The sequence below is a fragment of the Terrabacter terrae genome (assembly GCF_039529575.1).
In the GTDB taxonomy this organism is placed as follows: Bacteria; Actinomycetota; Actinomycetes; order Actinomycetales; family Dermatophilaceae; genus Terrabacter; species Terrabacter terrae.
Window position 1 is genome coordinate 387,747 of the sequence record NZ_BAAANB010000021.1, and the last position, 183,375, is coordinate 571,121.

Annotated in this window: 179 protein-coding genes and 3 tRNA genes (1 of these 182 cut by a window edge); 127 read left to right on the forward strand and 55 right to left on the reverse strand. The window is 70.8% G+C overall.

Annotation, left to right across the window (positions count from 1 at the left end; all coding sequences use genetic code 11):
• From ABD194_RS11885 to ABD194_RS11895, 3 genes are all read right to left on the reverse strand, one after another.
• A protein-coding gene (locus ABD194_RS11885) for a sensor histidine kinase (RefSeq protein ID WP_343991557.1) crosses the window boundary here: on the reverse strand, positions 1–1,514 show its 5' portion. The gene continues 292 nt to the left of window position 1, outside the view; only the first 1,514 of its 1,806 coding nucleotides appear in the window; the start codon lies at positions 1,512–1,514; the stop codon falls past the left edge of the window.
• Between the two features lie 77 nt (positions 1,515–1,591).
• Positions 1,592–2,092: a pyridoxamine 5'-phosphate oxidase family protein gene (locus tag ABD194_RS11890; RefSeq protein ID WP_343991559.1), complete on the reverse strand. Its 501-nt coding sequence runs from the start codon at positions 2,090–2,092 to the stop codon at positions 1,592–1,594.
• A 1-nt stretch (position 2,093) separates the two neighbouring features.
• A complete protein-coding gene (locus ABD194_RS11895; RefSeq protein WP_343991561.1) occupies positions 2,094–2,861 on the reverse strand; it encodes a hypothetical protein in 768 nt (255 codons plus the stop codon).
• 183 nt (positions 2,862–3,044) lie between these two features.
• On the opposite strand from ABD194_RS11895, the gene ABD194_RS11900 reads away from it, so the two are divergent.
• Positions 3,045–3,572: a universal stress protein gene (locus ABD194_RS11900; protein WP_343991563.1), complete on the forward strand. Its 528-nt coding sequence runs from the start codon at positions 3,045–3,047 to the stop codon at positions 3,570–3,572.
• Positions 3,573–3,674: 102 nt separating this feature from the next.
• Here ABD194_RS11900 and ABD194_RS11905 read toward each other — a convergent pair whose 3' ends face one another.
• Together ABD194_RS11905 and ABD194_RS11910 are read right to left on the reverse strand one after the other, a co-directional pair.
• Positions 3,675–5,186: a cation:proton antiporter domain-containing protein gene (locus ABD194_RS11905; RefSeq protein ID WP_343991565.1), complete on the reverse strand. Its 1,512-nt coding sequence runs from the start codon at positions 5,184–5,186 to the stop codon at positions 3,675–3,677.
• 328 nt (positions 5,187–5,514) lie between these two features.
• Positions 5,515–6,333 carry a sigma-70 family RNA polymerase sigma factor gene (locus ABD194_RS11910; RefSeq protein WP_343991568.1) on the reverse strand — a complete coding sequence of 273 codons (819 nt, stop codon included), beginning with the start codon at positions 6,331–6,333 and terminating at the stop codon, positions 5,515–5,517.
• Between the two features lie 147 nt (positions 6,334–6,480).
• On the opposite strand from ABD194_RS11910, the gene ABD194_RS11915 reads away from it, so the two are divergent.
• The 3 genes from ABD194_RS11915 (at position 6,481) to ABD194_RS11925 (ending at position 8,345) form a co-directional block, all read left to right on the forward strand.
• Entirely contained in the window at positions 6,481–6,885 is a 405-nt protein-coding gene (locus ABD194_RS11915) for a hypothetical protein (protein WP_343991570.1), read from the forward strand.
• 81 nt (positions 6,886–6,966) lie between these two features.
• A complete protein-coding gene (locus ABD194_RS11920; RefSeq protein ID WP_343991572.1) occupies positions 6,967–7,668 on the forward strand; it encodes a DUF6766 family protein in 702 nt (233 codons plus the stop codon).
• 5 nt (positions 7,669–7,673) lie between these two features.
• A complete protein-coding gene (locus ABD194_RS11925; protein WP_343991574.1) occupies positions 7,674–8,345 on the forward strand; it encodes a UdgX family uracil-DNA binding protein in 672 nt (223 codons plus the stop codon).
• Positions 8,346–8,403: 58 nt separating this feature from the next.
• On the opposite strand, the gene ABD194_RS11930 is transcribed toward ABD194_RS11925, so the two are convergent.
• Both ABD194_RS11930 and ABD194_RS11935 read right to left on the reverse strand, forming a co-directional pair.
• Positions 8,404–8,901: a hypothetical protein gene (locus ABD194_RS11930; RefSeq protein WP_343991576.1), complete on the reverse strand. Its 498-nt coding sequence runs from the start codon at positions 8,899–8,901 to the stop codon at positions 8,404–8,406.
• Entirely contained in the window at positions 8,874–10,055 is a 1,182-nt protein-coding gene (locus tag ABD194_RS11935; RefSeq protein WP_343991578.1) for a zinc-dependent alcohol dehydrogenase, read from the reverse strand. Before ABD194_RS11935 ends, ABD194_RS11930 begins: the two co-directional genes overlap by 28 nt.
• A gap of 50 nt (positions 10,056–10,105) precedes the next feature.
• Here ABD194_RS11935 and ABD194_RS11940 point away from each other — a divergent pair, with 50 nt between their 5' ends.
• Together ABD194_RS11940 and ABD194_RS11945 are read left to right on the forward strand one after the other, a co-directional pair.
• Complete coding sequence (locus ABD194_RS11940) at positions 10,106–11,164, forward strand: SDR family NAD(P)-dependent oxidoreductase (protein WP_343991580.1); 1,059 nt, start codon at positions 10,106–10,108, stop codon at positions 11,162–11,164.
• A 2-nt stretch (positions 11,165–11,166) separates the two neighbouring features.
• The gene (locus tag ABD194_RS11945; RefSeq protein WP_425579979.1) at positions 11,167–11,565 is read left to right on the forward strand and encodes a VOC family protein; all 399 of its coding nucleotides are present in this window, start codon (positions 11,167–11,169) and stop codon (positions 11,563–11,565) included.
• A 14-nt stretch (positions 11,566–11,579) separates the two neighbouring features.
• Here ABD194_RS11945 and ABD194_RS11950 read toward each other — a convergent pair whose 3' ends face one another.
• Positions 11,580–13,259, reverse strand: coding sequence for an alpha-amylase family protein (locus tag ABD194_RS11950; protein WP_343991584.1), 1,680 nt, complete (start codon positions 13,257–13,259; stop codon positions 11,580–11,582).
• Between the two features lie 197 nt (positions 13,260–13,456).
• Here ABD194_RS11950 and ABD194_RS11955 point away from each other — a divergent pair, with 197 nt between their 5' ends.
• Positions 13,457–14,068, forward strand: a complete 612-nt coding sequence (locus ABD194_RS11955) for a flavodoxin family protein (protein ID WP_425579980.1) — start codon at positions 13,457–13,459, stop codon at positions 14,066–14,068.
• 15 nt (positions 14,069–14,083) lie between these two features.
• On the opposite strand, the gene ABD194_RS11960 is transcribed toward ABD194_RS11955, so the two are convergent.
• The 4 genes from ABD194_RS11960 to ABD194_RS11975 all read right to left on the reverse strand — a co-directional run bounded on the left by ABD194_RS11960 (position 14,084) and on the right by ABD194_RS11975 (position 20,154).
• A complete protein-coding gene (locus tag ABD194_RS11960; protein WP_343991586.1) occupies positions 14,084–15,106 on the reverse strand; it encodes an SGNH/GDSL hydrolase family protein in 1,023 nt (340 codons plus the stop codon).
• Between the two features lie 13 nt (positions 15,107–15,119).
• Complete coding sequence (locus ABD194_RS11965; RefSeq protein WP_343991588.1) at positions 15,120–16,235, reverse strand: alpha/beta hydrolase; 1,116 nt, start codon at positions 16,233–16,235, stop codon at positions 15,120–15,122.
• Positions 16,226–19,642: a bifunctional lysylphosphatidylglycerol synthetase/lysine--tRNA ligase LysX gene (gene lysX / locus ABD194_RS11970; RefSeq protein ID WP_343991590.1), complete on the reverse strand. Its 3,417-nt coding sequence runs from the start codon at positions 19,640–19,642 to the stop codon at positions 16,226–16,228. The genes ABD194_RS11965 and lysX overlap by 10 nt, the downstream gene beginning before the upstream one ends.
• A 71-nt stretch (positions 19,643–19,713) precedes the next feature.
• Entirely contained in the window at positions 19,714–20,154 is a 441-nt protein-coding gene (locus tag ABD194_RS11975) for a MarR family winged helix-turn-helix transcriptional regulator (protein ID WP_343994123.1), read from the reverse strand.
• Positions 20,155–20,386: 232 nt separating this feature from the next.
• On the opposite strand from ABD194_RS11975, the gene ABD194_RS11980 reads away from it, so the two are divergent.
• The 3 genes from ABD194_RS11980 to ABD194_RS11990 all read left to right on the forward strand — a co-directional run bounded on the left by ABD194_RS11980 (position 20,387) and on the right by ABD194_RS11990 (position 21,466).
• A complete protein-coding gene (locus tag ABD194_RS11980; RefSeq protein WP_343991592.1) occupies positions 20,387–20,578 on the forward strand; it encodes a hypothetical protein in 192 nt (63 codons plus the stop codon).
• 111 nt (positions 20,579–20,689) lie between these two features.
• Complete coding sequence (locus ABD194_RS11985) at positions 20,690–21,013, forward strand: hypothetical protein (RefSeq protein ID WP_343991594.1); 324 nt, start codon at positions 20,690–20,692, stop codon at positions 21,011–21,013.
• A gap of 126 nt (positions 21,014–21,139) precedes the next feature.
• Complete coding sequence (locus ABD194_RS11990; RefSeq protein ID WP_343991596.1) at positions 21,140–21,466, forward strand: hypothetical protein; 327 nt, start codon at positions 21,140–21,142, stop codon at positions 21,464–21,466.
• A gap of 30 nt (positions 21,467–21,496) precedes the next feature.
• Here ABD194_RS11990 and ABD194_RS11995 read toward each other — a convergent pair whose 3' ends face one another.
• Positions 21,497–21,841 (reverse strand): aldose epimerase family protein, encoded by a 345-nt coding sequence (locus ABD194_RS11995; protein ID WP_343991598.1) that lies wholly within the window; start codon positions 21,839–21,841, stop codon positions 21,497–21,499.
• The gene (locus ABD194_RS12000; RefSeq protein WP_343991600.1) at positions 21,825–22,010 is read right to left on the reverse strand and encodes a hypothetical protein; all 186 of its coding nucleotides are present in this window, start codon (positions 22,008–22,010) and stop codon (positions 21,825–21,827) included. The genes ABD194_RS11995 and ABD194_RS12000 overlap by 17 nt, the downstream gene beginning before the upstream one ends.
• Before the next feature lie 44 nt (positions 22,011–22,054).
• Between ABD194_RS12000 and ABD194_RS12005 the strand changes: the two genes are divergently transcribed.
• A complete protein-coding gene (locus ABD194_RS12005) occupies positions 22,055–23,296 on the forward strand; it encodes a D-arabinono-1,4-lactone oxidase (protein ID WP_343991602.1) in 1,242 nt (413 codons plus the stop codon).
• 47 nt (positions 23,297–23,343) lie between these two features.
• Here the strand turns inward: ABD194_RS12005 and ABD194_RS12010 are convergent, their stop codons facing one another.
• Complete coding sequence (locus tag ABD194_RS12010) at positions 23,344–23,931, reverse strand: MarR family winged helix-turn-helix transcriptional regulator (RefSeq protein WP_343991605.1); 588 nt, start codon at positions 23,929–23,931, stop codon at positions 23,344–23,346.
• 61 nt (positions 23,932–23,992) lie between these two features.
• Here ABD194_RS12010 and icmF point away from each other — a divergent pair, with 61 nt between their 5' ends.
• Positions 23,993–27,262 carry a fused isobutyryl-CoA mutase/GTPase IcmF gene (gene icmF / locus ABD194_RS12015; RefSeq protein WP_343991607.1) on the forward strand — a complete coding sequence of 1,090 codons (3,270 nt, stop codon included), beginning with the start codon at positions 23,993–23,995 and terminating at the stop codon, positions 27,260–27,262.
• Positions 27,263–27,356: 94 nt separating this feature from the next.
• A complete protein-coding gene (locus ABD194_RS12020; RefSeq protein ID WP_343991609.1) occupies positions 27,357–28,121 on the forward strand; it encodes a helical backbone metal receptor in 765 nt (254 codons plus the stop codon).
• A 41-nt stretch (positions 28,122–28,162) separates the two neighbouring features.
• On the opposite strand, the gene ABD194_RS12025 is transcribed toward ABD194_RS12020, so the two are convergent.
• Together ABD194_RS12025 and ABD194_RS12030 are read right to left on the reverse strand one after the other, a co-directional pair.
• Positions 28,163–29,410, reverse strand: a complete 1,248-nt coding sequence (locus tag ABD194_RS12025) for a cupin domain-containing protein (protein ID WP_343991611.1) — start codon at positions 29,408–29,410, stop codon at positions 28,163–28,165.
• Positions 29,410–29,772, reverse strand: a complete 363-nt coding sequence (locus ABD194_RS12030) for a BatC protein (protein WP_343991613.1) — start codon at positions 29,770–29,772, stop codon at positions 29,410–29,412. Before ABD194_RS12030 ends, ABD194_RS12025 begins: the two co-directional genes overlap by 1 nt.
• Positions 29,773–29,883: 111 nt before the next feature.
• On the opposite strand from ABD194_RS12030, the gene ABD194_RS12035 reads away from it, so the two are divergent.
• The gene (locus ABD194_RS12035) at positions 29,884–30,087 is read left to right on the forward strand and encodes a hypervirulence associated TUDOR domain-containing protein (protein WP_343991615.1); all 204 of its coding nucleotides are present in this window, start codon (positions 29,884–29,886) and stop codon (positions 30,085–30,087) included.
• A 31-nt stretch (positions 30,088–30,118) separates the two neighbouring features.
• Here ABD194_RS12035 and ABD194_RS12040 read toward each other — a convergent pair whose 3' ends face one another.
• Positions 30,119–30,940 (reverse strand): MBL fold metallo-hydrolase, encoded by an 822-nt coding sequence (locus tag ABD194_RS12040; protein WP_343991617.1) that lies wholly within the window; start codon positions 30,938–30,940, stop codon positions 30,119–30,121.
• Between the two features lie 59 nt (positions 30,941–30,999).
• On the opposite strand from ABD194_RS12040, the gene ABD194_RS12045 reads away from it, so the two are divergent.
• The 7 genes from ABD194_RS12045 (at position 31,000) to ABD194_RS12075 (ending at position 34,695) form a co-directional block, all read left to right on the forward strand.
• Positions 31,000–31,902: a hypothetical protein gene (locus tag ABD194_RS12045; RefSeq protein WP_343991619.1), complete on the forward strand. Its 903-nt coding sequence runs from the start codon at positions 31,000–31,002 to the stop codon at positions 31,900–31,902.
• Between the two features lie 129 nt (positions 31,903–32,031).
• A tRNA-Thr gene (locus tag ABD194_RS12050) sits at positions 32,032–32,104 on the forward strand.
• 62 nt (positions 32,105–32,166) lie between these two features.
• Positions 32,167–32,243, forward strand: a tRNA-Met gene (locus tag ABD194_RS12055).
• Between the two features lie 168 nt (positions 32,244–32,411).
• On the forward strand, positions 32,412–32,582 hold the full coding sequence (gene rpmG / locus ABD194_RS12060) for a 50S ribosomal protein L33 (protein ID WP_142181354.1): 171 nt from the start codon (positions 32,412–32,414) through the stop codon (positions 32,580–32,582).
• A gap of 127 nt (positions 32,583–32,709) precedes the next feature.
• Entirely contained in the window at positions 32,710–33,156 is a 447-nt protein-coding gene (locus ABD194_RS12065; protein ID WP_343991624.1) for an FAS1-like dehydratase domain-containing protein, read from the forward strand.
• Positions 33,156–33,605, forward strand: a complete 450-nt coding sequence (locus tag ABD194_RS12070; RefSeq protein WP_343991626.1) for a MaoC/PaaZ C-terminal domain-containing protein — start codon at positions 33,156–33,158, stop codon at positions 33,603–33,605. The genes ABD194_RS12065 and ABD194_RS12070 overlap by 1 nt, the downstream gene beginning before the upstream one ends.
• Positions 33,606–33,621: 16 nt before the next feature.
• On the forward strand, positions 33,622–34,695 hold the full coding sequence (locus ABD194_RS12075; protein ID WP_343991628.1) for a UDP-N-acetylmuramate dehydrogenase: 1,074 nt from the start codon (positions 33,622–33,624) through the stop codon (positions 34,693–34,695).
• A gap of 80 nt (positions 34,696–34,775) precedes the next feature.
• Here the strand turns inward: ABD194_RS12075 and ABD194_RS12080 are convergent, their stop codons facing one another.
• From ABD194_RS12080 to ABD194_RS12095, 4 genes are all read right to left on the reverse strand, one after another.
• Positions 34,776–35,456: a hypothetical protein gene (locus tag ABD194_RS12080; RefSeq protein ID WP_343991630.1), complete on the reverse strand. Its 681-nt coding sequence runs from the start codon at positions 35,454–35,456 to the stop codon at positions 34,776–34,778.
• Between the two features lie 106 nt (positions 35,457–35,562).
• Positions 35,563–36,621 carry an adenosine deaminase gene (locus ABD194_RS12085; protein ID WP_343991632.1) on the reverse strand — a complete coding sequence of 353 codons (1,059 nt, stop codon included), beginning with the start codon at positions 36,619–36,621 and terminating at the stop codon, positions 35,563–35,565.
• A 146-nt stretch (positions 36,622–36,767) separates the two neighbouring features.
• Positions 36,768–37,289 (reverse strand): DUF5709 domain-containing protein, encoded by a 522-nt coding sequence (locus tag ABD194_RS12090; RefSeq protein WP_343991634.1) that lies wholly within the window; start codon positions 37,287–37,289, stop codon positions 36,768–36,770.
• Positions 37,286–38,659, reverse strand: a complete 1,374-nt coding sequence (locus tag ABD194_RS12095; protein ID WP_343991636.1) for an aspartate aminotransferase type Ic — start codon at positions 38,657–38,659, stop codon at positions 37,286–37,288. Before ABD194_RS12095 ends, ABD194_RS12090 begins: the two co-directional genes overlap by 4 nt.
• A 210-nt stretch (positions 38,660–38,869) precedes the next feature.
• Between ABD194_RS12095 and ABD194_RS12100 the strand changes: the two genes are divergently transcribed.
• From ABD194_RS12100 to ggt, 6 genes are all read left to right on the forward strand, one after another.
• A tRNA-Trp gene (locus ABD194_RS12100) sits at positions 38,870–38,942 on the forward strand.
• 124 nt (positions 38,943–39,066) lie between these two features.
• The gene (gene secE / locus ABD194_RS12105; RefSeq protein WP_343991638.1) at positions 39,067–39,336 is read left to right on the forward strand and encodes a preprotein translocase subunit SecE; all 270 of its coding nucleotides are present in this window, start codon (positions 39,067–39,069) and stop codon (positions 39,334–39,336) included.
• A gap of 76 nt (positions 39,337–39,412) precedes the next feature.
• Entirely contained in the window at positions 39,413–40,234 is an 822-nt protein-coding gene (gene nusG / locus ABD194_RS12110) for a transcription termination/antitermination protein NusG (protein ID WP_343991640.1), read from the forward strand.
• 107 nt (positions 40,235–40,341) lie between these two features.
• A complete protein-coding gene (gene rplK, locus ABD194_RS12115; RefSeq protein WP_343991642.1) occupies positions 40,342–40,773 on the forward strand; it encodes a 50S ribosomal protein L11 in 432 nt (143 codons plus the stop codon).
• A 109-nt stretch (positions 40,774–40,882) separates the two neighbouring features.
• Complete coding sequence (rplA, locus tag ABD194_RS12120) at positions 40,883–41,602, forward strand: 50S ribosomal protein L1 (protein WP_343991644.1); 720 nt, start codon at positions 40,883–40,885, stop codon at positions 41,600–41,602.
• A 358-nt stretch (positions 41,603–41,960) separates the two neighbouring features.
• Positions 41,961–43,841, forward strand: coding sequence for a gamma-glutamyltransferase (gene ggt / locus ABD194_RS12125; RefSeq protein ID WP_343991646.1), 1,881 nt, complete (start codon positions 41,961–41,963; stop codon positions 43,839–43,841).
• A 111-nt stretch (positions 43,842–43,952) separates the two neighbouring features.
• Here ggt and ABD194_RS12130 read toward each other — a convergent pair whose 3' ends face one another.
• Positions 43,953–44,870 carry a DUF3152 domain-containing protein gene (locus ABD194_RS12130; protein ID WP_343991648.1) on the reverse strand — a complete coding sequence of 306 codons (918 nt, stop codon included), beginning with the start codon at positions 44,868–44,870 and terminating at the stop codon, positions 43,953–43,955.
• Between the two features lie 351 nt (positions 44,871–45,221).
• On the opposite strand from ABD194_RS12130, the gene rplJ reads away from it, so the two are divergent.
• The 4 genes from rplJ to ABD194_RS12150 all read left to right on the forward strand — a co-directional run bounded on the left by rplJ (position 45,222) and on the right by ABD194_RS12150 (position 48,398).
• Complete coding sequence (gene rplJ / locus ABD194_RS12135) at positions 45,222–45,809, forward strand: 50S ribosomal protein L10 (protein ID WP_343991650.1); 588 nt, start codon at positions 45,222–45,224, stop codon at positions 45,807–45,809.
• A 66-nt stretch (positions 45,810–45,875) separates the two neighbouring features.
• A complete protein-coding gene (rplL, locus tag ABD194_RS12140) occupies positions 45,876–46,262 on the forward strand; it encodes a 50S ribosomal protein L7/L12 (RefSeq protein WP_142204281.1) in 387 nt (128 codons plus the stop codon).
• 373 nt (positions 46,263–46,635) lie between these two features.
• On the forward strand, positions 46,636–47,472 hold the full coding sequence (locus tag ABD194_RS12145; protein ID WP_343991652.1) for a hypothetical protein: 837 nt from the start codon (positions 46,636–46,638) through the stop codon (positions 47,470–47,472).
• Positions 47,473–47,552: 80 nt separating this feature from the next.
• Complete coding sequence (locus tag ABD194_RS12150; RefSeq protein ID WP_343991654.1) at positions 47,553–48,398, forward strand: hypothetical protein; 846 nt, start codon at positions 47,553–47,555, stop codon at positions 48,396–48,398.
• Positions 48,399–48,614: 216 nt separating this feature from the next.
• On the opposite strand, the gene ABD194_RS12155 is transcribed toward ABD194_RS12150, so the two are convergent.
• Positions 48,615–49,739 carry a pyridoxal-phosphate-dependent aminotransferase family protein gene (locus tag ABD194_RS12155; RefSeq protein ID WP_343991656.1) on the reverse strand — a complete coding sequence of 375 codons (1,125 nt, stop codon included), beginning with the start codon at positions 49,737–49,739 and terminating at the stop codon, positions 48,615–48,617.
• Positions 49,739–51,130 carry an FAD-binding oxidoreductase gene (locus tag ABD194_RS12160; protein WP_343991658.1) on the reverse strand — a complete coding sequence of 464 codons (1,392 nt, stop codon included), beginning with the start codon at positions 51,128–51,130 and terminating at the stop codon, positions 49,739–49,741. Before ABD194_RS12160 ends, ABD194_RS12155 begins: the two co-directional genes overlap by 1 nt.
• Positions 51,131–51,479: 349 nt before the next feature.
• On the opposite strand from ABD194_RS12160, the gene ABD194_RS12165 reads away from it, so the two are divergent.
• The 14 genes from ABD194_RS12165 to ABD194_RS12230 all read left to right on the forward strand — a co-directional run bounded on the left by ABD194_RS12165 (position 51,480) and on the right by ABD194_RS12230 (position 65,984).
• Positions 51,480–52,373, forward strand: coding sequence for a hypothetical protein (locus tag ABD194_RS12165; RefSeq protein ID WP_343991660.1), 894 nt, complete (start codon positions 51,480–51,482; stop codon positions 52,371–52,373).
• A gap of 126 nt (positions 52,374–52,499) precedes the next feature.
• The gene (locus tag ABD194_RS12170; protein ID WP_343991662.1) at positions 52,500–53,567 is read left to right on the forward strand and encodes an ABC transporter ATP-binding protein; all 1,068 of its coding nucleotides are present in this window, start codon (positions 52,500–52,502) and stop codon (positions 53,565–53,567) included.
• A gap of 2 nt (positions 53,568–53,569) precedes the next feature.
• Positions 53,570–54,340: an MlaE family ABC transporter permease gene (locus tag ABD194_RS12175; RefSeq protein WP_343991664.1), complete on the forward strand. Its 771-nt coding sequence runs from the start codon at positions 53,570–53,572 to the stop codon at positions 54,338–54,340.
• 10 nt (positions 54,341–54,350) lie between these two features.
• Positions 54,351–55,217, forward strand: a complete 867-nt coding sequence (locus tag ABD194_RS12180) for an MlaE family ABC transporter permease (protein WP_425579981.1) — start codon at positions 54,351–54,353, stop codon at positions 55,215–55,217.
• Complete coding sequence (locus ABD194_RS12185; protein WP_343991666.1) at positions 55,214–56,596, forward strand: MCE family protein; 1,383 nt, start codon at positions 55,214–55,216, stop codon at positions 56,594–56,596. The genes ABD194_RS12180 and ABD194_RS12185 overlap by 4 nt, the downstream gene beginning before the upstream one ends.
• Positions 56,593–57,624 (forward strand): MCE family protein, encoded by a 1,032-nt coding sequence (locus ABD194_RS12190; RefSeq protein WP_343991668.1) that lies wholly within the window; start codon positions 56,593–56,595, stop codon positions 57,622–57,624. The genes ABD194_RS12185 and ABD194_RS12190 overlap by 4 nt, the downstream gene beginning before the upstream one ends.
• The gene (locus tag ABD194_RS12195; RefSeq protein WP_343991670.1) at positions 57,621–58,652 is read left to right on the forward strand and encodes an MCE family protein; all 1,032 of its coding nucleotides are present in this window, start codon (positions 57,621–57,623) and stop codon (positions 58,650–58,652) included. The genes ABD194_RS12190 and ABD194_RS12195 overlap by 4 nt, the downstream gene beginning before the upstream one ends.
• Positions 58,652–59,866, forward strand: coding sequence for an MCE family protein (locus ABD194_RS12200; RefSeq protein WP_343991672.1), 1,215 nt, complete (start codon positions 58,652–58,654; stop codon positions 59,864–59,866). The genes ABD194_RS12195 and ABD194_RS12200 overlap by 1 nt, the downstream gene beginning before the upstream one ends.
• Entirely contained in the window at positions 59,863–61,128 is a 1,266-nt protein-coding gene (locus tag ABD194_RS12205) for an MCE family protein (RefSeq protein ID WP_343991674.1), read from the forward strand. The genes ABD194_RS12200 and ABD194_RS12205 overlap by 4 nt, the downstream gene beginning before the upstream one ends.
• Positions 61,125–62,423, forward strand: coding sequence for an MCE family protein (locus ABD194_RS12210; RefSeq protein WP_343991676.1), 1,299 nt, complete (start codon positions 61,125–61,127; stop codon positions 62,421–62,423). Before ABD194_RS12205 ends, ABD194_RS12210 begins: the two co-directional genes overlap by 4 nt.
• A gap of 23 nt (positions 62,424–62,446) precedes the next feature.
• Positions 62,447–63,097 (forward strand): hypothetical protein, encoded by a 651-nt coding sequence (locus tag ABD194_RS12215; protein WP_343991678.1) that lies wholly within the window; start codon positions 62,447–62,449, stop codon positions 63,095–63,097.
• Positions 63,081–63,890 (forward strand): hypothetical protein, encoded by an 810-nt coding sequence (locus ABD194_RS12220; protein WP_343991680.1) that lies wholly within the window; start codon positions 63,081–63,083, stop codon positions 63,888–63,890. The genes ABD194_RS12215 and ABD194_RS12220 overlap by 17 nt, the downstream gene beginning before the upstream one ends.
• Positions 63,891–63,969: 79 nt before the next feature.
• Positions 63,970–64,932 carry a nitrilase-related carbon-nitrogen hydrolase gene (locus ABD194_RS12225; protein ID WP_343991682.1) on the forward strand — a complete coding sequence of 321 codons (963 nt, stop codon included), beginning with the start codon at positions 63,970–63,972 and terminating at the stop codon, positions 64,930–64,932.
• A 41-nt stretch (positions 64,933–64,973) separates the two neighbouring features.
• Complete coding sequence (locus ABD194_RS12230; RefSeq protein ID WP_343994127.1) at positions 64,974–65,984, forward strand: agmatine deiminase family protein; 1,011 nt, start codon at positions 64,974–64,976, stop codon at positions 65,982–65,984.
• 93 nt (positions 65,985–66,077) lie between these two features.
• Here the strand turns inward: ABD194_RS12230 and ABD194_RS12235 are convergent, their stop codons facing one another.
• Complete coding sequence (locus tag ABD194_RS12235; RefSeq protein WP_343991684.1) at positions 66,078–66,650, reverse strand: DUF4282 domain-containing protein; 573 nt, start codon at positions 66,648–66,650, stop codon at positions 66,078–66,080.
• A 492-nt stretch (positions 66,651–67,142) separates the two neighbouring features.
• On the opposite strand from ABD194_RS12235, the gene rpoB reads away from it, so the two are divergent.
• The 7 genes from rpoB to tuf all read left to right on the forward strand — a co-directional run bounded on the left by rpoB (position 67,143) and on the right by tuf (position 80,165).
• Positions 67,143–70,625 (forward strand): DNA-directed RNA polymerase subunit beta, encoded by a 3,483-nt coding sequence (gene rpoB, locus ABD194_RS12240; protein ID WP_425579982.1) that lies wholly within the window; start codon positions 67,143–67,145, stop codon positions 70,623–70,625.
• A gap of 120 nt (positions 70,626–70,745) precedes the next feature.
• Entirely contained in the window at positions 70,746–74,645 is a 3,900-nt protein-coding gene (locus tag ABD194_RS12245) for a DNA-directed RNA polymerase subunit beta' (RefSeq protein WP_343991688.1), read from the forward strand.
• Between the two features lie 146 nt (positions 74,646–74,791).
• The gene (locus ABD194_RS12250) at positions 74,792–75,355 is read left to right on the forward strand and encodes a hypothetical protein (protein ID WP_343991690.1); all 564 of its coding nucleotides are present in this window, start codon (positions 74,792–74,794) and stop codon (positions 75,353–75,355) included.
• Positions 75,356–75,772: 417 nt separating this feature from the next.
• Positions 75,773–76,147: a 30S ribosomal protein S12 gene (gene rpsL, locus ABD194_RS12255; protein WP_020143255.1), complete on the forward strand. Its 375-nt coding sequence runs from the start codon at positions 75,773–75,775 to the stop codon at positions 76,145–76,147.
• On the forward strand, positions 76,147–76,617 hold the full coding sequence (gene rpsG, locus ABD194_RS12260) for a 30S ribosomal protein S7 (protein ID WP_030194180.1): 471 nt from the start codon (positions 76,147–76,149) through the stop codon (positions 76,615–76,617). Before rpsL ends, rpsG begins: the two co-directional genes overlap by 1 nt.
• 129 nt (positions 76,618–76,746) lie before the next feature.
• Positions 76,747–78,864 carry an elongation factor G gene (fusA, locus tag ABD194_RS12265; RefSeq protein WP_343991697.1) on the forward strand — a complete coding sequence of 706 codons (2,118 nt, stop codon included), beginning with the start codon at positions 76,747–76,749 and terminating at the stop codon, positions 78,862–78,864.
• 104 nt (positions 78,865–78,968) lie between these two features.
• On the forward strand, positions 78,969–80,165 hold the full coding sequence (gene tuf / locus ABD194_RS12270) for an elongation factor Tu (RefSeq protein WP_142204298.1): 1,197 nt from the start codon (positions 78,969–78,971) through the stop codon (positions 80,163–80,165).
• 283 nt (positions 80,166–80,448) lie between these two features.
• Here the strand turns inward: tuf and ABD194_RS12275 are convergent, their stop codons facing one another.
• Complete coding sequence (locus tag ABD194_RS12275; protein ID WP_343991701.1) at positions 80,449–81,369, reverse strand: LLM class flavin-dependent oxidoreductase; 921 nt, start codon at positions 81,367–81,369, stop codon at positions 80,449–80,451.
• Between the two features lie 124 nt (positions 81,370–81,493).
• Between ABD194_RS12275 and ABD194_RS12280 the strand changes: the two genes are divergently transcribed.
• The 26 genes from ABD194_RS12280 (at position 81,494) to ABD194_RS12405 (ending at position 97,560) form a co-directional block, all read left to right on the forward strand.
• Entirely contained in the window at positions 81,494–82,798 is a 1,305-nt protein-coding gene (locus ABD194_RS12280; RefSeq protein WP_343991703.1) for a M18 family aminopeptidase, read from the forward strand.
• 470 nt (positions 82,799–83,268) lie between these two features.
• The gene (rpsJ, locus tag ABD194_RS12285; protein WP_009775966.1) at positions 83,269–83,577 is read left to right on the forward strand and encodes a 30S ribosomal protein S10; all 309 of its coding nucleotides are present in this window, start codon (positions 83,269–83,271) and stop codon (positions 83,575–83,577) included.
• Positions 83,578–83,590: 13 nt separating this feature from the next.
• Entirely contained in the window at positions 83,591–84,244 is a 654-nt protein-coding gene (gene rplC / locus ABD194_RS12290) for a 50S ribosomal protein L3 (protein ID WP_343991706.1), read from the forward strand.
• Positions 84,241–84,876, forward strand: coding sequence for a 50S ribosomal protein L4 (rplD, locus tag ABD194_RS12295; RefSeq protein ID WP_343991708.1), 636 nt, complete (start codon positions 84,241–84,243; stop codon positions 84,874–84,876). Before rplC ends, rplD begins: the two co-directional genes overlap by 4 nt.
• Entirely contained in the window at positions 84,873–85,172 is a 300-nt protein-coding gene (gene rplW / locus ABD194_RS12300) for a 50S ribosomal protein L23 (RefSeq protein ID WP_020143242.1), read from the forward strand. The genes rplD and rplW overlap by 4 nt, the downstream gene beginning before the upstream one ends.
• Before the next feature lie 29 nt (positions 85,173–85,201).
• Positions 85,202–86,038, forward strand: a complete 837-nt coding sequence (rplB, locus tag ABD194_RS12305; protein WP_142204302.1) for a 50S ribosomal protein L2 — start codon at positions 85,202–85,204, stop codon at positions 86,036–86,038.
• A gap of 15 nt (positions 86,039–86,053) precedes the next feature.
• Complete coding sequence (gene rpsS / locus ABD194_RS12310) at positions 86,054–86,335, forward strand: 30S ribosomal protein S19 (protein WP_141823434.1); 282 nt, start codon at positions 86,054–86,056, stop codon at positions 86,333–86,335.
• 26 nt (positions 86,336–86,361) lie between these two features.
• Positions 86,362–86,730, forward strand: a complete 369-nt coding sequence (gene rplV / locus ABD194_RS12315; RefSeq protein ID WP_142204303.1) for a 50S ribosomal protein L22 — start codon at positions 86,362–86,364, stop codon at positions 86,728–86,730.
• Complete coding sequence (rpsC, locus tag ABD194_RS12320) at positions 86,730–87,554, forward strand: 30S ribosomal protein S3 (protein WP_343991715.1); 825 nt, start codon at positions 86,730–86,732, stop codon at positions 87,552–87,554. The genes rplV and rpsC overlap by 1 nt, the downstream gene beginning before the upstream one ends.
• A gap of 2 nt (positions 87,555–87,556) precedes the next feature.
• Entirely contained in the window at positions 87,557–87,976 is a 420-nt protein-coding gene (gene rplP / locus ABD194_RS12325; RefSeq protein ID WP_020143237.1) for a 50S ribosomal protein L16, read from the forward strand.
• Positions 87,976–88,335 (forward strand): 50S ribosomal protein L29, encoded by a 360-nt coding sequence (gene rpmC / locus ABD194_RS12330; RefSeq protein ID WP_343991717.1) that lies wholly within the window; start codon positions 87,976–87,978, stop codon positions 88,333–88,335. Before rplP ends, rpmC begins: the two co-directional genes overlap by 1 nt.
• Positions 88,332–88,622, forward strand: a complete 291-nt coding sequence (rpsQ, locus tag ABD194_RS12335) for a 30S ribosomal protein S17 (RefSeq protein WP_142181403.1) — start codon at positions 88,332–88,334, stop codon at positions 88,620–88,622. The genes rpmC and rpsQ overlap by 4 nt, the downstream gene beginning before the upstream one ends.
• Before the next feature lie 98 nt (positions 88,623–88,720).
• Complete coding sequence (gene rplN / locus ABD194_RS12340; RefSeq protein ID WP_020143234.1) at positions 88,721–89,089, forward strand: 50S ribosomal protein L14; 369 nt, start codon at positions 88,721–88,723, stop codon at positions 89,087–89,089.
• 2 nt (positions 89,090–89,091) lie between these two features.
• Positions 89,092–89,475 (forward strand): 50S ribosomal protein L24, encoded by a 384-nt coding sequence (gene rplX / locus ABD194_RS12345; RefSeq protein WP_142204307.1) that lies wholly within the window; start codon positions 89,092–89,094, stop codon positions 89,473–89,475.
• A 2-nt stretch (positions 89,476–89,477) separates the two neighbouring features.
• Entirely contained in the window at positions 89,478–90,038 is a 561-nt protein-coding gene (gene rplE / locus ABD194_RS12350; RefSeq protein ID WP_142204308.1) for a 50S ribosomal protein L5, read from the forward strand.
• Between the two features lies 1 nt (position 90,039).
• Positions 90,040–90,225 (forward strand): type Z 30S ribosomal protein S14, encoded by a 186-nt coding sequence (locus ABD194_RS12355; protein WP_020143231.1) that lies wholly within the window; start codon positions 90,040–90,042, stop codon positions 90,223–90,225.
• Positions 90,226–90,369: 144 nt separating this feature from the next.
• Positions 90,370–90,768 carry a 30S ribosomal protein S8 gene (gene rpsH, locus ABD194_RS12360; protein WP_141823442.1) on the forward strand — a complete coding sequence of 133 codons (399 nt, stop codon included), beginning with the start codon at positions 90,370–90,372 and terminating at the stop codon, positions 90,766–90,768.
• 12 nt (positions 90,769–90,780) lie between these two features.
• Positions 90,781–91,317, forward strand: coding sequence for a 50S ribosomal protein L6 (gene rplF / locus ABD194_RS12365; RefSeq protein ID WP_343991723.1), 537 nt, complete (start codon positions 90,781–90,783; stop codon positions 91,315–91,317).
• A gap of 3 nt (positions 91,318–91,320) precedes the next feature.
• Positions 91,321–91,695, forward strand: a complete 375-nt coding sequence (rplR, locus tag ABD194_RS12370) for a 50S ribosomal protein L18 (RefSeq protein WP_142181416.1) — start codon at positions 91,321–91,323, stop codon at positions 91,693–91,695.
• A gap of 40 nt (positions 91,696–91,735) precedes the next feature.
• Positions 91,736–92,392, forward strand: coding sequence for a 30S ribosomal protein S5 (rpsE, locus tag ABD194_RS12375; protein ID WP_343991726.1), 657 nt, complete (start codon positions 91,736–91,738; stop codon positions 92,390–92,392).
• Positions 92,392–92,574: a 50S ribosomal protein L30 gene (rpmD, locus tag ABD194_RS12380; RefSeq protein WP_045191891.1), complete on the forward strand. Its 183-nt coding sequence runs from the start codon at positions 92,392–92,394 to the stop codon at positions 92,572–92,574. The genes rpsE and rpmD overlap by 1 nt, the downstream gene beginning before the upstream one ends.
• A gap of 2 nt (positions 92,575–92,576) precedes the next feature.
• Positions 92,577–93,053, forward strand: coding sequence for a 50S ribosomal protein L15 (gene rplO, locus ABD194_RS12385; RefSeq protein ID WP_142181420.1), 477 nt, complete (start codon positions 92,577–92,579; stop codon positions 93,051–93,053).
• A gap of 211 nt (positions 93,054–93,264) precedes the next feature.
• Positions 93,265–94,590, forward strand: coding sequence for a preprotein translocase subunit SecY (secY, locus tag ABD194_RS12390; RefSeq protein ID WP_343994129.1), 1,326 nt, complete (start codon positions 93,265–93,267; stop codon positions 94,588–94,590).
• Positions 94,590–95,159 (forward strand): adenylate kinase, encoded by a 570-nt coding sequence (locus ABD194_RS12395; protein ID WP_343991730.1) that lies wholly within the window; start codon positions 94,590–94,592, stop codon positions 95,157–95,159. The genes secY and ABD194_RS12395 overlap by 1 nt, the downstream gene beginning before the upstream one ends.
• Before the next feature lie 68 nt (positions 95,160–95,227).
• Positions 95,228–96,082 (forward strand): type I methionyl aminopeptidase, encoded by an 855-nt coding sequence (map, locus tag ABD194_RS12400; RefSeq protein WP_343991732.1) that lies wholly within the window; start codon positions 95,228–95,230, stop codon positions 96,080–96,082.
• Between the two features lie 56 nt (positions 96,083–96,138).
• Positions 96,139–97,560 carry a serine hydrolase domain-containing protein gene (locus tag ABD194_RS12405; RefSeq protein ID WP_343991734.1) on the forward strand — a complete coding sequence of 474 codons (1,422 nt, stop codon included), beginning with the start codon at positions 96,139–96,141 and terminating at the stop codon, positions 97,558–97,560.
• Between the two features lie 96 nt (positions 97,561–97,656).
• Here the strand turns inward: ABD194_RS12405 and ABD194_RS12410 are convergent, their stop codons facing one another.
• Positions 97,657–98,388 carry a hypothetical protein gene (locus tag ABD194_RS12410; RefSeq protein WP_343991736.1) on the reverse strand — a complete coding sequence of 244 codons (732 nt, stop codon included), beginning with the start codon at positions 98,386–98,388 and terminating at the stop codon, positions 97,657–97,659.
• 106 nt (positions 98,389–98,494) lie between these two features.
• Here ABD194_RS12410 and ABD194_RS12415 point away from each other — a divergent pair, with 106 nt between their 5' ends.
• The 8 genes from ABD194_RS12415 to rplQ all read left to right on the forward strand — a co-directional run bounded on the left by ABD194_RS12415 (position 98,495) and on the right by rplQ (position 103,056).
• The gene (locus tag ABD194_RS12415) at positions 98,495–98,848 is read left to right on the forward strand and encodes an iron chaperone (RefSeq protein ID WP_343991738.1); all 354 of its coding nucleotides are present in this window, start codon (positions 98,495–98,497) and stop codon (positions 98,846–98,848) included.
• 209 nt (positions 98,849–99,057) lie between these two features.
• Complete coding sequence (gene infA / locus ABD194_RS12420; protein WP_013493543.1) at positions 99,058–99,279, forward strand: translation initiation factor IF-1; 222 nt, start codon at positions 99,058–99,060, stop codon at positions 99,277–99,279.
• A gap of 152 nt (positions 99,280–99,431) precedes the next feature.
• Positions 99,432–99,545 (forward strand): 50S ribosomal protein L36, encoded by a 114-nt coding sequence (gene rpmJ, locus ABD194_RS12425; protein WP_006592630.1) that lies wholly within the window; start codon positions 99,432–99,434, stop codon positions 99,543–99,545.
• Between the two features lie 222 nt (positions 99,546–99,767).
• Positions 99,768–100,142 (forward strand): 30S ribosomal protein S13, encoded by a 375-nt coding sequence (gene rpsM / locus ABD194_RS12430; protein ID WP_142181434.1) that lies wholly within the window; start codon positions 99,768–99,770, stop codon positions 100,140–100,142.
• Positions 100,143–100,198: 56 nt separating this feature from the next.
• Positions 100,199–100,594 (forward strand): 30S ribosomal protein S11, encoded by a 396-nt coding sequence (rpsK, locus tag ABD194_RS12435; protein ID WP_034801606.1) that lies wholly within the window; start codon positions 100,199–100,201, stop codon positions 100,592–100,594.
• A gap of 32 nt (positions 100,595–100,626) precedes the next feature.
• Positions 100,627–101,235 carry a 30S ribosomal protein S4 gene (gene rpsD, locus ABD194_RS12440; RefSeq protein ID WP_142204318.1) on the forward strand — a complete coding sequence of 203 codons (609 nt, stop codon included), beginning with the start codon at positions 100,627–100,629 and terminating at the stop codon, positions 101,233–101,235.
• A 157-nt stretch (positions 101,236–101,392) separates the two neighbouring features.
• A complete protein-coding gene (locus ABD194_RS12445) occupies positions 101,393–102,424 on the forward strand; it encodes a DNA-directed RNA polymerase subunit alpha (RefSeq protein WP_142204319.1) in 1,032 nt (343 codons plus the stop codon).
• Between the two features lie 71 nt (positions 102,425–102,495).
• Complete coding sequence (gene rplQ / locus ABD194_RS12450; protein WP_343991748.1) at positions 102,496–103,056, forward strand: 50S ribosomal protein L17; 561 nt, start codon at positions 102,496–102,498, stop codon at positions 103,054–103,056.
• An 86-nt stretch (positions 103,057–103,142) separates the two neighbouring features.
• Here the strand turns inward: rplQ and ABD194_RS12455 are convergent, their stop codons facing one another.
• A complete protein-coding gene (locus ABD194_RS12455) occupies positions 103,143–103,697 on the reverse strand; it encodes an AMIN-like domain-containing (lipo)protein (RefSeq protein WP_343991750.1) in 555 nt (184 codons plus the stop codon).
• Positions 103,698–103,836: 139 nt separating this feature from the next.
• On the opposite strand from ABD194_RS12455, the gene ABD194_RS12460 reads away from it, so the two are divergent.
• From ABD194_RS12460 to ABD194_RS12475, 4 genes are all read left to right on the forward strand, one after another.
• Positions 103,837–104,781: a tRNA pseudouridine synthase A gene (locus ABD194_RS12460; protein ID WP_425579983.1), complete on the forward strand. Its 945-nt coding sequence runs from the start codon at positions 103,837–103,839 to the stop codon at positions 104,779–104,781.
• Positions 104,782–104,824: 43 nt separating this feature from the next.
• Positions 104,825–106,507 (forward strand): ABC-F family ATP-binding cassette domain-containing protein, encoded by a 1,683-nt coding sequence (locus ABD194_RS12465; RefSeq protein ID WP_343991752.1) that lies wholly within the window; start codon positions 104,825–104,827, stop codon positions 106,505–106,507.
• Positions 106,508–106,525: 18 nt separating this feature from the next.
• Positions 106,526–107,572, forward strand: coding sequence for a nitronate monooxygenase (locus tag ABD194_RS12470; RefSeq protein WP_343991754.1), 1,047 nt, complete (start codon positions 106,526–106,528; stop codon positions 107,570–107,572).
• A gap of 170 nt (positions 107,573–107,742) precedes the next feature.
• Complete coding sequence (locus ABD194_RS12475; RefSeq protein ID WP_343991756.1) at positions 107,743–108,273, forward strand: YbaK/EbsC family protein; 531 nt, start codon at positions 107,743–107,745, stop codon at positions 108,271–108,273.
• Between the two features lie 80 nt (positions 108,274–108,353).
• On the opposite strand, the gene ABD194_RS12480 is transcribed toward ABD194_RS12475, so the two are convergent.
• Positions 108,354–108,635, reverse strand: a complete 282-nt coding sequence (locus ABD194_RS12480; RefSeq protein WP_343991758.1) for a WhiB family transcriptional regulator — start codon at positions 108,633–108,635, stop codon at positions 108,354–108,356.
• Between the two features lie 202 nt (positions 108,636–108,837).
• Between ABD194_RS12480 and ABD194_RS12485 the strand changes: the two genes are divergently transcribed.
• The 3 genes from ABD194_RS12485 to ABD194_RS12495 all read left to right on the forward strand — a co-directional run bounded on the left by ABD194_RS12485 (position 108,838) and on the right by ABD194_RS12495 (position 116,921).
• Positions 108,838–109,848, forward strand: a complete 1,011-nt coding sequence (locus ABD194_RS12485; protein ID WP_343991760.1) for a MerR family transcriptional regulator — start codon at positions 108,838–108,840, stop codon at positions 109,846–109,848.
• A gap of 177 nt (positions 109,849–110,025) precedes the next feature.
• Positions 110,026–115,848 carry a pullulanase-type alpha-1,6-glucosidase gene (pulA, locus tag ABD194_RS12490; protein ID WP_343991762.1) on the forward strand — a complete coding sequence of 1,941 codons (5,823 nt, stop codon included), beginning with the start codon at positions 110,026–110,028 and terminating at the stop codon, positions 115,846–115,848.
• 131 nt (positions 115,849–115,979) lie between these two features.
• Complete coding sequence (locus ABD194_RS12495) at positions 115,980–116,921, forward strand: aldo/keto reductase (RefSeq protein WP_343994133.1); 942 nt, start codon at positions 115,980–115,982, stop codon at positions 116,919–116,921.
• 26 nt (positions 116,922–116,947) lie between these two features.
• Here ABD194_RS12495 and ABD194_RS12500 read toward each other — a convergent pair whose 3' ends face one another.
• Both ABD194_RS12500 and ABD194_RS12505 read right to left on the reverse strand, forming a co-directional pair.
• Positions 116,948–118,282 carry an MFS transporter gene (locus tag ABD194_RS12500; RefSeq protein WP_343991764.1) on the reverse strand — a complete coding sequence of 445 codons (1,335 nt, stop codon included), beginning with the start codon at positions 118,280–118,282 and terminating at the stop codon, positions 116,948–116,950.
• Complete coding sequence (locus ABD194_RS12505; RefSeq protein WP_343991766.1) at positions 118,279–118,902, reverse strand: ArsR/SmtB family transcription factor; 624 nt, start codon at positions 118,900–118,902, stop codon at positions 118,279–118,281. Before ABD194_RS12505 ends, ABD194_RS12500 begins: the two co-directional genes overlap by 4 nt.
• 265 nt (positions 118,903–119,167) lie before the next feature.
• Between ABD194_RS12505 and rplM the strand changes: the two genes are divergently transcribed.
• The 4 genes from rplM (at position 119,168) to glmM (ending at position 124,123) form a co-directional block, all read left to right on the forward strand.
• Positions 119,168–119,611 (forward strand): 50S ribosomal protein L13, encoded by a 444-nt coding sequence (gene rplM, locus ABD194_RS12510; RefSeq protein WP_142181460.1) that lies wholly within the window; start codon positions 119,168–119,170, stop codon positions 119,609–119,611.
• Positions 119,612–119,645: 34 nt separating this feature from the next.
• Positions 119,646–120,155 carry a 30S ribosomal protein S9 gene (rpsI, locus tag ABD194_RS12515; protein WP_142221255.1) on the forward strand — a complete coding sequence of 170 codons (510 nt, stop codon included), beginning with the start codon at positions 119,646–119,648 and terminating at the stop codon, positions 120,153–120,155.
• Between the two features lie 156 nt (positions 120,156–120,311).
• A complete protein-coding gene (locus tag ABD194_RS12520; RefSeq protein WP_343991773.1) occupies positions 120,312–122,678 on the forward strand; it encodes a hypothetical protein in 2,367 nt (788 codons plus the stop codon).
• Between the two features lie 98 nt (positions 122,679–122,776).
• The gene (gene glmM, locus ABD194_RS12525) at positions 122,777–124,123 is read left to right on the forward strand and encodes a phosphoglucosamine mutase (protein ID WP_343991775.1); all 1,347 of its coding nucleotides are present in this window, start codon (positions 122,777–122,779) and stop codon (positions 124,121–124,123) included.
• 115 nt (positions 124,124–124,238) lie between these two features.
• Here the strand turns inward: glmM and ABD194_RS12530 are convergent, their stop codons facing one another.
• Both ABD194_RS12530 and ABD194_RS12535 read right to left on the reverse strand, forming a co-directional pair.
• Positions 124,239–124,754 carry a beta-class carbonic anhydrase gene (locus ABD194_RS12530; protein WP_343991777.1) on the reverse strand — a complete coding sequence of 172 codons (516 nt, stop codon included), beginning with the start codon at positions 124,752–124,754 and terminating at the stop codon, positions 124,239–124,241.
• Positions 124,755–124,773: 19 nt separating this feature from the next.
• Positions 124,774–126,489 carry a fumarate hydratase gene (locus tag ABD194_RS12535; protein ID WP_343991779.1) on the reverse strand — a complete coding sequence of 572 codons (1,716 nt, stop codon included), beginning with the start codon at positions 126,487–126,489 and terminating at the stop codon, positions 124,774–124,776.
• 420 nt (positions 126,490–126,909) lie between these two features.
• Here ABD194_RS12535 and ABD194_RS12540 point away from each other — a divergent pair, with 420 nt between their 5' ends.
• From ABD194_RS12540 to ABD194_RS12550, 3 genes are all read left to right on the forward strand, one after another.
• Positions 126,910–128,238 (forward strand): ABC transporter substrate-binding protein, encoded by a 1,329-nt coding sequence (locus ABD194_RS12540; RefSeq protein ID WP_343991781.1) that lies wholly within the window; start codon positions 126,910–126,912, stop codon positions 128,236–128,238.
• Positions 128,239–128,318: 80 nt separating this feature from the next.
• Positions 128,319–129,302, forward strand: a complete 984-nt coding sequence (locus ABD194_RS12545; RefSeq protein ID WP_343991783.1) for a carbohydrate ABC transporter permease — start codon at positions 128,319–128,321, stop codon at positions 129,300–129,302.
• On the forward strand, positions 129,299–130,231 hold the full coding sequence (locus ABD194_RS12550; RefSeq protein WP_343991785.1) for a carbohydrate ABC transporter permease: 933 nt from the start codon (positions 129,299–129,301) through the stop codon (positions 130,229–130,231). Before ABD194_RS12545 ends, ABD194_RS12550 begins: the two co-directional genes overlap by 4 nt.
• Positions 130,232–130,305: 74 nt before the next feature.
• Here ABD194_RS12550 and ABD194_RS12555 read toward each other — a convergent pair whose 3' ends face one another.
• The 3 genes from ABD194_RS12555 to glpX form a co-directional block, all read right to left on the reverse strand.
• Positions 130,306–132,024, reverse strand: a complete 1,719-nt coding sequence (locus ABD194_RS12555; RefSeq protein WP_343991787.1) for a substrate-binding and VWA domain-containing protein — start codon at positions 132,022–132,024, stop codon at positions 130,306–130,308.
• Between the two features lie 93 nt (positions 132,025–132,117).
• Positions 132,118–133,089 carry a carbohydrate kinase family protein gene (locus ABD194_RS12560; RefSeq protein WP_343991789.1) on the reverse strand — a complete coding sequence of 324 codons (972 nt, stop codon included), beginning with the start codon at positions 133,087–133,089 and terminating at the stop codon, positions 132,118–132,120.
• Positions 133,090–133,100: 11 nt separating this feature from the next.
• Positions 133,101–134,093, reverse strand: a complete 993-nt coding sequence (glpX, locus tag ABD194_RS12565; RefSeq protein WP_343991791.1) for a class II fructose-bisphosphatase — start codon at positions 134,091–134,093, stop codon at positions 133,101–133,103.
• 98 nt (positions 134,094–134,191) lie between these two features.
• On the opposite strand from glpX, the gene ABD194_RS12570 reads away from it, so the two are divergent.
• Complete coding sequence (locus tag ABD194_RS12570; protein ID WP_343991793.1) at positions 134,192–134,872, forward strand: DUF4245 domain-containing protein; 681 nt, start codon at positions 134,192–134,194, stop codon at positions 134,870–134,872.
• A gap of 86 nt (positions 134,873–134,958) precedes the next feature.
• Here the strand turns inward: ABD194_RS12570 and ABD194_RS12575 are convergent, their stop codons facing one another.
• Entirely contained in the window at positions 134,959–135,237 is a 279-nt protein-coding gene (locus tag ABD194_RS12575; protein WP_343991795.1) for an exodeoxyribonuclease VII small subunit, read from the reverse strand.
• A gap of 10 nt (positions 135,238–135,247) precedes the next feature.
• Positions 135,248–136,567, reverse strand: a complete 1,320-nt coding sequence (gene xseA, locus ABD194_RS12580) for an exodeoxyribonuclease VII large subunit (protein ID WP_343994135.1) — start codon at positions 136,565–136,567, stop codon at positions 135,248–135,250.
• Between the two features lie 135 nt (positions 136,568–136,702).
• Here xseA and ABD194_RS12585 point away from each other — a divergent pair, with 135 nt between their 5' ends.
• Positions 136,703–137,737: a 4-hydroxy-3-methylbut-2-enyl diphosphate reductase gene (locus tag ABD194_RS12585; protein ID WP_343991797.1), complete on the forward strand. Its 1,035-nt coding sequence runs from the start codon at positions 136,703–136,705 to the stop codon at positions 137,735–137,737.
• 195 nt (positions 137,738–137,932) lie between these two features.
• Here ABD194_RS12585 and ABD194_RS12590 read toward each other — a convergent pair whose 3' ends face one another.
• Positions 137,933–139,135: a DNA recombination protein RmuC gene (locus tag ABD194_RS12590; RefSeq protein ID WP_343991799.1), complete on the reverse strand. Its 1,203-nt coding sequence runs from the start codon at positions 139,133–139,135 to the stop codon at positions 137,933–137,935.
• 62 nt (positions 139,136–139,197) lie between these two features.
• On the opposite strand from ABD194_RS12590, the gene ABD194_RS12595 reads away from it, so the two are divergent.
• The 4 genes from ABD194_RS12595 to ABD194_RS12610 all read left to right on the forward strand — a co-directional run bounded on the left by ABD194_RS12595 (position 139,198) and on the right by ABD194_RS12610 (position 142,554).
• The gene (locus ABD194_RS12595; protein WP_343991802.1) at positions 139,198–140,037 is read left to right on the forward strand and encodes a thioesterase family protein; all 840 of its coding nucleotides are present in this window, start codon (positions 139,198–139,200) and stop codon (positions 140,035–140,037) included.
• A 13-nt stretch (positions 140,038–140,050) separates the two neighbouring features.
• On the forward strand, positions 140,051–140,359 hold the full coding sequence (locus tag ABD194_RS12600) for a histidine phosphatase family protein (RefSeq protein WP_343991805.1): 309 nt from the start codon (positions 140,051–140,053) through the stop codon (positions 140,357–140,359).
• A gap of 55 nt (positions 140,360–140,414) precedes the next feature.
• Positions 140,415–141,500, forward strand: a complete 1,086-nt coding sequence (gene ychF / locus ABD194_RS12605) for a redox-regulated ATPase YchF (protein WP_343991807.1) — start codon at positions 140,415–140,417, stop codon at positions 141,498–141,500.
• Positions 141,501–141,639: 139 nt separating this feature from the next.
• Complete coding sequence (locus tag ABD194_RS12610) at positions 141,640–142,554, forward strand: hypothetical protein (RefSeq protein ID WP_343991809.1); 915 nt, start codon at positions 141,640–141,642, stop codon at positions 142,552–142,554.
• Positions 142,555–142,596: 42 nt separating this feature from the next.
• On the opposite strand, the gene ABD194_RS12615 is transcribed toward ABD194_RS12610, so the two are convergent.
• Positions 142,597–142,896: a hypothetical protein gene (locus tag ABD194_RS12615; RefSeq protein ID WP_343991812.1), complete on the reverse strand. Its 300-nt coding sequence runs from the start codon at positions 142,894–142,896 to the stop codon at positions 142,597–142,599.
• A gap of 286 nt (positions 142,897–143,182) precedes the next feature.
• Between ABD194_RS12615 and ABD194_RS12620 the strand changes: the two genes are divergently transcribed.
• The 4 genes from ABD194_RS12620 to ABD194_RS12635 all read left to right on the forward strand — a co-directional run bounded on the left by ABD194_RS12620 (position 143,183) and on the right by ABD194_RS12635 (position 150,133).
• On the forward strand, positions 143,183–144,910 hold the full coding sequence (locus tag ABD194_RS12620; protein WP_343991814.1) for a SulP family inorganic anion transporter: 1,728 nt from the start codon (positions 143,183–143,185) through the stop codon (positions 144,908–144,910).
• A gap of 194 nt (positions 144,911–145,104) precedes the next feature.
• Positions 145,105–145,563, forward strand: a complete 459-nt coding sequence (locus ABD194_RS12625; protein WP_343991816.1) for a Fur family transcriptional regulator — start codon at positions 145,105–145,107, stop codon at positions 145,561–145,563.
• Positions 145,560–147,836: a catalase/peroxidase HPI gene (gene katG, locus ABD194_RS12630; RefSeq protein ID WP_343991818.1), complete on the forward strand. Its 2,277-nt coding sequence runs from the start codon at positions 145,560–145,562 to the stop codon at positions 147,834–147,836. Before ABD194_RS12625 ends, katG begins: the two co-directional genes overlap by 4 nt.
• Before the next feature lie 284 nt (positions 147,837–148,120).
• Positions 148,121–150,133 carry a fibronectin type III domain-containing protein gene (locus tag ABD194_RS12635; RefSeq protein ID WP_343991821.1) on the forward strand — a complete coding sequence of 671 codons (2,013 nt, stop codon included), beginning with the start codon at positions 148,121–148,123 and terminating at the stop codon, positions 150,131–150,133.
• A 20-nt stretch (positions 150,134–150,153) separates the two neighbouring features.
• Here ABD194_RS12635 and ABD194_RS12640 read toward each other — a convergent pair whose 3' ends face one another.
• Entirely contained in the window at positions 150,154–150,915 is a 762-nt protein-coding gene (locus tag ABD194_RS12640) for a DUF5995 family protein (RefSeq protein WP_343991824.1), read from the reverse strand.
• Between the two features lie 111 nt (positions 150,916–151,026).
• Here ABD194_RS12640 and ABD194_RS12645 point away from each other — a divergent pair, with 111 nt between their 5' ends.
• Entirely contained in the window at positions 151,027–151,626 is a 600-nt protein-coding gene (locus ABD194_RS12645; protein WP_343991826.1) for a hypothetical protein, read from the forward strand.
• A 6-nt stretch (positions 151,627–151,632) separates the two neighbouring features.
• Entirely contained in the window at positions 151,633–152,514 is an 882-nt protein-coding gene (locus ABD194_RS12650; protein ID WP_343991828.1) for a hypothetical protein, read from the forward strand.
• Here ABD194_RS12650 and ABD194_RS12655 read toward each other — a convergent pair.
• A complete protein-coding gene (locus ABD194_RS12655; RefSeq protein WP_343991830.1) occupies positions 152,492–153,259 on the reverse strand; it encodes a class I SAM-dependent methyltransferase in 768 nt (255 codons plus the stop codon). The two genes, ABD194_RS12650 and ABD194_RS12655, sit on opposite strands and share 23 nt — an antisense overlap.
• Positions 153,260–153,547: 288 nt before the next feature.
• Between ABD194_RS12655 and ABD194_RS12660 the strand changes: the two genes are divergently transcribed.
• Positions 153,548–154,234 (forward strand): winged helix-turn-helix transcriptional regulator, encoded by a 687-nt coding sequence (locus ABD194_RS12660; RefSeq protein WP_343991832.1) that lies wholly within the window; start codon positions 153,548–153,550, stop codon positions 154,232–154,234.
• A gap of 122 nt (positions 154,235–154,356) precedes the next feature.
• Here ABD194_RS12660 and ABD194_RS12665 read toward each other — a convergent pair whose 3' ends face one another.
• The 8 genes from ABD194_RS12665 to ABD194_RS12700 all read right to left on the reverse strand — a co-directional run bounded on the left by ABD194_RS12665 (position 154,357) and on the right by ABD194_RS12700 (position 163,886).
• Complete coding sequence (locus ABD194_RS12665; protein WP_343991834.1) at positions 154,357–155,499, reverse strand: ABC transporter ATP-binding protein; 1,143 nt, start codon at positions 155,497–155,499, stop codon at positions 154,357–154,359.
• Positions 155,500–155,578: 79 nt separating this feature from the next.
• Positions 155,579–156,754, reverse strand: coding sequence for an ABC transporter ATP-binding protein (locus tag ABD194_RS12670; protein ID WP_425579984.1), 1,176 nt, complete (start codon positions 156,752–156,754; stop codon positions 155,579–155,581).
• Positions 156,751–157,764 carry an ABC transporter permease gene (locus ABD194_RS12675; RefSeq protein WP_343991836.1) on the reverse strand — a complete coding sequence of 338 codons (1,014 nt, stop codon included), beginning with the start codon at positions 157,762–157,764 and terminating at the stop codon, positions 156,751–156,753. The genes ABD194_RS12670 and ABD194_RS12675 overlap by 4 nt, the downstream gene beginning before the upstream one ends.
• A gap of 127 nt (positions 157,765–157,891) precedes the next feature.
• Positions 157,892–159,667, reverse strand: a complete 1,776-nt coding sequence (locus ABD194_RS12680; protein ID WP_343991838.1) for an ABC transporter substrate-binding protein — start codon at positions 159,665–159,667, stop codon at positions 157,892–157,894.
• Positions 159,668–159,709: 42 nt separating this feature from the next.
• The gene (locus tag ABD194_RS12685; RefSeq protein WP_343991840.1) at positions 159,710–160,702 is read right to left on the reverse strand and encodes an ABC transporter permease; all 993 of its coding nucleotides are present in this window, start codon (positions 160,700–160,702) and stop codon (positions 159,710–159,712) included.
• Positions 160,703–160,919: 217 nt separating this feature from the next.
• Positions 160,920–161,933 carry a hemolysin family protein gene (locus ABD194_RS12690; RefSeq protein ID WP_343991842.1) on the reverse strand — a complete coding sequence of 338 codons (1,014 nt, stop codon included), beginning with the start codon at positions 161,931–161,933 and terminating at the stop codon, positions 160,920–160,922.
• The gene (locus ABD194_RS12695) at positions 161,930–163,447 is read right to left on the reverse strand and encodes a hemolysin family protein (protein ID WP_343991845.1); all 1,518 of its coding nucleotides are present in this window, start codon (positions 163,445–163,447) and stop codon (positions 161,930–161,932) included. Before ABD194_RS12695 ends, ABD194_RS12690 begins: the two co-directional genes overlap by 4 nt.
• 130 nt (positions 163,448–163,577) lie before the next feature.
• Complete coding sequence (locus ABD194_RS12700) at positions 163,578–163,886, reverse strand: 4a-hydroxytetrahydrobiopterin dehydratase (protein ID WP_343991847.1); 309 nt, start codon at positions 163,884–163,886, stop codon at positions 163,578–163,580.
• 99 nt (positions 163,887–163,985) lie between these two features.
• On the opposite strand from ABD194_RS12700, the gene ABD194_RS12705 reads away from it, so the two are divergent.
• The 5 genes from ABD194_RS12705 (at position 163,986) to ABD194_RS12725 (ending at position 171,113) form a co-directional block, all read left to right on the forward strand.
• The gene (locus ABD194_RS12705; RefSeq protein ID WP_343991849.1) at positions 163,986–164,435 is read left to right on the forward strand and encodes a (deoxy)nucleoside triphosphate pyrophosphohydrolase; all 450 of its coding nucleotides are present in this window, start codon (positions 163,986–163,988) and stop codon (positions 164,433–164,435) included.
• A 146-nt stretch (positions 164,436–164,581) separates the two neighbouring features.
• Complete coding sequence (gene typA, locus ABD194_RS12710; RefSeq protein ID WP_343991852.1) at positions 164,582–166,480, forward strand: translational GTPase TypA; 1,899 nt, start codon at positions 164,582–164,584, stop codon at positions 166,478–166,480.
• A 7-nt stretch (positions 166,481–166,487) separates the two neighbouring features.
• Positions 166,488–168,287: an ABC transporter substrate-binding protein gene (locus tag ABD194_RS12715; protein ID WP_343991854.1), complete on the forward strand. Its 1,800-nt coding sequence runs from the start codon at positions 166,488–166,490 to the stop codon at positions 168,285–168,287.
• 62 nt (positions 168,288–168,349) lie between these two features.
• Positions 168,350–169,270: an N-acetyl-1-D-myo-inositol-2-amino-2-deoxy-alpha-D-glucopyranoside deacetylase gene (gene mshB, locus ABD194_RS12720; protein WP_343991856.1), complete on the forward strand. Its 921-nt coding sequence runs from the start codon at positions 168,350–168,352 to the stop codon at positions 169,268–169,270.
• 115 nt (positions 169,271–169,385) lie between these two features.
• Positions 169,386–171,113 (forward strand): VanW family protein, encoded by a 1,728-nt coding sequence (locus ABD194_RS12725; protein ID WP_343991858.1) that lies wholly within the window; start codon positions 169,386–169,388, stop codon positions 171,111–171,113.
• A gap of 7 nt (positions 171,114–171,120) precedes the next feature.
• On the opposite strand, the gene ABD194_RS12730 is transcribed toward ABD194_RS12725, so the two are convergent.
• Entirely contained in the window at positions 171,121–172,251 is a 1,131-nt protein-coding gene (locus ABD194_RS12730; RefSeq protein WP_343991860.1) for a GNAT family N-acetyltransferase, read from the reverse strand.
• Between the two features lie 64 nt (positions 172,252–172,315).
• On the opposite strand from ABD194_RS12730, the gene fdxA reads away from it, so the two are divergent.
• The 3 genes from fdxA to ABD194_RS12745 all read left to right on the forward strand — a co-directional run bounded on the left by fdxA (position 172,316) and on the right by ABD194_RS12745 (position 175,179).
• Positions 172,316–172,642 carry a ferredoxin gene (fdxA, locus tag ABD194_RS12735; protein WP_020143133.1) on the forward strand — a complete coding sequence of 109 codons (327 nt, stop codon included), beginning with the start codon at positions 172,316–172,318 and terminating at the stop codon, positions 172,640–172,642.
• Positions 172,639–173,754 (forward strand): succinyldiaminopimelate transaminase, encoded by a 1,116-nt coding sequence (dapC, locus tag ABD194_RS12740; protein ID WP_343991866.1) that lies wholly within the window; start codon positions 172,639–172,641, stop codon positions 173,752–173,754. The genes fdxA and dapC overlap by 4 nt, the downstream gene beginning before the upstream one ends.
• Before the next feature lie 144 nt (positions 173,755–173,898).
• The gene (locus ABD194_RS12745; protein ID WP_343991868.1) at positions 173,899–175,179 is read left to right on the forward strand and encodes a citrate synthase; all 1,281 of its coding nucleotides are present in this window, start codon (positions 173,899–173,901) and stop codon (positions 175,177–175,179) included.
• 102 nt (positions 175,180–175,281) lie between these two features.
• On the opposite strand, the gene ABD194_RS12750 is transcribed toward ABD194_RS12745, so the two are convergent.
• Positions 175,282–176,154: a hypothetical protein gene (locus ABD194_RS12750; RefSeq protein ID WP_343991870.1), complete on the reverse strand. Its 873-nt coding sequence runs from the start codon at positions 176,152–176,154 to the stop codon at positions 175,282–175,284.
• A gap of 53 nt (positions 176,155–176,207) precedes the next feature.
• Positions 176,208–177,140: a 2,3,4,5-tetrahydropyridine-2,6-dicarboxylate N-succinyltransferase gene (gene dapD, locus ABD194_RS12755; RefSeq protein WP_343991872.1), complete on the reverse strand. Its 933-nt coding sequence runs from the start codon at positions 177,138–177,140 to the stop codon at positions 176,208–176,210.
• A 104-nt stretch (positions 177,141–177,244) separates the two neighbouring features.
• Here dapD and dapE point away from each other — a divergent pair, with 104 nt between their 5' ends.
• From dapE to ABD194_RS12780, 5 genes are all read left to right on the forward strand, one after another.
• Entirely contained in the window at positions 177,245–178,447 is a 1,203-nt protein-coding gene (dapE, locus tag ABD194_RS12760) for a succinyl-diaminopimelate desuccinylase (protein WP_343991874.1), read from the forward strand.
• A 22-nt stretch (positions 178,448–178,469) separates the two neighbouring features.
• Entirely contained in the window at positions 178,470–179,246 is a 777-nt protein-coding gene (locus ABD194_RS12765) for an LOG family protein (RefSeq protein WP_425579985.1), read from the forward strand.
• On the forward strand, positions 179,243–179,545 hold the full coding sequence (locus tag ABD194_RS12770; RefSeq protein ID WP_343991876.1) for a hypothetical protein: 303 nt from the start codon (positions 179,243–179,245) through the stop codon (positions 179,543–179,545). Before ABD194_RS12765 ends, ABD194_RS12770 begins: the two co-directional genes overlap by 4 nt.
• Positions 179,538–180,752: a hypothetical protein gene (locus ABD194_RS12775; RefSeq protein ID WP_343991879.1), complete on the forward strand. Its 1,215-nt coding sequence runs from the start codon at positions 179,538–179,540 to the stop codon at positions 180,750–180,752. The genes ABD194_RS12770 and ABD194_RS12775 overlap by 8 nt, the downstream gene beginning before the upstream one ends.
• A gap of 269 nt (positions 180,753–181,021) precedes the next feature.
• The gene (locus ABD194_RS12780) at positions 181,022–182,101 is read left to right on the forward strand and encodes a GNAT family N-acetyltransferase (protein ID WP_343991881.1); all 1,080 of its coding nucleotides are present in this window, start codon (positions 181,022–181,024) and stop codon (positions 182,099–182,101) included.
• Between the two features lie 98 nt (positions 182,102–182,199).
• Here ABD194_RS12780 and ABD194_RS12785 read toward each other — a convergent pair whose 3' ends face one another.
• Positions 182,200–183,012 (reverse strand): enoyl-CoA hydratase/isomerase family protein, encoded by an 813-nt coding sequence (locus ABD194_RS12785; RefSeq protein WP_343991883.1) that lies wholly within the window; start codon positions 183,010–183,012, stop codon positions 182,200–182,202.
• A 152-nt stretch (positions 183,013–183,164) separates the two neighbouring features.
• On the opposite strand from ABD194_RS12785, the gene ABD194_RS12790 reads away from it, so the two are divergent.
• Positions 183,165–183,338, forward strand: coding sequence for a DUF3117 domain-containing protein (locus ABD194_RS12790; RefSeq protein ID WP_076262632.1), 174 nt, complete (start codon positions 183,165–183,167; stop codon positions 183,336–183,338).
• The last annotated feature ends 37 nt before the right edge of the window (positions 183,339–183,375 follow it).

Genomic DNA, 183,375 nt, shown 5'->3' on the forward strand with positions numbered 1-183,375 from the left:
GCCGTCACGTCGTGGAGCAGGGCGGGCTCCAGTGCCGTGGCGACGGGACCGTCCAGCCTGAGGGCCGGCTCGAAACCGAGGCCTGCCGACGCCGATGCCATCACCTCGAGCAGCACCGCCCGCGCGTCCCGAGAGGCCGGGTGCACCTGCAGCTCGAAGATCGCCGACCGGATGCGGCGGATGGTGCCGTCCAGGTCCTCGACCGCGCGGCTGAGGGTGTCGCGCACGGTCGGCTCGATGGCCCTGCCTCGCACCGCTTCGAGGGACAGGCCGGTCGCGAAGATCCGCTGGATGACGTGGTCGTGCAGGTCCCGGGCGATGCGCTGGCGGTCCTCCAGCACGGCGATGCGCTCCTCGTCGGCACGCCCGTCGGCCAGCTCGAGCGCCAGGGCTGCGTGGTTTGCCAGCTGCTCGGCCATCTCGGCCTCGGCCCGGGAGAACACCGGCGCCCCCTTCTTCCGGCCCATGACGACGACGCCGCGCACGCCGGCCTCGCCGGCGAGTGGGCACGCCATGGCGGGGCCGCACGGGCCTCCACCGGCCACCGCGGCCAGCGTCACGGCGTCGGAGGAGGCGTCGGCCGAGCCGCCGGGCGAGCGGCCGGACGAGGGACCGGTGACGACGGCGCGTCGCTCGCGCATGGCCACGCCGGCGAGCGAATGATCGGCAGGGTATGCCGTCCCGACCAGGTCCTTCGCTCCCGGGCCGCGCGCGACCTCGACGACGAGCTGGACGGCATACGCTCCCGTGGCGTCGGCGGTGGCGCCCGGCACGGTGCCGACCTCGGGGAAGTCGAGGGTGACGACGTCGGCGTCGGCCAGGCGCAGCATCGCGTCCGCGATGCGCACGAGCACGTCGCTGCCGAGACCGGGACGCAGCAGGTCGCTGCTGATCTCCGCCGAGGCGCGCAGCCACTCCTGTCGCCTCCGGGACTCCTCGTAGAGCCTGGCGTTCTCGATCGCCACGCCGGCGCTGGCCGCGAGCGCCACGACGAGCTCCTCGTCGTCCTCGGTGAAGTCCGTCCCGTCCACGCGGTCGGCGAGGTAGAGGTTGCCGAAGACCTCTCCCCGGCAGCGCACCGGGACCCCGAGGAAGGCCCGCATCATGGGGTGGCCGGGCGGAAAGCCCACCGACCGGGCGTCATCGGTGATGGCGTGCAGCCGGATGGGGTGCGGCTGCTCGATGAGCAGGCCGAGGATGCCGTCTCCTGCGGGCGGGCGACCGATGTGGGCGACGGCCGAGTCCTCCATGCCGGAGTGGACGAACTCCTCGAGCCGGCCATCGGCACCGAGCACCCCGAGGGCGGCGAAGCGGGCACCGGCCACGTCGCGGGCGGCCTCCACGATGCGCCGCAGGACCGCGGAGAGGGTGAGCTCGGAGACGACGGAGCGGTTGGCCGCGAGCAGGCTGCGGAGCCGGTCCTCGGCAGAGCCGGGGGAACCGGCTGCTGAGGCGGCGCCATCGCCCATCAGCAGCCCGCGAGCGCCGTCCGGGGCACCGAGCCCAGTCCGCACGAGGGGATTGCGGTCATACCCCAAGGCTAGATCGCAGCCGGGGCGTTCGAGGCTGTTCCGTGCCGCGGGCTCGGGTGTCAGCCGGGAACCCCCTGGGTCCGTGAGGACCTGAGGTCACCGAAGGAGCGCCCTGTCACCCGCTCGGCCGTGATGCCGATGAAGACGTTGCGCACGCCACCGGCCCACGGCTCGGCACCGTCCACGGTCCACAGGTGGGTGAGCAGGGCCGGTGAGGCGACGGCCTGGGCGCGGCCGTGCACGATGACGCTCCACCCCGTGTGCCGTGCGGGGTCGAGCTCGTCCACCTCGAAGACGACCTGGGAGGGCCGGACCAGCTCGGAGAGCACCCCGAAGGGGGAGGTGCGGAAGACGAGGAGGTCGCCCACGCAGGCGTAGCTGACGGGCAGGATCTGCGGGCCGCCGCCGGCGTTCCAGCCGATGCGGCCGATGTCGCGCGACTCCAGCAGCACCTGGCACTCGGACAGCGTGAGGTCGGTGTAGTTGAGCCGCCGGGTCGACCGGCGCGGCTGGGCGTCGGGGTGGCCGCGAGGGCTGGCGGGCGTCCTGGAGACGGGCATCTCACACCTCCCTGGCGGTCCCCGCCGGTGACAGCCGGCGGTGGCGGTGCCCTCCGTGGCCGCTCTCGCGCGCCGCGGGACGAGGGGCGGCGACGAGCGGCGGGGTCGGAGCGGTCGGCACGATGGGCACTGCCTGTTCGGTCGCGGACTGCGAGGTCGCCGCCTGCAGCAGCGACCGGCAGTGCTCGAGCTCGGAACGCACGCGGGTCAGCTCGACCCGCAGCTCCAGGTAGCGCACGAGGCTGTCCCCGACCGTCCTGGCCCAGGCGTCCACGGCACGCCAGTCGGCTCCCCACGTCATCGGGATGGTCGACTCGCCGCTGCGGTCGGTCTCCGTCGACGGGGTCCGGTCCGGCAGGTGCACGCGGCGGGCGTGGCGTCCTCGACCCGTGGGCCCACCCCGGTGGGTCACCCGCAGCCGGTCGACATCCACGACGAGCTCGTAGCCTCCCGTCACCGGTGTCGCGACGCACGGCCGGCAGGTCACGTGGTGCCCCGCGAGGCTCAGCTCGTCAGCGATGGTCGCCGCGATCGCCTCGTCGATGCCGGCCGTCGTCGACGCCACCGAGGGCTCCGACGCCACCGACGCCACCGACGCCACCGGGGGCTCGACAGGCACCGGCGTCCCCGCCGGAACGGTCGTGTCAGGCGTGGTGTGAGGCATGGTGTCAGGCATGGTGTCGGGCGTGGCGCCGGTGCCGTGCGGCTCCCGCCGTGGCTCGGCGGACGGGCTCGGCGGGGTGGGATACGTGATCAGGACTGTGGTCATGTGCTCTCCGTGGTCGACAGCCGCCCGGTGCGGCGCTGCGTCGATCCTCCGTCGCAGCGCGGCCTGTCGATCACGGCCGAAGGTCGGCGGGCGGGCGGGACCAAGGTCCCGGATCGGACAGGACCAATGGACCTGACCGCGCACCGGCGGGGTGGGCAAGTCTGGAAGGGAGAGGTGAGTTCCATGACCGAGACGACGCGACCGGACGCCGGCCCGACGGCATCCGACCCGTCACGCGTGCCGGAGCGGACAGCGGCAAGAGGGAGTTCCGGGTCCGCCGGGCAGACAGGCCTGATCGTGGTGGGGGTGGACGGCTCGAAGGAGAGCCGGATCGCGCTGCGGTGGGCATGTGCCGAGGCGCGCGTGCGCGGCTGTGTCGTCCGGGCGGTCTCGGTGTGGCACCTCTACCCGTTGGTGCCCCCGGAACGGGTGGGGGCATCACCGTGGTGGTTCACGGCCGACCCCGAGGAAGCCACACGTGCCTTCCTCGGGGAGGTCGTGGACGAGGTCGCCGCCGACCACCCGGGCGTCACGATCGAGCAGCAGGTCGTCTCGGGGCATGCTGCCGAGCAGCTCATCGCTCTCTCGGCGTCGGCCGACGTCCTCGTGCTCGGTGCCACCGGCGCGGGTGGCTTCGTGGGGATGCGACTGGGATCGGTGGCTCGGGCCGTCCTGGAGCACGCGCTCTGCACCGTCGTCGTCGCCCGCTGACGGCAGCCGTCGGCACGCACCCACCTGCAGCAGGACGTGTCGCGGCAGGATGGCCGCCCGGCGCCCGGGCGCGGTGGCAGCGCCCACCGGCCTCCGACGTGGTCAGGCGAAGCCGACGGCCCGGGGTGGCTGCCCGGCAGCTGCTCTGGCTCGTGCGGCCCGCTCCCGGCGTCGCTCGAGATGGCGCATGACCGGGGTCGCGAAGGTGCCGTGCACCATGACCGACAGCAGGATCGTGAACGCGACGGTCGACCACATCCACCGCTCGTCGGAGAACGCGTGCTCGCCCGCGGCGAAGGCGAGGTAGTAGAGCGAGCCCACGCCGCGCACCCCGAAGAACGCCGTCGCCAGCTTCTCGCGGCGTCCCAGACCGCCCGGCAGCTCGGCGGGGCGCGCCCGGACGCGCAGCGACAGCCAGCCCGCGAGCGGGCGCACGACGAAGACGAGCGCCAGGGCGATGGCCACGCCGCGCCAGTCGAGCTCGTCGAGCACGCCCTTGGTCATGCCCATCCCGAGCATCAGCAGGATGATGAGGGTCAGCAGCCGCTCCAGGCGCTGCACCACCTCGTGCATCGACCGGTGGTAGTGGTGGTTGCGCTCCGCCGCGCGCAGCGTCATGCCGCAGACGAAGACGGACACGAAGCCGTAGCCGCCGACGAGCTGGCTCATGCCGTAGGTCATGACGAGCGCCGCGAGCGCCAGCAACGGCTCGCCCTGCTCCGCGAGGCGCAGCGACGGGCTGGGGGAGCGGAACGCGACTCGTGCCAGCACCCACCCGACAGCCGCCCCTGCGGCGACGCCGAGGGCGATCTTGCCCACGAGGTCCCACGCCAGCCACTGCAGGCCCCAGGAGCCGATGCCCCCGGCGGTGGCGAGGAGCAGGGCCGCGGTCACGAACGGGAAGGCGAGGCCGTCGTTGAGCCCGGCCTCGGAGGTGAGCGCGAAGCGCACGTCGTCCTTCTCGTCGACGGGCTCGTCCACGTCGCGGTCGTCGGTGCTCTCCTGCGCGCTGCTCGCCTGCGCGCTCGGACCCGTGAGCTGGTCCGGCCTCCCGTCCCGGTCTCGCGTGGCCGGCCCGCCCGAGGTGTCCAAGCCCTCCAGGGCCTCGGCGTTCTCGGAGTCGCCCGGCTCGCCGGGGCTGACCTCGTCCTCGCCCACCCGGGGGCCACCGACCTGGACGTCGCTGGCCAGGACCGGGTCGGTGGGGGCCAAGGCGGCGCCGAGCAGCAGCGCCGCCGCGGGGGCCACCCCCAGCCCCCAGCCCAGCAGCCCGATCGCACCGATCGACAGGGGCATGGCGAGCGCGAGCAACCGCCACGTCGAGGACCACGAGGACCACGAGGCGCGACTGCGCCAGTCGAAGGACCGGTCGATGGCCAGCCCGACACCCATGAGGGCCACCAGGATCGCGAACTCGGTCACCCGCTCGACCTGCGGACGGATGAGGACGGGGTCCAGCCGCATGCCCTCGGGCAGGGGCAGCAGCCCGATGCCCATGCCGAGGACGAGGAGCACCATCGCGGCCGACACGGCATACCGCTCGAGGAGGTTGGGGAGGACGGCCGCCAGGAACATGGCTGCGCCGGCGATGAGATAGATCAGGTTGACGGACATGGCGACGTGGGCTGCTCCTCCGGTTGGGCCTCTCGTGACCTACCCGCAGGGCCGTCCCGCCGGACCGGCGGGCCGCCTACGACGGTCACGTGAGGGGACCTCCGGAGCACCCCGACGTGACCTGGGAATCGCCGCTCCTTCGCGCAAGGCTACGGTCGGGCTGACGAGGGAGGTGACCTGCGGGGGGCCACGTGCCCGAGCGTGACCAGCTACGAGCGCGTGCGCTTCCGCACCGTCGTCACCACTGACGAGACCGCACGCACGACCGCCGAGATCACGTACGCGTGGGGTGCCGACCGGGGGCATACCCCCCCGGTCGGCAGCCCGCTCAGGACGCGGTGGTCAGGCGCTCGGTGTTGCCCGGCCGACCCACGAGGTGGTCGTGCAGTCGCACCGTGATGCGACGCAGCGTCCGCGAGACCTGCATCTGGCTGACGCCTCGTGCCTCGCCGATCTCCCGCTGCGTCATGCCCTCGACGTAGCGCATGAGCAGCAGCTCGCGCTCGTCGTCGTCGAGCTCGGTGAGCGCTTCGGAGAGGCAGACGCGGTCGTCGGCGCCCGCCATCTCCTCGTCGTCGGCGGCGAGGAAGGCAGCGAGGCCGGGCCGTTCGTCGTCTGCCGGGCTGCAGTCGAGCGACAGCGGGCGGAAGCCCGTCGCCGCCGAGGCCACCTCGCGGACGTCCTCCACCGAGACACCGACGGCCTCGGCGAGGTCCGCGTCGCTCGGGGTGGCGCCGAGCTCCTGCTCGAGCTCCGACCGGACGGACTGGAGGTTGACCCGCAGCTCCTGCAGGCGCCGGGGCGGACGGACCACCCAGCCGCGGTCGCGGAACCAGCGCTTCAGCTCTCCCGAGATCGTCGGGACGGCATACGCCGCGAAGGAGGGCGCGTGACCCGGCTCGTAGCGCCGGACGGCCTTGACGAGGGCCAGCCGTGCAACCTGGACGAGGTCGTCGTGCTCGATCCCGCGGCCCTCGTAGCGTCCGGCCATGGTGGTGCAGAGGTCGAGGTAGAGGTGCACGATCTGCTCGACGATGCGCTCGCACTCCTCGGTGCTGCCGGATGCTCGCAGCTGTTCGAAGAGCTCGGCGGTCTCCAGGTCGCGCTCGGCAAAGGAAATCCGGGGGTACGCAGAATGAGGCGCCATGACTCATCTCCGATCGTTCGGACGAAAGAGTCGGCGCTGTGATTGGACCGCTCAGACACTTCGACAGTGCCACGATCCAGACCGATTGCGCAAGGGCAGGTACTTGGCGGCCGTTTCCCTCGCTGCTGTCTCGGGTACAAGACGGTCGTGCCACGTACTCTGACGGTTCTTCTGCTTGCCCTCCTCGGCGCGGTGGGCCTCGGCGGGTGCTCGTCCGTGGACGAGCCCGAGGCCAGCGCCGTGGCGCAGCGCTTCCTGGCCCTGGCGCAGTCCGACACCCAGGCAGCCTGCGCACTCCTCGCTCCGCAGACCGTGCAGCACCTGCAGGACGACGGCGGCAGCTGCCCCAAGGGACTGCAGGCCGCGCAGCCTCCCAGGGGTGGCACGGTCCGCAGCGTGACCGTCGCCATCAACTCCGCGCAGGTCGTCATGGGCGACCAGGCGGTCTTCCTGGCCCGCTACGACCACGGGTGGCGGGTCACCGCGGCCGGCTGCAAGCGCGAGTCGTCGGACGACGCCATCCCGTACTCCTGCACCTTGGAGGGGAGCTGACATGCGAACGATGTTCGTCCTCTACTGCCTCGTCATCGCCGCCGGTTTCGTCCTGGCCTTCACCGTCGGGGTGATGGGGCGATGACGGGCCGGCGAACCAGTTCCGGACCGCGCTCCTTCTGGCGCAACAACAGCCTCACCATCGTCTTCGGCCTGTTGCTGCTCGTGTTCGTCGTCGGCCAGGCGGTCGCGGGTCTGGCCGAGTACAACGAGTCCGCGAGAACCGATGGGCTGCAACAGCTTTCGTTCCCACGCTACGTGACGTCCTCGTCGTTCGCGGTCGACCTGCTCGAGAACTGGCAGTCCGAGTACCTCCAGTTCACCCTCTACATCCTCCTGACGGTGTGGCTCGTCCAGCGAGGCTCGTCCGAGTCGAAGAAGGTCGGTGAGGAGGGGCGGGAGTCCGACGAGGCCCAGCTCGTCGGTGCCCACGCCCGCTCGGACTCGCCGCCGTGGGCGCGCCGGGGCGGCTGGCGGGGCAGCCTCTACTCGCACTCGCTCGTCGGTGTCATGGCCCTCGTGTTCCTGCTGTCGTGGTTCGCGCAGGCCGTGACCGGCCGCGTCGCCGAGAACGACCTGAGACTGCGCGACCGGCTCGACCCGGTCAGCCTGGGCGACTACCTCGTCAGCCCGGACTTCTGGTCACGCACCGTGCAGAACTGGCAGTCGGAGATGCTGGCGATCGGCTCCATGGCCGTCTTCGCCATCTACCTGCGCGAGCGGGGCTCACCCGAGTCCAAGCCCGTGGGGGTACCGCACGGCGCCACCACCTCGGACGACTGATCCCGATGTCAGTCGGTCGCGCAGGCAGGGCCGGGAAGCCGGAGCACGAGGGCGCCGCCCGGTGGGTGCCCTCGCAGCCCACGGTGGCGTCCCTCAAGGCCGCGGTCCAGCAGTGCCGGGGTTGCGAGCTCTACCACGACACGACCCAGGCGGTGATGGGGGAGGGGCCGGAGGGCGCCCGGCTCATGCTCCTCGGCGAACAGCCCGGGGACCGCGAGGACCGGGAGGGTCTGCCCTTCGTGGGTCCGGCCGGTCGGCTGCTCGACGAGGCGCTGGCCGCGGCCGGGCTGGACGACGTCCCGGCCTACCGCACCAACGTCGTCAAGCACTTCCGCCACGAGCGGGGCGCGGGCAAGCGCATCCACAAGTCCCCGTCACGGTGGCACGTCGCGGCCTGCGAGCCGTGGCTGCTGGGCGAGCTCGAGGCCGTCCGTCCCACCGGCGTCCTGGTGCTCGGCGCGACCGCGGGCCAGGCCGTGCTCGGGCCGTCCTTCCGCGTCGGGGCGTCGCGAGGCACCCGGATGGACTGGCCGCGCGACCGCTTCGGGTTGGCGGAGCCGCCGACGTGGCTCGTGGCAACCACCCACCCGTCGGCCGTGCTGAGGTCGCGTCAGCGCGACGCGGATTTCGCGGCCCTGGTCGCTGACCTGGCCGTCGTGCGCGACCTGCTCCGCTGAGCGCCCCGCGGCCGCGCGCCCGGAGGGCGGCGCCGACGCCGCTGGCGGGGCCTCGGTCTCAGTCCTCGCGCTCCCAGGGCGCGTCCTCGCCCATCTTCGCGTAGTACTTCGCCAGGTGGCTCCGGACCCGGTCCCGGTCCTTGTCGGGCAGGTCGACCCCGCCCCGGGAGCCCTGCATGACGGCCGCGGCCGCCATGACGCCGCGGGGGACCGCGGTGAGCTTCCCGTCGACGACGTCGGCGACGAGCAGCTTGTATGCGGTGAAGTTCGTCTTGTTGTCCGCGTCGTACCAGACGTGGGCGTCCCGGTACTTCTCGTTGGGCTCGTCCGTCGCGCCCGCCCACTCGCGCACCCGCTTCTCGGCGGCGGCGCCGTCCCAGTGACGGTCACGGTCGGCCAGGGGCAGGTCCTGGAAGCTCGTCACGCTCATGCTGGTCTCCTCGTCGTCGTCGTCGTCGCCGTCGTCGTCGTCGTCGTCGTCGCCGCCGCCGCCGTCATCGTCGTCGGTGGCTGGCGGGCGGAAGGGGCTCAGGGTCGCAGCACGACCTTGAGGCACTCGTCCTGCTTCTCCTGGAAGATGCGGTAGAGCTCCGGAGCGTCCTCCAGTCGCGCGTGGTGGGTGGCCAGGCCCTCGAGCCCGAGCACGTCGCCATCGGCGCGTGCGATGTCGAGCAGCTCGTCGCTCCACCGGCGCACGTGGCACTGGCCCATGCGGATCGTCACGCCCTTGTCGAACAGCTCCATCATCGGCATGGGGTCCGCCATGCCGCCGTAGACACCGCTGATCGAGAGGGTGCCACCGCGGCGGACGGCTGCGACGGCCGTGTGCAGGGCTGCCAGCCGGTCGATCCCGAAACGCTCGATCGCCCCGCGGGCAACCGGCTTGGGCAGCCGGCTCGCCGCGCCGATCACCTTCTCCGACACCGGGTTTCCGTGGGCCTCCATGCCCACCGCGTCGATGACCGCGTCGGGCCCCCTGCCGTCCGTCATGTCGATGAGGGCCCGGGCCACGTCGGTGTCCCGGGCGTCGACGACCTCGGCGCCGTGGGCGCGGGCCCGCTCGATGCGGTCGGGCACGAGGTCGACGCCGATGACGCGGCCGACCCCACGGTGCAGGGCCGAGCGGACGGCGAGCTGGCCGACCGGGCCGAGCCCGAGCACGGCGAGGGTGTCGTTGCCGTTGACCTCGGCGTACTCGACCGCCTGCCAGGCGGTCGGGAGGATGTCGGAGAGGTAGAGGAAGCGCTCGTCCGGCAGCTCCTGCGGGATGACGATGGGCCCGAAGTCGGCGTGCGGGACCCGGACGTACTCCGCCTGGCCGCCGGGCACCGACCCGTAGAGGCTCGTGTAGCCGAAGAGGCTCGCTCCCTTGCCCGTCTCCGTGTTCTGCGTCGTCTCGCACTGTGCGAAGAGCCCGCGCTGGCACATCCAGCACCGGCCGCAGGAGATGTTGAAGGGCACGACGACCCGGTCGCCGACGGCGAGCGTCGCGACGCCCGGTCCGACCTCCTCGACGATGCCCATGAACTCGTGGCCGAGCACGTCGCCCGGCTGCAGGTACGGCGCGAGCACGCGGTAGAGGTGCAGGTCGGAGCCGCAGATGGCCGTGGACGTGACGCGGACGATCGCGTCGGTGGTGTGAGCGATGACAGGGTCGGGTACGTCGGTCACACGGACGTCCTCGATGCCGTGCCAGGTCAGAGCCTTCATGGGGAGGCCCGTACCCACGCCCGCTCGCCGAAAAACCTCCAGGAGGCAGCATGGCCCCGACCGGAGCCGCCCAGCCGAATGACCACGAGGCGGCCACCTCGTCCCCAGCCACGGTGGACGCCGGCCCGCCGGCAGTCGACCGGCCCGTCGCGCTCGTGCTCGGAGGCTCCCGTGGGCTCGGGTTCCTCATCGCCCGTGAGCTGTTGGACCGAGGGCACCACGTGGTCCTCGCGGCCCGCGACGAGGACGAGCTCGCCGAGGCGGGGGAGGCCCTCGAGGGACTGGGCCCGTTGGCGGTCGAGCCGTGCGACGTGCGCGACCGCCACCAGGTCGGGGAGCTCGTCGGCAAGGTCGAGCACACCGTCGGACCCATCGAGGTCCTGCTCACGGTGGCCGGGGTCATCCAGGCGGCTCCGTCCGAGTCGCTGGCCCTGCACGAGTTCGAGGACGCGATCGACACGATGGCCTGGGGGCCGATCCACGCTGCGATGACGGTGCTGCCGCACATGCGCCGGCGCGGTCACGGTCGCATCGGCACCATCACCTCGATCGGCGGCATGGTCTCGCCTCCTCACCTGCTGCCCTACGCCACCGCGAAGTTCGCGGCCGTGGGCTTCTCCGACGGGCTGGCCGCGGCCCTGAGCGGCACCGGCGTGACAGCCACGACCGTCGTCCCCGGACTGATGCGCACCGGCGGACACGTGCATGCACGCTTCGGCGGCGACGCCCCGGCCGAGTACGCGTGGTTCGCCCCGGCGGCGTCGCTCCCGCTGGTGTCCGTGGACGCCGAGCGCGCCGCCCGCCGCATCGTCGAGGGCGTCCTCGCAGGCAAGGCCATGGTGGTCCTGACGCCCCTCGCCTGGGTGGGCATCCGGGTCCGCGGCCTGGCACCCGCCACGACCACGCGTCTCATGGGGCTGGCCGCCAGGATGCTGCCCGGCCCTGCGCCCCGCGAGGGAGCACGAACCGTGGAGGGTGCAGAGGCCAGGCAGCGACTGGCCTCGCCCGTCGTCAACGTCCTGTCGACCCTCGGTGACCGGGCTGCACGACGGATCCAAGGTGGTGGACGCCCGGTCGAGCCGGGCGGCGACGACTCGACACCAGGATGAGGGTGCAGTTCGAGAAGCCGGTCATCGACTGTCCGGACCCGCGACGGCTCGCGGCCTTCTACGCCCGTCTCCTGCGCCTGCAGGTCCTCGAGAACGCTCCCGACTGGGTGGTGCTCGGGAGGGAGGAGGGTATGCGTGAGCTGGCCTTCCAGCGCGTGCACCCCTGGGTGCCACCCACGTGGCCCGACCCGGAGCAGCCGCAGCAGATGCACCTCGACATCCGCGTCGACGACGTCGAGGCGGCGGAGGCCCTGGCTCTGTCACTCGGCGCCCGTCGGGCACCCGGCTCTCCCGAGGTGGGATACCGCGTCTTCCTCGACCCGGCGGGCCACCCGTTCTGTCTCGTCCACGGCAGGTCGCCGGTCGACGACCCCCGGATGGGCTTCGACACCACGAGGTAGCGAGCGGTCGTCCTCTACAGGGGTGGCTCCTCGCCGTCGCGCACGACGAGGAGCCAGCGGTAGGCGTACGGCTCGAGGGCGAGCTCGGCCTCACCGGTCGGGCTCGGCGTCACGTCGGGGAGCGTGCCCAGCACGTCCACGAGTCGACCGCCCTCCGGCAGGTCGGGGATCGTGAGCGGCACGACCGCCCCCTCCTCACCGAAGTTGTGCACGGCGAGCATCAGCCAGTCACCGCAGCGACTCACGTGGGCGAGGACAGCGTCGACGGGGTGGTCGAGCACCTCGACGGTGCCCCAGCCGCTCTGGGGGAGCTGGCGGTAGCGGCGGGCCAGGTGCCTGATGAACCACCAGAGGGAGTCCGGGTCGTGTCGCTGCTGCGCGACGTTGACGTGCTCGGGACCCCAGAGCCCGTCGGGCATCGGCCGAGTCAGCCGTCGAGGGGGTGCCGAGGAGAACCCGCCGCTCGGAGCCGACGTCCACTGCATGGGGGTGCGCACGGCGAACCGTCCTGGCACGTCGAGGTTCTCGCCCATCCCGATCTCCTCGCCGTAGAAGAGCACCGGTGTGCCGGGCAGCGAGAAGGCGAGGGAGTAGGCGAGCCGGATGCGCCGCTCGTCGCCGCTCACCATCGTGGGCAGCCGACGACGGAGGCCACGGCCGTAGAGCTGCATGCCGGGATCGGGGCCGAAGGCCTCGAACACCTCCTGGCGCTCCTCGTCCGTCAGCTTGTCGAGCGTCAGCTCGTCGTGGTTGCGCACGAAGCTCGCCCACTGGCTCGTCACGTCCAGCGGTGGTCTCTCGCGCAGCGCCTCGGTGAGCGGGCCGGCGTCACCACGGGCGAGCGACAGGTAGAAGCGCTGCATCGCGTTGAAGTCGAACTGCATGTTCAGGCCGTCGCCGTCGTCGCCTCCGAAGAAGCGCCGCTGGTCGGGAGAGGGCAGGTTCACCTCGCCGAGGAGCACCGCGTCGCCGACGCGTCGGGTGACGAACGAGCGCACGTCGCCGAGGTAGCGATCCGGGTCGAAGGCCTCGTCGTCCACGCCGGGCACGCCGTCGCGGGCGAAGAGGAACGGCACCGCATCGACCCGGAAACCCGACACCCCGAGGGCGAGCCAGAACCCGAGGGTGCGGGAGATCTCCTCCTGCACAGCAGGATGCGCGACGTTGAGGTCCGGCTGGTGCTTGAGGAAGTGGTGCAGGTAGTAGTCGCCGGTCTTCTCGTCGCGCTGCCAGATGCTGTCCTCCTCGTCGGGGAAGACCACGTCCTTGCGGCTGGACCTCGGCTTGGTGCGACTCCAGACGTAGTAGTCCCGGTAGGGGTCGTCGCGGCTGCGGCGGGCGGACCGGAACCACGGGTGCTGGTCGGAGGTGTGGTTCATGACGAAGTCGACGATCACCCGGATGCCGTGCGCCCGTGCCGTGCGGACGAGCTCGACGAAGTCGCCGAGCGTGCCGAGCTCGGGGTCGACGCCGAAGAAGTCGGTGATGTCGTAGCCGTCGTCCTGGCGGGCGGTCGGATAGAAGGGCATGAGCCAGAGGCAGGTGACGCCGAGGTCCGCGAGGTACTCCACGCGGTCCGTCATGCCGCGCAGGTCGCCGATGCCGTCCCCGTTCGAGTCCTGGAAGGTCTGCACGTCGGCGCAGTAGACGACGGCGTTCTTCCACCAGACGTCGCCGGTGTCGCTCATCTTCATCGCGACACCTCGCCGATGTCGGAATGTCCGTGCCGCCGGCCGGAGCCCAGAACGCTCATGCGGTGCACGCAACCGCAAACGGCGCCCGTTCGTCAACGGGGCCCCGGCATCTCGGCCCTTCCCTGGTCACTGTGCGACGGATCGGGTACGGGCCTGCAACCGACGTTGGACCTGCCTACGGACGCCTTGGAGGAACCGTGCCCCTGACCGCTCTCGCCCTCAACTGCACGCTCAGGCCCTCACCCGCGGACTCGAGCACGGGCCTGCTCGCGCAGCAGGTGCTCGACGCCCTGGCCGAACACGGCGTGTCGGGCTCGATGGTCCGTGTAGTCGACCATGACGTGCCCCCCGGTGTGGAGCTCGACATGGGCGAGGGGGACGCCTGGCCCTCCCTGCGCGAGCAGCTGATCGCCAGCGACATCCTGGTGCTCGCGACGCCGACCTGGGTGGGGCAGCACAGCAGCGTGTGCCAGCGGGTCGTGGAGCGACTCGACGCCGAGCTGTCCGAGCAGGACGACGAGGGGCGGCTGCTCACCTACGGCAAGGTCGCCGTCGTCGTGGTCGTCGGCAACGAGGACGGGGCCCACCACATCAGCGCGGTGCTCTTCCAGGCGCTGAACGACGTGGGCTTCACCATCCCGGCAGGCGGCGTCACGTACTGGAACGGCGAGGCGATGCACGGCACCGACTACAAGGACCTCGACTCGACACCCGACACGGTCGCCAGCACCACGCGCACGCTCGCGGCGAACGCCGCGCACCTCGCGGGCCTGCTGGCGGGCAGCTCCTACCCTCCCTCCGAGAACTGAGGGGCACGGCACCCGTCAGGGTGCCGACTGCCAGCCCTTGACCGAGCCGGCCGTGGCGAGCTCGTCGAGCACCGCTCCCGCGAGCAGCGTGTGGCCGCTCGCATTGGGGTGGTCTCCGTCGTCGAGCAGGTCGGCTGTGGGGTCGCGGGTTCCGCTCTCGCCCTTGAGCGGGGTGTAGGCGTCGACGTAGCTCGCACCCGTGGCGAGGGCCACCTGCTGCAGCGTGTCGTTGACCAGCCGGGTGAGCGAGTCGCTGCCGAGGACGAAGGCCTGGCCCAGGGCCCGCCCGACCGCGCCGTCGCGGGTGACGTTCCAGTAGCCGAGGACCCCGATGCGAAGGTCCGGGCGATGGTCGATCCGGCGGATCGCCGCGATGATCCGGGTCAGGCCGTCGCGGACCCCCGCGAGGGTGGCCGACCAGCAGGACGAGCCCGCCGCGGGGAAGCACCCCTGGTCGGCGACCCGGTCCAGGGCGAAGTCGTTGGCGCCCACCTCGATGAGGACGACGTCGGCGTTCGCGAGGTGGTCGCGGGTCGGCGACGAGTTGACGTCGTTCTCGACGTCGGCCGTGGTCCAGCCGCCGACGGCATCGTTGTGCACCGTCCAGGGACGGTGGGTCAGCCGTTGCAGCTGCCCGCCGACCTGCTCGACGTAGCCGGTGCAGTTGCACGTCTCCGCCGAGGGGACGGAGTCGCCGAGACCGACGAGTGTCAGGGGGCCGGTGGGCGCCGGCGTCGTCGCGGATGATGTCGCCGAGGATGTCGCCGAGGATGTCGCCGGAGGAGGGGTCGACGACGTGGCCGCCGGGCCTCCGGGAGCTGACGTCGACGGGCCCGAGCCCACCAGAGGCCCCATCAGAGGGGCCGCGGGCGCAAGTCCCTGCACCACCCCGGTGATGCCGAGCGCCGCGAGGACGGCGAGTGCGACGACTGCCGCGACCACGTGCCTCGGGTGCGGGCCGCCCGCACGGGCGCGCCAGAGGCGGGAGCGGTGCCCACCGCGTTCGGCGCGGTCGGGAGAGGGCTGTGCACGAGGCATACGCCCTCTGTCCTCAGGCACGGAAGCCCGGCAGGGTCTGCGCCAGCCACGAGATGGCGGCGGGCACGTACGGGGTCAGGACGGCGTCGCGGTGGCCACCGTGGGCGAGGACGTTGCCCGTGACGTCGAGCGGGCTCCGCGCCACGCTGAGGAACTTCGACGACGTCGGGTACGACAGCGAGTCCTCGCGGGAGGTGAGCACCCACATGGCGACGGGGGGCGGGTTGTTGCGCGCCATGGCGATGAGGTCGTAGCCCCTGCCGCTCGCCGGGGTGAGCGGGTCGTAGGCCGGCGTGAAGTCGGGTCGGAAGTAGCCGAGCATGACGACCGCCGCGCCGAAGACGTCCGGATGGCGCATGGTGAGCGAGGCCGCGCACCAGGCGCCGTAGGAGTACCCGAGCGTGGCCCACCCCGTGCGGGCGTGCTGGACGCGGAAGTGCTGCACCGTCCAGGCGGGGACGTCGCGGGCGAGCCAGGTGTCGGTCTGTGGCTGTCCGGGCCCACCGTTGACGCACTCGGTGTCGAGGCCTGCCGGAGTGTCGATGCGCGGCACGACGACGATGGACGGCGCGAGGCGGTGCTCGGCGGTCAGGGTGTCGACGGTGCTGAGGAAGTTCAGGTGCAGGAAGCTGCCCGGGCCACCCGGAAAGCCGTGGAGGCCGAGGATGACCGGGTAGGTCCGGCTGCTCCTGGGGTTGTAGCCCACCGGTAGGTAGACGAAGACCTGGCCGGCGGAGTTGGAGTGCTTGTCGGCGACGGCGTAGGTCTGCAGTCGAGAGCCGGGCTGAGGCAGTGCCGGCAGGACGGCGGGCGTCTTCGCGCCGCGGAAGCCGGGTCCCCGCACTGCGGCGGTGACCACCTCAGGCGTGGTCCCGCCGTGGTGGACCTGGACCGACGGCGAGCGGGAACCGAACAGGTCGGCCCAGCTGGAGTAGAAGAGGTACTGGTCGTTGAGGGCCGCACCGGCCAGGGCGACGACGAGGACGTTGAGGAGCACTGCCTGGACCCCGCGCACCACCGCCCGCACGACCGGCCTCCCACGTCGGGGCAGGCCGGCCACGATGAGGGCGAAGACACCCACCGCGAGGAGGCTGAGGACGACGACGAGGCTCGTGTCGGTCAGCTCCATGCCGGGCTCGTCTCTCGCTCGGTCCGCCGGCCGGCCCCGGGCCGCACGAAGGGGAACGTCAGGACGGACCGGATGGAGGTGTTGGTCAGCAGCATGACGAGCCGGTCCACGCCGATGCCGAGGCCGCCGCTCGGCGGCATGCCCAGCTCGAGCGCCTGGAGGAAGTCCTCGTCGACCTCCATGGCCTCCGGGTCGCCGGCTGCGGCCTTGAGGGACTGCTCCGTGAGGCGCGCGCGCTGGTCGAGCGGATCGGTCAGCTCGGTGTAGGCCGTGCCGATCTCCATCCCGGCCACGACGAGGTCCCAGCGTTCGGCCAGACCCGGGGCCGTGCGGTGCCGGCGGGTCAGGGGTGAGGTCTCCGTCGGGAAGTCCGTGTAGAACGTCGGCAGGAGGGTGGCCGGCTCGACCAGCTCGGCGTAGAGCTCCTCGATGATGGCGCCGGAGCGCATCTCGGGACGCACCGTGATGCCGTGCTCCTGGGCGAGGTCGAGGAGCACGTCCAGGTCGGTCTCGAGGGCGACCGGCCTCCCCACCGCTTCGGAGACCGCCTCGAGCACCGGCACGACCGGCCACTCGCCGCTGATGTCGACGAGCTCGACAGCGCCGTCGCCGGCCCGTGCCCTGCCCCGTGAGCCGGCCCGGGCCGCGCGTCCGCGTGCGGCGGTCGGCAGTGGCATGACCTCGGTGCCGTGCACGCAGCGGGCGGCCTCGCGGACGAGCCGCTCGGTGAGGTGCCGCATCGTGGTGTAGTCGGCGTGCGGCTGGTACACCTCCAGCGACGTGAACTCGGGGTTGTGGGTCGAGTCGGCGCCCTCGTTGCGGAAGTTGCGGCCGAGCTCGAAGACGGGGCCCAGGCCGGCAACCAGCAGCCGCTTGAGGTGCAGCTCCGGGGCGATGCGCAGGGTCAGGTCCACGCCGTACGCGTTGATGAAGGTGCGGAACGGTCGCGCGGTCGCGCCGCCGTGCACGGTGTGGAGCACGGGCGTCTCGACCTCGAGGAAGCCGTCGTCGGCCAGGGTCCGGCGGATCGAGGCGACCACGGCGGAGCGCTGCCGGAGCAGGTCCACCTCCCGTGGGTGCACGAGCAGGTCGGTCGAGCGGTGCAGGGCGCGAGCCTCGGGGTCGTCGAAGGCCCGGAACGGGACCGGGTGCAGCGACTTGGCCTCCATGCGCCACTCGTGCACCAGCAGGCTGCGAGTGCCGGAGCGCGAGCGGTCCATCGGCCCCCCGACCCGCACGAGGTCTCCCACGTCGACAAAGGCCCTGAAGCGTGCCAGGCAGGCCTGGCCCAGGCGAGCGGCGTCGAGCAGCACCTGCACCCGTGCGTCGCCGTCGACGAGCGTGGCGAAGACCACGCCGCCGTGGTCTCGGACCTCTCTGACCCGCCCGACCACCGAGAGGTGCGCGGAGGTCCGGGTCGACAGGTCTTCCGGCGCGCCACCGGCGCCGGCCGTGGTGCCGGTCTGCGCCACCACGAGGTCGATCTCGGCGATGGGGATGGTGCGGGTGGAGGCGGCGCCGACGGGGAAGGGTTCGATGCCGACCTCGCGCATCCGGGCGAGCGTCGCCTCCCGGTGGCGGAACTGGTCGGACCGGCGCGGCCCGAGGGTGCGCAGGTCGAGCTCCGGCTCCCCGACCGCCGCGGCCAGGGCCAGGTGCTCCGGATCGAGCTCCGCCCGGGCCGTCCGCAGGGCCGGGTAGGGGATGAACCCCTCCAGCGCGCCGGCAGCGACCGCGACCTGTGGGAGCGAGACGGCGTCGTCGTAGCAGAGGAAGCGCGGCTGCCAGGTCGGCTCGTACTTCTCGTTGGACCGGTAGAGCCGCTCGAGCTGCCAGAAGCGGTCGAAGAGTCCGAGCACCGACGCGCTGACCCGGGTCAGCGAGCCGGACCCCAGGCGCTCGGCGTCCTCGAACACGGCCCGGAACATGCAGAAGTTCAGCGAGACGCGGGACAGGCCCAGCTCGCCGGCCCGTCCCATCAGCTGGCTGACCATGAGCTCGGTGACGCCGTTGGGTGCGTCGGGGGAGCGTCGCATGACGTCGAGGGACACCCCCGACCGCCCCCACGGCACCAGGGAGAGGAGCCCGGCGAGTGACCCGTCGGGACGGTGGGCGGTGACGTGCAGGATGTCCCGGTCGGCGCGGTCGCCGACGCGGTTCAGGGCCATCGAGAAGCCCCGGTCCGTCTCACCGCTGCGCCACGCCTCGGTGCGCGCGGTGATCTCCTCGAGCTCTTCGGCGCGGAGGTCCCCCTGTCGCCCCAGCTGCACCGTGAGACCTGCCCGGGTGGCGCGCGCTGCGGCACGGCGCACCGGCGTCAGCGAGGCGCGGCGCAGGTCGAAGTGCCGCGTCTCGAGGATGGCCTCGTCGCCGAGCAGCAGCACCCGCATGCCGCCCGCGGAGGCGTAGGCGCGGGCGGCCTGCTCGCTCGCGCCGAGCACTGCGGGCACCCAGCCGAACTCACGAGCCTCGGCACGCCATGCGTCGATCGCCGCCCGCCAGCGGTCCGGGTCACCGACGGGGTCCCCGGACGCCAGGGACACGCCGCCGACCACGCGGTAGGTGACGGCGGCGCGCCCGTCGGGCGAGAAGACGGAGGCCTTGTCGCGGCGTGTGGCGAAGTAGCCCAGGGAGTCGGCGGAGCCGTGGTGCGCGAGCAGCTCGCGCAGGGCCACCTCGCGGTCGGCCGACCAGCGGCTGCGGGGACGGGCGGAGGCCAGGAACAGGGTGACCGTCGCGAGGATCGTGAGGCCGGCGCAGACCGCGACGACGTCCACGACCCACGACGGGACGAGGAGGGCGGTGCGCCGGCTGACTCCGCCGAAGACGGCGAGCACGGTGTCGACCAGGGGGTCGACCTGGGACCGGGGCGCGCCGACCGCGCCGATGAGCAGCCAGGCGACCCCCAGGGTGACGGCCGAGCCCACGGCCAGGACGGCGACGGACAGGCCCCACGACCCACGCTGCAGGCGTCCGGTGAACTCGTCCCTGATCCGCCACAGCCAGAACAGGGCGAGTGCCGCCACGACCGTCGAGATGACGTCGAGCCCGCGGCCGAGGCCGCCACGGCTGACCCACATCTCGGTCAGCGGCACGCGAGCCGACGGGACGAGGGCCACGAACCCGACGTAGATGCCGAACAGCTGGAAGGCTGCGACGAACCACAGCGCCACCCTCTTGCGGCCGAGCAGTGCCCGGGTCGCGAGGGCGAGGACGACGACCGAGACGAAGGTGGGCGCCACCGGGATGTTGAGCAGGCCGAACACCTGCTCCGCGAGCGTGGGGTGCTCCCGTCGCCGGTCGAGCAGGGTGATCATGAGGGCGACGAAGGTCGCGAGCGCGTAGAGCCCGGTGAGCAGTCGCGCGGGCCGGTGCGACACCGGCGCTCGCGAGGAGGGGGTGGCCATGAGCACAGGTTCCGCCTCGCTGCTGCGCCTTCGCTGTGCGTCCCCTGAACGTGGGCGCCCGGGCTGGGCCCTCAGCCGGCGTGCGTCGTGGCGGCGATGACGCGCGTCAGGGAGCGGTGGAGCTCCTGGAGCTCGTGGACCGACATGCCCAGGCGCTCCACGATCTGCGGAGGCACCTCGACGGCACGCTCCCGGAGGCGGCGACCGTCCGGTGTGAGCGTGATGGCGAGGGCGCGGTCGTCGTCGGGGTGCCGGTCACGGGTGACGAGCCCCGCCGCCTCCAGGCGCTTGACGAGCGGGGAGAGCGTGGCGGGCTCGAGGCTGAGCAGCCGCCCCACCTCCCGCAGGGTGAGCGGCGAGCGCTCCCAGAGGGCGAGCATGACGAGGTACTGCGGATGGGTCAGGCCGAGCGGTTCGAGGACCGGTCGGTAGAGACCGATGACGTTGCGTGCCGCGACCGCGAGGGCGAAGCAGACCTGCTGGTCGAGCTTCAGCAGGTCGTCGGGCGCCAGAACGTGGACGGGAGTGCCGTCGGCGACCACGGCGGGGATGCCGTCAGCCGGGCTGGTCGCTCTCGCCTCGACCTCGGGGCCGCGCGTCACGTCGTCCTCCTTGCGTGCAGTGCGGTGCGGTCTCGCCGGCTGATGGGTGCCGGTGGTCCGACGTCGGTGGGCCTGTGTGCGGACACCCTGACCGGTAGCGGTACCCTAACAGTTCGTGCACTAACCAACCGGAGGCCTTCTCGTGTCAAGCTCCAAGCCCAAGAGCGGGCTGTCCATCGGCTACCGCATCGGCTACCGCATCCGCATGTTCGCGCTGACGATCTTCGGGCCGGCGCAGCTGGGTGAGGGCAACGACCCGAAGGCGCGCCTCGAGCGCGAGCGTGCCGCGCGGGTCGCCCGGGCGCAGGCGAGCCCGCCCGGGGACGCGAAGTGACGCCGCGCCGTCCCTGACAGGCCCTGGCGCGCTTCGGCGTCCCCTGACCTGCCGCGTGCGTCGCTGCCGTCGTTGTGGGTACGTCCCGGAGGACAGCGACGAAGGAGAGACATGGGTGACCGCGTAGGACTTTTCGTCATGCTGGCGATCGTCGTCGTGCTGGCGGCGATCCTCTGGGTGATGATCCCGAGGCGACGCGCGAAGGGCGACGTGGAGCACGAGACCCTCAATCCCGAGGTCGAGGCGACCGACGGCGCCCCGGTCGCAGCACCGGATCGCGACCGGCTGGTCGGCAACCCGCCCACCGACATCCTGGACGCCTCGGGGGAGGGCAGCGCCGTGGCGGGGGCCGGCGCGGGGGGCTGGACGCCCGACGCCCGCGACCCCCTGCGCGCTCCGCCCAGCGACGTGGGCAACTCGCCCGACACGACCTGATCGCACCCGGTTCGCCCGGATCGGCGCCCTCCGGCCGGGCCCGCGCCAGTCGTCTTCGAGGTCCGGTTCCCACCACTGCGGAGTAGTCTCGGCACTGACGGGGGACCGGACCCTGGAGGTGCCGTCATGGGTGATCGCATCGGGCTGATCTTCATGCTGTTGATTGTTGGGATCTTCGTCGTCGGGCTGGTCGTCGTGGGCCCCCGGCACCTGTGGCGGGGGCGCGAGGAGGTCGAGTCGCTCAACCCCCACATCGACGAGACCGAGCGGAGTCGCCGCGACCACCCCGAGGGGGCCGAGCGCTCCCACCTGGTCGGCAACCCACCCGTCGACACGATCTGCGCCGACGGCTGGGGCGTGGCGAGGCCGGGTGAAGGCGCCGAGGCCCTCGACCTCCCGGAGGACATCCACCCGGAGCTTCACGAGGAGCGTCGGCACCGTCCCCGCCACTGAGCAGCGGACCGCCGGCCGAGACCCTGTCGCTCAGTGCTCGCGGGCGAGCCGCCAGGTGGTCGTGCTCGCGTGCACCTCGCCGGCGCGAAGCAGCGTGCTGGGGAATGCCGGTTGGTTGGGTGAGTCGGGGAACCCTTGGGTCTCGAGGGCGATCCCGGCCCTCGGGGCGTATGCCGTCCCCGACGTGCCGGTGACCGTGCCGTCGAAGTGAGCGCCGGTGTAGACCTGCACGCCCGGCTGGTCGCTCGACACCTCGAGGGTGCGTCCCGACCTGCCGCGCAGGGTCGCGACGTGACGCGGTCCCGCACCGGTGACGACGAAGTTGTGGTCGAGTCCCTGGCCGAAGCGCAGCTGCTCGTCATCGGACGCGAGCACGTCGGCCGAGCCTGACCGGGTCGGCATGTCCGAGAAGGACGTTGGTCTCGCCCTCGTCGTCGGTGACGACGCGGCGGCGGACCGCCGCTCCGGCGGTGACCACCTCGAGGAGCAGGCCCTCGGCGACGAGCTCGACCGAGGTCGTACCGGTGGCGGACGTGGCTGTCATGGGCGCTCCCGCAGGAACGGGGCGGGCACGGGCAGACTCAGAGCATGGCGGAGACGAACTGGGCTGGCAACCACACCTATCGCGCACGGATCGAGCGCGTGCGGTCGGTGGACCACCTGCAGGAGGTCGTCGCCGCTGCACCCCGCGTCCGGGCCCTCGGGTCACGGCACAGCTTCACCGACATCGCCGACGTCACCGACACCGACGGCGGTGTCCTCGTGTCGCTCGCCGACCTTCCGCCCGCGGTGGAGGTCGACACGGCCGCCCGCACCGCACGCGTGACGGGCTGGACGGCATACGGCCTCGTCGGGACGCAGCTGCAGACCGAGGGGTGGGCGCTGGCCAACCTCGCCTCGCTGCCCCACATCTCGGTGGCCGGGGCCGTGGCGACGGGAACGCACGGGTCGGGAGTCGGAAACGGCTCGCTGGCAACGGCCGTCGCGGCGCTCGAGGTCGTCGGCCCGGACGGCGAGCTGCGCACCGTGCGCCGCGGCGATCCTGACTTCCACGGCAGCGTCGTCTCTCTCGGGGCCCTCGGCGTCGTCACCTCGGTGACCCTGGACGTCGAGCCCGCGTACGACGTGCGACAGGCGGTCTACGCGGGGCTGCGCTGGGACGCCGTCGGTGACGACCTCGACGCGCTCCTCGCGAGCGCCTACAGCGTCAGCCTCTTCACCCGGTGGGGTGACGAGGTCGAGCAGGTCTGGCTCAAGAGCCGCGCGGAGGGCGTGCCCGCCCACCTCCTCGGCGCGCCGAGGGCCACCACGACGCTGCACATGCTCGAGGGTGGCGACCCGGAGGCGGTCACGCCGCAGCTCGGCGTCGCCGGCCCCTGGCTCGACCGTCTGCCGCACTTCCGGATGGGGTTCACCCCGAGCCGCGGGGTCGAGCTGCAGAGCGAGTACCTCCTGCCGCGCAGCCACGCCCGGGAGGCCGTCGACCGCGTGCGCGGACTGCGCGAGCTCCTCGCGCCGGTCCTGCAGGTCAGCGAGCTGCGCACGGTCGCCGCCGACGACCTCTGGCTCAGCAACTCCTACGGCCAGGACGTCGTGGGGGTGCACTTCACGTGGGTGCGCGACCCGCAGCGGGTGTATGCCGTCCTGCCCGTCGTCGAGGACGCCCTGCTGCCGCTCGGCGCCCGCCCGCACTGGGGCAAGTGCTTCGTCTCGAGGGCCGGCCGGCTCGAGCCGCTCTACCCGCGGATGGCCGACTTCCGTTCGCTCCGCGACCGGGTCGACCCCGACCGCGTCTTCGACAACGCCTTCCTGCGACGCGTCATCGGCTGACGCAAGTCGGCCTCATCCGGGTGAGGCCGGTCGGCTCGCCCGGTGCGTCAGAAGTCGCCCGCGCTGCGGCGCAGCCGTGTCAGCACGTCGACGAGGGAGTGCACGTCCTCGGTCCCGAGGTCCGGCTGCTCGAACACCTCGGCGTTGAGCACCTTGGTCGCGCGCTCGGCGAGCTCGCGGCCCGCGGGGGTGAGCGCCACGAGCATGGCGCGTCGGTCCTCGGGGTGCGTCGAGCGCGTCACGAGCCCGGCGTCCTCGAGGCGGTCGACGGCGTTCGTGACACTCGTCGGGTGCACCTGCAGGCGCGAGCCGATCACCTTCATCGGCAGGGATCCCCGCTTGCTGAACCACAGCAGCATCAGCACCTCGTAGCGCGCGAAGGTGACCCCGAGCGGCTTGAGCGTGGCCTCGACGCGCGCGAGGACGATCTGGTGGGCGCGCATCAGCGAGGTGATCGCCGCCATGCCGTCGGCGGCCGCGTCCCACCCCTGCTCGGTCCACTGCTGGCGGGCGCGCGCGATGGGGTCGAAACCGAGGCCGGAACCGACGCCGCTGCCGACGGCTGCGGCGAGAGCGGTGCCGGCAGGGCCCACGGTGCCCGCGCTGCTGGCCGGGGCGTTCGATGCCGCAGTCATGCCGTCATCGTACGGGGGCAACGCGTTGACGTCCATTATTAGGAAGTCCTACTATTTTCTCATGTCCGACGCAGCGCAGCGCGAGCACCACCAGCCCTCCCACCACGTCCGCCTCGTCACGGCGAGCAGCCTCTTCGACGGCCATGACGCCTCGATCAACATCATGCGACGAATCATGCAGACGCAGGGCGCGGAGGTGATCCACCTCGGGCACAACCGCTCGGTCCAGGAGGTCGTCGACGCGGCCATCGAGGAGGACGTCCAAGGCGTCGCGGTCAGCTCCTACCAGGGCGGCCACGTCGAGTACTTCGAGTACCTCGTGCAGCTGCTCAAGGAGAACGGCGCCGGCCACATCCGCGTCGTCGGCGGCGGGGGCGGCGTCATCGTCCCCGAGGAGATCGCGCGGCTGCGCGAGTCGGGCGTCACGATCTTCAGTCCCGAGGACGGCCAGCGCCTGGGCCTCGCCGGCATGATCAACACCGTCATCGCCGACTGCGACTTCGACCCGTGGGGGATCGGCGTCCCCTCGCTCGAGGCCGTCCTCGCCGGCGACCGCACGGCCGTCGCGCGCGCGATCACCGGCGCGCAGGAGGGCGAGCTCGACGACGCGACCCTCGGCGGCATCCGCGAGGCATCCTCCCGCCGTCGGGTCCCCGTGCTCGGCATCACCGGCACCGGCGGCTCGGGCAAGTCGAGCCTCACCGACGAGCTGATCCGGCGCCTGCGCCTCGACCAGCAGGACAAGCTACGCGTCGCCGTCCTCGCCGTCGACCCGACCCGCAGCCGCGGGGGCGGTGCCCTGCTCGGTGACCGCATCCGGATGAGCTCGCTCGACGGCGAGCGCGTCTACTTCCGCAGCCTCGCCACGCGTGGCGGCTCGCAGGTCCCGACGCACCTCGAGGACGTGCTCTCCGTCGTCAAGGCCGCCGGCTACGACCTCGTCATCCTCGAGACGCCGGGCATCGGCCAGGGCGATGCCGCGATCGTCGACTACGCCGACGTCTCCCTCTACGTCATGACCCCTGAGTTCGGCGCCAGCAGCCAGCTCGAGAAGATCGACATGCTCGACCGGGCCGATGTCGTGGCCATCAACAAGTTCGAGCGGCGGGGCGCCGAGGACGCCCTGCGCGACGTCGGCCGCCAGATGGTGCGCAACCGCGAGGCCTTCGGCAAGGGCCCCGCCGACATGCCCGTCTTCGGCACCTCGGCCGCCACCTTCAACGACGACGGCGTCACCGCGCTCTACCAGGAGCTGCGAGACCTGCTGTCCGACAAGGGGATGCCCGTCGACGAGGGCGCGCTGCCGCACGTCGCGACCAAGCAGTCGACGCGCATCGCCACCATCGTCCCGGCCTCCCGGGTGCGCTACCTCTCCGAGATCAGCGACACGCTCCGCGGCTACCACGAGGCCACCGAGCGGTATGCCGCCGCGGCGAGTCGCGTGCAGCGCCTCGAGTCCGTGAGGGGCGAGCTGGCAGACGCGGCCGCGGCCGACGAGGTGGGCAGCGCCGGCACCGCGGTCGACGCCGTGGAGGCACTGCTCGAGGAGGCCCGCACCGATCTGCCTGCCGAGGTCGCCGGAGCCCTCGGCTCCTGGCCGGCCGTCGTCGAGTCGTACTCCGGTGACGAGCAGGTCGTACGCATCCGCGACAAGGAGATCCGTAACCTCCTGACGCGGGAGTCGCTGTCGGGCAACAAGATCCCGCGCGTCGCCCTGCCGCGCTACCGCGACCACGGCGAGCTCGTCAGGTTCCTGCGCCGCGAGAACCTCCCCGGCTACTACCCGTTCACGGCCGGCGTCTTCCCGTTCAAGCGCGAGGGCGAGGACCCCGCCCGCATGTTCGCGGGCGAAGGCGACCCGTTCCGGACCAACCGACGCTTCAAGCTGCTCTCCGAAGGGCAGCCGGCCACGCGCCTGTCGACCGCCTTCGACTCGGTGACGCTCTACGGCCGCGACCCCGACCCGCGCCCCGACGTCTACGGCAAGGTCGGCACCTCCGGCGTCTCGATCGCCACCCTCGACGACATGAAGGCGCTCTACGACGGCTTCGACCTCGTCTCGCCCACGACGTCGGTCTCGATGACCATCAACGGTCCTGCACCGACGATCCTCGCCTTCTTCCTCAACACCGCGATCGACCAGCAGGTCGACGCCTTCCGGGCGCGGGAGGGCCGGGAGCCCGGCGACGAGGAGCGCAAGGAGCTCACGGCATACGCCCTCGCCAACGTGCGGGGCACGGTGCAGGCCGACATCCTCAAGGAGGACCAGGGCCAGAACACCTGCATCTTCAGCACCGAGTTCTCGCTCAAGATGATGGCCGACATCCAGGAATGGTTCATCGAGCACTCGGTGCGCAACTTCTACTCGGTGTCGATCTCCGGCTACCACATCGCCGAGGCCGGGGCCAACCCCATCAGCCAGCTCGCGTTCACCCTCGCCAACGGCTTCACGTACGTCGAGAGCTACCTCGCGCGCGGCATGAGCGTCGACGACTTCGCGCCCAACCTCAGCTTCTTCTTCAGCAACGGGATGGACCCCGAGTACTCCGTGCTCGGTCGGGTCGCGCGGCGCATCTGGGCCGTCGCGATGAAGGAGAAGTACGGGGCGGGGGAGCGGAGCCAGAAGCTGAAGTACCACGTGCAGACGTCGGGTCGCAGCCTGCACGCGCAGGAGATGGACTTCAACGACATCCGCACCACGCTGCAGGCGCTCATCGCCATCTACGACAACGCGAACTCGTTGCACACCAACGCTTTCGACGAGGCGGTGACCACCCCGTCCGAGGAGTCGGTGCGCCGGGCACTGGCGATCCAGCTCATCATCAACCGCGAGTGGGGCCTGGCGATGAACGAGAACCCGCTCCAGGGCTCGTTCGTCATCGACGAGCTGACCGACCTCGTCGAAGCTGCCGTGCTCAAGGAGTTCGACCGCATCACCGAGCGCGGTGGGGTGCTCGGTGCGATGGAGACCGGCTACCAGCGCGGCCGCATCCAGGACGAGTCGATGCTCTACGAGCACCGCAAGCACGACGGCAGTCTCCCGATCATCGGCGTCAACACCTTCCGCAACGCGCACGAGGGCGAGACGCCCCGCAAGGTCGTCCTCGCCCGCGGCACCGAGGAGGAGAAGCAGAGCCAGCTCTCGCGGGTGCGCGCCTTCCGGGCGTCGCACGAGGTCGAGGCGAAGGCGGCGCTCGAGGAGCTCAAGGCCGTGGCCATCGAGGGCGGCAACGTCTTCGACGTGCTGATGCGCGCCGCGAGGGTGTGCTCGCTCCAGCAGGTCACCGAGGCCTTCTTCGAGGTCGGCGGGCAGTACCGCCGCAACGTCTGACCCGAGCCTCAACCGTCGAAAGGCCACGTGTGGCGCCTCCTCAACCGTCGAGAAGCCACGTCGCGCCGCTCCCGAGCAGTCGAGAGGCCAGCTTGTGCCCCCTGTGACCCTGTCCGACGACCTGGCGTATGCCGTGTCGTTCCCAACGCCGCCACGCCGGGTCGTGTCCTTGGTGCCCTCGATCACCGAGGCCTTGGCGACGACGTGCCGCGACCGGCTCGTGGGCGCGACGGACTGGTGCACGCACCCGGGCGACCTTGCGGTGCAACGGGTTCGAGGCACCAAGAATCCCGACCGTGCCGCCGTCGCCGCCCTGCGCCCGGACCTCGTCGTGGCCAACAAGGAGGAGAACCGCGAGCTCGACGTACAGCGGCTGCGCGCTGCCGGCATACCCGTGTGGGTCACGGCCATCGAGACGGTGCCCGAGGCGCTCGACTCGCTCGAGCGGCTCTTCGTGGAGGTGCTCGAGGTCGGCACGCCCGGCTGGCTCTCGGCCGCGCGTGACGAGTGGGAGGTCCCTGTCCCTGCTCCGTCGCGCGAGGTGGCGGTGGCGATCTGGCGCGACCCGTGGATGGCGGTCGGGCGCGACACGTTCACCGGCGACGTCGTGGCGAGGCTCGGCTGGCGCAACGTCCTGGCCGACGCGGACGAGCGCTACCCGCACGTCGACCTCACCGAGCTCGACCGTGACGAGGTAACCGTCCTGCTGCCCGACGAGCCCTACGTCTTCACCGCCGACGACGGCCCCGAGGCGTTCACGCGCGCCCGCACGGCGCTCGTGAGCGGTCGGCTCCTCACCTGGTACGGCCCGTCCCTCGTCGGCGCCCGGGCCGCGCTGACAGCGACGGTCCACGGCTGATCCCGCAGACTTCGCCTTCTCGGACGACGGGAAGGCGGTTGTCAGTCGTCGACGACGACGAGGAGGCCGGCGAGCATGAGCTGGCGGGCCAGCTCCAGGCCCACCATGTCGGCGCGCAGCTCACCGTCCGCCACCAGTGCCACGAGCGTGCCCAAGTCCCGCGCCTCGACCGGGAAGGCGGCCACCCTGCTGCGCACCGTCGCGGACCCGTCGTCGCCCGGCACGAGACGGGCGGCCACGTGCGGGCGCAGCCTCAGGACCGTGTCGGGGGAGAGCGCATGCGCGGCTGCCACCTGGGCGAGCGGGCTCACGGGAGCCGGGCGCGAGGCCGCTCGGGCTCGTGCCTCGAGGGCGTCGACGACGGCGGCCGGCTGGATCGACTGAAGGGCGCCCACGAGCGCTTGCCGCACCAGCTCGACGTCGGGCGTGATCCCTTGGTGGTCGAACCCGCCGCTCGACAGCTCGAGTGACGCGCGCAGCCGCTCGTCCCGGCTCGCCTCGGCCAGCGCCATGGCCACCATCTCGTCGGCGACGTGACGGCGGGTCCACACGTGGACGCCCAACGTCAGGTGGATGCTCATGCCGCCGAGGGCCGTCGCGGAGTGCACCCAGCCGCGCGGCAGGTAGAGCACGTCGCCGGGGCGGAGCGTGAACTCGTGGTCGGGCTCGCGCAGCGCGGCCTCCTGGACCTCGGCGCGGTGGTCGGTCCAGGGCTCGTCGCGCAGCGGCGCCACGTGCACGGGCCGCCGCACGCGCCAGCGCTTCTCGCCGCGCATCTGGAGCACGAAGACGTCGTGGACGTCGTAGTGGTCGCTGAAGCCGGTGTTCTGGCTGGGCGTGACGTAGGCGTTCGCCTGGACGGGATGGCCCAGCTCCTCTGCGAGCTGCTGGGTGAAGTCGAGGAGGGGAGCCCAGGTGCGGTGCAAGCCCTGGAGCACGATCGTCGCACCGTCGGCGAAGTGCGCGAGCAGCCTGTCGTCACTGACCTGGTCGGCGACCGAGGCGCCCACCCCGCCACCTTGCGTGAACTCCCGGTCGCCGAGCGTCCGGCCGTTCTTCGCCAGGCGCAGGAAGGGCGCGCGCAGGCCACGACGCGACACCAGCTCGTCGACCGACTCCTCGCCGAAGAGGTCGGTCAGGCCCTCAGGGAGGTCCGCGGCGCGCGTGACGACGGGGGCGCGACCCCAGTGGGTGCGGGCGAACTCGTCGCGGTCTTCGGGGACCAGGCGTTCGAGCGCCGAGTGCCCACGCTCGTGCGTGGGCACCCGGTCAGTGGTGCCAGCGGTCATCAGATCGCTGTCGTCGGGTCCACTCCGGCGCCACCGTCGGCGCCGCCGTCCTCGGTGCCCACGTCGGCTCCGCCGTCGGCCGGCCCCTCGCCGCCCTCGCCGCCACCCGACCCGGTGTCGGCGCCTCCGTCGGCGCCACCGTCCGTGCCACTGGCGTCGGCGCCTCCGTCTGCCGGGCCCTCACCGCCGGCAGCGCCGGTCTCGACGCCTCCCGACGGGATGCCGGCTCCCATACCGCTGTCGGCGCCGCCGTCGGCTCCGCCGTCCTGCGATGCCGTGTCGGCTCCGCCGTCCGCGGGGCCCTCCATCAGCGGGTCGTCGCCGGCACGCTCGCCGACCGGGTCCATCGGGGTGTCACTCATGGTTACTCCTCCGTGGGTCGTCCGACGGTCGCCGGACAGCGTCCGTCGCCCTGCTCCTACCCGGTCGGTGGGCCCCTGGCACGACGACCCGGGTCGTGTTCTGATCGGTCCATGGGGATCTCCAAGGGTGACACCGTCCACTGGAGCACGTCGCAGGGCCGCACCACGGGCAAGGCGGTCGAGAAGCGCGAGAAGGAGTTCAGCTTCGAGGGTCAGAGGTTCAACGCCTCCGCGGACGAGCCCTACTGGATCGTCGAGTCGAGCAAGACGGGCGCCAAGGCTGCCCACAAGGAGTCGTCCCTGAACAGCGACTGACCGCGGCTCTCGCCCACGGCGCTGCACGACGTCACGTCAGGTGGTCGAAGTCCCCACGGGTCCAGGCCGCGTGCCGGTCCGCGGACGAGCGCAGCACCGCCTTGGCCGCCGTCGGCACCACGGCGCCGAAGTTCTTGTAGTGACGGTCGAAGTGCAGGCCCTCCAGCTGCGTGGCCACGCGCTGGACGACGTTGCCGGACAAAGGGATCCGGTTGGGGTAGCTGCGCATGAAGCTGACCGAGCGGCGGTCCGGATTGGGGAACACGGCGTCGCCGGCGAGCAGCACCCCGCGTCCCTGCGCGCCCGCCACCCACTCGACCACGGCCTGTCCGCGGAAGTGCCCACCGACGCGGTGGAGGGTCAGACCGGGAGCCACCTCGCGTCGCTCGTCGTAGAGCTCGACGAGCGGGTCGCGGCGGCGCACCCACTCGGCGTCCGGCGCCGCGACGAGGACGGGCGCGTCGCCCAGCGCCCGTGCCCACTCGGTCTGGACGCCGTACATGTGCGGGTGGCTCGCAGCGACCGCGAGAGTCGGCCCGAGCGACTGCACGTGCTCGACCGCGGCCTCGTCGACGTAGCCGACGCAGTCGAAGAGCAGAACCCCCTCGGGCACGCGCACGACCATGGTCTGCTGGCCGATGCCCACGGCCGGCTCGGCGCGCAGTCCCCACAGGTCCCGCTCGACCTCGGTGACGCTGACCCGGGTGCCGGCGGCGCGTAGCCGCTCGAGGGTCGTCCAGTGCTGGCCGTCCTCCGGCACCCACTGCCTTTCGTCCTCGCAGATCGCACAGGCGCCCGGCGGCTCCGGCAGATCGGCGGTCTCGACCCCGCACGTCTCGCAGATCCAGATCACGCGCCCAGCCTGCCCGTCGACGCCGGGCCGCGCCACCGGTTCTGCGGGAGGATGCTCGGGTGATCCTGCACCTGCGCGCCGCCGTCGAGCAGCTGTATGCCGTCCCGCCCGCTCGCTTCACACCGCTGCGTTCCGAGCTGGTGGCCCAGGCGAGGTCGGCCGGGGACAAGAAGCTCGCCGCGTCGATCGGCGCGCTGCGCAAGCCCACGGTGGCTGCGTGGGCCGTCAACCACTTCGTGCGCGGGCACGCCGACGAGGTCGGTGAGCTCCGGTCCTTCGCCGAGCTGCTCCGCGAGGCCCAGCGCACGCTCGACGCCGACCAGCTGCGCGTCCTCGGTCGCGAGCGGGCCAAGCGGGTCGACGCCGTTGCGGACCGCATCGCCGAGGTGGCGGAGCAGGAGGGGCAGCGGCTCGGCCCGGGGGCGTCCCAGGAGGTGCGCGACACCCTGACGGCACTCATCGCCGACGAGGACGCCGAGGCCTCGGTGCTCACCGGCGCTCTCGTCAAGGCCCTCAGCTACTCCGGCTTCGGATCCGTCGACGTGGCGGACGTCGTCGCGCTCGGCAGCGACTCGGCACCCGACCGTGACGCGGCTGAGCGCCCCTCCCTCTCGGTGCTGCCCGGCGGCGGAGGCGAGACCGTGGACCTCGAGGAGCGGCGGCGCACACGCCGGGCCGCCGAGAGGACCCGTCTGCAGACGGCGCTGGAGGCGGCGCGCTCCGAGCTGCGCTCCGCCGACCGGCAGGTCGCGGTGCTGACGGCACGCCAGGAGGAGGTCGTCGAGGGCGTCGCCGACCTCGAGCGCCGCCTCGCCGCCGCACGGGCGCGGCTCGAGAAGGTCACGGGCGAGCTCGAGGAGGCGGGGCGCATACGCGACCAGCGGGAGCAGGAGGAGGAGGCGGCGCAGTCCGCGCTCGACGCGCACGGCCGGGACGAGCACGATGCCGACGGCGATGGGTGAGGCGCACGACCGGGGGCATCGACGCGGGAGCGTCGTCGATTTCGTATCCGCGCTGCCGACCGTGTAGTGTCACGGTCGCACAACAGGTCGACGGAAGGCGTCTCGCGACGGCTTCGGCTCGTCGGCCGTGCCCCAATAGCTCAGTCGGCAGAGCGTTTCCATGGTAAGGAAAAGGTCTAGGGTTCGATTCCCTATTGGGGCTCTGGTCGGTCGCTTCCCCATCCGCCCGTCGCAGTCGCGACGGGTCGGGGGAACGGCAGCCTTGGCGGGGTAGCTCAGCTGGTTAGAGCGCACGACTCATAATCGTGAGGTCGCGGGATCGAGTCCCGCTCCCGCTACCACTTGCGCGCGCACCCGGTCCGATTTCTCGAATCGTCGGGGTGTCGCGTAACCTTGGACGTCGCGCCTGCGTGTCACCCCGGGCAGCCCTCGGGACGCGTGACGCGCCGCGCGACATTCCGTCGCAAGACGACAGATCACCGAGTACGTTCCCGAAAGAGCAGGTTGCCGTGGCCAGCAAGAGCACCGACGTCCGTCCCAAGATCACGATGGCGTGCGTGGACTGCAAGGACCGCAACTACATCACCAAGAAGAACCGTCGGAACAACCCCGACCGCCTGGCGATGAACAAGTTCTGCCCGAAGTGCGGCCACCACACGGAGCACCGCGAGACCCGCTGAGTCCCAGCGGCGCCCGTCGCACGTCGAACACGCTCCCTCGGCCCACTGGGCCGGGGGAGCGTGTTCGTTCCCGGGCGCGCGCAGGTGCCGTGAGGCCGTCGTCGGTGCCGCTCGGTAGGGTGCGCGTATGCCGGTGAACGCAGACTTCCAGGGGCGGGTCTACCCGCCCACCGAGACCTACCGGGTCGGTGCCGCCAAGATCCGGGAGTTCGCCGAGGCGGTCGGCTCGTCGGACCCCGTGCACGTCGACGCCGACGTCGCCCGGTCCCGGGGCTATGCCGACGTCATCGCGCCCCCCACCTTCGCGGTCCTCATCGCCCAGCAGTGCGACGCTCAGCTGATCCGCGACCCCGAGGCCGGCATCGACTTCTCGCGGGTCGTGCACGGCGAGCAGCGGTTCGTCCACCACCGTCCGCTGACCGCCGGTGACGCGATCGTGGGCACCTTGCACGTCGACACCGTGCGCCAGGCGGGCGGCCACGCCATGGTCACGACCCGCACCGAGCTGGCCACCGCGGCGGGCGAGCCCGTCTGCACCGCCACCTCGACCATCGTCATCCGAGGAGCAGAGTGATGAGTGCCCAGTCGAGCAGCCCGGCAGGCGTCCGTGCCTTCGAGGGACTCTCCGTCGGAGACGTTCTCCCGTCGCTCACCGTCCACGTCGACCGCGCCCGCCTCGTGCAGTACGCCGGGGCCTCGCTCGACCGCAACCGCATCCACTGGGACGAGCGTTTCGCCAAGGAGGTCGGCCTGCCCGACGTCATCGCCCACGGCATGTTCACCATGGGGTCGGCGGTCACTCTGGTCACCGACTGGGTCGGCGACGCGGGTCGCGTCGTCGAGTACGGCGTGCGGTTCACCAAGCCGGTCGTCGTCCCCTACGAGGGCGGCGCCGACATCGAGGTCTCCGGTGTCGTCAAGGCGGTCGACCCCGACACCAGGCGCGTCACCGTCGAGCTGACGGCCACGGCGGGCGGCGAGAAGGTGCTCGGCCGAGCCCTGGCCGTCGCCGTGCTGGCCTGATCGGTCGGTTCCCCGCGTGCTCGAGCAGTCCGACGTCCCCCTGTCCACCCTGACGACGATGCGCGTCGGCGGCCCGGCCGCCCGCGTCGTCACGGCCACGAGCACCGACGAGCTCGTCGACGCCGTCCGCGAGGTCGACGACGCCGACGAGCCGCTCCTCGTGGTCTCCGGCGGCTCCAACCTCATCGTGTCCGACGACGGTTTCGCGGGCACGGTGGTGCGCGTCGCGACCTCCGGCATCACTCCCGAGTCGGCCGACTACTGCGGCGGTGCCGTCGTGCGCGTGGCGGCGGGGGAGGTGTGGGACGACGTCGTCGCCCGCGCCGTCGCCGAGGGCTGGGCGGGCGTCGAGGGGCTCAGCGGCATACCCGGGCTCACGGGCGCCACGCCGATCCAGAACGTCGGCGCCTACGGCCAGGACGTCTCGCAGACCATCGCGCAGGTGCGCACCTGGGACCGCCAGGAGCAGGCCGTGCGCACCTTCATGAACGCCGACTGCGCCTTCACCTACCGCCACTCGCGGTTCAAGGGCCACTCGCGCTACGTCGTGCTCGACGTGCTCTTCCAGTTCGAGGTCGCCGACCTCAGCCGACCCATCGCGTATGCCGCCCTGGCGAAGGGCCTCGACGTGCCGCTCGGCACCCGGGTGCCGCTCCCAGACGCCCGCGAGGCCGTCCTCGAGCAGCGCCGGGCGCGCGGCATGGTGCTCGACGGGGCAGATCCCGACACCTGGTCGTGCGGCTCGTTCTTCACCAACCCGATCCTCAGCCACCACGAGTTCGACGCGCTCGTCGAACGGGTCGGGGAGCGGCTCGGCTGGGAGGGGCCCACGCCTCCGCGCTTCCCCGAGGCCGACGGGCGGGTCAAGACCAGCGCGGCCTGGCTCATCGAGCACGCCGGTTTCGGCAAGGGGTTCGGCCTCCCGGCCCCGGCGGCCCTCTCGACCAAGCACACGCTCGCGGTCACCAACCGCGGGGGGGCGTCCACCTCAGACGTCCTGGCCCTCGCGCGCCAGGTGCGCGACGGCGTCCGTGACGTGTTCGGCGTGACCCTCGTCAACGAGCCCGTCCTCGTGGGCGAGCAGCTCTAGGGCTCCGCGCCCGCCTGCGACGCATGTGTGCGGCGCCCGCGCGTGCCGGAGCACGCATCCTCGGCGCGGGCCGGAGCTCGCTACTTCGTCAGGACGACGGAGAAGCTGTTGGCCGGGATCTTCTTGTCCGTCGTGCTCACCTGGTAGGCGGGCCGGTTGAACGCGAGGCGCAGTGCGTTGCCCGTGCCCCGGTCGACCTTGAAGAAGACCCAGCCGGCCGTCGTCTGCGCGCGCTTCGCCGGCTTGAGGGCGGTGGCTCCCCACCGCTTCCCGAACTCGGTGGTCGGAGTGACGGTCTGGGCCGGCTTGGCGGCCACGAGCGCCAGCATCGAGGGGTCGAGCGAGGCCGAGAACCGAGATCCGGCCTGCATCGTCACCCAGACACCCACGATCTCGAACTGCTTGGCGCCGACCGGCTGCTCGGCGGGCCAGGAGAAGTTGCGGACCACGCGGCGGGCGGTGAGGGTGTGCCCCAGGGTGGGGTCCTTGATGCTGGCGTTCACCACCGAGGAGACCGATCGCTGGGCCGGGGCCTGGGTCGTCGTCGGGGCCGCGGTCGTGGTCGGAGCCGTCGTCGTGCTCGCGGTCGCGGACGAGGTGCTCGCAGGCGCGGAGGCGGTGGCGTCGGCCGTCACCGGAGACCCGCCGCTGCACGCGGCCAGCGCGACGACGGGGGCCACGAGACCGACGGTGGCCAGGCGTCGCAGACGGGTGCCGGTGGCGGTGGACGGGCGTGCGGGGATCAGGGCAGAAGTCTTCATCTTCCGACCAGCATGACCGGCGGCACCGATCCGGGGCAAACTCGCCCCTGCGGGTGGCGACGCGGCTCGCGGTGCCGTGGCGCTCCGGCACCACCCGGTGTGCCCGTTACGTCCTGATCGGCTGTGTGTCCGGTGTCACCGCGGCAGGCTGGAGCCACAGCTCGAGGTCGGCGAGCGCGGCCTTGCGCAGGCGGCTCGGCATGCGGCTGCCCTGGAGCGAGGCCCGGGCCAGCCCGGCCAGCCCTCGGTCGTCGAAACCGAGGTCACGTGCCGCCGCATACTGCGCCGTCAGCCGCGACCCGAAGAGCAGCGGGTCGTCGGCCCCCAGCGCCACCGGGATCCCCGCTTCGACGATGGCCCGCAGCGGCACCTCGTGCGGCTGGGCATAGACGCCGAGCGCCACGTTGCTGCCCGGGCACACCTCGAGGGTCACGCCTGCCTCCGCCACGGCGTCGAGCACCTGCGGGTCCTCCACGCAGCGCACCCCGTGACCGATGCGGTCGGGGTCGATGTGCTCGAGCGTCTCCATGACCGACTGGGCGCCGAGCAGCTCGCCACCGTGGGGCACGAGAGCGAGCCCGGCGCGCCGGGCGATGGCGAAGGCCGGGGCGAAGTCCGAGACGAGGCCCCGGCGCTCGTCGTTGGACAGGCCGAACCCGACGACGTCGCCGGCCTCCTCGCCCGCGTAGCGCGCGGCCAGGCGCGCCAGGGTGCGGGCCTCGAGGGGATGGCGCATCCGGCTGGCGGCGACGACGATCCCCACGCCGATGCAGCCCGCGGCCGAGACCCTGCGAGCCTCGTCCAGCACGATCTCGAGGGCGGGGGTGATGCCCCCGACGAACGGGGCGTACGACGTCGGGTCCACCTGCAGCTCGAGCCAGCGCGAGCCCTCCGCGAGGTCGTCCTCGGCTGCCTCGCGCACGATGCGGCGCATGTCCTCCTCGCCGCGCACGCAGGCCCTCGCGGCGTCGTAGAGGCGCTGGAAGCGGAACCATCCGCGCTCGTCGGTCGCCCGCGCGAGCCGAGGGGGCCAGTCGGTCAGGAGCGCGTCCGGCAGCCGGATGCCGTGTGCCGCGGCGAGCTCGCGCACCGTGGCGATGCGCATGGAGCCGGTGAAGTGCAGGTGCAGGTGCGCCTTGGGAAGGTCTTCGACCGGACGCGTCATGCGGGCCAGTGTGTCACCCGGCTACAGCCTGTCTCGCGCGCTCCTGCGTCGAGCGGGCGATGTCGCCCAGGGGCGCGCGACCTGTCACGCGCCCGACCCCGTTCCGCGCGCTCCAGCCTCGAGCGCGCGGGACAACGGGGCGGCGGTCACACCTCGTCGGGCTCGTCGGCGATCTCGTCGACGACGTGCACGGCGGCCTCCTCGGCTGAGGCGGCCGCGCCGTCGATGCCCACGTCGTTGGCCCACACCTGCTTCTCGGTGTCCTCGTGGGCGCCCTCGTCGTCGGAGACGAGGCGGCCGGCGCGCTGGTCGCCGACCTCGTTGTCGCCGAGCCAGTCGTCCTCGGCCGCGATGGAGTCGGGGTCGTCGCCGCCCACACGCTCCTCGTCGAGGCCGCTCTCGTTCTCGGGGGCGCCGTAGGCCGTGTTGGGGTCTGGCACCTCCTGCTGGATGCGCTGGTCGATCGTCTCGTCGAGCGACTGCTCGTAGGCGGTCGTGCCGAAGGCGTCGGTGCCGCGCTCCTTCTCCGGCGGGGAGTAGCCGCGGTCCAGCTCGTCCTCGACGTCGTCGTCGGGCAGGCCCTCGAGGTTCGACGGCTGGTCCTCGTCGTCGACGCTGTAGCTCGTGAGGTCGGTGTCGATGTTCTCGGTGGGACCGGTGTCGCTCATCGCGAGGCTCCTTCGGTGGCGGGATTCGAGGCGTCCTGTGCCGACGGCGTCGAGCCGTCGCCCTGTGCCCCTACCCCCGAGGCCCGGTCGGCGACCAGCTTCTCCGCGGCTGCCAGGGCCACGCAGGTCGCGACGCCGGCCATGGCGGTGCGCACCTCGTCGAGCACCGGGAAGGTCGGGGCGAGGCGGATGTTGCGGTCCCTGGGGTCGCGCCCGTGCGGGTAGGAGGCGCCGGCGGGGGTGAGTGCGATGCCGGCCTCCTTGGCGAGGGCCACGACGCGCGAGGCCGTGCCGTCGAGCACGTCGAGGTTGACGAAGTAGCCGCCGGTCGGGTGGCTCCACTGCGCGATCTCGAGGCCGTCGAGTCCGGTCGTCAGTGCCTCGTCGACGGCGGCGAACTTGGGGGCGATGACCTCGCGGTGGCGGCGCATGTGCGCGCGGACGCCCTCGGCGTCACGGAAGAACTCGACGTGGCGCAGGTGGTTGACCTTGTCGGGGCCGATCGAGCCCATCGCGAGGTGCCCGAGGTACCACTTCACGTTCGCCTGGCTGGCGGCGAGGACGGCGACGCCCGCGCCGGCGTAGGTGATCTTGGAGGTGGACGCATACATGATCGGGCGGTTCGGGTGCCCGGAGGCAGCGCAGAGGCTGAGGATGTCGGCGCTCTTGGCCTCCTCCTGCGTGAGGTGGTGGAAGGCGTACGCGTTGTCCCAGAAGATCGTGAAGTCGGCCGCCGCGGTCGGCATCGCCGCCAGGCGCGCGGCCACCTCCTGCGACACGACCGCACCCGAGGGGTTGGCATAGGTCGGCACGATCCAGATGCCCTTGATGCTCGGGTCGTCCTTGACGAGCGACTCGACGGCGGGCATGTCGGGACCGTCCTGGTGCATGTCGACGGTCACCATCTCGATCCCGAACGACGCGAGCATCGAGAAGTGGCGGTCGTAGCCGGGGACCGGGCAGATGAAGCGGACCGTCTCCTCCTGGCTCCAGGGCCGTGGGGAGTCCACGCCGCCGAAGAGCAGGAAGTCGACGATCGTGCTGTACATCATCGACAGGCTCGAGTTGCCGCCCGCGACCACCTGCGACGGCTCCACCGAGAGCAGCTCGGCGAAGATCTCCCTCAGCTCGGCCAGGCCCTCGAGGCCGCCGTAGTTGCGCACGTCGACACCGGCGCGGTCCTTGGTCGACGACGGCAGGCGCAGCAGGTCGTCGGCCAGGTCGAGCTGCGCCGACGAGGGCTTGCCCCGGGTGAGGTCCAGCTTCAGGCCTCGGGACTGCAGCGCCGCGTACGCTGAGCGCTGCTCGGCGAGGAAGCCGGCCAGGTCGTCGTCGGACAGGGACGCAAGGGGGGTGCGCGGGTTCGTCACGTCTCGATCCTGCCACTGCGCCGGGTGGCCCGGGGGGGGCCGTCCGTATGCCGGTGGCTCGGTTCCAGCGGCCCCGCGCGACACCTTTCTCGCCGGTATCTCGTCGGTTCGCCTTGGAGCGCATCCGTCCCGTATGATCGACGCTCGGACGGCTTCGCTGGCCATGCTGACGCATGCCGTCCCGCCGCAGGCACCCAACGTCTGCGGCGAAGGGCAATAGCTCAATTGGTAGAGCACTGGTCTCCAAAACCAGCGGTTGGGGGTTCGAGTCCCTCTTGCCCTGCGCATCCCGGTGATGTGGTCGTCGTGCAAGGCGGCACGCGGCTCCTGTCCTGACGTGAACCCGATGCGGGTCTCGCGGTTCGGGCGTCTGTCGCGGGCCGACACCCAGGCAGAAAGAAGGAATCGTGACGGAGACGAGCGCCAAGCGCGGGTCCGGCCGTGCCGACAAGGCTCGCGGCGGCAACCCGGTGTCGCGCCTCTTCAGCGCGATCAGCCTCTTCGTGCGCCAGATCCTCGACGAGCTGCGCAAGGTCGTGCGGCCCACGGGCCCCGAGCTGGTGCGCTACACCACGGTCGTGGTCGTCTTCGTCGTGATCATGATGGCGCTCGTGTCGGCCCTCGACTTCGGTCTGACCAGGCTGATCTCCTGGGTCTTCACCGGCTCGACGAGCTGACGGACCCGCCCGGGTCAACGGGATGTCACCGCCAGCCGCGATCGGCTGGTCCACGAGCAAGGAAGTAGGTCAGAGCGTGTCCGAGCAGTTCGCCCACGAGGGCGCCCCGAACGGCGAGAGCACCGAGAACGACGTCGTCGACCCCGCGGTCGAGACCGACGAGCTCTCGGCGTCCGACGTCGAGTCGGGTGCTGAGGACACCCACTCCGACTCCGACTCCGACGTCGCGTCCGATGAGGCCGGCGTCGACGCCGACGGTGCTGCCGAGCCGGCGGTCGAGGGCAGCGGTGACCCCGTCGCCGACTTCAAGCGGGACCTGCGCATGAAGGAGGGTGACTGGTACGTCATCCACTCCTACGCCGGCTACGAGAACCGCGTGAAGGCCAACCTCGAGACGCGCATCCAGACCCTCAACATGGAGGACTTCATCTTCGAGATCGAGGTCCCCATGGAGGAGGTCACCGAGATCAAGAACGGCCAGAAGAAGCAGGTCCGCCGCGTCCGGATGCCCGGATACGTCCTCGTCCGCATGGACCTCACCGACGAGAGCTGGGGCGCCGTGCGTCACACCCCCGGTGTCACCGGTTTCGTCGGCAACGCGCACCAGCCGGTGCCGCTGTCGATCGACGAGGTCTTCACGATGCTCGCCCCGAACTTCGAGGCCGCCGCCGCTGCCGAGGGCACCGGCGCCGCCGCCCCGTCGGCCGCCCGCAAGGACGTGCGGGTCCTCGACTTCGAGGTCGGCGAGTCGGTCACTGTCATGGAGGGGCCCTTCGAGACCCTTCCCGCCACGATCTCCGAAATCAACGCCGACACGCAGAAGCTCAAGGTGCTGGTCTCGATCTTCGGCCGGGAGACCCCGGTCGAGCTCTCCTTCGCCCAGGTCGCCAAGATCTGACGAAGGTCGTAGGACCTCGTGCGGCTGACCGCGCGAGGACATGCAACCGGGTCATCGCCCATCCAGCACCACTGGCGTCGGCCCAGCAACACAGAAGGTAGGCAACCATGCCCCCCAAGAAGAAGGTCTCCGGCTTCATCAAGCTGCAGATCCAGGCCGGACAGGCCACGCCCGCCCCGCCCGTCGGCCCGGCCCTGGGTCAGCACGGCGTGAACATCATGGAGTTCGTCAAGGCGTACAACGCTGCGACGGAGGCCCAGCGCGGCAACGTCATCCCGGTCGAGATCACGGTCTACGAAGACCGCTCGTTCACCTTCGTCACCAAGACGCCGCCGGCCGCCGAGCTGATCAAGAAGGCTGCCGGCGTCCCCAAGGGCTCCGGTGAGCCGCACAAGACCAAGGTCGCCAAGCTCTCCCGCGAGCAGGTCCTCGACATCGCGCGCCAGAAGATGGAAGACCTCAACGCCAACGACGAGGAGATGGCGGCGCGCATCATCGCCGGCACCGCTCGTTCGATGGGCATCGACACCGAGCTCTGAGCTCGAGCGTCACCCCGGCCGCACGGCATACGGACCGTATGCCGTCGGCCACGTGGGAGGGCCAGCGCTGGTCCGCACCACGACTCCACCACCACACAAGGAGCAGTTCATGAAGCGCAGCAAGAACTACCGCGCAGCCGCCGAGCTCGTGCAGCCCGGCAAGGTCTACGCCCCCCTCGAGGCCGTCCGCGTCGCGAAGCAGACCGCCAAGGCCAAGTACGACGAGACCGTCGAGGTCGCCATGCGCCTCGGCGTCGACCCCCGCAAGGCCGACCAGGCCGTCCGCGGCACGGTCAACCTGCCGCACGGCACGGGCAAGACCGCCCGCGTCCTCGTCTTCGCCAACGGCGACAAGGCCGAGGCCGCCCGTGAGGCCGGCGCCGACTACGTCGGCTCCGACGACATGCTCGAGAAGGTCCAGGGCGGCTGGCTCGACTTCGACGCCGTCGTCGCGACCCCTGACCTCATGGGCAAGGTCGGTCGTCTCGGCAAGGTGCTCGGCCCGCGTGGTCTGATGCCCAACCCGAAGACCGGCACCGTGACCATGGACGTCGCCAAGGCCGTCGCCGACATCAAGGGCGGCAAGATCGAGTTCCGCGTCGACAAGCACGCGAACCTCCACTTCATCATCGGCAAGGCGTCCTTCGACGAGTCCAAGCTCGTCGAGAACTACGCCGCCGCGCTGGAGGAGATCCTGCGTCTCAAGCCGTCCAGCTCGAAGGGCCGCTACATCGAGAAGGCCACCGTCTCCACGACGATGGGCCCGGGCATCCCGCTCGACTTCTCCAAGACCCGCAACCTCCTCGAGGAGGAGCAGGCTTCCGCCTGATCCCGCAGGTTTCGAGAGCCCGTCACCCCTTCCGGGGTGGCGGGCTCTCGTCGTTGTCGCTGGGTGGACGCCGCGGCGCCCGCGACCCGTCGCGGCGTGGAGCGTCGACGGGCGTATGCCGGCACGCTCGCTCCTCGGGGCACGCCGCCCGTCGCCGATGCCGCTCCGGGCCACGTTCGCCACGTCGCCTCGCTCCCGTTCCGATGCCGCTCGCTCCGCGTTCAGGTGTGCCGTGGCCCGGAAACGGTTCAGGCCCTCGAGCCTTCGCCGGGCGGTGTCCCGGTCTGCGATCGTGCGTGGCTCTGATTGGGCGGGGCTTCGACGGGCGTGTCCCGGAGGGCGCGAGTACGGTCGACAGATGAGTCGTCACAGCGCACGCACAACCACACGGTCCCGCTGGGTCCTCGGCGCTCTCGTCGTGGGACTCCCGCTCTCGTTGCTGCCGGCCACGGCCGGCGCCCAACCCTCGGCAGCACCCACGAGCGCGCCTGCGCGCGGGTGGCACCACAAGCCGGGCACGCTGCCCAAGGTCCCCGTGATGACCGGCTCCGGGGGAGCGGTCAGCTCCGTCGACCGCGACGCCTCGCAGGTGGGCATCGACGTGCTGGCTCGCGGCGGCAATGCGGCCGACGCAGCCGTCGCGACCGCTGCTGCCCTCGGGGTGACGGAGCCCTACAGCGCCGGCATCGGCGGTGGCGGGTTCCTCGTCTACTACGACGCACGGACGAAGAAGGTCTCCACCATCGACGGTCGCGAGACGGCTCCGGCCACGTTCACCGCGAACACCTTCCGCAACCCCGACGGGTCGCCGATGGACTTCGACACGGTGGTCAACTCGGGGCTGTCGATCGGCGTGCCCGGCACGCCGGCGCTCTGGGCCAAGGCCCTGCGCGACTACGGCACCCTCTCGTGGAACGAGGCGCTGAAGCCGGCGGAGCGGCTGGCCGCGAAGGGCTTCGTGGTCGACCAGACGTTCCACGACCAGACGGCCGCGAACGCCGACCGCTTCAAGAAGTTCCCCGAGACGGCACGCGTCTTCCTCCGAGGCGGTCAGGCTCCTGCCGTCGGGTCGGTGTTCGCCAACCCCGACATGGCCAAGGCGTACCGGACGCTGCGGACCCAGGGCGTCGACCTGCTCTACCGCGGGCGGCTGGGCGAGGCGATCGCGCGCGAGGCCAACGCGCCCCACACCGCTGCGGGTGTCAGCGTCATGGGCGGGCAGATGACGCTGCGCGACCTGGCGGCCTACCGGGCGCTGACGAAGGCGCCGATCCACTCGCAGTACGAGGGACTCGACGTTTTCGGCATGCCGGTTCCGAGCTCCGGCGGCATCGCCGTCGCCGAGATCCTCAACCTCATGAAGGCCTATGAGCGGCGCACCGGCACGCCGACGTCGCAGGTCTCCGACGTGCAGTACCTCCACCGGTTCTCCGAGGCGTCCGCCACGGCGTTCGCCGACCGCAACCGCTACGTCGGCGACGTGCCGGGTGTGCCCGTCCCCGAGCTGGTCAGCCCGGCCTTCGCAGCGGAGCGCGCCTGTCTCTTCGACCCGGCCAAGGCGCAGCCGCGGCCCATCCCGTTCGGTTCCCCGGACGGCAGCTACACCTCCTGCGCCCAGGGTGCGACCGCCCAGAAGGAGCCCTACGAGGGCATCTCGACGACGCACCTGACGGCGATGGACCGCTGGGGCAACGTCGCCTCCTACACGCTGACCATCGAGCAGACCGGCGGCTCGGGCATCACCGTGCCCGGCTGGGGCTTCCTGCTCAACAACGAGCTCACCGACTTCAACTTCGCGCCGCTGACGCCTGGAGTTCCCGACCCGAACCTGCCGGGTCCGGGCAAGCGCCCGCGGTCGTCGATGAGCCCGACCATCCTGCTCGAGGACGGGAAGCCGTTCCTGGCCGTGGGCTCGCCCGGTGGCGCCACGATCATCACCTCGGTGTCGCAGACGATCCTCGGCTACCTCGACCGCGACCTGTCGCTCGTCGACGCCATCGCCGCACCGCGCCTCTCCTCGCGCAACGGGACGTCCGAGGGTGCCGAGCCGGCGATCCTCGACGGTCCCACCGGTGCAGCGCTGACGGCGATGGGCCACAAGCTCGCGTCGGCCGGCACACCGAACGAGATCGGGGCGGCGACAGCCACCCGCAGCTTCGGGCACAACAGGTTCATGGCGGCAGCCGAACCGGTCCGTCGCGGCGGTGGCTCGGCCATGGTGGTGCACCCCGACCGCTGACGCACCGCCTCTCCCGCAGAGAAGCGAAGTGCCCACTCGACTCAGGTCGAGTGGGCACTTCGCAACCACTTGGCGACATCGGGTGGGCACGGTCGCACGACCGCGTCGACGTCAGGCCGGTTTGGGCGTGGGCCACGGCCAGGCGGTGCAGCCCTTGAGGCCGTAGGTCTGCTGCATCATCACGGGTGCCACCTGGCCCGTGCCGCCGCAGTACTCGTGCGGGTGGCCGATGCCGTGGCCGACCTCGTGGTTGACCAGGTAGGTGCGGTAGGCCGCGACGTCGTTGCCGTAGGCCTCGGCGCCGAGGACCCAGCGTCGCAGGTTCAGCACGACGCGCCCGCCGTTGTGGCAGCTGACCTGCCCGCGGGTCTCCAGCGGCGCACACAGCCGGTCGGTGGTGTCCGGGCTGGCGAGCGTGATGCGCAGATCGACAGGAGCGCCATTCGCGGCCTCGGCCGGCGCCACGTCGACGAAGCGGACGCCGTCCTTGGTCTGCCAGCCACGAGGCTCGGTCAGGACCTTCCCCACGGTCGCGGCGAACTCCTGACCGGGGACGTCCGTGCCGCCCTCGACCTCGACGGTGTAGCGCACCGTCCGCCCGCTCGACGGCTCCGGCCGCAGGGCGGAGGCGGGCATCGCGACGACCGTGAATCGGCCCGAGCCGGACTCGATGACCGCGCCCTTGGCGTCCTTGCCATCGCCCTTGCGGTCGGTCCCGTCGCCCTTGGCGGCCGCGCCGGGGCGCGCGGGCGAGCTGCCACTGGCCTGCGAGTCGGTGGCAGCGTCCGGCACCTGCTCTGCCTGGTCGACCGGCGGCACGGCGGTCGTGGCGGTCGTGGCGGTCGCGGCGGCCTGCGTGACCGCCGGAGCAGGACGGTCGGCCACGGGTTCACGTGCGCCGGCGGCCGAGACGGACCAGACGTCGGCCGCCAAGCAGAGCAGCACGACCGCACCCGCCCATGAGCGCCGACGGCGGATCGCCCGCCGGTGCGCCGCGGTCGGGCGGTCGCCTCCATCGCCACTCGCCATGTCTGTCACGCTAGGACACCGACGCGGCGTGATCCGGGAGCCCGGGCCGGACGCGCGGGCGAAGCGCGGGCCAGAAAGGCGCGGCGGTGCCGGGGGCTCCACCCCGATTTGGCCGCAAGAGCCCTTGCCCGTACTCTGGTCCACGACCAATGACCGCCGGTTGGAGGCGTGGGCAACCACGATCTCCCGAAGGTTCCGCACGACGCGGGCAGCCAGCGCAGGACACTCAGCCTCACGGCATACGCGATCGTATGCCGCTGCGAGCCCCGAGCGCCCTGCGCCGGGGCTCTTTTCGTGCAGGCCCTCCGGGCCCCTTCGACGGGCGGCACCACGCAAGGGAAGGAGGCCCAGATGGCGAACGCCGAGAAGAGCGCAGCCATTGCCGAGATCACGGACAAGTTCCGTGAGTCCGGTGCGGCCGTTCTCACCGAGTACCGCGGTCTGACCGTGGCCCAGCTCTCGCAGCTGCGCAGCTCGATCCGGGAACACGCCACCTACGCCGTGGTCAAGAACACGCTCACGGAGCGCGCCGCGAAGGAGGCCGGTATCACGGCCTTCGACGGCCACCTCCAGGGCCCGTCGGCCATCGCCTTCATCACCGGTGACCCGGTCGAGGCGGCCAAGGGTCTGCGTGACTTCGCCAAGGCACACCCCCTCCTCGTGATCAAGGCTGGCGTCCTCGACGGCAAGCCCTTGGCTCCCGAGGACATCACGAAGCTCGCGGACCTCGAGTCCCGCGAGGTTCTGCTGGCCAAGCTTGCGGGCGCCATGAAGGGCTCCCTCACCAAGGCCGCCTACCTCTTCGTCGCTCCTCTGTCGCAGACGGCCCGCGTGGTCGACGCCCTGCGCCAGAAGCTCGAGGAGCAGGGCACCGCCACGCCGGCCGCTGCGGCCGACGAGGCAACCACCGACGTCGCCGAGGGTGGCGACGAGAGCTGAGCGCTCCTGCGCCCAGCTCGACTTCACAACACGCCACTCACGGCACTATCTAGGAAGGAAGCCACCATGGCGAAGCTCAGCACCGACGAGCTCCTTGACGCTTTCAAGGAGATGACCCTCATCGAGCTCTCCGAGTTCGTGAAGCAGTTCGAGGAGACCTTCGAGGTCACCGCTGCTGCCCCCGTTGCCGCCGCTCCCGCGGCCGGTGGCGGCGCCGCTGCCCCCGCCGAGGAGGAGGAGAAGGACTCGTTCGACGTCGTTCTCGTCGCCGCCGGTGAGAAGAAGATCCAGGTCATCAAGGAGGTCCGCGCGCTCACGAGCCTCGGCCTCAAGGAGGCCAAGGACCTCGTCGACGGCGCCCCCAAGCCCGTTCTCGAGGGTGTCGACAAGGCTGCGGCCGAGAAGGCCAAGGAGCAGCTCGAGGGCGCTGGCGCGACCGTCGAGCTCAAGTGATCTGACCCGGCTGAGCCGGGATCACTGCTCTACCGCGAAGGCGGGTCCGACCATCTGGTCGGGCCCGCCTTCTGCTTGTCCTGGCGGATGAGGCGGTGGCTGGCACGGTCGCGGGGCGCAGCGCCCCTCGCGGCGTGGAGCGTCGGCGGCCGTCCCAGCCCACGGCTCATTGCGTATGCCGTGCGGCCGCCGCCGATGCCGCTCGTGCCGCCACGCCCCGCTTCCACCCGTCATGCCCCGCTCCTGCCCGTCACGCCCTCAGCAGGACGGTTCGTCGGAGTCGGGGCGGAGGTGTCGCCGCAGAATCGGCCCCTGCGCCCGGTTTGCCCGCTACATTCAGGCGACTCGTCGTCGATCAGGGGATCCGGTTCACATGTCTTTTCCGCTTCGTCGTGCCCTCGCGGCCATGGGCGCCGCCCTCGTGCTGGGCAGCGCCTCCACGTTCACCAGCCCGACGGCTGGCGCGGCCGACGTCAATGGTGGCTCACCGGGCCCGATCCTCAAGGCGTGCCACAACCTGCGTGCGCTGACGAGCAACGACAGGCTGATCAACGGCCCCTACACCTTGTCCGTGTTCTCGGAATACGTGCAGCTGAGCCAGAACGTGGTGTTCCCCGGTGAGCAGTCGGTGGGCTACGAGGCCATCAACTGGACACGGACCAACCCGCGCATGCCGGCGACCGCAACCGACCAGACTCTCCTAGCGCTCTACTGCAACGGCGATCTGGCCATCCGACGCTCCAACGGCACGGTGCTGTGGCACTCGAACACGGCGAACCGCGGCGTCACCCGGTTGGCGCTCACGAGCGGTGGCAACCTGTTGCTGCTCACCGCCGGCGGTGCGGTGGTGTGGCAGGCCGGCACCGGCTCGTCGACCATGCCGGCCAACTCCATCCTGCCGAGCAACCGCAAGCTCACCAGCGATCGCAACGTCGAGGGCTGGGGCGTGCGGGACTCGCTCAGCATGCAGACCGACGGCAACCTCGTCTACCGGCAGAACGTCAAGGTGGTCTGGCAGTCCAACACGCACGTCCCCGGTTCGCGAGCAGGCCTGACGACGAGGGGTCAGCTGGCCGTCATCACGCCGGACGGCCGCTACATCTGGATGAGCCGTTCCGTCGGCTCGCGGCACTCGTTGCTCGATGTCGGGCTCGGGGGAGTGTACGAGCTCGTCGACAACAACGTGACCCCTGTGTGGGGCCTCGGCTGATGGTGGGTCGCTGCAGCTTGTCATGCCTGTCAATCGGCTCCTTCTAGCGCACAAGTCATCGAGCAGGGGAGATCCACCAGATGCCAATAGTGCTCCGTCGGGTGCTCGCCGCCGCAGCCGCCGTGCTCGCCCTGGGCAGTGCGTCGGCCCTGACGGGACCGTTGGCCGGCGCGGACGCGGCGACGGTTGCCTCGCCGGGACCGATCCTCAAGGCGTGCTACCACCTCAAGGCGGGGACGAACGCAGACCGGCTCGTCAACGGCCGGTTCGTGCTGCGGCTCAGCTCGGACCTCCTCCAGATCGAGGAGACCGCGTGGCTGAACGGGCCGGCCGGTCGTGACTCCACCTCGACCGGCACCTGGTTCCGTGACGACCCCAACGGCTTCCACCAGGCAGACCACGACCAGACCCTTCTCGCGTTCTACTGCAACGGCGACCTCGCCCTCCGTCACTCGGACGGGGCCCTCCTCTGGCACTCGAACACCGCGAACAGGGGCGCCACGAGGCTGGCCCTGACGAGCGGCGGCAACCTCGTCATGACGAACGCCGCGGGGAAGGTGGTGTGGCAGAGCGGCTCGGGCAGCGTGATCCTGCCCGCCAACTCGGTCCTGCCGAGCAACCGCCGGCTCGTGTCCGCGTGGGCGGACCAGCAGGGCGCCGCGCTGCGCAGCCTCAACATGCAGACCGACGGCAACCTCGTCTACCGGGTGGGCACGGCCGTCCGGTGGCAGACCCGGACCACGGTGCCCGGGTCGCATGCCGGCGTGACGACCCGTGGCCAGCTCGTCGTCGTGGCTCCGGACGGCCGGGTGCTGTGGAGCAGCGGCAAGACGGGCTCCAGCTACTCAGCCCTCTACGTCAGCCCGTTCTGGATCGAGCAGTACTCGCCGACCATCGCCACGATCTGGTGGTCCGGAGTTGCCTGAGCGTCGTCTCATGCCATCCAGCTGAGCCCCACACCGCACCGGCCCTTGACGGGTGTGGCTTTCGGCCTGGATCCGGGCCCGACACCGCGTCGACGTGCGCCACGGCGCGGATCCGCTGTCACCACTTCTTGCGTATGCCGTGTGGCCGCCGGAGATGCCGCTCCGCCGTCACGCCTCGCGACCGTCCCGACGGCGGACCGGCGCCGTGCCACAGTCTCAGCGGGCGTGGTCGAGGGCGTCCTTCAAAGCGGCGAGGACGAGGGCGACCCGGTCGGGACGCGCGTTGTGGCCCATCAGCCCGATGCGCCACACGGTCGAGGCGTAGGCGCCGGCGCCCGCCCCGATCTCGAGGTTGTGGCGCTCGAGGAGGTGACGGCGTACGGCGGCGGAGTCGACCCCGTCGGGCACGCGCACCGTCGTCAGCTCGGGAAGTCGGGCACCCTCCTGCGCGAAGAGCGTGAGCCCCAGCTCCTCCAGGCCGTCCTGAAGCAGGCGCCCGGCCTCGGCGTGGCGGTCCCACACCTTCTCCAGCCCCTCATCGGCAATGCGCAGCAGCGCCGCGTGCAGGCTCGCCACCATCGCCGTGGGCGCGGTGTGGTGGTAGGTGCGCTGGCCCGCACCGGAGGCCTCGCCGACGTAGCCACCGAGGAGGCCGAGGTCGAGGTACCACGACGACGGCTTCTCGACGCGACGCTCGAAGGCGCGGTCGTTGATCGTGAACGGCGCGAGCCCCGGGGCGACGCCGAGGCACTTCTGGGTGCCGGCGTAGCCGATGTCGATGCCCCAGTCGTCGGCGCGCAGCTCGATGCCGCCGATGCTCGTGACGGCGTCGACGAGCAGCAGCGCGTCGCCCTTGAGGGCGCCGAGCTCGGCGATGTCGGAGCGCACACCGGTCGAGGTCTCGGCGTGGACGGCGGCGATGATCTTCGGCGACGGGTGGGCTGCGGCCACCCGCTCCGGGTCGACGGGAGTGCCCCACTCGTGGTCGACCCGGACGACCTCGGCGCCGTGCCTGCCGGCGACGTCGACCATCCGCTCGCCGAACAGCCCGTTGACGGCCACGACGACGACGTCGCCGGGGGAGACGGTGTTGACGAATGCGGCCTCCATGCCCGCGGACCCGGTCGCCGAGAGCGGCAGCGTGCGCCGGTTCTCGGTGCCCCAGACGTGGCGCAGGAGGTCGCACGTCTCGTCCATGATCGCCAGGAAGTCCGGGTCGAGGTGACCGAGCAGTGGCGCCGCGAGGGCGAGCGTCGCCTCGGGGTAGGGGTTGCACGGGCCGGGCCCGAAGAGGTGGCGCTCGGCCATCGGGCGGTGCGTGGTGGTCGGGAGGGTGCTCATCAGAATCCTGCTCCGGGGTTGAGGATGCCCTGCGGGTCGAGGGCGTTCTTGATGCGGTGCGTCAGCGCCATGACGTCCGGTCCCAGCTGCTCGGGGAGCGCCGCGCGCTTGAGGCGGCCGATGCCGTGCTCGCCGGTGATGGTGCCGCCGAGCCCGATGGCGAGGCTCATGACCTCGGAGAACGCGTGCGCCGCACGCTCCTGCGCCGCCGCGTCCCCAGCGGGGTAGACGATCACGGGGTGGGTGTTGCCGTCACCGGCGTGTGCGACGACCGGGATCTCGACCTCGTGCCGTCGGGAGATCTCGGCGATGCCCGTCAGCAGGTCGGGAAGGCGCGGCACCGGCACACCGACGTCCTCGAGCATGATGGCCCCACGCCGCTCGATGGCGACGATGGCGGCCCGACGGGCGGCGACGAACAGCTCGCCCTCGGCGGCGTCCGTCGTGGTGAAGCACTCGCGGGCACCGCCGGCCTCGCACAACCGCTCCATCACGGCGATCTCCTCGCCGCGGGCGGCGCCCGGTGCGTCGGACTGTGCGAGCAGCATCGCCCCGGCCTCCCGGTCGAGGCCCATGCTGCGGTGGTCCTCGACGGCGTTGATGGAGGCCGAGTCCATCAGCTCCATCATCGACGCGCGCAGGGTGTTGCCGACGGCGACGACGACCCGTGCAGCGTCTTCGACCGTGTCGAAGGTGGCGACGAGGGTCGCCGGCGGCGCCTGGGCGGGCACGAGCCGCAGCGTCACCCTCGTCACGATCCCGAGCGTGCCCTCGCTGCCGACGAAGAGCTTGACGAGCGAGAGCCCGGCGGTGTCCTTGACCCGCTGGCCACCGAGGTGCACCAGTGTGCCGTCGGCCAGCACGACGTCGAGGCCCAGCACGTAGTCGGTGGTGACGCCGTACTTCACGCAGCACAGGCCCCCCGCGTTGGTCGCGACGTTGCCACCGATGGAGCAGATCTCGAACGACGACGGGTCAGGCGGGTACCAGAGCCCGTGCTCGGCGGCCGCCTGCTTGACCTCGACGTTCAGGGCGCCGGGCTCGACGACGGCCGTGCGCGTGGCCGGGTCGACCTCGACCGCGCGCATGCGCTCCATGCTGAGCACGACGCACCCGTCGACGGCGTTTGCCCCGCCGGAGAGCCCGCTGCCCGCACCGCGTGGCACGACGGGGACCGCGTGCGCGGTGGCCCAGCGCACGGTGGCCTGCACGTCGGCCGCGCCCGCGGCCCGGACCACGGCCAGCGGCATACCCGCGCCGGCGTCGGCCGTGTAGTCGAAGCGGTACGCCGCCACGCTCGCTCGCTCCGTCAGCAGGGCCCCCGGGGTGAGGGAGTCGGCGAGCCCCGCGAGGGCCTGGAGGTCGGGAGCGTCCCTGCTCACTGTCGTCACCGGAACACCGTAACCACGACCGCCGGTACCGCGCGTCCGGGACGACCGAGGGCGTATGCCGTCTGGCGCGGTCCCGCGCGACACGTCGCGGCCGCGACGCGTCTGGGCGTGGATCAGTCCCGGTAGGTTGACCGACATGGGATGGCTGTCGCGCACCTCAAGGCCCGCTGGTCCGAGCTCTGACGCTGCCCAGCCCGCCTCTCCCGCCGGCGCGCCGCCGGTGCCGGTCCCTCCGGGCGCCGCAGCCGGGGCGACGGAACCCGCGGCGACTGAGGCGGCGTCCTCGCCGCCGGACCCGGCCGTGCCGGCAGCTGGCTCCTCCAGCCCCACCGGCCGCTACGGGCCGCTGGTGAGCGTGACCAGTTTCGACGTGGCACCGCCCGAGCTCGAGTGGCAGCTGCCCCTCAACGGCGAGCTCTACCGCCTGATGCCGGGCTCCGACCGCCCGGACTACTCGCTGTTCGTGCTCGAGCGGCCGCTGCACTTCTACCCGCCGGAGGGCTTCGACCTCGCGCGTGTCGAGGCCGGACAGCTGGTGCACGACCGCAAGGGCCGCACCATGGTGCGCGCCCAGGCGATGCTGCTGTGCGCCCGCTTCGTCGGCCAGCAGCTGCACCCGGGGATGAAGGACCTGGCGGTGAACCTCGCCTACGTGATCGACAACTCGCTGGCGCGCGACGGGGAGGTCGACTTCGGCAAGATCCAGTTCGCGGCCATCGGGTTCCTCAGCGAGGGCCACGCGCCACGGTCCGGAGGTGAGCCGGTCGCGACGACCGCCGACGAGCCGGTCGCGACGACCGCCGACGAGCCGGTCGCGACGACCGCCGACGAGCCGGTCGCGACGACCGCCCACGAGCCGGTCGCCCGGTCTGCCGACGAGCCACTCGAGAACGGCCGGGCGGCCGCGGAGGAGGCCGAGCGGCACACGCCCTCCGACGTCTCGGACCTCTCCGACGTGCTCGACGAGCTGGCGCGGACGCTGCGCCGCGGCATCGAGGCGCAGCGGGGGACCCGTGTCGAGCGGCTGACCGCCGGGCTCACCATCGACCCCGAGCACCGGCTCACCGGGCTGTCCGGCAACGCCGACGGCCAGGCGCCGGTGCCCTCGCCCGAGACCTTCGACCGTCTCGCCGAGGTGCTCGCACGTCTCGCCCGCCTGGGCGATGCGGGTCGGGTGGCCGGCGTGACCGTCCGGGTGGAGGGGGAGGCCGTGAGCCACGAGGTGACGGCCACCCACGGCTGAGCCCCCGCCCGGTCCCGGCGGCCCCAGCGAGGGGGAACCACCCCGAACCCGCGCGTAACTTCCCGCCACCACCGTCGTTTCCCCCGTAGCCGAGTCGAGACGGCGGAAAGACATGGTGGAGACCACATGGGTGTGGAGATCGCGGTCAAGGGTCTGACGAAGACCTTCGGGTCGCAGACGATCTGGCGGGATGTGACCCTCACGCTTCCCGCAGGGGAGATCTCGGTCATGCTCGGGCCCTCGGGCACCGGCAAGTCCGTCTTCCTCAAGACGCTGGTCGGGCTGCTCAAGCCCGACGCCGGGTCCATCGTCATCAACGGCCGGGACCTCACCCGTCTTCGCGAGGCCGACCTGTACGAGGTGCGCAAGCTCTTCGGGGTCCTCTTCCAGGACGGCGCTCTCTTCGGGTCGATGACCCTCTACGACAACGTCGCCTTCCCGCTGCGAGAGCACACGAAGAAGAGCGAGGCGGAGATCAGGCGCATCGTCACCGAGAAGATGGAGCTGGTCGGTCTCTCCGGTGCCGAGGGCAAGCTGCCCGGCGAGATCTCGGGCGGTATGCGCAAGCGCGCCGGCCTCGCCCGTGCCCTGGTGCTCGACCCGGAGATCCTCCTCATCGACGAGCCCGACTCGGGCCTCGACCCCGTCCGCACCTCCTACATCAACCAGCTCTTCATCGACCTCAACGCGCAGATCGACGCGACGTTCCTCATCGTCACCCATGACATCAACACGGCTCGCACCGTGCCCGACAACATCGGCCTGCTCTACCACAAACACCTCGCGATGTTCGGTCCGCGCGAGATGCTGCTCAGCTCGGAGGAGCCGGTGGTGCGCCAGTTCCTCAACGCCCAGACGGTTGGCCCGATCGGCATGTCGGAGGAGAAGGACGCCGACGAGCTCGCGGCCGAGCAGGGTCAGGAGCTGCCGCCGCTGCCCCCTATCGCCCTGCAGCTCGGCACGAGCGACGGCTCGCCGCGCCGCGCCGAGCGCCCGGCCGGCGACTGGTGCCGCGCCAACGGCGTGACCCCGCCGCCCGGCTCGTTCCTCTCGAACAAGGCCGGTGTCCCCGGGGTGCGCCACGACGCCGGCGCCGAGGCGTCGGCCGCCCCGACGGCCGCCGCGACGGCCGTCCAGCCCCTTACGACGAACGGTGCCACGGCCGACTCCCAGCTCGTGGGCGAGGTGAGCTGAGCATGGCCGCACCCCTCACCGGCGCCCTGCGACAGTCCGGCTCGCTCTTCGCCCTGGCCCTCGACGTCATGCGGGCCCTGCCCAAGCGGCCGTTCCAGGTCAAGGAGTTCATCCAGCAGGCCTGGTTCATCGCCAGCGTCACGATCCTGCCCACGGCACTGGTCTCCATCCCGTTCGGCGCCGTCATCGCCCTCCAGCTCGGCACGCTGACCCGCCAGCTCGGCGCCCAGTCCTACACCGGTGCCGCGAGCGTCCTCGCGGTGCTGCGCGAGGCCAGCCCCATCGTCACGGCCCTGCTCATCGCCGGCGCCGGCGGCTCGGCGATCTGCGCCGACCTCGGCTCGCGCAAGATTCGCGAGGAGATCGACGCCATGGAGGTGCTCGGCATCAGCCCGATCCAGCGCCTCGTCGTACCGCGCGTGCTCGCCTCGATGCTCGTCGGCGTGCTGCTCAACGGGCTGGTCTCGGTCGTCGGCGTCGTGGGCGGCTACGTCTTCAACGTCATCGTCCAGGGCGGCACGCCGGGGGCCTACATCGCCAGCTTCACCGCGCTGGCACAGCTGCCCGACCTCTGGACCGCCGAGATCAAGGCGCTGATCTTCGGGGCCATCGCCGCCGTCGTCGCGGCCTTCAAGGGGCTGAACGCCGGCGGCGGCCCGAAGGGCGTCGGCGACGCCGTGAACCAGAGCGTGGTCATCACCTTCATGCTCCTGTTCGTCGTCAACTTCGTCATCACGGCCGTCTACTTCCAAGTCGTCCCGCAGAAGATCTGAGGAGGCGACCATGGCGACCAACACCCACAACCGGACCCGCACGGCCAGCGCCGAGCGGCTGCTCGACCTCGCGAGCCGTCCCTCGCGGGCGCTCGACTCGCTCGGCGAGCAGATGCGCTTCTACGTGCGCTCGCTTGCGTGGAGCGGGCGCACCCTCCGGCGCTACAAGAAGGAGGTCGTGCGCCTGCTGGCCGAGGTGTCGCTCGGAACGGGGGCCCTCTCGGTCATCGGCGGCACGGTCGGCGTCATCGCCTTCCTCGCCTTCTTCACCGGCACCGAGGTCGGACTGCAGGGCTACTCCTCCCTCGAGCAGCTCGGCACCGGCGCCTTCACCGGCTTCTTCTCCGCCTACCTCAACACCCGCGAGATCGCCCCGCTCGTGGCGGGCCTGGCGCTCGCGGCCACCGTCGGCTGCGGCTTCACGGCGCAGCTCGGCGCGATGCGCATCTCCGAGGAGGTCGACGCCCTCGAGGTCATGGGCATCCCCTCGCTGCCCTTCCTCGTGACGACCCGGATGATCGCGGGCTTCGTCGCCGTCATCCCGCTCTACGTGCTGGGCCTGCTCAGCTCGTATGCCGCGACGCGCTTCATCTCGACGGCGTACTTCGGGCAGTCGGAGGGGACCTACGACCACTACTTCCACCTGTTCCTGCCACCCGGCGACGTGTTCTGGTCGTTCGCCAAGGTGATGGTCTTCGCGGTCGTCATCATCCTCATCCACTGCTACTACGGCTACACGGCCTCGGGCGGCCCCGCAGGGGTGGGCGTGGCCGTCGGCACCGCCGTGCGCACCTCGATCGTCGCCATCAACATCGTCGACTTCTTCCTCTCCCTGGCGATCTGGGGCGCGACGACGAGCGTGAGGATCGCCGGATGATCGCCGCGTCGGCCGACCCGGTCACCGACGTCAGCACCGACGCGACGCCGGGACCGATCACCCAGCACACGCGCAAGCGGCTGGGGCAGAAGGCATACGGCCTCGTGTTCCTGCTGGTACTGGCGCTGCTCATCGGGCTGGCGATCGCCTCGTTCCAGAAGCGGTTCACGCCCGTCGTCATGGTGACGCTCGAGACCGACCGACTGGGCAGCCAGCTCCAGGAGAGCTCGGACGTCAAGCTGCGCGGGCTGCTCGTCGGCGAGGTGCGCCACGTCGAGGCCACGCCCACCGGTGCGCGGCTCGAGCTCGCGCTGCAGCCCGACGAGGTGGCCAAGATCCCCTCCAACGTGCGCGCCCGGCTGCTGCCCAAGACGCTCTTCGGCGAGCGCTACGTCGACCTGGAGACGGCGGGCAGCCCCGCCCGCCCCATCCGGGCCGGCGACGTCATCCCGCAGGACCGCAGCAAGGTCTCCATCGAGCTCGAGACCGTCCTCGACAACCTCTACCCCCTCCTGCGCACGGTGCAGCCGGCCAAGCTGGCGACGACACTGGGCGCCCTGTCCACCACGCTCGACGGTCGGGGCGAGCAGATCGGGCGCAACCTCACGCTCGTCGACCGCTACCTCAAGGCGCTCAACCCCAGCATGCCGACGATCCAGAAGGACATCAGCCTGCTCGCCGACACCGCAGACCTCTACAACGGGGTGGCCCCCGACTTCTTCCGGCTCACCGAGTCGCTCCGGGTCACGAACAGGACGATCGTCGAGAAGGACCAGCAGCTCGCCGCCTTCCTCGTCGGGACAGCCGGCTTCGCCAACGACACGGCCGGCTTCCTGCGGGACAACGAGCAGCGCATCATCCAGGTCGGCCGCGTCAGCCGGCCCACCCTCCAGCTGCTCGCCGAGTACTCGCCGATCTACCCCTGCGTCGCCTCGGGCCTGGTCAACTGGATCCCGCGCGCCAACGCCGCCTTCTCCGGTGGCACCTTCCACATCACCCTCGAGGTCGTCCCGCCGCGCCAGCCGTACCGGCCGGGGGAGGAGCCGCGCTGGGAGGACCGGCGGGGGCCCCACTGCTACGGGCTTCCCACGCCGGGCGGCTCGCAGGCCAACCCCTTTGCGGGCAACCACTTCCAGGACGGCACCAAGCCGGCCAGCAACGCCCAGCCGTTCTCCGACATCCCCTCTGCGCTGCTCGGCAACGCCTCGGCGGCTGACTCCGGCACGGCCGGCACCGCCGAGGAGCAGCAGGTCATCGGCGCCCTGCTCACCCGTGACGGCGCGCCCGCCTCGGGTGGCAGCAGCGACGGGAGAGGGAGCGGCATCCAGGCCCTGCTCGCCGGTCCGATGATGCGCGGAACGGTGGTGAGCACCCGGTGAAGGTCAAGGGATCACTCGTCAAGCTTCTCGTCTTCGCGGCCGTCACGCTCTTCGCCACGAGCATCCTCGCGCTGACGATCGCCAACATCCAGCTCGGCGACAAGGCCACCTACACCGCCGTGCTCAGAGACGCGACGGGCGTCATCCCGGGACAGGACGTCCGGATCGCGGGCGTCCGGGTCGGCGAGGTGAAGGACGTGCGGGTCGCCCACGACGCGACCTCCGACGGTGCCACCGCGGAGATCGACTTCTCGGTGCTCAAGAGCTCGGTCCTGACGCAGGGCACCGAGGTCACCGTCAAGTACCGCAACCTCGTCGGACAGCGCTACCTCGCCCTGACGCAGGGGGCCGGGGCCCCGACGGCCCTGGCCGACGGCGCGACGATCCCGCTCGCGCGCACGCACCCTGCCCTCGACCTCACCGTCCTCTTCAACGGCTTCAAGCCGCTCTTCGCCGCGCTCTCGCCGAGTGACGTGAACGAGCTGTCGGGCCTGCTCATCCAGACCCTGCAGGGCGAAGGGGGCAACGTGGACACGCTGCTCGCCAAGACCGCCAGCCTCACCAGCGCCATCGCGGACCGCGACGCGGTGATCGGCCGCACGATCGACAACCTCAACGCCGTGCTCGGCACCGTCGACGCGCACGACCAGCAGCTACTCTCGCTCATCGACCAGCTGCAGCGCTTCACCAGTGGCCTGGCCGCCGACCGCGAGACCATCGGCCGATCGCTCTCCGGCATCAACGCGCTCTCGGCCGAGACCGCCGACCTGCTCGTCTCGACCCGCCCGCTCATCAAGGGGGACGTCGCCCAGCTGCGCACCCTCGCGACCACCCTCGACAAGCCGGCCAACGTCAAGGAGTTCGAGACCTTCATCGGCAACGCCCCCAACCGCATCAACACGCTGACGCGGACGGCCACCTACGGGTCCTGGTTCAACTTCTACCTCTGCAAGTTCGACACCAGGAGCCCGATCCTGCCCGGCGTGAGCCCCACCTACGACGTCGCGTCCGCGAGGTGCAAGTCATGAGCATCCCCTTCCGGGAGCGCAACCCGGTCCCGATCGGCGCGGTCGGCCTGCTCGTCATCGCGGTGCTGCTCTACCTGGCGTTCAACGCCTCGAGCCTCCCGGTCATCGGGGGCGGGACGGCCTACAGCGCCGCCTTCTCGGAGGCCGGCGGCATCAAGCCCGACGACGACGTGCGCATCGCGGGCGTCAAGGTCGGCAAGGTCACGGGCGTCGACCTCGAGGGCGGGCACGTCCGGGTCGACTTCACCATCACCGCGGACGCCGGCTTCGGCCCGCAGACCGGCGCGTCGATCCGGATGAAGACGATCCTGGGCGAGAAGTACCTCGCCCTCGACCCCAAGGGGCGCGGGCAGCTCGACCCCGACACCCAGATCCCCGTCTCGCGCACGGTCAGCTCCTACGACGTCATCAACGCCTTCCAGGACCTCACGACGACGACCGAGCGCATCGACACCGACCAGCTCGCGAAGTCGCTGGGCGTCATCGCGTCGGAGTTCAAGGACAGTCCGCAGTACGTCCGGGCGACCCTCGACGGGCTCTCGCGCCTCTCGCGCACCGTCGCCAGCCGTGACGCCGAGCTCGGCTCCTTGCTCAAGCGTGCCAACAGCGTCAGCGGCCTGGTGCGCAGCCGCAACGAGCAGGTCTCGACGCTGGTCCACGACGCCGACCTGCTCATGGTCGAGCTCGTCAAGCGGCGCGACGACATCCGCACGCTCTTCCGCAACACGACGGCACTCGCCCAGCAGCTGACCGGCCTCGCCCGAGACAACCGGGCGCAGCTGAAGCCGGCGCTCGCCGAGCTCGACAAGACGCTCGCGCTGCTCCAGAAGCACGACACCGACCTGCAGAAGACCATCCAGGCCATGGCGCCGTTCACCCGCGTCTACGCCAACACCCTCGGCACCGGCCGGTGGTTCGACACGTGGGTCTCCAACCTCGTCGTGCCGGTGGGCACGCCCGGGCTCGCCCTGCCCGGCACGAAGCTGCCCGACCTGCTCCTGCCCGGCACCTCCGGAGGTGGTCGCTGATGCGCACGCCCAAGGCGTCCCGTATGCCGTTCGGCCGGCTCCACGCTCCCGTGACCGCGCTCGGCAAGGCCGTCACGGCCCTCGTCGTCGTCGCGCTCGTCGCGGCCGCGGTCGCGTTCTGGCCCCACCAGGGCCAGACGACCGTCAGCGCCGACTTCACCCGTGCCGTCGGCCTCTACCCGGGCTCCGACGTCCGCATCCTCGGGGTCAAGGTGGGCCAGGTCGACAGCGTGACGCCCCAGGGCGACCACGTGCACGTCACCTTCAGCTACGACGACAAGTACCGCGTGCCGGCCTCGGCCAAGGCCGCGATAATCGCGCCCTCACTCGTCTCCGACCGCTACGTCCAGCTGCTGCCGGTCTACCAAGCCGGACCGGCGCTCGCGGCCGGCACGCGAATCCCGTTGGAGCGCACGGCGGTTCCCGTCGAGCTCGACCGTGTCTCCCAGAGCCTCGACGACCTCATGGTCGCTCTCGGCCCCGACGGCGCCAACAAGAACGGAGCCCTCAACGAGCTGCTGCGCACCTCGGCTGCCAACCTCGACGGCAACGGCGAGAAGCTCAACGGCACGGTGCACGACCTCTCCACGGCTCTGTCCACCCTCTCGGGCAGCCGCGACGACCTCTTCGGCACCGTGAAGAACCTCCAGTCCTTCACCTCGATGCTCGCCGACAACAACGCGCAGGTGCGCCGGCTCAACTCCGACCTGGCCACGGTCGCCGACCAGCTGGGCGAGGAGCGGGAGAACCTCAAGGCCGCCCTCCAGAGCCTCGGCGTCGCGGTCGACGAGGTGTCGGGCTTCGTCTCCGACAACCGTGCGCTGCTCAAGAGCAACCTCGACCGCGCCGTCACCGTGACCGACGCCCTCGCCAAGAACCGCCAGGCACTCGCGCAGGTGCTCGAGAACGCGCCGGTCGCGCTGTCGAACCTCCAGAACGCCTACCACCCGCAGACCGGCACCCTCGACGTCCGCAACAACGCCAAGGGCCTCGACGACCCGCTCCTGCTCGTCTGCTCGATCCTCTCCGGGCCCACCAACGCCGGCAGCACGCAGCTGTGCGACACCCTCAAGAAAGCCGTGCTGCCGAGGCTGCCCAAGCTGCCCTCGCTGCCCAGCGGCTCGGCCCTGCAGGGCCCCCCGCAGCCCAGCGGCCTGGTCAACCTGCGTGGCGCCGACCCCACCCTCGGCGGACTGCTCGGAGGCTCCCGATGACGTATGCCGTCCGCTCCCTCCCGCGCCGGGCCTCCAGCGCCGTCGTGCTGGTCTCCCTGACGGCGCTCACCCTCGGCAGCTGCAGCGCCTACGACCTCCCGCTGCCGGGCGGCGCCGGCACCGGCGACGACTCCTACACGGTCACCGCCGAGTTCGCCGACGTGCTCGACCTGGTGCCGCAGTCGTCGGTCAAGGTCAACCAGGTGACGGTGGGCTCGGTCGAGGACATCCAGGTGACGGGCTGGACCGCGACCGTGCGGCTGCGGCTGCCCCGCAGCGTCGTGCTGCCCGACAACGCGACCGCCGAGCTGAAACAGACGTCGCTGCTCGGCGAGAAGTACGTCGCGCTGGCCCCCCCGACCGACGCGGCTCCCGAGGGACGGCTCGGTGAGGGAGACCGCATCCCGCTGTCCCGGACCAGCCGCAACCCGGAGGTCGAGGAGGTCCTCGGCGCGATGTCGCTGCTGCTCAACGGCGGTGGGGTCGCACAGCTGAAGACCATCGAGACCGAGCTCAACAACGCGATGCGCGGACGCACGGGCGACATCAGGGACGTCGTCACCCAGCTCAACACCTTCGTCGGCGGTCTCGACACCCAGAAGGGCGAGATCGTGCGCGCCATCGACAGCATCGACCGGCTGTCCAAGACCCTCGCCGACAACCGGTCCAAGATCGCCGCGGCGCTCGACGAGCTCCCCAAGGGCCTGAAGATCCTCGCCGACCAGCGACGCCAGCTCACCGCGATGCTCACCGCCCTGCGTGACCTCGGTGAGGTCGGCACCCGGGTCATCCGGGGGTCGCGGGCCGACCTCGAGGCCAACCTCCGGGCCGTCAGCCCGATCCTGCGCCAACTCAACAAGGCGGGCGACGACCTGCCGAAGAGCTACCAGCTGCTCCTGACCTATCCCTTCCCCAACAACGCGCAGGACACCATCAAGGGCGACTACACCAACCTCTGGGCGACCCTGGACACCAACCTCGGCACGATCGCCGGCAACCTCGGCGTCGGTCGCCTGCCCCAGCTTCCGAACCTGCCGAACGTGCCGCTCCCGTCGGTCCCGCTGCCCTCGCTGCCACTGCCGTCGGTGCCGCTGCCGAAGGTGCCGCTGCCCAAGGTGCCCCTGCCGACGGTCAGCGGCGTGCCGCTGCCGACGACGCTGCCCGGCGGCCTGCTCGGGTCGGGTGCCTCAGGGCCCACGGGCTCCGGCAGCGCCGACGCAGCCTCGTGGTCCACGCTCTTCCCCACCGGAGGCTCCCGATGATCACCCGCACCGTGCGCCTGCAGCTCGCCGCGTTCGCCCTGCTGTCCGTGACGCTCGTGGCGATCCTGTCGGCGGGCTACGTCGGGCTGACCGACAAGATCGCCGGTGGCAGCTACGTCGTGTCTGCCGACCTCGCGCAGTCAGGCGGGATCTTCGTCGGCGCCGAGGTGACCTATCGCGGGGTCACGGTCGGCAAGGTCGAGGGCCTGCGGCTCGCCGGCAACGGCGTCACCGTCGACGCCAGGCTCGACCGCGGCACCGAGGTGCCAAAGGACACCAGGGCCGTCGTCGAGAACCGTTCCGCGGTGGGGGAGCAGTACCTCGACCTGCAGCCGCGCACCGGGAGCGCGCCCTTCCTCGCCGCCGGCGACGTCATCCCGCGCGACCGCACCGACTTCCCGATCCGCATCGACCAGCTCCTCCAGCACGTCGACGACACCGTCGCCTCCGTTCCGCGCGACGCACTCGTGACCACGGTCGACGAGCTGGCCAAGGCGTTCCAGGGCGGCGGGACGGACCTGCAGCGGCTGATCGACTCGGGCGACGCGCTGACGGCCGCTGCGTCCGAGACACTGCCGCAGACGACCAAGCTCATCGACGACGGGCGGATCGTGCTCGACACCCAGGTCAAGAGCGGCGCCGACATCCGCAGGAGCGTCTCGGGGTTCGCCGGCGTGGCCGACGCCCTGCGGCAGGCCGACCCGGACCTGCGCCTCGTGCTCGACCGGGGCTCGGTCGCGACCTCCCAGCTCGATGCCCTGATCACCGAGAACAAGCAGAGCCTGGCGGCCCTCCTTGCCAACTTCATCACCATCGGCAACGTCACGACGGCGCGGCTCGACGGCATCGAGCAGCTGCTCGTCACCTACCCCGACGTCGTGACCGGCGGGTTCACCGTCGTCCCCGGCGACGGCACCGCCCACTTCGGCCTCGTGCTCAACGTGGATGACCCCAAGGCCTGTGAGGTCGGCTACGAGGGCACGACGAAGACCGACCCGAACCGCACCACCGGACTACCCCCCGTCAACCTCGACGCGCACTGTGCCGCCGCTCGCGGCTCGGGGACCAACGTGCGCGGTGCCCAGAACGCCCCGAAGCCGAGAACGGCCGGTCAGGGCGGACGCAGCTACCCGATGGCGTTCGGGGCGACACCCGTGGCGCTCGGCAACCCGGCCGTGACCTCCGGGCGACCTGCGTCGTTGTCAGTGCAGTCTCCGGTCGCCCCGGCCGGTGGCGACGCACAGACCGACAACGGCACGAGCTGGCTCTGGATGATGCAGGAGGCGCTCCGCTAGCCGGTGACGGAAGGAACCCCTCGATGACGATGGCCCCCACCCGCTCGGACACCGAGCGCCCACCGCGGACGCGCGAGACGTCTGACGATGCCGACCTGACCGCCGACTCCGACGTGCGCGACAGGGCGCAGGAGGCCGGTGCGGTCACCTCCGACACGCCACGTGCGGGCCTCAGGGGAGTCCGCACGTGGCGTCCCTCCACCCGTCTGCTCTGGGTCCTGGCCGCTTTGCTGGCCTTCGCCGCGGTCGCGGTGGCGGCCACCGTGGGGCGGTCCGCGTGGCAGCAGCAGCGAGACGAGGACGCAGGAGCGGCAGCCCTGGCCGCCGGCCGTCAGATCGCCGTCAACTTCGTGACGATGAACGCCTCCACCTTCGACGCCGACACCAAGCGCGTGCTCGACGAGTCCACCGGCGCCTTCGCGAAGGAGTACGCGTCCACGCTCGCCCAGCTCAAGCCCGTCGTGACGGCCAACAAGACCGTGTCGACGGTCGAGCGGGCCGAGGCGGCCCTCGTCTCGGGCGACCAGGACTCCGCCAAGGTCATCGTGGGCGTGGTCGCCCCCACCTCCAACGCCTCGACACCCAAGCCCGAGAAGAAGACGTACCGGCTCCGCCTCGACCTGGTGAAGGTCGGCGACGCGTGGAAGGTGAGCACCCTTGACTTCGTCAGCTGACCCCCGCCGCACCGCCCCGGCTGCCGGGAGCCCCCGCAAGCGCGTGGCCGGCACCCGCCGCCGGTCGCAGTCCAGCTCCGCGCCCGCCGAGATGTCCCCGGTCGCGCCTGCCGGCGCCCGCACGGGGACTGCCACCCTCGAGCGCCCCGCCGTCGACGCCTTCCCAGACGAGGAGCTCCGCGTCGACCCGTCCGACGGCATCGCGGGCCGCGACCCGGAAGAGCCCGTCGCGGACGATGCGGACGCCCGTGACGCGCTCGAGCAGCGCCGACCCGGTGGCGCCGCTGCAGACGCACCGGCCCGACGCTCCACCCGGCTCTGGCCGGCGATCGTCGCGGCCGTCCTGGCGACCGCTCTGCTCGGCGCCACGCTCGTCTACGCGCTGCGCCCGACGGTGTCCGAGGCCGACCGGACGGCTGCTGCGAGCTCGGCTCGCACCACGCTCGAGAGCCTCCTCAGCTACAGCGGCTCGTCCTTCGACAAGCACGTCGACGAGGTGCTGCCGCAGCTCACGTCGCCGTTCAAGGACCAGTTCACCAAGGTCGCAGCCACCGACATCAAGCCGATGGCGGTCAAGAACGCGGCGACGGTGCAGGCCAAGGTCTACGAGGCGGGCGTCATGGACGCGTCCGGCGACGGCAGCGAGGGCACGACGGTCCGCGTCATGGCCTTCGTCAACCAGGCCACCACCACGAAGGCGCAGCCGGCCCCCGCCATCGACCAGAACCGCGTCATCGCCACGATGCGCAAGACCGGCGACCGCTGGCTGGTCAGCGACCTCGCGGCGTACTGACCCCCCTGACCCCACCCAAAGGGCCCGGGGCACGGCCGAGGCCGTGTCCCGGGCCCGCTCCCGTTGGCATACTGCCGTTGTGAAGTTCATCCAGGCCAATGGTGTCCCAGAGTCCCTCGCCCGCGTCCGCGACCCAGAGACGTCCCCCGTGCGGGTCGCCCTCGTCCAGCACGAGTGGCTCGACGACCCCGCAAACCTCGTCGCGACCCTCCGCGACGGCATCCGCACGGCCGCCGAGGCAGGTGCGCGCATCGTCTTCCTGCCGGAGCTGACCCTCTCGCGCTACCCCGCCGACACGCTGCCGCAGGGCACGCCCTCGGCCAGCGCCGAGGACCTCGAGACCGGCCCCACGGTGGCCTTCGCCCGTGCGGCGGCCCGTGACTTCGGCGTGCACGTCCACGCCTCCCTCTACGAGCGTGCCGACGAGGGCGACGGGCTCGGCTTCAACACCGCTGTGGTCATCGCCCCGAGCGGGGAGGTGGTGGCTCGCACCCGCAAGACCCACATCCCGGTCACGGCCGGCTACTACGAGGACAAGTACTTCCGTCCCGGGCCGGCCGACGACGCGTATCCGCTGGTCGCGCTGGACGACCCCTCGCTTCGGCTGGGCCTGCCCACGTGCTGGGACGAGTGGTTCCCCGAGGTCGCGCGGCTCTACTCCCTGGCCGGCGCGCAGGTGCTCTGCTACCCGACGGCCATCGGTTCCGAGCCGGACCACCCGGACTTCGACACCCAGCCGCTGTGGCAGCAGGTCATCGTCGGCAACGGCATCGCCAACGGCCTCTTCATGGTCGTGCCCAACCGCTTCGGGACCGAGGGCCTGATCACCTTCTACGGCAGCTCCTTCATCTCCGACCCCTACGGGCGAATCCTCGTCCAGGCACCCCGCGACGAGGCGGCCGTCCTCGTCGCCGACCTCGACCTGGCCCAGCGGCGCGACTGGCTCGAGCTCTTCCCCTTCCTCGAGACACGCCGTCCCGACTCGTATGCCGCCCTGACGGTCCCCGTGCGCGAGGAGCACCGTCGCGAGGTGGCTGGGTGATCGAGCCCGTCCCGGCGCCCGATGGGGCGGCGCACTGGCTCATGCCGTCGGAGACCGACCGGCACGAGTGCACCTGGATGGCCTGGCCCAGCGCCGGGTACACGCTCGGGGAGACGCCGCGGGAGGCAGCGGTCGCGCGAGCGACGTGGGCGGCCGTCGCCAACGCGGTGGTCGAGTTCGAGCCGGTCCGCATGGTGGTCGTGCCGGCCGACGTGCCCGTGGCACGGGAGCACCTGCACCCGGACGTCGAGCTGCTGGAGGCGGAGCTCGACGACGCCTGGATGCGCGACATCGGCCCGACGTTCGTCCGATCCGCCGACGGCGCGCGACTCGGGGCCGTCGACTGGGTCTTCAACGGCTGGGGTGCCCAGTCGTGGGCGTCGTGGGAGCACGATGCGCGCATCGCCGCGTTCGTCACCGGCGTCACCGGTGCCGAGGCCATCGGCTCGACCCTGGTCAACGAGGGAGGGGGCATCCACGTCGACGGTCTGGGCACCGTGCTGCTGACCGAGACCGTCCAGCTCGACCCCGGCCGCAACCCCGGCCTGGATCGCGTCGACGTCGAGGCGGAGCTGGCGCGCACGATCGGCGCGACGACGTGCATCTGGCTGCCACGCGGTCTGACCCGCGACTACGACGAGTTCGGGACGCGCGGCCACATCGACATCGTCGCCACCATCCCGAGCCCCGGCGTGGTGCTGCTCCACGACCAGCAGGACCCCTCCCACCCGGACCACGCCGTGTCGCGGCGGCTGCGCGAGCTGCTCGAGGACGCGCGTGACGCGCGTGGGCAGCGGTTCGAGGTCGTCGGCGTGCCCGCGCCCCGCACGCTGGCGGACGCGGATGGCCCGGTGGACTGGTCCTACCTCAACCACCTCGTCGTCAACGACGGCGTCATCGCCTGCACCTTCGGGGACGAGCAGGACGGTGCGTCCCTCGGCGTGCTTGGCGACGCATACCCCGGTCGGCGGGTGGTGGGCGTGGACGCCCGCCCGCTGTTCGACCGTGGTGGCGGCATCCACTGCATCACCCAGCAGCAGCCGGTCCTCTGAGGCCGGGCACCCGCGACGTGCGTCGAGTGGGCACCTTCCCGCTGGAAGGTGCCCACTCGACGTGGTGCCACGGCGTGCTGTTCAGGCGTGCTGTCAGGCGTGCGGGAGGCGCTTGTGGATGTCCTCGCTCATCCGGACGACGGAGAGGTAGAACTCCAGCGTCATCCGGACGATGGCGAGGTAGATGACGAGCAGGACCGGGCCGAGCACCAGCGCCACGAGGCCCGAGGCCACGCTGTTGGCGAACCCGGCGAACACGAAGATGACCCACAGGGCCACGAGCGCCACGGTCGCCAGCAGGTACACGATCCGGACGAGGATCGGCGTCACGAAGTTCGTGAAGCTGAAATCGAAGAGCGCCGTGAAGAAGCCGGCGCCCTCCCGGGTGGGGTCGGGGATGCTCGACAGGCCGCTCGGAGCGCTGGAGCCGCCCGAGTCGGCCGGACCGCTCGCGTTGGTGGGGCCGCCCGGGCCGCTCGGCACGCTGGAGCCGCCCCCGGCGCCCGCGCCCGTCGGCGGGGGCGCGACCGGCGGCGGGGGAGGGGGTGTCGCGGCTGGCTCCTGCTCCGGTGTCCGCTGCGGCTCGCCGCTCGGGATGGGCGTCGTGGGGCGGCTGCCGGCCGGCAGGTTGAAGGACGGCTGCTCGGGCGGGTTCGGATCGGACATGGCATCCCTCTCGGAAGGAGCTGCGGATCGTCGGTCCTTCCATGCTAGGTGCGCAGCGACCCGCGGACAGGGGCCACACGCCGCGCCGCAGCCACGTTCTCGCAGGTCAGCGGGGTCCGCGGTCGCCCCGTCGCACGCGTGGCGACGCGCCTGCGAGGGGGAGGGTCTTGACGGGAAGCGCGCAGAGGGCCATATTCGTCGCGTTCGCATCGCGAGCCCCCGGTCCGGGGGGCGTGGCAGGTCACGCCGAGGCGCACGGCCGTTCGAGGCCGGGTGGCACCTCGGTGGACGACCTCCGCCTCTTGACCCGGCTGGACACTCCTGCCCTTTGCAGGTAGGCTAAGCCTTTGCGCTGCCCATGCCCTCCCTTTCGCGACTCCGTCAGGCCACCCACCGTGCCACCCGGCATTCGGTATGACCCCGGGACCCGCGAGCGGAGCCATGCGCAACGCGGATCTGAAGATTCGAAAAAGGCCCGTGGAAGGACCCTCCTTGGCTGCCTCGCGTACCGCGACGAACATGTCCACCGCACAGACCCCCTCCGGGCGTCTGTCCTTCGCGAAGATTCGCGAACCACTCGAGGTCCCCGACCTCCTGGCCCTTCAGACGGAGAGCTTCGACTGGCTGCTCGGCAACGAGCGCTGGCAGGCTCGCGTCGCTGCGGCCAAGGCCGAGGGGCGCACCGACGTCCCCGACCGGTCCGGGCTCGAGGAGATCTTCGAGGAGATCTCCCCGATCGAGGACTTCAGCGGCTCCATGTCGCTGTCGTTCCGCGACCACCGCTTCGAGGAGACCCGCAAGACGATCGAGTCGTGCAAGGAGCGCGACCAGACGTACGACGCGCCGCTCTTCGTCACCGCTGAGTTCATGAACGCCCAGACGGGTGAGATCAAGAGCCAGACGGTCTTCATGGGCGACTTCCCGCTCATGACCGAGCGCGGCACCTTCATCATCAACGGCACCGAGCGTGTCGTCGTCTCGCAACTCGTCCGCAGCCCGGGCGTCTACTTCGAGCGCACGCCCGACAAGACGTCCGACAAGGACATCTACACGGCCAAGATCATCCCGAGCCGCGGTGCCTGGCTCGAGTTCGAGATCGACAAGCGCGACATGGTCGGCGTGCGCGTCGACCGCAAGCGCAAGCAGTCGGTCACCGTGCTCCTGAAGGCCCTCGGCTGGACCGAGGCCCAGATCCTCGAGGAGTTCGGCGAGTTCGAGTCGATGCGCCTGACCCTCGAGAAGGACCACACGCAGGGCCAGGACGACGCGCTGCTCGACATCTACCGCAAGCTGCGCCCGGGCGAGCCGCCGACGAAGGAGGCCGCGCAGACGCTGCTCGACAACCTCTACTTCAACGGCAAGCGCTACGACCTGGCCAAGGTCGGCCGCTACAAGGTCAACAAGAAGCTCGGTCTCGACGCCTCGATCAACGACTCGACCCTGTCGATCGACGACATCGTCAAGACGATCAAGTTCATCGTCACGCTGCACGACGGCCAGGACTCGATGAAGGGCGTCAAGAACGGCGAGGAGGTCGACGTCCGCGTCGAGGTCGACGACATCGACCACTTCGGCAACCGTCGCCTGCGCTCCGTCGGCGAGCTCATCCAGAACCAGGTCCGCACCGGCCTGTCCCGCATGGAGCGCGTCGTCCGCGAGCGCATGACCACGCAGGACGTCGAGGCGATCACCCCGCAGACCCTGATCAACATCCGCCCCGTGGTGGCCTCGATCAAGGAGTTCTTCGGGACCTCGCAGCTGTCGCAGTTCATGGACCAGAACAACCCGCTCGCGGGTCTGACGCACAAGCGTCGCCTGTCCGCGCTCGGCCCGGGTGGTATCTCCCGTGACCGCGCCCAGATGGAGGTCCGCGACGTCCACCCGTCGCACTACGGCCGCATGTGCCCGATCGAGACGCCTGAAGGCCCGAACATCGGCCTCATCGGCTCGCTCGCCTCCTACGGTCGCATCAACGCGTTCGGCTTCATCGAGACGCCGTACCGCAAGGTGGTCGACGGTCACGTCACCGACGACATCGACTACCTGTCCGCCGACGAGGAGGACCGCTTCGTCGTCGCCCAGGCCAACGCGCCGCTCGACAAGTCGAACAACTTCACCGAGGACCGCGTGCTCGTGCGCACCAAGGGTGGAGAGGTCGAGCTCGTCCCCGGCGACGAGGTCGACTACATGGACGTCTCGCCGCGCCAGATGGTCTCCGCCGCGACCGCGATGATCCCGTTCCTCGAGCACGACGACGCCAACCGCGCGCTCATGGGCGCCAACATGCAGCGCCAGGCCGTCCCGCTCGTCAAGAGCGAGGCGCCGATCGTCGGCACCGGCATGGAGTTCCGCGCCGCCCTCGACTCGGGCGACGTCGTCCGCGCCGAGAAGGCCGGTGTCGTGCAGGAGGTGTCGGCTGACCTCGTCACCGTCGCCAACGACGACGGCACCTACCAGACCTACCGCATCGCCAAGTTCGCGCGCTCCAACCAGGGCACGAGCTACAACCAGGTCGTCGTCGTCAACGAGGGCGACCGGCTCGAGGCCGGCGGCGTCATCGCCGACGGTCCCGCGACCGACGGTGGCGAGATGGCGCTCGGGCGCAACCTGCTCGTGGCGTTCATGTCGTGGGAGGGCCACAACTACGAGGACGCGATCATCCTCAGCCAGCGCCTGGTCCAGGACGACGTCCTCTCCTCGATCCACATCGAGGAGCACGAGGTCGACGCCCGTGACACCAAGCTCGGCCCCGAGGAGATCACCCGGGACATCCCGAACGTCTCCGAGGAGGTCCTGGCCGACCTCGACGAGCGCGGCATCATCCGCGTCGGCGCCGAGGTCCGCGACGGCGACCTGCTCGTCGGCAAGGTCACGCCCAAGGGCGAGACCGAGCTGACCCCGGAGGAGCGCCTGCTGCGCGCCATCTTCGGCGAGAAGGCCCGCGAGGTCCGCGACACGAGCCTCAAGGTGCCCCACGGCGAGACCGGCACGGTCATCGGCGTCAAGGAGTTCCGCGCCGACCTCGGTGACGACCTCCCGCCGGGCGTCAACCAGCTCGTCCGCGTCTACGTGGCCAACAAGCGCAAGATCACCGACGGTGACAAGCTCGCCGGCCGCCACGGCAACAAGGGTGTCATCTCCAAGATCCTCCCGGTCGAGGACATGCCCTTCCTCGAGGACGGCACGCCGGTCGACGTCGTGCTCAACCCGCACGGTGTGCCGCGTCGTATGAACCTCGGCCAGATCCTCGAGCTGCACCTCGGCTGGGCCGCCTCGCGCGGCTGGAAGATCGAGGGCAACCCGGAGTGGGCCAAGGAGATCGCGCCCGACGCGCACGAGGCCCCCGCGGGCTCGCGCGTGGCGACGCCGGTCTTCGACGGTGCCTCCGAGGACGTGGTCACGGGTCTGCTCGACTCGACGCTCAAGACGCGCGACGGGGTGCGCCTCATCGACGCCTCGGGCAAGACGCGCCTGTTCGACGGCCGCTCCGGCGAGCCGTTCCCCGAGCCGGTGGCCGTCGGCTACATGTACATCCTCAAGCTCCACCACCTCGTCGACGACAAGATCCACGCTCGCTCCACGGGTCCCTACTCGATGATCACCCAGCAGCCGCTCGGCGGTAAGGCCCAGTTCGGTGGCCAGCGCTTCGGTGAGATGGAGGTCTGGGCCCTCGAGGCGTACGGCGCCGCCTACACGCTCCAGGAGCTGCTGACGATCAAGTCGGACGACGTTCCCGGCCGCGTGAAGGTCTACGAGGCCATCGTGAAGGGCGAGAACATCCCCGACTCGGGCATCCCGGAGTCGTTCAAGGTCCTCCTCAAGGAGATGCAGTCCCTGTGTCTCAACGTCGAGGTCCTGAGCTCCGACGGCACGACGATCGAGATGAAGGAGTCCGACGAGGAGGTCTTCCGCGCTGCGGAGGAGCTCGGCATCGACCTGAGCCGGCGTGAGCCGTCCAGCGTCGAAGAGGTCTGAGAAGGCCCCACCCGACGAAGGGGGCGTATGCCGCCCGGCCCGCCGCACGGCATACGCCACCCCGTCCCCTGAAACCACTCAGACCAAAGACTCAACGAGAGTTACGAGAGAAGGAACCACGTGCTCGACGTCAACTTCTTTGACGAGCTGCGTATCGGCCTCGCCACCGCCGACTCCATCCGCCAGTGGAGCCACGGTGAGGTCAAGAAGCCCGAGACCATCAACTACCGCACCCTGAAGCCGGAGAAGGAGGGCCTGTTCTGCGAGCGCATCTTCGGCCCCACCCGGGACTGGGAGTGCAACTGCGGCAAGTACAAGCGCGTCCGCTTCAAGGGCATCATCTGTGAGCGCTGTGGCGTTGAAGTCACGCGCGCCAAGGTGCGCCGTGAGCGGATGGGCCACATCGAGCTCGCCGCCCCCGTCACCCACATCTGGTACTTCAAGGGCGTGCCGAGCCGCCTCGGCTACCTGCTCGACCTGGCCCCGAAGGACCTCGAGAAGGTCATCTACTTCGCGGCCTACATGATCACCTCCGTGGACGAGGACCAGCGCCACGCCGACCTGCCGTCCCTCGAGGCGCAGATCCAGGTCGAGAAGAAGGAGATCGAGAACCGCCGCGACGCCGACGTCGAGTCGCGCGCGCAGCTGCTCGAGCGCAACATCGCCGAGCTCGAGGCCGAGGGTGCCAAGGCCGACGCCAAGCGCAAGGTCCGCGACCAGGCCGAGCGCGAGATGAACAACATCCGCAAGCGTGCCGACCAGCAGGTCGAGCGCCTCGAGCAGGTCTGGGACCGGTTCAAGAACCTCAAGGTCCAGGACCTCGAGGGCGACGAGATCCTCTACCGCGAGATGCGTGACCGCTTCGGCCTGTACTTCGAGGGCGGCATGGGCGCCGCGGCGATCCAGAAGCGCCTCGAGTCGTTCGACCTCGACGCCGAGGCCGAGCTCCTGCAGGAGATCATCGCCACCGGCAAGGGCCAGAAGAAGACCCGCGCGATCAAGCGCCTCAAGGTCGTCAACGCCTTCCAGATGACGACGAACCACCCGTCGGGCATGGTCCTCGACGCGATCCCGGTCATCCCGCCGGACCTGCGCCCGATGGTGCAGCTCGACGGTGGCCGCTTCGCGACCTCGGACCTCAACGACCTCTACCGTCGCGTCATCAACCGCAACAACCGCCTGAAGCGCCTGCTCGACCTCGGTGCCCCCGAGATCATCGTCAACAACGAGAAGCGCATGCTCCAGGAGGCCGTCGACAGCCTCTTCGACAACGGCCGTCGTGGCCGCCCGGTCACGGGCCCCGGCAACCGTCCGCTGAAGTCGCTGTCCGACATGCTCAAGGGCAAGCAGGGTCGTTTCCGCCAGAACCTGCTCGGCAAGCGCGTCGACTACTCCGGCCGTTCGGTCATCGTCGTCGGCCCGCAGCTGAAGCTGCACCAGTGCGGTCTGCCCAAGCAGATGGCGCTGGAGCTCTTCAAGCCGTTCGTGATGAAGCGCCTGGTCGACCTCGACCACGCGCAGAACATCAAGTCGGCCAAGCGCATGGTCGAGCGTGCCCGCCCGGTCGTGTGGGACGTCCTCGAAGAGGTCATCACCGAGCACCCGGTGCTCCTCAACCGTGCACCCACGCTGCACCGTCTCGGCATCCAGGCGTTCGAGCCGCAGCTCGTCGAGGGCAAGGCCATCCAGATCCACCCGCTCGTCTGTTCGGCCTTCAACGCCGACTTCGACGGTGACCAGATGGCCGTCCACGTGCCGCTGTCGGCGGAGGCGCAGGCCGAGGCCCGCATCCTCATGCTCTCGAGCAACAACATCCTGAAGCCCGCCGACGGTCGCCCCGTGACCATGCCGACCCAGGACATGATCACCGGCATCTACCACCTGACCGACGCCATCGACGGCGGCGGCCCGGGTGCCGGTCGGGCGTTCTCGTCCCCGTCGGAGGCCCGCATGGCCTTCGACCGTGGCGAGATCCTGCTCGGCTCGTCGATCAAGCTGCGCCTGACGGACGCGGTGGCCCCGACCGGCTACGAGCTGCCCGAGGGTGTCGAGCCCGACGAGCGGGGACTCATCCCGAGCCTGACGCTCGAGACGACGCTCGGTCGCGCGATCTTCAACGACACGCTGCCGGTCGACTACCCGTTCGAGAACCGCCCGGTCGACCGCAAGCGCCTGTCGGCGATCGTCAACGACCTCGCGGAGCGCTACTCCAAGGTCCAGGTGGCCGCCTCCCTCGACGCCCTGAAGGAGGCCGGTTTCCACTGGTCGACCCGCTCGGGCTGCACCGTCGCGATCTCCGACGTCACGACGCCGGACAACAAGACGAACATCCTCGAGGGCTACGAGACCAAGGCCGCCAAGGTCCAGACCCAGTACGAGCGTGGTCTGATCACCGACGACGAGCGTCGCCAGGAGCTCGTCGAGATCTGGACCCAGGCGTCCAACCAGGTCGCCAAGGAGATGGAGACCAACTTCCCGCGCACGAACCCCATCTACCGGATGGTGTCCTCGGGTGCTGGTGGTAACTGGTTCCAGATCCGCCAGATCGCCGGCATGCGAGGCCTGATGGCCAACCCGAAGGGCGAGATCATCCCGCGCCCGATCAAGGCGAACTTCCGTGAGGGCCTCACGGTGCTCGAGTTCTTCATCTCGACGCACGGTGCCCGCAAGGGTCTGGCCGACACCGCTCTTCGTACCGCCGACTCGGGCTACCTCACGCGTCGACTCGTCGACGTGTCGCAGGACGTCATCATCCGTGAGGACGACTGCGGCACCGAGCGTGGCCTCAAGCTGCCGATCGCCCAGGTCAACGAGACCACGGGCACGCGCACGATCAGCGACGTCGTGGAGGCCTCGGTCTACGCCCGTACGCTGGCCGAGGACGTCGTCGGTCCCGACGGTTCCGTCCTCGCCGAGGCCGGCATCGACCTCGGTGACGTCGTCATCGGCGCGCTCTACGCCGCCGGCGTCGACGAGGTCCGGGTCCGCTCGGTCCTGACCTGCGACAGCAAGGTCGGCACGTGTGCCAAGTGCTACGGCCGTTCGCTCGCGACCGGCAAGCTCGTCGACATCGGTGAGGCCGTGGGCATCATCGCGGCCCAGTCGATCGGTGAGCCCGGCACGCAGCTGACGATGCGTACCTTCCACACCGGTGGCGCCGCGGCGGCCGACGACATCACGCAGGGTCTCCCGCGTGTCGTCGAGCTGTTCGAGGCCCGCACCCCCAAGGGTGTGGCCCCGATCGCCGAGGCGACCGGCCGCATCGAGATCGAGGACACCGACAAGGCTCGTCGCATCCTGCTCACGCCCGACGACGGCTCCGAGCAGCACGCGTACCCGGTGAGCAAGCGTTCGCGCCTGCTCGTCGGTGACGGCGACCACGTCGAGGTCGGCACCAAGCTGGTCCAGGGCGCGATCGACCCCAAGCAGGTCCTTCGCATCCTCGGCCCGCGCGCTGCGCAGAAGCACCTGGTGGACGAGGTCCAGCGCGTGTACCGCCAGCAGGGTGTGTCGATCCACGACAAGCACATCGAGGTCATCGTGCGTCAGATGCTGCGTCGCGTGACGATCATCGAGGCCGGCGATGCCGACCTGCTGCCCGGCGAGCTCGCCGAGCGGGGTCGCTTCGAGGACGAGAACCGTCGCGTCATGGCCGAGGGTGGCCGCCCGGCCGCCGGTCGTCCCGAGCTCATGGGCATCACCAAGGCCTCGCTCGCGACCGAGTCGTGGCTGTCGGCCGCGTCCTTCCAGGAGACGACCCGCGTGCTCACGCAGGCCGCCATGGAGGCCAAGTCCGACCCGCTGCTCGGCCTCAAGGAGAACGTCATCCTCGGAAAGCTCATCCCTGCCGGCACGGGCCTGCCCCGCTACCGGAACGTCAAGGTCGAGCCCACCGAGGAGGCGAAGGCCGCGATGTACTCGCTGCCGAGCTACGACGCCTACGACTACGCAGGCTTCGGCTCGGGCACCGGCGAGGCCATCCGTCTCGACGACGAGGCACTCGGTCTCGACCAGTTCTGACCGGTCTGCCGTCGCCGCGTGAGCGGCGCCGGGTGACCACCACGTATGCCGCCGGGCCGGCTTCCCTTCGGGGGAGCCGGCCCTTCGGCGTCCGTGCGCCGGCGGCCGCCGACCCGACCGTGCGCGTGCCTCGGTAGGGTGGCGCCATGACCGAGCCCACGGCCGCAGCGCCGAACGCGACCGAGCCCGTCGAACCTGCCCCAGCCGGCACCCAGGATGCCGAGAGCGGCCCCGCCCCGGCGATCATCGTGCTGACGGAGGAGGCCCTCAAGCCGGTCGACGTCGACAAGATCGTCGCCCTGCACGAGGAGGAGGCGCCCAGCTACCGCGTCCTCGTGCCGGCCGACACCGACCGCAACCTGCTGAGCACGTTCCTCGACCACCTGAGCCTGTTCGAGATGCGCGAGGCCCTCGAGGCCCTCAAGCCGGTCGACCGGCAGGAGGCGCACGCCGACGCCTCCACCGCCCTGGCCGAGTCGCTGGCCGAGTTCCAGCGGCACGACGTCGTCGTCACCGGCGAGATCACGTCCGACGACCCCGTCCCCACCCTCGTCGAGGAGGTGGCCCGGCTCGGCGCCCGCGAGGTCGTCATCGTCACCGAGCCGCACGCCGTCGAGGACACCTTCCACACCGACTGGGCCTCGCAGGCCCGGGAGGAGCTCGGGGTCCCGGTGCTGCACATGTATGCCGGCGACTGGCGCCTCGGCTGACGGACTCGCAGGACGGACTCGCAGGACGGACTCGCAGGACAGACCTACGGGACGGACCAGCGCAACGACGGGGGCGGCATACCGCAGGTGGGCGGTCGAGGCCGCTCTTACCGATTTGGTCGGCGTGCCGCGCCCCGGTACGCTTGAACACTGTGTCTGAGACACGTACTCAGGCATGCGCGATGACGGCCTCGGTGCCCTGTCCGCCCGCCCCCGGTGGTCGTGACATCACTGCGGTCCAGAGCACCCCTCTCGCCGGGCAACCGTGCCGATCGACCGCCCTCCGGCGGACGTGACGCAGGGGAGTGCAGGGGAGAGAACCGGCACCGACACGCCCGACCTCGGGGGTCCGGTGCCGAAACAGCCAAGGAGCCGTCCTCCGGGACGACCGACAACCACCGTTATGGAGTAACCAGGTTGCCTACCATCAACCAGCTGGTCCGCAAGGGCCGCCAGGACAAGGCCAGCAAGGCCAAGACCCCGGCGCTGAAGGGCTCGCCCCAGCGCCGCGGCGTGTGCACCCGCGTGTACACCACCACCCCCAAGAAGCCGAACTCCGCCCTGCGCAAGGTCGCCCGTGTGCGCCTCAGCTCCGGCATCGAGGTCACGGCCTACATCCCCGGCGTCGGCCACAACCTGCAGGAGCACTCGATCGTGCTCGTCCGCGGTGGTCGTGTGAAGGACCTCCCGGGTGTGCGCTACAAGATCGTCCGCGGCACGCTCGACACCCAGGGTGTCAAGAACCGCAAGCAGGCTCGTAGCCGTTACGGCGCGAAGAAGGAGAAGAGCTGATGCCTCGTAAGGGACCCGCTCCGAAGCGCCCGCTCGTCGTCGACCCGGTCTACTCCAGCCCGCTCGTCACGCAGCTCGTCAACAAGATCCTCCTCGACGGCAAGAAGTCGATCGCCGAGACGATCGTCTACGGCGCCCTCGAGGGCTGCCGCCAGAAGACCGGCACCGACCCCGTCGCCACGCTCAAGCGTGCGCTCGACAACGTCAAGCCGGCCATGGAGGTCAAGAGCCGTCGCGTCGGTGGCGCGACCTACCAGGTGCCGATCGAGGTCAAGCCCAACCGCTCGACCACCCTCGCCCTGCGCTGGCTCGTCGGCTACTCGCGCCAGCGCCGCGAGAAGACGATGACCGAGCGCCTCATGAACGAGATCCTCGACGCCAGCAACGGCCTCGGCGCCGCTGTCAAGCGCCGCGAGGACACGCACAAGATGGCCGAGTCCAACAAGGCCTTCGCGCACTACCGCTGGTGACCAGCGGTCCGGTCGGTATGCCGGGGAGCACGCTCCACGGCATACCGACCGGGCACGCGCCCGCCCGTCCCGCGACGCGGCCCGGCGCCCACAGATTCACTACACGACGAATGAGACGAGAAACCTGACGTGGCACTCGACGTCCTGACGGACCTCAAGAAGGTCCGCAACATCGGCATCATGGCGCACATCGACGCCGGCAAGACCACGGTGACGGAGCGCATCCTCTTCTACACCGGTGTCAACCGCAAGATCGGTGAGACCCACGACGGTGCGTCGACGACCGACTGGATGGAGCAGGAGAAGGAGCGCGGCATCACGATCACGTCTGCCGCCGTGACCTCCTTCTGGGAGGGCACCCAGATCAACATCATCGACACCCCCGGACACGTGGACTTCACGGTCGAGGTCGAGCGCTCGCTGCGCGTCCTCGACGGTGCCGTCGCCGTGTTCGACGGCAAGGAGGGTGTCGAGCCGCAGTCCGAGACGGTGTGGCGTCAGGCCGACAAGTACGACGTGCCGCGCATCTGCTTCGTCAACAAGATGGACAAGCTCGGCGCCGACTTCTACTTCACCGTGCAGACGATCAAGGACCGCCTCGGCGCGGAGCCCCTCGTCATGCAGCTGCCGATCGGTGCCGAGAACGAGTTCGTCGGCGTCATCGACCTCATCTACAAGCGCGCTCTCGTGTGGCCCGGCGACGCCAAGGGCGACGTGACGATGGGTGCCAAGTACGAGATCGCCGAGATCCCGGCCGACCTGCAGGAGAAGGCCGACGAGTACCGCATGGCCCTCGTCGAGCGTGTCGCCGAGTCCGACGACGAGCTCATGGAGAAGTACCTCGGCGGCGAGGAGCTCACCGTCGACGAGCTCAAGGCCGGCATCCGCAAGCTGACCGTGAACTCCGAGATCTACCCGGTGTTCTGCGGCTCCGCCTTCAAGAACCGCGGTGTCCAGCCGATGCTCGACGCCGTCGTCGACTACCTCCCGTCGCCGCTCGACGTCCCCCCGATGATCGGCCACAAGCCGGGCAACGAGGAGGTCGAGCTGACGCGTGCGCCCAGCAAGGACGAGCCGTTCTCGGCCCTGGCCTTCAAGGTCGCCACGCACCCGTTCTTCGGCACGCTGACCTTCATCCGCGTCTACTCCGGCCACATCTCCTCCGGCACCCAGGTCATCAACTCGACCAAGGGCAAGAAGGAGCGCATCGGCAAGCTCTTCCAGATGCACGCCAACAAGGAGAACCCGGTCGAGGAGGCCATGGCCGGCCACATCTACGCGGCCATCGGCCTCAAGGACACGACCACCGGCGACACGCTCTCGGACCTCAACGAGCAGATCGTGCTCGAGTCGATGACGTTCCCCGACCCAGTCATCCAGGTCGCCATCGAGCCGAAGACCAAGGGTGACCAGGAGAAGCTCTCCACGGCCATCCAGAAGCTCTCGGCCGAGGACCCCACCTTCCAGGTGCACCTCGACGAGGACACGGGCCAGACGATCATCGCCGGCATGGGCGAGCTGCACCTCGACATCCTCGTCGACCGCATGAAGCGCGAGTTCAAGGTCGAGGCCAACGTCGGCAAGCCGCAGGTGGCCTACCGCGAGACGATCCGTCGCGCGGTCGAGAAGTACGACTACACGCACAAGAAGCAGACCGGTGGTTCCGGCCAGTTCGCGAAGGTGCAGGTCACCTTCGAGCCCCTGGGCGAGACCGAGGACGGCTCGCTGTACGAGTTCGTCAACGCCGTCACCGGTGGCCGCGTGCCGCGCGAGTACATCCCGTCGGTCGACGCCGGTATCCAGGACGCGATGCAGTACGGCGTGCTCGCCGGCTACCCGCTCGTGGGCATCAAGGCGACGCTGAACGACGGCGCGTACCACGACGTCGACTCCTCGGAGATGGCGTTCAAGATCGCCGGCTCGATGGTCTTCAAGGAGGCCATCAAGAAGGCGGACCCGGTCCTGCTCGAGCCGATGATGGCCGTCGAGGTCCGTACGCCCGAGGACTACATGGGCGACGTCATCGGTGACATCAACTCCCGCCGTGGCCAGATCCAGGGCATGGAGGACATCAGCGGCGCCAAGGTCGTCAAGGGCCTCGTCCCGCTGTCCGAGATGTTCGGCTACGTCGGCGACCTGCGGTCCAAGACGCAGGGCCGCGCGAGCTTCTCCATGGAGTTCGACTCCTACGCAGAGGTCCCCAAGGCCGTTGCCGAGGAGATCATCAAGAAGACCCGCGGGGAGTGACCTGCGGGACATCCCGTAGGCTCTTCCATCGGAATCCACCCCACAGCGCCACGTCCTGCCCTGGTCGTACGGCGTAACACTAGAAAGTCCTGAGGAGGACCACAGTGGCGAAGGCAAAGTTCGAGCGGACCAAGCCGCACGTCAACATCGGCACCATCGGTCACATCGACCACGGCAAGACGACGCTGACGGCTGCGATTTCCAAGGTTCTGCACGACAAGTACCCCGACCTGAACCCCCAGTTCGCGTTCGAGGACATCGACAAGGCTCCCGAGGAGCGCCAGCGCGGTATCACCATCTCCATCGCGCACATCGAGTACCAGACGGAGGGCCGCCACTACGCCCACGTCGACTGCCCCGGCCACGCTGACTACGTGAAGAACATGATCACGGGTGCGGCCCAGATGGACGGCGCGATCCTCGTGGTCGCCGCCACCGACGGCCCCATGCCGCAGACGAAGGAGCACGTCCTCCTGGCCCGCCAGGTCGGCGTCCCCTACATCGTCGTGGCGCTCAACAAGGCCGACATGGTCGACGACGAGGAGATCCTCGAGCTCGTCGAGATGGAGGTGCGTGAGCTCCTGTCGCAGTACGAGTTCCCGGGCGACGACCTGCCGGTCGTGCAGGTCTCGGCGCTCAAGGCGCTCGAGGGCGACGAGAAGTGGGGCCAGTCGGTCCTCGACCTCATGGACGCCGTCGACAACTCCATCCCGGAGCCCGAGCGTGACATCGACAAGCCGTTCCTGATGCCCGTCGAGGACGTCTTCACGATCACCGGTCGTGGCACGGTCGTCACCGGCCGCATCGAGCGCGGTGTCCTCAAGGTCAACGAGGAGGTCGAGATCGTCGGCATCCACACCGGCCCGCCGGCCAAGACCACCGTCACCGGTGTCGAGATGTTCCGCAAGCTGCTCGACGAGGGTCGCGCAGGCGAGAACGTCGGCCTGCTCCTTCGTGGCACCAAGCGCGAGGACGTCGAGCGCGGCCAGGTCGTCGTCAAGCCCGGCTCGATCACCCCGCACACGGACTTCGAGGCTCAGGTCTACATCCTGTCCAAGGACGAGGGCGGCCGTCACACGCCGTTCTACGACAACTACCGTCCGCAGTTCTACTTCCGCACCACGGACGTGACGGGTGTCGTGCACCTGCCCGAGGGCACCGAGATGGTCATGCCCGGCGACAACACCGACATGACGGTCGAGCTCATCCAGCCGATCGCCATGGAGGACGGCCTCAAGTTCGCCATCCGTGAGGGTGGCCGCACGGTCGGCGCCGGTCGCGTCACGAAGATCATCAAGTGATCTGACGCTGCACCTGCAGCACCAGCTGTACCGGTAGGGCCCGTTCCGCTTCGGCGGGGCGGGCCCTTCCGCGTGTTCGTCCGTGCTGCCGCGGTCTCGCGGTCCGCGTCGTCGCGCGGCGCCCGACGGCTCTCGCGGCGTGGAGCGTCGGCGGCCGTATGTGGGCCCGTTCCCTGCCAGCGCAAGTGGCCGCCGCCGATGCCGCTCGAGCCCCCAGGCGCCCCGCTCCTCGGTCTCGTATGCCGTGGGCACCCTCGGGCGCGCACGCTCCTCTCTCGGTGGGTCAGGGTCTGTCGAGGAGGGTTGCGGCCTGTCCCACGACGCGGATGGTGTCGACCGTGATGGGGTCGAGGACGAGCTGGAGGTGGACGGCTCCGGCTTCAGCCATGGCGTGGGCGTGCTCCGCGATGGCAGCGGGGTCACCGGGCACGGGGACGACTGACGCGGCATACCCGGAGTCACCCATGACGCGGCCGGCTCCGCCGGGGAACTGGACGTAGACGGCGGCGGTAGCAGCAACCTGGCCCGGCGCCCGACCCGCCTCGGCGGCGGCGGCGTCCACCCTCTCCTTGAGCCGGGCGAACTCGGTGGGGGAGTTGGCGTAGCTGCTCCACCACGCGTTCCAGAGGTCGACGTGCGGCAGGCCGATGCGCAGCATCCGCGGCCCTGTCGAGCCGAGCATGAGCGGTGGGCCGCCCGGGCGCGCCGGCCCGGGGTCGAGGACGCAGTCGGTGACGTCGTAGTAGCGGCCGTGGATGTCTGCCCTGCCGTCGCGCAGCAGAGGTCGGATGACGGTGAAGGCCTCCTCGAACCGACCGACCCGGCGGTCGAAGGGGAAGCCGTAGGCGGTGTACTCGCGCTCGTTCCAGCCGGCGCCCAGTCCCAGCACGAGCCGTCCTCCGGAGATGGCGTCGACGGTGGCCGCCATCTTGGCGAGCATGGCGGGCGCATGGAAGCTCGTCGACGCGACGAGCGGTCCGAGCTCCACCCGGGTGGTGACGGCGGCGAGCGCCGCCAAGGACGTCCAGGCCTCCCACGGTCCCCGTGTGGCGCCACCGGGCAGGTCGTAGAGCAGGTGGTCCCCGAGCCAGACGGAGTCGAGACCGACGTCGTCCGCCGTGCGGGCCATCGTCACGAGCTCCGGCCACTCGACGCGGCGCTCGACCTCGGGCAGCTGCACCCCGACCTTCACCGCCCGGCTCACCGGGCACCACGCAGACTCAGTCGCATGGGCCCGATCCTGCCGGTCCGGCGGCCGGTTCGGGGCCTTGTCGCCCCTCCAGTGCCGGTGAGCCTGCGAGCCGTGCCGCCCAGTAGGGTCAGGAGCCATGGCGCACTCGTTCGACACCGACACCGAAGCCCAGGGCCTGATCGACTTCGTCGACGCCTCGCCCACCCCGTTCCACGCCTGCGAGCAGGCTGCGGCGCGGCTCGCGGCGGAGGGCTTCACCGAGGTCGTCGAGGCGGAGGCCTGGCCCTCCCAGCCCGGACGGCACTACCTCGTGCGCGGCGGATCGCTCATCGCCTGGGACACCACGGGCGCCCACGGCGCGGGGGCGGGTCCGGCCGCAGGCTTCCGCGTCGTCGGGGCCCACACGGACAGCCCCAACCTGCGCATCAAGCCCAACCCCGACCACTCGCGCGTGGGATGGCAGCTGCTCGGCGTCGAGCCCTACGGCGGCCTGCTTCTCAGCTCATGGCTGGACCGCGACCTCGGTCTGGCGGGCCGCGTCGCCGTCCGCGGGGCGAACGGCGTCGAGTCGCGCATCTTCCACGGACGCGAGGCGCTGCTGCGCGTGGCGCAGCTGGCCATCCACCTGGACCGCAGCCAGAACGACGGGCTGACCCTCAACAAGCAGACCCACATGGAGCCGCTGTGGGGCCTCGGCGACGAGCCGGGCGACTTCGTCGGCTACCTCGCCGAGCAGGTCGGCGTCGACCGCGAGGACGTGCTCTCGTGGGACGTCATGACGCACCCCGTGCAGCCGTCGACCCGGCTGGGGCGCTCCCGCGAGCTCATCGCCGCCCCCCGCCTCGACAACCTGGCCACCTCGTATGCCGGCGTGCGGGCCCTGCTCGACGCCGTGGCCACCGAGCCGTCCCACGTGCCGGTCCTCGTGCTCTTCGACCACGAGGAGATCGGCAGCACCTCCGAGCGCGGGGCGACCTCGACGCTGCTGCCGTCGGTGCTCGAGCGCATCGTCACGGCCGGCGGCGGCGCCCGCGAGGACTACTGGCGTGCGCTGGCCGCGACGGTCATCGCCTCCGGGGACATGGGGCACGCGACCCACCCCAACTATTCCGAGCGCCACGAGCCGCTGCACCAGATCAGCGTCAACGCCGGTCCGGTCCTCAAGGTCAACACCAACCTGCGCTACGCGACCGACTCGGTGGGGGCGGCCGCGTTCCGCCTCGCATGCGAGCAGGCGGGGGTGCCGATGCAGACCTTCGTCACGCGCAGCGACCTGCCGTGCGGCTCCACGGTCGGGCCGGTCACCTCGTCATTGACGGGCGCGACCACCGTCGACTTCGGGGCGGCGCTGCTGTCGATGCACAGCACCCGCGAGCTCATGGGCGCCGAGGATCCCGCCATGTACGCCGGCGCGCTGAGTGCCTTCCTCGCCCCGGCCTGAGCGGTCCTCTGCGTGCTCCTCTGAGCGGTCGTCGAACGGTCGTCGAACGGTCGGTCGCGCGGGGGAGGCGCAGGCCCAGGAGGGTGCTGCGGCATACGCCATCGACGCCTTCCCGCCCTCCGGCCGTGGGACGGGACCGGCGACGCGCCACGTTTGCCGCCCTGACCGGCCCGCTCGCCCCGATTTGATAGTGCGGTGGCCGCTCTGGCACACTGTTCAGGTTGCTTGACGCGCGTCGCTGACCCATGTCGGTGGCGCCGCCCCTTGAGAGCCTCCTGACGGGGACTCGCCCGGACTCCTGGCGGAGGCCCGAGGGAAGCGCAAGTTACCCGGTTCGGCCGGGCCATCCACACGAGAGTGGCACTGAGACGTGCAGCTTTCGCCGCGAAGCGGGCGCGACACGCCCGACCTCGGGGGCCGGATGGGCCAAGGGAACCGGTAGTCAGAAGCGAGAGAGAGACGTTCATCAGATGGCGGGACAGAAGATCCGCATCCGGCTGAAGTCGTACGACCACGAGGTCATCGACAACTCGGCCCGGAAGATCGTTGACACAGTGACGCGCGCCGGCGCGACCGTGGTGGGCCCCGTCCCGCTGCCGACGGAGAAGAACGTGTTCGTCGTCATCCGGTCGCCCCACAAGTACAAGGACAGCCGCGAGCACTTCGAGATGCGCACGCACAAGCGCCTCATCGACATCATCGACCCGACGCCCAAGGCCGTCGACTCGCTGATGCGTCTCGACCTGCCGGCGGACGTCAACATCGAGATCAAGCTCTGAGGCGGTTGTTGAGATGACTGTTGCTCAGAAGAACGTCAAGGGCGTGCTCGGCGAGAAGCTCGGCATGACCCAGGTGTGGGACGCCGACAACAAGCTCGTCCCCGTCACCGTCGTCAAGGCCGGCCCCTGCGTCGTCACGCAGGTGCGCGCCGACGAGACCGACGGCTACTCCGCGGTCCAGATCGCCTTCGGTGCGATCGACCCGCGCAAGGTGAACAAGCCGATGACCGGGCACTTCGAGAAGGCCGGCGTCACGCCGCGCCGACACCTCGTCGAGCTGCGCACGGCCGACGCCGGCACCTACGAGCTCGGCCAGGAGATCACGGCCGAGTCCTTCGAGGCGGGCCAGCGCGTCGACGCGACCGGCACGACCAAGGGCAAGGGCTTCGCGGGTGTCATGAAGCGCCACGGCTTCGCCGGCGTCTCCTCCTCGCACGGTGCGCACCGCAACCACCGCAAGCCGGGCTCCATCGGCGGCTGCTCGACCCCCGGCCGTGTCTTCAAGGGCATGCGCATGGCTGGTCGCATGGGTGGCGTTCGCCAGACGACCCAGAACCTCCAGATCCACGCCGTTGACGCCGAGAAGGGTCTGCTGCTGATCAAGGGTGCCGTCCCCGGCCCCCGCGGTGGCATCGTCCTGATCCGCACGGCTGCGAAGGGTGCATGATCCAGATGGCCACGAAGACCCCCAACCTGCCTGCCGAGATCTTCGACGTGCAGACGAACGTCCCGCTGATCCACCAGGTCGTGGTGGCCCAGCTCGCGGCCGCTCGTCAGGGCACGCACTCGACGAAGACGCGCGGCGAGGTCCGCGGCGGTGGCGCCAAGCCGTACCGCCAGAAGGGCACCGGCCGCGCCCGTCAGGGCTCGACCCGCGCTCCGCAGTTCGCCGGCGGTGGCACCGTCCACGGCCCGCAGCCGCGTGACTACGCGCAGCGCACCCCCAAGAAGATGAAGGCCGCCGCCCTGCGCGGTGCCCTCTCCGACCGGGCCCGCTTCGACCGCATCCACGTCGTCGACTCCATCGTCTCGGGCGAGCTGCCCTCGGCGAAGGACGCCGCGGCGCTGCTCGCTGGCCTGACCGAGCGTCCCAACCTGCTCGTCGTGCTCGAGCGCGGTGACGAGGTGTCGTTCAAGTCGGTCCGCAACCTGCAGAACGTCCACGTGCTGGTCGCCGACCAGCTCAACACCTACGACGTCCTGTGCGCCGACGACATCGTCTTCACCCAGGCCGCCCTCGACGCGTTCGTCGCCGGTCCGGTGAAGGCCGACAAGGCCGACAAGGAGGCCACCAAGTGAGCATCCACACCAAGGACCCCCGCGACATCCTGATCGCGCCGGTCGTCTCCGAGAAGTCCTACGGGCTGCTCGACGAGGGCAAGTACACCTTCATCGTCGACCCCCGTGCGAACAAGACGGAGATCAAGATCGCCATCGAGCAGATCTTCAACGTCAAGGTCGACAAGGTCCACACCCTGAACCGCCAGGGCAAGACCCGTCGCACCCGATTCGGCCTCGGCAAGCGCAAGGACACCAAGCGTGCGATCGTCTCTCTCCGCGAGGGCTCGATCGACATCTTCGGTGCGGGCGCCTGAGATCGACGAAGAACAAGGACTGAGCCAACATGGGTATCCGTAAGTACAAGCCGACCACGCCGGGCCGTCGTGGCTCGTCGGTCGCCGACTTCGTCGAGATCACGCGTTCGACTCCCGAGAAGTCGCTCGTTCGCCCCCTGTCCAAGACGGGTGGCCGCAACAACGCCGGCCGCATCACCACGCGCCACATCGGTGGTGGCCACAAGCGTGCCTACCGCGTCATCGACTTCCGTCGCCATGACAAGGACGGCGTGCCGGCCAAGGTCGCGCACATCGAGTACGACCCCAACCGCACCGCGCGCATCGCGCTCGTGCAGTACGCCGACGGCGAGAAGCGCTACATCCTGGCGCCGAACCGCCTCAAGCAGGGCGACCCGATCGAGAACGGCCCCGCCGCCGACATCAAGCCGGGCAACAGCCTCCCGCTGCGCAACATCCCGGTCGGTACCGTCGTGCACGCGATCGAGCTCAAGCCCGGTGGCGGCGCCAAGATCGCCCGCTCCGCCGGTGCTCGCGTCCAGCTCGTCGCCAAGGACGGCCCCTACGCCCAGCTGCGTATGCCGTCCGGCGAGATCCGCAACGTCGACGCGCGCTGCCGCGCCACCGTCGGCGAGGTGGGCAACGCCGAGCAGAGCAACATCAACTGGGGCAAGGCCGGCCGCATGCGCTGGAAGGGCAAGCGCCCGACCGTCCGTGGTGTCGCCATGAACCCGGTCGACCACCCGCACGGTGGTGGTGAGGGCAAGACGTCCGGTGGACGTCACCCCGTCAGCCCCTGGGGCCAGGCCGAGGGCCGCACCCGCAAGGGACACAAGGAAAGCGACAAGCTCATCGTGCGTCGCCGTCGTACTGGCAAGAAGCGCTGATAAGGAGCCTTTGGAATGCCTCGTAGCCTGAAGAAGGGCCCCTTCATCGACGACCACCTTCAGAAGAAGGTGGACGCCCAGAACGAAGCGGGCACCAAGACCGTCATCAAGACCTGGTCGCGCCGTTCGGTCATCAGCCCGGACATGCTCGGCCACACCTTCGCCGTCCACGACGGCCGCAAGCACGTCCCGGTGTTCGTCACCGAGTCGATGGTCGGCCACAAGCTCGGCGAGTTCGCGCCGACCCGCACGTTCAAGGGTCACGTGAAGGACGACAAGAAGGGTCGTCGTCGCTGATGGCCATCGAATCCAAGGAAGAAGTCATGGAAGCCAAGGCTTCGGCGCGGCACGTCCGTGTCAGCCCGCAGAAGGCTCGCCGTGTCGTGGACCTCATCCGCGGCAAGGCCGCCACCGACGCCGTCACGGTGCTCACCTTCGCCCCGCAGTCGGCCTCCGAGCCGGTCAAGAAGGTGCTCGAGAGCGCCATCGCCAACGCCCGCGTCAAGGCCGACCGCGAGTCGGTCGCCTTCGACGAGCGCAACCTGGTCATCACGGCCGCGTTCGTCGACGAGGGCCCGACGATGAAGCGCTTCCGCCCGCGGGCCCAGGGCCGCGCCGGTCGCATCAACAAGCGCACGAGCCACATCACCGTGGTCGTCACCCAGCCCGAGAACAAGAAGGGAGCCCGCTGATGGGTCAGAAGGTCAACCCCCACGGCTTCCGTCTGGGCATCACGACGGACCACAAGAGCCGCTGGTTCGCCGACTCCACCAAGACGGGTCAGCGTTACCGCGACTACGTCAAGGAAGATGTCGCCATCCGTCGCCTGATGGAGAAGGGCATGGAGCGCGCGGGCATCGCCTCGGTCGAGATCGAGCGCACCCGTGACCGCGTCCGCGTCGACATCCACACCGCTCGCCCCGGCATCGTCATCGGTCGCCGCGGCGCCGAGGCCGACCGCATCCGCGGGGAGCTCGAGAAGCTCACGGGCAAGCAGGTCCAGCTGAACATCCTCGAGGTCAAGAACCCCGAGATCGTCTCCCAGCTGGTCGCCCAGGGGATCGCCGAGCAGCTCTCGGCCCGTGTCGCGTTCCGTCGCGCCATGCGCAAGGGCATGCAGTCCGCCCAGCGCGCCGGCGCCAAGGGCATCCGCGTGCAGGTCTCCGGCCGCCTCAACGGCGCCGAGATGAGCCGCACGGAGTTCTACCGCGAGGGTCGCGTGCCGCTGCACACCCTGCGGGCGCAGATCGACTACGGCTTCTACGAGGCCCGCACCACGTTCGGCCGCATCGGCGTCAAGGTGTGGATCTACAAGGGCGACATGACGGCCAAGGAGCTGGCTGCCCAGCAGGCCGCCGCCCCGCGCCCGTCGCGTGGCCCGCGTCGTGACGGCGGTGACCGTCCGAACCGCGCCCGTCGTGGTGACCGCAACGAGACCGCCGCTGCCCCGGCAGTGAACGAGACCGCTGCTGCCGAGGCCCCCGCCGCGGCCAGCACCGAGAATGAGCAGGCCTGACCATGTTGATTCCCCGTCGAGTCAAGCACCGCAAGCAGCACCACCCGAACCGCCACGGCGCGGCCAAGGGTGGCACCACGATCGCGTTCGGTGACTACGGCATCCAGGCTCTCGAGCCGGCCTACGTGACCAACCGCCAGATCGAGTCCGCTCGTATCGCGATGACCCGCTACATGAAGCGTGGCGGCAAGGTGTGGATCAACATCTACCCCGACCGTCCGCTCACCAAGAAGCCCGCCGAGACCCGCATGGGCTCCGGCAAGGGTTCCCCCGAGTGGTGGATCGCCAACGTCAAGCCGGGCCGCGTCATGTTCGAGATCTCGGGCGTCGCGGAGCCGGTGGCACGAGAGGCCATGCGCCTCGCGATGCACAAGCTCCCCATGAAGTGCCGCTTCGTCCAGCGAGAGGGTGGTGACATCTGATGGCAGTCGGAACCAAGGACCTGGCTCCCGAGCAGCTGCGTGGTCTCGACGACGCGAAGCTCGCGGACGAGCTGAAGAAGGCCAAGGAAGAACTGTTCAACCTGCGTTTCCAGTCGGCCACCGGTCAGCTGGACAACCACGGCCGTCTGCGCGCCGTCAAGAAGGACATCGCGCGGATCTACACCGAGATGCGCGAGCGCGAGCTCGGCATCGGCTCGGCCCCCGCCGCACCCAAGGCGGAGGAGAAGGCCGAGAAGAAGGCGGCCAAGGCCGACAAGAAGGCCGAGAAGTCCGAGAAGGCTGACAAGGCCGAGAAGAAGGCCAAGAAGGCTGACGAGGCGCAGGAGGCTGACGCATGAGCGAGCAGGAGCAGGTCGTGAGCGACCAGACGAGTGAGCGCAACTACCGCAAGACCCGCCAGGGCTACGTGGTGAGCGACAAGATGGACAAGACCGTCGTCGTCGAGGTCGAGGACCGCGTCAAGCACGCCCTCTACAGCAAGGTCATCCGCCGGACCAGCAAGGTCAAGGCGCACGACGAGCAGAACGCTGCCGGCGTCGGCGACCGCGTCCTGATCATGGAGACGCGTCCGCTCTCCGCGACGAAGCGCTGGCGCGTCGTCGAGATCCTCGAGAAGGCCAAGTAAGCAACCCACCCGGGGGCCCGCCCCCTGTGTGCCCCCCATCCGTTCGGCAAGGCTTCACCCTGCGGGTGAAGAACCAGCACGACGACAGGAGTTAGACAGTGATTCAGCAGGAGTCGCGGCTGCGCGTCGCCGACAACACCGGTGCCAAGGAGATCCTGTGCATCCGTGTTCTCGGCGGCTCGGGCCGTCGGTACGCCGGCATCGGCGACACGATCGTCGCCACCGTCAAGGACGCGATCCCAGGCGGCAACGTGAAGAAGGGTGACGTCGTCAAGGCCGTCATCGTCCGCACCGTCAAGGAGCGTCGGCGCGCCGACGGGTCCTACATCAAGTTCGACGAGAACGCCGCCGTCATCCTCAAGGCCGACGGCGACCCGCGTGGCACCCGCATCTTCGGCCCGGTGGGTCGTGAGTTGCGCGAGAAGAAGTTCATGAAGATCATCTCGCTCGCGCCGGAGGTGCTGTGAACATGGCGACCACCAACAAGCAGGCGAAGATGAAGATCAAGAAGGGTGACCTCGTCCAGGTCATCTCGGGCCGCAGCCAGAAGAACGGCGGCGACCGTGGGAAGCAGGGCAAGGTCATCGCGGTCTACCCCGAGACCCAGCGTGTGCTGGTCGAGGGCATCAACCGCGTCACCAAGCACGTCAAGGCCGGCGCGACCGCCCGTGGCACCCGCACCGGCGGCCTGACCCACACCGAGGCCGCGATCCACGTGAGCAACGTGGCGATCGTGGACCCCGAGTCGAAGAAGCCGACCCGCGTGAAGACGCGTGTCGAGACCGTCGAGCGCAATGGCCGCCAGAAGGCGTCCCGCGTCCGTGTCGCGGTCAAGTCGGACAAGGACCTCTGAGAATGACTGAGACCAGCACCAAGCCTCGCCTGCAGCAGCGCTACCAGGACGAGATCAAGAGCTCGATGCTCGAGCAGTTCGGCTACGCCAACGTCATGCAGGTTCCGGGCGTCGTCAAGGTCGTCGTCAACATGGGTGTCGGCGACGCGGCCAAGGACAGCAAGCTGATCGAAGGCGCCGTCCGCGACCTGACGGCCATCACCGGCCAGAAGCCGGTCGTGACCAAGGCGCGCAAGTCCATCGCCCAGTTCAAGCTGCGTGAGGGTATGCCGATCGGCGCCCACACGACGCTGCGCGGCGACCGCATGTGGGAGTTCCTCGACCGTCTCGTGACGATCGCCCTCCCGCGCATCCGTGACTTCCGTGGCCTCTCGCCCAAGCAGTTCGACGGCAACGGCAACTACACCTTCGGCCTCAACGAGCAGTCGATGTTCCACGAGATCGACCAGGACAAGATCGACCGCGTGCGGGGCATGGACATCACCGTGGTCACCACGGCGACCAACGATGACGAGGGGCGCGCGCTGCTCAAGCAGCTCGGCTTCCCCTTCAAGGAGAACTGACATGGCCAAGACCGCGCTGGTCAACAAGGCGAACCGCAAGCCGAAGTTCAAGGTCCGCGCGTACACCCGTTGCCAGAAGTGCGGCCGCCCGCACTCGGTGTACCGCAAGTTCGGCCTCTGCCGCATCTGCCTTCGCGAGATGGCTCACGCGGGCGAGCTGCCGGGCGTGACCAAGAGCTCCTGGTAACCGGCTCCCCGAGCCGCGAGCAACGCAGAGCAACCCCAAGACCAACACACCTCTGACACCGTAGGTCGGCCACACGACGGCCCAGCCGTCGCAGGGCAGATTGCCCCGGTCGAAACCCCGGTGAGGAAGGGCGGAGAGCCCACAATGACCATGACTGACCCGATTGCGGACATGCTGACCCGCGTCCGGAACGCCAACTCGGCGCACCACGACGTCGTCTCCATGCCGTACTCGAAGCTGAAGAAGAACATCGCCGAGATCCTCCAGGCCGAGGGCTACATCGCCTCGTGGAAGATCGAGGAGGCCGAGGTCGGCCAGACGCTGACCATCGACCTCAAGTACGGCCCCAACCGCGAGCGCTCCATCGCCGGTGTGCGTCGCGTGAGCAAGCCCGGTCTGCGCGTCTACGCCAAGTCCACGAACCTCCCGCGGGTTCTCGGTGGCCTCGGCGTGGCGATCCTGTCGACGTCGAACGGTCTGCTGACCGACCGCCAGGCACACGAGAAGGGCGTGGGTGGGGAAGTCCTCGCCTACGTCTGGTAAGGAGACACTGACATGTCGCGAATCGGACGACTCCCGGTCTCCATCCCCTCGGGTGTGGACATCAAGGTCGAGGGCCAGGACGTCATCGTCAAGGGCCCCAAGGGTGAGCTCTCGCTGACCGTCGTGCAGCCGATCACGGTCGAGCTGGCCGAGGGCAACCTCGAGGTCAAGCGCCCCAACGACGAGCGTGACTCGCGCTCGCGCCACGGCCTGACGCGGTCGCTCATCAACAACATGGTCCTCGGTGTCACCGAGGGCTACGAGAAGAAGATGGAGATCCACGGCACGGGTTACCGTGTCGCCGCGAAGGGCTCGGACCTCGAGTTCTCGCTCGGATACTCGCACCCGATCCTCATCCAGGCTCCCGCCGGCATCAGCTTCGCCGTCGAGAACCCGACCCGCTTCTCGGTGCAGGGCATCGACAAGCAGCTCGTCGGTGAGGTCGCGGCGAACATCCGCAAGCTGCGCAAGCCCGACCCTTACAAGGGCAAGGGCGTTCGCTACGCGGGCGAGCAGATCCGTCGCAAGGTTGGAAAGGCCGGTAAGTAAGCCATGGCAATGATCATCAAGCGCGGCAAGTCCAAGGCTGCCGCCCGCATCCGTCGCCAGGTGCGCGGTCGCAAGAAGATCGCCGGCACCGCGGCCCGCCCCCGCCTCGTCGTGTCGCGGTCCAGCCGTCACCTCTTCGTGCAGGTCGTCGACGACACCGTCGGCAAGACCGTCGCCTCGGCCTCGACGATGGAGGCCGACCTGCGCGCCTTCGACGGCGACAAGACGGCCAAGGCCAAGCGGGTCGGCGAGCTCGTCGCCGCCCGTGCCAAGGACGCCGGTATCGAGGCCGTCGTGTTCGACCGTGGGGGCAACAAGTACCACGGCCGTGTCGCGGCGATCGCCGAGGGCGCCCGCGAAGGCGGTCTGGCCCTGTGAGCAACTTCGTGAACGCAACCGTTGAGATGAGGAACATCTGATGCCCGGACAGCAGCGTCGAGGCACCGGCCCCGCCGGTGGCGGCGAGCGCACCGAGCGCGGAGACCGCCGCGACAACCGCGGTGGCCGCGACAACCGCGACAGCCGTGACGACAAGAACCAGTACGTCGAGCGCGTCGTGACCATCAACCGTGTCGCCAAGGTCGTCAAGGGTGGTCGTCGCTTCAGCTTCACCGCCCTGGTCGTCGTCGGTGACGGTGACGGCACCGTGGGTGTCGGCTACGGCAAGGCCAAGGAAGTTCCCGCGGCCATCGCCAAGGGTGTCGAGGAGGCCAAGAAGAACTTCTTCAAGGTCCCGCGCATCCAGGGCACCATCCCGCACCCCGTCCAGGGTGAGGCGGCTGCCGGTGTGGTCATGCTGCGCCCCGCCGCCCCCGGTACCGGTGTCATCGCCGGTGGCGCGGTGCGTGCGGTGCTCGAGTGCGCCGGCATCCACGACGTCCTCAGCAAGTCGCTGGGCTCCGACAACGCCATCAACATCGTGCACGCGACGGCCCAGGCCCTGCGCGAGCTCGAGCGTCCCGAGTCGGTCGCTGCCCGCCGTGGCAAGTCCCTCGAGGACGTGGCCCCGGCCGCCATGCTCAAGGCCCGCGCCGCCGGCATCGCCGAGGCCCAGGCCGCGAAGGCAGGTGTCTGATGGCTCGTCTGAAGGTGACCCAGACCCGTTCCGAGATCGGTGGCAAGCAGAACCAGCGTGACACGCTGCGCAGCCTCGGTCTGAAGCGCATTGGCGACGTCGTCGTCAAGGAGGACCGTCCCGAGATCCGCGGGATGGTCAAGACGGTGACGCACCTCGTGACCGTCGAGGAGGTTGACTGACCATGGCCGACAACGCCAAGAAGTCGGGCGAGTCCGCCCTCAAGGTCCACCACCTGCGTCCGGCCCCCGGAGCCAAGACCGCCAAGACCCGCGTCGGTCGTGGTGAGGGCTCCAAGGGCAAGACCGCCGGTCGTGGCACCAAGGGCACCAGCGCCCGCTACCAGGTTCCGGAGCGTTTCGAGGGTGGCTCGATGCCGATGCACATGCGTCTGCCCAAGCTGCGCGGCTTCAAGAACCCGTTCCGCACCGAGTACCAGGTCGTGAACCTGGACCGCCTGCAGCTGCTCTTCCCGGAGGGTGGTCAGGTGTCCGTCGCCGACCTCGTCGCCAAGGGTGCCGTCCGTGACGGCTTCCCGGTGAAGGTGCTCGGCACGGGTGAGATCTCCGTCAAGGTCGAGGTCGAGGCGCACAAGTTCTCGGCCTCCGCCAAGGAGAAGATCGAGGCAGCGGGCGGCACGGTCACGGCCCTCGCCGGCTGACCGACCGGGACCGCGAGAAGCTCCCAGAAGCGGACGAGCTGACTCGAGTGACCACCGCACACCTCGTGTGAGCAGCGCCCCGGGCGCCCACCGCCAGCCGACGTGACGTCGGTAACCGCGGGAGGGAGCCCGGGGCGCTGCGTCTTTGCGTTAACCTTCCACGGATTGCATGACTTACGCCGCGCCACCGCGCGGCCCCCAGGAGGACCCAGTGCTCGCCGCTTTCGTACGCGCGTTCCGTACCCCGGACCTGCGCAAGAAGCTGCTCTTCACGCTCGGCATCATCGTGCTGTTCCGTCTCGGATCACACGTCCCGACGCCCGGCATCAGCTACAGCCTCGTGCAGAAGTGTCTGCAGGCCGGCAAGGCCGCCGGCGGCAGCGACCAGAGCGGGTTCCTCAACCTCGCCAACCTCTTCAGCGGCGGCGCGCTGCTGCAGCTGTCGGTGTTCGCGCTCGGGATCATGCCGTACATCACGGCGAGCATCATCATCCAGCTGCTCACGGTCGTGATCCCGCGCTTCGAGGCGCTCAAGGAGGAGGGCCAGTCGGGGCAGACCAAGCTGACCCAGTACACCCGCTACCTGACGATCGGCCTGGCCATCCTGCAGTCGGCGACGCTCGTGACGTTCGCCCGCAACCCGTCCAGCCTCTTCGGCGGGTCCTGCGACTCGATCATGGTCGACCAGTCGGTCGTCACGATCCTCATCATGGTGCTGACCATGACCGCGGGCACCGGCCTGATCATGTGGTTCGGCGAGCTGATCACCGACAAGGGCGTCGGCAACGGCATGTCCCTCATGATCTTCACCTCGATCGCGGCCGGCTTCCCCGCCTCGCTCTGGAGCATCAAGGAGAACAAGGGCTGGGGCACCTTCCTCGGCATCCTGCTCCTCGGCATCTTCGTCATCGCGGCGGTCGTCTTCGTCGAGCAGTCGCAGCGCCGCATCCCGGTGCAGTACGCCAAGCGCATGGTGGGCCGGCGGATGTACGGCGGCACGTCGACATACATCCCGCTCAAGGTCAACATGGCGGGCGTCATCCCCGTCATCTTCGCCAGCTCGCTGCTGGCGCTGCCCGGCCTCGTGGCGCAGTTCAACACCCACGCCAACGGCGACAACCCGGGCTGGGTCGACTGGGTCCAGGCCAACCTCGTCAAGGGTGACCACCCCATCTACATGCTCACCTACGTCGCGCTGATCCTGTTCTTCACCTTCTTCTACGTCTCGATCACGTTCAACCCGACCGAGGTCGCGGAGAACATGAAGAAGTACGGCGGCTTCATCCCGGGTATCCGGGCCGGGCGACCCACGGCCGAGTACCTCAACTACGTCCTGACCCGAATCACCGTGCCGGGTGCCATCTACCTCGCGATCGTCTCGCTGATCCCCCTCATCGCCCTGGTGCTCGTGGGCGCCAACCAGAACTTCCCGTTCGGTGGCACCTCGATCCTCATCGTCGTCGGCGTGGGCCTCGAGACGGTCAAGCAGATCGAGGCGCAGCTGCAGCAGCGTCACTACGAAGGGTTCCTCCGTTAATGCGACTGATCATCCTCGGGCCGCCCGGTGCCGGTAAGGGCACGCAGGCCGCCCGGATCGCCGAGCGGCTGGGCATCCCGGCCATCTCGACCGGCGACATCTTCCGCGCCAACATCAAGGACCGCACCCCGCTCGGCGTCAAGGTCGACGAGATCATCAAGTCCGGGGGCTACGTCTCCGACGAGATCACCAACGAGATCGTCGAGGACCGCCTGTCCTGGGACGACGCGGCCCAGGGGTTCCTCCTCGACGGCTACCCCCGCACCGCCGGCCAGGTCGACGCCCTCGACGCCATGCTGTCGCGCCATGGGCACTCCCTGGACGCCGTCCTCGAGCTCGAGGTCGACGAGGACGCCATCGTCCAGCGGCTGCTCAAGCGCGCCGAGACCGAGGGCCGCGTCGACGACACCGAGGACGTGATCCGCGAGCGCCAGGCGATCTACCGCAAGGAGACCGCGCCGCTGGCCCAGCACTACGAGCTGGTCGGCCTGCTCGTCAAGGTCGACGGCATGGGCCAGGTCGACGAGGTCACCGACCGCGTCATGGCGGCCCTGCCGCAGCACGCCTGAGCGCAGCTGCGCCCACCCGCGCGGAGCCGCGAACCCGGCCCCACGCGTACAACCCAGAAGGACCACCGATGTTCGGACGCCGCAACCGGCTCCAGGGCCGCACCGACGAGCAGCTCCTCCTCATGCGTGAGGCGGGCCTGCTCGTCGGCCGGACGCTCGAGCTGCTGGCGGGGGAGCTGCGCCCGGGGATGACCACCCTCGAGCTCGACCGGCTGGCGGAGGACTTCATCCGCAGCCACGGCGGCATCCCGAACTTCCAGCTCGTGCCGGGCTACAGCCACACGCTCTGCACCAGCGTCAACGAGGAGGTCGTGCACGGCATCCCGGGGCCGCGGGTGCTCGAGGCCGGCGACGTCGTCTCGGTCGACTGCGGCGCCGAGGTCAAGGGCTGGAACGGCGACGCCGCCTTCACCGCCGTCGTCGGCGGCCGAGAGGCGGGGCGCCCGGAGGACCTGGCGCTCATCGACGCCACCGAGGCCAGCCTCTACGCCGGCATCGCCGCCATGCAGGTGGGCGGCAGGCTGTATGCCGTCGGCGACGCCGTCGAGGCGAGCATCGAGGCGGCCGCCGAGCGCGACGGGCGGACCTACGGGGTCATCGACGAGTACGTCGGACACGGCATCGGCACCCAGATGCACATGGATCCGCAGATCCCGAACTACGCGGTCCGCGAGAGCGGCCCCAAGCTCGTCGACGGCTTCACCGGCGCCATCGAGCCGATGGTGACGCTCGGCGGCACCGACACCAAGGTGCTCGCCGATGACTGGACCGTCGTCACGACCGACGCAACGCGGTCCGCCCACTGGGAGCACTCGGTGGCCGTCCGCGGCTCCGGTCTCTGGATCCTCACCGCCGTCGACGGTGGCAAGGCCGCCCTCGCGGCGGTCGGGGCGGCGTACGCCCCCCTCGACGCAGCTGCCTGACGCTCGGGGAGACCCGGTCGCCCCGTCACGCGGTGCCGGTGCGTAGCCTCGCGTCCATGAGCCTTCCCCGCAGCAACCCGTCGGCGCAGGGCGTCGACGCCGCCGGCATCCTCGCGTTCGTCGACGCGACGGAGCGCGACGGCCTCGACCTGCACAGCCTCATGGTCGTGCGCCACGGCCACGTCGTCGCCGAGGGCTGGTGGGCGCCGTATGCCGCCGGCCGCGTCCACCTCGCGTACTCCCTCTCGAAGACGGTGACGGCCACGGCCGTCGGCCTCCTCGCGCAGGAGGGTCGCCTCTCCCTGGACGACCTGGTCCTCGACCACTTCCCGGACCTCGACCGAGGCACCGTCGCGAAGGGGTGGGAGCGGGTGCGGGTCAGGCACTGCCTGTCGATGACGGTCGGTCACGAGGAGGACGCGTGGGGGCGCGTCGTCGACCGGATGAGCGGCAGCGACTTCGGCGACGGGGACGACTGGGTGCCGAAGGTCTTCGCGACCGAGCCGACCCGTGAGCCGGGCACGTTCTTCGCCTACAACCAGGTCGCGACCTACCTGCTGTCGGTCATCGTGCGCCAGGTGGCGGGCGAGGGCGTCGCGGAGTTCCTGCGCCCGCGCCTGCTCGACCCGCTGGGCCTCCCCGACATTCCCTGGCATCGCGACCCGCTCGGTCGCGAGCTCGGCTTCACCGGCTCCCACCTGACCACGGAGGCCATCGCCTCCATCGCCCAGCTCTACCTCGACCGCGGCCGCTGGCAGGGGGAGCAGCTGCTCTCCGAGTCCTGGGTCGAGGAGGCCACGCGGGCCTTCGGGCCCCTCAACGAGGACCCCGGCGCCGAGCCAGACTGGCGCCGCGGCTACGGCTACTCCTTCTGGATGCAGCGTCACGGCTTCCGCGGCGACGGCGCCTTCGGGCAGTTCCTCATCGTGCTGCCGGAGCAGGACACGGTGGTCGCCATCACCGCCGAGCATGAGCGGATGCAGCTGACCCTCGACCTGCTCTGGGAGCACGTGCTGCCGGCCATCGGGGGAGCGGGCAATGCCGAGGCGGACGAGCGGCTGGCACGGCGCCTGGCCGCTCTCGCGAAACCGGCGCTGTCCGGCGACGCGCTCGGGCCCGACCGGGCCGACTTCGCACGAACGGAGGCCTCCGACCTCGCCGACGGCTACACCGCCGTCTCCGTGACGCGTCAGGGCGCCGACCACGTGCTGGGCCTCGAACGGCGCGGCGAGTGGCTGCGGGTGCCCGTCGGGCGTGGTGCATGGCGAGAGGGCGAGCTCGTCGCCGGGGGAGCGACCGTGCCGGTGGTGGCGAGCGGAGGCTGGGTCGACGAGGACGTCTTCCGGGCCGAGGTCATCGCCATCGAGTCGCCGCACCGCTTCCGCGTCGAGGCTCGCCTCCGCAGCGGCGACGCCGACCTCACCTGGCGCCTGGTCCCACTCACCGGCCCCGACCCGCTCTGGCTCGCCACGCGCTGACCCGAGCGCGGCCTGTGCACAACTGAAGCACGGTGCCCACTCGACGACGTCTCTGGTCGAGTGGGCACCTTGCTTCAGGACTCAGCGGCTCTGCGCTCACCGGCCGAGGAGTCCGGCACGGCCGCCGACGTGCACGACCATGCGCTCGGCGACGACGCGGGCGTTGGCCCGCAGCACGTCCAGGGGGACACGCGGCAGGTTCTCCTCCCAGTCGATCAGTGGGGAGCCGCGGAACTGGAGCATCCGCGCGGGCCGACCGAGGAAGACCAGGTGCACGTGCGCCCCGCCGTCGCCCCACTTGGCCAGGTGCACCCGGCCGACGCTCGGCACGTGCTCGACCGCGTCGGCGATGGCGACGACCAGCTGGCCCATCTCGGCGGCGAGGTCGAGGGGCAGCGAGGTGAGGTCGTGGTGGGCGAAGGGCTGCAGCACCAGCATCACCGGCAGGCCGGTGTCGGAGGAGAGGCCGAGCCGCCAGCGCTCGTTGGACCAGACCACCTCGGGACCGTCGGCGGACTCCGGGCCGGAGGCGCACCAGCACTCGGCGGGGTTCTCGCCACGGCGCGCCGGCTCCTCGTGGGCCGGTGGCCGCACCGGCTTCAGGCGCAGTCCCTCCATCTCGTAGGGGAAGATGTCCCAGCCGGGCATCTCCTCCACCGCAACGGAGAGGCGGCCGTCTGCCCCGGCCGCGGCCGCGACCCGTGCGTAGTAGGCGTCGACGTCCTCCGCCTCGTCGGGCGGGGCGCTGACCACGTCGGTGTGGTCCTCGGGCGCCTCGGCGGTCGGCGTGGTGGGCGGTTCGGGGGCGCTCGGGCCGGTCTCGGTCATCCCGCCAGTATGCCGTCGCGTGCGGCCGCGAGCCTGCGCGCGCGAGCGGCTCCCGGCCACACGGCATACGTGCCCGCGCACGGGCGTGCGGTGGCACCCTCGGTGCATGGGCACCGTCGCTGACCACCTCGCAAGCCTTCCGGCCGAGCAGCGGGAGACGCTGCAGCGCGTCGTCGACGTGGCAGCGCGGACGGCGCCCGACGCCGTCGAGGGCACCAGCTACGGGGTGCCGGCGCTGCTCGTCGACGGGCGCCCGCTGCTCGGCGTACGAGCCGCGGTGCGGCACCTGTCGGTGTTCCCGTTCAGCTCCGCCGTCGTCGACGCGGTCGCTGCCGACCTCGACGGCTTCTCGACGAGCAAGGGCACGATCCGCTTCGAGCCCGGGCACCCCCTGCCCGACGAGCTCGTCGAGCGGCTCGTCCGGCTCCGGCGAGCCGAGCTCGAGGGCGACGCGCGGTGACACCCGTGATGACGCGGGAACACGGACGGGCGCCGGCCCCCTTCGGACCTCCTGCACCGATTTCAGGAACGGCGCCATCTGGCGTAACCTTGACCGTTGGGTGTCGCGTGCCACGACGCCTGATCCACGGCCGTGCCTCCAGCACGGCCACCAGGCACGTCACAAGGCCGGCTCATTCCGGGTCGGCCACCAACAGTTAGACGGAGGATATGGCCAAGAAGGACGGTGTCATCGAGATCGAGGGCACGATCGTCGAGGCTCTCCCGAACGCGATGTTCCGGGTGGAGCTCTCCAACGGTCACAAGGTGCTCGCACACATCTCGGGCAAGATGCGACAGCACTACATCCGGATCCTCCCCGAGGACCGTGTCGTGGTGGAGCTCTCGCCCTATGACCTGACCCGCGGTCGGATCGTCTTCCGCTACCGCTGAGCACCAGGTCCGGCCTCCACCAGCCCGCGCGAGCGGGCCGACGGGCCGGACGAGTGCGAGGCACCACTCCCGATTACACAACCAAGCACCTGATCGTCACGCGCCCTCCGGGCGTGCGAGGAACGGGCGCGCGATCCGAAGACAGCAGGCAGATGAAGGTTCAGCCGAGCGTCAAGAAGATCTGCGACAAGTGCAAGGTGATCCGCCGCAACGGTCGGGTCATGGTGATCTGCGAGAACCTGCGCCACAAGCAGCGCCAGGGCTGAGCAGAGCCACCACCCTCGCCGTCGACAGACTTCGACAGCACGCGAAAAAGTGAATGAAAGCAGCACCCGGCCCCTGATGACCGACCGTCGTGTCGGCGCAGGACGTCACCCCCGGCACGGAGGCCGGGGACCGGTGGCCCGTCCTTCTGAGTGGCGGGCCGTGACCCCGGATCGGTGACCTGCTCCAGACCTCCGCGAAACAGAAATCAGGAGACACCCAACATGGCTCGTCTTGTTGGAGTCGACCTTCCGCGCGAGAAGCGCGTCGAGGTCGCACTGACCTACATCTTCGGTGTCGGTCGCACCCGTTCCAAGGAGGCGCTGGTTGCCACCGGCGTCAACCCCAACACCCGCGTCAAGGACCTCGGTGAGGCCGAGCTCGTTGCGCTTCGTGACTTCCTCGAGGGCAACTACCGCCTCGAGGGTGACCTTCGCCGTGAGGTGCAGGCCGACATCCGCCGCAAGGTCGAGATCGGCTCCTACGAGGGTCTTCGTCACCGTCGTGGTCTGCCCGTGCGCGGCCAGCGCACCAAGACCAACGCGCGCACCCGCAAGGGCCCGAAGCGCACCGTGGCCGGCAAGAAGAAGGCCCGCTGACGTTGATCGCGCTGCGATCGCGTCTCACCGACATTCAGTTCTGACGTAGGAGAAACATGCCTCCCAAGGCTCGCGTGACGAAGGTTCGTCGCAAGGAGAAGAAGAACGTCGCCCACGGGCACGCTCACATCAAGAGCACGTTCAACAACACGATCATCTCGATCACGGACCCCACCGGTGCCGTGATCTCGTGGGCGTCTGCCGGCCAGGTCGGCTTCAAGGGCTCGCGCAAGTCCACCCCGTTCGCTGCCCAGATGGCTGCCGAGGCTGCTGCCCGCCGCGCCATGGAGCACGGCATGCGCAAGGTCGACGTCTTCGTCAAGGGCCCGGGCTCGGGCCGCGAGACGGCGATCCGCTCGCTCACCGCCACCGGCCTCGAGGTCGGCGCGATCAGCGACGTCACGCCCACGCCGCACAACGGTGTCCGCCCGCCCAAGCGCCGTCGCGTCTGATCCGGCCCTGAGCGAGAGAGAGAACTAGGAACATGGCTCGTTACACCGGCCCGATCACCAAGAAGTCCCGCCGCCTCAAGATGGACCTCGTCGGCGGCGACAAGAACTTCGAGCTCCGTCCCTTCCCGCCCGGCCAGCACGGCCGTCGCCGGATCCAGGAGAAGGAGTACCTGACGCAGCTGCAGGAGAAGCAGCGCGCCCGCTTCCAGTACGGCGTCATGGAGAAGCAGTTCGTCCGGTACTACCAGGAGGCGGCCCGCCGCCCCGGCAAGACCGGTGAGAACCTGCTCACCATCCTCGAGTCGCGCCTCGACAACGTGATCTACCGCGCGGGCCTGGCCCGCACGCGTCGTCACGCCCGTCAGCTCGTGACCCACGGTCACTTCGAGGTCAACGGCGTGCGCGTCGACGTCCCGAGCTACCGCGTCGAGCAGTACGACATCATCACGGTCCGCAAGCAGTCCGTCGAGAGCTTCCCGTTCGAGCTGGCGCGCCAGACGTTCGGCGAGCGTCCCGTCCCGGCCTGGATGCAGGTCGTCGAGGGCTCGCTGCAGATCCTCATCCACCAGCTCCCGGTGCGCGCGCAGATCGACTCGCAGCTCACCGAGCAGCTGATCGTCGAGCTCTACTCGAAGAACTGATCGACGTTCGGTATGCCGTGAAGCGTGCTTCACGGCATACCGAAGCGTCATGCGTGGGGTCGCGTTCGCAGACAGAGGCGAACCGGCCCGCCCGGGTCACGACCGGGCAGTTTCACGAGGCGTCATATGGCGGTCGCCCGTGGGAAGGAAATGAACAGTGCTCATCGCACAGCGTCCCGTGCTCTCCGAAGAGGTCGTCGCGGGCAACCGCAGCCGCTTCACCATCGAGCCGCTCGAGCCCGGCTTCGGCTACACGCTCGGCAACTCCATGCGTCGCACCCTGCTCTCGAGCATCCCGGGCGCGGCAGTCACCTCCATCCGCATCGACGGCGTGCTCCACGAGTTCACGACCGTTCCGGGCGTGAAGGAGGACGTCACCGAGATGATCCTCAACATCAAGGGCCTCGTCGTCTCCTCGGAGCACGACGAGCCGGTCGTCATGTACCTGCGCAAGCAGGGTCCGGGTGCGGTCACCGCCGCCGACATCACGCCGCCGGCTGGTGTCGAGGTGCACAACCCCGACCTGCACATCGCGACGCTGAACGACAAGGGCAAGCTCGAGATGGAGCTGACCGTCGAGCGTGGCCGTGGCTACGTCTCGGCGCAGCAGAACAAGTCCGGTGACCAGGAGATCGGCCGCATCCCGGTCGACTCGATCTACAGCCCGGTGCTCACCGTGACCTACAAGGTCGAGGCGACCCGTGTCGAGCAGCGCACCGACTTCGACAAGCTCATCGTCGACGTCGAGACGAAGAACTCGATGACCCCGCGTGACGCCATGGCCTCGGCCGGCAAGACGCTGGTCGAGCTCTTCGGCCTGGCCCGTGAGCTCAACGTCGAGGCCGAGGGCATCGACATGGGCCCGTCGCCGACGGACGCCGCGCTCGCCGCGGACCTCGCCCTGCCGATCGAGGACCTGGACCTGACCGTTCGTTCCTACAACTGCCTCAAGCGCGAGGGCATCCACACCGTGGGTGAGCTCGTGGGTCGCAGCGAGGCCGACCTGCTCGACATCCGCAACTTCGGTGCGAAGTCGATCGACGAGGTCAAGGCCAAGCTCGTCGGCATGGGTCTGGCCCTCAAGGACAGCCCGCCCGGGTTCGACCCGTCGGCCCTGGTCGACGGCTACGGCGACGATGACTACAGCGACGACGACGACCAGTCGTTCGTCGAGGACGAGCGTCTCTGACCAACCTTTCTTGACCGAGCCCTCGGCACACCGCTCGAGAACGGCCTGGTCGGACTTCTAGGAGAAACGAAATGCCCACCCCCACCAAGGGTCCCCGCGTCGGTGGCGGCCCCGCCCACGAGCGGCTGATCCTGGCCAACCTCGCGACGTCGCTCTTCGAGAACGACAGGATCACCACGACCGAGGCCAAGGCCAAGCGCCTGCGCCCGCTCGCCGAGCGCATGATCACCTTCGCCAAGCGCGGTGACCTGCACGCCCGCCGCCGCGTCCTCACGGTCGTGCGCGACAAGGGTGTCGTCCACCGTCTCTTCGCCGAGATCGCCCCCGACATGGCGGCTCGCGAGGGCGGCTACACCCGCATCACGAAGATCGGCGCCCGCAAGGGTGACAACGCCCCCATGGTCGTCATCGAGCTCGTCCGCGAGCCGCTCTCGGCCAAGAAGGCGACCGTCAAGGAGGCCGAGGCTGCCACGAAGCGCGCTGCCAAGCAGAGCGAGGCCGAGCCGGCTGCCGACGAGACGCCGGCCGAGGACGCCGCCGTCGAGCCCGCCGCCGACGAGACCGCTGTCGAGCCGGCCGCAGACGCCGCCGCCTCCGACGAGGCCGAGGGCGACGAGAAGGCCGACGCCTGACGCTCCGTTCTCGAGCAGTTCCGAAAGAGCAGTCCGTCCCTCGCGGGGCGGACTGCTCTTTCGTCTTCCCCGTGACGGGCCCTCGATCACCAGCGGTGTGCGACGTCGATGACCAGGCGCCTGCCCCCATCGGTGTCGGTCAGCACGAAGACCCGCATCGGCAGCCGGGCGCGCACGCCGAGGCCGTAGTCGGTGTAGCCCTCGAAGCTGCCGAGGCTCTTGAGCTGGCGGAAGGTGCGCCAGTCGTCGAAGGTCCTCGTGGTCGCCGCGACGGTCGAGGGCGCGTTGACGGTGATCTGGAGCTTCGCGCCGCCGCCTATGGGTACGGGCAGACCGCTGCCGGGGCCGGTCAGCTGGTCGACGTACTGGACGTTGTAGCCGAGCCGTCCGCTGCCGGGGGCGACGTCGAAGACCAGCCGGTCGTAGCAGGCGTGCCGGCCGGCTCTCACACCGGTGACCGCACCGGTCCAGAGGTTTCCGGGACTCGTGGCCTTGGGAGGCGAGCCCCAGGTGATGCCGCAGTAGGGCGCTGCGCTCGTGGCGGCTGTGGCGGAGGTGGTGGCGACGGAGACGGCAACGGGCGTGGCCAGTGCGGCGACGAGGCCGACGGCCGCCAGACGGCGCCGCGTGGTGGTGTGCATGAGAAATCTCCTTCCCCCTCGAGGTCGGGCACCGTTGCCCGACATCCACTTACAGGACGCGCTCGGGCGGGCGCCGGTTGACGCCGTCGCAGAACCTGCGCGGCGGGGAGGACCGGCGCAGCGACTAGGCTCGGGCGCCATGAGCGAGCCGAGTGAGCCGAGCGAGCCGACCCCGCCCAGCCGGCCGGGCGCGCCGGACGTGGCCGCCCCGCTGCGGGTGCGGCTCGACCTCGCCTACGACGGCACGGACTTCTCCGGCTGGGCGGCCCAGCCGAGCCTGCGCACGGTCCAGGGTGAGCTGTCGAGGGCGCTGGCCACCGTGCTGCGCAGCCCTGAGCCCGTACGCGTGACCGTGGCCGGGCGCACCGACGCCGGGGTGCACGCTCGGGGCCAGGTCGCCCACGTCGACCTCGACGCGACTGCATGGGCGACGCTGCCCGGCCGCTCCGACCGGCAGCCCGGCGAGGCGCTCGTCAGCCGACTGGGAGGCGTCCTGGCGCACGACGTCGTCGTGCGCCGGGCGACTCTCGCCCCGCCCGGCTTCGATGCTCGTTTCTCCGCCGTGGAGCGGCGCTACGTCTACCGGCTCGCCGACGCAAGCGCGCTGCGCGACCCGCTGCGACGCCACGACACCGTGTGGTGGCGCCGGCCCCTCGACGTCGGGGCGATGGACGAGGCGTCGCGGGCGCTGGTCGGCCTGCGCGACTTCGCGGCCTTCTGCAGGCAGCGCGAGGGCGCCACGACGATCCGGACGCTCCTCGACTTCTCCTGGACCCGGCTGCCCGACGGCGTCCTCGAGGCGACCGTGCGGGCCGACGCGTTCTGCCACTCGATGGTGCGCTCGCTCGTCGGGGCCGTCGTCCCGGTGGGGGAGGGCCGGCGGGACCGGAGCTGGCCGTGGTCCCTGCAGCAGCAGGCCGAGCGCGGACCGGGCCTGCACGTGATGCCCGCGCACGGCCTCAGCCTCGAGGAGGTCGTCTACCCCGACGACGCCGACCTCGCGGCCCGGGCCCTGATGACGCGTGCCCGTCGTGACCCCGCCGAGGGACGCCGGCCCGAGGAGGCCCAGCGGGCGGGCACGTAACCCGCGTGACGGGAGCACACGGCATACGACAGGCTTGGCTCTCGTGGGCCACGTCGATGTCAACTCCGTCTCCTTCAGCCTGCCCGACGGCAGACCGCTGTTGGGCGGCGTCTCCCTCCGGGTCGGCGAGGGAGCCAAGATCGCGCTGGTCGGGCCCAACGGCACGGGCAAGACGACGCTGACCCGGATCATCGCCGGTGACCTCGCGGCCCACGAGGGGGCGGTGACGCGCTCCGGGGGACTCGGCGTGATGCGCCAGTTCATCGGCAAGGTCCGCGACGACACGACCGTGCGCGACCTGCTGGTGTCGGTGGCGCCCGACCGCCTGCGCGCGGCCGCCGGGGAGGTGGACCGCACGGAGCTGCTGATGATCGAGCGCGACTCCGAGGCCGACCAGATGGCGTACGCCCACGCGCTCGTCGAGTGGGGCGAGGCGGGTGGCTACGAGCAGGAGATTCTCTGGGACAAGTGCACCGTGGCCGCTCTCGGCGTGCCCTACGACAAGGCGCAGTGGCGCAGGGTGACCACGCTCTCCGGCGGTGAGCAGAAGCGCCTCGTCCTCGAGGCCCTGCTCCGCGGCCCCGAGGAGGTGCTGCTGCTCGACGAGCCCGACAACTACCTCGACGTGCCGACGAAGCGCTGGCTCGAGGACGCCCTCGTCGACTCCCCGAAGACGGTGCTGTTCATCAGCCACGACCGCGAGCTGCTCGACAGGGTGGCCACGCGGGTGGCCACCCTCGAGCCGGGTCCCGCAGGGGCCACGCTGTGGGTGCACCCCGGCCGGTTCGCGACGTACGCGCAGGCCCGGGCCGACCGCAACGCCCGCCTCGAGGAGCTGCGCCGGCGCTGGGACGAGGAGCACGTCAAGCTCAAGACCCTCGTGCAGACGCTGAAGGTCAAGGCGAAGTTCAACGACGGCATGGCCTCGCGCTACCAGGCGGCCCAGACCCGCCTCGCCAAGTTCGAGCAGGCCGGTCCGCCGGAGGAGACCCCGATGACGCAGTCGGTGAAGATGCGCCTCACCGGGGGCCGCACGGCCAAGCGCGCCATCGTCGCGACGGGCCTGGAGCTGACCGGGCTGATGAAGCCGTTCGACCTCGAGGTCTGGTACGGCGAACGCGTCGCGATCCTCGGCAGCAACGGCTCGGGCAAGTCGCACTTCCTGCGACTGCTCGCATGCGGCGGCACGGACCCCGAGCGCGAGCACCAGCCCGTCGGGGACGTCCGGCCGGTCCCCGTCGAGCACTCGGGCGTCGTCCGGCTCGGCTCGCGCGTGCGACCGGGCTGGTTCGCCCAGACGCACGAGCACGCCTCGCTGATGGGGCGCACGCTCCTCGAGATCCTGCACCGCGGCGACGAGCACCGTGAAGGCCGGCCGCGCGAGCAGGCGGCGCGGGCCCTCGACCGCTACGAGCTGGCCCGCTCGGGGGAGCAGAGGTTCGAGTCGCTGTCGGGCGGGCAGCAGGCGCGTTTCCAGATCCTGCTGCTCGAGCTCTCCGGCGCCACGATGCTGCTGCTCGACGAGCCCACCGACAACCTCGACCTGCAGTCGGCCGAGGCGCTCGAGGAGGGGCTCGACGCCTTCGAGGGCACCGTCGTCGCGGTGACGCACGACCGGTGGTTCGCCCGCGGCTTCGACCGCTTCCTCGTCTTCGGTTCCGACGGGCGCGTCTACGAGTCGCCCGAGCCCGTGTGGGACGAGGGACGGGTCGTCCGTCCCCGCTGAGGGGAGTAGCGTCGGGGCATGCTGCTGCGCTCGGTCGAGACCGGTGTCGTCGGCGCCCCGATGGCCGGGGGGCCGACGACTCCCGACCTCGTGGCGGCGGTGGGCGAAGCCGGTGGGCTGGGCATCCTGGCGGGTGGCTACCTCACCGCGCCCCAGCTCGCCGCGGCCATCGCCGACGTCTGGGACGCCACCTCGCGACCCTTCGGGGTCAACCTCTTCGTCCCCGCCCAGGCCAACGATGCCGTGGGCCCGGGCGAGCTGAGGGGCGCCGATCGGGCGGACGCGGTGGCGGCCTACCGGGACACTCTGGGTGAGGAGGCCCGCTCCGTCGGGACCGAGCCCGGCGAGCCGAAGGCAGGCGACGACGACGACTGGGAGCGCAAGCTGGACCTGGTCGTCCGTGAACGAGTTCCCCTGGTGTCCTTCACGTTCGGGCTGCCGAGCACTGCCGTCTTCGGCGAGCTGCGACGGGCCGGCACCGAGACCCTGATGACCGTCACGGACGTCGACGAAGCGCGCGCCGCGCTCGACGCCGGTGTCGACGCCCTCTGCGTGCAGGGGATGTGCGCCGGCGGCCACCGCGGCACGCTCGACCCGGTCAAGCGGCCGTCCGAGGCCGACCTGGTCGACCTCGTCGCGGCGGTCCGGGCCGAGACCGACGTGCCGATCGTCGCGGCCGGCGGCGTCTCGAGCGCCGAGCGTGCCGCGCAGGTGCGTGCCGCCGGCGCCGACGCGGTGCAGGTCGGCACTGCGCTGCTCCTCACGCCCGAGGCCGGAACCGGCCTGGCGTACCGGCGTGCGCTCGCCGACCCGGCCCACGAGCGCACGGCCGTCACCCGGGCCTATTCGGGGCGCCTCGCCCGCGGCCTCGAGACGGAGTTCGTCCGGCGGCACGACGAGCACGCCCCGGCCGCCTACCCCGAGGTGCACCACGTGACGGTGCCGCTCCGGCGGGCCTCGGCGGCGGTCGACCGGCCGGACCTGCTGGCGTTGTGGGCCGGTACCGGTTGGCGGGCTGCGCGTGCCGTGCCGGCCGCCACGGTCGTGGCCGAGCTGGCCGGCTGACCCTGCGCCGCGCCGCCGGCCCACCGCTCCTCCTGCCGGCTCCCCCGCGGGTCGATGCGTTCGCGCGTCACTGGTGACGCGGGGAGACATCGACCCGCCGTCGGGAGCGCAGGGCCGTCGACAGCGGGTCCCGGACGCGCGGCGGGAAGCGGGCGGCATACGCTCTGCGCATGCCCAGTGCCGAAGGAAACCTGACGTGGGTGGCTGCCGCGGAGCGGCCCGACCTGCTCGCGCCGCCCGTCGCCGCAGCGCTCGAGCACGTGCCCGGGGCGCGGGTGGCGCCCATCGACGCATCGCTCGCCGACACGGCGGCGTTCTGCGAGGCCTACGACGTGGCGCCGGAGGCGTCGGCCAACTGCGTCGTCGTGGAGGCGCGGCGAGGTGAGACGACGACGCACGCTGCGGTGATGGTGCTGGCCACGGACCGGGCCGACATCAACCGGGTCGTGCGCCGGCACCTCGGGGCGCGCAAGATCTCGTTCGCCGACCAGGCCCTGGCGCAGGAGGCCACCGGGATGCAGCAGGGCGGGATCACACCCGTCGGGCTGCCCGCCGACTGGCCGGTGCTCATCGACGAGGCCGTCGCTACCGCCGGCCTGGTGGTGGTCGGCGCAGGGGTGCGCGGCGCGAAGCTGCTGCTCGACGGCGCGGACCTGGCGGGGCTGCCGACGGCGGAGGTCATCGCCCTCGCCGTCCGCTGAAAGGCCGCGTCCGGTGCGGAGCCCGCACTGCCGATCTGGGAGGGCGGTCGTGGCCGCCCGCCCTGCCGGAGACCGTTGGGTCAGCCGGCGACGTCCCAGAGCATCTGCGCACGCTCGGTCGGCGTCGTGCCGCCCCAGATGCCGAAGGTCTCCGGAACGCGCAGCGCGTGGTCGAGGCACTGCCGGCGCACCGGGCAGCCGCCGCAGACCATGCGCGCGGCCTCGGTCTGCTCGCGGCGCTCACGCTGGTCGAGGTCCTGGTCGTCGGCGAAGAACTGCTCGACGGCCTTGGTGCGGCAGCGGCCCTGCTCCTGCCACTCGTACGAGGAGTACGTGGGGCGCGGTAGGCGAGTGACGGTCATGCTTCCTCCTTGGTGGCAGCGGGTGCAGCGGGCGTGCTCTGGAGTGATCTGATGCAGAACTTACGCAAGAATCTATGCATTGCACAAGAGGCTTGCATAAGTTTATGATTCGAGCGCCCGATCGGTGTCGGAGCGGTCCATGACGGGAATCTCGGACCGCTCCGCCCGAGTCGGGACCCAACCCGGACGGTGATGAACGCACATGACGACCCAGCCCCCCGCGGGAACGCCCTCGGCGACGGAGCTCGACGGCGAGGCGGTGCCGCGCCTGGGCTGGCCGGTCGGTGTCGTGTCGGAACGCCTCGGCATCGCCGCCCCGACGCTGCGCTCCTGGGACCGGCGCCACGGTCTGGGACCCAGCCTGCGCACCAGCGGCAACCACCGGCGCTACACCGAGCTCGACATCCGTCGGGTGCGCCTGATGGCCCGGCTCACCGCCCAGGGCGTGCCAGCCCAGAGCGCGGCCGACTCCGTGCTCGCCATGGACGCTGCGGCCGTCCTCGAGCAGCTCGACCCGGATCGGGAGCCCGGCGCAGCCGTCGCTCAAGGCGGTGCCGGCGAGGCCCTCGGCCCGCACGACCACCCGGCCGCCCTGGTCGAGGCGATCGTCGCAGCCGCCCGCGCGCTCGACCCGCGCACCATGGCGCAGCTCTACCGGCAGGTGATGCGCAGGTCCGATGTCGGCAGGGCCTGGGTGGAGGTCTTCGCCCCTGCCCTGCGCCGAGTGGGGGAGCTCTGGCAGGAGGGTCGACTCGGCGTGCAGTCCGAGCACCTCACGAGCGAGCTGCTGCAGTCCGAGCTGCGCGCCGTCGTGCGAGCCAACCGGCTCCGGGTCGCCGGTTCTCCGGTGGTGCTCGCCGGCGCCGGCGACGAGCAGCACCACCTGCCCCTCCTGGCGCTGGAGGCCGAGCTGGCCCGCAACGGCGTCGCCAGCCTCTTCCTCGGCCCCCGGGTCCCGGCGGAGGCGCTGGTCTCCACCCTGCGTGAGTCGCATCCCCGAGCGGTGTTCCTCTGGGCCTCCCTGCCCCGCCAGCGCGCCGAGCCGCTCTGGGGGCAGCTCGCCGCGGTGGACTGGCCCCTCCAGGTCGTCGTCGGTGGACCCGGCTGGTCCGAGGACATCGAGGTCGCCGGAGGGTGGGTGACGGTCACCCGGGTCGCCGACTTCAGCACCGCGGTGCGCACGCTGCTCTCCGGTGGCGGCCTGAGCCGCTGAGTCTGCCCGACCAGCACCGGCTGACGGTTCGAGCAAGAACTTCGCAACTTTCTGAGCATGAATGCAAGAAGTTGCAGCGCAGGTCTGGCGAGATGTCCGATCTGCGCGCTACGTTCTCCTCCGGTGGTCGAGCGTCCAGACACGGGCGCGAGCGACCGAGCCCACAAAGGAGTGCGCATGCGCCGTCGCCCGGCCCTGTCCGTCGCCAGCATCTCGGCCCTCGTCCTGGCCGGACTGGCGGTCCCGCTGACGGGGGCACCCTCAGCCCGGGCGGAGGCGCCTCGCACGGCGACTCTCGTGGGCTCACTGCAGAGCGAGCTGGGGTGCAGCGACGACTGGCAGCCCGACTGCACGAAGACGGACCTCACCCTCGAGCCCGGCACGACGACGTATGCCGCCGAGTTCCGGGTGCCCGCCGGCAGCTACGAGCTCAAGGTCGCCATCAACCATGCATGGGGCGAGAGCTACGGCCGGGACGGCGGCAACGTGCCGCTGGTCCTCGCCGGTCCCGCCACCTTGCGTTTCACCTACGACGACACGACCCACGCGGTGGGCGTCGCCCCCACCGACCTGCCCGGGGCCGCGACGGCCCAGGACGCCAAGCTCGCCGCGCCCTCGCTGCGCAACCTCGCGACGAGGGAGCGCTTCTACTTCGTCATGGCCGACCGCTTCGCCAACGGCGACACCGCCAACGACCGGGGCGGCCTGACCGGCGGACCGATGGCGACCGGCGTCGACCCGAGCAACGAGGGCTTCTACCACGGCGGCGACCTCAAGGGCCTGACGAGCAAGCTCGACTACATCAAGGGCCTCGGCACCACGGCGATCTGGCTGACCCCGTCGTTCAAGAACCGCCCCGTCCAAGGCGCCGGCTCCGACGCCAGCGCCGGCTACCACGGCTACTGGATCACCGACTTCACCCGGATCGACCCGCACCTGGGCACGAACGCCGACATGAAGGCGCTCATCTCCGCCGCGCACGCGAAGGGGATGAAGGTCTACTTCGACATCATCACCAACCACACCGCCGACGTGATCTCGTACGACGGCGGCACCTACACCTACGTCAACAAGGCGACGAAGGCCTACAAGGACGCCCAGGGCAACGCGTTCGACGACGCGGCCGTCGCCGGCAAACCCGCCTGCACCGGCGTGGCCACGGTCCCGGACTGCTTCCCGGCCATGTCCGCGGCCACGTCCTTCCCCTACGTGCCGAAGGTTGCCGACGCCGACAAGGACGTGAAGGTCCCGGCGTGGCTCAACGACCCGACGCTGTACCACAACCGCGGCGACTCGACGTATGCCGGTGAGTCGGCCACCTACGGCGACTTCTCGGGGCTCGACGACCTCTTCACCGAGAACCCCAAGGTCGTCTCGGGCATGGAGGACATCTACAAGTCCTGGGTCGACTTCGGGGTCGACGGCTTCCGCATCGACACCGTCAAGCACGTGAACATGCAGTTCTGGCAGGCCTTCTCGCCGGCGCTCCTCGACCACGCCAAGGCGACGGGCAAGAAGAACTTCTTCATGTTCGGTGAGGTCTACGACGGCAACCCCTCCTACATGAGCCAGTTCACGACGCAGGGCAAGCTGCCGGCGACGCTCGACTTCGGCTTCCAGGGCGCGGCGCTCGGCTTCGCGCAGGGCAAGGCGACGACCGGCATCCGTGACCTCTTCGCCGGCGACGACTACTACACCGACACCGACTCCAACGCGTACGAGCTGCCGACCTTCCTCGGCAACCACGACATGGGACGCGTCGGTGCCATGCTCCTGGCCGGAGGCGCAAAGGGTGCCGACCTGCTCGCGCGTGACCAGCTCGCCACCTCGCTGATGTTCCTCACCCGCGGCCAGCCGGTCGTCTACTACGGCGACGAGCAGGGCTTCACCGGGCCGACCAGCGACTTCGGGGACAAGCGGGCGCGCCAGGACATGTTCGGCACCCAGACGCCGATCTACCAGGACGACGTCATCGTCGGCAGCGACAAGCCGGAAGGCGCCGCGGCCCACTACGACACCGACGCCCCGTTGTACCGGCAGATCAAGGCGCTCTCCGCCCTGCGCGCCGCCAACCCGGCGCTCGCCGACGGCGCCCAGGTGCACCGCTACGCCTCCGACGCAGCCGGCATCTACGCCTTCAGCCGCATCGACAAGGCAGCCAAGCGCGAGTACGTCGTGGTGGCCAACAACGCCACGACCGCCAGGACGGCGACCTTCTCCACCTACTCCGCCCGCTCCAAGCTCGTGCCGCTCCTCGGCTCGAAGACCGACCTGCGGGTGGCCGCCGACGGCCGGGTCACCGTGACCGTGCCGCCGCTGTCGGTGGCGGTCTACAAGGCCAACGACACCATGGCGCAGCCGAAGTCGGCGCCCGCCATCTACCCGACGTCACCCAGCGCCGGCGGCGTGGTGGGCGGCCGGGCCGAGATCGGTGCGGCCCTGCCGGGCAACACCTTCGCCGAGGTCACCTTCCTCCAGCGACCGGTCGGCACCTCCACCTGGACGCCGGTCGGCACCGACGACAACGCCCCCTACCGCGTCTTCCACGACGTGTCGGGCGTCGCCAAGGGCACGCTGCTCGAGTACCGCATGGTCGCCAAGGACATCGCGGGACACGTGTCCGCCACCTCCACCTACGGGATCGTCGGCGAGCCGGCGAGCTCCGGCGGCGGTAGCAGCACGGGCGGCGTCGGTCCCGTCACCCAGCCCGGCAACGTGAGTGTGCCGGGCAACCACAACTCGGAGATGGGCTGCCCGGGCGACTGGCAGCCGGACTGCACGCAGGCCCAGCTGGCCCTCGACCCCAAGGACGAGATCTGGAAGGGCTCCTACGACTCGATCCCCGCCGGGGACTACGAGTACAAGGCCGCCATCGACAAGTCGTGGGACGAGAACTACGGTGCCGGCGGCGCCAAGGGCGGCGGGAACATCGCCTACACCGCGCCCGGCGGCAAGCGCGTCACCTTCTACTACGACCACGGCACGCACTGGGCCACCAGTGACGCGCAGGGGCCGATCATCACGGCGCCCGGCAGCTTCCAGGGCAAGCTCGGCTGCCCCGGTGACTGGGACCCCTCGTGCATGCGCTCCTGGCTCGAGGACCCCGACGGCGACGGCACCTACACGTTCACGACCGACCAGATCCCGGCCGGCAGCTACGAGTTCAAGGTCGCGCACGGCCTCGGGTGGGACGAGAACTACGGCGCGGGCGGCGCGCCCGGCGGCGCAAACGTCGCCTTCAGCGTCCCGGCCGACGGTGTCCTGACGACGATCACCTACGTCCTGTCGACGCACGCGATCGCGGTCAGGACGAGCAGGGCCGGCGCCGCTCCGGACCTGACGAAGTCCAAGGCCTACGTCGTGGGTCCAGACCTCGTGGCCTGGCCCGCGTCCGCGCTGCCCGCGGGCACCGACCCGGCAACGCTGTCGTGGCGCCTGCACTGGTCTGGCACCGGTGACCTGGGACTCGACGCCGAGGCCGTCACCGGCGGTTCCGTGGCAGGCCTGACCCGCGACCCGGCCGGCCTGCCGGCAGCGCTCGTCGCCGACCACCCCGAGCTCAAGGGCTACGTCGCCCTGCGTCTCGACAAGGCGACCGCCAGGAAGCTGCCCGAGATCCTGAAGGGCCAGGTCGCCGTGGGGATGTACGACTCCACCGGGTCGCTGCTCGACGCCACCGGCGCCCAGACGGCCATCGCCCTGGACGCCTTGTATGCCGCGACCGCGCGGACCCGCTCCTACGGCGTCAGCTTCGCCGGCTCCGGCCAGGTGAGCTTCCGCCTCTGGGCGCCCACCGCCCAGCAGGTGACCCTGCTGACGTGGCCGGCCGGCAGCGCGGACCAGCCTGTCGACACCGCACGCCGCACGGCGATGACGCGCGACGGGTCCGGAGCATGGAGCGCCTCGCTGGGTGCGTCCGCGCGAGGCGCCCGCTACCTCTACGAGGTCAAGGTCTGGGCGCCCACCACCGGCAAGGTAGAGACCAACGTGGTGACCGACCCCAGCTCCGTGGCGCTGACGCTGAACTCGACCCGCTCGGTCGCCGTCGACCTGCGCGACCCGGCCTTCATGCCGAGCGCCTGGCGCACGACGCCCTCACCGAAGCTCGCCCAGCACGTCGACTCGACGATCTACGAGCTGCACATCCGCGACTACTCGGTGTCCGATGCGAAGGTCCCGGCGGCGCTGCGCGGCAGCTACCTTGCCTTCGCTGCCGACGGCGACGGGCGTGCCCACCTCAAGGCGCTGGCGAAGGCCGGCCTCAACACCGTGCACCTGCTGCCGAGCTTCGACATCGCCTCCATCGAGGAGGACCCGGCCAAGCAGGAGACGCCGAAGTGCGACCTGTCCTCGTACGCGCCCGACAGCGAAGAGCAGCAGAAGTGCGTCGGTGCCGTCGCCTCCAAGGACGCCTTCAACTGGGGCTACGACCCCTACCACTGGAGCGCACCGGACGGCTCCTACGCCTCGAGCGCCAAGGCCGCTGACGGCGGCGCCCGCGTCTCCGAGTTCCGCACGATGGTGGGGGCGCTGCACCAGGACGGCCTGCGGGTCGTGCTCGACCAGGTCTTCAACCACACCGCGGCCTCCGGCCAGGCCGACACGTCCGTGCTCGACAAGATCGTGCCCGGCTACTACCACCGGCTCAACGCGAGCGGCGCGGTCGAGACCTCGACGTGCTGCCAGAACGTGGCCACCGAGCACGCCATGGGTGAGAAGCTCATGGTCGACTCGGTCGTCTCGTGGGCCCGCAACTACCACGTCGACGGCTTCCGGTTCGACCTCATGGGCCACGCGAGCAAGGCCAACATGCTCGCCGTGCGTCACGCCCTCGACGCGCTGACGCTGCAGAAGGACGGCGTGGACGGCAGGTCGATGTACCTCTACGGCGAGGGCTGGAACTTCGGCGAGGTCGCCGACAACAAGCTGTTCGTGCAGGCCACGCAGGGGCAGCTCGGCGGCACCGGGATCGGCACCTTCTCCGACCGGCTGCGCGACGCCGTCCGCGGCGGCGGACCCTTCGACGAGGACCCGCGCCGCCAGGGCTTCGGCTCCGGCGAGGCGACCGACCCCAACGGGTCGGCCGTCAACGCCGACGCCGCGACCCGCCTGGCCGGCGACACCGACCTGGTCGAGCTCGGCCTCGCCGGCAACCTCAAGTCCTTCACGTTCCGCAGCCAGAAGAGCGGAGCCGTCGTGAACGGCACCCAGGTCGACTACAACGGTGCGCCGGCGGGATATGCCGACCAGCCGGACGAGGTCGTCAGCTACGTCGACGCGCACGACAACGAGACGCTCTTCGACTCGCTGACGTACAAGCTGCCCGTGGCGACGTCGATGCAGGACCGGGTGCGCATGAACACCCTGTCGCTGGCGACGACCGCCCTCGCGCAGACGCCCTCGTTCTGGCACGCCGGCGCAGACCTGCTGCGCAGCAAGTCGCTCAACCGTGACTCCTACGACAGCGGCGACTGGTTCAACCGGCTCGACTGGACGGGCGCCGACAACGGCTTCGGCCACGGCCTGCCGCCGCAGGAGCAGAACTCGGCGAAGTGGCCCTACATGAAGCCGCTGCTCGCCGACCCGGCGCTCAAGCCCAGCGCCGCGGATGTGCGCAGTGCCGACGCGATGGCCCAGGACCTGCTGCGACTTCGCTTCAGCACCAAGCTGTTCCGTCTCGGGAACGCCGACGCCATCAACGCCAAGGTCACCTTCCCGGTGTCCGGCACGCCGGACGCCAAGCAGGGCGTCATCGTGATGCGGATCGACGACACGAAGGGCGCCGACGTCGACCCGTCGCTGCGCGGAGCGGTCGTCGTCCTCAACGCCACGCCCGACGCCGTCAGCCAGAAGGTGCCCGGCATCACCGGCCCGGTGCAGCTGAGCCCGGTCCAGGCCAAGGGCGCCGACAGCGTCGTCAAGCAGGCGGCATACGACAGCGGCTCGGGCTCTTTCTCGGTGCCGGCGCGCACGGTGGCGGTCTTCGTCCAGCCGAGCTGAGCGCCCCGTCCCGAAGGCCGGTATCCGCCGGAACGAGGGCTGGCGGGTGCCGGCCTTCGTCGCGTGACGCACCCGCCCTGTCCCGGGCTCACACCCCGGCATACGTTGGAGCGGTGACGACGACTCCAGACATGACCTACCGGCAGCTCGGCGACAGCGGACTCACCGTGTCCACCGTGGGGCTCGGCTGCAACAACTTCGGCCGGCGCCTCGACCAGGACGGCACCAACGCCGTCGTGCGCCAGGCCCTCGAGAGCGGTATCACGCTCTTCGACACCGCCGACATCTACGGCCACGGGGCGAGCGAGGAGATGCTCGGTCTTGCCCTCGGCTCCGAGCGCGAGAACGTCGTCGTCGCAACGAAGTTCGGGATGGACATGCAGGGCGCCAACGGCCCCGACTGGGGCGTGCGCGGCTCGCGCCGCTACATCCGCAAGGCGGTCGAGGCCAGCCTGCGTCGCCTGGGCACCGACTGGATCGACCTCTACCAGCTGCACCGGCCCGACCCGCAGACGCCGATCGACGAGACGCTCGCTGCGCTCGACGAGCTGGTCCGGGAGGGCAAGGTGCGCTACCTCGGGAGCAGCAACTTCACCGGCTGGCAGGTCGTCGACGCCGACTGGACCGCCCGCGCGGCGGGGACGTCACGGTTCGTCTCGGCGCAGAACGAGTACTCGCTGCTCGAGCGCGACGTGGAGGAGGAGCTGGTGCCGGCGTGCGAGCACGTGGGCGTGGGGCTGCTGCCCTTCTTCCCGCTTGCCTCCGGCCTGCTCACGGGCAAGTACCGCCGCGGTCAGGCGGCTCCCGAGGGCACCCGTCTCGCCGGGATGGCCGACCGGCTCGCCTCCGCCGACTGGGACACCATCGAGCGGCTCGAGGCGTATGCCGCCGAGCGGGGCCTGCGCCCCATCGACGTCGCGATCGGCGGGCTCGCGGCCCAGCCGGCGGTGGCGTCGGTCATCGCGGGGGCGACCCGACCGGAGCAGGTCCTCGAGAACGTCCAGGCGGGCCTGTGGGAGCCGACCGCCGAGGACCTCGCCGAGCTCGACGACGCCACGGCGCCCGCCGCCTGACCTGCTCGCGGGCCTCGTGCCGCCGGTCAGTCCACGGGCACGGGGCGCTCGCCCGAGGGCAGGGGCAAGGCGGAGGTGACCGCCTGCCTCTCGGCGCGCAGGCTGTGCCGGTAGAACCATGCACCCACGATGCTGAACGCGCCCGCGCACACCATCGCCAGCTGCGTGGAGGTCCGGTCGGCGAGCACCCCGAAGAGGGGAGCGGCGACGCCGAACGCAATCGAGGCCACCATCGAGTTCATCGACAGCACGGTGGCCCGGTTGCGCGCCTGCGCCTCGCGGTGCAGCAGGGCCGAGTGCATCGGTCCGGCCGACCCGTGCAGCAGGTACGTCACGCCGTAGGCGGCGATCAGGGCTGCCGGACCCGCCACCAGGCCCATGACGACGGCACCGAGCCCGTTGAGGATGCGGGCCAGGATCGCGGTGCGGGCCACGCCCATGCGCCGGCTCGCCCACCCGGCCAGGGCGGCCCCGACGGCGAAGACGGCCCATCCCGCCGCGGCGACCGGGCCCATCAGGGCACCGGCGCGCTCCTCGCCGCCCACGAGCTCGGCCAGCCGGATCGGCTGGAAGGTCTCGAAGACGATCATCGCGACAGACCAGAAGAGCTCCACGGTCACGATGCCGCGCAGGACCACGTTGTCGCGCAGCATGCCCAGGCCCTCTCGCACCACGGCCGGGGACTCCTTGGCCGAGGCGAGCGCGCGCCGCGCCCCGGAGGTGTCGAGGTGCTCGGCCGAGGGAGGCTCGCGCAGGAGGACGAGCACGGCGACGAGGTGGACGACGTTGAGCCCGACGAAGACCGCGACCGGCAGCACGAGCGCCGAGGCGTCCGCGAACGGGTGCCACCAGACGAGTCCACCGGAGAGCAGCGCGCCGACCGCGATGCCTCCGCCCACCGCGGTGCCCTGCGCCGAGAGCGCGCCGTCGACGTCGGCGCCGGGCGTCGTCGCGTGCACGGTGTCGACGAACCAGGCCTCGAGGGGTCCGGAGTCCAGGGCCCGGAAGACGCCGGTCAGCACCGAGGCGGCCAGGAAGGCCCAGAACGAGTGGGCCACGAGCAGGATCCCGCTCGCCACCACGTTGACCACGGCCGACACGACGAAGACCGGACGGCGTCCGAAGGCGTCGGCGAAACCGCTCGTCGGCAGCTCGAGCGCGAAGATCGTCAGGCCGGCCGCCGAGGTCACCGTCATGGCCTGACCCACCGACAGGCCCCGCTCGAGCTGCCAGAGCGTGAGCAGCCCGACGACGAGGCCGACCGGGAACCAGCGGGTGAGGGTGAGCGTGAGGAAGACGCGGCGGGCGGCGGCGGGGGAGAGGACGGCATACGGGCTCGGCGCCGTGGCCGGCGTGGTCATCGGGACGTCTCGCGGCTGGTGTCGGCCGGCGGGCGGTCGAGGTCGAGCGGGTAGGCGAAGGCGTAGACGGCGATGCGGCGGGCCTGCGGGTTGCCCTGCCCCACGCGGCGGTAGCGCTCGATGAGGTCCCACATCTCCTCGCGGAGGGACTCGAGCGCCTCGGGTGTGACGAGGACGGAGGCGTCGCTCGAGCCGCAGGCGTCCTGCCAGGCGGTGGGCCAGGTGGTGGAGACATCCAGCCACCGGTCGTACTGCTCGCTGAAGTGGCGGGCGTAGTCGCGCGTCAGCCAGTTCAGGGCGGTCTCGGAGTCCTCGTCGCCCTCGAAGTCGCTCGGGTGCCAGGCGTGGTACTCCGAGCCGGCACGCCACAGGCGCCGCTTGCCCTCGCCCTCCCCGGTGTCCTGGACGAGCCCGACGGACTCGAGCTTGCGCAGGTGGTAGCTCGTCGCGCCCGAGTTGGTCCCGAGGAGCGTCGCGAGGTCGGTGGCTGTCGACGGTCCGTGGCGTCGCAGGGCGCTGAGCAGGCGGGAGCGCAAGGGGTGCGCGAGCACGCGCAGGCTCTCGGGAGTGAGCCAGACGCTGTCCTCGGAGGGCGTATGCGTGGGGTCGGGTGCAGCCATAGTGTGCACAATACCTGTGCACAGTCTGTTTGCACAAGAGTCGTGCATGCTGCTTCGGCAAGCGCGTTTCTGCAGGTCAGCAGCGGTTTCCGGGTCGTCCGGCGGTGATTTGGGTGCGACGCCACGACCCCGTAACATGGATGAAGTTGTGCACCGGGCCGTCAGGCGAACCCAGCTCACCCTCCGGATCACGGGGAGCGGGCGACGCGGACCGAGCCCAGCGGCATTCACACTGCTCCACCATTTCAAGCGAAGGCAGACTCCATTGCGCACGTACACCCCGAAGCCCGGCGAGGTCACTCGCACGTGGCACGTCATCGACGCGACCGACGTCGTGCTCGGCCGTCTCGCGAGCCAGGCCGCTGTCCTGCTCCGGGGCAAGCACAAGCCGCAGTTCGCGCCGCACGTCGACACCGGTGACTTCGTCATCATCGTCAACGCCGACAAGGTCGCCCTCACCGGCGCCAAGCTCGAGCAGAAGAAGGCCTACCGCCACTCCGGCTTCCCGGGTGGTCTGCGGTCGACCTCCTACACCGAGCTGCTCGCCAAGAGCCCCGAGAAGGCCGTCGAGAAGGCCATCCGCGGCATGCTCCCGAAGAACTCGCTGGCCCGCCAGCAGCTCTCCAAGCTCAAGGTCTACCGCGGTGCCGAGCACCCGCACGCGGCCCAGCAGCCCGTCCCCTTCGAGATCACCCAGGTTGCGCAGTAAGCCCCCGGCTGCTGCGTAGAAAGCGACAAGACACGTGACTGACATCGTGAACGAGGACGTCCTCGACACCGACGAGCCCGAGCTGACCGAGTACACCAGCGAGTCCTCGGCGTCCGACTCCGCCCTCGGCGAGCCCCGCCGCGCCCGCCAGGTCTCGACGCCCGGCGCTGCCACCGGACGTCGCAAGCAGGCCATCGCCCGCGTGCGCATCGTGCCGGGCACCGGCGAGTGGAAGATCAACGGCCGCACGCTCGACGCGTACTTCCCCAACAAGGTGCACCAGCAGATCGTCAAGGAGCCGCTGACGCTCCTCGAGCTCGACGGCTCGTACGACGTCCTGGTCCGCGTGCACGGTGGTGGCCCCTCCGGCCAGGCCGGCGCAGTGCGCCTCGGCGTGGCCCGCTCGCTCAACGGCGTCGACGAGGAGCTGAACCGTCCCGCCCTCAAGAAGGCCGGCTTCCTCACGCGCGACCCGCGCGTGCCCGAGCGCAAGAAGGCCGGTCTCAAGAAGGCCCGCAAGGCCCCGCAGTACTCCAAGCGCTGATGCTTCGGCTGGCGCCGAGCATCACCGCTTGGCTCCAGTCGCGCTGACTTCCGAAGCCCCCGAGCACCGCTCGGGGGCTTCGGCCTGTCTCGACCGTCCTCGCCGCCGCGCCCGACGTTGTCAGGCGTTCCCAAGATCGCATGGCACCCTCTGTGCATGCGCAGTCGGATCGTGGGCCAGGTGTGCCTGCTGGGAGCGGCTGCGGCTGCCCTGGTGGTCGCGTGGGTGTCGACCGGGTCGTCCCCGGGCCTGGTGTCGTGGTGGCTCGCAGTCGTCCTGTTCGGTGTCCTCCTGCCCGGGTGGGTGCTGACGCGCTGCCTCCGCAGCGGTCCCGTCAGCACCACGGACCTCGGGTGGGCCGGGCCGGCGGGTCTGGTGCTCGCGCTGGCGACCTGGCTCGTGGGTCACCTCGTGGGTCACTCCCTGCCGACCCTCGTCGTCGGGCCACTCGTCGCGGTGGTACTGCTCGCCGTCCCGGCGACCCGGCGCCGGGTCCTCCGCACGGCAGATGGCGGCGGCGGGCGGGCTCCCTGGCCGGCATGGGCCGCCCTGGCGCTGGTCCTCCTCGCGGTCGTGCGCTGGATGTGGGTCATGGGGCTGTCCAAGACGGCCCCACAGCCGACCGCACGCTTCCAGCTCTACTACCAGGACCTGCTCTACCAGGCGGCACTGACGGGCGAGGCGCGTCGCAACCTCGTGCCCGGCTATCCCATGGTCAACGGCGAGCCGCTCGGCTACCACTGGTTCTTCCACGCCCTCGCCGCCCAGCTGAGCGGCAGCGGCCTCGACGACCTCGACGTCGTCACCCGTCTCCTGCCGTCTGTCCTCGTCGTGATGCTGGTGCTGCTCGCCGCGGCGGTCGGGCGTCAGGCGACCGGGCACTGGAGCGGCGGTCTCGGCGCAGCAGCAGGAGTCGCGCTCGTGCGCCCGCTCCCGTCGGACGTGTGGACCGAGGGCGGCCTCAGCCCCGTCCCGGGCTACTGGGAGGTCAGCCCGACGGCCCTGCTGGGCTGGGTCTTCGGCCTCGCCCTGGTGGGCTGCCTGATCGCCGTGCTCCGGCGGTCATCCGACGACTCCCGGGCACCCGCAGCCCTCCTGCCCTTCTTCGCCGTCGGCGCCGCGGGAGCCAAGTCGGCGCAGCTGCCCGTCATCGTCGGCGGGGTGGCCCTGGCCGGGCTCGCCGCCCTCGTCCTCGAGTGGCGCCACCGGCGGGCCGCTCCGGGCGCCCTGAAGGGCCTGGTGCTGCGCTACGCCGTCTGCCTCGGCATCCTCGTCGTCGTCATGGTCCTGGCCGTGCTGGTGATCTACCCCGGTGCCTACGGCCTGCGCCTCGACCCCGGGGCGTGGCCGGCGGCGCAGTCCTCGCTGGTGTACGGACACCAGGTCACCGACCCGGGGGCCGAGACCACGGCGGTCCTCGTCAGCCTGCTGCGCCGGTGGGTCCCCACCGTGCTGCCGGCTCTCGGCGTCCTCGTCCTGCTGCGACGTCGCCCCGGCGACCCGGCCGGGTGGATCGGGGCCGGCACGGTGCTCGCGGGCGTCCTGGCCGCAATGGCGTTCACCCATCCCAGTGCCAGCCAGTACTACTTCACCATGGCGGCACTCCCGATCGGGTACGCCCTGTCCGGCGCGGGGGTAGCCGAGCTCGTCAGGACGGAGCTGGCCCCCCGTGCCGAGTCGGACCAGGCACCGATCGCACAGGTGCGAAGTCGCGTGCTCGTGCTCCTGGGCCTCGCGGCAGCCGGTTTCGTCACCGTCGCGGTCGTACGCCGGCTGCTCCCGTCGAACGGTCGACGGCCGACGAGCCTCGCCAGCCTGACCGGCACCACCGAGATGGCCCAGACGTGGCTCGCGCCGACGCTGGCGACCCTGGGCGTGTTGCTGCTGGTCGTCACCCTGGTGTGGCTCGTCGGGCGTCGCTCGCTCGACGTCCTGCACCGCGGCACCTGGGCCGCGCTGCTCGTCGTGGCCGCGGTGGGGGCGGGAGGCTTCGCCGTCCTGCAGTCGCTGGCCCCGCTGTCCGACCCGGGCACGCCTCATAGCGCCTCGCCGGCGACGGACCGCGCGAAGCGACCGGCGATCAGCCCGGCGCTGTTCCAGGCGGGCCAGTACCTCAGGTTACACGCGTCGCCGGGCGACATCGTGGCGACCAACCGGGTGTGGAGCGGCCTCTCCCCGGCCGGCCGCCAGGACAACCGGGACTTCTCCGTGTCGGCGCTGTCCGGACTGCGCACCGACGTCGGCGGCTACGGCTACGCCCCGCGTCTGCTGGAGGGGCTGCAGCCGGGCGTGCCCTACACGGTCGCCCCGTTCTGGGACCAGCCGCGCCTGGACGCAGAGCTGGCCCTGGTGCGGGCCCCCACCGCGGCGGGCCTGGAGGCCGCCTACCGGACGCAAGGGGTGCGCTGGATCGTCGCCGACGAGCGCTCCGGCCCGGTCTCGGCCGATCTGGCGCGCCTGACCGACGTCGTCAGTCATGTCGACGGCGTGTGGCTGGCGCGGCTTCGACCCGGTGGGGCCTGAGAGGCCGTCCGACGGGCGCCACCCGCAGGTGGGGGTATCGTCGTCCGAGCACAGAATCAGGTGGCCGACCCGGCCACTCACCGGGAAGGCACTCACGCGTGGCTCGACTCTTCGGCACGGACGGCGTCCGTGGTGTGGCAAACCAGGACATCACCGCGGAGCTGGCGCTGGACCTCTCCGTCGCTGCGGCGCACGTCCTCGGGGAGGTGGGCGCGTTCAAGGGCCACCGTCCGGTCGCCGTGGTCGGACGTGACCCACGAGCCTCGGGAGAGTTCCTCGCAGCTGCGACGGTGGCGGGCCTGGCCTCGTCGGGGGTCGACGTGCGCGACGCCGGAGTGCTCCCCACCCCGGCCATCGCCTACCTCGTCGGCGAGCAGGACGCCGACCTCGGAGCGATGCTCTCGGCGTCCCACAACCCGATGCCCGACAACGGCATCAAGTTCTTCGCCCGAGGCGGCCACAAGCTCGCCGACGACCTCGAGGACCGTATCGAGGGACGGCTCCGCGAGGACTGGCAGCGGCCCACCGGCGCGGACGTCGGCCGGATCACCCGGCTCGCCGACGGCGCCGACCGCTACGTCGCCCACCTGCTCTCGGTGCTGCCCCACGGCCTCGACGGGCTCCACGTCGTCATCGACGCGGCGCACGGCGCCGCCTTCGAAGTGGCCCCGCGGGCCTTCCGCGAGGCAGGCGCCCGCGTCACCGTGATCGGGGGAGAGCCCGACGGCCTCAACATCAACGACGGCTACGGCTCCACCCACGTCGAGCACCTGCGGCAGGCTGTCGTGGCCGAGGGGGCTGACTTCGGCATCGCGCTCGACGGCGACGCCGACCGCTGCCTGGCCGTGGACGCGGCGGGCTGTGACGTGGACGGCGACCAGATCATGGCGATCCTCGCGCTCGCCATGAAGGAGCAGGGAGTTCTGCGCAACGACACGCTGGTCGCGACCGTCATGTCCAACCTCGGCCTGATCCAGGCCCTCGGCAGCGCCGGCATCAAGGTCGTGCAGACCGCCGTCGGCGACCGCTACGTGCTGGAGGAGATGAAGACCGGCGGCTACGCGCTCGGCGGTGAGCAGTCCGGCCACGTCGTCATGCTCGACCACGGCACGACGGGCGACGGCACCCTCACGGGCCTCATGCTCGCCTCCCGCGTCGCTGCGACGGGGCGCACGCTGGCCGACCTCGCCGGCATCATGACCCACTTCCCGCAGGTGCTCGTCAACGTCAAGGACGTCGACAAGTCGGCCCTCGAGGCCAACGCCGCCGTGGCCGACGCCGTGCTCGCCGCCGAGGGCGAGCTGGGCGACAACGGGCGCGTGCTGCTGCGCAAGTCGGGCACCGAGCCGGTCGTGCGCGTCATGGTCGAGGCCGCCGACGGTGACCAGGCGCGCACCCTCGCCGACCGGCTGGTCGGGGTGGTCAAGGCAGAGCTCTCGCTCTGAGCGGCCCTCTCCGAACCAGCGGGACGGCATACGCCCTCTGCCCGGAAGGGCCCGGACGTACGGGAGTGCCCACTCCACGATGAACGTCGAGTGGGCACTCCCTTGTCGACCGAGGTCAGGAGACGGGCCGGAGCAGCCCCGAGTCGACGTCGTAGACGAAGCCGCCGACGAGGGTGCCCTCGGCGATGAGCGGGTGCGTGCGCACCTTGGCGAGGTCCTCGCGCAGCGCTTGCTCCTGGTCCTCGATGGCGTGGAACGTCATCCACGACGCGTCCTTGCCGGCGCTGGCCCCCACGCGTTCGCGCAGCTCCACCTCGCTGTTGGACGCCATCGCGCAGCGGGTGTGCGGGACGACCAGGATGCGGTCGACACCGAGCAGGTGCGTGGCCAGGACCAGCGCCTCCAGGGCCGAGGAGCCCACCCGCCCACCGGGGTTGCGGAAGATCTTGGCGTCACCCGGCTTCAGGCCGACCAGCCCCAACGGGTCGATGCGGGAGTCCATGCACGTGACGATGGCGACGCCGGCGCGCGCGATGCCGTCGAAGCCGGCCATGTCGAAGTTGTCGACATAGCCACGGTTCGCCGCGAGCAGGTCGTCGAATCCCTTGTCGGCTGAAGCGTTCTGACTCATCTGTGTCCTCTTTCGTCACTCACTGGAGACCGGGTCGCTTGGAGATCGTGAAGGCCATCGGCTTGCTGACCTCGGCGAAGAAGTCGTTGCCCTTGTCGTCGACGACGATGAAGGCCGGGAAGTCCTCGACCTCGATCTTCCACACCGCCTCCATGCCTAGCTCGGGGTACTCGAGCACCTCGACGTGCTTGATGCAGTCCTGGGCGAGACGAGCCGCCGGACCGCCGATCGAGCCGAGGTAGAAGCCGCCGTGCGCCGCGCACGCGTCGGTGACCTGCTTGCTGCGGTTGCCCTTGGCGAGCATGACCTTCGAGCCGCCGGCAGCCTGGAACTGGTCGACGTAGGAGTCCATGCGTCCCGCCGTGGTGGGCCCGAACGACCCGGACGGCATGCCCTCGGGCGTCTTGGCGGGGCCGGCGTAGTAGACGGGGTGGTCCTTGAGGTACTGCGGCATCGGCTCGCCCGCATCGAGGCGCTCCTTGATCTTGGCGTGGGCGATGTCGCGAGCGACGACGAGCGGGCCCGTCAGCGACAGTCGCGTCTTGACGGGGTGCTTCGACAGCTCGGCCAGGATATCGTCCATCGGCTGCGTCAGGTCGACCTTGACAACGACGTTGCGGCTCGTGGAGCTGATGCCGATGGCGTCGTCCTCGTGCTCGCCGAGGTCGACAGCCCCGGCATCGGGCAGGAACCGGGCGGGGTCGGTCTCGAGCTGTTCGATGAAGACACCGTCGGCGGTGATCTTGCCCAGCACCTGGCGGTCGGCCGAGCACGAGACGGCAATGGCCACAGGCAGGCTCGCGCCGTGGCGGGGGAGGCGCACGACCCTGACGTCGTGGCAGAAGTACTTGCCGCCGAACTGGGCGCCGATACCGAACTGCCGGGTGAGCTCGAGGACCCTCTCCTCGAGCTCGGTGTCGCGGAAGCCGTGTGCGGTGACCGGGTCGCCCGACTTGGGGAGCGTGTCGAGGTACTTCGCCGACGCGTACTTGGCTGTCTTGAGGGCGAACTCGGCGCTCGTGCCACCGATCACGATGGCCAGGTGGTACGGCGGGCACGCTGCCGTGCCGAGGGAGCGCAGCTTCTCGTCGAGGAAGCGCATCATCGCGTCCTCGTTGAGGATCGCCTTGGTCTCCTGGTAGAGGTAGCTCTTGTTGGCCGAGCCGCCACCCTTGGCCATGAAGAGGAACTTGTACTGCGCCTCGTGGCCCGGAGCGGTGTCGGCGTAGAGCTCGACCTGCGCGGGGAGGTTGGAGCCGGTGTTCTTCTCCTCCCACGTCGTGATGGGCGCCATCTGCGAGTAGCGCAGGTTCAGGCGGGTGTACGCGTCGTAGACGCCCTCGCTGATCGCCCGCTCGTCGGCGCCCTGGGTCAGCACGTGCTGGCCGCGCTTGCCCATGACGATGGCGGTGCCGGTGTCCTGACACATCGGCAGCACTCCGCCGGCAGCGATGTTGGCGTTCTTGAGCAGGTCGAGGGCGACGAACTTGTCGTTGTTGCTGGCCTCCTCATCGTCCAGGATGTTGCGCAGCTGCTGCAGGTGGCCGGGGCGCAGATAGTGCGCGATGTCGTGCATGGCCGTCTCGGTGAGCAGCCGCAAGGCCTCTGGATCCACCTCGAGGAAGGAACGTCCCCCCGGCCCTTCGACGGCGCGGACGCCTTCGGTCGTCAGCAGCCGGTAGGGCGTCTCGTCGGCGCCGATGGGCAGCAGGTCCTCGTAGGCGAACTCGGCCATCTCTTCGTGTCCTCGATGTCGTTCCTCGGGCCGGCGCCGGGCGGCGCCTCACCCCCGCGCCGTCGTGGCACGACGCCGCTTGCGAGCCTAATCGGTCGCTCCGGCGCCGCGGCAGGTGGCTCGGCCCTGCCGCAAAGGGAGCGAATGACCGGATTCGGCTCCGGGACAGGTGTGCCGACCGGGCACGTCACGATTCGGGTAGTAACAACTTCGGCAAAACCTTTGTCGAGGTGTGGCGGGGGTCACTGTTGTGGTGTTCAGTGTGAACTACATGACCCACTGAATGAACGCGACGGGCGCCGAACCGTCACCAGCACCGTCCGACGGTGACGCCGGGCACACCTGTTTGGAGCCGGCATGAGACGTGACCGGTCAGCTTTGGGGCCGATGGAGCCCCCAACCCTCCAAGGAGGAGCAGGCATGATCAATCGCAGGTCTGGCGTGACAGCGTTGGTGGGGATCGGCGTCGCCGGTCTTGCAGCGGGGTGTCTGTCGTCGAACTCGGGTGGCAGCACCTCCAACGGCTCGGCCGCCAGCGGCCCGGGCAAGACCACCATCGAGGTCATGTACGGCCTCGGCCCGGACACCGAGCCCGGCTTCAAGGCGGACGTGTCCGCGTGGGCAGCCCAGAACAAGATCACCGTCAAGTTCACCAAGTCGGCCTCGTGGGACACCGAGATCCGCACCCGCGTGCAGGGCGGCAACCCACCTGACCTCGGCCTCTTCCCCCAGCCCGGCCTGATGTGCGACCTGGCCAAGCAGAAGAAGCTGATCCCCTACGACGACGCGACCGTCGCCACCAACAAGGAGTCGCTGGTGCCCGGCCTGGTGGATGCCGGCACCTGCGCCGACGGCAAGGTCTACGGGCTCCCCAACGAGGTCAGCGTCAAGAGCATCCTGTGGACCGACGCCCCGGCCTTCAAGAGCCTCGGTGCCCAGGCCCCCGCCACGCTCGACGACCTGCTCACCCTCACCCAGAAGATCAAGTCCGAGGGCAAGACCCCGTGGTGCATCGCCGCAGAGTCCGGCCAGGCGACCGGCTGGCCCATCACCGACTGGATCGAGGACCTCGTCCTGCGCTTCGCCGGGCCCGACAACTACGACAAGTGGGTGAAGGGCGAGCTGAAGTTCAACAGCCCGGAGATCAAGCCGGCCTGGGAGTACTTCCAGAAGATCGCCTTCGGCGACGGCTACGTCCGTGGTGGCACCAAGGCCATCCCGGCGACCAACTTCCAGACCGGCGGCAACGCGCTCTTCACCCAGCCCCCCGGCTGCTACCTGTTCAAGCAGGCGACGTTCGTGGCCAACAAGGGCGGCTTCCCCGACTCGGTGATCGCCAAGCTCGACACCCAGACGAACCCGCTCCCGTTCCCGCCGAAGACGGCGGGCGACAACCCGGTGCTCGTCGCCGGTGACCTCGCGGCGGCCTTCAACAACGACGCCAACGTGCTCAAGCTGCGCAACTTCATCGCCAGCAAGGAGAACGGCACCCAGCAGGCCAAGAACGGCGCCTTCTCCCCGCACAAGACGGCCGACGTGTCGCTGCTGCCGAACAAGACCCTGCAGAAGATCGCGACCGACGTGCTCTACAAGGCGACGGCGGCTCGCTTCGACGGGTCCGACGCCATGCCGGCCAAGGTCGGTGCGGGCACCTTCTGGACCGAGCCGGTCAAGTGGCTCTCGGGCCAGCAGGACCTCAACGCGACGCTCGACAACATCGACGCCAGCTTCCCCAAGTCCGGTAGCTGACGCCGCCTGACCGCGAGGGCGACCGACCCGGTCGTCCTCGCGGTCGACAGCGCAGCCTTTCAACGAAGAGAGGAAGTGCCATGGCCATCAAGATCGCCAACGCGGTGATCGCGATCATCGGGGGCATCGGCGGCGCCATCATCATCTTCTGGATCCTCAACAAGCTGGCCGAGTCCCTGAAGGGCCGGTGGGAGGACCGGGTCAAACCGTGGATGTTCGCGGGCCCGGCGATCCTCGCCATCGCCGTCTACCTCATCTACCCGGCGATCGTGACGATCGAGTACAGCTTCGCCAACGACGACTCCTCGGAGTTCGTCGGGCTCAAGAACTACAAGGACCTGCTGACCGACAGCACGTTCCTGCAGGTGCTGCTCAACAACGTGTTGTGGATCATCATCGTTCCAGCGATGACGGTGGTCCTCGGCCTGGGCGTCGCAGTGCTGGCGGACCGTCTGCGAGCCCGCGGCGAGAAGACGACGAAGACCTTCATCTTCCTGCCGATGGCGATCAGCATGGTCGGTGCCGCGACCATCTGGCGCACCGTCTACGACTACCAGCCGGCGGGGGCGCCGCAGACGGGCATCCTCAATGCCATCCTCGGCTTCTTCGGCAAGGATCCGGTCTTCTGGTACGGCCAGAGCACCCTGCACTTCAACAGCCTGCTGCTGATGATCATCCTGATCTGGACGCAGGTCGGCTACTCGATGGTGCTGCTCTCGGCCGCGATCAAGGGCGTCCCCGAGGACACCGTCGAGGCGGGCCGCATCGACGGAGCCGGTGAGCGCCGAATCTTCTTCAGCATCATCGTCCCGCAGATCTGGCCGACGGTGATCACCGTGTTCATCACGGTGCTCATCGGCGTGATGAAGGTGTTCGACGTCGTCTACGTCACGACCAACGGCGCCTACAACACCGACGTCATCGGGCGGCGCTTCTACGACGAGCTCTACACCCAGGGCAACGCCGGCTACGCGTCGGCGATCGTCGTGATCCTGCTGCTCGCCGTCATCCCGATCCTCATCTACCAGGTCCGCCACTTCAGGGCCGAGGAGGCAGCACGATGACCACCACGTTGCAGCCGGGCACGGGCGCCCCCGCCGATGAGCCCCAGGTCATTCGCCAGAGCAAGCCCGGCACCGGTAGCGGGTCGGCCAACTGGCCGGTGCGCATCGGCCTGCTCATCCTCTGCATCGCGTGGATGATCCCGGCGCTCGGCATGCTCGTCAACTCGTTCCGCCCGCGTGACGAGCAGTTCGCCTCGGGCTGGTGGACGGCCTTCTTCAACCCGTTCGGGTCCTCCTGGACCATCCAGAACTACACGACGGTCCTGACCTCCGACCAGGCCACCGGCATCCCGATGGCCCAGGCGTTCCTCAACAGCCTCATCGTGGCGCTCCCCGCGACGGTGATCCCGATCCTCATCGCGGCGTTCGCGGCCTACGCGTTCACCTTCATGCAGTGGAAGGGGCGCGACGTCGTCTTCATCATCGTTGTGGCCCTGCTGGTCGTCCCCAACCAGGTCGCGTTCGTGCCCCTCGTCAAGCTCTACTCGGGCCTGGGCCTCAACGGCACGTTCATCGCGGTCTGGCTTGCGCACATCGGGTTCGGCATGCCGCTCGCGATCTACATCCTCCGCAGCTACATGTCGGGGCTGCCCACGGCGGTCATCGAGTCGGCGAAGATCGACGGCGCGAGCCACTTCACGACGTTCTGGCGGCTCATCATGCCGATGTCGATGCCTGCTCTGGCCTCGTTCGCCATCTTCCAGTTCCTGTGGGTGTGGAACGACCTGCTCGTCGCGCTGATCTTCCTCGGCCGCGGCGAGAACACGGTCGCGACGGTGGCGCTGCAAGGCTTGCAGGGACAGACCGGAGCGGGCCGGGAGCTCATCCCGGCCGCCGGCTACATCACGATCATCGTCCCGATCCTCGTGTTCCTGTCGCTGCAGCGGTACTTCATCCGCGGCATGACCTCGGGAGCCGTCAAGGGCTGACGAGCCGACCGAGACGCGCAGCACGAGAAGGGTCGTGGCCTCCATGGGGCCACGACCCTTCCTCGTGGCCCCTCTCAGACGCAGCGGCCGTTCTTGCAGGTGTGGTCGAACAGGGCACGCGCGAGCACGGTCTTCATGTCACCTGCCGAGGGCGCCGCATAGAACCTGGAGTGCGTCATGGTCGAGATCTGCGACAGCGCAGCCGGGTCGACGTCGGGCCCGACCCCGATGGTCGTGACGGCGACCGGTCGCTGCGGGTCCCACGCTGCCTGCAGCTTGGCCTCGAGCTGCTGAAGAGTCATGCCGGTGGGGTCGTCGTTGCGACCGTCGGTGAGGATGACGACGGCGTTGACGCGGTCGGGGTCGTAGTCCTGCTGCGCCTGCTGGTAGGCCGCCCAGATCGTCTCGTAGAGGCCGGTGCCTCCTCCGATGTGGTTGGAGAGGCTCCCCAGGGCCTGGACCACAGCCTGGCGCTGTCGGGGGTCGTCGAGGCGACCGATCGGTGCGAGCTCGCGGTAGTCGACGCCGTTCACCCCGATGTCGGTGGAGAACATCCAGAGCCCCAGCTTCGTGGAGGCCGGCAACGTCGCCAGGGCGATGCCCGCGGCTTCCTGGGTGACGCCGATCCGGGTGCTCGAGCCCACCTTCTGCTTCATCGACCCGGACACGTCGAACACCGACAGGAGGGAGAACTCCGCCGTGACGGCCTGCCACGCGTCGGTGGCCGCGGTGACGGAGCCCGCGTCGACGCTCGCCCCGACGGCCACCGCGCCCACGCTGCCCTTCGGCGGCGCGGGGGCGACGGGGTGGGCCGTGGATCGCAGGCCGTACTGGGCGAGCACCGTGGCGGCCGCGGGCGTCGCCAGGTGCGCCCTCAGCAGCTCGACGAGCCGAGCCCGGGCCGGGTCGGTCGCGACGTCGACGAGCGAGAACTCGAACGGTGGCGTGCCCTCGCGGGGCGTCACCGACACCATGGTGTGGCCGGGGGACACGCGGTTGTGCCGGACGAGGTCGGCCTCCGCCACCGGGAATGCCTGGGCCTGGGCGGGGTCGGCGTCGTGCGCGCGGAAGAGCTCGTCGACCGACGCAGCGGTGGTCTTCGCGAGCCTGGGCAGGGCGGTCCGTCCCTGTTCCCGGGAGAGCCCCGGAAGGGCCGCGGCCAGGGTCAGCATGCCGGCCGTGGTGGACCGCGGGTCGCTGACCCGGAGCGTGCCGTCGCCGGCGACGAGGTCTGGCCAGGAGGGTTGCCCACCGAGCCGGCCCGCCTGCTGCGCGTCCATCGCGATGACGAGGGGGCTCTTGGCGAAGGGCTCGGCCGGCTTGGCGGCGAGCTTGGCGGTGGCGTTGGCGCGCTGCACCCACTGCGCCGAGTCGGGCACCCAGCCGTCCGGGCGCCCGGGCTGCCCGGGACCGAGCCCGATCATGGCCTCCACCGGTGACTTGGCGGTGACGAGGAAGTGGACGCAGGGAGAGGCCGGGGCCGACTCGTACTCCTGGGCGACGGCCGCGAGAGCCGGCTGTGCCGCCTGAGAGACCCAGAGGGACACGGGAGTGCGGCCGGCACACGAGGCGGCGGCTGTCGAGGTGGTCTCGCGCGCGCCTCGCCAGAGCACACCGCCCACGACGCCGCCGGCCAGCAGCAGGACGCCGAGGGCGGCGGCGATGATCTGGCTGCGCCAGCGAGCAGCACGTTGGGCGCGCTCGGCCTCGAGGGCCTCACGCCGGGCGCGGCTCTCGATCAGGCTCTGCTCGTAGGGGCCGATACGACGGCGGGGAGGGGTGGGGTCGGACACGAGGGGTTCCTCACAGGAGGGCGCCCCGACACCGGGGCGTCAGCCGGACCTGCGGCCGATCTCACCGGCAGGCCGTCCAGCATCGTGCCCGAGTCATCGAGTGCTTGTCGAATGCCCGACGTGTCCTTCGCCCAGGTCGTTCCGCGTCGGGGCGTGCGCCCCGGCGCGCTGGACCGTGAGGGCGGCGGTGCGCAGCGCGCGGTCCACGGCCGGCAGGACGGCGGCGAGCGTCGCCCGGCTCAGGCGGCCTCGTGCCTCCGGTCCGCCCAGCAGCCCGGCGTCGAGGAGCCCCGACACCAGGCCGGCCATGAAGGAGTCCCCGGCTCCGACGGTGTCGACCACCTGCACCGCTGGTGCCGGCAGGGCCCGCTGCTCGCCGGTGCCCGTGGCGCGGACGACGACGCCCTCACCGCCACGGGTCACCATGACGACCGCCGGGCCGAGCTCGCCCCACGCGCGGACGACGTCGTCGAGCGACTCGCCGGGGCACAGCCAGGCGATGTCCTCGTCACTGACCTTGACGACGTCGGAGAGGGCGATCCCGCTCTCGATCGACCGGCGGGCCTGCTCGGGGCGACCCATGAGGGAGGGCCGGGCGTTCGGGTCGTACGAGACGGTTTCACCGACCCTGCGCGCCTCGGTCAGGATCTCGCGCACCTGGGCGCCGCCCGGCTCGAGCACGGCGCCGATGCTTCCGGTGTGCACGTGGCCGTATGCCGTGAGGCCGGGGACCGGCGCCACCTGCCACTCGAGGTCGAAGACGTACGTCGCGGCGCCGTCGGCGCCCAGCGTCGCGTGGGCGACCGACGTGAAGGCTGCGCCCTGCGAACCGGGGGTCAGGGTGACGCCGCGCTGACGGCATACCTCCTCGATCCGGCGGCCGCGCTCGTCGGTGGCGATCCACGTGGCGAGGTCGACGGGGTGCTCGAGCGCGGCGATGCCGAAGGCGACGTTGGCGGGGCTGCCGCCCACGTGCTCGACGGTGCTCCCGCCCGGGGTGGTGACCGCGTCGACGAGCGCCTCGCCGACGACGAGGGTGCGCACGTTGGCGGCGGTGTCCGTCACAGCGCGCCTCCTCAGACGTCGATCATGTCGGTGCTGCCGAACCAGCCGGGTCGGTCGAACCGGTGCTCGCTGTCGATGGTGCGGATGGTGCCGCTGCGCGAGCGCATGACGAGGGAGTTGGTGCGTGCCGACTTCGCGCCGTAGCGGACGCCGCGGAGCAGCTCGCCGTCGGTGATGCCGGTCGCGACGAAGAAGCACTCGCCGGTCACGAGGTCGTCGGTGGCGAGGACCCGGTCGAGGTCGTGGCCGGCGTCGATGGCTTTCTGGCGCTCGTCGTCGTCGCGGGGCCACAGCCGGCCCTGGATGACGCCGCCGATGCACTTGATCGCGCACGCCGCGATGATGCCCTCGGGGGTGCCGCCGACTCCGAGGAGCAGGTCGACGCCGGTGCCCGGGCGGGCGGCCATGACGGCGCCTGCGACGTCGCCGTCGACGATGTAGCGGATCCGCGCGCCGGTGGCACGGATCTCCTCGGCGAGCCCCTGGTGGCGCGGACGGTCGAGCATCACCACGGTCACGTCGGCGGGCGTCTCCTTCTTCGCCTTGGCGATGCGGCGGATGTTCTCGGCGACGGGAAGGCGGATGTCGACGACGTCGGCAGCCTCCGGGCCGGTCGCGATCTTGTCCATGTAAAAGACGGCGGAGGGGTCGTACATCGCGCCCCGGTTGGCCACGGCCATCACCGCGACGGCGTTGTTCATGCCCTTCGCCGTCAGGGTCGTGCCGTCGATCGGGTCGACGGCGACGTCGACCTCGGGTCCGGTCCCGTCGCCGACCTGCTCGCCGTTGAAGAGCATCGGCGCGTTGTCCTTCTCGCCCTCGCCGATGACGACGACGCCGCGCATGCTGACGGTGGAGATCATCGCGCGCATGGCCTCGACGGCGGCCCCGTCGGCCTTGTTCTTCTCGCCGCGCCCGACCCAGCGGCCGCCAGCCATGGCTGCAGCCTCGGTCACCCTGACCAGCTCGAGAGCGAGGTTGCGATCCGGCTGGCTGTGCTTCATCAGGTGGTCCTCCGTCGGCGCAGAACGAGTCGGCGCCAGCCTATCGGTGGGCAGGCCCCGGTTTGGACCGCGTCGTCGAGTCGGGGACGATGAGAGGCATGAGCACCCCGTCGACGTCGTCGACACCATCGCCTGAGACCGCCCGTCCCGCCGCAGGCGTCCCGGGCACCGGAGGGCAGCCGGAGCAGCCGTCGCCGGCAGCACCGCCGAGCCGCTACTCGCTCGGCACGTTCCCCAACATGATCCGCTCGATGGTCGTCATCGCCCTGTTCGTGCTCGCCCTCGTGGCGATCGTCCCGAGGATCACGCAGGTGCAGCGCCCGGCCGTCGACGCGTCCGGCAAGGCGGCCCAGGTGGCGGCGCAGACGTCGTGGTCGGTGCTGATGCCACAGGGGCTCGGGAAGGGCTGGGTGCCGACCGTCGCGACCTATGCGCCGGGCACCGACCAGGTGCCGACCTTCACCACGGTGTGGACCACGCCGACCGGCGCCGACATCGCGCTCAAGCAGGCGGCAGGCGCGACCCAGGGCTGGGTGAGCCGCTCGGTCAACGACGGACAGGCCACCGGGACCGTCACCGTGTCGGGTCGTGGCTTCGAGAAGTACGCGGCCAGTTCGGTGAACCAGATCGCCTACGTCGCCAAGGGCACCGGGGCCAAGGGGGTCACGGTGGTGGCGAGCGGGACGGCGCCCGAGGACGAGCTCAAGGCCTTCGTGGCCGCGCTCGCCCCGGTCAAACCGGCAGCCGGTGTGAAGCCGGCGCCGTCGACCACGCCCTGACGGCCGGTTCCCTCGGGGACGCGACAGCGGCCGCGGCCCCGGCCGGCAGCGCGTCGGCCGTCAGCGGCGGATACGTGTGGGCCGGCTCAGGAGTCGTCCTCGTCGAAGATCTCGTCGTCGGCGTGCAGCTCGCTCCCGCCCGCAGCGGGGCGGGTGGCCCGCTCGATCTCGGCCTGGGCGCCGTCGAGCCAGGTCGCGCAGTGCGCGGCCAGGGCCTCGCCCCGGCGCCAGAGCTGCATGGAGTCCTCGAGGGGCGCCTGCCCGGCCTCGAGCTTGGCCACGATCCCGATGAGCTCCTCGCGAGCGTCCTCGTAGCGCATCCCGGCGATGTCGGGGAAGCCGTCGGTCGTCGTCACGTCAGCCATGTGCGACACCCTACGACCCCGCCCCGTCAGCGCCCTCAGCCGTGGAGCCTCCGGCCGCGCGCGCCTTCCTCGGCCTCGAGGCCTTGGCGGGCGCGTCGTCGACGCCGGCGCTCACCGGTCGCACCCCGAAGTCGCCGCGGGCCACGCGGACGCGCAAGAGCTCGCCGACGCCCACGTCGTCCTGGTCCATGACGATGCGTCCGTCGCGGTGCTGCACGACGGCATACCCGCGCTCGAGCGTCGACTGCGGGGAGAGGGCCACGACCTGGCGGCGCAGGTGCTCGACCTGGTCGCCGGCGCGGTGCAGGCGAGCCTCCATGCGGGTCGTCGCGCGGACGCGCAGGGCGGCGACCTCCTGCCGACGAGCGCGCACGAGCGCGACGGGGTCGGCCATCACGGGCCGCGACACCAGCGAGCGCAGGCCGGACCGCTCGGCGTCGACACGACGGGCGAGCGCGCGGCGTATGCGGTCGCGGGCGGTGTCGACGAGGGCGCGCTCGTGCGCGGCATCGGGCACGACCTTCTTGCCCGCGTCGGTGGGGGTGGAGGCGCGCCAGTCGGCGACGAGGTCGAGCAGCGGCTGGTCGACGTCGTGGCCGATGGCGCTGATGACGGGCGTGCGGGCCTGCGCGACCGCGCGGATCATCGCCTCGTTGGAGAAGGGCAGCAGCTCCTCCAGCGCGCCGCCTCCGCGTGCGATGACGATGACGTCGACGGCCGGGATCGCGTCGAGCTCGCGCAGCGCCTCGACGACCTCGGTGACGGCCGACGCGCCCTGGACCGCCACCTCGCGGATCTCGAAGGCCACCGCCGGCCAGCGGCGGCGGGCGTTCTCGACGACGTCCTTCTCGGCGGCCGAGTTGCGCCCCGTGATGAGGCCGACGAGGTGCGGGAGGAAGGGGATCGGCCGCTTGCGCCCAGCGTCGAAGACGCCCTCAGCCGCGAGCGTCCGCTTGAGGATCTCGACGCGGGCGAGCAGGTCGCCGATGCCGACCGGGCGGATCTGGCGGGCCTCCAGCTGGAGGGTCCCGCGCTTCGTCCAGAAGGTCGGCTTGGCCTGCAGCACCACCCGTGCGCCCTGGGCCAGCGGGATCGGCATCGCGTTGACCGCGTTCATGGGGACGGACACCGAGAGTGACATGTCGACGTCCGGGTCGCGGAGCGTGAGGAACGCCGTGCCCCCGCGCGGGTTGAACTGCACGACCTGGCCCTCGACCCACAGCTGGCTCATCCGGTCGACGTAGTCGGAGATCTTGAGGCTGAGCACGCGTACCGGCCACGGCTGCTCGGCCGAGGTGTCGGCGGCCTTGTCGGGCAGCGGGCTCGTCATGCTCACCCGCGTCACACTACGGGGCGGCGCCTACGGTCGCCGATGCCGTGGCGACGCGCCGCCGAGCAGCGGCCGAGGGGCGCCCGGGCCGGCGGCGAATCGGGCGCCTGGCGCTGGTCCCCGTACGATGGGCGCATGAGCCATCCCGCCGAGCAGACGTCCGCCAAGAAGGTCCTCCTCGCGGCGCCACGCGGCTACTGCGCCGGTGTGGACCGGGCGGTCGTGACCGTCGAGAAGGCCCTCGAGCTCTACGGGCCCCCCGTCTACGTCCGCAAGCAGATCGTGCACAACAAGCACGTCGTGACGACGCTGGAGAAGCGCGGCGCCATCTTCGTCGACGAGACCGACGAGGTCCCGGAGGGCGCCACCGTCATCTTCTCCGCCCACGGGGTCGCCCCGGTCGTGCACGACGAGGCGCGGGCTCGCAGCCTCAAGACGATCGACGCCACGTGCCCGCTCGTCACCAAGGTGCACCGCGAGGCCGTGCGCTTCGCCGACGACGACTTCGACATCCTGCTCATCGGCCACGAGGGCCACGAGGAGGTCATCGGCACCTCCGGCGAGGCACCCGAGCACATCACCCTGGTGGACGGGCCCGACGACGTCGCGAACGTCACGGTCCGCGACCCGGAGAAGGTCGTCTGGCTGTCGCAGACCACGCTGTCGGTCGACGAGACGATGGAGACGGTGGCGCGTCTGAAGGAGAAGTTCCCCGCGCTGCAGAGCCCCCCGTCCGACGACATCTGCTACGCCACGCAGAACCGCCAGCTGGCGGTCAAGGAGATGGCGAAGGACACCGACCTGATGATCGTGGTCGGTTCGCGCAACTCCTCGAACTCGGTGCGCCTGGTCGAGGTGGCTCTCGAGCACGGTGCTCGCGACGGGCACCTCGTCGACTTCGCCGACGAGATCCAGCCCGAGTGGCTCGAGGGCGTCTCCACGGTCGGGGTCACCTCCGGCGCGAGCGTCCCCGAGGTGCTCGTCCGCGACGTCCTGTCATGGCTCGCCGAGCGAGGCTACGGCCACGTCGAGCCGGTGGTCGCCGCGGAGGAGTCGCTGCTCTTCTCGCTGCCGCGGGAGCTGCGTCGCGACCTCAAGGCGCGCGACGGGGCGGACGCCGGTACGGTCCGGCACGACGCCGCCTTCGAGGACTCTGGCTCGCTCCACTGACCTCGCCAGTTCCCCAGCTGCTCGCCAACTGCGCCGTGGCGCAGTTCTGACCGGGATTGGGGCCGGGCTGGGCATGAGTCTGCGCCGTGGCGCACCTTCGGCCGGGATCGGGGTCGCACGGGGGGCAACCGCGCCGTGGCGCAGTTTCGGTCAGCCGTCGCCTGCTCGGATCTGGTACGGATGGGCCTTCGTCGGTCAGGCGGAGGCCTCTCCTCCGGGGGGCAGTCGGTGGGTCGCCTCCCGCTCGAGGTAGGCATCGTCGCGCGCCTCCCGGCCGAGGTCGTCGGTCAGCTCGGCCGCGCTCACCGAACGCGGCGCGACCTCGAGCGGCACGAGCGCCGGCGGCTGTTCGCTCGCGAGGTGCAGCTCGTGCATGCGCCGGGCCGTGACGAGCACCCGCGACTCGAGCGTGCCGACGAACTTGTTGTACTGCTCGACCGAGCGCGACAGGGACTGGCCCATCGTCGTCACGTGCCCGCCCAGGGTGGTGAGGCGCGAGTAGAGCTCCTGGCCGATGGCGAGCAGCTCGCGCGCGTTCTGCTCGAGGGCGTCCTGCTGCCAGATGGCGCCGATGGTGCGCAGCACCGCGAAGAGGGTGCCGGGCGAGGCGAGGACGACCTTGCGCGACAATGCGTGCTCGTAGAGCCCCGGGTCGTCGGAGAGCGCCGTCGCGAGGATGGCCTCGCCCGGGACGAAGCAGATGACGACCTCGGGGGAGCGGGTGAACGCGGTCCAGTACGCCTTGGCGGCTAGGCCCTCGACGTGCCGGCGCAGAGCTGTCGCGTGGGCAGCCAGCAGCTCGGCGCGCTCGGCCTCCGAGACGGTGTCGCCGTGCGCCTGGAGGAAGTGCGACATCGGGGCCTTCGAGTCGACCACCACGTGACGGGAGCCGGGCAGGTTGACCACCGCGTCGGGGCGCACCGTCGCGCCGTGACGGCTCACCCGGGTGACCTGCTCGTCGAAGTCGCAGCGCGCGAGCAGCCCCGCGAGCTCGAGCACCCGGCGCAGCTGGACCTCACCCCAGGCGCCGCGGACGGTCGAGGCGTTGAGGGCACTGGCCAGCGTGGCGGTCTCGGACCGCAGTGACTCGGTGGAACGGCTCACCTCGGTCAGGCGCTCGCCGAGCTGGCCGAACTGGAGGGAACGGTCGCGCTCCAGGGCGCCGACCTGTCGCTCCACCCGCCCGATGGTGTCGCGCAGGGGAGCGAGCAGGGCGGCGGTGGCGTCGTCGACCTCCCGAGCGGTCTCGAGGTCGGCCACCCGCTCGCGAAGCACGTCACGCTCAGCCTCGGCCCCGGCCGAGCGCGCCAGCAGCGTTGAACGGGCGGAGAGCCAGGCGAGCAGTGCGCCGAGGACTGCCCCGATGACGAGCCCGACGAGCAGAGCGGTGAGGTCCATGCGAGCACCGTCCCAGAGAGCGCCGACAGCGGGTGGAGCGACACGTCTGTTACACCTTGTCCGTGAGCGAGTACGACGACGCGACCCGGCTCGAGACGGGCGACGACCCCACCCAGCGGCACGGCACCTTCTCCGAGGACTGGATGATCGGCAACGCCGTCAACGGCGGCCTCGTCATGACCACGGCGCTCCGCGCGCTCGGTGAGCACCTCGCGGCAGACCCGGGCGAGACGACGGAGCACGTCGACCCGGTGGTGCTCTCGGCCTACTTCATGACCGCGTCGCAGCCCGGCCCCTTCACCGTCACCACCGAGGTCATGCGCTGCGGGCGCACGCTCTCCACGGGCCAGATGACGATTCACCAGGCCGGCGACGACGGTCGTCCGGTCGAGCGCATGCGCGCGATCGGCTCGTTCGGCAACCTCACCGACCTCGAGGTGCAGCGCCAGGCGGCCCCGGCCGAGATGCCGCCGCCGGACCAGTGCCTCTCCGCCGACCAGGCGCCACCCGGCTTCCTCTCCAACGCCAAGTTCCTCGACCGCCTCGACCTGCGGCTCGACCCCGACACCGCCGGCTGGGCGCTCGGCAAGCCGTCGATGCGCGGCGTGATGCGCGGGTGGCTGCGCCTTCGCGACGGACGCGAGCCCGACACGACGCTGCTCATGCTGGCGCTCGACGCCTTGCCACCGGTCGCCTTCGACCTCGGGCTCTTCGGGTGGACGCCCACGCTCGAGTTCACCGGCCACGTGCGCCGCCGACCCGAGCCGGGATGGCTCCAGGTGACCCTCGGCAGCGACACCCTCGGCGGCGGCATGATGGAGGAGGACGCGATGATCTGGGACTCCGCCGGCAACCTCGTGGCCCAGTCGCGCCAGCTCTGCGGCGTGCGCACGCCGCGCTGAGGCCACGGCGCCGATGAGTGTCCAGCTGGTCTACGAGACGCACTCGGTCACCGAGGACAACGAGGCCGGCATCGCGACCGGCTGGCTGCCGGGACGCCTCTCCCAGCAGGGGCGGCGCCTCGCGCGCGAGCTGGGCCGGCGACGCCCGGCCGCCGGGTTCGCGGCCGTCTACTCCTCCGATCTCGCCCGCGCTGTCGAGACCGCCGAGCTGGCGTATGCCGGCAGCGGCGTGCCGCTGCACGTCGACGCCCGCCTGCGCGAGTGCGACTACGGCGCCCTGAACGGGTGGCTGGGAGTGGACTCTGACGTGACGCCGGCGTGACGGCATACGCCCTCGTGGTCGGACCTCGCGCGAACGTCACTAGACTCTTGTCCTCGTGGCACTCACCATCGGAATCGTCGGTCTCCCCAACGTCGGCAAGTCGACGCTCTTCAACGCGTTGACGAAGAACAACGTGCTCGCCGCGAACTACCCGTTCGCGACGATCGAGCCGAACGTCGGAGTCGTGCCGCTGCCCGACCCGCGCCTCAAGGTCCTCGCCGGGATCTTCAGCTCGGAGAAGATCCTCCCGGCCACGGTCAGCTTCGTCGACATCGCCGGCATCGTGCGCGGCGCCAGCGAGGGGGAGGGGCTCGGCAACAAGTTCCTCGCCAACATCCGCGAGGCCGACGCCATCTGCCAGGTCGTGCGCGCCTTCGAGGACGGCGACGTCGTGCACGTCGACGGCAAGGTCAGCCCGGCCAGCGACATCGAGACCATCCACACCGAGCTCATCCTCGCCGACCTGCAGACCCTCGAGAAGGCCGTGCCGCGCCTCGAGAAGGAGGCCCGGGTCAACAAGGAGAAGAAGGCGGCCGTCGACCTCGCGGTCGCCGCGCAGAAGGTCCTCGAAGCGGGCGACACCCTGTATGCCGCCGGGCCGGCCGCCGGGGTCGATCTCGCCGAGGCGAAGCAGCTGGGTCTGCTGACGACCAAGCCGTTCATCTACGTCTTCAACCTCGACGAGGAGCAGCTGGCCGACACCGAGCTGCAGGCGTCCCTGCGCGAGCTCGCCGCGCCGGCCGACGCGGTGTTCCTCAACGCCAAGCTCGAGATGGACCTCATGGAGATGGAGCCGGACGAGGCCCTCGAGCTGCTCCAGAGCTTCGGCGCGGAGGAGTCGGGGCTCGACCAGCTGGCCCGCACCGGCTTCCACACCCTGGGCCTGCAGACGTACCTGACGGCCGGGCCCAAGGAGTCGCGCGCGTGGACCATCGGCAAGGGCTGGACCGCCCCGATGGCCGCCGGCGTCATCCACACCGACTTCCAGCGCGGCTTCATCAAGGCTGAGGTCGTCAGCTTCGACGACCTCGTGGCGGCGGGGAACATGAACGCCGCCAAGGCGGCCGGCAAGGTGCGCATCGAGGGCAAGGACTACGTCATGGCCGACGGCGACGTCGTGGAGTTCCGCTTCAACGTCTGAGCGCTCGGCGCACACGCTTGAGCGGTCCGGGTGACGGATGCGGTTGCGTCGATCCGGGGGTGCGGATGGGCGCGGACGGATAGCCTGATAGGTGGCCTCGGGTAGGCCGGGGCCCCCCTCCTCCCCAAAGGGGGAAGCCGTGAGAAGACTCGTTTCCACTTTTGCCGCGCTCGCGCTGGCTGCCGCTGTTCCCGTGGCCGCCGCCGGGAGCGCCTCCGCCCACGTCGGCGATCACCACCACGTCACGACGGTCTGGGTCACCGGCGACGGTTCTCAGGTGTCACTGAGCCGTTCGCGGGCCGACGCGGGCCCCATCAGCTTCCACGTCTCCACGTCGAACACCGGCCCCGGTGGAAGCCAGATCAGCCTCTTCCGCCTTCTGGGAAAGGCCACGATCAACACGTTCAAGGCGGACCTGGCCAATGAGTTCTCGTCCACCCCGGCGACCGCCGCCAAGGGCACCCGAGGGCTCAACCGCCACATCAGTGCAACCGGGCTTGCAGACGTCCAGAAGGGGTACCCGGCCTCGGTCCGGGTGGACCTGCGACCCGGCACGTACTACCTGATGGACCTCGGAAGCTTCTTCGGGCCCATGGGACCGTCCGGAGCACCGAACCCTGCGCTGACGACGTTCGTCGTGCGCGGCACCGAGGGGGACAGCTCGGCCTGGAAGGACGGCTCGGACTCGCACACGCCGACCATCTGGCTCACCTCCGCGGACCGCTTCGTCGGCCCCCGCCATCTGCCGGCAGAGGGAAGCGTGACCTTCCGCAACGTCGCTGACACGATCCACGTCGCGCAGTTCTCGCCGGTGAAGAAGGGCACCACCGACGAGCAGGTCCAGGCGTACTACGACTCCGGGGTGATGACCCCTCCGCCGTTCGCGCTCAACGGACCGGCCTTCGGCTTGGACGTCCTGTCCGCAGGCACCCACGCGACCCTGACCTACGACATGCCGCCCGGCACCTACGTCCTGCAGTGCTTTGTGTCCGACGACGTGACAGGTATGCCGCACGCCCTCATGGGGATGCACAAGGTGGTCGTCCTGAAGTGACCTGACGGTTAGACCGACGAACGCAGTCCCCGGCCGTCCGGGTCACTGGTGCCCGGACGGCCGTCGCGCGCGCCGCCGACCAGCCACGTCGTCGCGTTCGGCATCGGTGGCGGCCATCTCGTAGTGGAACGCCAGGCGCCTCCAGCGGTCCCGGTCGGCTCGCAGGTTGGCGTGCTCGGCGTCGGCCGCGGCCATGACCGCTGCGTAGGCCGCGTGCCACCATCCCGGCGGACCACCGACCGACGTCCGCAGCCAAGCCAAGGCGTCCTTGTACGGCTCGATCCGCTCGCCGATGGCGGGCTGCCGCGAGCGGCTCGAGTGGTTCTCGTCTGGGCCTTCCATGTTTCCTCCTGCGGGGCGCGCGGGTGCACCTCGAAGGGTTGGTCACCCCTGGTGCGCGCTGCGGCCGCCGGCTGGCTCTCTCCTACCCATCGTGCGGCCCACTCACCGACGTCGACGAGCAGTTCTTCTCGCGTGGAGGGCAGCCGCTCGGCGTCGTGCACCTGTGGCGACGTGGCGACCGGACCCGCTCACCTGCGGTCGTCGCTCATCCCACGGGGGTGATGCGCGGGGCACGGCAGGCGCGGGACGTTACGGGTGACGACGTGATGTGGCCGAGGTGATGCCGGTGGTGCAGCGGGTTCCCGGGGTCGCGCTGCTCAAGGCATACCGCCGCGAGTGGCTCGCCAAGGACGTCGTCGCCGGAGTGGTCCTGACGACGCTGCTGGTCCCGCAGGGCATGGCGTACGCCGAGCTCGCCGGCCTGCCGCCGATCACGGGCCTCTACACGACCATCATGTGCCTGCTCGGCTACGCCGTGCTCGGGCCGTCGCGGATCCTCGTGCTGGGGCCCGACTCCTCGCTCGGTCCGATGATCGCCGCGACGGTGCTGCCCCTCGTCGGCTCGGGCGGCGACCCGCAGCGAGCCGTGGCACTGGCCTCGGTGCTCGCGATCCTGGTGGCCGTGATCATGACCGTGGCGGCGGTCGCGAAGCTCGGGTTCATCGCGGACCTGCTGTCGAAGCCGACCATGCTCGGCTACATGAACGGCCTGGCCCTGACCATTCTCGTCGGCCAGCTGCCGAAGCTCTTCGGCTTCAAGGTGGACGCCGACGGGCTCGTCGGGGAGGTCGTCGGCTTCGTGCAGGGCGTCGCACAGGGCGAGGCGGTTCCTGCAGCCGTGGCGGTCGGCGGGGTCGGCATCGTTTTGGTCCTCGCGCTCCAGCGCTGGGTGCCGCGCGTGCCCGCCATCATGGTGATGGTCGTGCTGGCCATCCTCGCGACGTCGCTCTTCGGGCTGGCCGCGCGCGGCGTCGACCTGGTGGGAGTCCTCCCTAAGGGGTTCCCCCCCTTCACGATCCCCGACCTCCAGCGCGGAGACATCGCCCTCCTCGTCGGCGGCGCCCTCGGCATCGCGACGATCTCGCTCGCCGACACGATCTCCACGTCGTCGGCGTTCGCCGCGAGGAGCGGCCAGGAGGTCCACGGGAACCAGGAGATGATCGGCATCGGCGCGGCCAACCTCGCCGCAGGCCTGTTCCAGGGGTTCCCGGTGAGCACCAGTGGCTCGCGCACCGCCGTCGCCGAGCGCTCCGGCGCCAAGACCCAGCTGACCGGGGTGGTCGGAGCCGGGCTGATCATCGTCATGATCGTGCTCGTCCCGGGACTGCTGCAGAACCTCCCGCAGCCGGCGCTCGCCGCCGTCGTCATCACCGCGTCGCTGTCCCTCGCCGACGTCCCCGGCACCGCGCGGCTGTGGAAGCAGCAGCGGATCGAGTTCGTCCTGTCGGTCGCGGCCTTCCTCGGCGTCGCGCTGCTCGGCGTGCTGCCCGGCATCGCCATCGCGATCGGCCTGTCGATCCTCAATGTCTTCCGTCGGGCGTGGCTGCCGTACGAGACCGTCCTCGGGAAGGTCGACGGGCTCGAGGGCTACCACGACGTGCACTCCTACCCCGACGCGCGGCGCCTCCCCGGTCTGGTGATCTACCGCTTCGACGCGCCGCTGTTCTTCGCCAACGCGAAGACCTTCCGCGACGAGGTGAGGACGCTCGCGCGGACCGAGCCCAGGCCGCGGTGGATCCTTGTCGCGGCCGAGCCGATCACCGACGTCGACACCACTGCCTCCGACGTGCTGCAGGAGCTCGACGAGGAGCTGGACGGCGCCGGCACCCACCTGGTGTTCGCCGAGCTCAAGGACCCCGTCAGGCGCAAGATGGACCGCTACGGGCTCGCCCGCCAGATCGAGCCACGGCACTTCTTCCCGACGCTCGAGTCCGCCATCAGCGCGTACCAGGCCGAGACCGGGGCGCGCTGGCACGAGAGCGCGGCCAGCGAAGCGGCTCCCGGGTCCGCGTGAGGCGGAACCGGCCGGACGACGGTGGATGCCGACGGGCGATGTCGCACGTCCTGCTCCCCGTGCCGGGCCAGGCGCTGGACCTCTGACCCTGCCCTCGCCGACGTCGCGGGCACCCCTGGGGCCCTGCGGGCGCCCGGTACGCGCACGTGCTCCCTTCATTTGACTCATTCCAGAACACGGGACATCCTGCTCGCATGACCACGGACTTCAGCTCCGTGTTGCGCGAGGCCTCGTTGCGCGTGACGCGCCCACGACTGGCCGTCCTGGCCGCGGTGCACCAGCGCCCGCACGTCGACACCGAAGCGGTCATCGACCGCGTGCGTGCCGAGCTGGGCACCGTCTCGCACCAGGCGGTCTACGACGTCCTGCGGGCGCTGACCGCCGCGGGCCTGCTGCGGCGCATCCAGCCCGCCGGCGGTCCCGCCCTCTACGAGGCGCGGGTCGACGACAACCACCACCACGTCGTATGCCGTTCGTGCGGTGCCGTCGCCGACGTGGACTGCGCGACGGGCCACGCCCCGTGCCTCGCCGCCCCAGGCGACCACGGCTTCTCGATCGACGAGGCCGAGGTCACCTACTGGGGCACCTGCCCCGAATGCTCCACCGACCACACCAGTGAAGTGACACCGAAGCCCGGAAGGAAGCCCTCATGACCGAGAGCCAGGACAGCATCACGCCAGAGAGCCCGCAGGGAGTGGACCGCAAGGCCGAGGCCGGATGCCCGGTCATGCACGACTCCGCCGCAGCGAGCGGCAGTGAGAGCGAGAACCCGGCGATCCCGTCGCCCACCCCCAAGACGGGCGGTCGGCCGCACGGCATCAAGGACTGGTGGCCCAACCACCTGGACCTGTCCGTTCTGCACGCGCACTCGCCGAAGGTCAGCCCGCTCGGTGCGGGGTTCGACTACGCCAAGGAGTTCGAAGGGCTCGACCTCGACGCGATCAAGCGGGACATCGTCGAGGTGCTGCACACCTCCCAGGACTGGTGGCCGGCGGACTTCGGCCACTACGGCGGCCTGATGATCCGCATGAGCTGGCACGCGGCCGGCACGTATCGCATCTACGACGGGCGTGGTGGCGCCGGTGACGGCGCCCAGCGGTTCGCGCCGCTCAACAGCTGGCCCGACAACGCCAACCTCGACAAGGCGCGCCGCCTGCTCTGGCCGGTCAAGCAGAAGTACGGCCAGAAGATCTCGTGGGCGGACCTGCTGGTCCTGGCCGGCAACGTCGCCCTCGAGGACATGGGCTTCGAGACCTTCGGCTTCGGCTTCGGCCGCGAGGACGTCTGGGAGCCGGAGGAGGTCTTCTGGGGACCCGAGGACACCTGGCTCGGCGACGAGCGCTACTCCGGCGAGCGCCAGCTCGAGGAGGCCCTCGGCGCGGTCCAGATGGGCCTGATCTACGTCAACCCGGAGGGTCCCAACGGCAACCCCGACCCGGTGGCCTCGGCCAAGGACATCCGCGAGACCTTCGCCCGCATGGCGATGAACGACGAGGAGACCGTCGCCCTCATCGCCGGTGGTCACACCTTCGGCAAGACCCACGGCGCCGGCGACCCGGACCTGGTCGGCGCCGAGCCCGAGGGCGCCCCGCTCGAGGAGCAGGGCCTCGGCTGGAAGAGCCAGTACGCCACGGGCAAGGGCAAGGACGCGATCACCTCGGGTCTCGAGGTCACCTGGACCTACCACCCGACCCGCTGGGACAACGAGTTCTTCGAGATCCTGTTCGGCTACGAGTGGGAGCTGGAGAAGTCCCCGGCGGGGGCGAACCAGTGGGTTGCCAAGGACGCCGAGGCGCTGGTCCCCGGCCCGTCGGCGGACTCGCCCAAGCGACGTCCGACGATGCTGACCTCCGACCTCGCACTGCGCTTCGACCCGGAGTACGAGAAGGTCTCGCGCCGGTTCCTCGAGAACCCCGACGAGTTCCGCCTCGCCTTCGCCAAGGCCTGGTACAAGCTGCTCCACCGCGACATGGGTCCGGTCTCGCGCTACCTCGGCCCCTGGGTGCCCGAGCCCCAGCTGTGGCAGGACCCCGTGCCGCCGGTCGAGGGAGAGCTCGTCGGTGACGCCGACGTCGCGGACCTCAAGGCCGCGGTGCTCGACTCCGGGCTGTCCGTGTCCGAGCTCGTCTCGACGGCGTGGTCCTCGGCGGCCAGCTTCCGGCACACCGACAAGCGCGGCGGCGCCAACGGTGCCCGCATCCGCCTCGAGCCGCAGCGCAGCTGGGCTGCCAACCAGCCCGAGCAGCTGGCCAAGGTCCTCGAGAGGCTCGAGGGCATCCAGGCCGAGTTCAACGGCCGGGGCGGCGCGCAGGTGTCGCTGGCCGACCTCATCGTCCTGGCCGGCTCGGCCGCGGTCGAGAAGGCGGCCAAGGACGCCGGCGTCGAGGTCAGCGTGCCGTTCCACCCGGGGCGCACCGACGCTTCGCAGGAGCAGACCGACGTCGACTCCTTCCGGGTGCTCGAGCCCCGCGCCGACGGCTTCCGCAACTACCTGCGGGCCGGCGAGAAGCAGCAGCCCGAGGTCCTGCTCGTCGAGCGGGCCTACCTGCTGAACCTCACCGCTCCCGAGATGACGGTCCTGGTCGGTGGCCTTCGCGCCCTGGGCAACAACCACGGCGGCGTCACCCACGGCGTGCTCACGGACCGGCCGGGCGTGCTCACCAACGACTTCTTCGTCAACCTGCTGGCTCCCGGCACGCAGTGGAAGGTGTCCACGTCCGAGGAGAACGTCTACGAGATCCGCGACTACGCGTCGGGCGACCTGAAGTGGACGGCCACGGCGGTCGACCTCGTCTTCGGCTCGAACTCGCAGCTGCGGGCGCTCAGCGAGGTCTACGCCAGCGACGACGCGCGTGAGAAGTTCGTGCGCGACTTCGTCGCCGCGTGGACCAAGGTGATGGAGCTCGACCGGTTCGACCTCGTCTGACCCGTCCTCGTAGCTCCTGGTCACCACGAGCCCCGTCCCGCCTCCTCGGCGGGGCGGGGCTCGCCGCATCCGGGGCGGGCCGGGGAGGGACCGTAGGACCGGGTCCGTCCATGTCGGCCACGCCGCGCATTTGGCGACTTCTGCAGACCGGTCGCGAATGCCGACCTAGCCTTGAGGGACCGGCGTGTGCTGTCTGGTCCTGGGGGGGAATACACATGTCTGCTGTCTCGCGTGCTGCTTTGCGTCCTGTCTCGCGTGCCGTCCGGTCGGGCTTCGTCGCTCTCGTGACCGCGATCCTCGCGCTCGTGACGGCGACCGCGACGCAGGCCGCCCTGGCGACCGCGCCAGCTCAGACCTGGGGCGTCAACGGCCGGGTGTCGGCGATCCTCCCGCTACCCACCGGCAAGGTGGTCGTCGGCGGGGCGTTCACGGCCGTGGTCGACGGCGCGGGCGCCTCCCAGTTCACCGCGACCAACGTCGCGCTGTTCGACCCGGCCACCGGGCGCTTCGACTCGAGCTGGCGGCCGAGCGTCAACGGCTCCGTGAACGCGTTGGCCACGGACGGGACGCGGCTGTTCCTCGGGGGCGCGTTCACCAAGGCCGGCGGAGCCACCCGGGACAAGCTCGCTGCGCTCACCCTCGACAGCGGTGCGTTGGAGACCGGGTGGGTGGGCCCCAAGCTCGACGGGCCGGTCGACGTCATGCGCCTGAGTGCCGGTGCCCTCTTCGTGGGCGGGAACTGGAACACCGTCACGTCCGCCGGCACGACGTACGCGCAGGCCAAGGTGGCGAAGCTCAGCGCCGCGACCGGAGCCTTCGACACGGCGTTCCGGCCGACCGCCAACCCCACCCCGAGCGACGTCCCGCCGAGCGGGCGGGTCTGGGCCGTGCTCGTCCTCGACAACGGCAACGTCGTGCTCGGTGGGGACTTCGGTGACATCAACGGCGTGACGTCCACCCGCCGGATCGCGATCGTCGACCCGGTCACGGGCACCCCGCTCAAGGGGTTCCAGTCCAGGCCCAACAACGGCTCGAGCACCGCCACCATCCTCGACCTCGCCACGGACGGAACCACGATCTACGAGGCCGTGGCGGGCAGCGGTGGCGCCTGCACCGCGGTCGACGCCGCCACCGGTGCGGTCCGGTGGTCCTGGCACTCCAACGGGAACATGCAGTCCGTGCGGGTCGTGGGCAGCACCGTCTACTGCGGTGGGCACTTCGGCGGAACGGCGTCGTTCGGCAACCAGACCCGCAACAAGATCGCCGCGGTCGACGCGACCTCCGGCGCCATCCTGCCCTGGGCGCCCGTCATCAACAGCGCCCTCGGGGTGTGGTCGATGGGCTCGGACCCGACGCGGCTCTACCTCGGCGGTGACTTCACCAAGGCAGGCGGCGTCGCGCAGCAGCACTTCGCGATGTGGGTCGACGGCGCGGCTGCATCGGTCCCGGGTGCCCCGGTGCTCAGCGGGAGCGCGGGGGACGGCGTCGTCCACCTGAGCTGGCAGCCTCCCTCCAGCGACGGCGGTTCGACGATCCTGAGGTACAAGCTCTGGCGCAAGGCGGCGAGCGCAACCAGCTACCCCAACGCGGCGCTTGCCACCGTCTCCAAGGGCACGACGTACGACGACACGACGGTGACCAACGGAGCGGCGTACACGTACCGGGTCCTGGCGGTCAACGGCGTCGGCAGCGGGCCGTACAGCAACGAGCTCACGGCGACACCCGGGACCACGGCCCCGTCCGTCCCGTCCGCCCCGTCGGGCCTGACGGCGACGGTCGGCGGCACCACGGTCTCGCTCGCGTGGACGGCGCCGGCACTGCCCGGCAACCCCGTCTTCACGAGGTACGACATCTACCGCGGCACGACGTCCGGGCAGCGCAGCCTGCTCACCAGCGTGCCGGCCGGCACCACCACCTACACCGAGGCGCTGCCCGCGTCCGGCACGACGTACTTCTATGCCGTCAGGGCGGTCAACACGATCGGCTCCAGTCCCGACTCCAACGAGGCGAGCACGGGCGGCTCCTCCAGCGGTGCACCGACGCAGCCGACCCTGAGCGCCACTGCGGGGGCCGGCGTGGTGGACCTCTCGTGGACGGCGGGAAGCGGCGGGGGAGCCGCGGACAAGTGGGTCATCCTGCGGGACAACGTCCAGCTGACCCGGCTCACCGACCCCGCCGCCCGGAGCTACCGCGACACGACGGTCGTCTCGGGCACGACGTACACCTACAAGGTCCGGGCGGTGAACGCGGCGGGTAGCAGCCCCAACGCCAACGCCGTCACGGTCACCATGCCCTAGCCGGTCCGCACGGCCACTCGTCAGGCCGGGGGAAGCACGACACCGAAACCGGCCACGGCGAGGTGCAGCAGCACCTGGCCCGGCGCCAGCAGGTCGGCGATGCGAGCGGCGCTCAGCACCTCCAGCTCGGCGAGCCGGACGGCATACTCGTCAGGACCGGCAACGCGTGCCCGCTGCAGCTCTGCCGTGTTGTGCCACACCTTCGCGCGCGCCTCCCGCAGGAAGCGTGCGGAGGCAGCCCGGTTGAATGGCGTCAGCGCCCGGTCGAGGGGGCTCTTGCGGCCCTGTGCGCTCAGCTCGTCGTCCTCCGCGGCGACCCGCGCCGACAGCACCGCGTCGATGCGCTCGTGGTCGCGGCGACGGCGACCGAGCAGGACGGCATCCGCGAAGTCGGCATCGCTGATCACCCCCAGGAGCGCCTGCGGCAGGTCGTAGTTGATGTGGGCGTTGATGCCGAGCAGCACGTGTCGCAGTGGTGGGAGGTCGGGCGGAGCGTCGAACGCGAGCCGCCACGGACGTGGCGGGCGGTGACCGGTGTCGCCGGACAGGTCGGCGTCGAGGGCGTCGAGGTAGAGGTCGGCGAAGGCGACGTCCCAGGCCTGCACCCAGGCGGGGTCCTCGAACGCGCCGTACGCGAGCGCCTCGCCGACCGCGCGCGTCGTCCGCTGGTAGGTGGCGAGGAAGGCCCGCCGGGGAGCGAGCTCGGGCGGCATCGCCTCCAGGATCGACGTCATCCGGTCGAGGACGTCGTCGAGCGTGCGCCCAGCCACCGCTCCGGTCATGGGTTCTCCTCGTGCAGGCCCTTGCCTGCTCCTATTCTGGAGCGAGACCCACGAGGCGTCAGTGCAACGTCGTGGACCGCCGATGGGTCCGCGCCTGGTCGAGGAGGCCGGATGGGGACTCGGACACCGGGGCCAAGCTCGTTCGACGCCGTGGTCGTCGCCCACCGGGAGGCGCAGGCGTGGGTCGCCTACTACCGGCGCGACTGGCTCGCCTTCCTGCGGGCGTCCGTCGGGATGGTGGCGGCCGGTTTCGGCATGAACCGCCGTGACACGGTGCGTGGAGCCTGGCTCGTCCTGCGCGCCAACCAGGCCTGGGCTCCCTTCCCGGACAACGACCCGCAGCGGGCGCAGGCGCTGATGCGCCGGTTCTACTCGTTGGTCGCCGCGGACGGACACCTCGCCATCGACCCGCGGCGGGCTGCGGCTCTGGAGGTGGGCTGGTGGCGGGCTCACCGCGAGCACCAGCACGACGGGAACGTGTCGGCCGAGGAGCTCCTCGACGCGCTGGTGGCCCTCTACGCCTACGTCTACACCGTGGATGTCGGCAGCGTGCTCGCCGCGGCCGCCTCCCGGGTCGAGGCGATGAACCTCTCGGACGCCTGGGTGCGCGCCGGGTGCTCGCTGTCCGACCCGCTCCTCTCCGCAGAGCGACGTGCGCTCGTGGCGTCCTACTCGGCCCTGCTGGATGCCGTGGAGCGTTCGAAGGTGTGACCGTCTGTGGTCCGGGGCAGTCGAGACGCGCCACCCGCGCAGGCGTCGCAGCGGGACGACCGGGTGCTGACCGCGACGCGGGTGCTGGCCCTCGTGCTCGTGCCGATCCTCCTGACGGCGTTCGTCATCCTCTACGCCTTCCCGGGCGACACCGCGCGGCTGTTCGCCTGGACCATCAGGCCGGAGCTGACCCCGATGGTGCTGGCGTCGGCCTACCTCGGGGGCGCCTGGTTCTTCGTCCGCGTGGCGCGGGAGCGGCGGTGGGCCCGGATCGGCGCTGGGCTGCTGGCCGTCGCCCTCTTCGCCGCCCTGCTGGGAATCGCGACGGTCCTGCACTGGGACCGGTTCAACCACGGACACCCGGCGTTCTGGCTCTGGACGGCGCTCTACCTCTCCGCTCCCTTCGCCGTGCTCGCCGTCTGGTTGGCCAACGAGCAGGTGGCGGCGCCGCCGCGGCCGGACGAGCTGCGCGTCACCCGGGTCGCCCGAGCCCTGGTCGCCGGCGGCGCTGCACTCGCACTCGTCCAGGGACTGGTGATGTTCGCCGCCCCCTCCTTCGTGGTTCCCGCCTGGCCCTGGAGCCTGACCCCGCTGACGTGCCGCGTCGTCGGCGCCGTCTTCTGCCTCGGCAGCGCCGGCCTGGTCGTCCTCGTCGACAGCCGGTGGGTGCGCGTCAGCCTCATGGTCGAGGTCGAGGTGGTCATGCTGACCCTCATGCTCGTCGGAGGGCTGCGTGCGCGAGGTGACCTGCACGCGGATCGCCCCCTGACCTGGCTCCTGCTCACCGGCTTCGTGGCCACGCTGGCGGCCTCTCTGCGGCTGTGGTGGGTCATGGCGAGAGCGGACAGGAAGACCCGTGCGGGCCTCAGGGGGTCCGGCGCGCGGTGACCAGGAGGTACTCCCAGTCCATCCGGCCCTGGGCGTCCATCGCGTCACGAGCGAGCCCTGCCAGGGCGGTGTCGAGGGCCGCCACCTCGTCCGGCTCGTCGGCGATGCGGCGGTAGGTGGCGATCACCGGGCCGTAGGTGCGCTTGAAGAAGTCGCGGAAGTCCTCCGGCGCGTCGAACTGCACCGGCAGCAGGCGCTTCTCGGCCGCGAACGACTGGACCTGCCCGCCGAGAAGGTCACGCACGTGGCCCTCGTCGCCCCACCGCGGCGCCGGCTGGGCCCCGGGCGGCGGCGGTGCGGCATACGGCTTCATGACGGCGAACATCCGGCCGATGAAGCCGTGGGGCGTCCAGCTGGCAAGCCCGATCGTCGCCCCGGGGCGCGAGACCCGGACGAGCTCGGCCGCCGCGGCCTCGTGGTGCGGGGCGAACATCACGCCGACGCACGACATGACGACGTCGAACGAGCGGTCCGCGAAGGGCAGGGCCTCGGCGTCGCCCCGCCGCCAGTCGAGCTCGACCCCGGCCGCCTCGGCGGTGCGGCGTCCGGCGTCGAGCAGCTCGGGCGCGAGGTCGCTGGCGACGACGCGTGCGCCCGTGAGCGCGGCGGGGATCGCGGCGTTGCCCGACCCCGCGGCGACGTCGAGCACGTCCTGCCCGGCCTCGACGTGGCAGGCGTCGACGAGGACCCGGCCGAGCTCCGGATGACCTCGCGCGCCACTGCGGGGTAGTCGCCCAGCGCCCACATCGCGGCGTGCCGGGACTTGAGCGCGGCGTCGGCCGGCGTGGACTGCTCAGAGCGGGTGTCTGTGGACATGGTTGGTTCCCTCCGTCGAACGGGGGACCGCGTTCGCGGTCCGGCGGCTGAGCGCCGCCGACGTCCAGACTTCGCTCCGTCGGTCGCGGCATCCAGTACACGAAGAGGACTGCCACGACGGACGTCGGGCGCCGATACTGGGGAGGACGTGTCGGCCCCCGTGTCGGCCCCTGCCCGTGGTGCCGGGCCGACGCGGCCGTCCCGGCCGGAGGTGACCATGGGAGGACACCACGCAGGCGCCGCGCAGTACTGCCCCATCTCGCGTGCGCTCGACGTCGTCGGGGAGCAGTGGTCGCTGCTGATCCTGCGCGACATGATGACCGGGGCGACACGCTTCAACGACCTGGCCCGGGGGCTGCCCGGACTGTCACGCACGCTGCTGAGCAAGCGCCTGCGGCACCTGCAGCGCTACGGGGTCGTGGAGCGGTCCGGGACCCGCTACGTGCTCACGCCCGCGGGCGCCGCCCTGGAGCCGATCGTGTTCGGGCTCGCCGAGTGGGGCGCCCGGTGGACCTTCGGGGACCCGCGGCCCGAGGAGCTGGACGCGCAGCTGCTCGTCTGGTGGATGCACACCCGCGTCGACACGAGCAGCCTCGAGGGCGACCGCCACGTGCTGCACGTGCGCTTCGACGACGACAGCCGACGCTTCTGGATCCTCGTCGAGCAGGGGCGCCCGTCGGTGTGCATGGCCGACCCCGGCTTCCCGGTGGCCGTCACGATCACGAGCGACGTGGCGTCGCTGTATGCCGTGTGGCTGGGACGCCTGCCGCTGCGGTCCGCGCTGCGCTCGGGGCGCGTCCACGTCGACGGGCCCACCTCGGTCACCCGACGGCTGGGGGAGCTGCTGCAGCTCAGTCCCGTGTCGGCGGTCGTCGCAGCCGTGGGAGATCGGCCCGCCGTCTGACGCGGTGTAACGGGCGACGGCCCACGGACGATGGAGGGTGCAGAAGAGGCGTCACCCGAACCCCCGAGCGGGTGACGCCTCTTTCTCGTATGCCGTCCGCTGCCGCGGGTGGACGTGCCCGGTCAGCCGCGCGGCTCCTGCGCATCGTGGTCGGTGGAGCCCGCAACCGAACCGGCAGCTGAGCCGGCAGCTGAGCCGGCAGCGGTCGAGGACTGCAGGGCCGCCGGGTCGCTCGAGCCCGGCATGTCGGCGTTCTCGGGGAAGTGGCAGGCGACCAGGTGCCGCGGCGCGAGCTCGGCGAGCGGGGGCTTCTCGGTGCGGCAGATCTCCTGTGCCTTCCAGCACCGGGTGTGGAAGCGACACGCCGGCGGTGGGTTGACCGGACTGGGGACGTCACCCTGCAGCCGGATGCGCTCGCGCTTGCTGCGTCGCTCGGTGTCGGGGATCGGGACCGCCGACATCAGCGCCGTCGTGTACGGGTGCATCGGGCGCGTGTAGAGGTCGTCGCGGTCGGCGAGCTCGACGAGGTTGCCGAGGTACATGACGGCGACGCGGTCGGACATGTGCCGCACCACCGACAGGTCGTGCGCGATGACGACGTACGTCAGGCCGAGCTCGTCCTGGAGGTCCTCGAGCAGGTTGATGACCTGTGCCTGGATCGACACGTCGAGGGCCGACACCGGCTCGTCGGCGATGATGAGCTTCGGCTTGAGGGCGAGCGACCGCGCGATGCCGATGCGCTGGCGCTGACCGCCGGAGAACTCGTGCGGGTAGCGGTTGTAGTGCTCGGGGTTGAGGCCGACCAGCTGCAGCAGGTCCTGCACCTCCCGCTTGACGCCGCGCTCGGTCTTGATGCCCTGCAGGTGGTAGGGCGCACCGACGATCGTGCCGACCGTGTGGCGCGGGTTGAGCGAGCCGTACGGGTCCTGGAAGATCATCTGCACGTCGCGGCGCAGCGGCCGCAGCTTGCCGGTCGACCAGTGGGTGATGTCGTGACCTTCGAGCAGGATCGTGCCCGCGGTCGGTTCGAGCAGTCGCGTCAGCATGCGGCCGGTCGTCGTCTTGCCGCAGCCCGACTCGCCCACGAGGGAGAGGGTCTCGCCGCGTGCCACGTTGAAGGTGAGGCCGTCGACCGCCTGCACCGCCCCGACCTGGCGCTGCAGCAGGCCGCGGCGGATCGGGAAGTGCTTGGTCAGGTCGGTGACCTGCAGCAGCGACTCGCCCGCCTGCTTCGAGGCGGTCGGCTTGACGTGGGTGGTGGTCACGATCGTGCTCCTGTGATGAGGTCTCGGTGCGCCGGGCCCGAGGGCGTGGGGCCGGACGCGAGGTGCGACGGTGCGCGTCTCACAGCGTCGGCCTGATGTCGGTCTCCCAGAACTCCGTCTTCTGCTCGCGGCTCAGGTGGCACGCCGAGTAGTGGCCGGGATACGTCTCGGCGAAGGGCGGGCGAACCGTCTGGCTCAGCCCGTCGGTGCGGTCGGCGTAGGCGCAGCGAGGGTGGAACGGGCACCCGGAGGGCACGTTGATCAGGCTCGGGGGAGCGCCCGGGATGGGGCGCAGCCGCTCCGTGCGCACGCGGTCCAGCCGTGGCATCGAACCGAGCAGCCCCCACGTGTAGGGATGCTGCGGTCGGGTGAAGACCTCGTCGGCCGAGGAGTACTCGACGGAGCGACCGGCATACATCACCATGATGTCGTCGGAGAGCTCGGCGACCACACCGAGGTCGTGCGTGATGACGATGACGGCCGAGTTGAACTCCGACTGCAGGTCGCGGATCAGGTCGAGGATCTGCGCCTGCACGGTCACGTCGAGCGCCGTCGTCGGCTCGTCGGCGATGAGCAGCTCGGGGTCGCACGAGAGCGCCATGGCGATCATCGCGCGCTGGCGCATGCCGCCGGAGAACTGGTGCGGGTAGTCGTCCACCCGGCTCGAGGGCTGCGGGATGCCGACCCGGCCGAGCATGTCGATGGCGTGCTTGCGGGCGACCGAGGTGCTGACCTTGTTGTGGATCCGGTAGGCCTCGATGATCTGGTGGCCCACCGTGTAGAAGGGGTGCATCGCCGAGAGCGGGTCCTGGAAGATCATCGCCATCCGCTTGCCGCGCAGCTCGCGCACCGCCTCGGGCTTCGCGCCGACGAGCTCGGTGCCGTCGAGCTTGATGGAGCCGGTCATCTGGACGGTCCCCGGCTTGTGCAGCCCCATGATCGACATGCTCGTGACGCTCTTGCCGGATCCGGACTCGCCGACGATGCCCAGCGTCTTGCCGCGAACGAGGTCGAACGACAGCCCGTCGACCGACTTCACGAGGCCGTCGTCGGTGGGGAAGTGCACCCTCAGGTCGCGGACGGAGAGGAACGCGTCGGGACGGGGGGCGCCCATGCCGCCGATGCCGTCGAGCGCGTTGACGGACACGCTCTTCGCCCCCCGACGCGACTTCCCGGCCGCATCGGTGGTCGCGCCGTTCTTCCCGGCAGCGGTGTCCGTGCCGGCCGCAGTGGACTGGTTGGTGGACTGGCTCATGAGGTACGCACCCTGGGGTCGACGACGGCGTAGAGGAGATCGACGATGAGACTGGCGACGATGACGAAGACCGCGGCGACGAGAGTGACCCCGAGGACCTTGGGCAGGTCGTTGAGGTTGATGGCCTGGACGGCGTAGTAGCCGATGCCTTGCAGGGAGAAGGTCGTCTCGGTCAGGACCGCGCCGCCGATGAGCAGGCCCAGGTCGAGGCCGAAGATCGTCAGGATCGGGGTCAGCGCCGAGCGGAGGCCGTGCTTGACGACGACGTCGCGCTCCTGCAGCCCCTTGGCCCGCGCCGTGCGGATGTAGTCCTCGTTCATCGTCTCGAGCATGCCCGCTCGTGTCAGCCGGGCGTACGACGCGGCATAGAGGAAGGCCAGCGTGATCCACGGCAGGAGCATGCGGTGGACGAGGTCGAGCGGACTGGTGGCGTCCATGGGACTGGCGCCACCGGCATACGTCCACTTCAGGCCGTAGCTGAAGATGGACAGGGCCAGCAGGCCGGTGAAGAAGATCGGGAGGGACACGCCCGCGAGGGCGACGCCCATGAACCCGCGGTCGAGAGCGGTGCCGCGCCGGAGCGCTGAGATGACGCCCGTGCCGACGCCGCCGATGAGCCAGAGGACGGCGGCTCCCGCGGCGAGGATCAAGGTGACGGGTAGCCGGTCGAGGATGTCGGGCAGGACGGGGTTCTGGGTGATGTACGAGTAGCCGAGGCACGGCGCCGGGCAGTGGTCGATGCCGGCGCCGGTGTTGTAGTCGGCGCCCGCGACGATGCCCTTGACGAAGCGGCCGTACTGGACCCAGATCGGGTCGGTGAAGCCGAGCCGGACCGCGGTCTCGTGGATCTGCGCCTGGCCGGCGCTCTTGCCGACGTAGCGCGACGCGAGGTCGTCCACGGTCGCCCCCCCGATGCGGGGGACGAGGAAGAAGATGGCGAAGACGACGGCGCTCACGATGGCGAGCAGCAGGACGGCGGCGATGAGCCGGCGGATGAGGTACGTCAGCACTGGAGGGCGGCCGGCGCGCTCGCGGTGCGTGGATGCACCCGGTGCGCTGTGCCTTCACCTACTTTCGGGAATGGGTGGGGCTGCAGGTCCTGGTGCCGGGCGGTCGCCCGGCACCAGGACCGGGGAGTCACGGGTTGGTGACGCCCGCCGCGGCGTAGTCGTAGTACGAGTAGCCGTTGTTGACGAAGATGTTCGAGACGGTGTCGGGGCGGAACAGCAGGGCCTTGTTCCAGATGCCCGGGATCACCTCGGCGTTCTCCATGACGACCTTGTCGATCTGGCCCCAGATGGCCTCACGCTTGGTCTTGTCGTTCTCGGACAGCGCCTGGTCCATGAGCTTGTCGACCTCGGGCAGCTTGATGCCGAGGTTGGTGTTGCCCGCCGGACGGATGACGCGGCTGTCGACGATCTGCTGGAGGAAGCCGAAGCCGTCAGGCCAGTCGGCGCCCCAGCTCATCACCATGAGGCCGAGCTTGTTCGCCTTGGCGAAGTCCGGCTTGCCGGCGTACAGCTTGAAGTAGTCACCCTGCGGGTAGCCCTTGAGGGTGGCCTTGATCCCGACCTTCGCGAGGGCCTGCTGCAGCGACTCCGCGGTGGCCTTCTCCTTGGGGCGCTCGGGCCGGAAGGAGATGTTGGTCTCGAAGCCGTTGGGCTGACCGCACTTGGCGAGAGCCGCCTTCGCGGACTCGACGTCGCCCTGCGGCTTCGACTTCGCGTTGTAGAGGTCCTGCTCCTGGAAGCCCGGGACGACCGGGGGCAGCAGGCCGGTGGCGATGTCGGCACCGATGTTGCCGCCGTAGGCGCGCTGGTAGCCGGTCTTGTCGTAGGCGAAGACGACGGCCTTGCGGCAGTCGATGTTGTTGAACGGCGCGACGTCGCTGTTGATCTGCGTGTAGCTCGAGCGAGCGCTCACGACGTCGTCGGTCTTGGCCTTGAGCGTCGGGTCGGCGAGGATCTTGCCCTGTGCCTGGGCCTGGACGCCCGTGCCCGCGAGGTCGATGTCGAGGTCACCGGCCATGAGGCGGTTGTCGAGGTCGGTCGCGTTGACGCCGATCTCGACGGTGATCTTGTCGGGCAGCGCCTTGCGACCGGTGTCCGGGTCGGTCTTCGGGTCGTACTGGTCGTTGCGGACCAGCTCGATGCGCTTGCCCGGCTGGTAGACCGAGAACTTGTACGGGCCGGACGCGATGACGTGCTCCTTGTACTTCGTGCCGGTGTCCTTGGCGGCCGGGACGGGGGCCGTCGCGGGCAGCTGGGCGAAGTAGTCGAAGCCGGCGAACGGCTTGTTGAGGTGGAAGACGATGGTCTTGTCGTCCGGCGTCTCGATCGCCTTGAGGTCGGCGAGGTTCTTGTCCTTGTAGATCGAGTAGTTCGCCGGGACGTCGGCCAGGAAGTCGTTGAAGTACGTCGGGCCGTTCGGGAACGTGTTCTTGTCGAGCTGGCGGGCGACGCCGTAGGCGACGTCCTTGCTCGTGATCGGCGTGCCGTCCTCGAACTTCAGCCCGTCACGAAGGGTGTAGGTCCACGTCTTGTTGTCGGCGCTGGGCTTGCCCAGCCCCGTGGCCAGGTCGCCGACGAGCTGGTTGCCCTGGTCGCCCGGCGCCGCCTTGAAGGCGACGAGCGTCCGGGCGTAGTTGCGCAGGAAGTCCCACGAGAGGCCGTAGTAGGTGTCACCGGTGTCGACCGAGTCCCAGTCGCTCGTGATGCCGAACCGCAGGGTGCCACCCTTCTTGTCCGACGGCCGGACGATCGACTTCAGGGCCGCATCGGCGGCCGGTGCCGCACCAGCACCACCGCCACCGCCGCTCGGGGAGGTGCCCGGGGTCTGGCTGCCGGCGCAGGCAGACAGTCCCAGGGCGAGGACGGCCGCGGTTGCGACCGCCATCACGCGTGTGTTCTTCATGACTGGATGCGCTCCTTCTCTGACGGGATGCGGGTGCGGTGGTTACCGCGACCGCGGGTCGAGGGCGTCGCGAAGACCGTCCCCGAAGAGGTTGAAGGCCAGGACCGTCACGAAGATCGCGAGGCCGGGCCAGAGCATGAACCACGGGTCGATCTGGTACCACTGCGCGGCGTCGGAGAGCATGCCTCCCCAGGTGGCCCGTGGGGCCTGGACGCCGACACCGAGGAACGAGAGACCCGCCTCGAAGAGGATGTTGCTGGGGATGAGCAGGGTCGCGTAGACGAGGATCGGCGCCACGAGGTTGGGCAGCAGCTCCTTGAAGAGGATGTAGGGGGAGCGCGCCCCGAGGCTGCGCGCGGCGTCGACGAACTCGCGCTCGCGCAGCGACAGGGTCTGGCCCCGGATGATGCGGCCGATGTACGGCCAGTTGAAGAAGCCGATGACGAAGATGATGACCCCGATGCGCAGGGCGTCGCCCTTGAGGCCGAAGGCCTGGTCGGGGACGACGCCGGCGAGGGCCAGTGCGAAGACGAGGATGGGGAAGGCGAGGAAGACGTCCATCGTGCGGCTGATGAGGGTGTCGACGACCCCACCGAAGAACGCGGCGACGACGCCGAGGACCGTGCCGATCACCACCGAGAGCAGCGTCGCGAAGAAAGCGATGAGCAGCGAGATCTGCGAGCCGTAGATGACGCGGCTGAAGATGTCGCGCCCGTTGACCGGCTCGAGCCCGTAGAGGAAGTCCCACGACATGCCGCCGTAGGGGCCGATCGGGATCTGCGTGTTGGGGTCGATGAGCTCCTGGTGGAACTCGTCCGGCGGGTGGCCGAGCAGGCCGACGACGAGTGGCGCGCAAACGGCGACGAGGATGAGGAAGAGCACGAAGATGCCGCCGCCGAGGGCGACCTTGTCGCGCTTGAGGCGCGACCAGGCGATCTGGCCCAGCGAGCGCCCCTCGATGCTCTTGCCGCCCGCGAGCACCGTGTCGGACTGCGCCGTCGTCGCGCCGGGCTCGAGCTCAAGGGGAGTGCTCATCGATGCGCCACCTCCGGGTCGTGGTCGATGCCGGGGGCGCGGTTCGGCCGTCCAACATGCTGTGCAGCAGCCGCAACCTACCGCCCCCGCAGCCGCGCGCCCCATCATTCAGCCGCGGGACACGGTCAGCAACCGACTTGGCCGAATCGTGACGCGCCGGAGATCTTTCATGCCCCCGTGTCCGGAACGGGAGTTCTGCCTGCCTTCGGGCGCTGTGTCAGGCGTCCGTCTCGTCGTCGAACCGGCCGAGGACCTGCTCGAGGAGGTCCTCCATGGTGACGAGGCCCTGCGGCCCCGACGGTCCGTCGACGAGGACCAGCTGCGCGTGCCGCAGCCGCATCAGCGACAGCGCGTCGAGGAGCGAGAGCCCTGCGTCGACGTGCAGGGCCGGCGTGGTGACCGTGGCCACCGGGGCGCCCGGGTGAGCCCGGACGACGTCCCGGACGTGGGCGACCCCTACCGGGACGCCGCCCTCGCGGACCACCAGCCGGGAGCGTCCGGTCTCCCGCGAGACCGCCTCGGCCCGCGCGCAGGTGGCGGTGGTGGCAACGCCGACCACCTGCTCCGAGGGCACGACGAGGTCGGCCACCGGGATCGTGTCGAGGTCGATCGCGCCGGCGAGGACGCGGTGCTCGGGCTCGGCCAGCATCCCGTGGTCCTTGGAGCTGGCGATGAGCAGCTGCAGCTCCTTGGGGCCGTGCACCTGCCCGAGCTCGTCCTGCGGCGTGACGCGGACGAGGCGCAGGCAGCCGTTGGCCAGTGCGTTGAGCAGTCGCAGGGCGGGCAGCATGACCCGGGTGAACGCGCGGAAGGGCAGCGCGAGCAGCACGGCGGAGCGCTCCGGGTGGGCGATCGCCCACGACTTCGGCGCCATCTCGCCGACGACCATGTGCAGGAACACGACGATGCCGACGGCGAGCACCACCGAGACCACGTATGCCGCTGCGTCGGGGACACCCACGACGGTGAACACCGGCGTGAGCAGCTCCGCCACGGCCGGCTTGGCGAGCGACCCGAGTCCCAGCGTGCACAGCGTGATGCCGAGCTGCGCGCCGGCCAGCATGAGCGAGAGCTCGCGGCTGCCGCGCACGGCGGCACGTGCCGCGGCGCTGCCGCGCTCGGCGAGGTCCTCGAGCCGGTGACGCTTGCTCGCCACGAGCGCGAACTCGGCTGCGACGAAGAAGGCGTTGAGGGCCAGGAGCAGGAGCGAGACGAGCAGGGCGGTGGTCATCGGCCGGCCTCCGTGCCCTCGTGGCGGGGTCGGTCGGTCACCGCGAGCTCTGCCGGCGAGACGTCAGGGTGGGCGAGCAGGTCGACCACCTGCACGCGTACCACCGACGGCACGTGTCGCTCCACCGCCTCGACGGTGAGCCGGACCAGGACGTCACGGTGCTGTGGCTCGTCCGAACGGCTCCGACCGACCACCCCGTCGTCCTCGTCACGCCCCCCGTCGTCCTCGTCACGCCCCTCGTCACGCAGGCCGACGCGCGCGTCGGTGCGGCTCTCGACGCGGGCCTCGACCTCGGCCTCGTCGCGGGCGACGGCCGTGCGGCCGAGCCGCTCGAGGATGAGCCCGCTGATCGTGGAGTGGGTGTCGCTGACCGACAGGCGCAGCTCCGTGGCGGTGTCCAACTCGTCGAGTCGCAGGTGCCCGGGGACGACCCAGGCGTCGGGACCGGCCGCCACCACACCGGGGCCGGCGACGTCGTCCTCGTCGAGGATCTCCCCGACCACCTCCTCGGCGATGTCCTCGAACGTCACGATGCCGGCGAACCCGCCGTGCTCGTCGACGACCACGGCCAGCTGGCGGTGGTCGGCGCGGATCTGCTCCAGCACCCGCGGCAGGGGAGCGCTCGTCGGGACCACCGTCGGCTCCGGGGCGACGGAGCCCACGCTCGTGCTCCGCCTGAGTTCGGGCTCCACCGACAGGAGCTCGGCGATGCCGGCCACGCCCACGATGTCGTCCCCGTCGCGCCCGGTGACGGGGAAGCGGGACCAGCCGGTGCCGAGCAGGTCGGCCAGCTGCGAGACGGGAGCGTCGGCGCGGACCGTCGTGACGCGTACGCGTGGGGTCATGACGTCTCCCGCGTCGAGCTCGCGGAAGCGCAGGCCGCCCGCGAGCACGCCGGACAGGTCGTCGTCGAGCAGGCCTCCGGCGTGCGACTCGTCGATGATCCGGGTGAGGTCCTCGGCCGTGGCACCCTGCTCCAGCTCCTCGACCGGCTCGATCCCGATCTTGCGGAGCAGGGCGGTCGAGGCCCGGTCGAAGAGGCGCACCACAGGGCCGGCAACCGTGAGGTAGAGCAGGGTCGAGCGGCTCAGGGCTCGGGCCAGCGGGACCGTGCGGGCGATGGCGTAGTTCTTGGGGGCGAGCTCGCCGAAGACCATCTGCACGACGGTGGAGAAGACGAGGACGGCGGTGACGGACAGGCTCAGCCGGGCGGCATACGGCATGGCGGGGTCGAGCAGCTCGGCGAGGCCCACGCCGACGAGGGGCTCGGAGACGTAGCCGACGAGCAGGGCGGTGACGGTGATGCCGAACTGCGCGGCCGACAGGGTGAACGAGAGCTGCGAGGTGACGCGCAGCGCGCGCTGTGCGGCCGCGTCGCCCTGGGAGGCCAGCTGCTGCAGGGCGTGGCGGTCGACGGCGACGTAGGCGAACTCCTGGGCCACGAAGTAGCCGGTCGCCGCGGTCAGGGCGAGGATCAGCACGATGCCCAGGGCGATGCCGAGGGCGGTGCTCACGCGGTCACCACCCGGGCAAGCGGGTGGGATGTCGGGGACGGCCGGACGGGGTCCGGCCAGGGACTATGGCCCTCCTGCGACTCGGAACGCGAGCCGGAGCGTGAGTGCGATCGCATGAGGCAATCCTAAGTTATGCCGTGCTTCGGGCGCCGCGGCGAGCAGCCTCCTGGCTGATCTGGTGGGCGAGCTCGACGTCGAGCTGGGTGAGGCCGCCCTCGGAGTGCGTCGACAGGGTGAAGGTGACGGTGCGCCACCGGATGTCGATGTCCGGATGGTGGTCCATCGCCTCGGCGGCCGCGGCCACCTCCTGCACGAGCGCGACACCGGCCAGGAAGTCGGGCGCCTCGAAGGAGGCGTGGATGCTGTCGCCCTCGCGCGTCCAGCCGGACAGATCGCCGAGCTGTCGCTCGATCTCCTCGTCGGTCAGTCGTCGTGCCATGGCACCAGTAAACCCCGCCACGGACCGCGTATGCCGCGGGCGGGCGCGGGCGGTCAGGTCGGGTCGACGGGCCGATGCTGTGGCACTATCGACGACGCCATGAGCAGCACCCACCAGACTCCGGTCCGCCTCGTCGTCGGGGCGGCCATCGTCGACGACCTCGAGCGCCCGACCCGGATGCTGTCGGCCCGCCGCACGGAGCCCTCCGCGCTCGCCGGGGGCTGGGAGCTGCCCGGCGGGAAGGTCGACGAGGGGGAGTCGCCGCTGTCCGCGCTGCACCGCGAGGTGCTCGAGGAGCTCGGCGTGCGCATCCGGCTGGGGGTGCACGTGCCCGGCCCGCTCCCCGGCTCGACGTGGCCGCTGGGCGACCGCTTCGAGATGCTGGTGTGGCTCGCCGAGGTGGTCGAGGGCGTCCCGGCGCCCATCGAGGACCACGACGAGCTGCGGTGGCTGGACCTGGGAGACCTCCGCGCCGTCGGCTGGTTGCCGGCCGACCTGCCCATCGTCGAGAGGCTCGGAGCCATGTTCGGGAGCCCGCCCCGCTCCTGACCCGGGGCCCGACCCGCTCCCCACCCACTCCCGGTCGACCCCTGATCCAGCCCTGAACCACCCCTGAACCACCCCTCAACCACCCCTGAACCACCCCACGACGACGTGGTCGGAAGCACCCTCGAAACCCTGAGAGACTGTTCCTCATGCCCATGAAGACCCGCGCGGACATCCGCAACGTCGCCATCGTCGCCCACGTCGACCACGGCAAGACCACCCTCGTCGACAAGATGCTCTGGCAGTCCGGCGCGTTCGGCGAGCACCAGCACGTCGACGAGCGTGCGATGGACTCCGGCGACCTGGAGCGTGAGAAGGGCATCACGATCCTCGCCAAGAACACCGCGGTGCACTACACGGGCAAGGCCGCCACCGACCGTGGTCTGGCCGACGGCGTCACCATCAACATCATCGACACCCCGGGTCACGCGGACTTCGGTGGCGAGGTCGAGCGCGGCCTGTCCATGGTCGACGGCGTCGTGCTCCTCGTCGACGCGTCCGAGGGCCCGCTCCCGCAGACCCGCTTCGTGCTGCGCAAGGCGCTCGCCGCCAAGATGCCGGTCATCCTGTGCATCAACAAGGTCGACCGCCCCGACTCGCGCATCGCCGAGGTCGTCGACGAGGCGTACGAGCTCTTCCTCGACCTCGAGGCCACCGAGGAGCAGATCGACTTCCCGATCGTCTACGCGTCGGCCAAGGCCGGCCGTGCCTCGCTCGAGCGCCCCGACAACGGCGGCCTGCCCGCCGGCGAGGACCTCGAGGCCCTCTTCGAGACGATCCTCGAGACCATCCCGGCCCCGACGTACGACGACGAGGCACCGCTGCAGGCGCACGTCACGAACCTCGACGCGTCGAACTTCCTCGGCCGCCTCGCCCTGCTCCGTGTCTTCAACGGCACGATCAAGAAGGGCCAGCAGGTCATGTGGTGCCGCCACGACGGCTCCCAGCAGCGCGTGAAGATCACCGAGCTGCTCATGACCGAGGCCCTCGAGCGCAAGCCGGCCGAGGAGGCCCGCCCCGGCGACATCATCGCCGTCGCCGGCATCCCGGACATCACCATCGGCGAGACCCTCGCCGACCCCGAGAACCCCGTCCCGCTGCCGCTCATCACTGTCGACGAGCCGGCGATCTCGATGACCATCGGGACCAACACGAGCCCGATGGTCGGCAAGGTCCGCGGCTCGAAGGTGACGGCCCGCATGGTCAAGGACCGCCTCGACAAGGAGCTCATCGGCAACGTGTCGCTGCGCATCCTGCCGACCGAGCGTCCCGACGCCTGGGAGGTCCAGGGCCGTGGCGAGCTGGCGCTCGCGATCCTCGTCGAGCAGATGCGCCGCGAGGGCTACGAGCTGACCGTGGGCAAGCCCCAGGTCGTCACGCGCGAGGTCGAGGGCAAGGTGCACGAGCCGGTCGAGCGCCTCACCATCGACACCCCCGAGGAGTTCCTCGGCGCGATCACGCAGATCATGGCCGCCCGCAAGGGCCGCATGGAGCAGATGACCAACCACGGCACCGGCTGGATCCGCATGGAGTTCCTCGTGCCGAGCCGTGGCCTCATCGGCTTCCGCACCGAGTTCCTCACCGAGACGCGCGGCACGGGCATCGCCCACCACGTGTTCGAGGACTACGAGCCGTGGTTCGGCACCATCACGACCCGCACGAGCGGCTCGCTGGTCTCGGACCGCAAGGGCGTCGTCACCTCGTACGCGATGGTCAACCTCCAGGAGCGCGGCGTGCTCTTCGTCGAGCCCACCACCGAGGTCTACGAGGGCATGATCGTCGGCGAGAACTCGCGGGCCGACGACATGGACGTCAACATCACCAAGGAGAAGAAGCTCACCAACGTGCGCGCCTCCTCCTCGGACAACTTCGAGAAGATCGTGCCGCCGCGCAAGCTCAGCCTCGAGCAGAGCCTCGAGTTCTGCCGCGAGGACGAGTGCGTCGAGGTGACGCCCGAGTCGGTCCGCATCCGCAAGGTCGTCCTCGATGCGGGCGAGCGCGCCCGCACGGCGTCTCGGGCGCGGTCGGCGGCCAAGGCCGAAGGCTGACCGACCCGTGCCTGTCGTGGGACGGGGTGCTGGTCGCTGCGTCGCGCAGAAGGTCGGGCGGTCGCTGACCGCCGCGGTCGGGGCTGCCCTGCTGGCGGCGGGCGTCGCGGCCTGCTCGTCCACGTCGGGGCCCTCGTCGGCGTCGCAACCCGTGGGCACCGCCCCGCCGTCCGCGGCGGGGCAGCCCCAGCGGGGTGGCGCGCTGCAGGTCCTCGTCTCGGGCGACATCGCGACGTGGGACCCGCAGCAGATGTACGTGGGCCCCGAGGCCTTCTTCGCCCAGCGCACCTTCGCGCGGGGGCTCACGGCATACGGCACGGGAGCGCACCAGCGCGACATCCGGGCCGACCTCGCGACCGACACCGGCACCGCCTCCGACGGGGGCCGCACGTGGGCCTTCACCCTGCGCCCGGGCGTCACCTGGCAGGACGGCTCGCCGATCACGTGCGAGGACGTGCGCCACGGCGTCGCGCGCACCTTCGACCGGCGCACCCACGTCAACGGCACCAACTACGCCAGCTACCTGCTGGCCATGCCCACGACGGTGACGCCCGAGGGCGTCGAGAAGCCGGTGTACGCAGGCCCGGGCGACACGGCGCACCAGCGGGACTTCGACCGGGCCGTGTCGTGCTCCGGGCGCACCGTCATCTTCCGGCTGCGCGACGCCGAGCCCGACTTCCCGCACATCGTGGCCCTGCCGGAGTTCGCGCCGCGCCGGGCCTCCGCCGACACGAAGACCGACGGCAAGGCGTCGTATGCCGTCATGTCGAGCGGGCCCTACCGCCTCCAGGGCGCGTGGGTCGTCGGGCAGGGCGGCACGTTCGTGCGCAACGAGCACTGGGACCGCCGCACCGACCCGATCCGGCAGGCATACCCCGACACCATCCACGTCAGCTCCGGGCTGGGGGAGTCCGCCGTCATCCAGCGGCTGCTAAACCAGCAGGACGACGACGCCTACGCCGTCTCGTGGGTGCAGGCCAGCCCCACGCTGCGCAACCAGGCCGGCACGGCGCTCCAGGCCCGCCTGACCTTCCCCTTCACCGGCAACGTCGACTACCTCGCCGTCAACATGCGCAGCAAGGTGATGGCGAAGCCAGCCGTGCGCAAGGCGCTGGAGCTCTCCACCAACCGCGCGACGTACGCGACCGCGACGGGCGGCGAGGGTGCCGGGACCCCGACGTGGTCGCTCCTGTCGCCCGCGGTCGACCCGCGCTCGGTCGACGTCCCGCCCGGTGCGAGCGTCGAGGGGGACCCCGAGGCCGCGCGCCGGGTGCTCCAGCAGGCCGGCGTCACGTTGCCCGTGCGACTGCGCGTGGTCTACGCGCGCTCGGTCCTCGGCGACAAGGCATACGCGTCCCTGGCCGCCGGGTGGGAGCGCGCCGGCTTCGAGGTCGAGCTGACCGGCGTCGCGCCGGAGGAGTACTACGAGACGATCGAGAAGCCGACGTCCGTGGACTCCTACGACCTCTTCCGCGGTGCGTGGACCCCCGACTGGCCCTCGGCCGGCAGCGTGCTCCCGGCACTGTTCGACCCCCGCATCAACCTCGACTCGTCCGGGCCCGGACAGGACGTCGGCTACTTCAGCGACGACTCGGTCGACGCGCTCTTCGACAAGGCCGACGCCACCGCCGACCCGCGGGCGCGAGCCGCCGTCTGGGCGCAGGCCGACCGGGCCATCCGCGACAAGGGCGGCTACCTCGCGCTCTCGGCGACCAAGGCGCTCTACCTGCACGGCTCCGGCATCACCTCCTACGAGGACCACGCCGTCGGTGGCATCGTCGACCTGGCCACCGTCTCCGTCCGCTGACGGTGCCGACGCCCAGTGCGTCGAGCCGACTGCGCTGACCTCCCCGACCCGAGAGGACCCTCGTGCCGAGCCTGCTCTTCGTGCACGCCCACCCCGACGACGAGACCCTGACCTGCGGCATCGCGATGGCCCACCACGTGGCCCGCGGCGACGAGGTCCACGTCCTCACCTGCACGCTGGGTGAGGAGGGCGAGGTCATCCCGCCCGGTCTGGCGCACCTCGAGGGCGACCCCGCCGACCGGCTCGCGCCCTTCCGGCACGGTGAGCTGACCCAGGCCCTGTCGCGCATCGGCGCCGTCATGCACGTGCTGGGGGCCGACCCGGCCTGCGGACGGCTCTCGCGCTACCGGGACTCGGGCATGGCGGGATCTCCGGCAGCGGCCCGACCCGAGGCATTCGCCGCCGCCGAGCTCGACGAGGTGGGCGCCCTCGTCGCCGACGTGGTGCGTCGGCTGCGGCCCGACGTCGTCGTCACCTACGACGAGCACGGCGGCTACGGGCACCCCGACCACATCCAGACCCACCGGGCCACACGCCGGGCCCTGCAGCTGCTCGAGGAGCCGGAGCTGCCGCGCCGCACCTACGAGATCCTCACGCCGCGCGGCTGGGCGCGCGAGGACCGGGCGTGGCTCCGGGCCGCGGACCCGGCGCTGCTCGACCCGAGCCGGTGGTGGGACGAGCAGGACCTCGGCGACGGCTCGCCCGAGGCGCCGACCCTGGTCGTCCCTGCAGACGGAGACCCGTTCCCGCCCTCCGTCGTCGACGACCACCTCGTGACCCACGTGGTCGCGGACGAGGCCGCCCGGGCCGTCCAGAACGACGCGCTGCGTGCGCACGCCACGCAGGTCATCGTCGCCAGCGAGGAGGTCCACGCCCTCTCGAACCTCGTGGCCGCGCGGACCACCGCTCGCGAGGGCTTCCGCCAGGTCGACCCCCGGACGTGGCAGCCGACCGGCAGGCGGGGGAGGGAGCTGCTCGACTGACCGGGGCCGGCGCGCGGCTCGGGCGACACCCGGCCTCCGACGGTGGCCGCCTCTGCGGATTCGGCCCCCCGAGCCGTTACCTTCGTGCCATCTGCACCCCCGCACGGAGAGCCGCATGTCCGACGACTGGCACGACGACCCACGCCGCGAACGGCGCTCGACCGCCCTGCGCCTGCTCGTGGCGGTCGTGGTCCTCGGCGGTGGGTATGCCGGACTGTGCGCCTGGTCGGCGCAGCACGCGCCCGCCACGGTGTCGATCGGCGGCATCCAGGTCGGCGGCATGACCCCCGAAGCGGCGCGATCGGCGATCACGCGGGGGTCCCACTCGCTGCTGGCCACGCCCATCGCGCTCACCGTGCCGGGGCGGCCCGATACGGTCCAGGTCGTCCCCCAGGACGCGGGCCTGGGCGTGGACCTGGACCGTTCGCTCGACGGGCTCGTCGGCTTCACGCTCGACCCGAGGGTCATCTGGGGCAAGCTCACCGGGACGGTCCGGGCGCCGCTGCTGACGAGGGCGGACGACGACGCGCTGACGGCCTACCTGGAGCGGCTGGCCCCGGGCCTGGCGGTCGCGCCCGTCGAGGGTCGGGTCTCCTTCCCGGGCGGCTCCCTGTCGGTCGACCTGCCCGAGCCGGGGCACACCCTCGACATCGCCGGCACCAAGCTGGCGCTGCGCAGGGCGTTCCCCGACTCGACCTCGGCCACGGCCGCACTGCGCGAGACGCAGCCCCGCATCGACGCCGACACCGTCCAGCGGGTCGCTGCGCAGTTCGGCAGCACCGCGATGTCCCGGCCCCTCACCCTCGTGTCCGGAGCGACGAAGGTCCTGCTCCCACCGGCCGACTACGCCCCGCTGGTCTCAGTCGTCCCGGACCCGTCCGGTGGGCTCGTCCCCCACTTCGACGAGCGGGGTCTCGCGCGGCTGGTCGCCGGCAGGGTCAAGGTGTCGACACGGGCGGCGAGCAGCGCCGGCTGGGTCTTCGAGCCGAACAACGGCAAGCCCAAGCTCGTGCCCTCGGTCGACGGCCTGGTCATCGACGAGGACGCCCTCGCCAAGCGCGTGGTGGCCGCCATCTCCAGCGACGACCGCACCGTCGACACGAGGCCGTCCGTGGCGCAGCCACCCTTCACCACGGCGGACGCGCAGAAGGCAGGCGTCACCACCCTCGTCGCCGACTTCCGCTCGCCGTTCCCGACGAACGACCCGACCCGGACCAAGAACCTCGTCGTCGCGACTAGCCGCCTCAACGGCACCTACGTGCCGCCGGGAGGGACCTTCAGCCTCAACGGCATCCTCGGCGAGCGCACCGAGGACAAGGGGTATGCCGACGGCACCGTCATCATCGACGGGCGCCTCACTCGGGGGACCGGCGGCGGGATCAGCCAGGTGTCCACCGTGGTCTACAACGTCGCGTACTTCGCGGGGGCGCGCTTCCTGGAGTTCAGCCCGCACGCCTTCTTCATCCCGCGCTACCCCGAGGGCCGCGAGGCCACGGTCTACTGGCCGTCGATCGACAACAAATGGAAGAACGACACCCCGCACGGGATGCTGCTGCAGACCTGGGTCGAGGGCGGCTTCGTCCACGGGCGGGTGTGGAGCACCAAGACCTGGGACATCGCCTCGGTCAAGGGTCCGCGGCGAAATGTCTTGCCGCCCAAGACGATTCGCAGCAACAGTCTGAAGTGCTACCCACAGCAGCCCAACCCCGGCTTCGACGTGACGGTGACCCGCGAGTGGCGTCGTCCCGGCTCACCGGAGCTGGTCCGGAGCGAGCCGGTGACCACGCACTACGTCCCGGAGGACCACATCGTCTGCACCAACCCGAAGGCGACGCCGCCGTGAGCGCCCGTCAGGAGACCGGGCGCACCAGGTAGGTGTACTCGTGGTGCACCGTGAAGCCGAGGCCCTCCCAGAAGGCCACGCCCTCGGCGTTGTCGGCGGAGACCTGCAGGTAGATGGCGGGCATGTTGTTCTCCCGCGCGACCATCGCGACCGCTGACACGAGAGTCGAGCCCAGACCTTCGTGACGGTGGTCCGGGTGGACCCAGAGGCCGAAGACGCCCGCCCACCCGGGGTGGATCGCCATGCGGGCCAGCGCGGTGATCCGGCGGCTGCCGGGATCGCGGACCGAGAGGAACAGCTGTCCCTCGCTACCGGTCAGCACGGCCTCGGTCGCGCCCGGGACGATCGAGCGCTGCTCGCCGTAGGCCATCAGCCACTCGAGCTGCAGCTCGGCGTCCGCCGTGACGGGGACCGACTCCTGCGTGAGCGGTGCCACCGCGGCCGACAGTCCGGTCATGACGAGCACCCGCTCCCACTGCGGCCGGCCGCCGCCCGGGGTGTAGCCGCGGTCGAGCAGGACGGCGGCGGTGGGATCCGAGGAGATCTCGAACCCGGGCTGCCCGTGGACCTGGAACATCGGCGGGAGCCCGCGCTCGGCATACCACCGCTCGACGAAGTCGATCGCCTTGTCCAGCGGCAGGCTCGGGTCGCCGACGACCAGGGCGGAGTTGGCCCGACCGGTGAACCCTTCCGAGGCCCGCAGCACCCAGTCGCCGAGGCCGCCGCGGTCGAGGGCTTGCCAGCCCCCGGCCATGAGCTTCTCGAGGTCGTCGGCCGAGACCCGCTCGTGCGCCCGGCCCGGGCGGCTCGCGGGGGGAGGGACGTCCTTGGCCGCGATGACGTCGGCCCGGATGAGCTTCACCCGCTCGCTCCTGGTGTCGACGACCAGGAAGTCGTCGTTGCGGGCGACGAGCTCGCCCAGGAAGTCGGTGGCGGAGGCCCCGGCGCCCTCGAGCCGGTAGCGCACGACGACACGGCCGCCGACGGTGAGCCCGGCGCTGGCACGGTGGCCCTCGGTGTCCTGGGCGCCGGCGGCGCCACCGCCCGAGGGGGCGCCGGGGCGGCTCTCCCCGGCGGCCTGCGGGGTGCCCGTCGAGGCGGTCTCGTCCGCGGGGCCGTGCGTGGGATCGCCAGTCATGTCCGGCATACTAGGTGGTGCAGCATCCGCTCCCGAACGGTCCACAGCAGGAGGCCCGCTACCCATGACCTACGTCATCGCCCAGCCATGCGTCGACCTGAAGGACCGTGCCTGCATCGAGGAGTGTCCGGTCGACTGCATCTACGAGGGCAAGCGGTCGCTCTACATCCACCCCGACGAGTGCGTCGACTGTGGCGCCTGCGAGCCGGTCTGCCCGGTCGAGGCGATCTACTACGAGGACGACGTCCCCGAGCAGTGGGCGGACTACTACAACGCCAACGTCGAGTTCTTCAACGACCTCGGCAGCCCCGGCGGCGCCGCCAAGCTCGGTGTCATCGACAAGGACCACCCGCTCATCGAGGCACTGCCGCCTCAGGAACACGACGAGTGATCACCCCGCTCGACCTTCCTGACTTCCCCTGGGACTCGCTCGCGCCCTACAAGGCGCGAGCGGTCGCGCATCCGGAGGGCATCGTCGACCTGTCGGTCGGCACCCCCGTCGACCCGACGCCCGAGGTCGTACGCCGTGCGCTGGCCGAGGCGGCCGACGCCCCCGGCTACCCGCTGACCGTCGGCACCGCCGACCTGCGCGCCGCGATCTGCGAGTGGTTCGAGCGCCGTCGCGGCGTGCCGGGGCTCGGCCTCGACGCCGTCCTGCCGACGATCGGCAGCAAGGAGCTGGTCGCCTGGCTGCCGACGCTGCTCGGCCTCGGTGCCGGCGACGTGGTGGGCATCCCGGCTGTCGCCTACCCGACCTACGACATCGGTGCGCGCATCGCCGGCGCCGGCAGCGTGGTGGCCCAGTCGCTGACCAGCCTCGGCCCGCTGACGGCCGCCACCACCCCGAAGCTGTTGTGGGTCAACAGTCCCGGCAACCCCAACGGCCAGGTGCTCGGCGTCGAGCACCTACGCAAGGTCGTGTCCTGGGCGCGCCAGCACGGCGTCGTCGTGGCCAGCGACGAGTGCTACGCCGAGCTCGACTGGCGCGAGGGACAGGTCGGCACGTCGACGCCGAGCATCCTGCACCCCGACGTCTGCGACGGCTCGCACGAGGGCCTGCTGGCCGTCTACTCGCTGTCCAAGCAGTCCAACCTCGCCGGCTACCGCGCCGCCTTCGTCGCCGGTGACCCGGCGCTCGTCGCGGCCGTCCTCGCGGTGCGCAAGCACGCCGGGATGATCATGCCGACCCCGGTCCAGCACGCCATGGCGGTGGCCCTTCGGGACGACGCGCACGTCGAGACGCAGCGGACGGCATACGCCCGCAGGCGAGAGCAGCTGCTCGCGGCGGTGACGCGAGCGGGTCTGCGTGTCGAGCACTCCGAGGCCGGCCTCTACCTGTGGGCCACCGGCGGGGAGGACTGCTGGACAACGGTGTCCGAGCTCGCCGACCGCGGCATCCTCGTCGCCCCGGGCTCGTTCTACGGCGCGGCGGGGCAGCGCCACGTGCGCATCGCGCTCACCGCCACCGACGAGCGCATCGCGGCCGCCTGCTCCCGTCTCTGACGCGCGGGGAGGGGCGACGAAATCTGCCCCGTCGTCCCGGCTGCGGTGAAAGGGCCTGTTTCGACCCCGGACTGACGCTGGGGTAACGTCGCTCGCGGATATGTCCGGCGCCGGTTGCGCCGGAGCTACAGGAGGCGAGGAACAGTGACGAAGGCAGTGGACGCGACACTCAGGGTCGCAGACAAGGAACTCACCTTCCCGGGTGTCGGTGCGGTCGAGGGCAATGACGGGCTCGGGGTGGGGTCCCTGCTGAAGGAGACCGGCCTCGTCACCTACGACGTCGGCTTCGTCAACACCGCCTCGTGCAAGAGCGCCATCACCTACATCGACGGTGACCAGGGCATCCTGCGCTACCGCGGCTACCCGATCGCCGAGCTGGCGGAGAAGTCGACGTTCGTCGAGGTCGCCTACCTGCTCATCTACGGCGAGCTGCCGACCCCCGAGGAGCTCACGCGCTTCGAGGACTCCATCCGGCGGCACACGATGCTGCACGAGGACCTCCGCGCGTTCTTCAACGGCTTCCCGCGCGACGCCCACCCGATGCCGGTGCTCAGCTCGGCCGTCTCGGCGCTCGGCACCTTCTACCAGGACAGCCTCGACCCCTTCGACCAGGAGCAGGTCGAGATCTCGACCGTCCGCCTCCTCGCGAAGCTGCCGACCATCGCGGCCATGGCGCACAAGAAGAGCGTCGGCCAGCCGTACATGTACCCCGACAACTCGCTGTCGTTCGTCGAGAACTTCCTGCGCATGACGTTCGGCTACCCGGTCGAGCCCTACGAGGTCGACCCGACCGTCGCCAAGGCCCTCGACCTGCTCTTCATCCTGCACGCGGACCACGAGCAGAACTGCTCCACCTCCACGGTGCGCCTCGTCGGCTCGGCCCACGCCAACCTGTTCAACTCGGTGTCCGCCGGCATCCACGCCCTGTCCGGCCCGCTGCACGGTGGCGCCAACCAGGCCGTCCTCGAGATGCTGGGCAAGCTCCACGAGTCGGGCGACGACCCGAAGAAGTTCATGGAGAAGGTCAAGAACAAGGAGGATGGTGTCCGCCTCATGGGCTTCGGGCACCGCGTCTACAAGAACTACGACCCGCGCGCGGCGATCATCAAGAAGGCCGCCGACGACATCCTCGAGAAGCTCGGCCACAACGACCCGCTGCTCGAGATCGCCAAGGGACTCGAGGAGATCGCGCTGGCCGACGACTACTTCGTCGAGCGCAAGCTCTACCCGAACGTCGACTTCTACACCGGCCTGATCTACAAGGCCATGGGCTTCGAGTCGAAGATGTTCACCGTCCTCTTCGCCATCGGCCGCCTGCCGGGCTGGATCGCCCAGTGGCGCGAGATGATGCACGACCCGGAGACGAAGATCGGCCGCCCGCGCCAGATCTACACCGGCGAGCCGGAGCGCAGCTACCCCGCCTGACGCCGGCCTCGACAACGTCGCGAGTCACGTCGCCTCGGCCCGTCCCGCATCGCGGGGCGGGCCGTTCGCGCGTCCGGGCCGCGTGGGCGTATGCCGTCCCGCTCAGCCGAGGTTGACGGTGACCGTCGTGCCGTCGCGCCCGGACGACCAGCCCTGGTCTCCGGACGCGCGCTGCCAGGCCCGGTCGCCGACCGTGACCTTGGTGGCGCCGTAGAGGTCGGCACGCGCCACGGACCACTGCGCCACCGCCCAGGCCGCGGTCGTGGACGGGGCCGTCACGGTGAGGAAGCCGTCCCCGGAGCGGACGGTGCTCACGCCCATCTGCTCGGCCAGCTCGCGGGCGACCCGCTGCGGTGTCGCGGCGCCCTTCACGGCGTCGAGCCGGCAGGTGAGTCCGGCGGGGGAGTGCCCGGTGAGCGTCGAGGCCAGCACCCGGCCCTGTCCCTCGTGGTCGCGGTAGGCCTCGGGGTAGCCGCTCTTCTGGACCTGCTGGGCGATCTTGGTGATGTCGGCGGTCGCGTAGCCCGGGTACCTCGTCAGCGCGTCGTAGAACGCGTTGGTCGCGTGGACGGGGTCGAGGATCTGCTGCTCGGTGCCCCAGCCCTGGCTCGGCCGCTGCTGGAAGAGTCCCAGCGAGTCACGGTCGCCGAAGCGCAGGTTGCGGATCTTGGACTCCTGGAAGGCGGTCGTCAGGGCGATCGTGGCCGCGCGGGGCGGCATGTTGCGCTTGACCGACAGGGCCGCGATGAGGGCGGCGTTGGCCGTCTGCTCCGGGTCGAAGGTCTCCTTCATGCCGGCCGCGGAGATCGTGCACTGCGGGCTGACGACGCTCCGGACGAGCAGGCGCGCCCCGAACCAGCCCCCGGTCACGACGACCGCGAGCACGAGCAGGAGGGCCAGCCTGCGACGTCGACGACGCACGGCCACTCGCTGTCGCGAGCGGGCAGCCGCTGTGCCGGGGCGGTTGGTGGGCATGAGGTCCTTCGGGGTCGCCGGCTCTGGTCTGAACCGGGTCGGGGCCGGGTCGGTCAGTCGTTCGCGTGGAGCGCGTCGTTGAGGGTGATACCCGTCCCCTTGCGGTCGCGGGCCTCGACGGCACCGGTGACGCTGTTGCGGAGGAACAGGACGTTGCTGGAGCCCGAGAGCTCCCTGGCCTTGACCACGGAGCCGTCGGGGAGCGTCACCTTGGTCCCCGCCGTCACGTAGAGCCCGGCCTCGACGACGCAGTCGTCGCCGAGAGCGATGCCGATCCCGCCGTTGGCTCCGACGAGACAACGTTCGCCGATGCGGACGCGTTCCGTGCCGCCGCCCGAGAGGGTGCCCATGATGGAGGCACCGGCGCCGATGTCCGAACCGTCACCGACGACGACCCCCTGCACGATGCGGCCCTCGACCATGGAGGTGCCGAGCGTGCCGGCGTTGAAGTTGCAGAAGCCCTCGTGCATCACGGTGGTGCCGGGGGAGAGGTGTGCGCCCAGACGGACGCGGTCGGCGTCGGCGATGCGGACGCCCTGGGGCACGACGAAGTCGGTCATCCTCGGGAACTTGTCGACCCCGTGGACCGAGACGTGCTGGCCGGAGGTGCGCAGGCGCAGCCGCGTCTGCTCGAAGCCCTCGACCGGGCAGGCACCCAGGCTCGTCCACACGATGTTGGGCAGGACGCCGAAGATGCCGTCGAGGTTGATGGTGTTCGGGGCCGCGAGGCAGTGCGAGAGCAGGTGCAGGCGCAGGTAGGCGTCGGGTGCGTCGGCGGGGGCGGCGTCGAGGTCGACCTCGACGAGGCGCACCTCGGTGCGGACCCGGCGCACGGTGTCCTGGCCGGCGAGCGAGGCGAGGCCCGTGGGGGCGGTCGCGTCAGCCGGCGGCGTGCCGAGAGCGGGCTGTGGGAACCACGTGTCGAGCACCTGCCCGTCGTCGCTGATCGTCGTCAGTCCGTGTCCCCATGCGCTGCGCTCCGACATGGCGGCAAGGATATGGGGCAGCGGTGACCGCCGTGAAACGCGACCCACGGCCCGGACGGTGCCGGGCCGCCCTGCCGTGGCGGCCTGCGGCTAGCCTTCCCCGTATGCCGTCCAGCCCGCAGTCCGCCCAGCCCTCCGCCTCCGCAGGTGGCACCTTCGCACCTGGCACCGCCGCACCTGGCACCACTGCGGGCGGCACCACTGCGGCCGGCACCGCCGTCGGGGGGAGCCCTGACTCCACCGGCTCGGCCCTCGACCTCTCGCAGGACGTCACGACGCTGACGGCGGCCATCTGCGACATCGAGTCGGTCAGCCACGACGAGGCCCGGCTCGCCGACGCGATCGAGGCGGCCCTGCGACCGCTCGAGCACCTGGAGGTCACGCGAGACGGCAACACCGTCGTCGCGCGCACCTCGCTCGGGCGCGCCGAGAGGATCGTGCTGGCCGGCCACATCGACACCGTGCCGCTCACGACCGTGCCCAACCTGCCCACGCGGCAGGTCAACGGCGAGCTGTGGGGGCGTGGCACCGTCGACATGAAGGGCGGGGTGGCGGTCATGCTCCGCGTCGCCGCGGAGCTGAGGGAGCCGAGCCGCGACCTGACCTTCCTCTTCTACGAGTGCGAGGAGATCGAGGCGACCCACAACGGGCTGGCCCGCATCGCCGAGACCGCGCCGCACCTGCTGGAGGGCGACTTCGCCGTGCTGCTCGAGCCGACCAACCGCGGGATCGAGGGTGGCTGCAAGGGCACCCTGCGCGTCGAGATCGTCACCAAGGGCATCGCGGCGCACTCCGCCCGGCCGTGGAAGGGGCACAACGCGATCCACGACGCGGCCGCCGTGCTCTCCCGCCTCACGGCCTACGAGGCTGAGACCGTCGCCGTCGACGGGCTCGACTACCACGAGGCGCTCCAGGCGGTGGGCATCAGCGGCGGCATCGCCGGCAACGTCGTGCCCGACTCGTGCACCGTCACGGTCAACTACCGCTACGCGCCCGACAAGAACACCGAGGAGGCGTTCGCCCACGTGCGCCAGGTCTTCGACGGGTTCGACGTCTCGCGCACCGATGCCGCCGACGGCGCGCGACCCGGCCTGCACCTGCCGGCGGCCCGGGCCTTCATCGACGCGCTCGGTGTCCCGGTCAACGCCAAGGAGGGGTGGACCGACGTCGCCCGCTTCTCGGCCCTCGGCATCCCGGCCGTCAACTTCGGGCCGGGCGACCCGAACCTGGCGCACATGGACGACGAGCGCTGCCCGGTCGAGCAGTACGTCGACGCGGAGGCCGCGCTGCTGCGCTGGCTCGCCTGACCACTGCGCATAAGGTGGCGCTGTGACGACCGACCCACAGCCCGCACCCGTCACCCCGGTGGCTCCTCGCGGGAAGCGTCGCCAGACCGGCCCGGTGACCCTGCGTGGCCACAACGTGCCGTCGACGACGACCGACCAGCGCCTGCTCGAGGGGCGTCAGCCCAACGAGTGGCTGCACGCCGACCCCTGGCGCGTCATGCGCATCCAGTCGGAGTTCGTCGAGGGCTTCGGCACGCTGTCCGAGCTCGGGCCCGCGGCCGCCGTGTTCGGCTCGGCGCGCACGCTCCCCGACGACCCGGCATACGCGACGGGGGTGGAGGTGGGGCGGCTGCTCGCGGAGGCGGGCTACGCCGTGATCACCGGCGGCGGACCCGGCGCCATGGAAGCGGCCAACAAGGGTGCCTTCCAGGCGGGCGGCACCTCGGTGGGGCTCGGCATCGAGCTGCCGTTCGAGACGGGCCTCAACGAGTACGTCGACCTCGGCATCAACTTCCGCTACTTCTTCGCCCGCAAGGTGATGTTCCTCAAGTACTCCCGTGGCTTCATCGTGCTGCCGGGCGGCTTCGGCACGCTCGACGAGCTCTTCGAGGCCGTCACGCTGGCCCAGACGCAGAAGGTCACCCAGTTCCCCGTCGTGCTGATGGGGGTCGCGTACTGGCAGGGCCTGCTCGACTGGCTGCGTGACACCGTGCTCGAGGACGGGATGATCAGCCCCTCCGACCTCGACCGGCTCGTCCTCACCGACGACCCGAACGAGGCCGTCCGGGTGATCCGCACCTACGAGGAGAACCACTCGTGAAGTGGTTCATCCTCCTCGTGGGGATCGTCGTGCTCTGCTTCCTGGTGGCGCTGGTGCTGGGGCTCGCCGGCGGCGGGATGGGTCGTCCCACCTCCAGCCTGAGCCACGAGCCGCTGCCGGACGAGCCGATCCGGGACAGCGACTTCGACGACCTCGTCTTCGACGTCGGCCTGCGCGGCTACCGGATGAGCCAGGTCGACGGTGTCGTCGACCGCCTCAGGCGCGAGCTGCGCCAGAAGGACGAGGAGATCGCCGTCCTCCGCGGCGAGCAGTCGCCCGGCCAACCCCCCCATGAGTGAGCTGCCCACCCTTCGTCCTCGGCGCGTCTTCCTCGCCTGGGTCCTCGCGGTCTACGCGCTGACCCGGGTCGTCTCCACGACGATCCTGCTCGTCGTCATGCAGCACCAGGTGCCGAGTGGCATGACCGGCGGCGACGACGTGCCCGTCAGCTACTTCCCGTTCACGGCGCTCTGGGACGGGCAGTGGTACCAGACCATCGCCGAGCACGGCTATCCCACCACCCTGCCCCGGAGCGAGGGCGGCTCCGTCCAGCAGAACGCCTGGGCGTTCTACCCCCTCTTCCCGATGCTGAGCCGCGTCGGCATGGCCCTGACGGGCCTGCACTTCCCGGCGGTCGGCTCCACGATCGCCCTGCTCTGCGGCGCCGGGGCCGCGGTGCTGATGGGCCTGCTGCTGCGCGAGCGCATCGGGGACCCCGCGGCCTACCTCGTCGTCGCGCTCTGGGCCGGCTTTCCCGCCTCCGTCACCCTGCAGCTGGCCTACACCGAGTCGCTCGCCATGCTCCTGCTCGTGGGTTACCTCTACGCCCTCGCCAGGGAGCGGTGGCTGGTCGCGACCGTCGTGGCGCTGCTGGTGGGACTCTCGCGGCCGATCGCCGTCCCGCTCGCGGTCGTCACCCTCGTCGTCGTCGTGGTGCGCTGGCGTCGGCGCCGGGCCCGACCCATTCCCGGGCGGACGTATGCCGCCATGGCCGGCGCGCTCGTCGGCTGCGGTGTCGCGGGGCTGCTGTGGCCTGCGATCGCCTGGTGGCGCACCGGGGTGCGGTCGGCCTACACCGACACCATGGCGACCTGGCGCTCGTCCGGCACGGTGGAGCCGTTCAAGCCGTGGGCGGGCATGTCGACCTACGTCTTCGGCGACACCTGGGGACCCGTGATGCTCTTCGTCATGCCGCTGCTGCTCGTCGCGGTCGTGGCCGGTCCGTGGGCGCACAACCTGCGGGCCGACCTGCGCACCTGGACGCTGGCCTACCCGGCCTACCTGGCCGCAGTGCTGGACCCGTTCACCAGCATCTTCCGCTACCTCCTGCCGCTCTTCCCCGTCCTGGTCGTGATGCTCGGGGCCGGGTGGAAGGACCGCCGCGGCAACGGCTGGAGGCGGCTGCTGTGGCGGTTCGTGCCGCTCGCGGTGCTCTGTGTGGTGGGGGAGTACTACTGGACCGACATCCTGTGGCGGTTCATCCCCCCGAGCGACTACCCGCCGTGACCCCTGTGCGCCGCGGCCGCCGCCTCGACCCGCTGTGCTTCGGGTTGTCGGACGGCGTGATCTCCTCGGCAGCGGGACGCGCGCCGACTGCCGCGGAATCAACCCGCCGACGGCGCTGCCTCCAGTGTGGCCATGGTCCAGCGCGATTCGCCGAGGAGGGGGCGATCTACCGCGGAACCGGCCGGCCCCCGCCGCCTCCGGAGTGCAGCTGCGCACCTCATCGGCCCGATGGGGCACCCGCGGCCCGCGATGCTGGCAGGGTGGTCGGCGTGACTGCACACAGGGCGACGCCGACGACCCGCGCGGCGGGGAGCGGGTACGAGGTGACCGTGCCGGCGCCGCGCCCCGAGTGGCGCAAGGCCTTCGCCGCCGACCCGCTCGCGCAGGCGTTCCACTCCCCGGAATGGGTGGACGGCGTCTGCGCGGCGGGCGGCTTCACCGACGTCAGCCGGCTCTACCGGGCCCCGGACGGCCGGCAGCTCGTGCTGCCCCTGGTCCGCAGGCGCCTCGGGCTGGTCCAGGCGTCGCTGCCGCCGAGCTGGGGCATCGGCGGGGTGCTCAGTGCCGATGACGTCCGCCCTGAAGACCTCGTGGCCATCTGGGCCGACCTGCGCCGGCAACGCGGGGTGCTGCGCACCTCCGTCCGGCCCAGCGTCCGCAGCGTGCCGACGTGGGCGGCCGCCGACCTGCCGGGCGCCAAGGTCCGGACGGGGACGTGCCACGTGCTAGACCTCGAGGGCGGCTTCGATACCGTCTGGCGCACGCGGTTCACCGGGACGGCACGCACCGCGGTGCGCAAGGCCGAGAAGTCCGGCGTCGTCGTCGAGCGGGACACCACCGGCGCGCGGTTGCCCGAGTACTTCACGCTGCTCGAGAGCTCCGTCGAGCGGTGGGCCGCCCAGCAGCACGAGCCGCTGCTGCTCTCCCGCTGGCGCGCCCGGCAGCGCGATCCGCTGCACAAGCTGCAGGCTCTCGCCGCCGCCGTCCCCGGGAGCTTCTCGCTGTACCTCGCGATGTGGGAGGGGCGGGCCGTCGCCGGCGACATCGTCTACTCCGGGACCAACGCCCGGTACACGAACGGCGCGATGATCAAGGAGCTGGCCGGCCCGGTCCGGGCGAACTTCCTGGTGCACCGCACCGCGATCGAGGACGCCTGCGCCGCCGGCAGCACCCACTTCGACTTCGGCGAGTCCGGCGACTCCCCGGGGCTGGCGCAGTACAAGTCGAGGTTCGGGGCGCAGCCGCTCCCCTCGCGGGTCCTGCTCATGGAGCGACTGCCGATCACCGAGACCGACCGGGCGCTGCGTGGCGTGGTGAAGCGGGCGATCGGCTTCCGGGACGCGGGCTGACGTGGCGTAGGGACGACTGCGCGGACGGGGCGCGTGGCCGCCGTGCCGGTGCCGGTTCGGACCGCGCGAGGCACCCGGCTGCACGTCGGGGTGCGTCGTCAGGAGCCGGTGTAGGTGGGCTTCTCCTTGGCCAGGAACGCGTCCACGGCGGCCCGGTGGTCGCTGCTGTGACCGGTCAGCTCCATCAGCTTGGCCTCGTTGGCGAGGGCATCGGCGAGGTCGGTGCCGGCGGAGTGCGCCACGGCGCGGCGGATGGAGCCGTAGGCGAGGGTCGGCCCGTCGGCGAGGGAGCGCGCCAGCTCGGTCACGGCGGCCTCCAGCTCGTCGGCGGGCACGACCCCGGTCACGAGCCCCATCGCCAGGGCCTCCTGCGCCGACACGGTGCGCGGCATCATCAGCAGCTCCTTCGCCCGTGCCGGGCCGACCAGCCGGGGGAGCGTCCACGACGCACCCGAGTCGCAGGACAGGGCGATGCCCGCGAAGGAGGTGTTGAGCCCGGCCTGCTCCGACGCCAGCCGGAAGTCGCACGCCAGCGCGAAGCTCATCCCCGCGCCCGCGGCCACTCCGTTGAGGGCCGCGACGACGGGCTTGTTCATCGTCGAGAGCGCCAGGACGATCCGGTTGTAGTGGTCCGTGACCGTCGTGGCCAGCGTCGAGGTGGGGTCACCGAGGCTGCGCACGTGCTCCTTGAGGTCCTGGCCGACGCAGAACGCCCGGCCGGTGCCGGTCAGCACGACGCAGCGCACCGCAGGGTCCTCGCCTACCTCGCCGAGGGCCGCGACGAGGGCGTCCTTGAGGGCGTTGTCGAGGCTGTTCATCGCCTCGGGCCGGTTGAGCCGCAGCCAGGCGATGCCATCGGCCACCTCGACGACCAGTGGAGCGGAAGGGGGCGAGTCGGGGGTCTGCGTCATGGGCGCCACTCTGTCCCAACCGGCCCCGATCCGGAAGCGTGGCGGCCCCGCGACGCGCCCACCGTGCGCTCCGTCACACGCCCAATTAGGTCTCGCAAACCAGACACGGAATAATGGAGCCAAAGACCCAGGATTCCTAGGGAAGGGGAACCATGGCAGCAATGAAGCCGAGGACCGGCGATGGCCCGCTCGAGGTCGTCAAGGAGGGCCGCGGCATCGTGCTGCGCATGCCTCTCGAGGGCGGCGGCCGGCTCGTCGTCGAGATGACTCCGGACGAGGCTGCGGCCCTGCGCGACGCGATCCAGGGATGCGACGGCGTCAGCTGACTCTTCTGCCTGACCCAGGCCCGACGGCCCCCGACCT

Excerpts from the sequence above, each read along its gene's own strand:
- ABD194_RS11890 (WP_343991559.1), bottom strand. The coding sequence starts at position 2,092 with ATGCCCGTCTCCAGGACGCCCGCCAGCCCTCGCGGCCACCCCGACGCC.
- ABD194_RS11895 (WP_343991561.1), bottom strand. The coding sequence starts at position 2,861 with ATGACCACAGTCCTGATCACGTATCCCACCCCGCCGAGCCCGTCCGCC.
- ABD194_RS11900 (WP_343991563.1), top strand. The coding sequence starts at position 3,045 with ATGACCGAGACGACGCGACCGGACGCCGGCCCGACGGCATCCGACCCG.
- ABD194_RS11905 (WP_343991565.1), bottom strand. The coding sequence starts at position 5,186 with ATGTCCGTCAACCTGATCTATCTCATCGCCGGCGCAGCCATGTTCCTG.
- ABD194_RS11910 (WP_343991568.1), bottom strand. The coding sequence starts at position 6,333 with ATGGCGCCTCATTCTGCGTACCCCCGGATTTCCTTTGCCGAGCGCGAC.
- ABD194_RS11920 (WP_343991572.1), top strand. The coding sequence starts at position 6,967 with ATGACGGGCCGGCGAACCAGTTCCGGACCGCGCTCCTTCTGGCGCAAC.
- ABD194_RS11925 (WP_343991574.1), top strand. The coding sequence starts at position 7,674 with ATGTCAGTCGGTCGCGCAGGCAGGGCCGGGAAGCCGGAGCACGAGGGC.
- ABD194_RS11935 (WP_343991578.1), bottom strand. The coding sequence starts at position 10,055 with ATGAAGGCTCTGACCTGGCACGGCATCGAGGACGTCCGTGTGACCGAC.
- ABD194_RS11940 (WP_343991580.1), top strand. The coding sequence starts at position 10,106 with ATGGCCCCGACCGGAGCCGCCCAGCCGAATGACCACGAGGCGGCCACC.
- ABD194_RS11950 (WP_343991584.1), bottom strand. The coding sequence starts at position 13,259 with ATGAAGATGAGCGACACCGGCGACGTCTGGTGGAAGAACGCCGTCGTC.
- ABD194_RS11960 (WP_343991586.1), bottom strand. The coding sequence starts at position 15,106 with ATGCCTCGTGCACAGCCCTCTCCCGACCGCGCCGAACGCGGTGGGCAC.
- ABD194_RS11965 (WP_343991588.1), bottom strand. The coding sequence starts at position 16,235 with ATGGAGCTGACCGACACGAGCCTCGTCGTCGTCCTCAGCCTCCTCGCG.
- lysX (WP_343991590.1), bottom strand. The coding sequence starts at position 19,642 with ATGGCCACCCCCTCCTCGCGAGCGCCGGTGTCGCACCGGCCCGCGCGA.
- ABD194_RS11985 (WP_343991594.1), top strand. The coding sequence starts at position 20,690 with ATGGGTGACCGCGTAGGACTTTTCGTCATGCTGGCGATCGTCGTCGTG.
- ABD194_RS11990 (WP_343991596.1), top strand. The coding sequence starts at position 21,140 with ATGGGTGATCGCATCGGGCTGATCTTCATGCTGTTGATTGTTGGGATC.
- ABD194_RS12000 (WP_343991600.1), bottom strand. The coding sequence starts at position 22,010 with ATGACAGCCACGTCCGCCACCGGTACGACCTCGGTCGAGCTCGTCGCC.
- ABD194_RS12005 (WP_343991602.1), top strand. The coding sequence starts at position 22,055 with ATGGCGGAGACGAACTGGGCTGGCAACCACACCTATCGCGCACGGATC.
- ABD194_RS12010 (WP_343991605.1), bottom strand. The coding sequence starts at position 23,931 with ATGACTGCGGCATCGAACGCCCCGGCCAGCAGCGCGGGCACCGTGGGC.
- icmF (WP_343991607.1), top strand. The coding sequence starts at position 23,993 with ATGTCCGACGCAGCGCAGCGCGAGCACCACCAGCCCTCCCACCACGTC.
- ABD194_RS12025 (WP_343991611.1), bottom strand. The coding sequence starts at position 29,410 with ATGACCGCTGGCACCACTGACCGGGTGCCCACGCACGAGCGTGGGCAC.
- ABD194_RS12030 (WP_343991613.1), bottom strand. The coding sequence starts at position 29,772 with ATGAGTGACACCCCGATGGACCCGGTCGGCGAGCGTGCCGGCGACGAC.
- ABD194_RS12035 (WP_343991615.1), top strand. The coding sequence starts at position 29,884 with ATGGGGATCTCCAAGGGTGACACCGTCCACTGGAGCACGTCGCAGGGC.
- ABD194_RS12065 (WP_343991624.1), top strand. The coding sequence starts at position 32,710 with ATGCCGGTGAACGCAGACTTCCAGGGGCGGGTCTACCCGCCCACCGAG.
- ABD194_RS12070 (WP_343991626.1), top strand. The coding sequence starts at position 33,156 with ATGAGTGCCCAGTCGAGCAGCCCGGCAGGCGTCCGTGCCTTCGAGGGA.
- ABD194_RS12080 (WP_343991630.1), bottom strand. The coding sequence starts at position 35,456 with ATGAAGACTTCTGCCCTGATCCCCGCACGCCCGTCCACCGCCACCGGC.
- ABD194_RS12085 (WP_343991632.1), bottom strand. The coding sequence starts at position 36,621 with ATGACGCGTCCGGTCGAAGACCTTCCCAAGGCGCACCTGCACCTGCAC.
- ABD194_RS12090 (WP_343991634.1), bottom strand. The coding sequence starts at position 37,289 with ATGAGCGACACCGGTCCCACCGAGAACATCGACACCGACCTCACGAGC.
- rplK (WP_343991642.1), top strand. The coding sequence starts at position 40,342 with ATGCCCCCCAAGAAGAAGGTCTCCGGCTTCATCAAGCTGCAGATCCAG.
- rplA (WP_343991644.1), top strand. The coding sequence starts at position 40,883 with ATGAAGCGCAGCAAGAACTACCGCGCAGCCGCCGAGCTCGTGCAGCCC.
- ggt (WP_343991646.1), top strand. The coding sequence starts at position 41,961 with ATGAGTCGTCACAGCGCACGCACAACCACACGGTCCCGCTGGGTCCTC.
- ABD194_RS12130 (WP_343991648.1), bottom strand. The coding sequence starts at position 44,870 with ATGGCGAGTGGCGATGGAGGCGACCGCCCGACCGCGGCGCACCGGCGG.
- rplJ (WP_343991650.1), top strand. The coding sequence starts at position 45,222 with ATGGCGAACGCCGAGAAGAGCGCAGCCATTGCCGAGATCACGGACAAG.
- rplL (WP_142204281.1), top strand. The coding sequence starts at position 45,876 with ATGGCGAAGCTCAGCACCGACGAGCTCCTTGACGCTTTCAAGGAGATG.
- ABD194_RS12145 (WP_343991652.1), top strand. The coding sequence starts at position 46,636 with ATGTCTTTTCCGCTTCGTCGTGCCCTCGCGGCCATGGGCGCCGCCCTC.
- ABD194_RS12150 (WP_343991654.1), top strand. The coding sequence starts at position 47,553 with ATGCCAATAGTGCTCCGTCGGGTGCTCGCCGCCGCAGCCGCCGTGCTC.
- ABD194_RS12155 (WP_343991656.1), bottom strand. The coding sequence starts at position 49,739 with ATGAGCACCCTCCCGACCACCACGCACCGCCCGATGGCCGAGCGCCAC.
- ABD194_RS12170 (WP_343991662.1), top strand. The coding sequence starts at position 52,500 with ATGGGTGTGGAGATCGCGGTCAAGGGTCTGACGAAGACCTTCGGGTCG.
- ABD194_RS12175 (WP_343991664.1), top strand. The coding sequence starts at position 53,570 with ATGGCCGCACCCCTCACCGGCGCCCTGCGACAGTCCGGCTCGCTCTTC.
- ABD194_RS12180 (WP_425579981.1), top strand. The coding sequence starts at position 54,351 with ATGGCGACCAACACCCACAACCGGACCCGCACGGCCAGCGCCGAGCGG.
- ABD194_RS12185 (WP_343991666.1), top strand. The coding sequence starts at position 55,214 with ATGATCGCCGCGTCGGCCGACCCGGTCACCGACGTCAGCACCGACGCG.
- ABD194_RS12195 (WP_343991670.1), top strand. The coding sequence starts at position 57,621 with ATGAGCATCCCCTTCCGGGAGCGCAACCCGGTCCCGATCGGCGCGGTC.
- ABD194_RS12200 (WP_343991672.1), top strand. The coding sequence starts at position 58,652 with ATGCGCACGCCCAAGGCGTCCCGTATGCCGTTCGGCCGGCTCCACGCT.
- ABD194_RS12205 (WP_343991674.1), top strand. The coding sequence starts at position 59,863 with ATGACGTATGCCGTCCGCTCCCTCCCGCGCCGGGCCTCCAGCGCCGTC.
- ABD194_RS12210 (WP_343991676.1), top strand. The coding sequence starts at position 61,125 with ATGATCACCCGCACCGTGCGCCTGCAGCTCGCCGCGTTCGCCCTGCTG.
- ABD194_RS12215 (WP_343991678.1), top strand. The coding sequence starts at position 62,447 with ATGACGATGGCCCCCACCCGCTCGGACACCGAGCGCCCACCGCGGACG.
- ABD194_RS12230 (WP_343994127.1), top strand. The coding sequence starts at position 64,974 with ATGCCGTCGGAGACCGACCGGCACGAGTGCACCTGGATGGCCTGGCCC.
- ABD194_RS12235 (WP_343991684.1), bottom strand. The coding sequence starts at position 66,650 with ATGTCCGATCCGAACCCGCCCGAGCAGCCGTCCTTCAACCTGCCGGCC.
- ABD194_RS12250 (WP_343991690.1), top strand. The coding sequence starts at position 74,792 with ATGACCGAGCCCACGGCCGCAGCGCCGAACGCGACCGAGCCCGTCGAA.
- rpsG (WP_030194180.1), top strand. The coding sequence starts at position 76,147 with ATGCCTCGTAAGGGACCCGCTCCGAAGCGCCCGCTCGTCGTCGACCCG.
- ABD194_RS12280 (WP_343991703.1), top strand. The coding sequence starts at position 81,494 with ATGGCGCACTCGTTCGACACCGACACCGAAGCCCAGGGCCTGATCGAC.
- rpsJ (WP_009775966.1), top strand. The coding sequence starts at position 83,269 with ATGGCGGGACAGAAGATCCGCATCCGGCTGAAGTCGTACGACCACGAG.
- rplC (WP_343991706.1), top strand. The coding sequence starts at position 83,591 with ATGACTGTTGCTCAGAAGAACGTCAAGGGCGTGCTCGGCGAGAAGCTC.
- rplD (WP_343991708.1), top strand. The coding sequence starts at position 84,241 with ATGATCCAGATGGCCACGAAGACCCCCAACCTGCCTGCCGAGATCTTC.
- rplB (WP_142204302.1), top strand. The coding sequence starts at position 85,202 with ATGGGTATCCGTAAGTACAAGCCGACCACGCCGGGCCGTCGTGGCTCG.
- rpsS (WP_141823434.1), top strand. The coding sequence starts at position 86,054 with ATGCCTCGTAGCCTGAAGAAGGGCCCCTTCATCGACGACCACCTTCAG.
- rplV (WP_142204303.1), top strand. The coding sequence starts at position 86,362 with ATGGAAGCCAAGGCTTCGGCGCGGCACGTCCGTGTCAGCCCGCAGAAG.
- rpsC (WP_343991715.1), top strand. The coding sequence starts at position 86,730 with ATGGGTCAGAAGGTCAACCCCCACGGCTTCCGTCTGGGCATCACGACG.
- rplP (WP_020143237.1), top strand. The coding sequence starts at position 87,557 with ATGTTGATTCCCCGTCGAGTCAAGCACCGCAAGCAGCACCACCCGAAC.
- rpmC (WP_343991717.1), top strand. The coding sequence starts at position 87,976 with ATGGCAGTCGGAACCAAGGACCTGGCTCCCGAGCAGCTGCGTGGTCTC.
- rpsQ (WP_142181403.1), top strand. The coding sequence starts at position 88,332 with ATGAGCGAGCAGGAGCAGGTCGTGAGCGACCAGACGAGTGAGCGCAAC.
- rplX (WP_142204307.1), top strand. The coding sequence starts at position 89,092 with ATGGCGACCACCAACAAGCAGGCGAAGATGAAGATCAAGAAGGGTGAC.
- rplE (WP_142204308.1), top strand. The coding sequence starts at position 89,478 with ATGACTGAGACCAGCACCAAGCCTCGCCTGCAGCAGCGCTACCAGGAC.
- ABD194_RS12355 (WP_020143231.1), top strand. The coding sequence starts at position 90,040 with ATGGCCAAGACCGCGCTGGTCAACAAGGCGAACCGCAAGCCGAAGTTC.
- rpsH (WP_141823442.1), top strand. The coding sequence starts at position 90,370 with ATGACCATGACTGACCCGATTGCGGACATGCTGACCCGCGTCCGGAAC.
- rplF (WP_343991723.1), top strand. The coding sequence starts at position 90,781 with ATGTCGCGAATCGGACGACTCCCGGTCTCCATCCCCTCGGGTGTGGAC.
- rplR (WP_142181416.1), top strand. The coding sequence starts at position 91,321 with ATGGCAATGATCATCAAGCGCGGCAAGTCCAAGGCTGCCGCCCGCATC.
- rpsE (WP_343991726.1), top strand. The coding sequence starts at position 91,736 with ATGCCCGGACAGCAGCGTCGAGGCACCGGCCCCGCCGGTGGCGGCGAG.
- rpmD (WP_045191891.1), top strand. The coding sequence starts at position 92,392 with ATGGCTCGTCTGAAGGTGACCCAGACCCGTTCCGAGATCGGTGGCAAG.
- rplO (WP_142181420.1), top strand. The coding sequence starts at position 92,577 with ATGGCCGACAACGCCAAGAAGTCGGGCGAGTCCGCCCTCAAGGTCCAC.
- ABD194_RS12395 (WP_343991730.1), top strand. The coding sequence starts at position 94,590 with ATGCGACTGATCATCCTCGGGCCGCCCGGTGCCGGTAAGGGCACGCAG.
- map (WP_343991732.1), top strand. The coding sequence starts at position 95,228 with ATGTTCGGACGCCGCAACCGGCTCCAGGGCCGCACCGACGAGCAGCTC.
- ABD194_RS12405 (WP_343991734.1), top strand. The coding sequence starts at position 96,139 with ATGAGCCTTCCCCGCAGCAACCCGTCGGCGCAGGGCGTCGACGCCGCC.
- ABD194_RS12410 (WP_343991736.1), bottom strand. The coding sequence starts at position 98,388 with ATGACCGAGACCGGCCCGAGCGCCCCCGAACCGCCCACCACGCCGACC.
- ABD194_RS12415 (WP_343991738.1), top strand. The coding sequence starts at position 98,495 with ATGGGCACCGTCGCTGACCACCTCGCAAGCCTTCCGGCCGAGCAGCGG.
- infA (WP_013493543.1), top strand. The coding sequence starts at position 99,058 with ATGGCCAAGAAGGACGGTGTCATCGAGATCGAGGGCACGATCGTCGAG.
- rpmJ (WP_006592630.1), top strand. The coding sequence starts at position 99,432 with ATGAAGGTTCAGCCGAGCGTCAAGAAGATCTGCGACAAGTGCAAGGTG.
- rpsM (WP_142181434.1), top strand. The coding sequence starts at position 99,768 with ATGGCTCGTCTTGTTGGAGTCGACCTTCCGCGCGAGAAGCGCGTCGAG.
- rpsK (WP_034801606.1), top strand. The coding sequence starts at position 100,199 with ATGCCTCCCAAGGCTCGCGTGACGAAGGTTCGTCGCAAGGAGAAGAAG.
- rpsD (WP_142204318.1), top strand. The coding sequence starts at position 100,627 with ATGGCTCGTTACACCGGCCCGATCACCAAGAAGTCCCGCCGCCTCAAG.
- rplQ (WP_343991748.1), top strand. The coding sequence starts at position 102,496 with ATGCCCACCCCCACCAAGGGTCCCCGCGTCGGTGGCGGCCCCGCCCAC.
- ABD194_RS12455 (WP_343991750.1), bottom strand. The coding sequence starts at position 103,697 with ATGCACACCACCACGCGGCGCCGTCTGGCGGCCGTCGGCCTCGTCGCC.
- ABD194_RS12460 (WP_425579983.1), top strand. The coding sequence starts at position 103,837 with ATGAGCGAGCCGAGTGAGCCGAGCGAGCCGACCCCGCCCAGCCGGCCG.
- ABD194_RS12470 (WP_343991754.1), top strand. The coding sequence starts at position 106,526 with ATGCTGCTGCGCTCGGTCGAGACCGGTGTCGTCGGCGCCCCGATGGCC.
- ABD194_RS12475 (WP_343991756.1), top strand. The coding sequence starts at position 107,743 with ATGCCCAGTGCCGAAGGAAACCTGACGTGGGTGGCTGCCGCGGAGCGG.
- ABD194_RS12480 (WP_343991758.1), bottom strand. The coding sequence starts at position 108,635 with ATGACCGTCACTCGCCTACCGCGCCCCACGTACTCCTCGTACGAGTGG.
- ABD194_RS12485 (WP_343991760.1), top strand. The coding sequence starts at position 108,838 with ATGACGACCCAGCCCCCCGCGGGAACGCCCTCGGCGACGGAGCTCGAC.
- pulA (WP_343991762.1), top strand. The coding sequence starts at position 110,026 with ATGCGCCGTCGCCCGGCCCTGTCCGTCGCCAGCATCTCGGCCCTCGTC.
- ABD194_RS12495 (WP_343994133.1), top strand. The coding sequence starts at position 115,980 with ATGACCTACCGGCAGCTCGGCGACAGCGGACTCACCGTGTCCACCGTG.
- ABD194_RS12500 (WP_343991764.1), bottom strand. The coding sequence starts at position 118,282 with ATGACCACGCCGGCCACGGCGCCGAGCCCGTATGCCGTCCTCTCCCCC.
- ABD194_RS12505 (WP_343991766.1), bottom strand. The coding sequence starts at position 118,902 with ATGGCTGCACCCGACCCCACGCATACGCCCTCCGAGGACAGCGTCTGG.
- ABD194_RS12520 (WP_343991773.1), top strand. The coding sequence starts at position 120,312 with ATGCGCAGTCGGATCGTGGGCCAGGTGTGCCTGCTGGGAGCGGCTGCG.
- ABD194_RS12530 (WP_343991777.1), bottom strand. The coding sequence starts at position 124,754 with ATGAGTCAGAACGCTTCAGCCGACAAGGGATTCGACGACCTGCTCGCG.
- ABD194_RS12535 (WP_343991779.1), bottom strand. The coding sequence starts at position 126,489 with ATGGCCGAGTTCGCCTACGAGGACCTGCTGCCCATCGGCGCCGACGAG.
- ABD194_RS12540 (WP_343991781.1), top strand. The coding sequence starts at position 126,910 with ATGATCAATCGCAGGTCTGGCGTGACAGCGTTGGTGGGGATCGGCGTC.
- ABD194_RS12545 (WP_343991783.1), top strand. The coding sequence starts at position 128,319 with ATGGCCATCAAGATCGCCAACGCGGTGATCGCGATCATCGGGGGCATC.
- ABD194_RS12550 (WP_343991785.1), top strand. The coding sequence starts at position 129,299 with ATGACCACCACGTTGCAGCCGGGCACGGGCGCCCCCGCCGATGAGCCC.
- glpX (WP_343991791.1), bottom strand. The coding sequence starts at position 134,093 with ATGAAGCACAGCCAGCCGGATCGCAACCTCGCTCTCGAGCTGGTCAGG.
- ABD194_RS12570 (WP_343991793.1), top strand. The coding sequence starts at position 134,192 with ATGAGCACCCCGTCGACGTCGTCGACACCATCGCCTGAGACCGCCCGT.
- ABD194_RS12575 (WP_343991795.1), bottom strand. The coding sequence starts at position 135,237 with ATGGCTGACGTGACGACGACCGACGGCTTCCCCGACATCGCCGGGATG.
- xseA (WP_343994135.1), bottom strand. The coding sequence starts at position 136,567 with ATGACGAGCCCGCTGCCCGACAAGGCCGCCGACACCTCGGCCGAGCAG.
- ABD194_RS12585 (WP_343991797.1), top strand. The coding sequence starts at position 136,703 with ATGAGCCATCCCGCCGAGCAGACGTCCGCCAAGAAGGTCCTCCTCGCG.
- ABD194_RS12590 (WP_343991799.1), bottom strand. The coding sequence starts at position 139,135 with ATGGACCTCACCGCTCTGCTCGTCGGGCTCGTCATCGGGGCAGTCCTC.
- ABD194_RS12600 (WP_343991805.1), top strand. The coding sequence starts at position 140,051 with ATGAGTGTCCAGCTGGTCTACGAGACGCACTCGGTCACCGAGGACAAC.
- ABD194_RS12615 (WP_343991812.1), bottom strand. The coding sequence starts at position 142,896 with ATGGAAGGCCCAGACGAGAACCACTCGAGCCGCTCGCGGCAGCCCGCC.
- ABD194_RS12625 (WP_343991816.1), top strand. The coding sequence starts at position 145,105 with ATGACCACGGACTTCAGCTCCGTGTTGCGCGAGGCCTCGTTGCGCGTG.
- katG (WP_343991818.1), top strand. The coding sequence starts at position 145,560 with ATGACCGAGAGCCAGGACAGCATCACGCCAGAGAGCCCGCAGGGAGTG.
- ABD194_RS12640 (WP_343991824.1), bottom strand. The coding sequence starts at position 150,915 with ATGACCGGAGCGGTGGCTGGGCGCACGCTCGACGACGTCCTCGACCGG.
- ABD194_RS12645 (WP_343991826.1), top strand. The coding sequence starts at position 151,027 with ATGGGGACTCGGACACCGGGGCCAAGCTCGTTCGACGCCGTGGTCGTC.
- ABD194_RS12660 (WP_343991832.1), top strand. The coding sequence starts at position 153,548 with ATGGGAGGACACCACGCAGGCGCCGCGCAGTACTGCCCCATCTCGCGT.
- ABD194_RS12670 (WP_425579984.1), bottom strand. The coding sequence starts at position 156,754 with ATGAGCCAGTCCACCAACCAGTCCACTGCGGCCGGCACGGACACCGCT.
- ABD194_RS12680 (WP_343991838.1), bottom strand. The coding sequence starts at position 159,667 with ATGAAGAACACACGCGTGATGGCGGTCGCAACCGCGGCCGTCCTCGCC.
- ABD194_RS12685 (WP_343991840.1), bottom strand. The coding sequence starts at position 160,702 with ATGAGCACTCCCCTTGAGCTCGAGCCCGGCGCGACGACGGCGCAGTCC.
- ABD194_RS12690 (WP_343991842.1), bottom strand. The coding sequence starts at position 161,933 with ATGACCACCGCCCTGCTCGTCTCGCTCCTGCTCCTGGCCCTCAACGCC.
- ABD194_RS12700 (WP_343991847.1), bottom strand. The coding sequence starts at position 163,886 with ATGGCACGACGACTGACCGACGAGGAGATCGAGCGACAGCTCGGCGAT.
- ABD194_RS12705 (WP_343991849.1), top strand. The coding sequence starts at position 163,986 with ATGAGCAGCACCCACCAGACTCCGGTCCGCCTCGTCGTCGGGGCGGCC.
- typA (WP_343991852.1), top strand. The coding sequence starts at position 164,582 with ATGCCCATGAAGACCCGCGCGGACATCCGCAACGTCGCCATCGTCGCC.
- ABD194_RS12725 (WP_343991858.1), top strand. The coding sequence starts at position 169,386 with ATGTCCGACGACTGGCACGACGACCCACGCCGCGAACGGCGCTCGACC.
- ABD194_RS12730 (WP_343991860.1), bottom strand. The coding sequence starts at position 172,251 with ATGACTGGCGATCCCACGCACGGCCCCGCGGACGAGACCGCCTCGACG.
- fdxA (WP_020143133.1), top strand. The coding sequence starts at position 172,316 with ATGACCTACGTCATCGCCCAGCCATGCGTCGACCTGAAGGACCGTGCC.
- ABD194_RS12750 (WP_343991870.1), bottom strand. The coding sequence starts at position 176,154 with ATGCCCACCAACCGCCCCGGCACAGCGGCTGCCCGCTCGCGACAGCGA.
- dapD (WP_343991872.1), bottom strand. The coding sequence starts at position 177,140 with ATGTCGGAGCGCAGCGCATGGGGACACGGACTGACGACGATCAGCGAC.
- dapE (WP_343991874.1), top strand. The coding sequence starts at position 177,245 with ATGCCGTCCAGCCCGCAGTCCGCCCAGCCCTCCGCCTCCGCAGGTGGC.
- ABD194_RS12775 (WP_343991879.1), top strand. The coding sequence starts at position 179,538 with ATGAGTGAGCTGCCCACCCTTCGTCCTCGGCGCGTCTTCCTCGCCTGG.
- ABD194_RS12785 (WP_343991883.1), bottom strand. The coding sequence starts at position 183,012 with ATGACGCAGACCCCCGACTCGCCCCCTTCCGCTCCACTGGTCGTCGAG.
- ABD194_RS12790 (WP_076262632.1), top strand. The coding sequence starts at position 183,165 with ATGGCAGCAATGAAGCCGAGGACCGGCGATGGCCCGCTCGAGGTCGTC.